We start from the raw sequence: 230,686 nt of genomic DNA, 5'->3' as shown, positions 1-230,686 counted from the left end.
CTTCCTCGGCCATGTCCAGCAGGAGTTCAATGTCCTTGATGCCGGTGAAATCAAACTTGCCGGGCTCGGTGGAGTGCAGGCCCCAGAAGAAGTACAGCGAGACGGCGTTGAAGCCGCTGGCACGCATCTTCTGGAACATGTCGCGCCAGTCGTCGGTGCCGGGCAGACGCCAATAGTGGAACTCGCCGCTCCAGACGTTGAGGCGTTCGCCGTCCACCTTCAACGACTTGGAGTCGAAAGTGACGGTGTGTGCCTTGCCGTCGTTGCCGGGGAAGATGACCTTGTCGGCAGACAAGGCCGAGGTTGTCACGGATTCTGCCGTGACCGCCGTATTTTGTGCCAACGCCGGGCTTGAAACAGCCATTAGTCCCATGGCGGCGGTGGCCATGATCGCCACGACCTTGCGGCCGCGGGGTCGCCGTGCGGCCCTCAATGATGGGGAATTCATAAATTAGGTCCCTCAATTTTTGATGCAGCCGCAGCGGCCACCCGTAATGTTATCCATCACAGCATATGGCGCGGGTCACACTGGGGCAATCAAAACCTAACTTATAAGCTCATATGACGCCCTTATGACAAGGGTGTGCACATAATTGACGGTTGTCCGTCTACGGCTCGAATTTATAGCCCAATCCGCGCACCGTGACAAGGTATTTGGGCACTGCCGGGTCGGGCTCAATCTTGCTGCGAAGGCGCTTGACGTGAACATCGAGGGTCTTGGTGTCCCCCACATAGTCAGAACCCCAGACCCGGTCAATGAGCTGCCCGCGGGTGAGCACCTTCCCGGCGTTGCGCAGCAACATTTCCAGGAGTTCAAACTCTTTGAGGGGGAACGCCACGGATTCACCATGGACACTGACAACGTGCCGCTCCACGTCCATGCGCACCGGGCCCGCATGCACTGTGGCATTCATGAGCTCTTCCGGCTCCGCCAAGCGCCGCAGCACGGCCCTGATGCGTGCTATCAGCTCACGGGAGGAATAAGGCTTGGTCACGTAGTCGTCGGCGCCAAGTTCCAGCCCCACCACCTTGTCGATTTCCGAGTCCTTGGCTGTGAGCATGATGACGGGAACATTGGAGCGCTGGCGCAAGTGCTTGCACACTTCGGTGCCGCTCATGCCCGGCAGCTGCAGGTCCAGCAACACCAGATCGGCGCCGCTGCGCTCAAATTCAACAATGGCATCCAAACCGTTGTCCACAACCTGGACTTCGTAGCCCTCCTTGGCCAGCAGGAAGGACAGCGGGTCGCTGATGGAATCCTCGTCTTCAACAATCAAAATTCTGCTCACGCTTGTTGCGCTCCTTAGATCATTCTGGGGTGCCGGTTCGCGCTGTGATCAGCGCCGCCGTCGGACGTTGGGTGGGAAAGTTGCGGCAGGCGCACGGTGAAGGTTGAGCCCATTTTCGGTGCCGACCACACCGTCACTTCACCGCCGTGGTTGCTCACAATGTGTTTGACGATGCTCAGCCCAAGCCCCGTGCCACCTGTATGGCGGGATCGGGCGGCATCGACGCGGTAGAAGCGCTCAAAAATTCTGTCCTGCTCGACCGGCGAGAGCCCGTCACCCTGATCGGAAATACTGACGGAGACCACGCCGTCGCCTACCGACAGGCCGATCCCCACCTGAGTGTTTTCCGGGGAATAGCGCACGGCGTTGTCGATCAGGTTGCGCAGGGCCGTGACCAATTGGGCCTGGTCGCCGTACACCTCAGCAACTTTATGCGGTCCCACGGCAAGATTGATGTTCTTGCTTTGGGCCGGCAGGCGGGTTCTGTCCACAGCCTCGGCGATCACTGCATTCATGTCAACGTCGGTGCCCACGCGGGCAACGTCCTTGCCCTGCAACCGTGAGAGTTCAATGATGTCCTGCACCAGCGCGGCCAGGCGGGCGGATTCTGTCATCATGCGCTTGGCAAAGCGGCGCACGGTGGCTTGGTCCTCCGGCGCAGATTCAAGGGCCTCTGCCAGCAGCGAGATGGCGCCCACCGGTGTCTTGAGTTCGTGGGAAACGTTGGCCACAAAATCATTGCGGACAGCTTCGGTGCGCGCAATTTCGGTGCGGTCATCGGCCAGCAGGAGAATGTATTCCTCGCCCAGCGGCGCCACGCGCACCTGAATCACCAAGGTTCCCTGCCCGGGTGCTGTGGATGACTGTGGCACATTTGCGGTGTGGGCCTCCACCGCCGCCCCCTGGGTGCCGGCCGAATGTGAGCTTGGCGTGGGGCTTGGATGGGGCGCCGCATGGGGCAAAACCTGGCGCGGCAGGATTAAGTCGCGTTCCTCAATGACCCCATCACGACGCACTCTGTGTGCCAGCTCAATCAGCTCCTTGTGCACCACCGTGTGGCCGCGCACCAAACCGAAGGCGTAGGCGCCCGGGCTGGCCCGCACCACGCCGTCGACCGTGTCAATCACAATGAAGGCCTTGCCCACCACCGAAAGCACTTCCGCAGCGCCCTCGGGCAGCGTTGGTTCGGCAATATCCAGCGGCTGCTTGCGCGATCTTTCGCTGATGCTAAAGGCGAGCATGCCAAACACGCCAAGGGTCAGGCCAATAAGCCCGGCAACTACTCCAACCAACAGGGGATCCACGCAACCAGCCTATGCCGTTGCGGGGTGATTTTAGCCAAAACTGGCTCCACACAGCCCTCGTTCAACAAACGTTCACCTTTTAGTGCGCTCATGTTCACATGCAAGTGGCATGCTGGAACATATTGAGGCCCCCCGTGGGCTGCCCATGAAAGGACACACGCGTGCGTAAAGTTTTCCAGGCCGAACTTCACCAAATTGGCGAGGGCCTTATTGAGATCTCTGCCCTGGTGGGCGAGGCCATCACCAAGGCGTCGACCGCTTTCGCTGCCGCTGATCTGCAGACAGCCCAGGAAGTCATTGCCGCGGACGCCCGCATCGATTTCCTGCAGAACGACCTGGACGAACGCGCCATTGACGTGCTTGCCTTGCAGGGCCCCGTGGCCAGCGATCTGCGCATGATTGTTGGTTCGCTGCGGATGAGCGCGTCCCTGGAACGGATGGGCGACTTGGCCCGTCACATTGCCCAACTGACCCGGCTGCGCTTCCCCAACCAGGTCATTCCGGTGTCGCTGACCAGCACCTTCGCCGAGTTGGCGCGTCTGGACATCGTCATTGCGGAGAAGGTCACCGAGCTGCTGGACTCCCGCGACTTGGAGCTGGTGGGCGACATTGCCGCCGCCAAGAGCCAGATCAACAAACTCCACAAGAGTGTTTTCTCCACCATGGCAGCCCCGGACTGGAATGAAACCGCTGCAACAACCGTGGATGTCACCTTGGCCAGCCGCTACTTTGAACGCTTTGGCGACCACGGCGTCTCCGTAGCCCGCAAAGTTTCCTACCTGGTGACGGGTGAATGGCAGCCCGAGGACTTCCTCACCGTCTAGCCTGTCGCAGCAACACCCGGCGCGCCCACTGCCGCGAGGGACCCGCTTCGAGCTTGCGAGAAGTGGGAGCGGCTGGGGACGGCCGCGCTTGCGTTAAAGTACGACGGCGGCGGGCCACCTTTTCAACAAAGGTGGCCCGCCGCCGTCGTACTTTAAGCGGTGGAGTTACTTTTTGCCCTGATTGGCAACGGCCTGGATGGACGCCGCGGCAGCTTCCGGATCCAGGTACTTGCCACCGGGAGTGATGGGGGCGAAGTTCTCATCCAGTTCGTATACCAGCGGGATGCCCGTGGGGATGTTCAGGGACGCGATGGCCTCATCCGAGATGCCGTCCAGGTGTTTGACCAGGGCGCGCAGTGAGTTGCCGTGGGCCGTGACCAGAACAGTCTTGCCGGCCTTGAGGTCTTCCTTGATGTCTGATTCCCAGTACGGGAGCAGACGGACAAGGACGTCCTTGAGGCACTCGGTGCGCGGGAGGGCGTCACCCAGGTCTGCGTAGCGGGGGTCGTGGGCCTGGGAGAACTCGCTGTCATCGGAGAGGGGCGGCGGCGGGGTGTCGTAGCTGCGACGCCATTCCATGAACTGATCTTCACCGTACTCGGCCAGCGTCTGGGCCTTGTCCTTGCCCTGCAATGCGCCGTAATGGCGTTCGTTCAGGCGCCAGTCGCGCTTGACGTCGATCCAGCCGCGGTCGGCAACATCAAGGGCAAGGTTGGCGGTGTTGATGGCACGCTTGAGGCGCGAGGTGTACAGCACGTCCGGGAGAACATTGTTCTCAACCAGCAGCTCACCGCCGCGGGCGGCCTCTGTGCGGCCCTGATCATTCAGGTCAACATCCACCCAACCGGTGAACAGGTTCTTGGCGTTCCACTCACTGTGGCCATGGCGAAGCAAAATCAGCGTATAAGTCATGGTTTCATCCTACCGGGCGGGGCTGCGCGGACCTGAATTGCTACGCGGCACTGCTTCTGCGGGGCCTGACCCTGAACTTCTGCGGTGAACCCGCCGCGAGTTCTGCGCATAAACACTCATGCGCAAAACCCACCGCGGGTCTGGCGCATAATTTCAGGCTCCGGGCCCGCCACCCCTGGTCAGGACCTCCTGCCGCGCACCTCTAAACTTGTTCTGTGGTTCAACGTGCGCAGCGGGTCAAAGGCAATTCCGTGGACCCTGCTGCCAGGGCCACGCGCCAGCGCAACAAGCCCTTTGGCAATGTCACCCGCGGCACCACCAACCCCAATCGTTTGCGCCGGGTGGACCGCTGGCTGGCAGGCCCGCAGGCGTGGCGGCTGCGGCGCGAGGCCAATCCCCTGGTGATCGATTTGGGCTACGGGGGCTCCCCCGCCACGGCCGTTGAACTGTATGCGCGTCTCCAGGCAGTCTGCCCGGACGTGCACGTCACGGGCATTGAAATTGAGCCCGAGCGGGTCCGCATTGCCAAACCCCTGGAGCATGAAGGCCTTGATTTCCGGGTGGGCGGGTTTGAGATTCCGGTTCCGGGGCAGGCCACCATGGTCCGCGCCTTCAACGTGCTGCGCCAATATGATGAGGCCGACGTTGCGCTCATTTGGGACACGGTCTGCGCCCGGCTGTCCCCGCACGGCATTTTTGTGGATGGCACGTGCGATGAGATTGGCCGCCGCACCACCTGGGTTGCGCTGGATAACACAGGCCCGCAATCGCTGACCATTTCGCTGCGCTTTGGCGCCTTCGAGCTGCCCAGTGACGTAGCCGAGAGGCTGCCCAAGGCACTCATCCACCACAATGTGCCGGGCGAAAAGATCCACGGTTTTCTGCAGGCGCTGGATCAGCATTGGCTCGCCGGGGCGCCGCTGGCATCGTTTGGGAACCGGCAGCGTTGGCTGTCCATGTGCCAAAAAATGTACGACGCCGGATGGCCGGTGGTGCGCGCACCCTCACGGTGGCGCTTGGGTGAGCTGACCGTGGCGTGGTCAGCCGTGGCGCCTTAAGCTACCAGGACGATCCACGGTTTTGCTGGCCATTGCCGCGGCCGCGAACTTCAACCAGCACGGGGCGGACGTCAGCCAGGTAAACACCGGCAGCCGTGACCCCGGCCAGGCAGAGAATCATGCCCATGCCCAGCGAGGGAGCCATCGGCACCGGACCCCCCAGGGACATGATGGGCCCAATGATGAAGAGGAAACCAAAGAAGGACGCCCCGGCGGTCAGTGCCGTCCAGAACGTCTTGGTCTTCTTGTAGACCCGCTCAAAAGCCGAGGCTGGCGTGCGCAGGCAATCGCCCAGCGCCCACAACTGAATGCCTAGGGCGAGCAGACCAAAGGCCACCAGGATGAGGAACTCTACATAGATCAAAAAGATAGCCACAATTCAAGCTTACAGGTCAACGATGCTGACCGGGCTGCCTGTTTGCTGGGAAACTACTGTGGGCCGGAAAGCTGGTCAAACGCCTGCTCCAAATCGCGCCACAAGTCCTCAACATTTTCAATGCCCACGCTCAGGCGCAGCAGGTTGGCCGGAACCGTCTCCGGCTCGTTGGCGTGGCGGCGACGGCGCTCAATCAAGGACTCCACGCCGCCCAACGACGTGGCCGGAGTCCAGAGCCGCAAGGCCTCAACAAAGGCGGTGGCTGCGGCTTCCCCGCCAGCGACCTCAATGCACAAAATGGAGCCGAAGCCGTTCATTTGCGCCTTGGCGCGATTATGGCCAGGATCCAGTGGCAGGCCGGGGAACAAAACCCGCTCCACGGCGTCGTGCAGGTCAAGGCGCTGAGCCAGCTCCACGGCACTGGCCTGTGAGCGTTCCACCCGCAACGCCAAGGTGCGCAGGCCACGCAGTGCCAGCCACGCTTCGAACGGGCCGGCAATGGCGCCGTGGATGGAGCGGTGGTGCAACAGCGTGCTGCGCAGCTCCGGATTGGAGGTGGCCAGGGCACCCAGCACCACGTCCGAGTGCCCGGCCAGGTATTTGGTGACGGAGTGCAGGACGACGTCGGCACCCAGTTCCAGCGGCTTTTGCACCAGCGGGGTGGAGAAAGTGTTGTCAGTGACGATGATGGCACCCACGGCTTGAGCCGAACGGCACAAGACCTGCATGTCGGCCACCTCCAACATGGGGTTGGTGGGGCTTTCCAGCCACAGCATGCTGGCGGCCTTTTCGCCCGAGCCGGTGAGGGCCGCAATGACCTCGTCATTGTTGGCAATGTCCACGGTACGCAGAGTGAACAGGCCCTTTGCCGATTGCTCCTGCGCCATGACCAGCGCACCTTGGTAGGAGTGGGTGGGCATGACCAGCACGCCGCCCACGGGAATCAGGGACAGTGCCGCCGAAACTGCAGCCAGGCCCGAGCTGAAGAGGAGTGCCGGAAGTGTGGCACCCTCCAACTCCGACAACGCCTCCTCCAACGGATCCCAAGTGGGGTTGGAGTAGCGCCCGTAGGCCCTGTCCCCATCCACCACTGCGCCGGTGCCCACGTACGTCGAGGACAGCACAATGGGCGGGTTTACGGGGGAATCATGTTCCCGCGCCGGCCGTCCTGCCGCCACAACCATGGTGTCGGGGCTGAGGTTCTCAAGATGGTTGGGTGCGTGGAGAGTCATACCCTCCAGATTAGTGCCCCGCGTCACCGTGGCGGCAATTTCATGACGGCGACGGCCCGCGCACTTGGCCGTCACACCTTTCCTTCGTTTTGATAATGATTCTCATTAAGATTAGCATCGGTGTCATGACCATCACACAACACACCCATCCACCAGAAACCACCACCCGGCGGGCACGGCGCCTCACGACACCTGCCCTGTCGGCTTTTGCACTCGCCGCAGCATTGGCCTTGTCCGCCTGCGGCAGTGCGCCGACACCGTCCGCCGCCGACCAGCACACCAGCCATGCGGCACATGCCGAGGCGGGCGCTGAAGCGGAGACAGCCCAGAGCCGGCTGGTCCTGACCCACGACGGCGGCATGAGCGTTCTCGACGCGGACACAGGCAAGGTTGCGGCCGAGCTGCCCCTGTCCGGATTCAACAGGGTCAGTCCGGCTGGCGACGGCCGGCACGTGCTGGTCTCCACTGCGGGCGGGTTCCAGGTCCTCGACATGGGCAGCTGGTCCGAAAAGCATGGCGACCATTTCCATCACTTCACGGGGACCCCCGCCTTGGAAGAACTCAAATTCCCGGCCAACAAACCGGGGCATGTGGTCAACCACGACGGCCGCACGGTCCTGTTCGACGACGGAACCGGCAGCATCCAGATCTTCAATCCGGGCGACCTTGGGCAAGGCGCCCTGCCGGCGACACAGGAATTCAAGACCAGCGCCGCGCATCATGGCGTGGCCGTGCAACTTGCCGGCGGCGAGCTGGTGGTCACCGAGGGCACCAGTGAGAGCCGCTCAGGCGTCAAGCTGCTGGCAAAGCCGGCAAGCAACGGCACCCGGGAAGTCCTGGCGGAAAGCAATGACTGCCCAGGGGTCCACGGTGAGGCAACGGCGCAAGGCGGGGCCGTCGTCGTCGGCTGCCAGGACGGCCTGCTGGTGGTCAAGGATGGAAAGATCACCAAGATCACTGCGCCCGAGCGCTATGGGAGGATCGGTAATCAGGCCGGCAGCGACGCATCGCCGGTGGTTCTGGGCGACTACAAGAAGGACAAGAACGCCGAATTGGAGCGCCCCGCAACGTTTTCGCTGACCAACACGGCCACCGGAACACTCACGCTGGTCCCCATCAACTACTCGTACTCCTTCCGCTCCTTGGCCAGAAGTGCCGACGGGGCCGCGCTGATTCTGGGCACGGACGGCAAGCTGCACATCCATGACGCCAACTCCGGGAAGGAGAGCGGCGCCGTCACGGTTGTGGCGCCGTGGGAGGAACCCCTGGATTGGCAGCAGCCGCGCCCGGCCATCTTTGTGGATGGAACCACCGCCTACGTGAGCGAACCGGCCAAGAAACTGCTCCACGTGGTGGACCTGGGCTCGTCCACCGTCACGGCAAGCCACTCGCTGGCGCACACACCCAATGAAATCACCGGCATCTCCGGCTGATCCAGCCAGTCTGATCCACCCGGCGCGGGTGTTGCGGGCTCCGCGGAGCTCGCAACACCCGCACTTTTGCATCAGGGCTTCACATCCTAGGCAACGCCCAGTGAGTCGGACACCAGGCGGCCGTCCGCCAGCACCAGCACCCGCCCAGCTTCCGCGGCATCGGCATTGCTGTGGGTCACCTCGATGACAGCAACCCCGCGCGCCAGTTCATGGGCGATGACCTCCCGAATCCTTGCATGCGATTGCTCATCCACACCCGCTGTTGGCTCGTCCAGCAACAGCAGCTTTGAGCGCTGGGCAAGCCCCTGAGCCAGCAGCACCCGCTGGCGCTGCCCACCGGAAAGCTCCCCCAATTGGCGATGCGCCAGCTCGGTCAAGCCGAGCCGGTCCAGCAACTCCGCCACCTCCCCGCGCTCTTGCGCACGCAGGCGGCGCAGCCAGCTGCGATTGCCCCAACAACCCATTTCCACCGCCGCCCGCACGGTCAGGGGAAGTGCCTGGGAAACAGCGCTGTGTTGCAACACCAAGGCGGGACGGGCCGCCTCGGCCAGATGAACGGCCCCCTGCGAGGGTCGCAAGGTGCCGGCAATCAAACCCAGCAAGGTGGACTTCCCCGAGCCATTGGCGCCCTTGACAGCCGTTAGCGCCCCGGCACGGAAATGAATGTCCAAACCGTCAATCACCCGCCGCGATCCATAGGAGAAAACAACGTTCTCAACACTGGCAGCACCCAAGGCACACTCCTTCGTAATTGATAATGATTCTCATTATAGTATGCTCAAGTGATGGACTGGCTGCTTGAACCCTTCGACGTTTCCTTTATCCAACGTGCCCTGATTGGCGGTTTCGCCGTCGCACTACTCTGCGCCATGGTGGGCACTTGGGTGGTATTGCGGGGCATGGCGTTTCTGGGCGACGCCATGTCCCACGGCATGCTCCCGGGTATCGCCGTGGCGCTGCTGCTCGGCGGCAACCCCGTAGTGGGCGCAGCCGTCAGCGCCGCAGCCATGGCGTTCGGCGTTTCAGCGATGTCCCGGCACCGGCGGCTGACCCACGACACCTCGATCGGGCTGCTCTTCGTGGGGATGCTGGCGGCAGGTGTCATCATCATTTCGCGCTCTCGGTCATTTGCCGTGGACCTGACAGGGATTCTCTTTGGCGACATTTTGGCCGTCAAATTCAGCGACATCTGGCTGCTCTGCGGCATTCTGGCGGCCACAGCCCTGGTGGCAGCCATTTTTCACCGTCCGTTTACGGCACTGGCCTTTGACGCACGCAAGGCGGCAACCCTGGGAATGCGCCCCGATCTTGCGGCAACAGTACTTTTACTGCTGGTGACAGCCGCCATGGCCGGATCGTTCCAAGTAGTGGGCACCTTGCTGGTATTTGGCCTGCTCATCGCCCCACCCGCGGCCGCCCTGCCCTGGGCGAAGTCCATTCCAGCCGTCATGGGCGTCGCAGCAGTTCTGGGCTGCGTGTCAGTGATGGTGGGAATCCTGCTGTCATGGCACGCACGGACGGCCGCCGGCGCCACCATCGCCGCCACGGCCGTGGCGCTGTTCTTCATCTCCAGCGCCATCAAGGCGGCTTGGCCCCTGCTGCGCCAACGCCGCTGTTCACCGGCAGTTCCCACCAGCGCTGACACAAAACCCGCCCCCACCACATGACTTCACAAACTGATGCCACCGTCGCGGTGGTGCAGAAAGGTTCTTCCCGCATGACTTCTCAACAAGCCACGCTGACCGCCATGGCAGCATTGACCATCACCGCCCTGGCTGCGTGCGCCCCTGCACCGGCACACACCCCTGTCCCTGGCAGCAGCGTGGCTGCCCACGGCTACGTTGCCGGCGCCACAGAGACCGGCGAAGCTCAAAGCCTGCTGCCGTACCTTTCGGCGGCAAACGGCACCGTCACCATGGTTGATCCACTGTCCGGGGAGGAAAGTTTCAGCGCTTCCCTTCCCGGCGCGAGCTCCATGGCGGACGACGGCCGGTATTTGTTTGTTCACACAGCAACCACCGGGAAGCTGCACATTATCGATACCGGCGCGTGGACAGTGGAGCACGGCGACCACAAACACTTCTACCGCACCGCCGCGCGCCAGTTGGCAGGTGATCTATCTTTGGGGGCCGGGTCCGTTGCCGGCGATGGGCACCACGTGGCGATCTTCGAGGAACAGACGGGGAAAACATCGCTCCTCTCCCGGGAAGACCTGGACTCGGGTGAAATCAAGGTGGCGGCGACCATCCCAGGGCCACCGCACCGTGGCTTGGCGGTCCCTTATAAGGGGCATGTCCTGATCACGGGCTCCCCCGGCCCGGACAAGCTGCCCACCACCATCAGCGCCTTCGATTCCGCGGGGGGCGACGAAAAAGCCCTGGCCACCACGTGCCCGTCGCTCATGGGCCATGCGAGCACCCGGCACGGTGTTGTGTTTGGCTGCAGCGACGGCGTCCTGGTGGTCAATGACGACGACGGATCCCTGACGTCCACAAAAATTCCCTATCCCAGCCCTGCCGAACGCATCACGGCCTTTGACCACCGGCCCGGCTCCAGCGAATTGGTTTCATTGGCGGGCGCCGCGGGATTGTGGCACCTTGACGTGGCCAGCGCAAAGCTGCAATTCATGGCCAGCCCGGAACCCCTGGCGGCTTCCACCACTGCCGGCAACGGCTCCGCCGCCTTGGGTGTTGGCAGAAGCGGGACCTTGTACGCGTTTAACACGCTCACGGGCACGGTGGAGAGTCAGCAGAAAATTCTCCCCGAGAGTGAAGAGGGCGCTCCCCCGTCCCTGCTGGTGGATGCCACCCGCGCCTACCTCAGCCACCCCGCAACCCAGACCATCCACGAAATCGACTACCGGGACAAGCTGCGGGTGGCCCGGACATTCGCCACCTCCGGAGCCACATCCCAGCTCGCGGAGACCGGACTGTGAGCGGGCGGTTGGCAGTCCCTTGGCAGCGGGCCGGGGCAGGCCGCCGTCGTGCAACCATCGCGGCGGCGGCACTCATGGCAGCAGCAGGGGTGTTGACGTCCTGCGCGGCGGTACCTGCGGGCAGCGAAAAAGCCACCATCATGGTCACCACCAATATTTTGGGTGACATCACACGCAACATTGTGGGCGATGCTGCCGACGTGGTGGTCCTCATGGAGGCGAACGCCGATCCGCATTCCTTCGGCGTATCCGCCCACCAAGCGGGCCAGATGGAACAGGCGCAACTGATTGTCTTCAATGGTCTGGGACTGGAGGAAGGTGTCCTGGCCCACATCGACTCAGCCAAGGAACAAGGGGTGCCGGCATTGGAGGTGGGCGTGGCAGTCAATCCACTCGCAATCCAGGACGCAGGGTCTGCGGGCACACCCGACCCGCACTTCTGGACAGACCCCCAGCGCGTCGTGATGGCCGTGGATGCCATTGAGGACGCCGTGGCACAGCATGTGAGCCTGCCCGATCCGGGATTGCTGCACAGCAACGCAGCCATCTACGGCGCACAGGTGGCCGCCCTGGACCAGTGGATGGCCACGGAATTTGCTGCCTTGGCTCCAGACAGGCGCAAAATCATCACCAACCACCATGTGTTTGGCTACCTGGCGCACCGCTTTGGCTTGGAGGTCATTGGCGCCGTCATGCCCAGCGGCACCACACTGGCGGCCCCCAGCGCCGCTGACCTGTTTGATTTGGCCACCACCGTCCGGGACGCAGGGGTCCCGGCCATCTTTGCCGACACTTCCCAACCGGACAAGCTCGTGCGTGTCTTGGCAGAAGAGGCCAACGTGAAGGTGCTCATCGTGCCGCTCTTCTCGGAGTCACTCAGTGTCCCAGGCGAGGGCGCCGGCAGCTATTTGGAAATGATGCGAACCAATACGAGCCGAATGACCGCTGCCCTGTCCTCCTAGCCAGCAGCTGCGCCACGCCCGGACCGGTCTGAGGATTATTTGAGGGTAGTCAACGTCTCGCCGCTCAGGAGCGAGGCGGTGGCGGCGGCGGGGCCTGTGGATGACTCGAGGAACCATACAGCTTGGGCCGGTAGGCTAATGGTGTGACTCCTACTTCTGCCCCGTCGCCGGGCTTATTCATCGCTTTTGAAGGTGGCGACGGTGCGGGAAAATCAACCCAAACTGCGCTGCTCACCACATTCCTTACCCAGACGGGCCGGACGGTGGTGCGCACCCGCGAGCCAGGCGGCACCCCCATTGGTGAAAAACTGCGCTCCCTGGTCCTTGACCATGGGCAGGGCGAGATTGACGCCAAAACGGAGGCTCTCATTTTTGCCGCCGCCCGGGCCGCACATGCCACCCAGGTTATTGCCCCGGCGGTGGCCCGCGGCGAGGTGGTCATCAGCGACCGCTACGCCGATTCCTCCATTGCCTACCAAGGCGCCGGCAGGGGGCTGGGCATCGACACCATAGTGCAACTCAACGATTGGGCCACCAGCGGTCTGTGGCCGGATTTGACGGTCCTGCTGGATGTAACACCTGCTGCAGGCCGGTCCAGGCGCACGGAAGGAGATGCGCAGGAAGACAGGCTGGAATCCGAACCTGACGCCTTCCACGCCACGATTCGTGCCGCATTCCTGGAGCGGGCAGCGGCACACCCCAACCACTATTTGGTGTTGCCCGCCGGCGATGCAATACCGGAACTTGCCCAGGCCATTGAACAACGTGTTACGGCACTCCTGGCTCAGAATTCCGCCCAAAATGCCGGGACGGCCACCGGCGACGCTGGCCGCGCATGAGTGTCTGGGTAGACCTCCAGGGGCAGGACTCCGTGGTGGCACAGCTGCGCCGCGCAGCCCAGTCGGAGAAGCCCACACATGCCTGGCTTTTGACGGGCCCGCCGGGATCCGGCCGCTCCAATGCGGCGCTGGCTTTTGCCGCGGCACTGGTGTGCGAACGCCCGGAGCTGGTGGCAAGAGGCTGCGGCATCTGCAAGGCGTGCCACACCACGTTGGCCGGAACCAATGCCGATGTCACCTTCATCGCCACGGAAAAAACCACCATCTCCATCGAGGAAGCCCGCAATTTGGTGCGCAAGGCCCACGACAGCCCGTCCTCCGCCCGCTGGCGCGTCATGATCGTGGGCGATGCAGACAGGATGGCCGAGCGCACCACCAATGTGCTCCTGAAGGCCATCGAGGAGCCGCCGCCTAGGACCATTTGGATCCTCTGCGCACCCAGCCCGGCGGATGTGCTTGTCACCATCCGTTCACGGTGCAGGACCTTGACATTGCGCTTGCCGCCGGTGGCCGATGTTGCCGCCTTGCTGGTGCGCCGTGACGGCATTGACCCCGAACTGGCCCTCAATGCTGCCCGCGCCGCCCAAAGCCATATTGGCATTGCCCGCCGCCTGGCCAGCGACCCCGGAGCCCGGGAGCGCCGTGATGCCACTGTCCGGCTGCCGTTGAATCTGCGCGATGTCACCACGGCTGTTCACGCCGCGGCGTCCTTGCTGGAGCTTGCCCAGGCCGAGGCGTCCTCCTCCAATGAAGAGCGCGACGCCGTCGAGAAGGCCACGCTGCTGCGCAACCTGGGCGCCCCAGAGACAGGGGCACTGCCGCCATCGATGCGCAGCCAGGTCCGGGCCCTGGAAGAGGACCAAAAACGCCGCGGCAAGCGCTCGGTGACGGACCACTTGGACCGGGCCCTGACCGACCTGCTCTCCTTCTACCGGGATGTGCTGGTACTGCAGCTTGACACCCGGGGAGGGTCCGGCGTCGAACGGGAAACCGTGGAGCTCGTCAACGACCCGCTGCGTGCACAGTTGCAGGAATTTGCGGCCCGCACCCGGCCCGAACAAACCCTTGAGCGCATGGACGCCGTCAACGCCGTGCGCCGACGCCTCACCACCACCAATGTTGCCCCGCTGCTGGCCCTTGAAGCCATGGCAGTCAGCCTGCTCTAAGCTGTGAAGGATTTATCTATGTCTGCCGGAAAAGTATTGCGGCGCCACCGCCACCGCCTGTTCCTCACCGCCGCGGCCAGCATTGCAACATTGTTGCTGAGCTCGTGTTCAGTGCTGGCGCCCGATGCGCCCGTCAAGACCTCTGCGGCGCCGGAGGTTGTGGGTGATGTGCCGGCTGAATTGCTGGACTTCTACACCCAGAGCGTGACATGGAGTTCGTGCAACGGCGGTTTCCAATGCGCCGAGGTTGACGTCCCGATGAACTACGAGGATCCGGCGAAGGACTCCATCAAGCTTGCCGTGACGCGGCTGCCTGCCACCGGACAACGCTTGGGCGCCATGCTGGTCAACCCCGGCGGGCCCGGCGGCTCGGGCGTGAGCATGGTCAAGGACGGGGCCAAAAGCTACTTCTCCGACAAGCTGCGCGGCGCCTACGACGTGGTGGGCTTTGACCCTCGCGGCGTGCAAGCCTCCGCCGGCGTGAAATGCCTGGACGACGCCCAGATGGATGCCGCCCGGCAGGTGCCCTTTGACCCGTCCACCGACGACGGCCTGGCCCGCGCGGAGGACGAGACCAAGCGCCAAACAGAACTGTGCAAGAAAAACTCCGGGCCAGTCCTTGAATACATTGACACTGTCAGTTCAGCCAAGGACATGGACATTTTGCGGGCCATTGTGGGCGACGCTGCACTGAACTACATGGGGTTCTCCTACGGCACCAAACTAGGTGCCACCTACGCCGGACTATTCCCTGCCCGGGTTGGAAAATTCTCCCTTGACGGCGCCATGGACCCGTCCCTGGACATTGACCAGGTATCCATGGGCCAGGCCGTTGGTTTTGAAAATGCCTTGCGGGCCTGGGCCAAGGACTGCTTGGGAACAAACGAATGCCCCGTCACGGGAACCGTGGATGAAGCCATGGCGCAGATCCGCGATCTGCAGGCCGTCTACACGGCCACCCCGCAGGAAACCCCTGCCGGCCGTGTGGTCACCGGAACAGAGTTCACCGGTGGCCTGGCCTTTGGCATGTACTCCACCGATCTCTGGGAACCCTTGAGGGGCGCCTTGAAACAAGCATTCGCCGGCGACGCCTCAGGGATGCTGCTGTTGGCTGATTTCTCCGCCGACCGCGATTCGGACGGCAAGTACCAGTCCAACACCGCAGCCGCTTTTACGTCCATCAACTGCCTTGACTACCCCATGAACTCGGACATTGCCCACATGCGCGAACAGGCGGTTGCCCTTGAAGAGGCTTCCCCCACCTTTGGGAAGTTGCTGAGCTTCTCCGGACTGTCCTGCAAATACTGGCCGCACCAGGCCACGGGAAATCCCGCCCCCATCTCTGCCGCTGGTGCGGGCCCCATCCTGGTGGTGGGCACCACTGGCGATCCTGCAACACCGTACGGGTGGGCGGAGGCGTTGGCCACGCAGCTTGACTCAGCTGTTTTGGTCACGTGGAACGGCGATGGCCACACTGCTTACGGCCGCGCCAACGAATGCCTGACATCCACGGTGGACGCATACTTTGTGGACGGAAAAGTGCCGGCATCTGGAACCAGCTGCTAAATCTTCTGACTTCTGGGCAGCTTCTGGGCAGGGCCGATTTTGTACATCCGCCCCGCGCATATTAGAGTTGTTTCTTGTGTTCAGCAGCTAGCCCCAATAGGGACTTTCAGCTAGCACAGGCCTCCATAGCTCAGTTGGTAGAGCGTTTCACTCGTAATGAAAAGGTCAACAGTTCGATTCTGTTTGGAGGCTCCACTAAAACCCCGCCAAGGCGGGGTTTTTTGGTTAATGAATGCTGGGTTTCGGCCCCTGCCAGCCGCCGAGTCCTATTCTCCGCCTCACCGGTCTTCTGATTCCAAACCGCAGCTGATGCGGGTGCGACGCCGTCGCACCCGCATCAGCTGCGGTTTGGAATGGGTGAAGGGCCTGAACTGGCCCGAATCAGCCCTCCAGCGGGAAGACGACGCCCTCCCCCACAACTTTCAAGAACAGTTCAGTTCCCGGCCGGGCCAGCATGGCGTTCCAATGCCGGATGCTGATGATCTCCCCGCCCACCGGCTGGTGCGGGTCCACGGGGTGGGCTGCATCGGCCGCGATGGGTTCCAGCTGGATCCGCACAGTGGTTTCCGGGCCAAAGTAGTCGGTGTCCACCACACGGCCGCGGATGGGCCCGCCACTGGCAATCCGGATCTGCTCGGGGCGCAGCATCAAGTTCACCTTGCCTTGGGCAGGCGGGCGGCGCACAGGGATTCCACCCAGTGAACACAGGGCCAGCGAGCCCTCCATCCACGCCTCAAGAATCACTGCGTCCCCCAGGAACTCGGCCGTGGCCCTATCCGAGGGCCGCGTGTAAACAACAAACGGGCTGCCGATCTGCGCCAATTTGCCGTCCCGCATGACAGCCACTTGATCGGCAAAGCTCAAAGCCTCGGCTTGGTCATGGGTCACCAAAATGGTGGTGACACCTGCCTGCTCAAGCGTCTGGGCCACGGCCCGGCGCGTAGCAACCCGCAAACCGGCGTCCAGGGCGCTGAACGGTTCATCCAGCAGCATCAGCTCGGGCTGCCGGGCCAGGGCACGCGCCAGCGCCACCCGCTGCTGCTGGCCGCCGGAAAGCTGGTGCGGGCGGCGCTTGGCGTAGGAGGCATCCATCGACACCATTTCCAGCAGCTCCCCCACCCGCAGGGAGGCAGCCTTGCCCCGCAGGGGCAGGCCAAACGCGATGTTTGCGCCAACGCTCAGATGTGGGAACAGCGCCCCATCCTGGGCCACATATCCGACGCTGCGCTTGTGGGCCGGAACCCAGGTGGATTGGCCCGCCACTTCCTCACCGGCTAAGGCAATGCGGCCGGAATCGGGGGCTGAAAAACCGGCTATCAGGCGCAGTAGCGTGGTCTTTCCCGAACCGGAGGGGCCAACAATGGCCGTGGTGCGGCCCTGCGCCACAGCCAAATCCACACCCTTAAGCACTTCGGTACTGCCAAAATTCTTGCGTACGCCCGTCACCTGCAAGTGGTCCGGCACGTCACCGGCGGTCCGGCCCGCCTTGTTAGTGGTGCCGCCGGGGTTGGTGGGCTGAGACGTCATTGGCCTGCGGCTTTCTTGGATTGCACAAAAAGTAAGTACGTCATGGGAGCTGAGAGCACAATCATCAACAGCGCATAGGGCGCTGCACCCATGTAATCAATTTCGCTGCTGAGGGACCAAAACGCGGTGGCCAAAGTCCGGGTGCCGTTGGGTGCCAGCAGCAAGGTGGCCGTCAGTTCGTTGACAATTCCCAGGAACACCAAGGCAGCGCCACCCGCGGCCGCGGGGGCCGAAAGACGCAACGTCACCCGCAGGAAGGCAATGAGCGGCGGCTTCCCCAATGCCTGTGCCGCTTCATCGAGCTCACGCGGCACCTGTGCCAGCCCGGCCCGCAGATTCACCAGGGCCCGGGGCATGAACAGTAGTGCGTAGGCTGCCACCAGCACCACCGAGGTTTGGTAGATGGCGGGGACGTTGTGAACGGTGATTGTCACCAGCGCCAGCGCCACCACAATGCCCGGCATGGAGCTGGAGATGTAGTTGACGGCCTCAAGGACCTTGCTGAAGGGGCCCGGATGGCGCACCACCAAGTACGCCAGCGGAAAGGCCAGCACTGTGGTCAGGGCGGCGCCGGCCAGGCCGTAGCCAAGGGTTTGCAACAACGCGGTTAGCAGATCGTCCCGGACCCAAATTTCGCTGCCTCCGGCAAGCAGCCAGCGGCCCACATGCCACAGCGGCACACCGAATGCCAGGACGGTCAGAGCCACCAGGGCCAACTGCCCCGGCAGCTGCCACATCCCCAAGGCCAGGCGTGTGGGGTTGGACTGCACTCCGGCACCCACCCGCGCATACCGTGCGCTGCCGCGCGATTTGGACTCAGCAACCAGCAGCAGCAGGCAAAACAGCACCAGTACACTGGCCAGCATGTTGGCCGCCGCCCCGTTGAACGTTGACCGGTACTGGTCGTAGATGGCTGTGGTGAAGGTGTCGAAAGCAATCATGGCGAAGGCGCCGTATTCAGCCAACAGGTGCAGTGCCACGAGCAATGCGCCACCGGCCGCCGCCAGCCGCAACTGCGGCAGCACCACCCTGTAAAACACCCGCCAGGGTCCCAGCCCCAGTGACGCTGCGGATTGTTCCAGGGCAGGGTCCAGCCTGCTCAGCACCGCCGCCACCGGAATGTAAACCAGCGGGAAGTAGGAAAGCACGGAAATCAGGACGCCGCCAAAGATTCCACCCAGGGACGGAATGGCGCTGACCCAGGCATAACTGTTTACAAAGGCCGGGATGGCCAGCGGCGCCGCCAGCAACACCGCCCACGCCTTGTGCCCGGCCAGGCGGGTGCGCTCCACCAGCCACGCCCCGCCAATGCCCAGCACCACACACAGCGGCACTGTGACCAGGACCAGTGACAGCGTGTTAAACAACAATTCGCCAACACGCGGGCGGAACACCAATTTCACAACGGTGTCCCACCCGGCGTTGGCGGTGGCAACCACCACGAAGCCCAGCGGCAGCAGGGAGAACGCGGCAATCAGCAAACAAAGTACGACGACGGGCCGGGGGCCCAGGCGTGAACCCCGGCCCCCAGCGGCGCTAGGTGAGATTGTGGCACCCGGCGCACCATCCGCCGTCGTACTGTGTTCAGAGGTCATTGAAACTACAGTAGACCAGCCTGCGTCATCAGCTCAGTCACCTTGGCGGAGTTCAGCTTGGCAGGGTCAATCTTGGGGGCCTGAAGATCGGCCAGCGGGGTCAGCTTCTCGTTGGCGGCAACGCCGGAGCCAACCGGGTACTCAAAGCTGGTGCCGGTCTGCAGAATGGTCTGGCCGGCCTTGCCCGTGACGTACTCAAGGAACTTCGAGGCGTTGTCCTGGTGCTGGCTGGAAGCCAAAACGCCACCGCCGGAGATGGAGACAAAAGCGCCCGGATCTTCATTCTTGAAGTAGTGCATGGCCACGTTTTTGGAATTCTCGCCGGTCTTGTTCTGATCGCCGAACCAGTAGTAGTGGTAGATGACAGCGCCTTCAACTTCGCCGGCGTTGACGGCTTTCATGGCGGTGCTGTTGCCCTTGTAAGCCTTGAAGTTTTCCTTCATGGACTTCAACCAGGACAGCGTTGCATCCTCACCCTCGAGCTCCAACATGGCGGAGACGATCGCCTGGAAGTCGGCGCCGGACGGTGACGCGGCCCAGCGGCCCTTCCACGCGGGATCGGCCAAGTCCATGAGCGACTTGGGCAGCTGATCAGCCTTCAGCTTGGTGGTGTCGTAGGCAAAAACGGTGCTGCGAGCGGCAATGCCGGCCCACTTGTTCGTGGAGGGGCGGTACTCGGCAGGAACCTGCTCCTGCACCTTGGCGCTGATGTCGGCGAAGAGGCCGGCATTTTCAACCTGCGTCATGGCGGGAGAATTCTCGGTCAGGAACACATCGGCCGGCGACTTGGCGCCTTCTGCGATGATCTGGTTGCTCAGCTCCAAGTCGTCACCGTTGCGCACGGTGACCTTGATGCCGGTTTCCTTGGTGAACTCATCCACCCACGCCTGCGTCAGCGACTCATGCTGGGCGTTGTAAACAGTGATGGCGTCAGTGGCTGAGCCTGCTGCGCTTGTGCTTTCGGCCGGTGCCGCTGCGCCACTGCAGGCGGCAAGTGCCAGAACGGATACTCCAGCCAGCGCCGTCAAAGCGGCTTTGCTGAACTGCAATTTGCTAAACATTATGGGGGCCTCTCGGCGGTAGAGATAATTAGCGAACAAAAATTGATCGCAATCCATTAGAAGGGCAGGCTCACCTTAGGCGCAACTCAATGTGACGCAGGTCTACCGATTTCACGTCATTTTTAGTGACTAAGCCGAGCTACTTGTCAGTAAGCGGCTTTGTTGTGTAAAAGCTGGCCAGCACGGCTCACGTGCTGGCGCACTATTTCTGCCTTGCGTTCGACGCCGGACGGCTCACCCATGCCGAGCCGCAGCAACGCCAACGGACACACCTCGACTAACACGGTTGCACGAGAGACCGGAGATAGGCGAGATTGTCGGCGGTACGTTCTGCGAGGGGCAATTCGGTGGAGAAGTCCTCCACTGTCACCCAGCCGTCATAGCCAACGGCAGCCAGAGCCCCGAAATACCGTGGCACGTCGGCGATTCCACCTCGCAGGGTTGACCACTCGTGTTTCCAAGCGGATTCCGCACCCGTGCCAGGGAGTTGACGCCACGCAGCGTTTTTGACGTGGACATGGGCGAGGTAGTCCCCCAAAAGTTGCAGCCCTGCCAGGCTTTCTTCACCACCTTCGACGACGAGGTTTCCCAGATCATGGATGACGCCAACATGGTTCGGGTCCAGCCCTTCCAGCAAGCGCAGGGCGGACGACGGCGATGATGTCACCGTCTGGTGGTGGAGCTCAACCAGGGCCTTCACGCCATGGAACGAAGACCGTTCGGCAACCCAGGCAAAGTGCTCCCGAGTTTCCGCAAAAAGGTCCCGGTAATCACGCCCGGTGGGCTCTCCGCCCATGGCGGAGGCGCCCAATGGCAACACCACAATACGGACTTGCCCGGCACCCAGGTGAGCCGTCGCCGCCAGGATGCGCTCAACGTCATCATGGTTGTCGCACCGCACGTATCCGCCGATGCCGGAGTACTCGAGGCCGGCTGCTGAGGTGACGGCCGCGATTCGCGCCAGAACCTTTTCCAGCCCGGTGAGGGCCCACGTGGACCTATTACCGGCCCAGAATCCTGGTTCAGCGGCTGGTTCCTGATCGGTGATTCGCCATTCAATCCCGTCCCACCCTTGCGCGGCGAGGGTTGCTGCAGCCTCCTCCGGCGTCCATTCCGGTGTTGAAGCGGTGAATACTGAGAATTTCATGGTGTGCTCTTTTCGATGCGTCCGGACGGGTACGGTGGCAGGCCTTCGTTTCACCAGGTGGACGGTCCGCGCGTAGAGAACTCAGGTGTGCGGACCGTTCCGTGTCAGGTTGTTCCAGCCATTTATAGGTGCACGGCCTGCTCATTGGGATCCGGCCATGGTGGGATGGGGTCAGGCGTTTTTGAGTTGGGCAAACGCCTCTTCATACTCTGAACGCATTTTGTCACCGGCTTTGCCCTGCCAGTCCTTCACTCCTGCATCCCAAGCGGATACCGGCTTACGGCCCTGAACAATGTCATTTTGCAGTGCCTCCATCGACTTGAGCTGTTGCGCCCCGGTACGTGATGCGGTCGCAGAGTACAACCCGTTGCTGGCGTCCTTGACGGCCAGGGGCACCAGGGCTTCCTCTGCGTCATGGCGGGCCCGTACTGCGTCCTCACCCTGTGAGATGTACAGCGTTGCTGGTGACCCGGTGAGGTAGACGGGATTTGCCTTGATTTCAAGGGTGCCCTGGTCCGTCAAAATGGGGTCGCTCCCATCCAGCTCATAGTCGAGCCCCTCAACGCCATACTGCCTGAGCATGTCTTCTTCGGTGCCAAACGGTGATGCCAGCCAGTTGAAAACGTTCAGAATGGTTTCCACCCTGTCCTTGGACTTTTTGTTGATGGCGGTGATGGAGTGGTTGGGATCTCCGAGCCAAAAGCTGCCACTTCCACCGTCAGCACCGGGTGCCGGGTGCGCGGCCATCTTGAACCCCGGAATGGCGACGCCTCGGCGCTGGAATCCCTGCCAAGCGCTCAAGCTGTCTTCAACCATGACAGCCGTGCCAGCGTCAAACCATTTTTTGTATTGCGCCTGCGCCGATGCGAACGCGTCAGGGTTGACAACTTTTGCAGCAACGAGCTGGCGGCCTGCTTCCAGTGCTGCCTTCATGTTTTCATGTTCGAAAAGATGACTGAAGGCCCCGTCGTGTTCAGACCAGTTGTTGGGCAGCTGGTACATTTCCTGAACGAACGTCATGGGAAGACTGGCAAGGGCCCAGCGGTTCTTGGAGGGTTCGGTCACTGTTTCACAGAGTTCGAGGAATTCGGCAAAGCTGGTCGGCACGGCGGTGGCCCCCAACTGCTCAAGAATGTCCTCCCTGCGGTAGAGGATTCGGGATGTGGTTATTCCGCGGGGAATCGGCAGGCCAAAAATCTTGCCGTTAAAGACTGCCCCACGCCAGCTTTCCGTGGGGATGTTGGCCAGCGCGGGATACTTCTTGATGGCGTCGCCGGCCAGATACGGCGTCAGGTCCAGGGCCTTGGCCTCCAGCATCGAAGGAAAGTCGGGAGTTTCATTCAACAGATTGAAGACGTCCGGAAGCTGATCGCCGGCAATGGTCGTGGCCAGCTTCTGGGACCAGTCGGCAGAGGGTGTCCACGCCACTTTCAGCTCGGAACCCAACCTCTTGTTCAGCTCCTGCGCGTAGGCGTTCTGGTCCGGGGCCGGTGGGATGGCGCCGGCCGCGGGCATCATGACGGTGATGGGCTTGCCGTCACCGGGAATCCCTGTGGTAGTTTTCGGCGGGTTGGCCGGGTAGGTGAAATACCCATCGGTGACGCCTGCATTGGTGCCGGGCAGGTCGGCAGTGACACCAGGGAATTTAACGAAAGTCGGGAGCGAGGCGTTGCCCGCATTGGCTCCGGCAGGTATGCCGCCGTCACCACACGCGGTGAGAAGCGGTGCGCCAAATGCGGCGATTACGCCCATGGCGAGGGTTCCTCGAAGAATTCCGCGGCGTGACAGTTCTGATTTTTGGAAAGTTTTCATGGTTTCATCTCTCTGGTGGATTCAAAGTCAATTATTGGCAATCAGCGACTGGCTAGCCCTTGACGGCGCCAGTCATCACGCCCTTGGCAAAGTGCTTTTGCAGGAACGGGTACACGAGCAGAATGGGCACAATCGCAATGACGAGGATGGCCATTTGAATTGATGGCTCCGGCGGAAGCACCGCGTCCAGGGCTCCCAGATCGGCTTCGCCGAGTTGGGTGCCGTTGACCACGTACGTCCGCAAGACAAGCTGCAACGGCCACTTTGCAGAATCGCTGAGGTACAGCATGGCGTTGAAGAAGGAGTTCCAATATCCAACGGCGTAGAACAGGCCAATGACCGCCATAACTGCCTTTGAGAGAGGCAACGCGATCCGTCGGAAGATTTGCCACTCGCCGGCACCGTCCATCCTCGCGGCATCAATAAGTTCAGCGGGAATACCTGAGAAGAAGGAACGCATGACAATGACGTTGAAGCCGCTAACCATGGTGGGAACAATCAGGGCCCAGTATGAATCGAGCATTCCAAGCTGCTTGACCATCAGGTAGGTGGGGATCATCCCGGGGGTGAAGAGCAGACTGAACAGGACAAGCATGATCATGAACTTGTTGCCCACCATGCTGCGCCGGCTCAGTGCCCAGCCCAGCATGCTGGTGACTGTGAGGCTGAGGAGCGTTCCAACAACGGTAATGCCTGCACTGACAAACAAGGAGCGGGTGACCACTCCCCCGGAGAGGACGGACGCATAGGCTGACCACTGCACCGAGTCCGGGAATAGGACAAATCCACCGGCCTTATTCACTTGCTCCGGTGAGGCCACTGACGTCGAGATGATGCCAATGAACGGGACGATGACCACGGCGCAGATAAGGAGAAGGATGAACCCCTTGAGCAGCCTTGTCCCCATGGCGGGCGCGGGCATTCCGTCAATAATTTTCCGGCTCATGATTTGTAAACTCCTTCTTCGCCGAAGAAATGGGCTAGTTTATTGGCCAAAAGGACCAGGACCACACCGACAACGCCCTTGACGAGCCCGACGGCGGCCGCGACTCCCCACGCTCCGCCGATAATGCCGTTGTTGAATACATAGGTGTCCAAGACTTCTGACACGCCCAGCCCCACCGCCTGCTGTTGGAGGACCAATTGTTCGAAACCGACGGTGAGGGAGTCCCCCAGCTTCAAAATAAAGAGCAGGATGATAATGGAACGCAACCCGGGCAGGGTTATGTGCCAGGTCTGCATCCAGCGGCTGGCACCATCGACGGCCGATGCCTCATAAAGGGAGCGGTCAATTTGGGCGAGCGCTGCCAGAAAGAGAATCGTTGCCCAACCCGTGTCTTTCCAAATAACCTGGCTCGTGATCACAGTGGTGAACAGTTCCGAATTTCCAATAATGGAGATGGGGTCATGGCCGTTTGCCCGCAAGTAATTGTTGATCATGCCGGAGCCGCCCAGGATCTGCTGGAAGACAGCAACAACAATGACCCACGAGAGAAAATGCGGAAGGTACAGGATGGATTGGACAATTTGCCGGATTCTATTCGACAGCAGGCTGTTCAGCAGAAGAGCGATCAGTATTGGCGCCGGAAAAACGAAGACCGCTTGCAGGGCCGTGATGATCAGCGTGTTCTTGAGGGCGTTGAGAAATGCCGGGTCGCCGTTGAAAATGACGGAAAAATTGTCGAAGCCTGACCATCGCGAGTGCATGATCCCCAGGAACGGTTGGTAGTCCTGGAATGCAATCACATTTCCGAGCAGCGGAATGTATTGGAAGGTCAACAGCAACGCTATGCCTGGCAAAGCAAAAAAAAGTAGGAGTTTATCGCGCTTGATCCGTGACCACAACGAGAGCTTGGGCCTGATAGGCAGGTCTTTCCTTGCTTCCAGAGGTGGCGGCGATGGGCGAATTTTGGTCAAGCTCATGGACAATTCCTTTCGAGTGGATGTTCCATCAATGTGCCAGTGCCTCGTGATTGAGGGCCGTCGCAGCAGGACGGCATGGATTCAAACGGTATTTTCCGGATTCCGGAATTTGAATGGTGTGCACTACGTCCATGTTCAAGGCTTGGGCCGAGAGGGTGGGCAGTCGCAACCGGACCACTTGCAGGGGCCTGCCCTCGAGCTCAACGAAGGAAACCACGCCGTCCGCCCAGCCAATGGCTGCAACCAGGCCGTTCCGGGCTCGTAATCCGCGGACGCTTCCCCGCGGCCATTCCGGCGGGAGGGCCGGGAGTATTTTTACTTCCCCACTGTGGCTCTGCAACAACATTTCGGCCATGGCAGCGGCAACCCCAAAGTTTCCATCGATCTGGAAGATCCGGGGCGGGTGGAGGTCCAGCAAATTGTCGGCCACGGAGTCGCTCAGGAGCGAGTTGATGCTTCGTAAAGCTGCCGATCCGTCGCCGAGCCTCGCCCACAGGCACGCGACCCACGCCTGGCTCCATCCCGTTCCGCCACCGCCTGACTTGAGTCGGCGCTCAAGTGCCAGTCGGGCCTCTTCGGCCATGCGTGGAGTCTGATGGAGATCCACCAGGTTGGAGGGGTACAGTCCATAAAGATGGGACAGGTGACGGTGGCCGGGGTCCTCATCCTGATACTTGCTCTCCCATTCATTGATGCCACCACCCTCCAGCAACCCGATGTCCGGCAACCTGTCCAGGGCCTCTGCGAGGCGGCTGGAAAATCCTTCCGTGGCCAACGCCGCACACTGCGCATCAGTGGCTGCGAGGCGGAGGCAGGAGCCGAACAGCTCCCTGATCAGCCAGTTGTCCATGGTGGTCATGACCCCCAGGGACATCACTTGACCGTCCGGCCCAATGAATGAGGCCTCCGGTGACGTGGAGGGCGCCGTCACCAGGGCGCCGGGGGCCGCTGTCGGCCGCGGATCTGTCACAAGGAAGTCGAGCAGGAACTCCGCGGCTCCTCGAATCACCGGCCACGCCCGCCGACGAAATGCCGGGTCCGGGGAAAAATCATTGTGGTCAACGAGGTGGCGGCACAGCCAGGCCGCCGAGAGGGGCCACATGGACCACCGCGGCTTGCCGTCACCCCCACCTACGGGCCATGTGGTTCCCCAAATGTCGAGATTGTGGTGGGAGGTCCAACCGCCAGCGCCGTAGAGTTCCGTCGCTGTGTGGCTGCCGGATTCTGCAAGCTCGGCGATAAATTCGAGCAGCGGTTCGTGGCACTCCGCCAGCCCCGTTGTCTCGGCAGCCCAGTAGTTCATCTGCACGTTGATATTGGCGGTCCAATTCGAGCGCCAAGGCGGACGGACGTCCGCGTTCCATATTCCCTGCAAGTTCGCAGGTTTGGTTCCTGGCCTGGAGGAGGCGATTAGAAGGTACCTGCCAAAGTTGAACAGCAGTTCGGCGAGGCCGGCATCCGTTGATCCGGCTCTCAGGCCCACGAGCCGTTCATCCGTGGGCGGTGCGTTCTCCGAAGCGGTACCGCCAAGGTCCAACTCAACACGATTGAACAGTTTTGAGTTGTCGTCCCGGTGGCGGACCAACAATGCTTCATGGTCCAATTCGGCCGCGGCAGCCAGGATCGCCAGATTTGAAGCGCGAAGATCGTCAAGCCGTTCATGTGGTGCGGAGGACCAGCCGATGTAGGAGTCAGCTGCGCTGAGCAGAATTGATACCGTCGTCGCCCCCCGGACTTCCACCGACCCGTCAGCACAGAGTGAGACTTCGCCCTGATCTGCAGTGACCAGTGCGGCAAGGTCGAACAGCATGCCCTGTTGCTGACTGTACGAAACGCCTGCATCGACGTCGGAGCCCATACCGGGAATGGAATCCGGAGCGCGTCCCGACAGGCCCATGGTTTGCTCCAGCGGACGCGGAGACCTGCCTCCATCAGGTGCTGCCACGGACTTGTGCACACTGTGAAGCGTGACACGCAGATTCAACCCGCCCTTGATGGTCGATACCTGCCGGACAACCAGCACATTATCTGCGTGGGAACAGAATGCCTCCCGGGAGAATCCTCCCTGCTGACTGGCAAAGTGTGTGGTGGCAACAGCAGTGGAAAGATCCAGCTCACGACTGTAGACATGGGATGTTTCATCTGCCATGGCGTCGAGCTGCTCGATAATCAAATCGCCCAAAGGCTGGAATGATTCAGTGGCTGGACCCTGCATCTGCCGGGCGAGGGCATCCACGCCAGACGGGTCCGCATTGCCGTCAAAAATCAGTCCTCGCATTGCCCGGAGAATGTCCGGACCACCGGAGACATTGTGGTTCCGGGGCCCCCCGGACCAAAATGTGTCCAGGTTCAGTGCGATGCGCTCACGCTGCACCCCACCATGGACCATGGCCCCCAGGCTTCCATTTCCAAGAGGCAGGGCATGGAGCCACTGTTCTGCCGGTTTCCTGAAAGACAAGAGTTTTTCGGGATTCTTCCGCACCTCTTTGCCGTCGTTCGCTCCCTCAGCAGCGATAGTCATGAATACTCCTTCGTAATCGTGTTGACCATTGTTTGGATCCTGTTAGTTGCCCGGCCCGCGTTGGGACTGCTCTCCGGTAATCCCCGTCGGGCCTTGATCGCAACGGCGCGGTCGATGCCATGGACGACTCCACCCCGGACAGGAAATATTCAGACGTTCACAGGGCGAAAATGCTAACCTTGGAAAGCGGTTGCCACAAAACTATCGCATGACCTGAATCACGTCAAACATCCGATGTTAATGATCGGACCGGGAAGGATTGCCATGTCTCAAAAACTCCGTGCACTGCTGGTTATGAATGACGATCGACGTGCGGACGTATACCCCCGCCATGTCCTGGACCGGCTGGAGGAATCAGTTGATTTTTGCCACCCGCCACTGAATCGAATCCAGTTGGCTGCTTCCCCCGACCTTATGAATGACGTCGACGTGCTGCTGACCAGCTGGGGTGCCCCAAGGCTGGACGCCAATTTCCTGGCCTCAGCCCCCAACTTGAAGGCCGTACTTCTCGCTGCTGGATCGATCAAAGAAATCGTCACGGACGACTTCTGGTCCCGGGAAATTCCCATAGTTTCAGCCGCTGCAGCGAATGCCATTCCCGTCGCCGAGTTCACGCTGGCCCAAATCCTGCTGAGCCTGAAGCGCGCCCCTGTCCTTGCTCGTGAAACGGCACGAGCTGGAGCGCTTGCACAGCGCCCACCCCTGGCCGGAACCTATGGCAGCAGGGTTGGCCTGCTCTCACTGGGGGAGATCGGACTCCAGGTGGCCAGGTTCCTTCAGGCTTTCAGTGTCGATGTGGTGGCCCACGACCCCTACGCTTCAACCGAACAGGCAACAGCGGCCGGCGTCGAATTGGTCACCCTTCAGGAATTGTTCGCGAGCTCGCAGGTGGTCAGCATCCACTGCCCGCTTTTACCGGCGACTCGCGGCATGGTGAACAGGGACCTACTCGAATCCATGCAACCGGATGCCACACTGATCAACACTGCCCGCGGGGCGCTGATAAACGAATCGGACCTGATAGATGTCTTGGCTGTCCGACCCGACCTGACGGCCATGTTGGATGTGACGTGGCCGGAGCCTCCGGCGCCCGGATCTCCGCTCTACACCTTGCCGAATGTGTTTCTTACACCCCACATTGCCGGTTCGCTGGGATCCGAGTGCGGCCGGCTGGGCGCTTTGGTGGCAGACGAGTGCGAGCGGTTCGTCAAGAATGAGAACTTGATCCACGAAGTCAGTCAAGCTAGGGCCCAGAAACGGGCCTAGCGACCCACCCGGGACCTACCCGCCTGACTGCTTGCGTGCCAGCAGTTCCTGTGCCCTGCTGACGTGTTGGCGCACGATCACCGCTTTACGTTCGACGCCGGACGGCTCGCCCATGCCGAGCCGGAGCAACGCCAGCGCTTCAGCTGTTGCCGCCAGGGCATTGCCGGCACGTGAGAGTTCACGGTGGACGTCGTTGAGGTACCCGCCGCTGCCTGCGGGGATCTCCATCCCTTCGCTGGGCCCCACGGTTTGGGCTTGGGTGGCAATGCTGCGCACCTCGGGCAGGAGCTCGGCAAGGCTGTTGGCCAACTGCACCATGGCCTCATAGTTTTGGGCTGATTGCCGGGCCACTTCCGTGGACGCCGAGGCGTCTGGCACTGCCTCCGCCAATCCCTCAAGCATTTGATGGAAGCGGTCAAGGCCGCGACGGAATCTGTCGTGGGCGCGGCGCCACACACCCTTGCCGAGGTCGGCGTCGTCGCGCTTGGCCTGCCTGTTGACGCTGAAGAGTCCCTTGAGCATGCGCGTCAGAGGTATTGTCCGGGGCCACCGGAATCCGAATCGCCAGATGCTGGCTCACTGCCTGAACCGCCGATGGGTACGCCCGACTGCCCCGCAGGAGCGCGGCGCGGTTCACCGTTTTCACCCACCACAACACCCGGGGCAATCACTGTTCCAGGGGCAAGCTGATGCATGGCCAGCCTTGCTGCAAGTTGCTGGTTCGCCATGGACTGGGCCGCCAAGGCTGTCTGGATGCCGTGGAACAAACCCTCCAACCACCCCACCAACTGCGCTTGGGCAATGCGAAGTTCTGCGTCCGAGGGCGCCTTTTCATCGGTAAACGGCAGGCTCAGCCGGTGCAGTTCGGCTACGAGTTCCGGGGCCAGGCCGTCCTCGAGTTCGGTGATGGACCGCTCATGGATTTCAGCGAGCCGGGTCCGGGCGGCATCATCGAGCGGCGCGCTTTTCACTTCGTCCAGCAGTTGTTTGACCATGGTGCCAATGCGCATCACCTTGGCTGGCTGGTCAACCATGTCGGCGACGCTCACGGGTTTGCCGAGCGACTCATCCGGCATTCCCGAGCGCGTTGGTCCTCCTGCTGGTCCTCCCGCCAGGGAGGGTGCAATGCTGTCCATGATCTTCCCCTCCCCGGCCAAACCTTTAGCCTGTGTGTGCGCCTTGTCAGTCATAGTGAAAGTCTCTCACGGAGGCGCCGGTTCCGTCCCGGGCCCTCCCCTCGGAACACGAAACCAGGAACAGCCCCACCATTCCCCGAGGCCGTGCCAAAGTGGCGGGGGCGCATGAAATTTCACCCACCCCCGCCACTTTGGCACGCCGTCGGCGGCAGGGATCGCCGCGTTAGCAGCAGCGGCCCTCCGGATTTGCGTCCTGGCGGTCAGTTTTGTCGCGCCAGAACTCCTTGAGCGTCATGGGTTCTGTGGCGCATCCGGTGGCCCCGTGGTGGTCAAGGTACTTCTCATAGCTGTCCTCCCCCAGGACCCCCTTGAGGTACTTGCCGACGGCGCCCAAGGCACCGCCAGCCCGGCGCAGCGAATCCACAGCTAGTGCCCGGACCGCACCGGTTGCTTGCCCGATTCGGCCCATTCCTTCAGGATGGCCTTTTCCGTGGCTGTGGCTGCCATGGAGGCCGGCGCGAAGATGCGCGATGCAACGGCCGGGTCTTCCTTGCTGACTCCGCCGCCTGCCTTGATGGAGCGGATGGTGACCCTGACCGCCGTCGTAATCACAATGATGGACAGCACCACAAAGATGATGGACAAGGTGCCCTGAACGGCCGAGTTGCGGACCACGGCTTCCATGGCTTCCACGGTCTTGGCGTTGCCGAACGTGGTCTTTCCGTCCGCCAGCGCCTGCTTGAACGCCAGGTGTTGCGCCCAGTAGCCCACAGCAGGGACCGTGGAGAAGATCTTCTGGAAGGAAGCCACCACTGTCACAACTGTGACAAAGACCAGCGGCAGCGCCACCATCCACAGGTACTTGATGCGCGTGTTCTTGGAAACGATGGTCAGGCAAACGGCCAGCGCAATGGCGGCCAGGAGCTGGTTGGCGATGCCGAACAGCGGGAACAAGGTGTTGATGCCGCCGAGCGGATCGGTCACGCCCATGATCAGGATGGCGCCCCAGCCGGCCACCATGATGCCCGTGGTGATCCACGAGCCCAGCCGCCAGGACGTGTCCTTGAACTTGGGGATGAAGTTACCAATGGAATCCTGGAGCATGAAGCGGGCCACGCGGGTTCCGGCATCCACGGCTGTCAGGATGAACAGTGCCTCAAACATGATGGCGAAGTGGTACCAGAAGCTCATCATGGCCTTGCCGCCGGCCACCTGCTGCATGATGTGGGCCAGCCCCACTGCCAGTGTTGGTGCGCCGCCGGTGCGGGACACGATGGACTCCTCGCCGACGTCGGACGCGGTTTGGGCTAGCGTGGCGGCGTCAACGCTGACGCCCGTGAGACCTAGGGAGTTCACAAACGCGGCCGCACCCTCAATGGTGCCGCCGGTGGCTCCAGAGGAGGAGTTCATGGCGAAGTAGATGCCACGGTCGATCGACAGTGCAGCCACCAGCGCCATAATGGCCACGAAGGATTCCATGAGCATGCCGCCGTAGCCGATGTAGCGGGCTTGGCGCTCTTTTTCGATCAGTTTGGGCGTGGTGCCTGAGGCAATCAACGCGTGGAAACCGGACAGGGCGCCGCAGGCGATGGTGACAAATAGGAACGGGAACAAGGATCCGGAGAACACCGGACCGTCCGAGCGGCCAGCGAACTCGCTGAATGCGGGGACGTTGATTTCGGGGCGGACCAGCACAATGGAGCCGGCCAGCATCACGATGGTGCCGATCTTCATGAAGGTGGAAAGGTAGTCGCGCGGTGCCAGCAGCAGCCAGACGGGCAGGATTGCGGCAATGAACCCGTAGATGATGACGGCCCATGCCAGTGTGGTCCTGTCCAGGTGGAAGGTCGCCGCGCCCCACTCGGTGGCAGCAACCATGCCGCCGCCCACAATGGCTGCCAGCAGCAACACCACGCCGATCAAGGACACTTCCATGACCTTGCCGGGGCGCAGGTAGCGCAGGTATACGCCCATGAACAAGGCGATCGGGATGGTCATGGACACCGAGAACACGCCCCACGGGGATTCACCCAGGGCATTGACAACCACCAGCGCCAGGACGGCCACAATGATGATCATGATCAGCAACGTGGCGATGAGTGCGGCAGTGCCGCCGATGACGCCGAGCTCTTCGCGGGCCATCTGGCCCAGGGAACGGCCGCCGCGGCGCATGGAGAAGAAGAGAACAAGGTAGTCCTGCACGGCGCCGGCAAGGACGACGCCGACAATGATCCAGATGGTGCCTGGCAGGTAACCCATTTGGGCTGCAAGGATGGGCCCCACCAAGGGACCTGCGCCGGCAATGGCGGCAAAGTGGTGGCCAAAGAGCACGTTGCGGTCCGTGGGGACAAAGTCCTTGCCGTCAGCCTTGTATTCGGCCGGGGTGGCCCGGAAGTCATTGGGCCGGATCAGGTACTTTTCAATGACCTTGGAGTAAAAACGGTAGCCGATCAGGTAGGTGCACACTGCGGCGAAGACAAACCAGATGGCGTTGACGGATTCTCCGCGAACCACCGCCAAAACAACCCACGCGACACCGCCCAGAAGCGCGATGGCAGCCCAAAGGGCAATCTTCAGCGGCGTCCACTTTTGCTTTTCCGCCTCAGCGTCAAGATCAACTGCCACGGGCGGCAACTCTGGATCCTGAACGAGAATATCGCCCGGATCGGCGGCCCTCTGTGACGGCAGTGTCATGATTTTCCCTACGCTAAGACTTAAATATGGCCACTTGACGGTAGCAGTATGACCCGCAGCACACGGGCGGTGTGCTGCGGATCATGCATGAAAATCTGTCAAAGGTAGCGTTGACGCGACGAACGGCAATTCCGTCAAACGGCGGCATTTTGCTCGGAAGTCCCTCGTTCGGTGGCTCAGACCAGGGTTTGCCTCCGCGTCATGGGCAGTTTGCCCTTGGTGAGGAGCCACGCGGCGGCTGCACCGAACAGCGGGACCAGGATCATCAACGCAGCTATTTGCAGCCAGGGGATGACGATGGGGAAGCCACGCTGCAAGGACAACACCACAATAGTTGGCACCGCCCCGGCAAAGACGCCCAATACTGTCCCCAGCATGGCGGTCATCAGCGTTTGCGAACCAGAGATGGCCTTGCGCAGCTGCGTGTCTGCCCCAATGCTGGCCAGGGTCGCATGGTCATTACGGCCGTCGGCGAGCGCCAGACCGGCGGTAATGCCGGCTGCGCTGAGCGTGATGAGGGCCCCGCCAGCAACAATGAGCCAGAGGATGCTCGCTATGTTGCCGGCGGGACCCTTTTCAAAGAAGACACTGTTGTACTGGCCCAAAATTGGAGCCATGGCGGATTGGACCTGGTCCGTTTCCGCCTGGCTAAGGCTCTTGGGTGCCGTGACCAACAGGGTCTGGTCACTCACAGGCATGTCCATGGCCGCCGCCGTTTCGGGCGAAACGACACCGTAGAAGTTAAGGTTCTTCTCCGGCGCTTCCACTACCGCCGGCAGCGACCGCGAACTCAGTGGTGTCACGAGTGGTCGCATGTACTGCCTGCCGGGAGTGCCGGGAACATCTTGGTCGCGGTTCCCGGGCGACGATGGATCAAAGGTGATGACCTTCGCGGTGCCGTCTTGCTGTAGATAGACCTTGTTGGTGATGACCATGCCGCCACTCCGCAATGTCTGCAGGGCATCGGCGCTGGGCGCCCGCCCCAACAAGGCAGCTAGTTCTTTTTCCCCTCCGGCGATAATGGCGGGGATGTTGCTGCCATAGCTGCTGTTGCCCATGGCCCCGGTGCAACGCCAGTCAACGAGATCTGCTGGTTTCCTGTCCGACGCCACTTCGCAGCGGTTTGTTGCAGGTTCCGCGAGCGCCCACTTGGGGCATGGTGCGGCATTGGGCAGCTCGTGCCCGGAGTTGTTTTCCATGGCGAGTTCCTGTTGGTCCAACTCGCACTGGGTGTTTGCGGGCGTGCCCCGCAAGACGTGGGTTGTGATGGCGGGGCCCAGGGCATCAACCATGAGGTTGGTGGCTTCCTTGGAGTTCACGGTGGCCAGTCCCTGTGATTCCCACCGCTGCGCCCCACCGCCCATGTCTGTGATTTTGGCTTTCACAAATTCCAGCGGCACGCCGGTTTGGTTCAGGTTGTACTGCCACTGGTGGTTATTGCTGCTGTCCTGCATGGCACTGGCGGTGCCCACCATGAGTGCCCCTGACAGCGTGGCTGCCGCCAGCACTGCGGCGACGGCCGGAACCGTGCGTCCACGGTTGCGGGCCGAATCCCGGGCAGCCAGTCTCAGTGGAACGGGCAGCCAGGACGTCCTGGCCGTAAGTAACGCAACGATGCTTCCCGTCAAGCAAATCAGGCCAACAACCAGCGCCACGGCACCGCCAATGATGAGGCCTGAGCTGAGCGGCAACCACACATAGGAGTCGACCTGCCCCCTCACCGTGAAGCTCACTACAGCCCCGGCTCCCATGACCACGGCCGCCAACCCCAAGAAGCCCAGACCAACCCACTTGGTCCACTTGGACGGCAGCTCGGCCGTCCGCCCAGATTTTAGCGCTGACAGCGTGGCTTGCCTGGCAACGGCGCGGGCGGGCACCATGGCCGCAACAAGGCCTGCCACAACTCCCAGGAGGACTAGGCCAAGGGCCGGCAGCCACGTGACGTGCAAGCCAGGGAACATGGCGCTGCCCTGCCCCCGGACCACCAACACCAGCACTGCTGCGGCAATGCTGCCCAGCACGGCCCCCACCATGCCGCCGGCCAAGCCCAACCACAAACCGCTGGCCGTAACGGTTGTCCGCACCATGGAGCTTTCCGCACCCGATGCGGCAAGCAAGGCGAGGTCGCGCTGCTGCTTTCTGGCCCCTACCGCAAAGGCGGCGCCGGCCAGCAGCCCCACTTCCATGAGGGCCAGGACTCCGATGAGAGAAGCTGCCAGAATTGTGGTGACCATGTTGCCCTGCCGCCAGTCACCATTCATGCTCCCGGCATCGGCTCCCAGCTCCGCCTTGTTGGGCGGGTCCAGAAGAAGACTGCGGGATGTCAAAGTGATGCCCTTAGCGTTGAAGGCCTTGGCATCGGCCCATTTCAACGACTTGTCCCCCGCAAGATAAACGACGGCGGGGCTCAGCTCCGCCGCTAGCGCTGCCGGGATCTGCTTTGGGCTCAGGAATAGGTACGACTCCCCGTCACCCTGGCGCTCGGGGCGGATGGTGCCGACAATCTCAAAGGTGCCGGCCGACGTCGTCAATTCCTCGCCAAGCTTCAATCCGAATCGCTCCATGAGGCCGCGACTTGCCAGTGCTTGACGATCGGAGGCTGGTGCCACGCCGTCGAGCAGCGTGTACTTGCCCGTGAAGGCGGGGTTGAGAACATCGGTGACGGTGATGGGCACCTCCACCTGAGCCTTGCCCACAGGCGTGTGGACGGTTGCTGTCTGCCAAAGGATGGTGGTGAAGCCAGCCGGTACGGCATCTACGGGGGCAGTCGCCGCGAAGGCGGGGTCGGGCCCAACCCCGGGGGCACCCAGCCCGAAGCTCAGGTCACCCTGAACGGATTGCACTGACGTGGAGTTCTGGGCACCCATGTCTGTCAAACGCCCTTGGGTCTGGCCCAGCTCCATGGCGACAGTTTCGGCTGGGGTGGCCTGAGTGCTCATGCCCGCCGTGGCTGCGAAGGACATGGCAAAGATGGGCAGCGCGATCAGAGCAACAATCAATGCCGAACGCCCCTTGTGGCGGCGAATGTCCCGCCATGCCATGGTCAAGGCAAGGCGCAGCCGGTGCTGCCCGCCCCCTTTGACGGGCGTCAGGTCAAGCGCCACCTCAGTGCGCCCATCCAGCCAACAGCACTGACGGGTCCTGCTGCGAGGCGGCCTCGTCAACAATGCGGCCGTCCTTGAGGAACACCACCCTGTCAGCCCAGCCGGCGTGCCTGGCCTCATGCGTGACCATGACGACGGCGGCCCCGGCCTCAGCCCGGCTACGCAACACTTCCAGGATGCCGTCACCCGTGGCCGAATCCAGCGCGCCCGTGGGCTCATCAGCAAGAATCAGACGGCGGTTGCCCACAATGGCGCGGGCAATGGCCACACGCTGCTGCTGGCCCCCAGACATTTGATCCATGAACCTGTCAGCCAAGTCCTCAATGCCCACCAGGCGCAGCGCATCCTTGGCCTGGCGGCGGGCCTTGCGGGCAGGAATGCCATCAAGTTCCCGGGGCAAGGCAACATTTTCGGCGGCCGTCAATGTGGGGACAAGGTTGAAGTCCTGAAAGACGTATCCCACGGCACGACGGCGCAACCTGGCCAGCGCGTTGATGCTGAGCCCTCCCAACGGGGTTCCTTCCACGAAAATTTCTCCACTGGTGGCCTTGTCCAGGCCGCCGGCGAGCGTCAGGAGCGAGGACTTTCCGGACCCCGAGGGCCCCATGACCGCCACGAACTCGCCGGCGTTGATGGTCAGGCTCACGCTGCGCAGAGCCGCCACGGACATGGCGCCTTCACCATAGGTCCGGCTGACGCTTTCAAGCTGCAAAATTTCGTTGCTCATTTGACCACCGCCGTGTCAGCAGTGGCGCGTGCCTGGGCCGGCTTGGCTGCTGTGCCCGCCGATGCTGCGCGTTTGGCCATCCAGCCTTCGCAGTGGTCCAGCCAGCGGACCTCGGCTTCCGTGGTGAAAATGAGCGAATCCAACACCAGCAGCCAGGCTGCGTCGTTGGCGTTGCCCGTGCCGGGCTCGCCGGAGAGTTGTGTGCCAGCATGGGTGGCCGCGGCTCGGCGTTGGCGGGTGTAGTCCTGCAACAGTTTCATGGAGGCTGTGCGCTGTGCCTGAACGACGGCGGAAACGTTCACGTCGGCGAGCGTCAGGGCCAGCGCCAGCTTGATGGCCAGCTCATTGCGCGGCGGGTTTGTTGCGGCAACTGGCTGGGCAAACCAACCCATCACCTCGGTGCGCCCGGCGTCGGTGATGCTGTAGATGACGTGACCTTCGCCGTCGTCGCCTTCCTTTTCCACCAGGGCATCCCGCTCCAGACGGTCAAGGGTGGTGTACACCTGCCCAATGTTCAGCGGCCACGTGGAACCTGTCCGCTCCTCGAACTCGCCGCGCAGCTGGTAACCATAGCGCGGACTTTCCGCCAATAACGCTAGTAATGAATGCTTAATGGACATCTGCAGCCCCCTTGTTCGGCGCGAGAGCCCCCAACGAACCCTCACGACAACGGTATACATACCGCGTATGCCTAATGTAGCTACTGAGTATGGTCAACGCAAGCGCTGACTGGGACTTTCGCCAAAATGACATCTCTGCGGCTTGCTTGCTACCTTTTAGTCACCCGAAAGGACGAAAGGCACCGTGCTCCCCGAATTTTCCGACATGACCGAGGGCCACATTTTTTTGGTCATATTTTCAGCGGCGCTCGCCGCCGCATCCTTCATGGCCACCTGGTGTGGACTGAACGGAAAACGCCGCGGTTGGGTCTTCTACAGTTACCCTGGGCATCTGGTCAATTGGCCCTTCAAGATGGCCTCAGGCGGGGTCTTTTTGCTTGTCATACTGCTGGAAACCCTGCTGAAGTACTCCGACTACGAGAATCTTGCGAGGGGCCCTTTCATTGCGTGCCTAATGATGCCACCCCTCTTGGGAGTCGCTTGCTCCTCCTTCTGGTGGCCGCCCTTCCTCGGACCACGCTGGTACCGCGAGTGGCGGGCATCGGCTCACCCGGAGCGAACCGCGCCATACTCGCAGCGAGAGATCACTGTCATCCGGGCGCGCCCCGACAGTCCCCAAAAGCAGCGGTTGCTTGCGCAGATCGACGGACGCACGCCGAAGATCAGGGCCCCGCGTCAGCGCAACCACGGCAAATAGGAAAAGCCAGCGCGCAGTGGCGCAGCGCCAAACGACCATCGAATAAAAGCGCCCCGTTCCGCTTCCGGCGCCCGGTCAACGGGGCGCCGGAAGCGGAACGGGGCGCATTTTTCGAATGCAGGCCGCTAAGCGCTACAGCGTCAGCAGCACCTTGCCCACATGGGCGCCCGAATCAAAGTACTCGTGTGCCGCGGCAACCTGGGTCAGCGGGAACGTCTTGTCCACCATGGGCTTGACGGCTCCGCTGGCCACCAGCGGCCAGACGCTATCGCGCACGCCCTCCATGATGGCCGTCTTCTCATCTACCGGGCGGGCCCGCAGCGTGGTTCCGATGATGGCCGCGCGCTTGGTGAGCAGCGCGCCCAAGTTGAGTTCCGCCGTCGCACCTCCCTGCAGGCCGATGACCACCAGGCGGCCATAGGTGGCCAGTGATTCCACATTGCGCGCCAAATACTTAGCCCCGACGACGTCGAGGATCACGTTTGCGCCGAGCCCGCCGGTGAATTCGCGGACCCGTTCCACAAAGTCCTGGGTGCGGTAGTTGATGGCCAGGTCCGCGCCGAGGTAGCCGGTGAGCATGGCGGCCTTCTCGTCACTGCCGGCCGTGGCGATGACGCGGGCGCCGGCAGCCTTCGCCAGCTGAATGGCCATGGCGCCAATACCGCCGGCACCGCCATGAATCAAGACAGTTTCCCCGGCCTGCAGCTGCGCCGTCATGAACAGGTTTGAATGCACGGTGGCGGCAACTTCGGGCAGGGCGGCGGCCGTGACAACGTCGATTCCCTCGGGCAGGGGCAGCACCTGGCCAGCCGGGACGGCCACCTGGGCCGCGTAACCGCCACCTGTGAGCAACGCCACAACCTTGTCGCCCAGGCTGAAAGGCTTGGTCACATTCGGGCCAAAGGCGGCTATCCGGCCGGACACTTCAAGGCCCAAAATCTGCGATGCGCCCGGCGGCGGCGGATAGAAGCCACGCCGCTGCTGCACGTCAGCACGGTTGATTCCCGCGGCAACCACGTCAATGAGCACCTCGCCCGGGCCCGGCACCGGAGCTGGCGCCTCCGTGAGAGCCAAAACTTCCGGCCCGCCGGCACCCGTTGTAATAATCGCCTTCATGACCTTCTCCATCGCCTTCAAGTACCCGTGAATCCTCGTTGTGCCGCCGCTCATTTTGGTGGCACAGCCCTGCTTATGAAACACTACTAGGGTAAGGAAGGTTGTCCGAGCGGCCGATGGAGCTGGTCTTGAAAACCAGTGTGCGGTAACCCCGTACCGCGAGTTCGAATCTCGCACCTTCCGCGCGTATGAAGGGAAGCAGTCTCATCACGAGGCTGCTTCCCTTTTCTTTTGCCCCGGCCGCCGTCGGGCCGCCCTAACCTTTTGACTGGTTTTCAACAAAACCCCTGGTATTTCATTGACCGCGGCCGTCCGTTCATGGTTGATTCACATTCACGTGTTTGGCTCAAACACATTCCCGCGCGGCAGGTTGAGGGCCGCCTTGTGCCGTCCTCCACCCTTGAAAACTGCGGATCATCATCACTCACGGCGTTGGGGAACGCCACACTTTTGAGAGTTGGAGACATGACGAGCAACACCTTCATCAAGGCTGGGTTGGGCGCCGTACTGGCCCTTGGCCTGGCGGTGGCCCCGCTGGCGGTTTCACCCGCCCTGGCCACAGACGACACGGCAAACACCGAATCCACCGGGGCTGCCGCTTCCACACCCACTGAAAGTGCGACGGCGGCACTCGCCCCAAGCGGCGCGCTCGCCCCCGCTGTCGCCCTGCCAGGTGCCTTGGCCGCACCGCACGTGGTCATTAACGAGGCTTATCTCAACGGTGGCAGCGCCAACGCCACCTACAAGAACAAGTTCGTGGAACTGTACAACCCCACAGGTGCCGACATCAGCCTCAACGGCTGGTCGCTGCAGTACCGCTCCACCACCGGCCAGGCGGCACCCACCGGGCTGACAGCCCTGACCGGCACCATCAAGGCCAACGACTATTACCTGATCAAGGGCAACTCCAATGGAGTTGTGGGCAGTGAACTGCCTACCAGCGACGCGGATTCGAGCGGTTTTGCTTTTGCCGGTGGCGGCGGCACGCTCATCCTCTCCAGCCAAGCGTCACGACTTCCGGCCGATCTCCCCACCGGATCATTGGTGGGAACCGCCGATGTGGTGGACCTGCTCGGTTATGGCACCTCCAACAGCTTTGAAACCGCGGCGTCCTCGGCTGCGAACGCTTCCTCCTCACTGAACCGCACGGGCTTTGCCGATACGAACAGCAACGCGGCAGACTTCACCACGGCGGCTCCCTCGCCGGTTGGCACCGGTGGCGGCGCCGAACCACCCGCTCCACCGGTTGATTCCGGGTCCAAGACCATCGCCGAGATTCAGGGCAACGGCGCAGCGAGCCCCTTGGTGGGCACCAGTGTCACCACCAAGGGCAAAGTTACTGCGGCCTACCCCAGCGGCGGCTTCAACGGTTACTTCATTCAGACTCCGGGCACCGGCGGCGACCTTGACCTCGCCACGCATAAGGTTTCCGATGGTGTGTTTGTGTACTCCCCCGCCACGGTGGCCACCGTCAAGATTGGTGACTACGTCCAGGTCACTGGTCTGGTCAAGGAATTCGGCGGCGCTTCAGACACCGCAACCACTACAGAGATTGATGTTGCTGCTGGCGGAATGACCCAGCTCTCCGAACCTGCCACGGAGGTCAAGGCGGCTGTCATCACCGTGCCTGGGTCCGTCGCGCAGCGTGAAACCCTTGAGGGCATGCTCGTTGCGCCCCAGGGTAACTTCACCATCACGGACAACTATTCACTGAACAACTACGGTGAGGTTGGCTTGGCCACCGGAACCACGCCGCTGGTTCAGCCCACTGCGGTGGCACCCTACGGTTCAGCCGCGTACACCGCCGCAGTTGCCGAGAACACTGCCCGTGCCATCAAGCTCGACGACGGCGCCAGCACCAATTTCCTCAGCGCCGCCGGTTCCTTGGTGCCGCTTCCCTGGTTGAGTCAGGCAACGCCGATGCGCATCGGCTCCACCTCAGAATTCATGGCCCCGGTCATCTTCGACAACCGCAACAACGCCTACAAGTTCCAGCCCTTGGAAGCACTCACGCCTGCGAATGCCGGCACCGTGCAACCCATCGCTTTCGGGAACACCCGCGCCGACGCACCGAAGCCCGTTGGCGGAAACCTCAAGGTTGCCTCCTTCAACGTGCAAAACTACTTCACGGAGACTGGCGACAAGAACCCCTCATGCCAGTTCTACACGGACTACAACGGCAACAAGATCAGCGTCAGGGGCGGCTGCGACCAGCGCGGCGCTGCTGATGCGGCGAACCTCCAGCGCCAGCAGGACAAGATCGTGGCCGGCATCAACGCTTCCGGCGCTGACGTGCTCTCGCTGGAAGAAGTAGAGAACTCAGCCAAGTTCGGCAAAGACCGCGACAGCGCCCTAGCTACCCTGGTTGGCGCTCTCAATGCTGCAACGCCGGGGGTCTGGGACTACGTCCGCTCCCCCGCAACGCGACCCGCCGAAGCGATTGAAGACGTCATCCGCACGGCATACATCTTCAAGAAGAACGTTGCCGAGCCCGTAGGCGATTCCGTCATTCTGGACGACAAGGCGTTCACAGGCATTGCCCGGCAGCCGCTGGCCCAGTCTTTCAAGCCCGTGGGTGCCGAGGATTCAGCCAAGGTGCTGCTGATCGTCAACCACTTCAAGTCCAAGGGCTCAGCCATTGGCAATGACACCGATCAGGGCCAGGGCAATTCAAACCTTGCCCGCACAGCCCAGGCCCAGGCACTTGTTGCCTTCTCCACCAAGCTGCAGCAGGACCAGAACACCGACAAGGTGCTGCTGATGGGTGACTTCAACGCTTACAGTTTTGAAGACCCCATCAATGTCATGACGGCTGCTGGCTACGTGGACCAGGATCCCAAGACCGGAAAACACTCCTACAGCTTCGGTGGCGTGGTCGGCTCGCTGGACCATGTCCTTGCCTCGCCTGCCGCAGAAGCGCTGATCACCGGCGCGGACATCTGGAACATCAACTCCGCCGAATCAATTGCCATGGGCTACAGCCGCTACAAGTACAACGCCACCGATTTCTACACGGCTGGCCAATACTCTGCCTCCGACCATGACCCCGTGGTGGTGGGCCTGAACCTGGGTGACGTTCCGGCGGCAACCAAGGACATCAACCTCCTGAACATCAATGACTTCCACGGCCGCATCGACGCCAACACAGTGAAGTTTGCCGGCACGGTTGAGCAGCTCCGCGCAGCCGCCGGTGACGCCAACACGGCTTTCCTTTCCGCCGGCGACAACATTGGTGCCAGCTTGTTCGCCTCGGCTTCCCAGAACGACAAGCCCACCATTGACGTCCTCAACGCACTGAAGCTGCAGGCATCCGCCGTCGGAAATCACGAGTTCGACAAGGGCTATGCAGACCTGGACGGGCGCGTCACCGCTGCGGCCGACTGGGACTACCTCGGCGCCAACGTGTACGCGAAGGGCACCACCACGCCTGCGCTCGATGAATACAAGATCGTGAGCGTCAATGGGGTGAAGGTTGCCATCATCGGCGCCATCACGCAGGAAACCCCCACCTTGGTCACCCCGTCCGGCATCTCCATGCTGGACTTCGGTGACCCTGTTGAAGCCGTGAACCGCGTGGCCAAGAAGATCACCGACGGCAAGCTCGCCGATGTCATCGTGGCCGAATACCACGACGGTGCCGGTGCCGGAACGCCCGAGAAGGCAACCTTGGCGGAAGAAATCGCCACCGAGGGCATGTTCAAGGAGATTGTGACCAAGACCAGCGCATCGGTCAACGCCATCTTCACGGGCCACACGCACAAGCAGTACGCGTGGGACGCTGCGATCCCGGGCGCTGCTGCTGATGCGGCATTGAAGACTCGCCCCGTGCTCCAGACCGGAAGCTACGGCGAGTTCATCGGCCAAATCGTCTTGACGGTCGACGCGGACAACAATGTTGTCTCCTACACCCAGAAGAACGAACCCCGCACCAAGGCCGACGACGCCGCACTGGTAGCCGAATTCCCCCGTGTTGAAGCAGTCAAGACCATCACGGACAAGGCTCTGGCCGATGCCAAGGTTGCCGGCAGTGTTCCTGTCGGCAAGATCTCCGCCGACATCACCACGGCACAGACCTTCGACGCCGCAACGGGCAAGTACACACGTGATGACCGCGCCAGTGAGTCCGCTTTGGGCAACCTGGTGGGCAACTCGCTCCTGGACGCCCTCAAGGGTGAGCAGACCGGCGGAGCCGAGATCGGCGTCGTCAATCCCGGCGGACTCCGTGCGGACCTGCTGTACAAGAATGCGGGCTTCGAGGACGGCGTGGTCAGCTATGCGAACGCCAACGCCGTGTTGCCGTTCGTGAACAACCTGTGGACCACCTCCCTGACCGGAGCCCAGGTGAAGACCATGCTGGAGCAGCAGTGGCAGACCAACGCGGATGGCAGCATCCCCAGCCGCCCGTTCCTGAACCTTGGCCTGTCCTCCAATGTGGACTACACCTACGATTCCACCCGCAAGCTGGGCGACCACATCACCTCCGTGGTCATCAACGGTGCACCGCTGGATCCCGCACGGTCCTACCGCGTGGGTACGTTCAGCTTCCTGGCAACAGGCGGCGACAACTTCCGCGTCTTCACGGAAGGCAGCAACACCAAGGATTCCGGTTTGATTGACCGGGACGCCTGGATCAAGTACCTGGGTGAAAAGTCGGCCACAACGCCGATTACGCCAGACTTCTCCCGCCGCGGCGTGGACGTTGTCAACGCACCGGCCACTGTCACGGAAGGCCAAAAAGTCAGCCTCGGCCTGAACAAGCTGGACCTGACCTCGCTGGGAGTCACCAAGTCCACCCAGGTCACACTCCGCTACGAGCCTTCGGGCAGTGGCGGCGGAACCGGTTTCGCCATCCTGGCCGGCGCGGTCCTGCCGTCCGAGCTGGGCACCTCACCGGTCACCGGGGGTGTGGCAACACTGAGCTTTACGGTCCCGGAAAAGCTCAACGCCGGCCGCTTTGTCATCACCACTGATGGTGGAAGCTACGCCCGCCTGCCGATCACCATCCCGGTTACTGCGGATACGGGCGTTCCGGCGCCCTCCACCAGCACGACGCCGGGAACGTCACCTTCTGCGACGGCCGGTGCGGGTGCGGGCAACGGCTCGGGCTCGGGCGACCTTGCTGCCACGGGAACCGCAGCACTTCCGCTGGGCTTGGGCGCACTGGTCCTGCTCGGTGCTGGTGCCGGAGTTGCCCTGGCGTCACGGCGCAAGGCGGCCGCCAAGCACTGATCCCCACTGGCACCCTGCCAGCGTGGGCCCATCCGATGCATCACCGCGCCCGTCCCCGCTTTTCGCACCCGTTCCTACGGGCGCGAAAAGCGGGGACGGGCGCGGTCGTGTCAGGGAAGATCGATCAGGCCAGAATGTCTGCGGCGATCGCGTCGGCGTCCAGGACGGTGCGGTAGCCGCTGCGGTACTTCGCCGAAGCCTCGGCGGCGATGGCAGTGCCCCATTGCACCGAGGACAACTGCAGTCCCAGGACATACAATCCGTCAACGGGGACGCCCGTGCCGTCCAGGGGCCTGTACGGCGGCGCCGAGACGTCCAGGCCGCTGGTCACAACGGGTTCGCCGTCGGACGGGAGCATGACGCGGGGACGTGCCAAACCGTCGGCGAGCAAGTTTGTCAGCAACAGTGAGTCGCTGTTCACGATTTGGTTCGCCGGGGCCAGCGCCTCCACCAAATAGCTGGCTTCCCACGGATGGTCGGCGACCCAGGGCGAATTGACGCTAAACAGCCCGTGCTCGATTCTAAAGACCGGGTCGGGGCCGGCAAAATGGACCACACCGGCCCGCACCAGTGCCGCCAGCTGCTCCATGCGCACTGCAGGAGGCCCGCTGGCCAGCCCCTCCACGAAGCCCTCGAACCAGCCGCGCAGCTCCCCGAGCCAGGAAACCTGAGTGATTCCCTTGTCCGCCACGAGCGACTTGATGATGGCCCGCCCGGCATTGAGCGCACCAATGGCCATCTTGACGGGGTCATCCTCGCCGCGGGCCGAACCGGCAGCATCGGCGCTCAGGTATGCCAGCACGGCCGCGTCCATCTGTGCATGGGAGGAGAATCTGTGGTTTGTGCCGGGGCGCAGCGGGTGCTTGGTCAACGGCCGGGCAAGGCCCCGCAAATCAAGGATGTGGTCAACGTGGACGTGCTGCACCAGCAGGTCCTTGAGCCGCAGAGCCCACCCAGGGTCGCCGCCGTCGAGCCCGGCATGCAGCAGTGCATCCAGCTCCGGCAGCAACTGCGCCGAGACAGTCTCAGGACGGGTCCGCGCCAGCGTGGTGTAGTACGCCCAGAGGGTGTCGCGGTGCAGCAGCGGCCAAATATCGTGGTCAAACCCGGCCGTGGCGCCCATGGCTTTGATGGCGGCAACCGCGTCCTCACCCAGAAAACGCAAGGTGACACTGTGCGGATAGTAGCTCTGAAGCTCCGCCTTGGCCCGGTACGGGGTGCCGCGCCGGGAGGCCCCCACAATGACGGGTTCCTGCCCCGAGGCCACGTATCTCAGCGCCTCGCCGGCTGGCTGTCCCGTGGGTTCAAAAGTGCCGCCGCGCCCCTCGGTGAGCTGGCCCAGAACGTCAAAGAAGTTCAGCCCCATGCCGCGCACCAGGACAGTGGCACCCGCGGGAAGCTGCGCCCAATTCACGTCATTGGGCACGGCTGGCGGCAGGTACGTCAGTCCGTTGGCGCGGGCGTCGTCACGCAGGGCACGCTGGGCGGGGTTCAGTTTCGATTCCACATGGCCCACAGCCAGCACCACCTGATGGGCGTGCAGTTTCTCCCCGTCCAGAAGTGCGACGTCGAACCCACCGTTTTCGTGGTCCCTCGCCACCCGCTTCGCCTCAGTGGCGTGGACTGTGAGTGTGACGTTATGGGGCAGCTGGGCCACGAGCCGCTCAAAGGACCAGCTCAGGTAGCGGCCGTAGAGGGCCCGGCTGGGGAATCCGGTGGCTGCGAGCGCGGCAAGTTCGGCCTTGTCTTCGGCAGTGAGCATGTCCGCGGGCTGTTCCCTCTGGGCAGCACGCCACTCGTTGAAACTGGAACCGGCCAACGGCAGGGCAGACACACCCTGGTCCGGGATCAAGGTGGGGAAAAAGCTCTGGGTGTTCATCAGGTACAGCCGTGATTGCCCGGTGCGCCACACATGCCCGGCACCCGGCGGAAAGGGATCCACCAGGTGGATGTGCAACTCGTGCGCTGACCGCTTGTTCACGTACTGGGCCAGCAGGCGTTCCATGACGGAAGTCCCGCGGGGCCCCGCCCCCACAATAACCACAGTCTGCGCACCCAAAGATTTCACCCCTTGAGCTTAACTGATGCGTCCCAACGCCGCTGGCGGAACCGTGAACGGGCGCCCGCGTGGGTGCCTAGGATGGGGTTATGACGCAAGCACCAACACCTTTGAACATTGCCCCCGAGCCCGCCGATGAGAACCTCTGGTTGGAGGACATTCACGGCGAAGCCGCCATGGCCTGGGTCCGCGAGCGCAATGCACGCACCGACTCCGCACTGCTGACTCCGGGCTATGCGGCTCTTGAAGCATCCGTGTTGGAGGTGTTGGACTCCAAGGACAGGATCCCCATGGTGTCCAAACGCGGCGACTGGTATTACAACTTCTGGCGCGATGAGACCAACCCGCGCGGGCTCTGGCGGCGCACCAGCTGGGAGAGCTACCTGGGCGAATCCCCTGACTGGCAGATCCTGCTGGACGTTGACGCCCTGTGCGAGGCGGAGGATGCCCAATGGCTGTGGGCGGGGGCCTCGCTGCTGCGCCCGGCACCCGGACAGGAGTACCGGCGCGCCATGGTGGCACTGTCCCCCGACGGCGGCGACGCGGTGGCGTACAGGGAGTTTGACCTGCCCACCCGCAGTTTTGTGGAGGGCGGCTTTAACCTTCCCGCCGCGAAGACCCGCCTGAGCTGGCGTGATGCCGACACCCTGTACGTGGGAACTGACACCGGCGAGGGGTCCATGACCACCTCCTCCTACCCGGCCGCCACACGTGTACTGCGCCGCGGCGAGTCCCTGGCGGATTTGACCGTCAAGGAGCCGCTGTTCGCGGTTCCCGTGGACCACCTCAGCGGCGGCGTTTCCCACAGCAGCACACCCGGATTTGAACGGGACGTTGCCTACGATGTGCTGGATTTCTTCAACTCGCGCAGCTACCTGCGCGTGGGTGACGACTGGGTGCACATCGACGTCCCGGACAGCATGAACGTTTCACTGCACCACCAGTGGCTCCTGTTGCGCCCGCGCAACGATTGGGCTCTTGACGGCGCTGTCCATGCCGCCGGGACCCTGCTGGCCATTGAGTTGGCTGCTTTCCTGGCTGGCAGCCGGGACTTGCGCACCGTCTTTGCCCCCACGTCGGCCCAGTCGCTGCAGTCATGGAGCTGGACCCAGGACTACCTCCTGCTGAACTTGCTGGCGGATGTGTCCTCCAAGATCCTGGTGCTGAACCCTGCCGCGGATTGGGCTGTCCAGGAACTTGACGCCTGCCCACCTCTGCATTCCGTGGATGCTTACGCCGTGGATTCCGAGGACGCCACGGCCGGCAACGACTACTGGCTCATTGCCACGGGCTTCCTCACCCCCTCCACCGTGTACCGCGGAACCCTGCCCGCAGGTCTTGGCACCCACGCCACCGGCACCCCGGTGGCGCCGGCGACGCTAGTGCGGGAGGCGCCGTCGTTCTTCACGGCCGAAAAATACAGCGTGGAACAACACTTTGCGGTCTCGGCCGACGGCACCCGCGTACCGTACTTTCAGGTGGGGCCCAAGGATCTGCGGCTCGACGGCGCGAACCCCACCTTGCTGAGCGGGTACGGCGGCTTTGAGGTGTCCCGCACCCCCGCCTACAGCGGCACCGTGGGCCGGACGTGGCTGGATCGCGGCGGCGTGTACGTGGTGGCGAACATCCGTGGCGGCGGTGAGTACGGGCCCAGCTGGCACACGGCCGCACTGCAGGAAAACCGTCACCGCGCCTACGACGACTTTGCCGCTGTGGCCCGTGACCTGTCGGCCCGCGGCGTGGCATCACCTGCGCACCTGGGTTGCGCGGGCGGCAGCAACGGCGGGCTGCTGGTGGGCAACATGCTCACGCACCACCCCACGCTCTTTGGCGCCGTGTCTTGCGGCGTCCCGCTGCTGGACATGCGCCGCTACACGAAGCTCTCAGCAGGCGCCTCCTGGATGGCTGAATACGGCGACCCCGACGTGCCCGAGCAATGGGAGTTCATCAAGACGTTCTCGCCGTACCACCTGCTGCGGTCCGACGTTCAGTATCCGGCAACGTTCATTTGGACGGCGACCTCCGATGACCGGGTGGGACCGGTGCAGGCGCGCAAGATGGCTGCCCGGATGGAAGCCATGGGCATTGACGTGTGGTTCCATGAGGCATTGGAGGGCGGCCACGCGGGGGCCGGCAACAATGAGCAAGCAGCCCGACTCCACACGGCGTCGCACGAATTTTTGTGGCGGGCACTCACCGGCGGATTGTAATTATCTGCAGTAATTGCGTCGGTAAAGGCGCCACCCGTCCCCTCGTTTTGCATTGAGGGCCCTCTCATGGGTAAAGTTTGGGATGCTGGTTAGGGGCTTCTACCTTAGCCAGTGCTGGAGACGTGCCAGAGCGGCCGAATGGGCTTCACTGCTAATGAAGTGTGGGGCACAACTCCACCGGGAGTTCAAATCTCCCCGTCTCCGCAGTGAAAATGCACCCTCAACCTTGTTGGGGGTGCATTTTTGTAGGGACTTGCCGTGCCGCCAACTGCGCGTTGGCCCGCAAAAATAAACATCAGACCATTAGACTGGTTCCATGGCCGTAACTGACGAAGCAATCACCAGAATCAAGGAAATGATCATCTCCGGGGAGCTCTGCGCCGGGGATCGATTGCCGCCGGAAAAGGAACTCAGCGAGAAGCTGGGACTTTCCCGCAGCTCCTTGCGTGAAGCCGTCAAGGCACTGGAGATCATCCGGGTCCTCGATGTGCGCCGCGGCGACGGAACGTATGTGACAAGCCTTGAACCCAAGCTGCTCACCGAGGCCATGACCTTCATCGTGGACCTGCACCAGGACGAATCCATCCTGGACATCTTTGAAGTCCGCCGCATCTTGGAACCCGCCGCTGCCGCCATAGCCGCCGGTCGCATCACGCCCGAGCAAATTGCTGCACTGCGGGCCACCATGGAGAACATCAACGATGAAACCAGTGTTGAGTCCTTGGTTGACCACGACCTCGTCTTCCATGAACTCATTGCCACAGCGGCCAACAACTCCTACTTGTCCAGCGTTCTGGACGGGCTCTCCAGCAGCACTGTGCGCGCACGCATCTGGCGCGGCCTCACCCAGGAGAAGGCCGTGGACAGGACACTCTCGGAGCACGCAGCCATCATCGAGGCCCTGGAGCGCGGCGACGCCGAACTGACCAAGTCCCTGCTGACAGTGCACATCAGCGGCGTGGAGCACTGGCTCCGCCAAGCCCTCTAACACCGCAATAGGCGTGACGGCGTGCCAAGCTGGCGGGGGCGTATGAAATTTCATACGCCCCCGCCAGTTTGGCACGCCCTCGGCACGTAGGGGCGAAGTTTGGCACGCCCTCGGCGAGCCGGCACATGAAGGCAAGCACCGGCGTCGAACGTTAAAAACAAACTGACCCGCAGAAAACGCCGAAAATCACGTCAAAATCGTGAATTTTCGCCGTTTTCTGCGGGTCAGTTGCTGGAGGCTACTCGTAGAGGTTCGCGGCGATCTTGGGATCGGCAATGTTGGTCTTGTCGTACCAGTAGAAGCCGGTGTCAATGACCTTCTCCACCGTTTCACCCTTGATGGCGGCAACGGCTGCCTTGACGGTCTCGTAGCCAATGCCAACGGGGTTCTGGGTCACGGCGCCTGCCATGAGGCCGTCCTTGATGGCGTCCATCTGGGCCTTGCCGGAGTCGAAGCCAACAATGGTGAGCTTGCCGGTCTTCCCGGCTTCCTTCACAGCGTTGACGACGCCGATCGCGGCACCTTCGTTGGTGCCGTACATGCCAGCCAGGTTCGGGTAGGCGGTCATGATGGACTTGGCGGCGTCGGTGGACTTGGCCTGGTCGCCGTCGGCGTACTGGATGTCAACGATCTTGATGTCCGGCGCATTGGTCTTCAAGTAGTCAACGAAGCCGTCGCGGCGGTCGGTGCCTGAGGTGGCTGTCTGGGAGTGGCCGATGATGGCGATCTCACCCTTCTTGCCCAACAGCTCGGCCATGTGCTTTGCAGCTTCGGCGGCAGCAGCCTTGTTGTCGGTGGAGGCGGTAGCCAACGGAATATCCGAATCCACGCCGGAGTCAAAGGCAATGACGGGAATGTTTTTGCCCTTGGCGTCCTGCAGAATGCCTTCAGCTGCCTTGGAGTCCAAGGCGGCCAGGGCCAGCGCCTGCGGGTTCTTGGCCATGGCGTTATTCAGCTGGTCCATCTGCTGCTGAACGTTGGTTTCCTTGTCGGGACCTTCGAAGGAGATTTCAACGTTGAATTCCTTGGCAGCGTTCTCTGCACCCTGCTTCACTGACTGCCAGAACTGGTGCTGGAAGCCCTTGGAAACAATCGCGATGTACGTCTTGCCGTTGGTGGCTGCGGCGCCGCCAGCTGCGGGGGTGGCAGCCGTGTCACAAGCAGCAACGCTCAAGGACAGGGCAGCTACTGAGGCCAAGGCCAGAAATTTTCTTCTTTGCATGGGGGTCTAACTCCTTCGTATAAACACGTGAACAAATGGGGTGCTGCTGTTTGTGGAAAACTAGTTGGCGGCCTTTTTGCGGCGCATCATGTCCAGGTACACGGCCAGGAGAATGACTACACCGACAGCTACCTGCTGCCATTCCTGCGGGATGGACATGATGGACAGGCCATTGGTCAGCACGGACATGATCAACGCACCAATCACGGTGCCGATGATGGAGCCCTTGCCGCCGGCCAGGGAAGTGCCACCAATGACGACGGCGGCAATCGCCTGGAGCTCCAGGCCTGCACCGCCCGCGGGCTGGGCTGAGTTTAAGCGTGCCGTGGCGATGACGCCGGCCAGACCGGTGAAAGTTCCTGCAACCGTGTAGATCAGCACAGTCCACTTGGTGACGTTCACGCCGGAAAGAGCCGTGGCCGCCTCATTGCTGCCAATCGAGTAGGTGTAGCGGCCCAAAACAGTCTTGGACAGCAGCAGGCCGGCCACGACGGCGGCTGCAAACAAGATGAACACGGCATTGGGGATGACCAGGCCGGGGATGGACTTGCCCAGGGCGAAGATCTTCTGGAAGCCCTCAACCTCTGTGGTGTAGACGGGCTTGGTGCCGGAGATGACCAAAGCCAGGCCCGCAGCCACCATCATCATGGCCAACGTTGCAATGAAGGGGGGTATTTTCATCACGGCAACTAAGAAGCCGTTGATCCCACCCATCAGGGCACCGAACAAAACACCACACAGCACGCCCACAATCATGGGCATGCCCATCTGGGTCATGAACACAGCCGTCATCACCGAGCACAAGGTCATGCCCGTTCCGATGGACAGGTCAATACCGCCGGTAATGATGACGAATGTGGTGCCCAGTGCCAACAGGCCCGTCACAACGGTGGAGAGCAGGATGTTGGAGAGGTTTGCGGCCTGGTAGAAGTTGGCGTTGGCCACGGAGAAGAACAACACCAATGCCAACAAGCTGGCGAAAGCTAGAAGCTGTTGGAAGCTGGCCCGGAGCCGGGTGTTCATTTCTGATTTCTTGTTACTGGCAATCTGGGCAGCTTGCGCAGCGTCCTTTGTCAACGTCATTGTTTGCCGTACTTTCTTACGTCGTGGAGCGCTGCGCGCTGGAGGTTGGTAGGGGTGTCAGCACTGAACTCCCACTGTTTTGTGTTGCCAGTTCCATGATGTTTTCCTGGTTGGCTTCGGCATTGCTCAGGAACCCGGTGAGGCGGCCTGCACTCATCACGGCAATGCGATGCGAGAGGCGCAGGACTTCGGGAAGTTCCGAGGAAATCATGATGATGGATTTGCCCTGGGCCACCAGATCGTTCAGGAGTGCGTAGATTTCCTCCTTGGCGCCAACATCGATTCCCCGGGTTGGTTCATCAAAGATCAACACATCGCAGTCCTTGACGAGCCACTTGGCAATGACAATCTTTTGCTGGTTGCCACCTGAAAGGTTCTTGGCGATCTGGCCGCTGGAGGGGGTTTTAATCCGCAGCTTGTCGATATAGGTGGAGGCCGTTGATTTCATGGCCTTGTTGTCCAGCACACCCATGCGGCTGAACATTTTCAAGGAGCTCAGGGCGATGTTGTCCTTGACGTCGCGCTCCAACAGCAGGCCCAGGTGCTTGCGGTCCTCGGAAAGGTACCCCACGCCCAGGCTGGCGGCAACGGCCGGATTGCTGATCTTCACTGGCTTCCCGTTGAGCTCAATGGTGCCGGCCGAGATGCTGTCAGCGCCAACAATGGCACGCGCAATCTCGGTGCGTCCGGCACCCATCAGGCCGGCGAAACCAAGAATCTCGCCCTTGTGCAGTTCAAAGTTGATGTCCCGCAGCAGGGATTTGGTGGACAGCCCGCTGACCTTCAGCACCACATCGTTCGACGGTGTGGTGGGTTCCGGACGCTGGTTGCCGGAAATTTCACGCCCCACCATGAGGTTGATGACCTCACGCATGGTGGTTTCGGCCGTGCCCACGGTGTCGATGTATTCGCCGTCGCGAATCACAGTGATGCGGTTGGAGATGGCCTTGAGCTCATCCATGCGGTGCGAAATGTAGATGACACCGGTTTTTTCGTTCGTGAAATTGCGGATCAGATCGTGCAAGGTGGCCACTTCGGCGTCGTTGAGTGCAGCCGTGGGCTCGTCCATGATCAGGATCCGGGACTTGTAGGACAGGGCCTTGGCAATTTCCACCATCTGCTGCTTGGCAACAGTCAGATCGCCCACCCTGGCCTTGGGATCAAGGTCAATGTTGATCCTGTCAAAGAGCAGGCGGGCCTTGCGGTTGAGGGCGCGTTCGCTCAGGAAGAGGCCCCCGACGCGCGGTTCGCGGCCAATGTAAATGTTCTGGGCCACTGTCAGGTCCGCCATCAGGTTGAATTCCTGGTGGATGATGCTGATGCCCAGTTCCTGCGCATGCTTGGTGCCATTGATGTTGACTGGCTCGCCATCAATTTCAAAGGTGCCCGAATCCGGGACGTAGATGCCGGAGAGCAGTTTCATCAGGGTGGACTTGCCAGCACCATTCTCGCCAACAAGGGCCAGTACCTCATTGTGCCCCAGCTCCAGCTGCATCTCTGATAGCGCCTTGACGCCGGGGAAGCTCTTGTTCACCCCGGAGATCCGGAGAAGTTGATTACTCATACTGCCCTCTCAAGCTTCAATTCAAAAGATCTGACATCAGACCTCTTTTGAAGCCTTATGTCGTTGATCGAAATCAGTCTTTTCGCCCATGAAAATGCCGGAATCCCGCCTGATTTGGCGGACACTTTGGCCGCCGATGCCGTTCAACTTTCACCATGGTATGTTACCTGCGACACAAATACATACTTTTTACGCTAATACATCCGATGTTTACGGAAATGTTATCGCTTATACACGCGTTGTGCAGTTCCAGCCCAGAAGGCCTGTGATTCCGCTTCGCTCAAGGAGTCCATCAGGGTGGCCGCGAGCTGGATAGTTTGCGCATAGCTGCCGCCGAGCAAACTCACCGGCCAGTCGCCGCCAAACATGAGCCGGTGCGGACCGAAGGCCTCCAGCGCCACGTCCCAGACCTGCTCCAGGGCTTGGGCGGAAAACTCCGCCGCGTCCGTGTGCAACCCAGATACTTTAGCGACCGTGTTTGGCAGAGCGGCAACGTCGCCCAATTGTTTCGCCCATAGTTGCATTTGCTCAGCAGTGCCACCCCGCGGCGGCTTTCCCAGATGGTCCACAACAATCATCAGCTCGGGCATGGCCGCGGCAAGATCTGCCACCTGTCGCAGGTGCCGGGGAAAGGCGTCGGGCACATCAAAGGGGATGCCCGCCCTCGCCAACAGAGCCAGCGATGCACGCACTGTTTCCAACTCCAGCACATGGGGGCGCGGGTCGCTATGGATCAAGGTGCGGACACCGCAAAACTTGTCGTTCTCCGCCCACCGTTCCAAGAGGGCTGCCGCCGCAGATGGTTCCTCCAAGGGCAGCCATCCCACCACGCCAACAATCCAGTCATGGGCGGCTGCTGCGGCCAGCATGGCTTCGGTGTCGGCAGCAGTGTCATCGGCCTGCACCAAAATGGCTTGGCCAACCCCTTGTGCCGCGAGCGCCTGCCGGGCCATCTCCGGGGTAAAGGTGTCGTACAGAATGCCGTGGGCGGGCTGCACCCAGGAATACTGCCCATCGCCCAGCGCCCACAGGTGCAGATGGGAATCCAGCCGCAGCGGCGCTGACCGTTCAGCCGCGTTGAGGCTAGACATGGACCAGGCTTTCGCCAAGCAGTCCTCGGGCAACCAGGGCTGCCCACAATGCGGCCGGAATCTCCGCTGCCATCCGCGCTGCGGTTTGGCTGATCTGCTCCGCGGTGGACGCGCCAACCACCACATTGCATACGGCCGGGTGCGCCGCCGCGAATTGCAGGGCGGCCGCGGGCAGTTCCACGCCAAACTCGTCGCAGCAGGCGGCGAGGGCCTTGGCTTTGGCCAGGATGTTCGCCGGTGCCGGTGCGTAGTTGTAGTTGGCGTGCTCCGGCACCACGGGGCGGGCCAGCAGGCCGGAGTTGTACACACCGCAATTGGCTACCATCACGTTGCGTTCTTGGCATAGCGGCAGCAAGTCGGTGGCGGCTGGCTGTTCCAGCAGGGAGTAGCGCCCGGCCAGCATGATCACATCAAGGTCGGCGCCGAGCACGCACTCGCGCAAGGCGTCGGCGGAGTTGGCGCCCACACCAATGGCTGCGACCAGCCCTTCGGCCCGCAATTTTTCCAAGGCCGGCAAGGCTTGCTTGATGCCCGCGTCAAGATCGTAAACATCGGGGTCGTGGAGGTAGGCAATATCGATCCGGTCAAGGCCCGTGCGTTCCAGGGAATCCTCAATGCTGCGGCGAATCCCAGCTTCTGAGGGATCCCAGCGCCGAACAACGTCTGCCGGCACGTCAAAGCCCTGCGAGTCCCTGGCACCGGAGGGGTTGGCCACGGGTTCCAGGATCCGCCCCACCTTGGTGGAGATGACAAATTCATCGCGCGGCTTGGTGGTCAGGAAGGCGCCAAGGCGGCGTTCGGACAGCCCCAAGCCGTAGTGCGGTGCCGTGTCAAAGTACCTGATGCCGGCGTCCCAGCTGGCAGCAAGGGTGGCGTCAGCAACGTCGTCGGACATGGCTCGGTACAGGTTTCCGATTCCTGCGCCACCAAAACCCAGGCGGCCCAACTCCGGCAGGCTCATGGCAGTTCCCACACTTTCGCCAGGCCCATGTCATCGCCTGAGTAGTCGTCTTCAACCTCGAGCAGTTCGCTCATGACGGCCTGCCAGGCAATGTTGACGGGGTTAAGCGCCAATTCCTTGCGCATTGCCTGGTAGTCGGCCACCTCCACCACGTGGAAAAGCTCCCGGCCGCTGCGCCAAATGTTCCAGCTCGTGACCCCGGCGGTGCGCAAGGCAGCGTCAAGATCGCCGCCAATCGTGGCGTGGACGGAATCATACTCAGCCTCCTTGCCGGGCAACAACCTGGTGTGGAGCGCAATTTTCTGGGTCATGACGCATCGCTTTCGTCGTTCAGGAATAGCTCAATGACGGGGACGGCCACGCCGGGCCGCTGGACGGGGAGTTTGAGGGTCAAGGTTCCCGATGCCTGGCCGGCGGGTGTCATATGCCCGGCAGCCTGCCCCGGGTCCAGCACCATCATGGCCACTTCAGAGGCGTCGTTGAGCAGTTGCGCATAACGCACCTTGCCCGCCAGCCCCGGCAGGTGGATGAACTGGAACGGCCACGCGAACAGGTGCAGGTACAGTCGGTTTCCGCGCAAGGTGTAGCGCGCATCTTGTGGCGCGGTGATGCCCGCGGCCCCGGCCCCGTAGATGGAGCGGCTGTGCAAGTGCATCCAGCCCCCAATGCCTGCCAGTGCCTGGTGTGCCCGCGGGTCAATCTGCCCACGGGCGGTGGGGCCAACGTTGAGCAGCAGGTTGCCACCCTTGGAGACGCCGTCAATGAGCATGTGGATCAGCTGCTCGGAGGACTTGTAGTCCAGGTTGTCCCTGTCATATCCCCAACTGCCGTTGAGCGTTTGGCAGGCTTCCCAGGGAACTTCCTTGCCGCCACTGAGCATGGCGCCGGCGGGCTGGTACTGCTCGGGGGTCACAAAGTCACCGGGAACGTTGAGCCTGTCATTGACCACAATGCCCGGCTGGAGGTCGCGGATCATTTCCATGAGCTCCACGGAACCCCAATCGTTGGCGCCCTTGCCGGCGAACTTGGCTCCGCCGTCGGGGTTGGCAGTGGCAACATCCGGGTACGAGAAGTCAAAGAACAAGTAGTCGATCTGCCCGTAATTGCTCAGCAGCTCGCGCACCTGGCCGTGCAGGTACTCCCTGTACTTGGCGCCGTCGCGAGTCTTGTTCAACTCCTGCCAGTGCGGATTGTTCCTGTCAGCGTGGTTGCCGTCGATGGTGTAATCCGGGTGGTGCCAGTCAATGACCGAATGGTAGAAGCCAACTTTCAGGCCGGCCTCACGCAACGCGGCCACATAAGGCGTCAGCAGGTCCCGCCCGCACGGGGTGTTGGTTGACTTGTACTCCGTGAGAGCGGAATCCCAGAGGGCAAAACCGTCGTGGTGCTTGGTGGTCAGGACCACGTACTTCATGCCGGCATTCTTGGCTGCCGCCGCCCACTCCCGCGGATCGTAGAGGTCCGGGTCAAAGTGTTCAAAGTACTTGCTGTACTCGCCCACGCTCATGCTCTCCCGGTACATCACCCATTCATGCCGGGCAGCCAGGGAATACAAACCCCAGTGAACAAACATGCCGAGGCGATCGTCGGTGAACCAGGGCGCATGCGGGATAACAACCTGGGTGGGAGGCGTTGCTGCCATGATGCTAGACCAATTCCTTCTGTTCTGCGTGCTGTGCGGCGTCTGCCACCCAAAATTCTCCGTCGGGGAAGGTGTACTCGGCCACCGAGGCGGCATACATTTCGCTTCCACCTCCGGGAGCCAGCGGCGGCCAGTAGCAGCCGTGGTGCACATCGATGGGGGTGACAAAGTGTTCGTGGAGGTGGTCCACAAACTCGATCATGCGGTCATCTTTCTTGCCGGACACTGCTACAAAGTCAAACATGGACAGGTGCTGGACGGCCTCACACAAGCCCACACCGCCGGCGTGGGGGCAGACCCTGACACCAAATTTGGCGGCCAGCAGCAAGATGGCAACGTTTTCATTGACGCCGGCCACACGGGCTGCATCAATTTGGAGCACCTGCAAGGCGTCCGCCTGGAGCATCTGCTTGAAAACCACACGGTTTTGCACATGCTCGCCCGTTGCCACCGGGATGGGTGCAACGCCGCGGGCAATGGCCGCGTGGCCCAAAATGTCATCCGGGCTGGTGGGCTCTTCAATCCAGGCGATATCAAATTCTGCCAGGTGCGACATCCACTCGATGGCCTGCGCCACGTCCCAGCGCTGGTTGGCATCCACTGCCACCTTAATATCAGGTCCGACGGCGGCACGTGCTGTCCGCAGTCGGCGAATGTCATCGTCCAGATCGGCACCCACCTTCAGCTTGATCTGCTTGAAGCCAGCGGCAACAGCCTCGTGTGCCAGGCGTGTCAGCTTCTCATCCGAGTAGCCCAACCAGCCGGGTGTGGTGGTGTAGCCCGGGTAGCCTTCAGCCAGCAACGTGGCGGTGCGCTCCTCGCGGCCAGCTTCTGACGCCCGCAAAATATCCAGTGCTTCTTCGCGGGTCATGGCGTCCGTCAGGTAGCGGAAGTCGACCAGGTCAACCAATTCTTCCGGGGACATGGTGGCAAGCAGCTGCCACAATGGCAGACCCGCACGCTTGGATTTCAGGTCCCACAACGCGTTGACAACAGCACCGATGGCCATGTGCATGACACCCTTTTCCGGGCCCAACCAGCGTAGCTGGGAATCATGGGTCAGCTCCTTCCAGGTGCCGCCCATGTCCGCGAGCAACTCTTCAACATTGCGGCCCAGCAAGTAAGGGGTCAGCGCCTTGATGGCTGCTGTTTCCACATCATTGCCGCGGCCAATGGTGAAAACAAAACCGTGGCCCTCAAGACCATCCTCGCTGTCTGTCACCACACGAAGGTAGGCCGCCGAGTAGTCGGGGTCTGGATTCATGGCGTCAGAGCCGTCCAAATTGCGCGACGTCGGGAAACGAACGTCGCTGGTCTCCACGGCAATGACTGTACTCACGGGCTGCTCCCTATAGAAATCAGATAAATGTGCTGAAAAAGTTAGAACAAGCTAAACATCCGATGTTTTACATGTCAATATAGAACATGTAGCTGAAATAGCCACATAGTGTGGGTAAAGTTGCCTGAAAGCTCAGATGTTAAGATCCCGCAATGGATCATCAACCATAAGAACCGCGCCGAACAAGCGGCTGTAGAGGATATGAATTTCATGAAGATTGCACGCCTTGGCGAGCAGGGGCGGGAAATTCCCGTTGTCATTGCCGCCGACTCCACCGGAACCGAGCAAAGCTACGATGCGAGCTCGGTAACCAGCACCATTGACGGCCCGTTCTTGGCCAACAAGGGTCTGGCCGCCTTGCGCGAAGCACTGGACAAGGGCGCCTTGCCGGTGCTGGAGAATGCCGCCGCACTGCGCATCGGCTCCCCCATTGCGCGGCCCAACAGTGTCATCTGCATCGGCATGAACTACGCCGCCCACGCGGCAGAGTCGGGCGCCTTGCCGCCCACCATCCCCGTTGTTTTCCTGAAGCCGAACAACACAGTTGCCGGCCCGTTTGACGCTTCACCGATCCCGCCACTTTCCGCAAAATATGACTGGGAAGTTGAGCTGGGCATTGTGGTGGGCAGTGAAGTCAGCTACCTCTCCACCCTCAAGGAAGCCGCTGCCGCCGTTGCTGGCTACGTGGTTGCCAACGACCTCTCCGAGCGTGAATATCAGCTCCCGGGCGCCGCAGGCCAGTGGACCAAGGGCAAGTCCCTGCCCAAGTCCACACCGTTGGGCCCGTGGCTTGTTCCGGCCGCCGACATCGACGCCAACAACTTGCAGCTGCGCAGCTGGGTCAACGGTGAGCCGCGCCAGGATTCCAACACGGCGGACTTGATCTTTGACGTGCCCACCATCATCCACCACTTGAGCCAGTACATGGTGTTGGAACCGGGCGACGTCATCCTGACAGGAACCCCTGAAGGTGTGGCCCTCTCCGGCCGCTTCCCCTACATCCAGGACGGCGACGTTGTGGAAGTTGAAATTGCTGGCCTGGGACGCCAGCGCCAGGAATTCTTCCGCGCCGGAACCGCTACTTCTACTTCGCAGGAGGCATAAATGAGCCAGGAACTTTCAACACTGACAGCTGTTGTCACGGGCGGTGCATCAGGAATTGGTGCAGCCATTGCGGCAAAACTGCAGGCCATGGGCGCACAGGTTTCTGTCCTTGACCTGAACCCAAAGAATCTTCCCGAAGGCCAGCTCGGCTTTGCCTGCGACGTATCTGAGGACACCTCGGTCAAGGCGGCCATCGACGGCACCGTGGCGGCCTTTGGTGGCGTGGACATTGTTGTCAACAACGCCGGCATTGGCGCCATCGGCTCCGTTGAGGACAACGACGACGCCGAATGGGCGCGCGTTTGGAATATCAACGTCATCGGCATGGTCCGGGTTTCCCGCGCCGCCCTGCCGCACATGCGCCAGTCCCCCAGCGCGGCCATTGTCAACATCTGCTCCATTGCAGCAACCGCCGGCCTGCCCCAGCGGGCCCTGTACTCAGCCACCAAGGGTGCGGTACTGTCCCTGACCCAGGCCATGGCTGCCGATCACCTGCGCGAAGGGGTGCGCGTGAACTGCGTCAACCCTGGCACGGCCGACACCCCGTGGGTTGGCCGGCTGCTCTCTGCGGCCGATGACCCGGCCGCCGAGCGCGCTGCACTGAACGCCCGCCAGCCCCACGGCCGGCTGGTCAGCGCCGAAGAAGTTGCCGGCGCCGTGGCTTACCTGGCCAGCCCGCTGTCAGGTTCCACCACCGGCACCTCCATAGCCGTCGACGGCGGCATGCAAGCCCTGCGCCTGCGCCCCGTCGAGGCATAACCCCAAGCGACGCTCGCTCACTAACGGGGCACTTTTTGGCAACGCTCGCTCATCAGGTGAGCGAGCGTTTCCCGATTCAGCCCCGTTGGTGAGCGAGCGTTGATTCGGGCGTGGGGATTAGCCGGCCTGCGCGAGCACCAGGGGCAGGACTTGATCGGCTCCGGCTTGGCGCAGTGCCCGACCCGCCACCGTGACCGTCCAGCGGCTGTCCACCAGGTCATCGAGCAGCAATACCGGGCCGCCAGGATAGGCGGCGAGCGCCTCGCCAAGTGCCGGGCCCACACTGAAGCGGTCCCAGACACCGGCCAGGCGGTAGGCGCTGTTGCCGCCACGCTGCCCCGTGGGTCCACCAAATTCCAGGGACATTTCGCCCAGATACGGCAGCCTGCCAATGTGGCAGATGGCCTCCGCAAAGGACTGTAGCAACAGTGGCTTGCTGCGCGAGGGCATCGACACAACAGCCACCGGGCGTCCGGCTCCTTCCCAACCAGCCTGGCCCCACTCCCGCAGCACGGCCACCACGGCGTGGGCCATGGCAGGATCGATGGGCGCATCCTGTGCACCCGCGGCGAACATGGCCCGCAGGGAATTGCCCCAGCCAAGGTCGGTGAGCCTGGCCAGAATCCGCCCCGTTGAGATCAGCTCATCGGCCTTGAGCTTGCCTTTGACGGGGACACCAAGCCTGTTGATTCCGGTGGGCCACATGGCCCGCGGTTCCAGCGGCAGCCCGGCATGGCGCAGCGCCTCCCCGGCCGCCTCGGAGGCACTGGAAATGACCTCTGCACTGAACCAACGCCCGGCGCAGTTGTCGCACCTCCCGCACGGGGACGCCGTGGAATCGTCAAGCGCCGCAGCCAAGTACTCCATCCGGCAACCGGACATGCGCTCGTACTCCACCATGGACTGCTGCTCATCCACCCGCGCCTGGGCAATGCGTTCATAGCGCTCCGCGTCATAAACCCACGGTTGGCCTGTTGATTCCCACCCACCAGTGACCCGGCGCACGGCCCCGTCCACGGCCAATACCTTCAGCAGCAGCTCCAAGGGTGTCCGTCGCAGATCCACCCGCGCCTCCAAGGCCGGCGTCGACATGGGCTTGGGCGATTCACCCAAGGCTGTCAGCACCGCCATGGCCTTGTCCTGGGCTGGCATGGAGGCAGTGGCGAAGTATTTCCAAATCTCCGCGTCCTCGGTTCCCGGCAGAAGCAGCACATCGGCGTTGGCGCTGCCACGGCCGGCGCGGCCCACCTGCTGGTAGTAGGCCACAGGGGACGACGGCGCGCCCAAGTGAACCACGAAGCCCAGGTCAGGTTTGTCGAACCCCATACCCAAGGCACTCGTGGCCACCAAGGCCTTGACCTGGTTGTTCTTGAGGGCTTCCTCCAGTGCCTCGCGGTCCATGGTGTCGGTGCGGCCGGTGTACGCCTTGACCACGTGACCCGCCTCGGCCAGCAACCGGGCAGTGTCCTCGGCGGCTGAGACGGTCAGCGTGTAAATGATGCCGCTGCCAGGCAGCTCCGCCAGATGCGTCAGCAGCCAGCCCAGCCTGTCGCGGGAGTCAGCCAGCCGCAGGACGCCGAGCCGCAGTGACTTGCGTGCCAGCGGGCCTCGAATGGTGAACACCCCCTTGCCCAACTGCTCTTCGATGTCGGCAACCACCCGGGAATTCGCCGTGGCGGTGGTGGCCAACACCGGCACGGAGGCTGGCAACTGGGCAATCAGGTCAGCAATGCGCCGGTAGTCGGGACGGAAGTCGTGCCCCCAGTCGGAAATGCAGTGGGCCTCATCAATCACCAGCAAGCCGGTGCGCTGGATCAAGGTGGGCAGCTGGTTCTCCCGAAAAGACGGGTTGGTCAGGCGTTCCGGCGACACCAGCAACACATCCACCTCATCGGCGTCCAACGCCGCAGTGACATCACCCCACTCGGTGGCATTGGCCGAGTTAATGGCCATGGCACGCACGCCTGCCCGCTCGGCGGCTGCCACCTGGTCCCGCATCAAGGCCAGCAGGGGCGAGACAATCAAGGTTGGCCCGGCACCCCGGGAGCGCAACAAGAGCGAGGCCACAAAGTACACGGCCGACTTCCCCCAACCGGTCCGTTGGACAACCAGCGCCCGGCGGCCGGAATCCACCAACGCCTCAATAGCCTCAAACTGGCCGTCGTGAAAATCAGCATCCGCGCGCCCCACCAGTGCCTGCAGCACGACTTGCGCTTGGGCGCGCGTGTCAGTGGTGGCGGCTGGTTGAACAACCGAAATTGGTCCGTGGGCTGGTTGCAATGTCATTCACCCAGTATTCCAGCGCCCACCGACACTGGATCACATGGCTCAACAAAGCTGTGGATAACTTTTGGGTTTGGCCACCGGCGGTACCATGGACGGGTGACTACTGAAGATAATTCGCAGCTTGACCTGTCCTCCTCCTTTAAGGCTTACGACGTTCGTGGCCTTGTTGGCAAAACCATCACCGCCGATTCGGTACGGGCAGCGGGCGCAGCCTTTGTAGATGTGCTTGCACTGAAAGGTCAAACCGTGTTGATCGGCGGGGACATGCGCCCCTCCTCCCCCGAATTCGCACAGGCGTTTGCCGACGGCGCGTCACGCCGCGGCGCCGACGTGGTCATGCTCGGGCTGATCTCCACCGACGAGCTCTACTTCGCCTCCGGCGTGCTCAACGCCGCCGGCGTGGTGTTCACCGCCAGCCACAACCCGGCCGAATACAACGGCATGAAAATGACCCGCGCCGGAGCCGTGCCCCTTTCCTCCGAAACCGGTTTGACCGAGATTCGCGACCTGGCCCAGCAGTACCTGGCCAACGGCATTCCGGCAGCATCCACCACCGGAACCCAAGGCGAACAAGACGTATTGCAGGACTACTCCGAGTACCTGCGCAAGCTCGTTGACCTCACCGGCTCCCGCCCACTGAAGATTGTGGTCGACGCCGGCAACGGCATGGCTGGCATGACAACCCCCGCAGTTCTGGGCGAAGCCCTGCTGCCGGGGCTGCCCTTCGAGATTGTCCCGCTGTACTTTGAGCTCGATGGCACCTTCCCGAACCACCCGGCCAACCCGCTGGAGCCGGCCAACCTGCTGGACCTGCAGGCCGCCGTCGTTGCCCATGGCGCCGACATTGGTCTGGCCTTCGACGGCGACGCCGACAGGTGCTTTGTCATTGACGAGCTCGGCGCACCCCTGTCGCCGTCGGCCGTGACGGCCTTGGTGGCCCGGCGCGAAATTGCCCGCGCCAAGGCACTCGGCGAGGAACAACCCACAGTCATTCACAACCTCATCACCTCACGCGCCGTGCCTGAACTGATCGAGCACGACGGCGGCCGGGCCGTGCGCACCCGTGTTGGCCACTCCTTCATCAAGGCAACCATGGCTGAGGAAGGCGCCGTTTTCGGTGGCGAGCACTCCGCGCACTACTACTTCCGCGACTTCTTCAACGCAGACACCGGCATGCTCGCAGCCATGCACGTCCTGGCTGCCTTGGGCGAGCAGGAGGGGCCCCTGTCCGAGCTGGGCCGCGAATATGAGCCGTACGTCTCCAGCGGTGAGATCAACTCGCAGCTGGCCGATGTCCCCGCAGCGGTGGCCCGGGTTCGCGCCGCGTACACCACCGAGGATGTGGTGGTTGACGAGCTCGATGGCGTCACGTTCACGGCCAAGGACGGCACCTGGTGGTTCAACCTTCGCGCCTCCAACACCGAGCCCTTCCTACGCCTGAACGCCGAAGCTGTCGATGCCACCACCATGGCCGATCTCCGCGACGCCATCCTCGACTTGGTGCGCCAATAGCAGCTGCGACGCTGTCGGCATCGAGATCACCCACGTAACCGCACCATTTTTAGGAGTATCCATGGAGCCAAACAGCACCGAGCAAACCCCGGCCGAGCGACTGGTCCAAGAGGACTTGAACAAGCTCATTGGCACGGCTTTTGGTGTTGCCGGGGAACAGCTTGAGACCCACGGCGCCTTTTTGCCGGTGGGCCTTGTCCTCAAGCACGACGACGAACTCAACCTGGTTGCCGTGGCCCCCAACACGGTGGAGGGCGATGAGGAAAAAGAGCTCGACGCCGACCAAATGGTGGCCGACCTGTTTGAAGCCTTGACCCAGCAGGGCGATCAAAACAAGGCTGCCGCCGTGGTCTGTGACATCCACCTGCCCGATGACGCGACGGACGCCATCCACGTCATGGCCGAGCACAGCACTGGTGTGTGCGTTTCAGCCGTCCGCCCGTACCGCCAGACACCCACTGGATGGGAGTTCGGCAACCCGTTTCTGGAAGCCGGCGATAAAGTGATCTGGCCTGCCTAGTGCGCATCAACAGCTTTTCGGATGTGAGCCTGCGCCTGCTCACGGTGCTCTCCTCCGTGCCGGAGCATGAGCTGCCCACCACTCGGGAGCTTGCCGAGGCTGTGGGGACACCGTACAACCATGTCAGCAAGGCCGTCCTGAAGCTGCGGCAGATGGGTCTGGTTGAGGCCATCCGTGGCCGCAGCGGCGGCGTGCGCATCTCCGCCGACGGCAAGAAGGCCACTGTGGGCCGTGTTCTTCGTGTTTTGGACTCCCACAGTGACGTTGCAGAATGCCAGACGGACATGGGCGCATGCCCCCTCATTCACGAGTGCGGGCTGCGCGGTGCACTGAATCATGCCCGCGAAGCCTTCTACGCTTCGTTGGACAATGTCACCATCTACAGCCTGGCCCGAAAGACTGCAGACGGCCCCGTGCCTGTGACCTTGAGCACAGTGCGACCCAGCTAAACCGCCACAAATCAACACTTTTCTACAACTCGTAGAAATTGTGGCTTTAAAGTTGCATCTGAAATGCTACTTTGGGATTATCACCATGAATCACACCCAAGGAGTAAGCATGCTTTCGGAAAAGTCCCGCCCACTCATTGCCGCAACACTGCCACTGGTAGGTTCCCGCCTGGGCGCCATCACACCTAATTTTTACACCCGCATGCTGACCGCCCACCCCGAGCTCCTGAACGGACTGTTCAGCCGCGCCAACCAAAACAATGGCGAGCAGCAGAAGGCCCTGGCCGGATCCATCGCCGGATTCGCCACGGCACTGATTGCCAACCCTGACCTCATCCCGGAGCAGATGCTCAGCCGGATCGCGCACAAGCACACCTCTCTGGGCATCACCGAAGACCAGTACAGCATCGTCTACAAGTACCTCTTTGAGGCCATCGCTGAGGAGCTGGCGGATGTCATCACGGCCGAGATCGCCGAAGCCTGGACCGAGGTGTACTGGCTCATGGCCAACGCCTTGATCAAGCTCGAGAAGGGCCTCTACGCCATTCAGGCCAATGACAAAGTGTGGATGCCGTGGAGGGTTGTTGAAAAGAACCCCGCGGGCACCGACGCCATCACCTTTGTGCTGGAACCGGCCGATGCCACCGCCGTCACGGTTGCCCGCCCCGGACAGTTTGTCTCGGTCAGGCTTGCCCTCCCGGACGGGCTGCTCCAGTGCCGCCAGTACTCACTCAGCGCCGATGTTGAGTCCACCACCCGGCGCGTGTTCACCACCAAGCGGGACGACGGCGGCGAGGTCTCACCCGTGCTGCACGGCCATGTAAAGGTAGGCGACGTCGTCGAACTTTCCAATCCTTACGGCGATGTGACGCTCGACGGCGCAGGTCCGGTGGTGTTTGCCACGGCAGGGATTGGCTGCACCCCCTCGGCGTCGGCGCTGCGGTCCTTGGCGGCTGCGGGAGCGGACCGCGAAGTTTTGGTGCTGCACGCCGAGAAGAACCTTGACGCCTGGGCGTTGCGTGATCAGATGACGGCCGATGTTGCGGCCATTGACGGGGCACAGTTGCAGCTGTGGCTGGAAGAGCCTGCCGCCGGTTTCCACAAGGGCTTCATGTCTCTGGAAGGCCTGGACCTGCCCGCCAATGCCTCCATGTACGTCTGCGGCCCGCTGCCGTTCATGAAGGCGATCCGGAACCAGGCGATCGAGGCGGGAATCCCGTCAACCAAAATCCACTACGAGGTCTTCGGCCCCGATCTCTGGTTGGCCGGCGCCTAAATTAAACAACTGACCCGCAGAAAACGGCGAAAATATGCGTTTTTGACGCTATTTTCGCCGTTTTCTGCGGGTCAGTTGTGCTTTGCTCCTAGGCGCCGAAGCGGGCCTTCAAGTCCTTGAGCTCTTCCGCCAACTGTTCCGGCAGCGAATCACCGAAGCGGGCGTACCACTCCTGGATGCCTGCAAGCTCTGATTCCCATTCACTGGGCTCCACCCTGAGCGCGTCCGCCAGGTCAGCGGGGCTGACATCCAAACCCGTCAGATCCAGTGAACCAACGGCCGGGACAAAGCCAATGGGTGTCTCCACTGCCTCAGCGGTACCCTCAATACGGTCAACTACCCACTTGAGCACACGGGTGTTCTCACCGAATCCGGGCCACGCAAAGCCGCCATCGGCCGTGCGGCGGAACCAGTTCACCAGGAAGATCTTCGGCAGGCGCGCCTGATCAGCCTTGGCGGAGAGGTCAATCCAGTGCTTGAGGTAGTCACCGGCGTCGTAGCCGATGAAAGGCAGCATGGCCATGGGATCGCGGCGCACCACGCCAACGGCACCAGTTGCCGCGGCCGTGGTCTCCGAAGAGAGCGTTGAGCCCATGAAGATACCGTGGGTCCAGTCACGGGCCTGGGTGACCAAGGGAATGGTTGTCTTGCGGCGGCCACCGAACAAGATGGCGTTGATCTCAACGCCTTCCGGGTTGAAGTAGTCCTTGGAAAGCATGTCCACCTGGTCGATGGGCGTGCAGAACCGTGAGTTGGGGTGTGCTGCCGGACGGTCGGATTCCGGCGTCCAGTCATTGCCCTGCCAGTCGGTCAGGTGCGTCGGCACTTCCTTCGTCATACCCTCCCACCAGACACCGCCGTCGTCGGTCAAGGCAACGTTGGTGAAAATGGAGTTGCCCTTGGAGATGGCCGCCATGGCGTTCGGGTTGGTGTGCCAGCCCGTTCCCGGCGCCACACCAAAGAGGCCGGCCTCGGGATTCACGGCACGAAGTTCACCTTCCTTGCCAAAGCGCATCCAATTGATGTCATCACCTAGTGTCTCTGCCTTCCAACCCGGGAGGGTGGGTTCCAGCAGGGCCAGGTTGGTCTTGCCGCAGGCTGAGGGGAATGCAGCCGCCACGTGGTAAGTCTTGTCCGCCGGGCTGGTGAGCTTGAGGATGAGCATGTGCTCGGCCAGCCAGCCTTCATCGCGGGCCATGACCGATGCGATGCGCAACGCAAAGCATTTCTTGCCCAACAGTGCGTTGCCGCCGTAGCCGGAGCCGAAGGAGAAGATGGAGCGCTCCTCGGGGAAGTGCACAATCCACTTTTCCTCGTTGCACGGCCACGCAACATCCGCTTCGCCGGGAGCCAGCGGGGCACCCACCGAATGCAAGGCGGGGACAAAGAATGCGTTGGTGTCCTCCATCTTGCGCAAAACGTCAGTACCAATGTTGGCCATGATGCGCATGGATGCCACGACGTAGGCGGAATCGGTGATCTCCACACCAAACTTGGGATCCTCGGCGTCGAGCGGGCCCATCACAAACGGAATGACGAACATGGTGCGTCCGCGCATGCTGCCGGCAAATTTCTCGTTCAGGATGTCCTTCATAGCTGCCGGGTCCATCCAATTATTGGTGAATCCGGCGTCGCGCTCATTTTCTGAACAAATGAACGTTCTTCCTTCAACTCGGGCCACATCCTTGGGGTCCGAGAAGGCTGCGAAGGAATTAGGGAAGAGCTCGGGGTTCAGCCGGGTGAGAGTTCCCTCTGCCACCAGGTGGTCAGTGAGCAGGGCTTGTTCCTCCACGGACCCGTCCACCCAACGAATGTGATCCGGCAGGGTGAGAGCTGCTACTTCGCCAACCCAGGCGGCGAGGCCCTTATGGGTGGTCATTGCTTGCTCAACGATTTCCTGCACTGGCGCGTGGCCCATTGGCTTTCCCTTCATCGAATGGGTAGGTGGTATCTAAAGGCTAGGGGGCGGGATCCGGCGATTTTAGGTATGGGACATGGGATGTATGGACCTCTTTGGTGGGCAAAACCTCTAGTTTTCGCGGGATATCATTTTTGTTACGGCCAACATTTGTGATCCAGATCACGTAGACCGGTCTAGTGGTGGAGGACACCGCCGATTTACGCCTTCTCGATTTGTACACCAGAGAAAAGTTGGGCTATAGTTATTCACGGCCCGAGGGTCGGAAACAAAACAAAGAAACAAAGAAACAAAATATGCGTGCGTAGCTCAACGGATAGAGCACCTGACTACGGATCAGGAGGTTGGGGGTTCGAGTCCCTTCGCGCGCACTTTAGAAAAAAGCGGTCCACTTCGGTGGGCCGTTTTTTTGTTAACTATTGCCGAGGACTGAGCCCCTTGGACAACTGATGCGTAAATAGGTTGGGTTGGGCAGTTTGGCTGCGGGTGACCTCGTATCCGAGCTGCCCACGGCTCTTCAAGCGTCTGCTGGTGACCAGCTGTGTGGTTTCTGCTTTGGGCATGCGCGCTACTGATACCGGGCATGGCGCCAGTGTCACAGCTGCGCCGCACTGGCACCCGGCGCGACGCATAACCAAAGCAGGCGCGCCCAGAATGCGGTATATGCGCCACACACGTTTCCACGGCTGCGCATAAGCCACGGCAGTCCTGCATCAATCCTGCCAGCGGATACCAGACCTGCCAATAACCATCAGAGAGGGACGAAGTTGGGGAACGGGTGTGGACTACTGCGGGCCAGTTGTTAGGGCTGATTGCCCAGCTTCACCACTGCCTGTTCGACGGCGGCGAGAACCGTTTTGTCCGACAGCGTGCGGAAGTGCCCGGAGACGGGCACTTCCACGTTGACGGCCCCTGGCAGTGCGCTGCCGCCGGGAATGTGCGGATCAAATTCGGAATAGATGGACACCACGTGGGCGTTGACGTCCGTCGCTGCCTGCAGAGAAAGCAGAACCGTGTCGTCTGGTGAAAAATGACGAAGCGTCCGCGAAATCATGTACCGGGCATACAAGGATCCGGAGAACGGCGCACCTATGGCTACCATCCCCAAGATTTCCATCGGGCGAGCCAGCGCGGCAACGGCTGGTCCGGCGTCGTCCGGGTGGGTCAACGCCGCGTCCAGCATGGCATGCTTGCCAATCAACCCGCCCTTGCTGTGCGCCAGCAGGATGCAGCGCGAAACGCCTTGCACGGACGCCAGATCAGCCAGCGTTCTGGCGAGGATTTCAGCGGACTCCGGAATGGCCCGTCCATTGATCCCCAACCCCGGGACGGAGAACACCCGGTAACCCAAGGCATTGAGCCGTTGCGCGGCAGGTTCCAAGAAGATCCAGGTCTCGTAGACGCCAGGTAGCAGCACGATGGCCGGCAGCGACGGCTCTCCCACGGCATAGCTGTCAGGGCAGCGGCGTCGAAAGATTGAGCGTAGTTGCCACCATCCGGCATACAGGTAGTCCACCATCCACCACCACCCTCGCAGCAGCAGCTTCATGCGTGGTCCACGTGCAAGATGTGGTCCAGAATGTAGCCGGCCACGCAGGCACCGTCCTTGACCATGGTTTCGTGCCCGCGGTTGTCCACTTCCACCATGGTGGCATTGGGGATCAACGCAGTGACTTCCTCAACCCACACGAGGGGACATACGGGATCTCGTTTGCCCCGGATAACCAGCGTGTGAGCCTGGATTTTCACCAAGGTGTCCTCAATGGCGTGATCCATCATGCTGCGTAGCTTCTTGATGAACCAGCGCGGACCTGTTTTGGCATAGTTGCGCATGCCTATGCCCAAGACTTGGGGGCTTTCGCCGAAAAGGTCCTGCGCCATGCGCAAGGCCTGCCTGCGAACTGTGCGCTCATGCCTGTTCACTGTTGGTGCCACCAACACCACTTCAGGGAAAAGGTCTGGTCTTTGCGCGGCGGCTTCCGCCACCACCTGCGTGCCCATGGAATGGCCCACAAGGACCGGGTGACCCAGCTCCTCCAACTCAACAAAATCAATGAGAACCTTGCCCATGGCGGCCATGGTGAGCGCGCGGGCTGGTTCGGGAGCGTCGCCAAAGCCAGGCAAGTCAATGGCCACCACACGTCCATGGGATTCCAAGGAAGCACTCAGCTGGGCAAAATAGGAGATCCCCATGCCAATCCCGTGGACCAGCAGAAAAGTCCGCCCAGACTGGTAGTCGGTGTCTGTGGTGACAACCTCATATCCGGACACTAAAACTTTACGCACACTCATAGTCACAGTATCGCCGAGATGCGGGCCCCGGGCTTGGCGCCACTCAGACCGTCAAGCCCGCAAACCAAACTGGCCCGCAGAAAACGCCGAAAAATCGGGGATTTCCTCGATTTTTCGGCGTTTTCTGCGGGTCAGTTGAGTCAGCTGGTGGGCGACCTGGCCGCGCCAGTGGCACCTGAAAATTCTGCTGTGGCTTATGCGCAGCCGTGGAAACGAGTGTGGCGCATAGACCCTATTCTGGGCACGACGACTTTGGCTATGCGTCGCGCCGGGAGCCAGTGCGGCGCAGCTTTGACACTGGCGCCAGGCCTGGTACCAGTAGCGCGCATGCCCAAAGTCGCCCCGGCTTATGCGGGCCCCCGGGTTGGCGCCACTCAGATCGTCAAGCCCGCAAACCAAACTAGCCCGCAGAAAACGCCGAAAATCGCGTCAAAAACGCATATTTTCGCCGTTTTCTGCGGGCTAGTTTGAGGGGAGAATTATTCGGCGTCGACGAAGAGGTGGATCTTGGCCCGGATGCCGTCAAAGTGGGTGCGCAGGAGCTTGGCTGCGGTCTTGGCATCCTTGGCAGCGACCGCGTTGTAGATGTCCCTGTGCTGGGATGCCGTATGAACCAGGTCGGTGCCGCCGGTGCCGATCTCCACGTGGATCTTGCGGTAAACCTTCCAAAAAACGCTCATCAAGTTCATCAGAAGGTCGTTGTTCAAGGGCTCAAAAAGCAACCGGTGGAATTCAGCATCGGCTTCGGGGAAGGATTCAGAGCGTTCTGCAAGCTCCTCCATTCTCACCACAGCAGCCTCAATGCGGACCAAGTGCTCGTCCGTGACTACCGCTATGCAGGCGCTGATGAGGCCAGCCTCCAATGCCTGGCGGATGTCAACAAGCTGCAACGCTTCAAGACCCTCATGACGCAGCGACAGGCGGCCGCGGAAGGTCAGCCCGTCAGCAAGTGCGTCAAAGTTGCTAGGTGCCACAAACATGCCAAAACCGTGGCGGATTTCAATGACGCCCAGGGCCTGCAATACCTTCAACGATTCACGCAGTGTATTGCGGCCAACACCGAGAACTTCAGAGAGTTCACTCTCGGTGGGCAGTGGATCGCCGGCGTCAAGGTCTCTGTCCAAGATGAGTTCCATGATGTCTGCCTGCAAGGCGCGAAGCCGCACCTGCGCGCTGAAGCGGGCCTTGGGTGCTACCGTCGAAATGGACAACAAAACTCCTCCGAAATATTCGTCGCATGTACAACGCTTTACTCACTTTAGTAGTGATGACGGGACAAACTGCCCGGTATCCCCAAGCGAGGAGCTCTGCGACTCACGTGCCGTTGGCGCCAACTGAGCGCCAACGTGATCCAAACCATAGAATATCGGATGTCCGACAACTTGCCTACACCATAGCAATGTTATTTTGCGCGCCATGGCCCGCTGCGGGCAACCGAGACCAAAATGAGACCGTGGACTCACTTGACCAATCCCTGTGATGGCTATTACAGTTTCATCATAAGCATCGGACGTCCTACATCCGATATAAAACAGACGAAATGGTGAGTCAACAGAATGAGCAATACTCTTCAGAACCTGCCTGCGACACCCGCATCGCGGCGTACCTTCCTCAAGGCCGCTGGTGTCCTTGGTGCAGCAACCGCTTTCACCGCAACCCTTGCAGCTTGCGGATCCAATGACGCTCCCAAAGACAGCGCCACAACGGCTGCCGTGAACAAGGATCTCAGCATCGAAGCTGGCATCTCCTACTCACTGTCCACCGGCTTCGACCCGATGAGCTCCTCCGGCGCCACCCCGCTGGCCGCCAACCTGCACATCTTCGAAGGCTTGGTGGAACTTCACCCGGCAACGCGCAAGCCCTACAACGCCTTGGCTGCAGCCGACCCCAAGAAGGTTGACGACACCACTTACCAGGTCACCATCCGCGACGGCGCCAAGTTCCACGACGGTACCCCGGTCACCACCGACGACGTTGTCTACTCGTTCGAGCGTGTCAAGGACCCGGCCAACAAGGCACTGTTCGCACAGTTCATCTTCTTCATTGAATCCGTCACCAAGGTTGACGAGAAGACTGTCGAATTCAAGCTGAACACCCCGTTCGCCGGCTTTGGCCCGCGCATCTCGGTGGTCAAGGTTGTCCCCAAGGCAACCGCCTCGGCTGACCAGAAGGCCTTCGACGCCAAGCCGATCGGTACCGGCCCGTACAAGTTCGTTTCCGCAGCCAAGGACGACAAGATCGTCTTCGCTCGCAACGACGAGTACAACGGCCCGATGCCGGCACTGGCCAAGGACATGACCTGGTTCCTGCTCTCCGACGCTTCAGCCCGCGTTACTGCCATGCAGTCCGGCCGCGTCCAGGCAATCGAAGATGTCCCCTACTTGGACGTTGACGCGCTCAAGTCCAAGGTTGATGTTGAAGCCGTGCAGTCCTTCGGCCTCATGTTCCTCATGTTCAACTTGAGCAAGGCTCCCTTCGACAAGAAGGAAGTCCGCCAGGCACTGCACTACGCCCTGGACAAGGAAAGCATCATCAAGACTGCCCTGCTGGGCAACGCGACGGCCGCTTCCTCCTACTTCCAGGAAGGCAGCCCGAATTACCAGAAGGCTTCCACCGTTTACACCTACGACGCCGACAAGGCCAAGTCCTTGCTGTCCGGCGCAGGCGTCAGCGGCTTGAAGCTGACCTTGACCAGCACGGATACCGCGTGGGTCAAGGATGTTGTGCCGTTGATCAAGAAGAACTGGGATGCCATTGGTGTTGAAACCACCCTTGAGCCCCTGCAGTCTTCAGCAGTCTACGGTCCGGACAAGGTTGGCGGCCTGAAGTACGACGTCGTTGCCGCCCCCGGCGATCCCTCGGTGTTCGGTAACGACGCTGACATCCTGCTGAGCTGGTTCTTCCGCGGAGACACCTGGGCCAAGAACCGCTTCGCCTGGAACGACTCTGCAGAATACAAGGAAGTTCAGACCAAGCTCAACGCTGCTCTGGCCGCTTCCGAGGCTGACGCCAAGAAGCTCTACAGCGAGATCATCAACATCATCGCTGAAGAAGCACCGTTGTACCCGATCTTCCACCGCAAGCTGCCCACAGCTTGGGACAGCAAGAAGCTCAGCGGCTTCGCACCGCTGCCCACCACGGGCGTTGCATTCATCGGAGTTGGCCGGACCTCCTAGGTTCGTCCGCTTTTCACAGACCGGAGGGGCTGTGGCCGTTCCTGGCCACGGCCCCTCCCGTCTGAGACCATTTATCCTATGACGCAGCACACAGTCCCCCCTGAGGTGTTGCAAATAGAACCGGAGTTAGTACATTGGCAAACTTTTTGCGACTGCTGGGACGCCGGCTCGCAGCACTACCGTTGATGATCCTGGGTGTCACCCTGCTCGTCTTCGTAGTACTGCAGTTCGCTCCCGGTGACCGTGCCGTTGCCGCGCTTGGTGAAGGAGCCTCACAAGAGGCTCTCGATCAATACCGCGAAGTCAACGGATTCAACGATCCCCTCTTCATTCAATACTTCACCTACCTGGGCAAGCTCATCACGGGCGACTTCGGCACCACTTTGCCCCCCGCAAAGCCCATCACCGAAGTCATCGCCAGCGCCTTCCCCGTCACGCTCCAGCTGACATTCCTTGGCGTTGTGATAGCAGTCGTGATCTCCCTCGTCTTCGGTGTCCTTGCGGCCCTGTACCGCGACACCTGGGTTGACCAGGCCATCCGCGTCTTCTCAGTCGCAGCCATCGCCACCCCGTCCTTCTGGTTGGGCATCTTGCTCATCCAGTGGTTCGCACTGGGCGACAACTCCTGGTTCCCCTCAGGCGGCCTTGCCGACCCGGACGATGGCTTCATGGGCTGGCTCAGCTCCATGACACTGCCGGCACTGGCCCTGGCAATCCCCGTTTCTGCCTCCCTGATCCGTGTGGTCCGCACCTCCATGGTTGAGGAACTGGACAGGGACTACGTCCGCACTGCCATCGGCAACGGCGTCCCCTACACCACTGTTGTTTCCAAGAACGTCTTGCGCAACGCCCTTGTCACCCCGGTGACAGTGCTGGGTCTTCGCATCGGCTACCTGCTCGGCGGCGCCGTCGTGATTGAAATGATCTTCTCTCTGCCGGGCATGGGTCAGCAGATCCTCAACGGCATCACCAGCGTTGACACCAACCTGGTGCAGGGCGTTGTGCTCGTCATTGCCGTCACGTTCGTACTCGTGAACATTCTGGTGGACCTTCTTTACCTGCTCATCAATCCCCGAATCAGGACGGTCTAAGTCATGCGTAGCAAACTTGCCGAACGGCTAAGCGCGCCGGGCCTGCGCTTCAAGGCCCTGACACTGGGCTCCAAGTTGGCCCTTCTCTTCCTGATCTTCATTGCCGTTGTGGCCATTCTGGCACCCTGGATTGCCCCGCACGATCCCTTGGAAACAGGCGATCCGGCGCAGGCACCCAGCGCAGTGCACCTGTTCGGAACTGACCGCATTGGCCGCGACATTCTCTCCCGCCTGATGTACGGTGCCCAGGCGTCCCTGATGATCGGTCTCGGCGCGGTTGCCCTGGCCATCATTGTTGGTGGCACGCTGGGTTCCTTGGCCGCAACATCCACCAAAGCCGTCAACGAAACCATCATGCGCATCATGGACGTACTGATGGCATTCCCCGGCATTGCCCTTGCCGCCGTGCTGTTGACAGCATTCGGCAACTCGGTGCCCACCATCATCTTGGCCATCGGCATCATCTACACCCCGCAGATTGCCCGCGTGGTGCGCGCCAACGTCCTGGCCCAGTACGGCGAGGACTATGTCCGGGCCGAACGTGTCATTGGTGCCGGCCGCGCCTACATCCTGCTCAAGCACATTGTGCGCAACACAGCAGCCCCCGTGCTGGTGTTTGCAACTGTCATGGTTGCCGACGCCATCATCTTGGAAGCATCCTTGTCCTTCCTGGGTGCAGGCATCCAGGACCCGAACCCCAGCTGGGGCAACGTCATCTCCTACGGACGTAACCTGGTTCTCTCCGGCGGCTGGTGGGCAACCACCTTCGCCGGTATGGTCATCCTGCTCACGGTACTTGCCTTGAACATTCTGGCTGAAGGCCTCACCGACGCCATGGTGAACCCGAAGCTGAAGAAGGCCGCTCGTGTGAAGGACGACGACGGTTCGGCAGCTGCCGCTCTGGAACTCGCCAAGGCTGATGCTGCAGCACGGGCAGCCATTGAGGACCCGTTCGTGGCCCTGAACAAGGAACTGCTGCTTCTGCAGGCTGTTGAAAAGTCCCGTGCGGACCGCCTCCCCCAGGTTGGCCCGGATGCCCGGGTGATCTTGGAAGTCAAGAACCTCTCCATCCGCTTCCCGGGCCGCTTCGATCAGACCCCCATTGTGGACAACGTCTCCTTCACTGTCCGTGAAGGCGAAACCATGGGTCTGGTGGGCGAATCCGGTTGCGGCAAGTCCATCACCTCCCTGGCCATCATGGGCCTGCTGCCCAAGACGGCTGAGGTGACTGGTTCCATCACCTTTGACGGCAAGGAACTTCTGGATCCTGCCACGAAGCACAGCTCCGCTAAGGCCTACGAGGGCCTGCGCGGCGAGCAGATCGCCATGGTCTACCAGGATGCGTTGAGCTCGCTCAACCCGTCCATGCTGATCAAGGAGCAGATGTTGCAGCTGACCCGCCGCAACGGCCGCAAGACGCCTGCTGAACTGCTGGAACTTGTGAAGCTGGATCCGGTGCGCACGCTCAAGAGCTACCCGCACGAGCTTTCCGGCGGCCAGCGCCAGCGCGTGCTGATCGCGATGGCGCTGTCCCGTTCACCGAAGATTGTGGTTGCCGATGAGCCCACCACGGCTTTGGATGTAACAGTTCAGAAGCAGGTTGTTGACCTGCTGAACGAACTGCGCGAGCAGCTCGGCTTCGCCATGGTCTTCGTCAGCCATGACCTTGCCCTGGTGGCCTCCCTGGCCCATAAGATCACCGTCATGTACGCCGGCCAGGTGGTGGAATCCGCACAAGCTTCCGAGCTGTTGACCCACCCCACCCACGAATACACCCGTGGCCTGCTGGGCGCCGTTCTCTCCATCGAGTCCGACGCCGTCCGCCTGCACCAGATTCCGGGAACTGTTCCTTCACCCCGCGAGTTTGCCCTGGGCGACAGGTTTGCCGGCCGTTCACAACGCCCCGACGCTGATCCGAGCCAGAAGCTGGCGTTTGTCCCCATCACCCGCGACGGCGTGACAACTGACCACTTCTGGGCGAGCCACAGGCCCGAGGATGCACTGGCAGTTTCCGGAACAGACAAGGAAAACGCATAATGAGCAAGCACACAGCGCCCGTTTCCGCTACCACCCCGGTTATCGAACTCAAGGACCTGCACGTCCACCACCGGACACGTTCTGGCGGGTTGTTCAAGCCCAGCTACGTCAAGGCCGTCAATGGCGTTGACTTCTCCATCAGCCGCGGCGAGACCGTGGGCATTGTTGGCGAATCCGGCTGTGGCAAGTCCACGCTGGCCTCGGTGCTGGTTGGTCTGCAGGAACCCACCTCCGGTCAGGTACTGTTCCACGGCAAGCCGGCCATCAAGCGCAACGCAAGCATGCGCAAGGAATTTGGCCGGTCTGTTTCGGTGGTCTTCCAGGACCCTTCCACGGCACTGAACCCGCGCATGACCATCCAGGACATCCTGGTTGATCCGTTGGCTATTCACGGCATTGGCAACGGCGCATCGCGCCTGGCCAAGGTCGCCGAACTGCTCTCGCTGGTTGGCTTGCCGCAGTCGGCAGCCGAGGTCACGCCGTCGCAAGTTTCCGGCGGACAGCGCCAGCGCGTAGCTATTGCCCGCGCACTGGCACTGGACCCGGACATCATAGTGGCCGATGAGCCCACCTCCGCACTGGATGTCTCCGTCCGCGCACAGGTGCTGAACCTGCTCTCTGACCTGAAGAAGGAACTGAACCTGGGCATGGTTTTCATCAGCCATGACATCCAGACGGTCCGCTACGTTTCTGACCGCATTTGCGTCATGTACTACGGCCAGATTGTTGAACAGGGCTCGGCTGAGCAGATCTTCGACAACCCGTCCAACGACTACACGAAGAAGCTCCTCGGCGCTGCGCCGTCGCTTCTGCACATCTAGTCCCCGCGCCCTCCTAGGGCGCGCGGGCCCCTAATTTTCTACTAATCAACACAATTTTGGAGTAATTCACGTGACTACCGTCGCTTCTCGTTTCCAGGGCGTAATCCCTCCCGTATGCACCCCCCGCACCGCTGATGGCGCCATTGACGTTCCCTCCTTGGAGAACCTCACCCGCCACCTGCTCGACGGCGGCGTCACTGGCCTGTTCGTCAACGGCTCCTCCGGCGAAGTGACCCACCAGACCAACGACGAGCGCGACACCGTGCTGAAGACCATTGCCGGCGTTAACGCCGGACAGGTCCCGCTGTTGGTTGGTGCTGTTGAGCAGACCACCAACCGTGTTGTTGAAGAAGCACGCCGCATGGTCTCCCTGGGCGCCGACGCCATCGTGGCAACCAGCCAGTACTACGCCATCAGCAACGCTGAAGAGACCGGGCGCCACATCCGCACCGTGGCCTCGGCTGTTGACGTGCCCGTGTTCGTCTACGACGTTCCGGTCCGCACCCACTTCAAGATGCCCACCGACCTGCTCCTGGAGCTGGGCCGCGAAGGCGTCATTGCCGGTGTCAAGGACTCCTCCGGTGACGATGTTTCCTTCCGTCAGCTGCTCATCGGCGCCAAGGACATCCCGAACTTTGATATCTTCACCGGCCACGAAGTGGTTGTTGACGGTGCACTGCTCGGCGGCGCACAGGGTGTAGTTCCGGGCCTGGGTAACGTTGACCCGGCTGCTTACCGCCGCATGTACGACCTCTCCGTTGCAGGCGACTGGGCCGGTGTAGCTGCCGAACAGGACCGCATCGCCGATGTCTTCAACATCGTTTACACCCCGAAGCCCGGCCGCTTGTCCGGCAATGCTGCAGGCTTGGGCGCGTTCAAGACCGCCCTGGTCCTGATGGGCATCATCAAGACAAACGTCATGAGCGCCCCCATGCTCTCCCTGGACGAGGACGAGACCGCAGCCATCAAGGTTATCCTTGAGCGCACGGGCTTGATCTAACACTCCTTTTACAACTGACCCGCAGAAAACGCCGAAAATCACTCCGAAATGGATGATTTTCGCCGTTTTCTGCGGGTCAGTTGGTGAATGGGTGCATCTTTTTTGCTTTGAACGTTTTTACTCTGAAGGATTCACTATGCGGTACGTAGTTGGCGTTGACCTTGGCGGAACCAAAACAGCCGCCGGGGTTGTGGCGCAGGACGGTTCGGTGCTGCTCACCGATCAGATCCCCACGTTGAACCGCGACGGCGGTGAAGCCATTCTGGACGCCACGGCAGCCATGGTGCGCTCACTCATTGAACGTGCCGGTGCGCAGGGCCTGGTGGTTGACGCCGTGGGCGTTGGCTCGGCAGGCGTCATCAACGCCGCCGAGGGCACTGTCATCTCCGCCACCGACGCCATCCTGGGCTGGACCGGAACCCACATCACGGCGGGCCTCACCCAGCGTCTGGGACTGCCGTGCGCCGTGGTCAATGACGTGCACGCCCATGCTCTGGGCGAGGCGTGGCACGGTGCCGGCGCCGGCGCCTCCACGGCCCTCATGGTTGCCTTTGGTACCGGCGTTGGCGGCAGCTTTGTGGTTAATGGCCAGCCGTTGCTGGGCCAGCACTTTGTAGGCGGGCATGTGGGGCACTTCGCGTCGCCCTTCGCCGTCCATCGCGGCACGGCACTGCCCTGCTCCTGCGGCCATTCCGGTCACGTTGAAGCCATCTCCTCCGGTCCCGCCATCCACGCAGCGTACTTGCGGGAAGGCGGCAGCGCGGCCCTCACCGACACCCGCGCAGTGTTTGATTCAGCCCGGGCCGGCGACGAGCTGGCACTGCAGGTCATTGCCATAGCGGCTGCCGCTGCCGGACAAGCCGTGGGCGGTTTGATCAACATCCTGGACCCAGCAGTTGTTGTGGTCTCCGGTGGATTGGCGGACGCCGGCGATCTCTGGTGGAATGCCATGGAGAAAGCTCTGCGCGCCGAGCTGCTGGCACCGCTGGCCGCCGTGCCCGTGGTGCGTGCCTCGCTGGGCAACACAGCCGCCATTGTTGGCGCGGCGTCCTTGGTCTTTGCTCAATAATTAGTTCTACTTTCTAGGAGTCACCGTGACGCTGAAACTTACCAACCTCGATTCTCTCGCCGGACAACTTGTGGTTTCCGCACAGGCTTACCCGGGCGAACCCATGCGTGACCCGCGCACCACAGCCCAGGTTGCGGCGTCGGCCGTCATTGGCGGAGCGGGCGCCATCCGCGTCCAGGGCATTGCGGACATCCAGTTCACCCGCGCAGCAGTGGAAGTTCCCGTCATTGGTTTGTGGAAGGACGGCCACGACGGCGTCTTCATCACCCCCACGCTGCGCCATGCGCTGGCTTGTGCCAATGCCGGTGCCCACATTGTGGCCATTGACGGAACCCGCCGCCCCCGCCCGGACGGTTTGAGCCTTGCCGAGACCATCGCCGGCATCCACGCCGAATCCAATGCCCTTGTCATGGCGGACTGTGGTTCCTTCGACGACGCCGTTGCTGCCGTAGAAGCCGGAGCTGACCTGATCGGCACCACCTTGGCAGGCTACTCGGGCGAGCGCCCCAAGACCGAGGGCCCCGATCTGGAACTGCTGGCCGAGATTGCTGCCGCAGACCTGGGCAAGCCGCTCATCGCCGAGGGCCGCATCCACTCCCCCGCCCAGGCCCGTGCAGCCATGGACGCCGGAGCCTTCGCCGTGGTTGTTGGCACCGCCATCACCCACCCGTCAACCATCACCGGATGGTTCAAGGCAGCACTGAACGACTGATTTCTCCGGCTTGTGCCGGCCAGGGCGGCCTCCTCGCGTCAAAACGCGGGGAGGCCGCCTTCTTTGGGCCCTGGGGAGCTTTGAAACTGCAGCTGATGCGGGTCCCGGGGCCAGCAACCCGCATCAGCTGCTGTTTGGAATTGGAGGTGAATGCGGCGGGGCAGTCGCGGGTTGGACGCGCTCGTGTGGAAAAGTGGCTGGTGAACGAATCCGCCTGAATTTTGCACTGACTGGTCAGCACTGATAATTTTGTGCAGCTGACCCCATCTCCTAAGGAGCGCCCAATGCTCGTTGCTCACCAGTTGCACATCGATGGGCGCAGGCACACGCTGCTTCCCGCGACCTCCGTGGAGGCACGCAAGGCACAAGTGCTCCTGATTCAAGCCGACGGCCAGGAGCGGCGCACAGCCCTTGCCCTGGCCTTGACGGGCCGCATGAAGCCTTCCACGGGCACTGTGTCCCTGGGACACGACGGATCCATGGTGTCCCTGCGACGCCGCAGCGCCATTGTGGACGCCCCTGACGTCAATGCCCCCGAGAACCATCTCACCGTGCGGTCCCTGACATCGGAGGACCTGGCGCTGGTCCCCTTCAAGTTCCGCGACCGCACGCGCCCCACGGAGTGGCTGGTCAAGCACGGCTTCAGGGACATCTTGGAGAAATGGGTGGAGGAACTTGAACCCGCCCGGCTCCTGCACCTGCAACTTGAATTGGCGCTGGCCAACAAGGATGTTGACGTGGTGGTTGTGGACTCCCCTGACCGCCACACAGCAGACGTCTCCGCCTGGCTGCCCCTCCTGGAGCGGACGGCCAGCGGCTCCTTGGGCTTGGACCCCGATGCACCCGCCGATGCCCCGCTCCGACCCTTGATGGTGGTTGGCGTGGTGGGCAGGCTGCCCGATGATTGGGACGGTTGCGCCGCAGTTGCCGGCAACGCCCATGCGCATGCCGTGTCCGACGGCGTGGAGCCCCCTGCCGCCGTAGCTGCGGAACCGGAGCCGGAACCGGACGAGCCCGCTGCGGACTCACCCGCCGTCGAAACACCCGCCGTCGAAACACCCGCCAGTGAAACAGCAAAGCACACCACGGAGGAAATCCAGTGACAGTCTTCCGATTGGCCTTGTCCGAACTCAAGCGCATGACGGGCGGCCTGCTGCCCAAGCTCACGATTGTGGCCATGGTGATGGTCCCGCTGCTCTATGGTGCCGTGTACCTGTACGCCAACTGGGATCCCTACGGCAATTTGGATCAGCTCAAGGCCGCCGTGGTGGTCCAGGATGAAGGTGTTGTCACCAAGGACGGCAAGGAACTGCGCGTTGGCGAGGATGTGGCGGAAAATTTGGTGGAGGGCCACAAGTTCGACTGGCGGCTGGTGGACACTCCTGCCGAGGCCAATGAGGGCGTGAAGAACGGCGAGTTTGCCTTTGCCCTGGTGATTCCGAAGGATTTTTCTGCCAATCTGGCGTCGCCGGAGAATTTTGACTCGGCCACACAGGCCATGATGAGCGTGACCACCAACGACGCCAACAACTATCTGTTGACCTCCATTGTGGACAAGGTAACCACCCAGGTCCACGCGTCGGTGGCGCAGCAGGTGGGACTGCAGACGGCCAACTCTTTGTTGAGCGGCTACGGGACCATCCATGCCCAGCTGGTGAAAGCGGCCGACGGCGCCCAACAGCTCGCCGAGGGTGCCGCCACCTTGGACACGGGAGTTGGGACGCTGAAAACCGGCACGGGGGACCTTCGCAACGGCACCAATGACCTGGTGGCGGGCCAAACGAAGCTAGTGACCGGTGCCAAGCAGCTTCAGGCTGGTGCCGCAGCCCTGGACAAGGGCTTGGGCCAGCTGGAATCCCAAACCGCAACACTGCCCGATGACACCAAGAAACTCTCCGCCGGTGCCGCCGCGGTGGCGGCCGGCAACGCTGCGTTGAATGATAAAGTCCAGGGCGCCATTGGGACGGCAGGGAAGGTGGATGCCGCTGCCACGGCGGCTATCAACGACAAGCTGACACAACTACTCAGCGACGGAGTTCTCACACAAGCACAGGCGGCGGCGATCCGCTCCTCGCTGGCCGGCGCAGCGACGAGTCCCACCGTCACCGATTTAAGGAATCAGCTGGCCACGGACGCAGCCGACATCCAAAAACTGGCCGACGGCTCCGCCGCCGTGGCAGAAGGTGCTGCCAAGCTGGCCGGCGCCACGCCGACACTCACCGCTGCGATTGCCCAGGCCCATGCCGGGGCCGGGGAGCTTTCCGCAGGTGCGGCCACTTTGGCAGACGGGCAAGAATCAGCCTTGGACGGAGCAAACCAGTTGGCGGCCGGCGCCACCAAGCTCAACACCGGTGCGGGCGATTTGAAAGACGGGTCCGGCAAGCTTTCCACTGGCGCTGCCGAATTGTCCAAACAGTTGCTCAGCGGCGCAGGTTCGGTGCCGGATCCCAACGACAAGGACAAGCTCAACGCAGCCGGCGTCATTGCCGATCCCATCCGCGTGGATTCCATCTCGCAGGCCAAGGCCGCGAACTACGGATCCGGCCTGGCGCCGTTCTTCCTGGTCCTGGCCCTGTGGATTGGTGCGTTTATGCTGGTCCAGGTCATGCGGCCTTTGACTGTGCGCGCCCTGGCCTCCAACGCCCCGTCCTGGAAGATTGCCGTGGGCGGCTGGCTGCCATTTGCCGCAGTCGCCACGGGGCAGGCCCTGCTGCTGTACGCGGTAGTGAAGTTTGGGTTGGGGCTGGAGCCGAGCCACCCGTGGCTGACCCTGGGTCTGTTGTTGCTGGCGTCGCTGGCGTTTACCGCCCTGATTCAGGGAATTGTGGCGCTTCTGGGCACGCCGGGGAAGTTTGTGGTGCTGATCTTGCTGGTGCTCCAGCTGGTTTCCTCCGGCGGCACTTTCCCGTGGCAGACCACGCCCGAACCGCTGCACATCATGCATCAGATCCTGCCCATGGGGCATGTGGTGGAGGGCATGCGGCACCTGATTTATGGCGCGGATTTGGCGCCGTTGATACCCATTGTGTTGGGTCTGCTGGGCTACACGGTGCTCGGTTTGCTGTTTGCCTGGGCGGCCGTGAACAAGAAGAAGACGTGGACGCTGAAGACGTTGATGCCGGAGATCGAGGCGTAGAACCTAAGCGCTGGAGCCCACCCACTGGGGCCTAGCGCGGCACCACAAAGTTGCTCAGCTGGGCATCCTGACCGTCAAGGGTTGCCCAGTCACCGGTGTAGTCAAAGACGGCGAATCCGCTGGTGGGGAAGCCTGACGCCAGGTCCATGTAGGCGTCCTGATCCGAATCCCGTGAGGCCAGGCGCAGGGCCAGGGACTGGATGCCGGGCATGTGACTGATCACCATGAGCGTGTTCACGGTTTCCGGCACATGGTTGACCACCGAGAGCATGGAGGTGGCCCCGGCGGCGTAGAGCGCTGTCTCGAGCTTGGGTGTGGGAGCCTTGTCCGCCAATTGCTGGCACACCCAGGTGCAGGTTTGTCGGGTTCGCAGGGCAGAGGAACACAGGATGAAGTCGGGGAGCACCGAGTTCTCCACCAGCCATTTGCCGGCCAGCGGCGCTTCAGTATGGCCGCGCTGGGCCAACGGCCTGTCGTGGTCTTCCACACCCAGCGGAAAAGCCGCCTTGGCATGGCGCATCAAGATCAACTTTTTAATGTGGTGTTCGCTCATGTTCACAGTTTAGTGACACTTAAAGCAGTACGACGGCGGTTGCCACACCTAAGGTGAGACAACCGCCGTCGTACGTGCCGGAACTAGTCCGGGACCAGCGTCAGATGGAGTATTCCGGGGCGGCCCAAACAACCACTTCGGGGTGCTCGTAGAAGCGGTAGCCTTCGCCGCGGACGGTGCGGACGGTGTTGGCCAGGCGGCCCAGCTTGGAGCGCAGGCGGCGGATGTGAACGTCGATGGTGCGCTCGTTGGGGACCTCGTCGGCGTTGCTCCAGAGGCCCTCAAGGAGTTCGTCGCGGCCCACTGTACGAGTGCCGTTTTCCACCAGGTAGTTCAGCAGCTCGAATTCCTTGAACGTGAGGTTCAGGGTGTCACCGTCGAGGTGCACTTCGCGGCGGGCCAGATCGATCAGGACGCCCGTGGGTCGCTGATCGGCAACCGGGACGCGAACTGTTTCCTGGCGTTGGCGGCTGGCCACGGTGGGGTCTCCAAAGGTGGAGCGGACAACGTCCAAGGCGGTGCCAACAGCGTCCGACGGCGCAATCGCCACGGCTGCGTAGCTCTGGGCTTGCGGCACCAGGCTTTGAGCGTAGGCACGGATGTCCTGCGCCAGTTTGGCCAGGGACGTTCCGGCTGCGGCGGCCGTGTCTTCATCCACGCCGACGTACAGAACAAATCCTCGTGCCACATTGTCCGGGCTGACACCGCGCAGTTTGTCGCCGCCGGCAATCACCGGGGTGGGCGCCGTCATGGGGTAGCCCTCAGCTGCGGGGACAGCACGCAGCCGGGATGCGGCAGTGGTCGTGTCGGGACGGTAGGCGCCTGAGTATCCGGGGTGCTCAGTATGAGCAGAATGGGCCAGCGCGCCCTGACTGCTGTTGCGGGCAACGGCCTTGGCGGCGTTTCTAACGGAGATGTGGACGTATCCGGATGCTACTGACATTGAACTACCTAAGGTGTATGGCCGTACTCGACGGCGCGAATGCTTCCTTCAGCTCTGAGAATCCAGAGCTTTATTGCCCTCTTTACGAGGGCCAGCCCATGGGCCAAAGCCTGAAATTTGCCATGTGTTGCTACATCCCCCAATGGCTTCCAGGTATTGCGATCTAGGCCTGCATTCGACAACTGCGCAAAAACTGTCCCCTCGCTTCGAGGCGGACAGTTGCTGCTGCTGCAGAATTCACTGAGTGGGTGTTCACATACGTCAGTGTCCTACGTAACAAAGCATCCTTGCAAGTAACAAAGACCCCAAACGTCCAGCATGTGAGATTGTGCTCTAATTTGTGATGAACCTTACATTGTAGTTTTACTCTCAATTTGACGGAAAATGACGATTTGAGTCAAAGATAATCACCATAATCGCGTAATGCACGCGCACATATTTTGCTGGACTCACTATTTTGATAATTTTGTTCAAACCAAGTTTTTGCACGATTACTATGCCCTCGACAAGTTCCCACTGAAACCCAGCTTTTTCCCAGTTTTTTACGCTAGGTAAACAAATGTTTACCTAAAGCGCTGGACGTAGGACCTTGGCTGGCTGGGGGTGCCTCGTGGCCGGCAGCTAGCGGTGGAGTGCCCGCGCCAAGGCGAACGGGCGGAGGGCAGCAATTTGCTCCCGCATCGTGACGTTGTTGCGCTTGTTCAGCATCAGCAGCGCAGCAAGACCAGCAACAACTGCCACAACGCCGCCCAAGCCCAGCGACCAGCGGGGGCCGAATTCCGTGGCGATCCACCCCACCAACGGCGCTCCAATGGGCGTCCCGCCCTGCATCACCACCATATAGACGGCCAGCACGCGTCCACGCATGGCGGAGTCGGTGGTCAGCTGCACGGTGGTATTGCACGCGTTCATGAACGTCAGTGAGGCCAACCCCACCGGCACCAGGGCAATGGCGTAGAGGGCAAAGCTGGGCATGAAGGCGGCCACGCCCACCGTCACGCCGAAGGCCAGCGCGCCACCGACGATGTAGACCATGCGCATGGTCTTGCGCCTGGCAGCCAGCAACGCCGCAGCCAGGGTGCCAATGGCCATGACCGAGCCAAGCAGCCCGTACTCCCCCGGCCCCACATGGAAAACTGCCGTGGCCATGAGTGCGTTGGTGATTTGAAAGTTCATCCCAAAGGTGGCCACCAGGAACACCAGCACCATGATCATCATCAAATCCGGGCGCTGCCTGATGTAAACAAAGCCTTCACGAATCTGCCCCTTGGCCCGGGGCACCCGCACTGCGGGAATGAGCTCGCTGGTGCGCATGCGCCACAGCGAGACGATCACGGCAGCAAAGCTCGCGGCATTGATCAAGAAGGCCGGCCCCGTTCCCACCAGCGCAATGACCAGACCCGCAACGCCGGGCCCTGCCAGGCGGGCCAGGTTGAAGGACGCACTGTTGAGCGCCACGGCGTTGGGCACATCCTCCTTGGCAACCACCTGGGACACAAACGCCTGACGTGAGGGGGCATCGAAGGCGCTGGCCACACCCAGCAGGGTGGCCAATACATAAACGTGCCACAGTTGTACAGCCCCCGTGACAACCAATATTCCCAACAAAAGCGCACAAATTCCCATGGCGGTTTGGGTGATGAGCAGCAGTTTCCTCTTGTTGACGCGGTCGCCCACCAGCCCTGCGTAGGGCCCCAGGAACACGATGGGCAAGAATTGCAGGCCCGTGGTAATGCCGGCAGCGGTGCCTGAATGATTGGTGAGGACCGTCAGGACCAGCCAGTCCTGGGCGACGCGCTGCATCCAGGTACCGATATTGGACACCAGGGCTCCTGTCACCCAGAGCCGGTAGTTGAAAACTCTCAGCGAACGGAACATGGAACTCATTTAGGAGCTCATCTCCTGCAAAATCAGAGCTGCCTCGTGCAGTGTTGCACGCTGCTTCGGGGTTAGGTCCGCCACGCGCTTGGCCAGCCAGGCGGTTCGTTTTGAGCGTGCCCGCAGCAGCGCGGCGGCTCCTGACTCGGTAATTTGAACCAGCACCTGGCGCTTGTCCTGGGGATTCTCTTCGCGGCTCACCAGCCCGGCTTCAGCCAGCGCATTCACAATCCGTGTCATGGAGGGCGCTTGAATCTGCTCGCGCACAGCCAGCCAGCCCACAGTTTGCGGACCTCTGAGCACGGCCGCCAGAACCGAATACTGCCCCGGGCTGATCTCCCTGGTGGCAGCCTCGGCCCGCAGCCGCCGGGAGGTGCGCATAATCGCCACCCGCAATTCAGCTGCCAGGGGTGCCACGCCGATGGGCTTGCGGGACGCCAAAGCTGCCCTGTCCGGCGTCGTAGTGCTTAGAGAAGTTTCAGTCATCACGTGTCAGCTACCTAAAGAAAAAGTTTCGTATCGTCTTGCTTTTCACCCTAGATGGTTAGCATTGCTAAGTAAATGAAAGATTGCTCACCATGCCACTCACCCCACTACAAAGGTTGTTACCAAAACGTGACATGACTGTCCTTATGGACTAGTCTGATATTTGTGCCTGCTGAATCACCTACGATTTTTGGCACAAATGGACGGATCGCCGAGCTCTGCCGCCGCCCATTTCCCTCCATTCCCATGGCAGAGACGGGGGACCCAATCTTTGCGGGCCTTCCATATGGAAGCCCTTGGGGTTAAGCCACCGCAGTTCTTTCAAGCAGTGAACTCTGCCTGCCATTACTGCGTAGCCGGATTCTCTAGTCCGTTCCCGACAGCTCACCTCGCAGGCGTAGAGAGGCTACAACTATGTCTGCACCACAGCAGCGCGGCCGTCGTCGCGCCGAATCAACCCGCCGTCCCTCCCTTTTTGGGCTCGCTTCCGCAAGCAACGGAACACGCGCAGCCAGCAAATCCTCCCCCGTAGCGGCCACCGCCAAATGCATGGCTGCCGTGGCAGTGCTCGGCGCGTTGGTGGCAGCCGGCTCCGTGGCACAGTCCGTGGAAAACACTCTTTCCGACCAGGGCAACACCAGCCTGGTTTCCGCCGTGGACCGCTCGGTTCCGGCACCGGCCGTGTCAGTTCCCACGGATGCTGCCATTAGCTTCCCCGGCATCGCTGTCAGCTCTTCGCCAAAGGCCGCGGCCACTCCTGCCGCCGTCAAGGCCGAAGCGGAGCAGGTCAAAGCCGTTACCGCAGCGCCTGCCCCTGTTGCCGTGGATGACCCCGCCGCCGCAAAGGCCTACGCCTCCGGGCAAATGGCCGCCCATGGCTGGGGCGCTGACCAGATGAGCTGCCTCACCCTGCTCTGGCAGCGCGAGTCCGAATGGCTCACCTCGGCAGAGAACGCCTCCAGCGGCGCCTACGGCATTGCCCAGTCCCTGCCGGCCAACAAGATGGACAGCGAAGGCAGCGACTGGAGCACCAACTTCCAGACCCAGATCCGCTGGGGTTTGAGCTACATCGAAGGCCGCTACGGTTCACCGTGTGGCGCCTGGGGCCACTCCGAATCCGTGGGCTGGTACTAAGCAACTTCTTGAACTAGGGGCTGAGTGATTGTGACTGGTGATTTTTCGGATCCGGATGCGCTGATGCCTATCCCCGGCGGCAGCATTGCGCTGCGCGACGCCCGATCGGAATCCACCCGCGACGTTTCATTGACACCATTTTGGCTGGGCCGGACGCAGGTCACCTCGGCCACTTGGCGTGCTGTCATGGACGACGCCGGAGCCTCGCCTTTAGCTGCCAGCGTGCCTGCGCACCCCGTCACCTGGTTCGACGCCGTGCAGTGGTGCAACGCCGCCTCCACTCTGGCTGGCTATGCGCCCGCCTACAGTGTGAGCGGTCGTGAGGTGGGCTGGGATGTCAGCGCTGACGGCTACCGGCTGCCCACCGAGGCCGAATGGGAATGGGCGGCTCGCGCGGGCACCGTGACACCCATCTACGGTTCGCTCTCCGCTATTGCCTGGACAGCACTGGATGAGGTTGAGGGGCCTCAACCAGTTGCTGGCAAGGCCGGGAACAGCTTTGGCTTGTTCGACATGATCGGCAACGTGTGGGAATGGTGCTGGGATTACGCCGACACGGCCCGCTACGGCGATTACAGAAGTTTGCGGGGTGCCGGCTGGGATGATCCTTCATGGAGCGCCCGGTCCTCCGTGCGCCGCGGCAGCGCCCCGGATGCCGTCCTGGAAGATGTGGGCTTCCGGATGGCGCGCGGAGCCGTTGGCGACGCCGGTTCACATGCCGCCCAGGGCTGGTCAGCCGATGCCGATAGGCACCGAGCTGCCATTAAGGGTCCGCTGCCCGTGGGCTGGACGCCGCTGCGCTCGCTGCTGTAGCCACTCGTGGCCTCCCCTACGAAAAATGCCGCCGTTCCCGCAAAATGCCACCTGTCTATCGGTGGCAAAAAGCGGGAACGGCGGCATTTTTGGAATAGGGGTTGGTGGGCCCACAACCCCGAGGGCCCCGCCGCGAGCTTGCGAGCGGTGGGAGGGGTTGATGGGCCCACAACCCCGAGGGCCCCGCCGCGAGCTTGCGAGCGGTGGGAGGGGTTGGGGATTACTCCGCTACGCCATAGAGGCGGTCGCCGGCGTCGCCCAGTCCGGGCACGATGTAGGAGTTCTCATCCAGGCCCTCATCGATCGAGGCAAGAACTACGTGCACGTTGTCGCGGTCGCCGTGGGCGGCCTCGAGCTTGGCCAGACCTTCCGGTGCGGCCAGCAGGCAGATGCAGGTGATGTCTGCGGCGCCGCGGTCAAAGAGGAACTTGAAGGCTTCGATCAAGGTGCCGCCGGTGGCCAGCATGGGGTCCAGCACGTAGACCTGGCGGCCGGTGAGGTCCTCGGGGAGGCGCTCGGCGTAGGTGATGGCCTCGAGGGTTTCCTCGTTGCGGGCCATACCCAGGAAACCAACCTCGGCGGTGGGCAGCAGACGGGTCATGCCCTCCAACATGCCAAGTCCTGCGCGCAGGATCGGCACCACCAACGGTGTGGGCTTACTCAGGCCGGTACCCACGGTGGAGGTCACGGGTGTCTCAATGTTGACCGGTTCCACGCGAACTTCCCGCGTTGCTTCATAGGCCAACAAGGTGACAAGTTCTTCGGTCAGCTGACGGAAAACGGAGGACGGAGTGTCCTTGTTCCGCAGGACAGTCAACTTGTGGGCAATTAGCGGATGATCCGCAACCAGTACGCGCATGAATAAAAGCTACCATTGAGCCGTGCCCAACACCGAGAAATCTCACCCAATCGAGACCACCGCCACGGCTTTTCACGCCGGATGGATGGGCCTTGCCCTCACGGAAGCCCGCCGGGCCCTGACCACAGGGGATGTCCCCATTGGCGCCGTCGTCCTAGGGCCCGACGGCGACGTCCTGGGTTTGGGGCGCAACGAACGTGAAGCGCACGGAGACCCCACGGCCCATGCCGAGGTGGTGGCGATCCGCGAAGCCGCAGCGAAACTGGGTTCTTGGCGGTTGAATGACTGCACACTGGTGGTCACGCTGGAGCCGTGCACCATGTGTGCCGGGGCCATTGTGCTGGCGAGGGTGCCGCGCGTTGTTTTTGGGGCGTGGGATGAGAAGGCTGGGGCGGCAGGATCAGTGTTTGACGTGCTCCGGGAACGCCGGCTCAACCATTGGGTGGAAGTTTTTCCCGGTGTTCGCGAGGACGAATGTGCGGCGCTGCTGAAGGACTTTTTCAGCGGACACCGCTAAGAGACGGCCCGCTACGGCTCAATCCGGAGCGGCATGGACGGGATCGCGCAGGACACCAGCGTGATTTCCTGCGCACCAAGGGCCCCAACGCGGTTGTTCCGCCCCATGTCATCACACCAATCCACGTTGTAAGGGTAGGCGGCCACCATGCCCTCGCCGGGGACTGCATCAGTCGGCAGGTCGAGGCTCACACTGAACGCACCGGCGTCGTTCATGGGCGCCAGCGTCTCAAGAACTTTGGCGCCGGAACCGTCGTACACTTCCACCTGAATCTGGGCGTTCTCACCGTACCGTGGGTTGCAGCTGGCGTCATCCGCCGCGACGGTGATGCTCGCGCCGGACTTGGCTGTGGCGGGGCTGAGCGAGAACGACGGTGGGAGGCACGGCTGCGACATTCCCGGCTGCGTACAGGCGGCCAACGCGAGGCAAGACAGCCCCAGCGATGCCAACACCGCTGCTATCCGCGACCGCACCACCCTAGCCACTTTCAGCCCGCCGCGTTGAGGGCGTCGATCCGCTTTTGCCGGCTTTGCGGCGAATCAAGGCTGAAGGTGCGGAAGTCGCGCAGGTCCTCGCGAATGAACGCCGCCACCTCCTGGATCTTGTGCATCACGGCGCTGGTGGGCGCGCTGAAGAGCCAGTGGGCAATGCGTTCCTGGCCGGGATCGTACTGCCACAGGCCAATGATGCGGCCGCGGTCCACAATGGGGTGGTCGGGCAAATCGCCCTGAAGCGAGAGTTTGGCGTCGAGGAACTTCAGGTCAGCATCCTCGTCGGCAACGTGCTCGGCAGCATTGCGGCGAAGCAGGAACAGTGAATCGCTGCTGGCAAGGAGTTGGATTTGCTCCTCCTTTTCAGGGACAAAGTCTGCTGCCTTCTGCGCGTCGGCTGGCAGCATCCACATCCCGTGGGCCTCCACCGCCTGGGCGGCTGCGAGCGCAGCCTTGGTCTGTGCCACTGTGAACGCGGTAAACCACTGGGTCTGTTTGAGCGTGGCTCCGCCCGTCCAGCCCAGATAGTTCTCCATCAGTTTGGCCCGGGCCTGCTCGGGCGACTCCGGCGATGGCGGCAGGCCCCAGGCCGCGTAGGCGTAGCGTTGCTGGTCGAGCCTGCCATTGACGGGGACCCTGCGGATGCGGCCATCGGCTTGCAGCAGACCCAGAACGGTGGGCAGCGTGGTGGAGGCACCTTTCTTCTTGCCCTCCTCGCCCAGGCTGCGCACGGCGTCGCCCAGTAGTTCCTTGAGCTGTTTGGGATCTAGGGGCCCCTCGCCGCTGGTGGCAGCATCCTGCAGGACCTGCAAAGTTTGCGCTTCAAGGGCGTGGACTTCGTCCCTGGCCACCCCTAGTCTGTCCAAGACTTTCAGCGTGGACTCGGCAGCTGGCTTTCCGAGCGTCAGCGCCCAGTCAAAATCGGGTGCGCCCAGCACATAGGTGCAGCCGCGCGCCGTCGGAAGTTCATGGATGCGCAGGGCCACCACGTCGGCGTCAACCTCTTCCCTGCGAATGCCCGCGCGGGAGAAAAGTGTCAGGTAGGGGTTGGCGCCGCCGATGGACCGTGCCCACCCGGCGTTGCCCAACACAGTTGCGGCGTTGCTGCCGGCCAATGATCCGTCCAAACCTTGTTTGTGCCAGCTCCAGGCACGTCGCATTGCGCTGTCCATAGGGCTATCTTGCCCCATGTGAGCGCTTGTCTGTGGGCTCATTTTTGTTGTGGGGCTTTGAACCGGTATTGTTGACGCGTTGGTGACGTGTCCGAGCGGCCGAAGGTGCAACACTCGAAATGTTGTTCAGGTGAGAGCCTGACGTGGGTTCAAATCCCACCGTCACCGCCAAGTCGCAAGGCCCCTGCTTCCCTTTGTTTATAAGGGAAGCAGGGGCCTTCGCTGTTTCTAAGATTCGGTGTTTGCCCACATTTTGCCCACACTTGAAAGCGATACCGCCTTATGTAGCGCGTCGGCTACGGCGTCTAGGTCGTCGTCAAACAGGTCTGCATAGGTGTCTAGTGTCATGGCGGCGCTGCTATGGCCCAACATTCTTTGCACTGCTTTGACGTTTGCCCCAGCGCTCACAGCGAAACTTGCCGCTGTATGCCGTAGGTCGTGGGGAGTGATTCGGGGAATCCCGGATCTAATTACCGCTCCACCGAACCAGCTTTGCCTATCCTCGTGCACGCGGGCTGACCGTAGATGCTTACCGTCTCCACCTGGGAACACCAAGTCGTCACGTTTTTTGCCTTCACACTGTTTTGCCAGAGAATCCCCTAGGAACTGAGGGAATGGCACGGCTCGGCGTTTGTGATTCTTGGGCGTGCCTATTTCAATTTTCTATCCAACCTCTACAGCGTTTTCTGTGACGTTGATACGCCGGCGCAGCATGTCCAGATCCTTTACCCGCAGTCCCACCGCTTCACCCCAACGCAAGCCGCAGTACGCCAGCACAAGGACGAGCGTGGGATATTTGCTGGTCATCGCAAGGGCATGTACTTGCTCATGCGTCAGATAGACGTGGGGCTTTTTGGTCTTGCGGGGGAGATTCACTCCGCGCGACGGGTTGCTCAGAATCCGCCGGTCATCCACAGCAGAATCTAGAATGCTCGCCAGAATGCCATAGGCTCGGATCACGACTGTTGCACTCTTGGGCTTACGCCCCTTCCCGTCACCGGTGGTCAGCTCCGACACCCATTGCTGAACAGCTGTCTTTCGAATATCCGCTACAGCCTGGACACCCCAGAGCGGTTCAACGTGGAGCCGCCAAGCAGACTCCACCGGACGATAGGACGACGGTTTCAGGTGCGTTTGTCTGGTCAGCCATTCCGCGCCAAGTTCTGCAATCGTTAGCCGTGCCGCCGTCGCGTCGATGTACTCACCGCGCAGCTTGGATACTTCAACCGTCGCCGCGAACGCTTCAGCGTCCCGCTTAGTTTTGAAGCCACGCTTATCAGTCTGCTTACGTGCCGGCGTCCGATAGCGCACGCGGTAGCGCTTGCCGCCAGCCGTGGCATAAGACTCAATCGTCGCCACTTAGTGCCCCTCTTTTCGACTTCAAATAATCCTGAATTTCGGCCTTGAGTTCCCGCGTGATCCTCCCCAGTTTTTGAGGGGTCGCGTCTTCATCGGCCCGTTGCGCCCGTTCTGCGCTCATTGATTGGCCCCACAAGGAGGCTTCACAGGCGACCAGCTCAACTGAACTTAATCCCAACGATTTGGCTAGGCGCTTTTCCGCAAGGCCATGCTGGTGCTCGATTCTCATCATGAGCTTGTTCGAGTTTTTCGGCGCCAGATCCATGGCCGCGTTGACCATGCTCAGGGCCCTAGTTTGCTCTTCAAGGAGTTCATCCACCTCCGCAGTTCCATACAGCTGCACATCTTGGCCAGCAAGGATGCCTTTCACTAACGCGGCATCCGTTGAAAAGTCGGCATTGAGCTGAACCACTCCCGATTCCGGGATCAAGTCGGATAGTTTCACTGTCCGAGTGTCAATCAGCGTCTTGGTTCCCGACAGCGCTTCACACACAATCAGCAACGTCCCCAGGGTCAGCGGAATTTTCCCATTCTCAAATTCCACCACCCTGGCAGTGCTCCACTTGAGCCCACGGCGACGAGCCCAGCGGGCGATATCCTCCAAGGTCCATCCCGCATCCATGCGTATCTTCTTCGCTTGGCGTCCAACAACGGTTGCTAATTTCTCTGCTTCGCTCACCAGTCGATAGTAGCCAAGTATCCGTCTACTTGACAGTCTGAGACTCATGCAGCATCAAGGTGTTTTAAGTACGGAAATAAGGCTAAATGTTGACTTGACAGACCTTGAGTGCTTCCTCAATAATTTACAGTGTTATTGAAACTCGACTAATAATCTACTTGAGGAAGTGAATGAGATGACTGCATCTCCATACACGGGCACAGATCTTGAAGTGCTCACACCGCAGCAGACTGCTGACCTGCTACACACCACCCCGGCAGCGCTGGCAAACCTGAGGTACAACGGCGGCGGCGTCAACTTCGTCAAAGTGGGCCGAAAAGTTCTCTACAGGCTTAGTGACGTTCAGGACTATCTCGATGCAAATTCCTTTTCTCGCACTGACACTCGAGTTACCAAGTGACCGCGATCGAATGCCCCGGCAGCGGCACTGGAGTGCATGATTTCATCTGGCCGAGCACTTGGGAGAATGCACCGACAGATAAGTGCTATTTCTGTTCTGCCCCGCAACCGTCGTCCATGGCCAGCGGCGACGAGTTGGCTACGGTATTCGCGCAGTCGGTATCCCGGACAGTTGCGGGAGTCACTGCCGATTGGTGGACTGTGGAGATCTCGTCGGCCAATGGTATCCAGACACTGAAATTTGCAAGCCTGGTGGATCTGGATGAATCACTGTCTGGCATCAGAAACGCAGTGCACTCCATCGGATTCATGGTTGAGTCGGATTGGGAAGCTGTGGGCCAAGGATTCCACGCCGACGCCATCGGAGTCGAGCTACCTGCCAAACCCGCGTGGGCCACCAGAGTTACGAGCGTTGCGGACCGGGCATGGTCTTTTGTGACCTCCCCCGTGGAAAAAAATGCCGTTGCGCGGCACTACGAAGTGGACCTACTGGAGAATTCTTCTTCAAACGATGGTGCAGTTTGGCTTAGCCAATCGGATTACTTCACCCCCGATTCAACGAGCCGCACCCCTGTCACTTGTTCCGTCAATATTGACCAGTATGACCTGTCTCTGACCGGCGTCTCAGCAATCGCGGATGCCATCAGCCGAGCCGTAGTCATCCTTGCCCAAGAGCAAGACAGCCATAGCACCAGCGCTGCTGACTCGACTATTGGGAGTGAATAGGAATGCTCATTATGCATATCACCCTGACAGTCTTTCTCGGCATGTGGGCTTGGGTCGAGCTTCAGGCCGATTGGCGGAACCGACGATGAATACATCATCCGTTCCTTGCGGTGGAACAACTCTCCGCTCATTACTCAAGGATCGCCCCTCAGTGTTGACGACCAATGATGTGTTGAGCTACTTAGACCCCGAGGACACCAGCGTGATTCCTGCTTTTGCTGTGCGTGATTCCGCTAGCTCGAAACTCTTGAAAGTCAGTGTCCACCTCCACGCTCAAGGCGATCCTAAGGTGCGGGAAATTCGCCCGCACCGAATGAGCCCGGTTCACCTGAAAATGGCCTTCATTGGCGAATTGTTCGTCATGGGATTCCGTCCAATCTCACCCCTGAATATGGGGAAAAACCAGATCTCCTGCCTTGTGCGTCCACTCCTGGCCTCTGAAACAGCACTTGACCCAGCGGGGATCCATCATCTGCGCGACCACGAAACATTTAGTCTCGCCAGTGAAATGGTCGGTCTCCTTGCGTTGACTCTGCCGATCACTGGCTATGACCGCTACAGGATAGCCAAAAGGGCGGCCAGGATGACAGGCCCAGAACAAATTTCCTACCTTGCTCAACTTCACGCCTACTACCTGATCGGTCCACGAAATGAGTGAGAACCCGCCATACTCTTTGGTCCCGATTCCCCACGACGAAGAACTAGACGGTCCCATCCCGGATGATGCCTCGATCTTGGATGATCCCTATATTCAGCCCGCACAACATGAGCCGCCCGCGGCAGACCGCGCCATGGGCGCCACTAGTCGGCCAAATCAGAGGAGGGCTCCTACCCAGTCCGCTGAACTCGTTGAAATGGCCAAGAAACTCTACCGAATGGTAAAAAGCACGGAGGGCAAGATTTACGCCGTCAGGCATGATCTTCCCGGAATCGCTATGCCAATCAAGGGAACGGCAGGTGGTCTCCGTAATCAACTGTCTACTCTCTACTACTCGCAAAAAGGGCGCACAGCATCGTCATCAGCGATACAGGAAATGATGATGGTCCTGGAAGGAGACGCGATGATAGCTCCCGAGGAGCCCGTGTTTTTGCGATTCGCAGCAGACCAAGCGGGTACCCACTACATCGACTTGGGCACGCCAAATGGGGAGGCGATAGCGATCACTCCTGAGGGCTGGAAAATAATAGACACCTCTCCCGTACTCTTTCGTCGGACAGGTCTAATGTCGCCTATGCCACGCCCGGCGCGAGGTGGAAACCTGGAAGGCTTTCGAAACCTCTTGAATGTATCCGAAAGCGGATTCCGCCTGCTAGTTGGTTGGCTGGTAGCTGCCTGCATTACTGACATTCCACACCCGATACTTGGGCTGTACGGCCAGCAGGGGACGGCTAAGACAACTGCAATGAACACGCTAATCACGTTGATCAGCCCTTCGCCCGTACCAAGTCAGAACGTGCCGGATAAGGCGGATGACTGGGCGACCAATGCATACAATGCGCCGGTCATCGGATTGGACAACGTATCTAGCCTGAAGCCTTCATTTCAGGACGCATTGTGCAAGGCGGTAACGGGCGACGGGTACATCAAGCGGGAAAACTACAGCGATTCAGATGTTACAGTTCTACATTTCAGACGAGTTATTGCGTTGACAACCATCGATCCTGGCTCTCTGCAAGGAGATGTTAGCGACAGACTATTGAAGGTTGACCTAGAACCGATTCCTGAGAGCGGACGGAGAACAGAAAAGGAAGTTAAGGCTGAGTTTGATTCAATCCGTCAGTCTACCCATGGGGTAATCCTAGATCTACTTTCCGCCGTATTGAGAGTATTGCCGAGCGTGCAACTGGAAAAGATGCCACGAATGGCTGACTTTGCACGTGTCTTGGCGGCAATTGACCAAGTCACCGAGTGGCAAACGCTATCGGACTACTTGATTAGAACCGAGTCGGCAGCACTCGACGTTATCGAAGGGAATCTATTTGCATCCGCAATCCGTGACCTCGTTGAAGAATGCGGAGCTTGGACAGGCACAACAACAGAACTTCTCGAAAAGATCTCGCCTAGCCCGCGCCCCCAGAACTGGCCCAAGACTCCTGGGGCGGCAGGTGGTTCCCTGAAGAGAAACACGATTGCACTAAAGAGCGTGGGCATCACTGTGACTACCCATCGAACATCAACGTCCAGGCGGTACACGCTCAGCAAGGCTGAGATTCCGTTGTGCCAGTCGTGCTTCGAACAACTCCACCCCTCACATGTAGCCCAGGGCGTCAGAGTTCACCCCACCTGTAACGAACCAACTGAATTATTTGACAAGGACTAAGAACCAATATGACGACGATTACAAGCGCTGCAAGGCTAACCCTTGACCTTTCAGAGACGCTTCAAGATTGGCGACGCTGGCAAAATGCTCAAGGCTTGTCCGAGAGAACAATCAAGGAGAGGGCGGGAATACTGACAGCCCTAGTGCAACGCTCTGGTATTAGCCCCAAGGAGCTTGATTCGAAGCGCATCATCTCTTTCCTATCGCGAACTGACATAACCACAGTGACGAAATCTACATACTTCGTGGCTCTCAAGGCCTACTTCACATGGTTGATACGTTCTGAACAGCGAATCGACGACCCGACTCAGAAGGTCCCGTCCCCGAAACGCAAACTCGCAACGCCTCGCCCAATCAGCACCGAGCAACTGAGCAGAACGCTTGGATCAACCAAGCGGATGAATACTAGGATGCAGATCTTGCTGGCAGCATTCGCCGGGCTTCGAGTTCATGAGATCGCAAAGTTCCGCGGCGAGGACGTAGACAGGTACAGCGCCACCCTGACTGTCACAGGGAAAGGGAGCCGAACGCACCAACTTCCAATCGCTCCCGAGCTGATGTTGGCCATGGAAAATTGGCCGCAATTTGGATACTGGTTTCCGAGCCCCATCTATAAGAACGAACCTGTCCAGCCATATGCCATTAGCATTTCAATCAAACGAGCCATGGAGCGTGCCGGGGTCCACGCAACCCCACACCAACTACGGCACTGGTATGCAACGACCCTCCTCGATCAAGGAACGGACATCCGTATCGTTCAAGAACTCATGCGACACCAGACTCTGGCGACTACACAGATCTACACACTCGTCTCGGACAAACAGCGCCGAACGGCTATAAATCGTCTTGAGTTCCCAAAAATAGAACATTCGTAGACAACCAACGCCGTTGGAAATCCTCCTCCAAGTTGCCTTGCGATGATGGCGAGTAAGGGAAACTCCCCCAGTGCAGAACGAAAAGTGCTAGGGCGACCGGGTGGTCGCCCTAGTCGGGCTGGTTGCCGTTGGCTGCGTTCCGGGCATGTGCTGAGAAACGTTGGCCCTGGCGGCCAAGGCCCGATCCGGTGCTTTCGCCGTCGGCCGAGATGTCCCCACCTTGGTGGCCGTGCCCGAATTGCCTCCGCTACCTGCCACGGCCGTTGACTGTCGGTCGAGCTGGGGCTGGTCAAGCAGTCCCCGGGCCGTCGCTGTTGGCCGAGCAGTTCCCCTGGCCGCCGCTGGCAGAACACATGACAGCAGAATGGCGGGACAATGACAGCGACCCCAAGGAGCCGTCACAGCATAACCGCAGGTCAGGGCAAGAATATGACCCCATGACAGCAATGACGACACATCAGAGAAACTCTCTAAAGAAGAACAGGCGATGCCGCCGTTGCCCTGGTGGCCATGCCCGATCCGGTGCCGTCGCTGTTGGCCGAGCAGTTCCCCTGGCCGCCGCTGGCAGAACATGACAGCAGAATGGCGGGACAATGACAGCGACCCCAAGGAGCCGTCACAGCATAACCGCAGGTCAGGGCAAGAATATGACCGCATGACAGCAATGACGACACATCAGAGAAACTCTCTAAAGAAGAACAGGCGATGCCGCCATGGTTCAGTCGCCACTTGTGTAATTGCTGTCTGCTGAAAGTATGAGTCAACTCGACTGGCCTTGGTTCAGGGAGAGGGGGTCGTTTTTCTGATTCAAGTCCCCCGATCCACCCCGCGCCAAGCTGGAAATATCCCCCCGGTCACCTACAAAAAAAGGAACATTTCCCAAGTCAGGCGGTCGCCTGGGTAGGAATCCTGCCGCGTCGAACGGTGCAGGAATTGACCGGATTCTGGCGAAAAAAGGGAATGTGCCCGGATCTAGAGGTATGCAGGATGATTGGTGAGAATCAGCGCGCTTCTCTTCTTTCCTTTTTGGGCATGACAAACAAGCCGAACTTGGTTCGGCAATGTGCACAAGCTTAGGTGACGATCAGTTCAAAACGCAAGCGCCCAGAACTTTTGGAGCCAACGGAGAGCGTCAACTTTGCTTTTGAGGTTACTTTTCCTCGCGTTCCGTCGTTGGCTGCTTTGAAGGGGTACACAGGGGCAACGGGAGGGCCTCGGCGTCCGGGTCGATCGGCGGGAGGTGCCACAGCTGAACGGGCTAAGCGTCATTGGGGCCTAGTTCAGATAGTTTCTCGGATATGCTGTCATCGCCGTCATTGTGTCATGATGTGGCTCTGACCAGCGGTTATGTGGTGTCGGTATCGAAAAATGTGTCGTCACGCTGCCGTCACGAGCCACCCTAGTCGCGGTCGCCGTGGCCGAGCCATGTCCGTTGCCGTTGTGGGGCTGGTGGCCGATGGTCGAGCCGGCGCCGTGGCTTGGTCGATCTGGCCGAGCTGGAGCTCGTGGCCGTCGCCGTGGACTCGTGGAGCCGGTAACCGAGCTGGTGCAGGTGGTCGAGCTTTCGCCGCGGTCTGGTGGATCTGGTGGCCGAGTTGCCGTTGGCCGATCCGTCGCCTTGGCTTAGCCGAGCTGGCCGAGCTGGCCGAGCTGGTGGCCGCGGCTCGTTGGCCTAGTTGCCACCCGGGTCTGGTGGAGCTGGTTCCGAAATTCGTTGGTGGCCGTGCTGTCCGTGGCCCTGCAGGTGTTGGCCTAGCCGTTGCCTTGGGCTGCATCGCCGCGGCCTCGCTGCCTGTGGCCCTGCTGCTGGCGGAGTGAGCGAGTCGCTGCTGTCAGCCATTAGTCATGAATACCAGCAGGGCCTCGCAATAGGCCAATTCGAGGGATGAAATGTCGGGACGCACCGGCAACCTGTTCGCCGATGTTTGCAGCAACTCATGAGTTGAACGAGTATTTCGACCCTGCACTCATGATCAGATAACACGCGCCAAGGACATACAGCGTGGAAATTGACTACTCAAGCCGCACCATTGCATACCCATGCACTAACGTCGGAATCATGAGCGGCAAGAAAGCGAAACCACAGCCCGACAGGACTGGTCATCCTTAGACATACGGATGCTTCGAGACGACGTTAACTGGTTAGTTTCGCTTGCTCATGCCACGGATACCGAAGAGGACTGGCGGGGGACCTTGGGCCATGCCCTAGCTCCCCACATGGCCCGGATTGTTCATGAAGGGATGGACATGCTGAGTAGAAAGCGCGTCGTCCCGGCCAAGGCAATCAAGCTGAAGTTTGGTGCAGAGATTGAAGGGGCAAGACACACAGTCAAGTTGCTTGATGACAATCAAAAGCTGTACGACGGAGTGTTTCAGGACTTTGAACGCATAGACCAAGAACACAGCCGTGCGCAGGCTATTGGCCGTCATTTCGAGCTTGAGGCCAGAGACGGCCGAGTATTTACCACCACCCGTTCGGCTCAGTTCCAGCATGCAAGCCAGTTCGGTGCCGATCACTCGACCTCAAAAGAGCATGCCACCGGCTTTGGCACAGGAGTCGGTGAGGCGGCGGCAGTCATACTTCTTGGATTCGGGCATGAGCCCGAATACTCAGTGCTGCCCGTGAATGAGTGGGGTGCCCCACCAACGTCCATGAGTATTGACCGGACCACCTACTTCAAGAACCGGTTCGAGCATGAATTCCCACTCGCGCTAAAGGACATCCTCTGCTTCATCGAGGGCTCCGTCAACAGTTGTCTATATGTCTTCAAACCGGTGGAAGGGCCTTTCAGTAATCCGGTATTCCGCGTCCAGTTTGTCACCGCTTCGCACGCCCTCAGCTCACTGGATGAAGTTCGTCGCAAGTATCCGCACCTCGCGAACAATGCGAGTATGCGTGGGATTGGTGACGCGCTTGACTCACCGGAATCGACTCGCATTGGGTCGCTCCGCCCCCTACGCAACCGGTGCATGCATTACTCCATCCCAGGACACCTGACAGGGCTTGGACAAAGCCTGCCGATGTACGGGCTCATTGAGTCCACCTCCCCGGGTCACAGCTACGCCAGCGTCAACGCCGACCTGCAGGTTGTGCTGGCGGCCCTTTCCGATGCCCTCTGCGAATGGTAGAAGGACTAGAAAGGGAGCCAGCATGACCAGCTTGTTCGCACGGTCAGCAGGTCGTGCTGTCAAATACGGCAACTCCTGGCATTGGCCTGTGAATATGCCATGGCCGCTCGTACCGGTGGATCAAATCCTCAGTTTCAGAAAAACTACTCCGGCAACAACGTAGAGAGCCGCTGATCCAAGGAGGAAGCACCCACCAACTCTGAGCTGAGCTGAGCTGGGCGTGAAATTGATGAATCACTGGGGTAGTAGGCGACTCGGCAGCGCGTGCCATTCCCTAGGCGCCACATGACTTTTACCTGGGACTCACGGTAATGCAGCCGTTGATTTTCATCTGTGTACTGATGTTTGTCTGACGAAAATTCCAGCCTTGGCCCAAGCCACAGCCCCTCAACTTGAGGCCAATGCCGGGGAACCGCGTGGCAGCTTCTGATTCCGGCAACCCCGACAACCAGTCCCAGCAGTATCAAGGCCCAAAAGGCAGCGGCCACCAAAATCCCCTTCAAGAGTGCTTTTCATTTGCAAGCGCAGGTGTTGCCCGGAACAAGCAAAACCCTAGCGTGCATCATCCTCAGATTGCGCCCACTAGACGCTTGCGGGCCTGAGAAGCAAGCACCCCTCCTTGTTCGCATAAGCTCCCTCCATGGGAGATAACGAAAACTCGAACCTCGTCTGGCATTACACCGACGGCGCTGCCTTGATGAACATCATCACCAACAATGAGCTGTGGGCCAGCTCGGCCGCCTTCATGAACGACGTGGATGAGCTGCTGAGCGGTAACAAAGAGCTTCGAAAGCACTTCGATGAACAGCGAGAAACGCTGCCCGAGCCAGTCGCCCAACTGCTTGAACAGCACATACCCAAGGAGGACTCCAGGACGAAGGACGCCTTCGTCCTTTCGGGCTCCACAGACCCTGACAGCCTCACCTTGTGGCGGAACTACGGTCGGCACCAGGTGAGTTTCGCAGTCGGTTTCGACAAAAGAGTCCCTCTGGTCCCGATGATTCCAACGGTGCCCAAAGACGGCATAGAGGTGACTGAGCATCCGTATCCCCCAAGCGACTACTACGAGAACATGTATGACTCGGACGCGGAAGGCAATGTTGCATTGCACCCTGATGGGTCCCCCATTGTGATCAATGACCCGGATACCGAACGTGTCGAGAACAGCGGCTGGAAGCCGGTTGTGTACGACCAAAGCCAGCAGAAGGATCTAATTTCGGAAATATTCGCCCGTCTCCGTCAGTCTGCAGAGGCAGCGACCGATGGCAAGAGTTCTATCGGTTTCTGGATGCAGCTTTACCTGATGAATGAGTCGTTGCACCTCATCAAGAACGCCGGTTTTCTGGACGAAAAGGAAGAAAGGGTTGTGGTGTGGCTGGCCCCTGATTGGAAGTTTGTGTGCCACAGGCCCGGACCCTATGGCATCATGCCCTACATTAAATTGACGGCCCCGAGCGAGGACGATTCGGACCACCGGTACGCCACCAAGCCGGGCACGCTACCCATTCAGGAGATTCGCGTCGGCCCCTCTCCCTACAGTTTGGCTGCTGTAGAGAGCCTGAAGCAGCTGCTTGGATTCCATGGCCTGCATGATGTCAAGGTCACCTACAGCGAGATTCCGTTCCGCTGAGCCGCTCTTTGCCCGGGCAAATTCCGTGCCGAATGACGAGCCTTGCTACCATACCGTCATTCGGCACGGCGTGCGTGCCACTTTCCGAGCTCTAGCCGCGGCGCGACGACAGCAACGAAGACAAAGCGCTGAGCGTTCCGCACTCAGAGATCTCACTCTTTCGCCGTCCCGGGACGGTAGCGCGGAACCGCCTCGGAAGAACTCGCGCCATGCGTTCAAATCGAAACCGCTCTCAGCATATTCGGCTCCACGCCCGTGCTCACGGATTTTCTTACACCTCGCTGTTGATGGCCTCGTCGAGCTGGCCGAGCTGCCCCCGGTGGTGCTGCCGCTGCTGGATCTGCTCCGACTGGACCTAGTCCTAGTCGAACGGTTCACCGTGGCTAAAGCGGAATCCTCAAGTGCACGGTTACGGTGCGAATAGGGTTGGCGTTATGAATCCTCTGTACCTGGAAATTCCGGGATTAGTTCTTTCTACCACTAATCCAATAAATTTCTCTACGCAACAATCTCAAACCGATACCAATCCAAAAAGCAGCACCGGTATCGCAGGCATGATAGCGGCTGCTGCAAACGTATTATTATCACCTTTCGCTTTGATGGCCTAGATGAAGCGATTGAAATGATTTATATAACTAGCAAGATGAAGCCCTGAATAACTTGGTATGTCGAACTCGTGACCCATTGTGCACGCGGCATTAGTAGAAGCTGGAAGCTGGGCACGGAGGGGTTCAGAATCATTGAGCGAGGCAAGCACCAGTGCTGTCAGTTTTGCCTGTCCTCGGGTTTCTTGCGGGCCGCGAACTTTGCTTTGAGTGCATCCGTAGTGGCGGTCATTTGGTATATCTCGTGTAGTACCAAATCCATCAGAGTCAGGAGCGCCTCGGCATCCTCAGGGTCGACAAGCTTGGAGATGTCTCCATGCGCCATGTCGTTACCAAAGTCCCGGATAACGTGCGCGGCACTCTGAGTACTCCGACGAATTAGCTCTTTCTCGGCCAGGGCATCTATCTTCTGATAGAGACTACCGCTCGTGACATCCTTGTCCTTCGCAGTCGCTTCCAAGACGGTTCGAGCCATGAGTATCGCCGACATGTTACTGCCAACGCTCGCGTTCTTGTGCGCTTCGCCCGCCGCGCTTGCAATATGCTCTGGGACATCGGCATATTGCTGTCCTTGCACATACTCCGGGGACCACTTCGTTGGCGGGTTGCGCCGCCAAAATTCTTCGATGTCATCCGGGCCGATGACCTCGTCAGTTGAGAAACCGGGGTATTCAATCCCGAAGTAGCTGCCAATAACCAGTCTGTCGCAGTTGTCGCAGGTAAAGGCGCTTTGAATGGTGGGCAAGTGATAAGGAAGCCCGGCCCGATAGGCAGGCCTAATACCAGGTCCCATCTCGGAAGCGTGCCCGCTGGTTCCGCACCATCCACATTTTATCGTTGCCATTGTCCCCATCCTTGTATCGGCATTGTTTGTCGTTCCATCCATCTTAGGTTGGGGTGTGGGCTCTTTTAGTGCCGGGGCCCTGCTCTGGTCTGGACTCTGGTCATACTGGCGGCTCTGCTCCAGCGCTCGCTCGCTCTCGCTGGTGCCGCCGACCTGCGTGTGCTGGTTGCGGAGCCGTCCACGTGCCCTGGCTAGTGCTCTTGCTGACCGTCAGGCTAGTGGCGGAATGTTGAGGTAAGGATTCTTGGTTCCGACCTACATCGCGGCCTTTGGCACGGTGGTACTGGCTCCGTTGGTGTTAGCCGTAGTTCGTAGACCGCTGACCCCAGCGTCGATTGAGTATCGTGAAACAGCAGTTTTAAGCTCAGCACGCGCATCAGCCGAAGTGATCTGGCCGAGTACGACGCGCTGTCGCAGCGCGAACAAGTCACGAGTGTCGATAAGACACCCCTTGTGGTTCTCTCCGAATGCCACGAGGTCATCCTCACGCCCGACCAAGGCCACTTCACGCTGAGCGGGGTCAACGTCCCGATAGACATTCGGCACGTACCAGAGGGCATCCGGTGCACGTCCCTCGTCTACTGCAAACGCTACGCTCGCGCTGGAGACCTGTTGCAAATCATTGGACTTTGCTGCGCGCCTATATCCTTTGACTTCCACGAGCGCTATCCAGTCCCCGTCCGACACCCGGAGATCTTCGCGTTTCTTCCCTTTGTGCTGAGGCAGATCGTCCGAGTCGATTACCGTGAATTCGAATAGTTCCAGGGCATTTTTTACTGCTGCTACGAGCTGGTCACCGGTTTCGGAGATAAGGTGTCTCCAGGACTGGCCCTCTTGTTCGGCTATTGCGATGGCATCTGTCAGCCGTAGCCGTTCATTCTCGGCTTGCTCGTGCAGGCGCGCTTGTAGTCCGTTGAACTCGGTGAGCTGGCGCCGCAAATCAATCTCGTCCAACGATGCCCAGTCATTCGAACTCATCCATTCTGCCGACTCCGGAAATACGTCAGGTTCGGTGCTCCGCCATCGGGCAAAAGCGAAGGCAACCCATTCCTTCAGAGCAGACCTTGCAGAATCAGGCAGCCAGAGTGCTGAGTCTGGTCCTAGGTCAGGGTTGTCCCTTTCAAGGAAGGCGGCGAGCGTTAGCGGACTCGAAAGACGTTCACGAACAAGAGCATGGCTAGTGCGTTCCGGCCAGACCGGCGTATTGAACCCCGTGTAGGTCGCTCCCGTTGTTGGGACGCAACTGCGGCGGACGAGCGACTCCAAGCCCTGCTCACGCGCAAATGGCGTGACCTCTATTCCAAGGCTCGGTTTGAACTGCGTGCGAACCTTCGTATTTGGGCGAGATCTCCCTGAATATCCTGAAGATGTCGGTAAATAGGGTCCAGCCTCGAATGGTTCAGGTTTTGCTGCAAATACAATTCGCCGATGGAAGGCACGCCCACCTTCAGTGAAATTGGCATCTGTGATGATGAGAACATCGTGCTCTTCTGCATGGACATCGTAAAAGCTTTCCACTGCGCGCAGACTGCCAGCGAGTGGTCGAATAATTTCGATTTCTTCATCAGTAAGTCCCTGGACAAGGACACGGGGCCGAGGGGCTCCCAGGTAACTTTCGCTCATGCCACCCATTCTGGCAGCACGACGGCCCTCCGCTCTCCTGCAACACCCAGACCGCCAAGTCCTGTAGTGACCGGAGCCGGATTGATGCACCTCGGGCAGTTCAGAACGAAGAGTTCCCAGACAACTAGTCAAGTTTCGGCCGGTGACAGTGCCGAGCCTGACGAAGCACGTCCTGGTTTAGATGGTGGTCCACTGGCCGTGCCGGTGGAGCCGTTGGCCGCTGCTCGCCGTAGGCGGTTCCCCCGTCCCTAGTTGCTTGGGGGCGCTGGGCATGTAGCACAGCTGAAGTGGGCGACGTCTGCTATCAATGCTGGAACCATTGCCGGAAGGGAGCATGCTCCGCGACTAGAAGCCGGGACTTTTCGAAAGGCCAGCACCATCTTGCTGGTCCGAGGTTCGTCTACGTGGCTTCTTGCGCTTCTTATTTTCTAGAGTCGATCGCGCATGTGCATAGACGAAAGGCAGGAACTGATCATGGGCTACAAAATCCGCCATGGGGCCGGCGCCGTCGTTCGCGGATTTCCTTTCGAGTCTCATTTTCAGTTCGGATGCAATTGACTCAATATCCTGCGAAATTGGCTTCAAATTGCCAACAACGCCTCCGAGAGATTGCATGAGACTTGTCTTTGAATCCGAGGAGCTACATACTTCGCTTAGTATCTCGTCTCGTATTTCTCGCCAGTTACTCGTACCTTCAGGCACTTCAATTGTCGTTCGGGTTTTCCCCCACCAAACCAAGCGCCCTTGGTGATGAGCCCAACCAGAATCTTGCAATTCATGCCCCATGGCACTCGAATCTACAGCCTGACCTTTTCGAATACCGGGCACAGCATATGGATGTGAAGAGTGAACGTCGGTTCGGGATGTCCACCAGCATTCGACGCGATTGTCATCTTTCTCACGAAGTGCAAAGACGTACCCTGCGGGTAGTTCTTCAGAAAGCACCCGCAAACCAACATATGCGGAGACTTGAGCGTCCTCCAGACGCACCAGCATTTCGGGTACAGGCAGCGCCCTGATGGCGTTGATGAATTCCGCAGGAACAAGAATTCTGGCGGCAAAAGCGTTGGCTTCTCGTTCCTGCCGACGTCGGTCTGCGGTAGCTTGACCTTGCCTCGAATCCCGAGGCGCTAAGACTGTTGGGTCTGATTCTTCTGGCTCGCACACCAGCTCATGGGCTATGTGCCAACCAAGGGCAATATGCCCTAATTCATGAGCTAACGTAAAACGGATTCGCGTGGGAGCCCTATTTCCGTTTAGTAGGATGCGTCTATCCCCAGAGTCCAGCCCCAGAAGAACAGCATCAATGTCTGGACTATTGAGGATCGGTTGTTCAAGAATATCAGCGTATTCTGCAACGAGCGCATGAACATCAACCGGGGGCACTAACGAGTGCTCTTGCACGAAACGACTGGCTAGCGCTTGCGAACTAAGAACACGCTCAATATCGGCGTTCAAATCCGCGGTCTACGAGCGTTGTTGAGATTCGCGTTTCGTCGGGTGTCCTGCTGTTCAAACTGCTTCACGTAGGCAATGGCATTTTGAACGTTGCCTCTTGCGGCTAGGGCATAGTTAGATTGATCGCGGATCTTAAATTCTGCTTCGATGTCAGCGAAAGCTCGACCTTCCCTCCTGGCCAGAACTACCAGTCGTAGCGAACCTGGGGACGCGACAACAGCTGCGACTTCCTCCGGGTACAAGAACTCTGAGGGTCGTGCCAAGACAATGGCTTCTAGCTCCGGGGACGATAACCAGCCCAAAGCAGCGGCGCTGACAGGATCAACCCGAACGAGTTCGTCCATCGTGGCTCGATCGGCTGCGTCGCCTTGCATGGCCTGCGCATCTCGAAGTGAGTTCCTGGCAGCTTCTATGGCCGCAGGATCACCGGACAATGATGCATACGCGAGCTGCTCGGAAGCATCCGCAATTGCGGTCGTTTGCTCTGTATTCATAGCCGATTCTCCTTCCTATCCAGAACCGCTAAATTCCGGACTAGCCCTGAGCGGTTCCTCTAGTTGACACTCTGCCACGTCGACAGTGCGGACACTAGAGTTCCATGGTGTTTGTTACAACGCGCGGACTAGCCCCAGAAGTATCAACGATAGCCCACCCAGCCAGTACGCCAGTGTCAATTGCGGCACGAAGTGCACGTTCAGGAGCTCCATCTTTGGACCGAACGAACCCAAGATCAACGTATCGGCCAGTTTCAACAGCCCGAGTCTTCACCCTCCGAACACATTCTTCCAGGGGACAGCTCGCAAGCATGACATAGACTCTGCGACCTTGACCAGCGACGCGTTTCACCGTGTCGGGGATATAGCTTGCATCCCCAATGACGTCCACTATGGCAACCCGGCCGTCCGAAAGTACCAATCCCTGCATCCCATCATGACCACCAAAGAGACCATTCATGGGTTCGTATGCCAGTTCGGCCGTTTCCGGCTGCACCACGGCAGATCCCAATCCGCTGGAGTATTCAGGAAGCTTGACCCGTATTTCATCGGCGTCGCTGATCAGCGGCGGCCCGGAAACACCTTTCGCATGACCATCGACCATTGGGCGGAGAGTCGAAGACTTCCCTGATCCAGGTAGACCCAGCAGAATATAGACACCTTCGGCGGAGCCCAAAATCCCCCGTTCCGGCTGGGGACCAACCTGTTGAACAACGCTGGAATGGACTTGCGCCCTGTCTCCGTGCCACACATCCTGCATCTTGTACACGTGTGATGTGAAAATTACTTGCCCTTTGACGGCGGCCTGTGTCAGCTCCAACTTGAGACCGGGCCTGCTTCTAAGAAACGAGCTCTGGGGTTCAACCATCTTGTTGAACCAAGTCTTTTCGTATGCATTGACTTCACCGCGAAGCCGTGAGAATTCACGATCGACGCTCTCAACGTCTTGCTCAGTGGACGCGGTCAACGCGACTTCCTTCCAGCCCAGCGGTTCGGCAACCACATGTAAAGTCATTCGGATGCCGTTCTAATTGCTTCTATCGTACTAGCTGCGCAACCCCTCACCCTTCATCTGATATCCGGCTGCGGTGCCCACAATCTGCCCACATTTATCCATGATTTGGTCTGATTTCGGGTGACTGCGGATGATTGAAAACGGCTTGTTTTCGCCCTTCGTGGCCGGGACCTGCGCGAACTAAGGGTTTCAAATCCCACCGTCACCGCCAATGCGCAAGGCCCCTGCTTCCCTTTGTTTATAAGGGAAGCAGGGGCCTTTGCTGTACCCAAATCAAGCAGCGCAGCCACCCAGCGCGATCTGGCCGTCAATGGCCCCGATCTGCCTCTGCACCGATCCCAGCTGGTCCTGCAGGCCCCTGACCAAGTCCTTCTGGGACTTGACCGCGTCCTTGTTGGTTTTTTTCTGGGCCTCCAGGTCACGGAGGGTTGCCTGCGCAGCGGTAACCTGCCTGTCCAGCGACGTCAGCTGCCCCTGCAGCGCCGCCAGCGCGGCGTCCGCAGCGGTGATTTCACCGTTGAGGAAATTCAGCCGTGCCAGCAACGGCGCCACCTGCCCCTGCAGCGCCAAAACATCGGCCTCCTGCGCAGTGATCTGCGCATTGATCCCCGAAAGAATGGCGAGCAGGTGAGTCACAGCGATGTTTAGAGCGGCAATGTCGCCCTGCTTGATGGCCACGGACGCGTTTGTATTGTCCACCGCTTCCTGGAGCGCCGGCAATTCGCCATTGAGTGTGGCAAGTTCGGCACTCTTGGTGGCCACGGCCCCCTCGGCCGCCACCGCGGCGTTCTGGGCGTCGACCAACTGGCCCTGCAGACCCCCCAGCACGGACCTTTGGGCATCAATTGCGGCGTGGGCTGCTGCCAAGCCCTCGGTCAACGACGGCAGCGTGGCCTCGAGTGCGGCGACCACCTGTTTCTGCACCACAACAGCGGCCTTTGCAGAATCCTCAGCGTCCTGGAGTGCCGGCAACTGGCCCTGCAAGTTGCTCAACTCCCGCGCCTTGTCGGTCACGGAAGCGTTTGCGAGGGTTGCGCCAGCCTGAAGCGCCGGAAGCTGCCCCTGCAGGGTTGCGATGTCTCCCTGCTTGGTGGCCACCGCAGCGTTCGCCGCGTCCAAGGCGGCCTGCAGCGGAGCCGACTGCTGCTGCAGTGCACTGCTGGCCTGCTGTTTGACCTGCAGCTGGGAGTTCAGCGCGTTGACGGCGGACTGCAGCGCTGTCAGGTCGCCCTGGTAAGCGGCGATTTCGCCTGTCTTGGCTGTGATCTGAGTTGTGATGGAAGTAAGTGAGACCTGCTTGAGGTCACGCTCGGCCATCAGTTCCTGCTTTTTCTTGCCATTGCTGGTGGGCGGAAACTCGGTGGCAATCCTGTGCTCAAGCGCGGCGATCTCGGCGGTAAGCGTGGCCGCATTGGCCTGCAAGGTGGTCAGCGTGCCTTGCGCCGTCGCAAGCTGCGCCCGCTTCGCGGCAATACTCGAGTTCCCAGCAGTGATCTGGCCCTGCAGCGTGGCAATACTGGCGTTGGCGGCGGTGATCATCGCTGTGTTGTTGGAAACAGCAGCGGCTGCATCAACCGCCGCCGCCGTCAAACCAGCCAACGCTACCTGCGCCTGCGTAATTTCCGTGTTCTTGGCCGTGACCGCGGCAGCTGCGGCAGCAGCGGCAGTTTGGAGGGTGGTCAGTTCTCCCTGCGCCTGCGTGATCTCCCCATTCTTGACAGTGACTGCTTCCGTTGCGCTGGTGACGGCAGTCTGCAAAACCGCTAGGGCAGCGTTTGCCTCGCTGACCTTGACCGTCTGGGCATCGAGTTCGGTCTGGGCTGCGGTGCCGAGGTCTTCCAAACGGCTGAGCTCGGTAACGGCGTCCGTGACTGCCTGCGTCGCAGCTGCGACGGCAGCATCGGCGGCATCGGCGATTTGGACAAGATCGACCAATGCGGCATGGGCGTCGGCGATCTGCATGTTCTTGGCAGCGAGCTGGGCGGCAGCATCGCTGGCGGCGTCTTGCAGCGTTGCAAGTTCGCCTTGCGCTGCAACAACTTCGGCCGTCTTGGCCACCACCTGGCTGGCAGCCACCTGAGCTTGGGCGTTCAGCTGCCCCACAGCGGCTTGGCTGGCCTCGAGCTGTGACTGCAGAGGCGTGAGCTGGGCCTGCACGGCGTCCTTCTCCGCGTTCAAATTCTCGATGCTTGTTTCTGCTTCCGCAATGGCCTGCTGAGTGGTTGCCTGCTCCGCCTGCAGCGCGGCCAGATCAGTATTTGCGGCAGCCAGTTCAGCGTCCAGCTGCACTCCCTGTGCTTCAATGCTGGCGATCGCCTGGTTCCCGGCCACAATTTGTGCGGCGAGATCATTTGCGCTGGTTTGAAGCTGGGCACGCTCGGCCTGCAACTGTGTGATGATGGCGGCGTTCTTTTTTGCGGCGGCCTTCAGCAAGTTCTCCTGGACCACTCCGCGGTGGGCCAGCTGGTTGATGACGCCGTTGCAGATGCCCCCTGATGGGCTGGAAACGGCAGTCGCAGGAGGCGCAAACACCAACATGCTGGTGACAACACCAGTCATGATGGCAGCGCTGGCCAGCCTGCGCGAGGAAAGGGACGCAGATCTCATATTGCTCATGGAAACCCCCAGGGTTTGTGGTGATGATGCAGGAATACATCACTGCACTCGGCCGGCGGCCGGTGCACAAGGCTCAGGCTATGCAGCAATCTCAGGGAAAACGCGAGTGGTGACTACTTGCTTTTCACGGAGTACTTGTTTGTACCAACTGACGCCGCCGTGAACCGGGCACCCACGATAAGATCACGCGATGACGTTGCAACGCTGGAAATCATTGACTGACTGGCCACTGATGGTCACTGCCATCCTCTTTTTGGCCGCGTATTCGGTGCAGGTTCTGATGACGGGGCCAGCCTCGGACGTGGCAGGCTGGTTCCTCGCCGCGACGTGGGGATTTTTCCTGATTGACTACGTTGTTTCGTTGATGCTTGCTCCGCAGAAGGCCCGCTGGTTCCTGCACAACCTTCACGTTCTGGCTGTTGTGGCGCTTCCCATGCTCCGACCGTTGCGAATTCTCCGGCTGGTCACCCTTATCAGCGTTCTGCAGCGCGTGGCTGGCAATGCCCTGCGCGGTCGCGTGGTCATCTATGTGATCGCCTCATCTGCCCTGCTGGTCTATGTTGGCGCGCTTGCCATGTACGACGCCGAAAAGGCCTCACCTGACGCTTCCATCGCCTCCTTCGGGGACGCATTGTGGTGGGCCTTTGTCACCATCACCACTGTTGGGTATGGCGATCTAACGCCAACAACGCTGCTGGGACGCTCCATAGCTGTGGGACTGATGATCGGCGGGATTGCCCTGCTCGGTGTGGTCACCGCCACCTTGGCCAGCTGGCTGGTGGAGAAGGTGTCCGCACAGGAGACTAAGTCTCAAGAAATCACAACAGAAGAGTTGCAATCCCTGCGGGATGAGATTCGGATGTTGCGTGATGACCTAGTGCTGCGCCGTGACGCGAGCACCTAGCTGGGCCTCGGCTAGTTGAAGGATTCGCCACTGAAAGCCAAAAGGCCCTTGTCGCGTCCCTGTTCAGGGATGCGACAAGGGCCTTTTGGCCAAGTAATCTCGCTATGTCAGCGGCTACCTCTTGGGCTCGCAAGCAATTCCATCGTTGTCCCCGTCCATCCCAGAACGGTAGCCCGGCTGGCCCACGTAGAGGGGAGCCGCACCGGCAGCCCTGGCGGCATCACAGTTCGCGTAGTAGGCCCCGGCAGGGGCAGGAGCCTCACCGAGCGGCTGAATTGCAGGCGCCTGTTGCTGGGCTGCCTGTTCTGCCGCCAGCCGCGCGGCCTCATCTAAGGCGGCCTGCTGCGCAGCTGCATCGGCGGCCGCGACCCTGGCCGCTTCCGCACTGGCCGCCTCAGCCACTACTGCCGCAGCCTTGTCCGAAGCAAGCTTTTCTTCGGCAGCCTTGGTGGCTTGGACCTGCTCTGCCACAAGTTTCTTGGCGTCCTTCTCCGTCATCCACACCAGCACGCCCTTGTCATTCTTGGCGCATTTTAGGGTGCCGCCGGGCTCAACAAACGATGTGCCGTCGGAGACGCACTCGGTGAGCAGCTTGCTTTTGGGCGTGGGGGTAGGGGTAGGGGACGGCGACGCTGTCGTGGTCGCTACGGCTCTTGTATCCGCAAGTGGCGTGATGGTACTGGGCACAGGACCTGCTGCAGCAGCAACCACCCCTCCCACAACCAAGGCGACAACACCCGCACCCACTGCAGCACCCGCTCCCTTGCGGCTGGGCAGTCCGAGCCAAGACCTGCGGCCAAACAGCAGCGCATAGAGGGCCGTCACGATCAAAAACAGTGCGAACAATACGAGCCAGACGCCGAACGCGCCGGAGACGCCTGTGGCCAGCATGATGATCAGGAGCAGAAGCCAAACCCCCGCTGTAATCCAAAAAGATTTTGTCGGACGCCATCGAGCCTTACTGGTCCCCGCAGAAAAGTTGGTGGTCATGTTGTTCCTCAACAAGTAGTTGGACTGTCATGGGGCGAAGTTTCGCCTGGACTCGCCAACGGCCAGTATAGGACACAGGTCACATTCGGGAACCTTTCAGTAAATGTCTAGCTGAATGCCAGCAAAAAAGTTGGAAGCCGCCAGCCTCAGCCGTGCGGGCGCATGAGCGGCGGGTTCAGCACGGCACGCGTTGGCTGACCTGCCGAGGCCCGAGCCGCGGGCGCCAGCCGAAACAGGGCTGCCGGGCGTCCGGCGTCGCCCATGAACATCTGGCCGGTGTCCTCCAGGAATCCAGGGGTGCCTGTGGCTTTGCGGTGGAAGTTCCGCGGATCCAAGCGGGTGCCCCAGACGGCTTCATACACGGCGCGGAGCTGAGCAATGGTGAATTCCTCGCCGCAAAACGCAGCCCCCAGCGGCGAATACTCGAGCTTCGATTTTGCCCGCTCCACGGCATCGTCAAGAATCTGCCTGTGGTCGAAGGCGAGCTCCAAACTGCCGTCCATGACGTTGCCAACCGGATACCACGCGGCATGTTCGGCGTCGCTCCCTGCCGCCAATACGGGGAAGTTCGGCGCCATTAGGAGGTGCGCCACCGTGAGTACATCCCCACGGGGATCGCGCCCTGCAGGACCATAACTCCCCAACTGCTCCAAATGCCCGGGGACTTGCTCCACGCCGGTCTCCTCCGCCAACTCACGCCGCGCCGCCGCGACTAGGTCCTCAGCGGCCAGTACAAATCCTCCCGGCAACGCCAGCGTCCCCCGGAAGGGCTCGAGGAGGCGGGTAATGAGCAGCACGTGCAGGGCGCCGCCGAGGATGGTGAGTGCGACGACGTCGACAGTCACCGGGAAGCGCGCAGGCGCCGGGTATGAATCAGGCATGAACCCATCGTAGATACTTATCGTCACATTGACAATAAGTAAGCAGTGGTCCTATAGTTTTATTATCGTCAAAGTGACGACAACTAAAGAATTCAAGGAGCACCTCATGGCCAGCATCAAGCGCTACCCCTGGATCAGCCACTTCTTGGGCAGCCCCACCGGCTACGTGGTGCACCTGCAAAAAGGCGCAGTCAAGCACCAGGGCGTGGGCCAAGCTTTCTGGTTCCGGCCGGCAAATTCCGTGTTGAGCGAGGTCCCCGTTGACGATCAGGAACTGCCCACCCTTTTCCACGCCATCACCCGCGACCACCAGGACGTCAGCGTCCAGGCCAACGTGACCTACCGCTTCATCGACCCCGTTTCCGTCTCCAGCCGCCTCGACTTCGGCCTCCAGGGCGCAGGCGCACCTCCCGCCGCCGGCAAGGAACAGGTGGCCACCATCATTGGCCAGCTCTGCCAAAGCCATGCGATCGACCAAATCGCCGCCACCACCCTGGCCCAGGCACTGGAACACGGTGTCAGCCAGCTCCGCAACGTCCTCACCGAGGCTCTCCGCACGGACAGCAGGCTCATGTCCACCGGCATCGAGATCCTCGGAGTGCAGGTTCTGGCGGTCCGCCCGGAGTCCGACGTGGAACGCGCCCTGCAGACCCCGGTCCGGGAACAGCTCCAGGCCGAAGCCGACCGGGCCGTGTACGAACGCCGGGCAGTCGCCGTCGAACGCGAACGGACCATCTCCGAAAATGAAATGGCCAGCCAGATTGAACTGGCCACCCGGCGCGAAAACCTGGTCACCCAGGAAGGCATCAACTCACGCAGGGAGGCCGAGGAGCGCGCCGCCGCCGGACTCATCCAGGCCCATGCTGCCGCAGAACGCCAGGGAATCAGCGCCACCGCGGAGGCAAACCAGGTTCGCATCGTGGGTGAAGCCGCCGCAGCCAAAGAGGCCGCCACCATGGAGGTCTACCAGGGCATGGACCAAGCCACCTTGCTGGCCCTGGCCTTCCGCGAGGCCGCCGGATCACTGCCCAACATCGGCAACCTCACCATCACACCGGACCTCCTGAGCGGCGCACTGGCCGGCCTGTTCAAGGACGCTCCGGCAGTCCAGCCCCAACCAGCCGCTGTGACAGCCCGCAACGAAAGGTAAGCCCGCCATGCCAACCCGCCGCCTTGTCATTGTCTACCGGCGCACCGAGCTGCAAGAACTCCTGGACCGGCACGCCACCCGCGGTCAGGCCGAGTTTTTCCTGCGCACCCGCGGCCGCACCATCAACGACGTCCAGGAACGCCATGAGCATCTCATGACAGCCTTGGCCACTGTCCGCGCGGCCATTCCGGCCGAGTGGCGCCGTGCCGAGGTGGAACGTGCAGACCTCAGCAGGTTCATGCTCACCCCCGAGGACATCATCGCCGTGGTGGGCCAGGACGGGCTCGTGGCCAACGTGGCCAAGTACCTCAACGGCCAGCCCGTCCTGGGTATCGACCCCGAGCCCGGTGTGAATCCGGGTATCCTAGTGCGGCATTCACCCGCCGCCGCAGCCCGGTTGCTGCAGGTCCTGAACCAGACAGCTGGCTTGGAGCAGTTGCGCTGCGAGGAGCTTGCCACCGTGACGGCCCGGCTCGACGACGGCCAGGAGCTCTCCGGGCTCAATGAGGTCTTCATTGGACACGCCTCACACCAGTCGGCCCGCTATCAACTCACGACGGCGGACGGCCGGGCCGAGCGCCATTCCTCCTCCGGGCTGATCGTGTCCACGGGCACTGGCGCCACTGGCTGGTGCGCATCCATCGCCCTCGAACGCGGCGGGCGCGCCCTGCCGGCCCCCACGTCACCTCAGCTCGCATGGTTTGTTCGCGAGGCCTGGCCCTCCCCCATCACCGGAACGTCCCTGACCGAGGGAGTGCTGGAAGCAGGTGAATCCCTGCGCATCACTGTGGCCTCCGATCAACTGGTGGTGTTTGGCGACGGCATGGAGGATGACCGTCTGACCGCCTCCTGGGGCCAGGAAATCAGCGTCCAGGTGGGCGAACGGCCGCTCCGGCTCCTGTAACGAATCCAAGACGATTCCTCCAAGGACCTCCAGCAGGCCCTATTGCGGACCCGCCAGCAAGCCCTTCAATGCGCCAAAGGGGTTGGCCACCTCGGCACCGTGGGAGAACAACACCCGCTCCGCGTGGAGTGCCGCTATACGAATAAGCGACTCCTGTGCCTGGTCCAGGTCGTGAGTGAATGCTTCGGGTGACCGGCGAATGACAGACCCATCGCTGCCCGCCACATCACCGGGGAACAGCAATGAACTCTGCGCATGGAACAGGCTGCGGTGGCCTGGCGTATGTCCCGGAGTTGCCAACGCAACGAGCCCTCGAACTGGTGCTCCTTCCGCGAGCGCCCGTAAGCCTGTTTCATGCGGAATCTGGGCGTGATCCTCAACGCCGGCCCAGACAAGAGGGTTATGGGTCATCCCCCAAATGTCAGCAAGTCCGCCAATGTGGTCCAGGTGTGAGTGCGTAAGAACAATGTCACTGATGTCCCGCCATGAGGCGTCGATTCCCGCCAGAGCTTCGCCGATCAGCCCCACGCTGCCGGGCATGCCCGTGTCGATGAGGACAACCCCATCGGGATGGGGAACCAGGAAGCAGCGAACGTCAAAATCGAGGGGTTCCGGACCTGCGACTCCCGCTGGCACATGGACATCCATGATGACAGCTTGAACGGCTGAATTGTCAGTTTCCATGGTGCCACCCCTGAGTCCTGGATAAGTTTCCTTCAGTATGGGCGCCTGCCGTACCGACGGCAACGCCGAACAAAGACATTGGGCGGCCCGGAAACAGGGCACAGAGAACACTCGGGAATCATTCAGTAAACGTCGGGGTGGATGCCAGAGAATGGAGTCATGGCCCTTCCCACTCCAGCATCAGCAACCCCCAAGCTCAGCCGGGCAGACGGCGAACCCATCCGCGCCCTGGTGGTGGATGACGAACCGGAACTGGCTGACTTGATGCGCCGGGGCCTGGAAATTATCGGCTGGGAAGTGGCCGTGGCCCACGACGGCTTCGAGGCGTTAAAGATTTCGCGCGAGTTCATGCCCGATGTTCTGGTCCTGGATGTCATGATGCCGGGCATGGACGGGGTAGAACTGCTGCAGCGGATCCGCACCATCTACCCCGACGTGCCGGCGCTGTTCCTGACGGCCAAGGACGCTGTGGCGGACAAAGTCACGGGCCTCCAGGCTGGCGGCGACGACTACGTCAGCAAACCCTTCAGCATGAAGGAAGTTCTGCTCAGGCTCCACCGGATCGTCCAGCGCTCAGGCATCATGGCCCCGCAGTTCGCCCTGCTGAGCGTGGGGGATTTGACCCTGAACAAGGACACGAAGGTGGTCCAGCGCAGTGGTGTGGACATTTCGCTGACCACCACGGAGTTTGAACTATTGAAGTTCCTCATGGAGAACCCCCGCCACGTCTTGAGTAAGTCACGCATTCTGGACCGCGTGTGGAACTACGATTTCGGTGGCCAAAGCAACATTGTGGAACTCTACATCTCCTACCTCCGCAAGAAAGTCGACGCCGAGCAGGAACCCATGATTCACACCGTTCGAGGCTCCGGCTATGTGATCAAGCCATGCCTGTAAACAACCTCAAATTCACCCAGGCCCGGGCCCTCCTGCACCCCGGCAGCTGGCATCTGAGCACCCGCCTCGTGGCGATCATGCTGGCCCTGCTGACAGTCATCTGCGCCCTGGTGGGCCTAGTCAGCTACACCACCTTGAGCGTCACGGTGAACAACCAGCTGGACTCTTCACTTCAGCAGGCCGCCGTGCGCACCACAGCCTTTTATACCGGCTCCGGCCAGTCCCCCAACGGCGCCCTGCCCGACCCCCTCAACGCCCGCGCCACCAGCGCCGGCCAGCTCAGCGCAGTCCTGAGCAACGGTGTGGTCCACTATGCAGGAATCCTTTCCGGCTCCGGCACGCGCCAGCAGCTGACAACGGCCGACGCCGACATCCTGGCCGGGCTGTCCACCAACGGCGACCTCAGCACCAAGCGGCTCTCCCTGGGCGAATACCGGCTCCAGGCGCAGGCCGTCCCCAACGGTGACATCCTCATCACGGGCCTGCCCCTGGCCGCCACCCAACAGACCTTGAACACACTGGTGCTGTCCATTGTTCTGGTCTCCCTGGCCGGGCTCATGGTCCTGGGCTGGGCCGGCACAGTCATCATCCGGCGCAACATGCGCCCACTGGCCCAGCTCTCGGACACCGCCACCAAGGTTGCCACGCTAAGGCTCGACGCCGGTGAGGTCGCCTTGAGCGCCCGGGTCCCGGAGAATGCTGCACGCCCCGGCACCGAGGTGGGCAATGTGGGGAACGCCTTCAATGCCATGCTGGAGAACGTATCCCACGCCTTGGAGGCCAGGCAGCGCAGCGAAACCAAACTGCGACGTTTTGTTGCCGATGCAAGCCATGAACTGCGCACACCGCTGACGGCCATTCGCGGCTATGCGGAGCTGCTGTCCATGACGGAACCCCTCAGCACCGACGGCCAAACATCCCTGAGCCGGGTGCAGGACCAGTCGGTGCGCATGAGCCGCCTGGTGGAAGATCTGCTCACCCTGGCCAGGCTGGATGAAGCCCAGCAGGGTCCCAAAGGCGTCGCGGGGCAGAAACATGGCGCCCCAGCCGCGCCCGTCAACATGAGCCCGCTGGTCATGGAGGCCGTGAATGACATCCAGATGGTCAACGACGACCACCAGTGGAGCTTCACGGTCCCCGACGAGCCGGTTGACGTTTCATGTGACGACACATCCCTGCGCCAGGTGCTCCTGAACCTGCTGGCCAACGCCGCCAAACACACCCCTGCCGGAACAACCGTCCACACCTCCTTGTCCCAAACCGCTGACGGCACCTGCGTGCTCGACGTCAGTGACAACGGCCCCGGCATTGACGCTGCCTTCCAAGAGGTCATCTTTGACAGGTTTTCACGCGCAGACCAGGCCCGCACCGCCACCGCCGGCAGCACCGGCTTGGGCCTGAGCATTGTGCAGGGGCTGGTGCGCTCACACGGCGGCACAGTGACCGTGACCAGCGCGCCAGGCCACACCACTTTCACTGTGCGCCTGCCCGGCGTTTTTCACCGCGGGGCTCCCTCGGAAACCCCAGGTGCAAGGAACGGAAATTCCTCGATAAGCTAGGACAGTTGTCCGAGTCGAAGGGAGCAGTGTGCACAACGCTCCTTTCAGGTTGCTCCGGACCGTTTCCGTTGGCGCCACAGTTCTTGGCTTGGCCGCCGGGGCACACCTTGTGGCAGGTGGCACCTTGCCCGCACCAGGCATCATGGTTGCGCTCCTGGCGCTGCACGTGCTGTGCTCAACCGTTGCCACACATTTCCGACTAACCCTGCCGGCCATGGTTGCCTTGTTGGGCAGCAGCCAGGTGGTGTTGCACCAGGCGTTTGAAACGCTTTCCCACAGCGCCACGGCAGCTCCCGGGACTGCGGGCCTGCATCAGCACGGCCTGTCCGCGGAAGCGAACACGGCAGCTCTGCTGGCAGCGGTGAACACCACGGCAGCACCGGGTCTGGAACACCTGGGCCACGCCGGGGCAATGTCCGGCTGGATGTGGGCAGCCCACATCACGGCCACACTGGCCACAGCCACGCTGCTGGCCTACGGCGAAAACGCACTCTGGTCCCTCGCCAACTGGCTTCGACCGCTCTACCAGCGTGCCGCCGTCGTCCATGTCCTGCGGGTACAAAGTGCCCGCCCCAGAGTCATTCCGCGCCCCCTCCCCCGGCTGCCGTGGCGCAATCTGCGCCCCGACACGCGCCGCGGGCCACCCGCGCCGGCAACAATTTTCGCCTAGCACCCTTCGAACAACTCGCAGGGTGTCATTCCCCCTGTACTTTGCGCCCTTGCGCGTTCGAAAGGTTTCACCCATGCGTATTTCCCGTACCCTCAAGACCACTCTTGCCGTTGGCGCCACCACGTCCCTGATGATGCTGGGGCTGGGCAGTGCCTCCGCCCACGTCAGCGCCACCCCCACCGAAACAGCCGCCGGCGCCTACTCGCTGGTGACATTCTCGGTAGGCCACGGCTGCGAAGGATCCCCCACCACCGCCGTCACCATCACCTTGCCCGATGAGCTCAACGACGCCACGCCCACGGTCAACCCGAACTGGACCATCACCACGGCCCAGCAAAAGCTGGAAACCCCACGGACCCTGGCCAACGGCAGCAAGATCAGTGAGCGCACCGAGTCCATCACCTACACGGCCAAGACACCGCTGGCCGACCACCAGCGCGACACGTTCACCTTGTCGGTGCAATTGCCCGAAACGGCCGGAACTACCTTGCATTTCCCCACCTTGCAGACATGTGAAACCGGCCAGACGGACTGGAAGGAAATCCCTGCCGCTGGTGCCGACCACGATTCCGTGAAAGCCCCGGCACCCGAACTGACCGTCACTGCCGCGGTGGCGCAGGACGCCCACGACGGCCACGATGCTGCTGCTTCTGTTGCTTCTTCCGCTTCCGCGAGCGACGCCGGAACCACCTGGCCGGCCTGGCTGGGCCTGGGTGCCGGGCTGGCCGGGCTGATCCTCGGTGGCCTGGCATTCTGGCGCACCAGCCGCAAGGCATAACCGCCCCTTTTCGCTCCATCCCGCGGGGCAGCCAGCTTTGACGCTGACCTGCTGCCCCGCGGGACGAGTTTCAGCTACGGGGCTTTACGGCGGGGCCGGTTGACTCGGGAACCTCTGACGGCAAAAGTGGAGGCATGACTTCCGCTCAGCGCACCCACACCGGCCGATTCCGCAACAGTCAGGCACTCGCCTTGCTCGCAGTCCTCGGCATAGGGGCATCATTGACAGCGTGTGGCCCGCAGAACACCCCGCCGACTCCCGAAGCTTCCAGTTCCAGGCCCAGCGCAACGGCAACCGCCAGCAGCACTGAAGGGACGCCGTCGTCCGCGCCAACCGCGGCCCCCAGCACCTCGGCGAGCACACCGGCAGCCACTCCACTATGCACGGCTGCATTCTTGACGGGCTCACTGGATGATTCGGGCGGCGGCGCGGCGGGGCACATTTTCATGAAGTTGATCGTGGCCAATTCTTCCGGCGCGGATTGCATCTTGGATGGCTATCCCGGGGTTTCCATGGTCCAGGCCGGCAGCATCACGCCCATCGGCGCGCCGGCCGAACGTGACCCGCAGGCACCTTCCAACGGGCCCATCACGCTGGCGCCGGGGCAAAGCGCAGCAGCAGTTTTGCGCTACACCCAGGCCGGCAACTACCAGGACTGCCAGCAAGTTCAGGCCGATTCAGTTCTGGTCTACCCACCGAGCGCAACCGACAGCCTGGCGATCCCCCACGCTTTGACGGCGTGCAGCAATGACGCCATCAAGCTGCTGAGCATCGGAGCGTTCCAGCCGTAGGTTTATGCACGCTCGTTTGCGCTTGCTGGTTTGCGCACGCTAGGGGCGGAGTGCTTCTTCGGGATCAAACTCTTCGAAGGAGCCAATGAATCCGGGGTCGCTGTCCTGCGATTCCCGGCGGGTTCCGTGGCGCAGCACGTAGAGTTTGTTGGCGGCAAAAGCCAGGATGCCAGCCGAGAGCAGGTGAAGTGCGCCGCCCAGAACGTCTGCTTGAATCACCATGGCCAGCAGGCCGGCAAACGCCACGCTGCCGCCCAAAGTCATCAGGAAGCGGAACCGTTCAAACTTGCCGTATGTGACTATTGCCGCGCCAAGCACAACCCAGGGGCCGCAGCCGTGCAGGAAGGGAATCAGGGCGCTTAGCAGGACTCCCAACAGCGTTCCGCCGGCAAGGTACAAGTAGTGATTGCGTGGGGCCAGCCACCATGAGGGGTGCTTCCACAGCCACCCGGCGCTGGCGGCACCAACCACCAGGGTGCCCACAACAAAAACACCGGCAAAGGCGCCATTGCCGCGCCCAGCCACCATGCTGATGGCCCCGGAAACGAGAAACAGCAACGACAAACCAAGCATAGGGACCCAATTGTTCCCAATATGCTTTGTCTTCACTGCCTTGTCCTCCCGGCCATCGTATGCTTCAGGAGTACGGCCAGTCGCGCAACAAAACTATGGACTGGCAACGGCAACCATTGCCACCCCTACCGATTAGATTACCGCTAGGCACAGACACTCGCCGACAGTACGGCGTGTCACGCGCGACACGTCTACCCCGCAGCATGTGACGAGCCGGTGTCCAGTGCCACAATGTCAGTCCAATGCGGCATGATGGAGCCGTGCAAGCAACTTCGCCAACAGCAGTCATGAACCAATTCGCAGCACCCACGCGCGAATGGTTTCTTGGCGCGTTCGGCTCCCCAACACCAGCCCAGTCCGGGGCTTGGGACGCCATTGCCAGCGGCGCACATTCCTTGGTGGTGGCACCCACCGGTTCAGGCAAGACACTCGCCGCCTTCCTGTGGTCCCTGGACGGACTCATTGCCAGGGAAGGTTCGACGGCGGACACCTCCCCTGCACCGGGCTCCCCGGCTTCAGCTGCACCCCCGTTCAAAAAAGGCACCCGTGTCCTGTACATCTCCCCCCTGAAAGCTTTGGGCGTGGACGTGGAGCGGAACCTGCGCGCACCCCTCATTGGGATCACCCAAACCGCTGCCCGGCTGGGTGTGGAAGCACCGCATGTCACCGTGGGAGTCCGCTCCGGGGACACCCCGACCAATGAACGCCGCCGCCTGCTCAGTCATCCCCCGGACATTCTGATCACCACGCCGGAATCCCTGTATTTGATGCTGACGTCCAAGGCGCGCGAAACCCTCACCGACGTGCACACTGTCATCATTGACGAGGTCCACGCGGTGGCCGGCACCAAGCGCGGCGCACATTTGGCTGTTTCGCTGGAACGCCTCGACGCCCTTCTGGACACCCCCGCCCAACGCATTGGCCTGTCCGCCACGGTTGAACCACACTCCACCGTGGCCCGTTTCCTGGGCGGCAACGCACCCGTGACCGTCGTGGCCCCGCCCAGCACCAAAAACTGGAACCTGGCCGTCACCGTACCCGTTGCGGATATGACAGAGTTGCCTGCGCTGGCCGCTGCCCACGATCTTGGCCCGGCTTCCGGCCTTGCGCCCAATGCCTCCATCTGGCCGCATGTGGAGGAAAAAATTGTGGACGCCGTGCTGGCCAAGAAATCCACCATCATCTTCGCCAACTCGCGCCGACTGGCCGAGCGGCTCACAGGCAGACTCAACGAGATTTACGTGGAGCGGCTGGAACTTGCTTCCCTGACAGGCGCGACCGAGGCCGACGTCGAACCCTCCCCGGCGCAACAGTGGCGGTCCGCGCCTGAGTCAGGGCCGTCCCCCACGAGGCTGCCGGCGGAAATGATGGCGCAGGCCGGCTCCGTGGCCGGTGCACCCAACGTGCTGGCGAAGGCGCACCACGGATCGGTGTCCAAGGAGCAGCGGGCGCTCATTGAGGACGATCTCAAGTCCGGGCGCTTGCGTGCCGTGGTGGCCACCTCCAGCCTGGAATTGGGCATTGACATGGGCGCCGTGGACCTGGTGATTCAGGTGGAGTCGCCGCCGTCGGTGGCCAGCGGTTTGCAGCGTGTGGGCCGCGCAGGGCACCAGGTGGGCGAGATTTCCGACGGAATCTTGTTCCCCAAGCACAGGGCCGATCTGCTGCACTCGGCCGTGACCGTGGAGCGGATGCTGGCCGGCCAAATAGAGCCGCTCTCCATCCCGGCAAACCCGCTGGATATTTTGGCCCAGCAAACCGTGGCCGCCACGGCGCTGGAGCCTCTGGATGTGGACGAATGGTTTGACACCGTTCGCCGCAGTGCGCCATTTTTGGCCCTGCCGCGTTCGGCCTTTGACGCCACCTTGGATCTGCTGGCAGGGCGGTACCCCTCCGATGAGTTTGCCGAGCTGCGCCCGCGCATCGTCTGGGACAGGACGGCCGGCACCATCACTGGACGGCCCGGAGCGCAACGGCTGGCCGTCACCTCCGGCGGGACCATCCCGGACCGTGGCCTGTTTGGCGTGTTCATTATTGGTTCGGAGGAACCAGGGGCCGCCGGGGCAGCCAACAAGGGCGGGCGCCGCGTGGGCGAACTCGACGAGGAGATGGTCTACGAATCCCGGGTGGGCGACGTGTTTGCCCTGGGTGCCACGAGCTGGAAGATTGAGGACATCACCTTTGACCGGGTGCTGGTCTCCCCCGCGTTTGGCCAGCCGGGCAAGCTGCCATTTTGGAAGGGCGATTCCCTGGGGCGCCCGGTGGAGCTGGGCAAGGCGCTGGGTGCTTTCATCCGAGAGGTCAGTGCGGCGCCACGCAAAAAGGCGCTGGCCAGGTGCACGGCCACGGGCCTGGACGAATGGGCCGCCAACAACCTGCTGGGCTACCTGGATGAGCAAAAGGCCGCCACCACACAGGTCCCCGATGACAAGACACTCATGGTGGAACGCTTCCATGACGAGCTGGGCGACTGGCGTGTGGTCCTGCACAGCCCCTTCGGCATGCCGGTCCACGCCCCGTGGGCCTTGGCCGTGGCCGCCCGGCTGCACGAACGCTACGGCTTGGACGGCTCAGCCATGGCGTCCGACGACGGCATTGTGCTGCGGGTGCCCCTCATGGACGACGAACCGCCGGGCGCAGAACTGTTCATCTTTGAACCCGATGAACTGGATGGGATTGTCACGGCGGAGGTGGGCGGCTCGGCCCTTTTTGCCAGCCGCTTCCGCGAATGCGCCGCCCGGGCACTGCTGCTGCCCCGGCAAAACCCCGGCAAGCGCTCGCCCCTGTGGCAGCAGCGCCAACGCTCCGCCCAACTGTTGGATGTGGCGCGGAAGTACCCGCAGTTCCCCATCGTGCTGGAAACAGTGCGCGAATGCCTGCAGGATGTATACGACCTCCCCGCGCTGAAGGCCATCGCCACCAGCATTGAGCGCCGCGAGCTGCGCATGGTGGAAACCACCACCAGCGAGCCCTCCCCCTTTGCCCGCTCGCTGCTCTTTGGGTATGTGGCCAGCTTCCTCTATGAGGGCGATTCCCCGCTGGCCGAGCGACGCGCGGCAGCACTGTCCCTGGACCCCGCGCTGCTGGATGAGCTGCTGGGCAGGGCCGAGCTGCGCGAACTCCTGGACCCCGGCGTCATTGCCACCACCGAAGCCCAGCTGCAGCGCCTCGCCGGCAGTGGCAAGGACAGCGACCGCCGCGCCCGCGGACTCGAAGGCGTGGCGGACCTGCTGCGCCTCTTGGGCCCGCTCACCGTCAGCGAGGTTGCCGCGAGGCTTGTCCCGTCCAGCGATGCGGGGAGCAACGACGCCGGGACTTTGCCCGAGCCTGCTGCCTCGGCTGAGCATCTCGCCGAGTCCGCCGCGCACCTGGCCGAACTCGTCTCCGCGAACCGCGCCCTGCGCGTGAACATGGCGGGCGAGGAACGGTTCGCCGCCATCGAGGACGCGGCCCGGCTGCGCGACGCCCTTGGCATCCCGCTGCCCATGGGCGTGCCGCTGGCATTCATCGAACCCGTGGCCGATCCGCTCGGGGACCTCATAGGCCGCTATGCCCGCACCCACGGCCCCTTCACCGCGGCGGACGTGGCCGCTCGGCTGGGCCTTGGGGTCGCCGTCGTCCATTCAGGATTGGCCCGGCTCGCAACAGACAAACGCGTCACCGAGGGTGAGTTTTTGCCGGCTGGTTTCGCACGCCCCGATGGCGGCTCCGAGTGGTGCGACATTCAGGTGTTGCGGCAGCTGCGCAGCCGGTCCCTCGCCGCGTTGCGGGCGGAGGTTGAGCCCGTGGACGCCAGCACTTTTGCGCGGTTCCTGCCCGCCTGGCAGCACGTCACGGCGGCATCCAACGCACCAGCCTTACGAGGTTTGGACGGCGTGCTGACAGTGGTTGACCAACTGGCGGGGGTGCCCATTCCGGCGTCGGCGTGGGAGCAGCTGGTGTTGGCGGCGCGGGTGGCGGACTACCGTCCGGCCATGCTGGATGAGCTGACGGCCACGGGCGAGGTCCTGGTCTCCGGCGCCGGCTCCCTGGGTTCCAACGACGGCTGGCTGAGCCTGCATGTGGCCGAATCCGCCGAGCTGACCCTGCCGCCGGCCCAGGATTTCACCCCCGCCGAGCTCCATCAGGGTGTTTTGGCTGCCTTGAGCAACGGGGGCGCGTACTTCTTCCACCAGCTGCGCGAGATGGCCGCCCAAGGCCCCGACGTTGTGCCCTCCGATAACGAGCTCACTGCCGCTTTGTGGGACCTGTTGTGGGCCGGGCTGATCAGCAATGACACGTTTGCCCCTGTTCGTGCCATGTTGGCCGGCGGGCATACGGCGCACAAGCAAAAAGCGCCCCCCTCGCGGCTGCGCCCTGCCCGGGCTGGGCGCTATGGCCGGCTGCCGGGGCGGGCTGCGGGCGCGCAACGCGGGGTTCCCCCGCTGGGTGCCGGCCGCTGGAGCGCACTGCCCACTTCACTGGCTGATCCAACCACGGAGCCCAGCACACAGACCACGCTGCGCAGCCACGCCCTGGCCGAGCTGTTCCTGGACAGGTATGGGGTGGTGACGCGCGGTTCCGTCATGAATCAGGGAATCCCTGGCGGGTTTGGGCTCATGTACAAGGTGCTGGCCCGGCTGGAGGAAACCGGAAAGTGCCGCCGCGGCTACTTCATCGAGCATCTGGGGGCCGCCCAGTTTGCCGTCTCCGCCACCGTGGACAGGCTCCGGACCTTCAGCGAGGACGCAGCCCTGGGCCACCGCGCGCCGCAGGCCTTGGCTCTGGCCGCCACAGACCCCGCCAATCCCTACGGTGCCGCACTGAGCTGGCCGCCACTGGATTCCGGTCACCGACCCGGGCGCAAGGCCGGCGCGCTGGTGGTGATGGTCGACGGCGCACTGGTCCTGTACGTGGAACGCGGCGGGCGCACGCTGCTGTGCTTCAGTGACGATCCGGCCCTCATTTCCCTGGCGGGCGCCGCCCTGGTTCAGGTGGTCAAGCGTGGCGCCATCGACAAGATGGCCATTGAAAAAGTGAACGGCGCCGGGATTCTGGACACCCCCCTGGCAGCGGCGTTGTTGGCTGCCGGAGCCTACAGTTCCCCCAGCGGAGTGCGGATCCGTGCCTGAGGGCGACACCGTCTGGCGGCAGGCCCGGGATCTGCGCGCCGTCCTTGAGGGACAAACCCTGACAGCCACTGACTTCCGGGTGCCTGCGTACGCAACATTGAACTTCAGCGGTCAGCCAGTGACGTCCGTCCAGTCAAGGGGCAAGCACCTGCTCATGATGGTGGGCGGCAGTGCCAATGGAGCCAGAGCTGTCATCCATTCGCATTTGTCCATGGAAGGCCACTGGGACATTTATCCTGTGGCCCCGGGCGGCCGGGCCGGGCGCTGGCGGCGGCCCGCATTCACGGCGCGCGTGGTGCTGCAAACGGAGCTGGCAACGGCGGTGGGGTTTTCTCTGGGCACGCTGGAAGTCCTCACGCCGGCCGAGGCCGCGGCCGCCGTCGGGCATCTTGGGCCTGACCTGCTGGGGCCGGATTGGGACGCGCAGGAGGCCCTGCGCCGTCTGCTTGCCAACCCGGACCAGGCCATTGGACTGGCACTGCTGGATCAACGAAACCTGGCCGGAATCGGCAACATTTACCGCAATGACCTGTGCTTCCTGGGCGGCGTGCACCCTGCTGTTGCAGTGGCCGAGGTGCCAGACTTGCCGCGGATGGTGGCGCTGGCCAAGCGGCTGCTTGAGGCCAACAAGGACAGGTCGTTGCGGTCCACCACGGGCGGTCCGGCGCGGGGCGATGCCGCGGCATGGGTGTACGGGCTGGCCGGGAAACCGTGCAAGCGATGCGGCTCGCTGATCAGGCACGCAACCCTGGCCGATCCGGCAAACCCCGCACGGGCGGCGCGGGACATTTACTGGTGTCCGCGCTGCCAGGCCCCGGCGGTCTCTAGCGTGTGAAGGTGAAGAACGTGACGGGTACGGCGTCAGCACCCTGGGCTCGGTAAAATTCCAACGCACCCGCGTCCTCATTGTCGGCCGGGACAAATACGTCGTAGATGCCTATCCGGGCAGCGCCAGTGCGTAATTCATCCACCAGCCGGGTTGCGACGCCCTGCCGCTGGTGGTCTTCGCGGACCGCAAGATCGTAAATAAACACCTCCGACGACGGGGACCGGGTCATCGGCAGGGTGTGGGCAGTGAGGCCGCCCACCACGTCCGCACCGTCAAATGCCGCCATTGCCCAGAAGGAATCAGTGCCGAGCAGCTTCCGCACGTATTCCTCGGAGAGCGGCGCACTGCCCTCGTCAAAGACCGCAGCCATCATGGCAAACAAAACGGCGGCCACGGCCTCGTCGCCGCGGGCCAACCGTTTGACCTCCAGATCACCCATGGCAACATCATGCCATGGGTGGCGTCTGGCGGTCAGTGCCCGGTACCCATGACCCGTGACTTGAGGATCTGCACGCCGGGTCCCTCCAGCTCCTCGAGGTAGGGCGCGCGTCCGGCCATTGCCATGACCAGGGCCAGGGTCGTCCCGGTGACCAGGGCTCCAACACCAGCAGCGAAGGGCCCGTCGTTTGCCTTCAGCTGCAGGCCTTTGGCGTTGCTGCCGCTGGCCACTGCGAAATTGCGGCTCGCGTAGAATTCCGCAACCGGCGTCAACGCCTCAATCGACGGTGTGCGGGTCAGCCCTAGTGGTTGGCGGATGTCTTGGGCGTGGACAAGGATTTCTCCCAGGTATGCCGGGGTGTGGGACGATGGCGCGAGGCTGCTGTTGATGACGGCACGGAACCGGTCAAGAGTCTCAGCCGGGGTGCTGCCGAGGTGCTCCTGCAGACGGCGTTGATTGTGGATGTCAGGCCGAAAGCGCGCACCCAGCATGCTGCGCATCCATTGCCACTGGCCCACGCTCGCCGCCGCACTCAGATGCGCAACCACCTGTTCAACATCCCACTGCCCGCACAGCGTGTGCAGATGCCATTGCTCAGTGGTGAGTCCGGCCAAATCGTCAGCCAGGGCCGCACGCTCAGCATGCGCAAGGGCCCACAATGTGCTGTCCAAGGGTTTTGCCATGGTTCCGGATTCCTTATTTCAATGTCGGGGCCGCCAGCAACATCCGCTGAAGGCAGCTGCCTGGTCATGTCAGTTTTGAAACGCCCACAATGATGACCTGCGTGGTCTTGCTGCCGTCGTAGCGGAGATCGTATTCAACGTTGAACCCCAAGGCTTTCCCGACACCAACGGCATAGCTTGACTTCTTGCCGGGCTCCTCTTGAGTGCTGGTAATCCAGCGTTGCACCGGGTCTGAGTCAAGGCCGTAACTGTGCACGGCATCTCGCAACAATGCCACATATTCGTCAAGAGTTTCTGCCGTCAGGAAATAGTGGACAACATCCAACACCGGGCTGCTGTCTGTTGTCACGAAGCGAACATGGTTGGTGTCTGCCTCGAGCGTGCCGCTGCTTCCCGCGATGGTCAGCCGAAGTTTCTCCCCTTCGTTGGCGATGACGTCGGGGCCATACGCTGTGTCCGGCAGCCCGACGTCGGACTTGGCGATGGACCCGGCGCGAAAGTCCAGGCGGAGGGACCGTGATGCCTTGGCCCGGGCGATCCCGAGCTCGTCAAGGGTGGAGAGTTCGGCGTTGTCCACCAACTCCTCCGGGGTGAAGTCGGGTGGTCCGCTTGACTTGCGGACCGAGAATCCGCATCCGGCGAGGGCCGGTCCGAGCACGGCCAGGGCGCCTGCCACCACCATCCGGCGTGAGGGGTGTGCGATGAATTGATCAGACACAGACAGTCCTTCCGGCAGTGTTGCTTCCAGCCTAGGCGATCAGCGGGTGCGGGCGGCCCCGTGCTTTGGAGCATCCGCACAGTTGTCAGGGGCATGGTCAGCGCCATGACGAACCGTCGGTACCCTTGAATGGTGATGAAATCTCCCCTTCCCGTGCGCAATGGCGTCAATGCCACCCGCGTGCGCATCCCCGATGAGGGTCCCTGGACAACAGCCATGGAGTTTGTGCTGGAAAAGTTCGGCCATGTTGACCCGGCCGGGATTGTGGACAGGTTTGAACGCGGCGAAGTCATGGCGCTGGACGGCGAAATTATCACCCCCGCAACACCGCTGAACCAGCACATGTTCATTTGGTACTACCGCGAAGTCCCCGTGGAAGAACGCCTGCCCGTGGAACTGTCCGTGTTACACCACGACGACGACCTTGTTGTGGTGGACAAGCCGCACTTTTTGCCCACCACGCCCGGGGGCATGTACGTGCAGGAATCGGCGCTGGTGCGTTTGCGGGTGCTCCTGGATTTGCCCGAGCTGGTGCCCATGCACCGGCTGGACAGGATGACCGCCGGAGTGCTGCTGTTCTCGGCCAACCCGGACACCCGCGGCAAGTACCAAACACTGTTTGAGAAGCGGCGCATCCAAAAGACGTACCGCGCAGTGGCACCCGTCCGCGAAGACCTGGAACTGCCGTTGGTGGTGCACAGCCGCATGATCAAATCGCGCACCTACCTATTAGCCCAGGAAGTTCCCGGCGAGCCCAACGCCGAAACCCGGATTGAGCTCATGGACACGCGCGTGGATGAATCTACAGGCGAGAAGCTTGGCCTGTATGACTTGGCCCCGCACACGGGCAAGACGCACCAGTTGCGCGTGCACATGGCATCCCAAGGCATCGGGATCCTCAACGATTCGTTCTACCCCGTCCTGCACGAAAAGGCGCCGGATGACTACACCAAACCGTTACAGCTGCTGGCCCACAGCATTTCCTTCATTGACCCGCTGACCCGCGAACCCGTGACGTACTCCTCGAAGCTGGAGCTTGCAGCCTTCCCGAACCACAACTAACCCGCAGAAAACGTCGAAAATTCGCGATTTTGGTGCGATTTTCGGCGTTTTCTGCGGGTTAGTTGCAAAGCGGGTCAGGAACCGATCGCGGCGATCGCCACCACTGCCCTGACATCCACCTCGGGTCGCTGCAGCGCCACCTGTGCACGTATCAGGGCCGCCACCGAACGCGCTGTGGCGGGCGCCGGCAGCGTGCCGTCGGTGCCGATCCGCACTTGGACACTCATGACGGGCCGCGTGGCACCCGCACCGGACTCGTCGTCGGCCAGGCCAGCTTCCTCGGTGCACACAACAAAGGGCACCGGCGCTGGCTCACCGTTTGGTCCCAACAGCGCCCCCAACGCCTTGACGGCATTGAGCCAGAGCGGATCCGCGGAGTACACGGCGGCTACCCCGTCCGCACCCAGCACCATGTTGTGGATGTCTTCCTCCAAGCTCACTGCTTTCCCTCTTCTGTGCTTTCAGGCGCCTCTGCATTCCGGGTACCGTCCCCCAATGGCGGGCGCATGTCGGTGAATGCCACGTTGACGGCTGCAATATTCAGTTCAGTTTGTACCAAAATTTGCGCCAAAACAGCTTCCCGCAGTTCCTGCGCCAGCGACGGCAGCTGGTAGCCGTAACGGGCTGAGACGTTAATGTTCACTTCCACGGGCGCACCGGGGACGCTCACATCACCCTCAAGCCGGCAGCGCCCAATGAGCACCCCGCCCAGGGAGTCTCCCACGGCGCGAACCATGGCAATGACTGAGCCTTCAGTCGCGCTCAAGTCCTCCATATCGCCGCCTTCCAAGGGAATGGACCGTCCGGCCCGGGTCTCCAGCTTCAAGTTTGCCAAGATGCCATCCAACCAACCTGTATCCCCGGCACTTGCGCTGGCCACGTCGTCGTCCAGCAACTCCATGGCCGCAGCATTGAGGCTGCGAAGCCCCGCCAGCCGCGCCTGGCATTGCGGGCAGTGGTCAATGTGTTCTGCGTCCGGGGAGGCGCCAGTGTCCAGGTAATCACTGAGGTCTTCGATGTGCCTGCCGCAATCTTGCGTGTGGTTCATCGCCATTCCTCCATTTCCTTCACAAGCGTTGTCCGTGCCCTGGCCAGCCGGCCACGAACACTGGCGGCACTGATGCCCAGCGCCTCGGCAATTTCCTCATAGGACTGCCCACCAAATTCCTTCAAGACCCAACATCGTCGTTGTTCCTCGGGCAGCCGGGCCAGCGCAGTACTCAACGCCTGCCGCGCGGAGCCCGCAACGGCCGCCTGATCGGGAGTGGGAGCCTTGTCGGCCGTCTCCGGCTGCTCGTCCACATTCCCATGGGACTTTCGACGCCGGCCCGCATCCACCGCCCGACGCCCCACGATCCGCATCAGCCACGCTTTTACCGCTGTCCCGTCCTGCAGAGACCCAATGTCCTTCCACGCCGTGATCAGCGCGTCCTGCACTACGTCGTCGGCCTCGTCGTAGGTCCGGGCAAGGCGCCGGGCATAGGCCCGCATCAGCGGTCCATGCCGCCGGGCCAGGGCCTCAAATGCGGCCACATCGCCGTCGCCGGCCCGCTCCGCCAGAACAGCGTCAGGGGCGTCGGCGAGCTTGCCCGTTGGATTGTGTAATCGTGTCACCGGTATTGGCCTCTCTTGATGTCCCCGCCATGTCCGTGCTCGGTGCTCAACAGCGTTGCCCCCATGGACAACGATGAGCCCATGCGCAGCATTGGCCGGCAGAACGGAAGCTCCTGCCGGCCAATGCTGCACGGTGTTTAGTTGCGGCCCTTGATGGCGCCGTACCCTGCTGCAACCACAAGACCGCCGCCGATGGACAGCAGCCACGTCCGGATGTCGAAGAAGGAGCCCAGATCCGTGCGGAAGATGAGCGTTCCCAGGAAACCGCCAACAATGGCGCCAACAACACCCAAGATGATGCTGGTGACCCAACCGCCGCCCACCTTGCCCGGCATGACGGCTTTGACGATGACGCCCACAATGAGGCCCAGAAGAATGAAACTAAAGAAACCCATGATGTTCTCCTCGTTCGGTTATTTGCGAGTTCAAGCTAGTTACTTGTTGAAGCCGTCTTTGAGTTTCTGGGCGGCACTCTTGATGTCCCCGCCTACCTCGCCGGCCGCGTCCTTGATCTTTTCGCCAGCCTGCTTGGTCGACGCTGATGCCTGATCCACGCGGCCCTCCTGTTCCAGATCCGGGTTGCCCAACACGTGGCCAGCCTTTTCCTTGGTCGCGCCGAGTCCCTTTTCTGCACTGTTGCTGATCTTCTCATTCAGTCCCATAATGTACTCCTTATTGATTGCTGCATAGGGTTATTTTCTTACGCCACGCGTTCGCTGCGGGCAAATTTACTGCGGGTGCCGGACGTGATGCGGACCAGCACCGGGATTTGGGTGCCCAGCAGCGCGTCGATTTCCGTGACCAGATGTTCGACGTCGTTGGCCAGTTCCACCGGTGAGGCTCCCTTGCGGGCCTGGACACTGAGTTTCAGCCCGGTGCCTGTGATTCCGGAGCCGCCCTTGGTTTTCCAGGACTGCAGGGACGTTGACAGCACGTGGGTATTCTGTGCCAAGGCAGCCTTCACGGCTTGGCTCACCACGGCAGTGTCCACAGTGGTGTCCCCTGCCTCGCTTTGCATCTGTGCCACCTGGTTGCTGCGGCCGGTCCCCTGCGAGGCAATCCAGCACACCAGCAGCACGGTGGCGAACAGAAGCAGCGAAAACACAGCAACTGTCCACCAGCTGATCTCTGTTCCGGGTATCCGGGCCGCACCCAGCCGTTCCTGGATGCGGGCCCAGACGTCCATGCCGGCCTCGGTCCAGGACAGGGCGAATCCCCTGCTGGTGCCGGCAAGTATTCCCAGGCCTGCGGCTGCGATGAGCAGCAGGCCCAGCAAGGCCAGAAGCGTGCGGTTCAGTCCGCGGCGGGTGCCGTTCATGCGCCCACCGCCTGGTGCAGGCTCGCTTTGGTCTGCGGAGTGGACACGGTGACCGCCAGTGGACGGCGAAGTCCGTAGCCGGCCACTTCACGTTCCACGGCTTCCTTGACGCTATCCGCGTCCGCTGCCAGGCCGGAGCCCGGCTGGAGCACAACGTCGATACGCTTGCGCCCAACGCTGCTGGACACTTGTTCCGGCGCTATCTTGGCCACCGTGCGGGCGATCCGGGAAACTGCCGCTGCCAACACTTCGCTGTCAACCACCACGGCAGAACGCGGGTTGCTGGTTCCCCCGGGGTTTCCCATGATGTGCCGTGCTTTGCGCCCTGGCACTACGGCTGCCGCCAGCAAGGCTATGCCCAGAACTGCCAGCACCGTACCGGCTGCCACCAGGGCACCCGGGATAGTTTCCGTGGCAACGGTGGCTGTGCGCCTTGCAAGCTCAGCCGGGGACATCAGCAGAGCTGCATTTCCCGTGGCCGAGAGGACCATCTCCACCATCAGCCACACCAACACTGCCACCAGCACCGCCGCGGTAACGATCGAAAGGGCCGCCCTGCTGGAGTGGGTTTCGCGCAGGCCCAGCCGGCGCACAGCTCGTTGCAATTTTGCTGGTGCCTTGCTTGCTGGCGCATTACTCACTGGACTCTCCTGACTTTTCTGTGGTCCTGGCCATGAATGCCGGTGTAGCGGATGTCCACCCGCCGCACATCGGTTCCGGCAAGCTCTTGAATGCGTGCGGCAACCAGCGCCCTAGCCGCAGCCGCCCGCTCAAAGATGGTGCCGCCGTCGTTCCCCATCCGCGCGGGGTCCCATAGAGCCAGGGGCACGGCGAGCTGGACGCTGAGTTGTCCTTGCTCGTCGCGCAGGCTGGCCCGGACATCCTTGCTGGGGACGTTGCAGGCCTCGGCGGCAACCGCTGTGATCAGTTGCGTCATGGTGCCTGGGGAAATAGTGGTGTACCCGGCACGCGTGGTGGGGCGGATCTGCTGACTGTCACCGCGCACCGAGGCCAGCGTGCCGGCACTCATGAGGAGGTGCGCTTCCCGCGAAGGGCATCAACAACGCCCCGCAGATCCACTGTGCGGCCCAATGACCGGCCGGCCACGGCACCGCCCACTACGGCACCGATGACCATGAAAATCGCCACCAACAGCATGGCCCAGAAGCCAAACGCCAGTGCGCTAATGGCCAGCACGGCGGCTACGGCCGTTCCCGTCTGGGCGGGGGTCATGAGACGCGGGAGCCGCGCGGTTCACGCTGCTCGTCGTGGTCGGTGCGATTGACCTGGGCGGGCGTCTCATCGGCTTCGTCGGAGTCGATGTGGATGTCCGTGATGGACACGTTGACTTCGGTGACTTCCATGCCCACTACGTCCTCAACGGCCGAGTAGATGGCGTCACGGACAGCATCGGCAACCTTTTGCAACGGGTGCGGGTATTCCACCACGATGGTGACATCCACTGCAACCTGCGTCTGGCCCACTTCGACGCTGACGCCCTGGGTGAGATCCTTCTGGCCAACGGCCTCGCGGAGCGATCCCAGTGCCCGGGCTGCTCCACCGCCGAGGGCAAACACTCCCGGGATGTCCTGGGCGGCAATGCCGGCGACCTTGGCGACTACGCCGTCTGCCACCGTGGTGGTGCCACGGCTGGTGCCGGTCTGCTTTGTTGCTGCGCTATTGGCTGCAGGGTTGTTTGTTGCAGCGGGGTTCTTGGGCTGAGGCTGAATAGTCAAAATAATCACTCCAGAAATTCTTCGTGTTTGGATTGCTTCAAACTCGGTGCCTGGCGGCGCCTACATGGATAAGGCGTACCGAGTGACGAAATCCTCACGGTGAATTTCACGTGATCCGCGTCACATGTCAAACTAGCCCGCAGAAAACGGCGAAAAATGGCGTTTTTTATAGATTTTTCGGCGTTTGGTGGGCCCCCGCGCCCGAGGGTTCCCTGGCCGAGCTTGCGAGGGCAGGGAGGGCGCGGGGAGGGCTAGTTGCATTGAACTAGAGGGGGAGCCACTTTCCAGCCGAGCGGCGGGCGGTGCGCAGCGCGCCAGTGGTGGCCACAGTATTGATCCCGTGCGCCATGGAAACCGCAGCGTTGCGCGCAAGCTGGTTCTCGGCGTCGTACTCGCTGGCCTCCACCATGAAACGCACCGTGATGCGCGGGGTTCCGGCCACAATGTCCAGCTGATTGGCCTCCACCACATGGGCGGCCCCAACGGCGGCAACCGCCACATCCATGACTTCCTCGGGAGCGTGGCCCGGGCGCAGGCCGGTGATTTGGATGGTGGCGCGGAAGGAAGGCATGGTTCCAGCCTAGAGGAATGGGGCACCACGCAAAAAAGACGGCGCTTGCGCAAAGGGACGCCGGTGGAGCGGTGTCTTTTTGCGCAAGCGCCGTCTTTTCCCAAAAAAGTGGGAGCGGGTGCAGGTTAGCCGGTGTTGCGCAGGCCGGCGGCCACTCCGTTGATGGTGATGAGCATGGCGCGTTGCAGGCGCTCGTCCACGTCGGCCTTGGTGATGTCGGCTTCACGAACGCGGCGCAGCAATTCCACCTGCAGGTAGGAAATGGGATCCAGGTACTGGTCGCGGACGTTCAGTGAGCGCTTGAGCAACGGCTGGTTGTCCAGCAGCTCGGTCTCGCCCGTAAGCAGCTGAACTTCTGCAACCGTGAGGTCATACTCGGCGCGAATGGCCGCAAAGAGGTGGTGCAGCGGTTCCGGAACCAGCGTGGCCACGTAGTGCGCGGCAATGTCCATGTCCGTCTTGGCCAGGGTCATTTCCACGTTGGAGATGGTGGAGGAGAAGAAGTGCCAGTGCGCCAGCATTTCCTTCAGCTCAGCACCACGGCCGGCCTCGCGGGCGGCCTTCAGGCCCGAGCCAACACCGAACCAGCCCGGCACGATCTGGCGTGACTGGGTCCAGCCAAACACCCACGGAATGGCGCGCAATCCGCCCAGGCCGGAGCCCGAGTCGGGGCGCTTGGATGGGCGTGAACCAATATTCAAAGAGCCCAGCTGCTCCACCGGTGTGGATGCCAGGAAGTAGGCCGGCAGGTCCTCATGGTCAATCAAGGTCCGGTACGTGCCAAAGGCTGCGTCGGAGACAACTTCCATGATTTCGCCGAAGCGGCCCAGGTCATCGTCCGAGTGGCGCGGGGCCTGGTGCAGGGCCGAACCCTGCATCACGGCAGCCAGTGACAGCTCAAGGTTTTCACGGGCCAGTTCTGGCAGGGAGTACTTGTCGGAGATGACCTCGCCCTGCTCGGTGAACTTGATGGCGCCTTCAAGCACGCCATTGGGCTGGGCCAGGATGGCGTCGTAGGTGGGTCCGCCACCACGGCCAACGGAGCCGCCGCGGCCGTGGAACATGCGCACGTTCACGCCGTGCTTGACGGCAACGTCGCGCAGCTTGCGCTGGGTCTTGTGGATTTCCCACTGGCTGGTCATGACGCCGGATTCCTTGTTGGAGTCCGAGTAGCCGAGCATGATTTCCTGCACGTCGCCGCGGAGGCGGACCAGCTCGCGGTAGGACGGGTCGGAGAGCAGCTGGTCGACAATTTCTGCCGAGGCACGCAGCTCGTCAACAGTTTCCAACAGCGGGGCAAAGCCGATCTTGGCGTAGCGGTTATCGCCCGTGAGCTGCACCAAACCGGCCTCGCGGCCCAGCACAGCAGCCGCCAGCACGTCGTCGGCGCCGCGGGTCATGGAGATAATGTACGTTTCGATGACGTCCGGGCCGTACGTGCGCAGGGCGCGGCGGACTACACGGAAGACGTCGTACGTGCCGTCGGCAATGCCATCGAGCTTGATGGGGTGGCCGGACAGCGGGCGGTGGCTGGCCAGCTCGGTGCTCAGCACGGCCAGGCGCCCAGCACGGTCCAGCTCGGCGTAGGGTGTGCCCAGCTCGCCAACACGGTCCATGAGCTGCCCGACGGCGTCGTGGTGGTAGTCTGCGTGCTCGCGAATGTCCAAGGTGGCAAGATGCAGGCCGAAGGAGGAGATGGCCCGGCGCACCGAGGCGAGGGCGCCGTCGGCCACCAACGCCGCAGAATTGTTGCGCAGCGAAACTTCCAGCAACTCCAGGTCGGCAATGAGCTCCGCGGTCTCGCTGTAATCGCGGCCCACCTCATGGTAGGAGTCATTGGCCACGCGCTTTTGCGTGTTGATCAGTTTGGCCTTGATGCAGGTGAGCTTGAGGCGGTAGGGCTCGTCGGCGTTGAGTTCAAGGACGCGGGGATCAATGTGGGGCAGGTTCGCCAGATCGGTGGCGATGGAATCGGTCAGCTCCGCATCAGCACCACACAGGGCGCTGGAGTTGGAGAGGACGCTGAGCAGCTCGTCGATGAGCACCAGGGAGATCTTCACGGCGTTTTGGTTCTGCAGGATCAACACGTCGCGCGTCACCTCGGGGGTGACGTTGGGGTTGCCATCGCGGTCGCCACCGATCCAGGTGCCGAAACGCAGCGGGGCCGCGTCGGCAGGCAGTGAAACACCGTGCTCGGCCAGCAGGTCACTGAGTTCGGTCAGCACCTCCGGCATGGCGTCGGTGAGGATGTTGCGCAGGTAGTAAATAGCGTTGCGGGCCTCATCCAAGGGGGTGGGGCGGACCTTGCGCAGTTCATCCGTCTGCCACATCTGGTCGATGATCTCAGCCAATTTCCGGTCCTGGCGGGCGCGGGTGCTGCTGCCTTCCTCGGAGGGTGTGGACAGGATGTCGGAGAGCTTGCGGATCTTATCCAGCACCGAGCGCCTGGATGCTTCGGTGGGGTGGGCCGTGAAAATGGGGCGCACGTCCAGCTCGTTGACAACCTTTTGCAGCGCGTCCTTGCCGGCCTTGTCGGCAATCTCGGTGACGGCCTTGGCGAGCCAGCCGTCCTTGTCCGCGCGGCTGCGCAGGCTGCGCACGCGGTGCACCTGCTCGGCGGCGTTGGCCAGGTGGAAGTAGAACGCAAAGGCGCGGACCAGGTCGGTTGCCTGCTCCAACGGCAGGGAGGCGAGTACTTCGCGGACCTGCACGGCGACGTCGTTGGCACTCCAAGGGCCTGTGCCGCTTTCGCCGCGGGCAGCTTCCTTGGATTCCTTCGTCAGCAGACGGACCTGCTCCACCATGGCGAGCAACTCGGGGCCGTGCTGGCGGACCAGCGATTCGCCCAGCAAGGTGCTGACGCGGCGCACGTCGCGGCGTAGATCGGTGTCCTGCTCCGGGTCCTGCGAGGTGCCCGGCAGGTTTGCTTGCAAGTCTGAGCTCATGAGTCAGCGTCCTTACGGTCTGTGAATCTGGGGTGCTCGTATGCGACGTTGGATACGGTAGGGCCCAAGACAGGGCCGCTTGGATCCTACTTGGGGATGGTGCGCCGGAGCCAATCCGTCTCAAATAGTGTCAGCGCTGGGCCGCCGTGTAAAGGGCGTGGATCTGCTGCCAGCACGGGAAAAAGTCATCCCACCAGTGCTGCCAGTCAACGCTTTTGCCTTCCAGCGCTTCCTGCAAATGATCCAGGTGAACATGCCATCCGGCCAGGGACATCAGCACCACCTCATCCGGAACGGAAATGATGTTGCTGAACACCATCTGTGTGCCGGTCTCGGTGGGGGTGAGCTCCACGCGAATGGTCCCGTGCATGGAGTTGGAGAGTTCCAGGACGTGCGGCTCTGCAGCGTTGATGACGCGCCCGTTCCACCAGTCGGTCTCGATCCCGTGGCCTTCGTCTTTGACGTTGAGCCATTTCAAGTCAAAGGAGGACCCTGTCTTGGCCTTCCCACGGACCTTGGCCCACCACAGGGGGGTCTTTTCCGGATCGGTCAGCATGAGCCACAGCACCTCGGGCGTCACGGCGTAGTGCCGGGTCAATGTCAGTTGGGTGCGCTCGGCGTCCAGCGGGGCGGTAGTGCCCAGTTCAAACCGGGTCATGTCCTTGTTCAGCGCTGTGTTGGGTGAGTTTGTAGCCATGGCACCATTCTTTCACCCCGGAATAGCAATATGACCCCAAGGGTTGTGCCTACCGTAGAGCAACACCACAGTTTGCAAGGAGCCCCATGAGCACGCACAGCACCGAACTCGACCGCCTCACCCAGCGCTGGGAACGGTTCCGCCAAGGCCGCAACGCGGCGCTCGCCGCCCCTCACGGCTGGCTCACGCTCACCTCCTTCCAGTGGTTGCCGCCGGTCCCGTCTCCCCTGCAACACCTCCCCGGGCTGTGGAGTTTTGAAGGCACGACGGCGTTCCTCACCGCCAGCGCCGAGGATCACCTGACGCTGATGGAAAGCGGGGAAGCGGTGGTGGGCACCATTTCCGTCCAGCTGTCCGACGAAGAATCCGTCCTGTGGGTAAAATCCGGATCCGTTGTTGTTGAACTGGGCATGCGGGCCAACCGGTACATGATCCGCACCCGCGATCCTCAGTCCCCCACCCTGACAGAATTCACGGCTGTGCCTGTCTTTGACTACGACCCCGCCCTGGTGGTCACCGGAAAGTTTGAACCATACAGCGCGCCGCGCACTGCGGCCATCAAGACGGCGCATCCGGAGGTTCCCGGAATGGTTGTCTTGGTGGGCGACGTTGTTTTTGACCTTGCCGGCAACGCCTACCGCTTGGCCGCGGAACAAGGCCCCTTGGGTTCGCTGATAGTCACGTTTGCCGACGCCACGGACACTACCGGCTCGCATTGGCGCAAGCTGGAGCTGACCAAGCCTCGTCCCGATAATTCAGTGGTGGTGGATTTCAACCGCACCATCAATTACCCCAGCGCGTTCACTGACTATGGCACGTGCCCGGCGCCGTCGGAGGGCAACACCTTGCCGGTGTCCGTGGAAGGCGGCGAGTGCAACCTGCGCTAAGCAAAACCGCGCAGCCACTTGTGCCTGTGGTGTGGCGGCAGTTTATGCGCCTACTTGAGTGCTGGCATGGCGCATGACTCGAAGCCACTTTGGCTATGCGCTGGGCGGTTACCCAGCATGGCGCCAGTGACAAAGCTGCGCCGTGCTGGCCGCTAGCGAAGCGCATGGTCAAAGTCGGGGCGCACTGTAGGGGTCATGCGTCACCGCAGATTTCAGCTTTGCGCATAGGCCCTGGGCAACTGCCCTTCATCACCAGCGCTCATCTCGTGCGCGTTGCCCCACAGAACTGACCCGCAGAAAACGCCGAAAATTCACGATTTGGACGTGTTTTTCGGCGTTTTCTGCGGGCTAGTTGCAAGGAGGGCTAGACGATGGCTGATACGCCTGTGATGGCCCGGCCGGCGATGAGCGTGTTGATCTGGTGCGATCCCTCGTAGGTGTAGATGGCCTCGGCGTCGGCGAAGATCTTCGCCATGCCAAAGTCGCTGACAATGCCGTTGCCACCCAGGATGGACCGGCCCATGGCCACGGTTTCGCGCATGGCGGCAGTGGTGTGCGCCTTCGCGAGCGCCACCTGGGCCATGGTGGGTCCCGCTGCCGAAGCTACGGAACCTGTAGATCCGGGCGCACCGTCCTGCAGGGCGGCAATGCGGACCATCATGGCGAGCGACGACGTAGCGTTGCCCAGCATTTTGACCAACTGGTCCTGGATCATCTGGAAGGCAGCGAGCGGTTTCCCGAACTGCTTGCGTTCCACGGCGTAGGCCCGGGCCACGTCAAAGGCTGCCAGCTGTTGCCCCACCGCCTGCCAGGCCACGGAGATCCGCGAGCTGAGCAGCAGCTTGTTGATGTCCTCGAATGAATTCACGGATGCGAGTCTGTCGTGTTCCGGAACGCGCACGTCCACCAGGGTGATGTGTGCGTTTTGCACGGTCCGCAAGGCAATCTTGTTTTCAATCTTGGTACGCGTCACCCCGGGCAGCGTGGCGTCCAGGAAGAAGCCCCGCACCTGCCCGGTATCGGCATCCTTGGCCCAGAGCAGCATGCGGTCGCAAAACGTGCCATTGCCAATCCAGCGTTTGGCGCCGTTGACCACCCAGTGGGTCCCGGAGTCGTCAATGACCCGCCGGGCTATGGTGACCATCCCGCCCGCCACGTCGCTGCCATGGTCGGGCTCCGTCAGGGCAAAGGCGCCGGTGCTGCGCAGGGAAATGGCGTCCGGGAGCATCCGCTCCTTTTGTTCCGGCGTGCCAAAGTCGATGAGGGCTTGGACAAAAAGGTCGTGGTGGACCAGGAAGAACGTGGCCAAGGAGGTGTCCGCCCGCGTCATTTCGGCCACCACCAGGCCAGTGAACAAGTGGCTGAACCGGCGGCGGTCCGGTGCTGCCAGCTCCAAGGCGGCAATCTTGGGCAGAATCTGCGCAGGGAATTCGGCGTTGTTCCACCAGCCGACGGCGTGCGGGGTCACTTCAGTGGCCAGGAAAACACGCAACTGCGCCAATTTGGCTTGTTCGTCAGCACTCAGCGACGCCGCAAAACCGTAAAAGTCGGCGCCGGGCAGCTCTCCCGGAGAAAATGTCATTTTGGTGCCATCCGGATGGCGCCGTCCAGACGGATGGTCTCGCCGTTGAGCATGGCGTTGGCGCAAATGTGCTCCACCAGGGCCGCGTACTCGGCGGGCTTGCCCAAGCGTGAGGGGTGCGGCACCTGCTGGCCCAGCGAATCCTGCGCGGCCTGCGGCAGCCCCGCCAGCATGGGAGTCTCAAAAATGCCCGGCGCAATGGTGACCACACGGATCAGCGACCGCGCCAGCTCGCGGGCCAACGGCAAAGTCATGGCCGCCACCGCCCCCTTGGATGCGGCGTAGGCAGGCTGGCCAATCTGCCCGTCAAAGGCCGCCACGGACGCCGTGTTCACAATGACGCCGCGCTCGGGGCCGAACTCTCCGGCCAGCGGTTCAGCCGCCGCCATGGCCGCGGCAGCCAGCCGCACCACGTTGAACGTGCCTATGAGGTTGATTTGGATGACGCGGCTGAACTGCTCCAGCGGCAGTACGCCGTCGCGCCCCAGCACCTTGCCGGGGGTGGCAATACCTGCACAGTTGACCACCACCCGCAGCGTCCCGAGCCACGCGGCAGCCTCCACCGCGGCCTGAACCTGCGCCTCATTGGTGACGTCGGCCGGGGCAAACACGACCCGCTCCCCCAGCTCCGCCGCCAGTTCTGCGCCTTTCGAGCTTGGCAGGTCAAGGAGTACGACGCCGGCCCCCGCCGCATGCAGCCGCCTCGCCGTTGCCTCGCCCAAGCCGGACGCAGCGCCAGTAATCAGCGCAACGGTGCCATTGTGTGAAATTTCCATGGATCCTCCTCGTTGAGGCTGGCCCGAAGCGAACCGGGCCCAGAAATGATTGCGTTAATGAATACTAACTGAAATTCTGTGGTGGCGGACCCGCGTGACGGAGCTTTTCGGAACGGCCAAACAGTACGCTTGGTGCCATGACAGGCAACCACTTCCAGCCCACCACGGCCGGGGCCACAGCCGCCCACTGGGCGGCGCTCGCCGAACAAGCCGGCTCGGACGTGAATACCCGCTTTGGCCACCGCCTCATGGGCCTGCCCGGAACTTGGCTAGGCGCCGTTGACGCCGCCGGTGATGGGCAAGTAGCCAGCCGCCGGCGTTCAACCCCGCAATCCCCCTGGAACTACTGGTGGCAGGCCCACTATCTGGACGCCATGATCGATGCGGCCCAGCTCGCGCTCAGCACAGGAAAAGGAGCGGCCGCAGCCAAGGAACTCCAACGCGCACAACGCCTGCTGCGCGGCATCATGATCCGCAACTTTCTGCGCTTTCCCAACTATTTTTATGACGACATGGCCTGGCTGGCGCTGGCAGCCGCGCGGCTCAACGACCTCCACCTGCAGGTTAAGGGCCGCCGCGCACCGCTGGCCCGGTTCGCCGTCAGCGCCCTGCACAAACAGCTGCACCTTGCCCATGACATGGTCCTTGGCGGCGGCATCTACTGGTCCCGCAAACGTGATTTCAAGAACACCCCGGCCAACGGTCCCGCCGCACTCCACTTCACCCGGATGGGCGAGGTGGATAGGGCCCGGAGCATTGTTGAGTGGCTGCGCAGCGAACTCTTTGACCCGGAGTTGGGGCTCTATGTGGACGGCATCCACCCATCAGCCACGGGCCGCGACGTTGAAAACACCATCTACACGTACAACCAGGGCCCCATTCTGGCCGCACTGCTGGAACTGGGGCAGCCCGAGTACCTGGACCAAGCCGCCGGGCTGATTGACGCGGTTGCCCGCCAACTCCGCACGCCCGGGGAGGGGATTCGCTTGGAGCCGGGAGGCGGCGACGGCAGTCTCTTCACAGGCATTCTGTGCCGCTATCTTGCCCTGGCCGCGCGCGAGGAGAGGCTGCCGGCGAAAACCCGGGAAACGGCGTCGGACATGGTCAGGGAGACGGCTGCGGCAGTTGCCGGGCAGGCTCCGGAACAGCTTTCGGCCGCCGTGCAGCGATGGAGTATTTTTGCAGCGGCTGCCACGTGTCCACAGCCAGGACCCGCCCCAGCATCACCACAGCCAGCGCCACGGAGGCCATGACGACGCTGAACCAGTGAAAGCCCAGGTAGAGCCGGCTGATGGCTACCGCCGGGATCAGCACGACGGCGGCAATCACCGCAACCGCCCGGAGCACGGTGGTGCTGTGGCGCGAAAGCAACAGGTACGCGAGCACCACCGCGGTGACGATTTCCCAGAGGATCGGTGCCCCATGACTGCGCCGGGCCACGAACCAGCTGTGGACGGACTGGTCCCAGACCGCGATGCCCATTTTTCCCCTACAGCACCGCGGCTTCCACCCGGGGGTCCGACGCGGAGCACCCCAGCGGGCTGAGCGCCTGGTCCAGATCGGCGATGAGGTCAGCAACGTCCTCCAGACCGATCGAGAGGCGGACAAGGTTGGCACCAGGCCGGGCCTCCGGGGCAACCGGGCGGTGGGTGAGCGCGGCGGGGTGCTGGATGAGTGAGTCCACGCCGCCCAGCGAAACCGCATGGGTGAACAGTTGCACGGCCGAGGTAAATCGGTTGGCCGCGTCAAAGCCGCCGCGCAGGGTGATCGCAACCATGGCTCCGGGACCACGCATCTGGTGCTGCAGCAGGGACCGTGGATCGCCGTCGCTCCCCGGGAAATAGACCTTCTCCACCGCCGGATGGTTGGCCAGCCAGGCGGCAATGACACGGGCGCTCTCTTGCTGACTGCGCACACGAATGGGCAGCGTGGTCAGGCCGCGGTGCAGCAAGTACGCTCCCAGCGGGTGCAAGATGGCCCCGGTGATGGCGCGGACCCGGCGCAGCGCTTCTGCGGTTTTCTCGCTGCAGGCGATGACACCACCCACGGCATCGCCGTGGCCGCCAATGTACTTGGTGGCGCTGTGCAGGGACATGGCGGCACCCAGGCTGATGGGGTTTTGCAGGATGGGCGTGGCGAAGGTGTTGTCGACCAGGACGTCCACGCCGCCCGCCTGAGCCACCACGTTGCGAATGTCGACCAGATCAAGGGTGGGGTTTGCCGGCGTTTCCAAAACCACCAGGACGGTGCTGTTGCGCATGGCGGCGGCAACCTCGTTTTCCGTGCAGAAGGTCACCTCCACTCCCAAGAGGCCGGAGGCCAGGAGGTGGTCGGTGCCGCCGTACAGCGGACGAACGGCAACCACATGCGGCTGGCCGGTGCTGCGTCCACCATCTTGGGCCGTGACGTGGGCGGTGGCCTTGCTGGCCAGGATGGCAGCGGTCATGGCTGCCATCCCCGAGGAGAAGGCAACCCCCGCCTGCGCCTTTTCCAATTGGGCCAGGGCGCATTCAAAGCGGGCAACCGTGGGGTTCCACAACCGCGCGTACACGGAGCCGCCGTCGGCCAGGGGATGCCCGCCGAGCGCCATGGACTCATAGGAATCCCCGCCCCGTTCAATGTCGGGAAGCGGGTTCGTGGTGGACAGGTCAAGGGGAAGCGCGTGGACACCCAGCGCCTGCAGGTCCTCACGGCCACCATGCACGGCCACGGAATCGGGGTTCAAAAATTCGCTATTCATGGCTCAACAATGAACGTGTGAACAACATTTATCTAGATATTTGAATGAATGAGTAATAAAGTGAGCCAAATCAAGCATTTCCACCAAGGGATACCGGCTCTACGGGAGGCACCTTGCAGAAAGCACAAACACCCAAGGGTGCTGCCGGACTGGATCCCCTGGATCTGGCCATCCTGCGGGCGTTGCTCACGGACAGCGGCCTCACCAACAAGGCCATTGCCTCACGGCTGGGCCTTGCCGAGTCCACCTGCGCATACCGGCTGCGAACGCTCAGGGACGCCGGTGTCATTGTGGGAACCCGGGTCAAGCTGAGCCTTGAGGCGCTGGGATTCCCACTGCAAGCCATTGTCAAGGTGCGGCTGGGCAGCCACAACGCCGAGCATGTGAACACCTTGTACAGTCAGCTGACGCAGGTTCCCGGCGTCATCGCCGCGTTTCATGTCGCCGGTGAAGATGACTTCCACCTGCACGTGGCGGCGGAGAATCCCGAGGCCCTGCGCGATCTGGTGCTCAAACACATCACCGTCCACCGGGTGGTGCGCCAAACCGAGACCCAGCTGATTTTCGAGGCGCGCGACGGCGTTGGGGTGCTCGCCCAGTAGGCCGTGCCGCGCCGGGCCACACCGGTGCCGGGCCACACCGGTGCCGGGCAGTGCTACGTCGCGCCGGCAGGCTTGCGTTTTTGCGGGTACGGAGTCTCGCCGCTGGCAAGCATCTGCACAAAGCGTGCAACGTTTGCTGCCCTGATAGTCGGCGTCTTGACGCTGGTGGTGCGGTAAATCAGGGCATACCTGTTGGTGGCCGTGAGCACGTCAAACATGGCCTGCGCCTGTGGATTTGCCGCAATGGCAGCCGCCAAGTCCGCGGGAAACTCGGCACTGGCCTGCCCCTCATAGGCAGCTTCCCAGCGTCCATCCGCCTTGGCGGCATCGGCGGCCGCACGCCCTGCAGCTTCCATCAGGCCGGCGTCAACCAGCCGGTCAAAATGGCCCGTATTGATCTTGGACCACTTGCTGGACTTGGTGCGCGGGGTAAACCGCCGCAGGTGACTGCCGTCGTCGCGCTTACCCGCAACCCCGTCAATCCAGCCAAAACACAGTGCCGCATCGAGGGCCCCCGCATAGCTGAGCTCCGTCACGGAACCGCCCTTTTTGTGCAGCACCAAGCGGACGCCGGGACTTGAGGCGTGATTTTCGCTCAGCCACGCCCGCCAGGCACCGGCGTCGGCAAGGAGCAGCTCCGGAAGTTCAACCATGGTCCAACAATATCGCCACGATGGGCGCCGTTGGGTTGATAATTGGAAGTAAACACTTCTTCAGGAGAGACCATGCTGCGCGCCCGTCCAGTCCTCTACACCTCAAAGCTCGCTGAGTACTCGCAACTGCTGCTTGCGCTGGGCATGTGGCGTGTCCAGGACGCCGGCGATTGGCAGGTCTTCGATTCAGGTAACGGAAAAGTTGGTCTGCAGGGGGTCCTTCCAGGGGAGCAGGACGGCACTGCTGCGCTGGGCTTTGAAATCCGTGACGCCCCGATCTTTGTCCGCCGCACGCTTGCCGATGGGACGCACGCCGAGCTGGTTGATTCCGGCCACGGCCCCACCGCGCGCGTCATTGCCCCGGACGGTTTCACGTTCCTGGCCGACCCCGTGGTGGACACCCCCTCCGCCGAGCCAGCCACCAGCCCTCTGACGGTGGTGCAGCTGTGGAGCGCCCCGGATGTCGGGGAGGCTGAAAAGGTCCTGGCGGACATCGGCGCGAGGCCGGTGGCCGGGCGTCCCGACGCGCCCACCCTCTTTCACGCCAAGAACGGCGGTCTGACGGCCGCCCGCCTGGGTGAGGGCTCCGGCGTCGAACTTGGATTTAAGTACGACGGCGACCTCACCGCCTTGGCTGCCCAACTCGCCGCTGCGGGGGTGCCGGCCTCCCTTGACGGGGACGTTGTGGTGGTCCAAAACCCGCACGGCGGAACCCTTCGGATTGTGGATTCGCTGGAATTTTGATGCGCTTAGCGGAACGGAGGCGGCGAGTGGGGCGCGGATGGGGTAGAACTTAGGTATGAGCGTCCGTACTCCTGATCCATATCCCGGCTGGCTGTCCAACGAAGACCTGTATGAGGCCCGCAACCGACTTCCCATGGTTTATGTGGAGGTGGTTCCGGTGCGCATCGACCCGCTGGGCTATGTCAACGAAATTGGTTTGCTGCTCCAGGCTGACGAGGAAGGCGCCATGGTGCGCACCTTGGTCTCGGGGCGTGTGCTGTACCGCGAGACCATCCGGGCCGCGCTGATCCGCCACATTGAAAAGGACTTGGGCCCGCTGGCGTTCCCGCAGCTGCCTGTCAGTCCGCTGCCGTTCACGGTGGCCGAGTATTTGCCGTCCCCTTCAGAGACCGGTTTCACGGACGAACGCCAGCACGCTGTGGCCATGGTGTACGTCATCCCCGTCACGGGCGAATGCGAACCACGCCAGGACGCCCTGGAACTGACCTGGATGACGCCCGAAGAGGTGCTCAGCGAGGATGTGCAATCGGAATTTGTGGGCGGCCGCGGGGCTCTGGTGCGCCAGGCCATCTCCTATGCGGGCTTGGGCCGGTAGCAGTCCGCGCGCCACACTAGCCGGTTTCGCGTATCCGGCGTAGATTACCTTCCATGGCTGCCACCGAGATTTCTCTGCTCATCAATGCCGACGCCGAACAGCTGTGGCGCATGCTCCGGGAACCGTCACGGGTTGCGCAGTGGCACGGCTGGGACATCGACGGCCTGGGTGAGGAGATTACGCAGATCTACTTTTCTTCCGTTACCGAAAGCGCCGACCATTTGCGGTTGGAGCTGGAAATGGGCGACGTCTTTGTCCTTGAGCCCCGGCCCGATGGCACCTTGCTCACGCTGACCCGGGGGGTCACCACCGGTGAGTGGGCCAAATACGATGCCGACGTGACCGAGGGCTGGACCATGTTCGTGCACCAGCTCAAGTTCGCCGTGGAACGCCACCCTAAAACACCCCGGCGCACCCTGTATGTTGATGGCACCAGCGCGGCCCACACCAATCTCTGGGACGCCTTGGGCATCGACACCGGCTGGCTGCCGGAAGCCGGTGAAGCCTACGAGATCACGCTCAACACGGGCGCCACGCTGGCGGGAAAAGTTTGGTACCGCACGGAAACCCAGGTGGGGCTGACCGTGGCCGACTACGCTGAGCACGGCGACGGGCTGCTGATCATGGCTGCACAGGCGCCCCTGCCCGGCGTGCGAGAACACCCCGGCGCCCAAATCTGCGCCACCACCTATGGACTGGGCGCCCACCACTTTGACGCCATCGCCGCACAGTGGGACGCCTTCATGGAAGACCACTACTCCGACGAATAAACGGGTGCGGCGGGTTGCGTTGGACACCTTCGGAAGGGGATGCGGGCAAACACTGGCAAAATGGAACCATGTCCTCCCCTGAAACTGTTACAAATTTCCTCGCGCCCGATCCCACAGGCGCACCCGGCACCATCCCCGCCCGTCCGGCGTCGCAAAGTGAATTCAGCTTTGACGTCACCACACGGCTGAACGAGACGTGCTCACCGGGCGCCGACCAGATTGCGCTCAACGGCGGGGAGTTTCAGGGCCGCACGGGCGTCATCACCACACCCCACGGAACCATCAAGACCCCCGCCTTCATTGCTGTGGGCACCAAGGCAACCGTGAAGTCGGTGCTTCCCGAGTCCATGGCCGAGCTGGGCGCGCAGGCGCTGCTCTCCAACGCCTACCACCTGTACCTGCAGCCGGGCGCCGACCTTCTGGACGCTGCCGGCGGGCTGGGCAAATTCATGAATTGGCAGGGCCCCACCTTCACCGACAGCGGCGGCTTCCAGGTCATGAGCCTGGGTTCCGGCTTCAAGAAGGTCATCAACATGGACGCTGTGGCGTCCTCCCCCCACGCCGGTGCCGATGATTCGGTGGCCGTCGGCAAGGAGCGTTTGGCGCACATTGACGACGACGGCGTCTGGTTCAAGTCGCACCTGAACGGGGACATGCACCGCTTCACCCCCGAGGTGTCGATGCAGGTCCAGCACCAGATCGGCGCGGACATCATGTTTGCCTTCGATGAGCTGACCACGCTGCTGAACTCGCGCGGCTACCAGGAGATGTCACTGGAAAGGACGCGGCTTTGGGCGCTGCGCTGCATTGCCGAGCATTTCAGCCTCACCGAGGAGCGCGTGGGCAAGCCGTACCAGGCATTGTTTGGCGTGATTCAGGGCGCCCAGTATGAGGACCTGCGCCGCAAGGCCTCCCATGATTTGGGCGAAATGAACTTTGACGGTTACGGCATCGGCGGGGCGTTGGAGAAGGAAAACCTGGGCACCATTGTGCGCTGGTGCTCCGAGGAACTGCCCGAGAACAAGCCGCGCCACCTGTTGGGCATTTCCGAACCCGATGACATCTTCACGGCCATCGAAAACGGGGCCGACACCTTTGACTGCGTCTCCCCCACCCGGGTGGCCCGTACCTCGGCCTTCTACACCCCTGACGGCCGCTTTAACCTCTCCGGCGCCAAGTACAAGCGCGATTTCACGCCCCTGTCCGAGGAATGCGACTGCTACACGTGCGAGAACTACACGCGCGCCTACATTCACCACCTGTACAAGGCCAAGGAGATGGTGTCGGCGACCTTGATTTCCATCCACAACGAGCGTTTCGTGGTGAAAATGGTCGACGACGCCCGTCTCGCCATCGAGGACGGCACATTCTTCGCGTTCAAGGCCGAGACATTGCGCCGCTACTACCCGAAAAAGTAGGCCCGCCACCGAAATTTGCTGCCGATGTGGTCTTTTAGGCCGCGACGTACGTCGGCTCGTGGCGCTTGAACCAGCCGATCGCGGCAGCGGTGACGGGGATCAGCAGGTACTGCAAACCCACCTTGTACACAAAGCCCACCACCACGTAGTTGGCGAACATCCCGAAGCCCACAATGCCAATGACGGGCGCGGCAATGGCGCAGAAGATCAGCGTGTCAACAAATTCGCCAACACCACTGGAGCCCATGAGACGGGCCCACAGTTTACGTTCGCCGTGACGCGCTTTGAGCCTGACCATGATCGTGGAATTGATGGTTTGCCCGGCCAGGAACGCGAGCAGGCTGGCCAGCACAATTTGCGGCACCGGCCCCAGCGCGTCTTCCATTGCCTGCTGCTTGGTGACTCCGTAGTCGTCGGTGAATCCGGGCAGCGCAATGATCACCCAGTAGGTCAGGGAAGCGAAAATGGACAGCGCAAAGGTGGTCAGAATGGCTTTGCGGGCCACCTTGAAACCATAAATCTCGCTGATGACATCACCCAATATGTAGGCGAACGGGAACAGGAAGAACCCGCCGTCGGTCACGATGGGCCCAAAAAGCACGCCCTTGGAGGCGCCAATGTTGGAGAGAATAACAATCACTGCCATGCACGCCAACAGGATCCCAAAGTAGGGACTTCCGACGGCGGCGAAGGAGGGTGTGGCGCGGGCGCCTGATGAAAGAGGGGTTGCCGAAGCGTTGCTTTGCAGCGAGGACATGATGAAGTCTCAAATTTCTGTAGCTAAGTGGTTTGCTCATACCGGCGCCTCCGCAAGGAGGTTGGGCCTGTCGGCTGTATTATCACTGGACCCGTCTGCACCCGGGCCATCCCCAATTCTGCCATGAGCTGCACATTCTGCCCACCCGGGCACCCTAGGGGCTAGGCTGAAACGGAACGCCGAATGCCATGCGAGGACGCTAGGAGTTACAAAAATGAATTACTGGTGGGTCAGCCACGGCCGCAACTATGAGTCAGCCATCGACGATGGAACCCTCTGGAGTTGCCCGGCCCCCGACGGGGATGCAGAGCGGGAGATCATCAAGGAACTTCGCAAGGGCGACGTGGTGTTCAACTACTTCGGCCCCTACGTGCGGGCCATTAGCGTGGTCACGGACCAGTGGCAGGACAGTCCGCGCCCTGCGGGATATGAGAAGCATCTCGAAGAACCCGACCAAGGCTGGTTGGTGCGTACACACCCGCTGGCAGAAAACTTGCAGCTGCACCGCCAACGCGCAGCCGACATCACGGCCGACGGCGGGCCCGGACCCTTCAATGCAGCCGGCAAACCTGCGCAGCGCTACATTTCCGCCCTTTCCGTCGAGGAGGGGCAGGAGCTTCTGGCCGAGGCTGGTGTCACAGCCCCGCAATCGTCGGCAACAAGCCTGCGCGGCCTGCCCGGCAGCGTGTGGGGCGCCGATGAGCCGGATGAAAAGACCCTGACGACCATCCGCTTGGAACAGGCCCATCTGCGCAAGAACTTGCTGCGGGGACGCCTGACTGCCCCGTGCGCCCTGTGTGGCGAACAGTACCCGGCCCGGTTGCTGATTGCTGGCCACATCAAACCCCGCCCCGAATGCAACGATCAGGAACGCATGGACTACGCGTCCAATGCCATGCTGACCTGCGCCCTGGGCTGCGATGCACTGTACGAGTGGGGCTACATCGTGGTGGGGCCTGTCGGCCAGATCCAGGCCGGCCAGGCCGCGGAAACTCCCCGCATCGAGGCAGCCGTGGAGGCCCTGGTGGGTGGCCACTGCGCTGCCTTCGACGAGCACACGGCGGACGCGTTTGCCGAGAACCGGCGCCTTATGCTCGAACCCCAGCCGTAAGCCCCGCCTGCTAACTAACATCGCCCAACCTTCGACGCCGGCATACTCCTGTGTGCCAGCGTCGAGTTGCGTGCGCCCAGAGTTCCCCCGCTCCACGCCACCGCAGGCGCAGGATGTGTCCAAAAATGGACATTTTGCAATTGGGATTGCAAAACTTTAATTCTGCAATCATAATTGCGGAGTGACCCACCTAACACCCCAGCCCGCGAATGTGCCTGATGCCACGTTGCCGAGCCCCGCAGCGGACCCCGACGCAGATGCCACTCACACCCGCATGGACCCCACCGGGCCCGGCGTTGATTGGCTCGATGACATCATGGCTGGCACGGCCCTCCCCAAGGCCCAGAGCCGGGTTGCGGATGTGATCATGCGCAACCCGCAACTGGCCTCCTATGCCGAAATTGCGGAAATTGCCGCCCGTGCCCAGGTCAACAACTCCACCGTGGTCCGCGCCGCCCAGGCCCTGGGATTTGCGGGCTGGCCGGATCTGCAGCGCGAATTGCGCTCACGGTATCTGGTGAAGATTTCCACCGAGGACACCTTGGTCCAGCACGGCGAGCACAGCAGCCCCCTGCGGGCTGCCTTGACCCGGGACATTGAAAACCTCCGCCTAACCCTGGACAGCAATGAGCCGGCCGAGGTCGAGGCCACCATCGCCACGCTGGCCGCGGCGAAGTCGATCCTGGTGGTGGGCCATGGCTCCTACGCCGCACCCGCGGGTGTCATGGCCCACCTGGGGGCCACCATGGGGTACCCCATCAGCGTTGAAAGCCGGGCGGGCGTCCACTTGGTGACCAGCACGAACTCGCTGGGACCGGGCGACGTCATGGTGGTCATCAACATTTGGCGCTCCATTGGCCAGATGATTGCCGCCGCCGAGTCTGCGCACCGGGCAGGGGCCACCATCATCGCCATCAGCGACATGCGCCGCGGCCGGCTGGCCGCCATTGCTGAGCATTTGCTGATTGTCCCCTCCGAGGGCATCGCGTTCTTCCAGTCCGTCACGGCCACCACCTCCGTGGTGTACGGCCTGCTCGCCGGCATGCAGGCCGCCCACCCGGAGCGCAGCCGGGAGACCATCCGCCGCTCCCAACAGCTCTGGAAAGACCTGGACATCCACCTGGACTAGCCACTCTCACTCCCGACTCCACCCTCCCGCCACACCCAAGGAAACTCCACCATGAACCTGACCGACATCACCGCCGCAGCAGCCGGCGTCCACGCCGAGCTGGCGTCCGGCGTCGAACATTGGCATGAAAAAGTCCACCTCCTGGCCCGCGCCATCCACGCACACCCGGAACTCTCCTTTGAGGAGGTCCGCGCCTCTGCCGGGATCGCCGCATTGCTGCGTGAGGGCGGCTTCGAAGTTGAGATGGGCACCTCGGGACTTCCGACGGCGTTCACGGCCACCGTGGGCAGCGGCGCGCTGACTGTTGCCTTGTGTATCGAGTACGACGCCCTCCCGCAGATCGGCCACGCTTGCGGCCACAACCTGATCGCCGGCGCCTCAGTGGCCGCGGCCCTGGCTCTGGCACCGCTCGCGGACAGTCTGGGCATCACGCTCAAGGCCATCGGCACCCCCGCCGAGGAGCACGGCGGCGGCAAGGCCATTATGCTCGCTGACGGTGCGTTCGACGGCGTGGGCCTCTCCCTTATGGTTCACCCGGTCCAGGATGGCATCACTTACAACCCCGCCGGAACCAGCGCGCAAGCCGTGGGCCGCTACCGTGCAACGTTCACCGGCAAGGCCGCGCACGCCGCAGCAGCGCCGCACCTGGGCGTGAACGCCGCCGACGCCGCCGTGCTGAGCCAAGTGGCTGTGGGCCTGCTGCGCCAGCAAATTCCGGGCGACCACCGCATCGCCATGTACGTGGCCGAGGCCGGCCACGTCACGAACATCATCCCCGAAAAGGCCGTGGTGGAATTTGAATGCCGCGCCTTCACCCTGCCGGAGTACGAATCGCTGCTGGTCCGGGTCCGGAACTGCTTCGAGGGTGCCGCCCTGGCCACCGGCACTGGCTTGTCCATTGAGCCCACCGAGCCCCTTTACGAGCCGCTGCTGCAGGACGACGACCTTGCGGCTCACTGGACGGCAGCCATGGACGTCTTCGGCAAGGACACCTCACCGGCAGCAGGGCTGGGCGGCGGCTCCACCGACATGGGCAACATTTCCCAGGTCATCCCCAGCCTGCACCCGTGGTTGAGCATCCCCGGCGCCGACGTCCCCATCCACTCCCACGCCTTCGCCGCCCTGGCCGACACCCCGGCCGCCTACGACGTCATGTTTGAGGCAGCAGTCGCCCTGGCCTGGACCACGGCAGACGCTGCCACCAACCCAGAACAACGCACCCGATTCATTGCCGCCGCCTACGGCACGGCCTTATCCGAGGAACACACAGCATGAGCACTCGCATCGCACCCGCCAAAGTCGGGTTAAAAGAAACACTTCCCATTGCCCTGCTGGCCTTGATCATCGCCTTGGCCGTGCAGTTCATCGGCTCCGCGAAGATCAACGTCGGCATCGGCTCAATCGTCATCTTCCCGATGGTCTGGGGCCTGATTGTGGGGCTGCTGATCTCTGTTCAAAAGTTCAAGCCTCTGGGCCTGGATCTGCAAAAAGTGGCCTCCGCTCTGGTGGGTGTGGCCGTCATGTTGCTGGTGGCCCGCCTGGCTTTCAACATTGGCCCCAGCCTTCCGGTCCTGATCAAGGCGGGGCCCGCCCTGCTGCTGCAGGAAATCGGCCACCTGCTTGGCACCGTGATGTTGGCACTTCCCTTGGCAGTGCTGCTGCGCATGGGCAAGGCCACGGTGGGCGCCACCTTCTCACTGGACCGTGAACCGTCCTTTGCCATGGTTTCCGAGAAGTACGGGCCAGACTCCGACCAGTACCGCGGCGTTTTGGCCATGTACGTTTTCGGTACACTCTTTGGCGCCGTTTTCATCACCTTGCTGACGTCCCTGGTGGCCAACTGGGGCATCTTTAACCCGCTGGCCTTGGCCATGGGTTCCGGCGTTGGTTCCGGCTCCATGATGGCTGCCTCCGCGGCCAGCATCATTGAGGCTTACCCGGGCGACGAACAAGCCATCCTCGGCATGGCGGCTGTCTCCAACCTGATCACCACCATCCTGGGCGTCTACGTGGGCATCTACGTTTCCCTGCCCCTGGCGGAGAAGTTCTACAATCTACTCACCCGCAAGACCCGCGCAGCAGAAGCCCTTGTTACCGCCAACGCTGCCGCTGTTGCCCCCACGGCCGAGCAGAGCGCCGCTGCCGCCGCAGAAGACGAAATGAACCGCGAATTCCGCGAAAAGGTGGCCCAGTCATCCGCCGAGGTCAAGCTGCCCCTGTGGGTTTCCCTGAGCGTATTGACCATCCTGGGTGTGGCCACAGCATCGGTGGCGGCCAAGGGCCTGCACTGGAATGTCCTTGGCGGCTACGCCGTGCTGATGGGCTTGGTCCTGCTGGGCCTGTTCCTGGGCAAGGTGTCCCGGAAGGTCTCGGCCATCATTTGGATCACCACCATTGGCGCCTACATTTCCAGCCCGTGGTTCTTTGCCGGCGAGCCGCTGGTCAAGCTGGTCTCCGCCGTCGACTTCCTCTCCATCGCCACCGTCATGCTGACCCTGGCAGGACTGTCCCTAGGCAAGGATGTGCCATTGCTGAAGAATATTGGCTGGAAGATTGTCCCGGTGGGCCTTGTGGCGATCACGGCGTCGTTCCTGCTTTCGGTGATCATCGCCGAGTTTGCGCTCGGATACTGGTCATAGCCCGCTAGCATCGAACTATGACCTCATGGCAGCAGGATGTCCTCGGCCCGAACTTTCAACAGCTCACCCTCGACCTGCCCGCCGGCGCTCCGGCCACGCTGGTCCGCTATGTGGGTGATGCCCCGGAAGGGAACCCGCGGCCTCTCGCGGGGGCCGACATCCTGTATGTCCATGGCTGGAGCGACTATTTTTTCCAGCGCGAACTTGCCGAATTCTGGCACCAGGCTGGCGCAAACTTTTATGCGCTGGATCTGCACAATTACGGCCGCAGCCTGCGCCCGGGGCTTGTCCCGGGCCAGGTTGCTTCCCTGACCGAGTACGACGACGACCTTGCCGCCGCGCTGGCGGCCATGGGGCGGCGCCCGGTCACCGAAGAAGTGCTGGCCCAGCCTGCGGCCCAGGAGCCTGCCGATGCGCAATCCTTTGAAATGGCGTTCCTCGAGCAAGCCAAACAACGACTCAGCGCCGCCTTTGACGCGCTGACGGGCCGCGAACGCCCCGTTCCGCACCAGGTCCCCCGCGAACGTCCACTGGTTCTACTGGGTCACTCCACGGGCGGCCTCACCCTGAGCCTGTGGGCGGCACGGCATCCCGACGCGGCTGCAGCTGTGGTCCTGAACAGCCCGTGGCTGGAATTTCAAGCCACCGAAATGGGCCGGGCCATGGTGGCACCCCTCATTTCCGCGCGCAGCCGATTCAAGCCGCTGGCGCCCCTGCCACCCATCGATCCCGGCTTCTACACCCGGGCCGTGTCAAAACGGTACGACGGCGAATGGGACTACTCATCAGAATGGCGCCCGGACCGCGGCTTCCCCGTCACTCCGGCATTTTTGAACGCCGTGTTCCAGGGACAGGCGCAGCTGGCGCGCGGCCTAGGTATCAAGGCCCCGGTGCTGGTGATGCTGTCCGACAAGAGCTACCTGCAACCCAGGTGGTCCGCCAACGCCCTGGCCGCCGATGTGGTGCTGAACGTGGACTCCGTGGCCAAACGCTCCCTTGATCTGGGCCTGGACGTGACGCTGCACAGGATTCCCGGAGCCTTCCATGACGTGTTCCTCTCCCCTGCGGAGATCAGGGCACAGGCCTACGCCCGCATGGGCCGCTGGGTGGAAGCGGCCCTTGACGCTGCGGCTCAGCGGCGCTGGCAGGAACAAACCAGCTAGTTGCGCGCACCATAGCCAGACGGATGTGGCGCCCCTGTGACAGCGGCACCACATCAGCATGCTACGGCGCGCTGGCGCAAAGTCTTATTGCCCGATTTCGGTCCGCACAGCAAACAGTTCCGGGAAAAACGTCAGCTCAAGCGCCCGCTGCAGGAAGCCCACACCGGAGGAGCCGCCCGTTCCGTGCTTCATGCCGATGGTACGCATCACGGTTTTCATGTGCCGGAAACGCCACAGCTGGAAGTTGTCCTCCAGGTCAACGAGTTCCTCGCAGGCCTCGTACAGGTCCCAATGCTCGTCCGGTGCTTCGTACACAATCTTGAACAGCTGCACCAGCTCGGCGTTGAACACGTGGGCACGGGTGACGTCGCGGTCCAGGATTTCGGCGGGTACGGCAAATCCGCGGCGCGCCAGCAGGCGCAGGAATTCGTCGTACACGCTGGAACTTTCCAGCAGCTCAGCGAGCAGTTCCTGGGCTGCGGGGTCCCCCGCGAACACCTTGAGCATGCCGGCGTTCTTGTTGCCCAGCAGGAATTCCACGGCCCGGTACTGGTAGGACTGGAACCCGGAGGAGGCACCCAGGTCGCCACGAAACTGGGCGTATTCGCTGGGCGTCAAGGTGGCCAGCACGCTCCACTGCTCGGTCAACGAGCGCTGGATGTGCTTGATCCGGGCCACGCCCTTCATGGCCGCCCGCAGATTGTCCTCGGCCAGGTAAAGGCGCACGGCCCGCAGCTCGTGGAGCACCAGTTTCAGCCACAGTTCGGAGGTTTGGTGCTGGATGATGAACAGCATTTCATCATGGTGCTCGGGCTTGCTGACGGGCTGTTGGGCGCTCAGCAGGGTATCCAGCGCAAGGTAGCTGCCATAGCTCATCTTGTCGCTGAAGTCCGTCTCAATGCCGGACTCAATCTTGCGGGTGTTCTTGGGCATGCCTTTTCCTTTTCCTTCAGGTGCTCACCCACCCACCCTACGCCCGGCCCAGCAGCCCCAACACAAGTTCCCGACAGATGTCGTACGACGCCGAGCCGACGTCAATCAGGTCCATATGGTCCCCCGGCACCCTGATCAGCCGCGCGTCTCCGCCCGCCTCCACAGCAGCGGCAACGTAACTTTCGCTCTGGGAGGCGGGGACGTCGGCGTCGTGCACGGCATGGATGGCAAGAACCGGCACGGGCAGAGGCACCGCTGCGAGCGGATCCGCAAACGCCACGTTTGGCCCCAGCAGCGCCGTCACGGCATTGTTACTGAGCCCCAGCTGCTGCGCCTGGCCCAGGTTCAGCAGCCCCGACTGACTCACGACGCCGGTCACCGCCACCGCGGGTTGCGCACCCACCGCCCCCGCCGGGAAGGTGGAACGGCCCGCGGCCCAGACGCCCAGTTGCCCGCCGGCCGAATGACCCAAAATCACCACGGAGCCAAGGCCCAGGCCATGCTCGGAGGCAGCGATGGCCAGTGCGTCAATGCCCGCTGCCACGTCAAGGAACGTGGTGGGCCAGCCGCCGCCATTGCCCATGCGCCGGTACTCCAGGTTCCACGCAGCCACCCCATGCCGCGCCAAATCGGCGGCCAACGGCGCACCCAAATCGGCAGAGTAGGCGCTGCGCCAGTACCCGCCGTGGATCACCACAACAACGCCTTCCAGGCTCCGTTGAAAGGGTAGGAACAGCTCTGCCCACTGGGTAGGATCGGGGCCATAGGCGTAGCGCTGGACGGTGATATCGCTCATACGCGAAGCCTACAGTCACCTCAACGAACCGTTCCGCTCTGCGTCAAACTCCCCGGCACTTCGGCACAGAACAGTGTTGCGCCAAACCGGTGACGGGTTCGGCGCCCAACAGCACGGGAATCTTCGGCGCAGCTCGCGGGTTTGGCACTACATAAGCAAGGTATCCACACGACGATAAGGACTCACACCATGAGCTCAACCATGAAGGCCATGACCTACGCACAATATGGCGGCACCGAAGTTTTGGTACAAACCGAGCGACCCACGCCCAAGGTCTCCCCCGGCGCTGTGCTGATCCGGGTCAAGGCAGCCGGCGTGAACCCCGTTGATTGGAAGGTCATGTCCGGCGGGCTGGATCCGCTCATGGACGTCAACTTCCCCGTGACCCCGGGCTGGGATGTTGCCGGCGTGGTGGAAGCAGTAGGTTTTGACACTCCCGAGTTCAAGGTGGGCGATGAGGTCTACTCCTACGGACGCCGCGACACCGTCCAGGGTGGCAGCTTTGCCGAGCTCATCGCCCTGCCGGCAGCCGCCGTTGCCCACAAGCCCAAATCGCTGTCCTGGGAGCAGGCCGCAGCCCTGCCGCTGACGGGCATGACGGCCCAGCGCACACTCGACGCCTTGGGCACGGCAGCAGGCCAAACCCTGTTGATCCACAACGGTTCCGGCAGCGTAGGCCGCACGGCCATCCAGCTGGCAGCACTGGCCGGCGCGCGCGTCATTGCCACGGGATCGACCAAAAACCATGATCGCCTGCGTGAACTGGGTGCCGAGCCGGTGGAATATGGCGCGGGTTTGGTGGCGCGCGTGCGCACGCTGGCTCCCGACGGCGTCGATGCCGTGGCCGACTTTGCCGGCGGCGTCCTTGAGGACACCTTGGCCCTGCTCAAGGAAGGCGGCCGGCACGTATCCATCGCGGACTGGACTGTTCTTGGCCACGGCGGGCAGTACATCTGGGTTCGCCCCGACGCCGCTGAACTGGAGCGCCTGAGCGTGCTGGTTGAGGATGGCAGCCTCGGCGTGGACGTTGCGCAGACCTTCCCCATGGAGGAGGCCGCCGCCGCGTTCGCGGCCAGCATGTCCGGCCACGGCTCCGGCAAGATTGTGCTCACGCCATTCACCGCCTAGGAACCACCCTCTTTCGACGCTCGCTCACATATGAGGCACTTTCGGACGACGCTCGCTCACATAGTGTGAGCGAGCGTTTTGGGTGTGGCGTACCTGACGATGCATCCCCACCGGCACCATGCCGGCCAGCGCTGCATCGACTTTGACGTTACCTTTAAGGGAACCCTCCCGCTATCCCAAGGAATGCAGTGGCCAAGAAGCCCAAGAGCACCAAGAAGTCCCGTTTCGGCAATCCCGTAAAAGCGGCTGCCGACGCGGCCACCCGGACGCATGCCACGCCGTCGGCCGATGCCCGGCTGGAACGCGCCATGATCGCCCTGTCGCCGGGCTTTGTTGCCTGGCTGGAATCCCAGGGCCGCCCGGACAAGTCGATCGACATGAGCCTGTTGATCCTGGACGACTTCTTCGACATGTACCGCATTGTGGAACCACACATGGATCCCACGGCCCTGGTGCCCGCAGCGGTCCAAGAGGTCATGGACGTGACGGCCGACGCCAACCCGGTGGGAGTCATGGGCATGCGCAGCGGCGTGCGCGACTACGCCAACTATCTGGACCAAATGCGCCTCTGGACCGGCGCGCCGGAGGACCTGGATGTAGTTCGGGACGTGTGCAATCAAACCGGCGGGCCCGGCTCGGACTTCGACAGCGATGAGGTGTCCCCGGAGGACTGGGAGTTCGCCGACGTCTTCATTCCAGTGCTCAGCCGGGAGGAAATGGTTGAAACGGCCGCGAAATCCCCTCTGTGGAAGAACACGCTGGCCCTGCTTCAGTGGCTGGGTGACGGCCGCGAGCTGACAGCTGACGGCACCATGGAGGCGACCCCGGACGCCTTGGCGGCCCTGGCCCACAGCGGGATAGGGAAGCTGGGCGCAGCCAAGGTCACCACGCCCCAAGACCACCTCGCCGCCCGGCTGGATTTGTACTGGGAACTGCTGAATGTGGCGGGCCTGGTGTCCGTCGAGGAAAACCACCTCCGCCCCACCCCGGCCGCACTGGCCCTTGCCGGCGAAGACGACATGCTCCTTGCCATGCGGGACCTCATGGGCCAATTCATCTACATCATGACCCTCGAAGGATCCGAGGAAGGCGACTACGAGGAGTGGCACCTTGACATGGCCGATTGGCTGACCCAGGCCGCCTCCGAGGCCCCGCCCGAGGCCGAGTTGCTCGTCCAGGCCCTCGAGGAGCCGGACGCCGCGGACCCGGACGTGCTGGCGATCGCCCAAAACATCGCCCAGTGGGCACAGGAGGGGCTGGTCACCGTGGGCGAATTCGTTCAGGTGCCGCCAGCCTGGCGCCCGGATGTCTTCGACATGCTCAAGGACGATTTCCCCATCAAGGCCACGGGCCCTGGCGCTGCGGACCAGATCCAGCCCGGCACCGACTGATTTTCCCTTAAAGTACGACGGCGGCACGCACCTTCACCACAGAAGGCGCGTGCCGCCGTCGAACTTTCGGAAGAATTCAGTGCCCTATCAACGTCGCCAACTGGTCCAACGTGTTCTCGTAGCGTTCCTGAACGATCCGGGTGTGCAGCCAGGTGTCAATGTGGCGAACCCCGGCCAATGACCTCAACTGGGCCACGATGTGGTTGTAGGCGTGCTGTGAATCCGTGGCTATGGTTGCCACCAGGGAATACCGGCCAATGGTCCGGGCAACGAATTCAACACCATCCACGTTGGCTAACAAGCGGACAACCTCGGGTGAGGCGTCGCCAATCAATGACATGCCGCAGCCAAAAACAATGGAGCCCGAGGTCCCGTTTCGCCGGGTGATGGCGCCAATTTGCATGATATTTGCGTCAATGAGCCGCAACGCCCGCGTCCTGCAGGTGCTCATGGAGACGCCCACTGCTTCACCAATCTCGGCGAAACCTGTCCGCCCGTCCTGCTGGAGGATCCGCAGGACGTCGATGTCTGTTTGGTCCAGTGACAGGCGCTCCAGCACTGGTTCTTCACCCAGAAACAGGCTGCGGATAACCCGCTCGTACAACAAAACGTTGACGCCAGTGACCGCGGGAAGGGCACTGACAAGGGCCACTGTCTGGTACAGCTCCCCCATGGTGCCCATGCGCACCTCAACCACTATTTGGTGGGTTCCGGTGGTTTCGGAGATGTACACGGCAGAATCCAGGGCATCGATCCCCCGCAGGGTTTCCTCATTGTCCCCGGAAACCTGCACTGCCAAGTGGGCCAGCACCTCGAAGCCAAGAACCCGCGGGTGAACGGCAGCTATGACCTTCACCTTGCCCGAGGCCAACAGTTCGTTGACCCGGGCGGCCACATGCGCGCGGTTGCTGCCCACGGATTTGGCCAGGTCGCTGTAGGAGGCCCTCCCGTCAGCTTGCAGCTGATGTACAAGCGATCTGTCCAAAGTATCCATTCCATCTTTATATCAGCAATCACGCCACTGATGACAAATAATTAACAAGACTGGAACAATTCCAACAACTTGCAGCGGTTTACCCGAAACTCCTGTGCAACATTGGAACAGATACTGAGATATTCCAATAATTTGTTGACTTAACGTGCTGCGTGTCACACACTGGATGAGACATCCCCGCTGACACCACCAAGCGTGCAGCAATGCCTCACTTTCAGGAGAACTACAATGGCGAATTTCTTCAAACTTGCTGCAGCGGCTTCCATCGGCCTGCTGGCACTTTCCGGCTGTTCAGCTTCCATTGGGGAAGAAGCTGCAGTCGGAAACAGCAATACGCCCAAGGATCTGGTCAACGCCGGCCAGGTAACTTTGTGCATCGACCCGGAGTACCCCCCGCTTGAGTACTACGCCGACGGTTCCGGCGGGGACATTGTTGGCTTCGACGCCGATGCCGGGCGCGCCTTGGCCGACTACTGGGGCGTCAAGATCAAATTCGAGGTCACCTCATTTGACGGACTCATGCCGGGCTTGCAAAGCGGACGCTGTGACATGATTCTTGGCGGTCTTTACACCAGCCCCGCACGCCTGGAGGTGGCTGATGCGGCACCCATCATGAACGCGGGCCCGGCAGCATTGGCAGCCCCGGGGCTGGCCGGCGAGCTCAAGAGCAAAATGGATCTCTGTGGCAGGAAGGTTGTGGCCCAGGCCGCGTCCAGCAACGCAGCATCAATAACCGCGATGGGCGAGGAATGCACCAAGGCCGGCAAGAGCGCCCCGATACTCTCCGAGTACCCCAAAACTTCAGACACCGTCCTGGCAGTGATCAACGGCAAGGCTGAGGTCCTGGTGGAAACCAATGTGGCCGCCGCCTACATGGTCACCCAAAACCAGGGCAAGTTGGAAATGGCCAATCAGGTCTTCGACCCCGACACCACCTTTGGTGTGTTCAGCAAGAAGGGCAGCACCTTGACCCCTGCCATTGCTGCGGCCTTCAAAGCCCTCAAGGACGACGGCTCACTGGCCAAGGTCGCCACCAAGTACAACCTTGACCCAACCATTCTTGACGTCAAGTAATTAGGGCCACGATCCCGCCCGGTACATTCCCCGCACCACACCCCGGTGCTGCTCAGTCCGCACTTAGCAGTGGGCCCCGCCCACCATTCGCACGAGAGTACACAGACAATGTTTTTTGATCCAAACATCTTCTTCGAGCAGCTAGTCAGCGTCGACTACATCAAGGGCGCGGCCTTGTCGGTGGCGGTGGCCATCGTCGCCCTCATCCTCGCAACCGTCATCGGCTTCTTCATGGCCATTGGCCGCACGGCCAAACAGCCGTACTTGCGGGCACCTGCCCACTTCTATGTCTGGTTCTTCCGGGCCATCCCTGCCCTGTTGGTGCTGTTGATCATGTGGAACGCCCTTCCGCAGATGATTCCCGCACTGCGCGCCGATTGGTTCTCTCCCTTCATCGCAGCCTCCGTGGGGTTGGGTCTGGTCGAAGCGGCCTTCATGTCAGAAATTATTCGTTCGGCACTGCTGAGCGTCGATGACGGCCAGGCGCTGGCCGGTCGGGCGTTGGGCATGTCCCCCGCAAAGGTGATGATCAAGGTGGTCCTGCCCCAGGCCATCAGGATTGCGCTCCCACCTACAGGCAACGAGTTCATCGGACTGATCAAATACTCATCCTTGGCTTCGGTCATCTCGCTGCGCGAGCTGCTCACAACCGCCCAGGTGGGTGTGAACATCACCTTCCGCTACGCCGAATACTACGCAGCGGCCATCGTCTACTACCTGGTGATTGTCACCATTCTCTCGTTCCTGCAAAACCGTTTGGAGAAGAAGTTCGCGTGGACCTCCAAAACGGCAAAAGTCAAGAAGACCGCTGAACCCGTCGTCGCCACCCAGGTAGGTATCTCATGAACACCGTCACCAGCCCTGCCCAGGAGCACACCATGACAACGCAAGCAGTCCTTCAAGTGCGGGACCTTCACAAAACCTACAACGGCAACCAGGTCCTCAAGGGCGTGGAGTTCGACATCAACAAGGGCCAGGTCAAGGCAGTTCTGGGCCCCTCCGGCTCGGGCAAGTCCACCATGCTGCGCCTGATGGCCCTGCTGGAACCGGCCGACTCCGGGGAGATCCTACTCAAGGGCAGCAGGATCGGCAGCCGCGAGCACAAGGGGAAAGTGCTGCATCTGCCGGAGCGGGCTCTCGCCATCCAAAGGCAGGAAGTGGGCATGGTCTTCCAACGCTTCAACCTGTTCCCGCACCTGAGCGCCGAGCGCAACGTGATGCTGGGGCTGACAAGCGTCAAAGGCATCTCGCACCACGAAGCCCGCGCCCAGGCCAGGGAAATGCTGCAAAAGGTGGGTCTGGACAACCGGGCAGACCACTACCCTTCGGAGCTTTCCGGTGGGCAGCAGCAGCGGGTGGCGATTGCCCGCGCGCTGGTCATGAACCCCTCCGTGATGCTCTTCGATGAGCCCACCTCGGCACTGGATCCGGAACTGGTGGGCGAAGTCCTGGAGGTCATGGAAAACCTGGCCGAGTCCGGCATGACCATGATCGTTGTCACCCACGAGGTGCGTTTTGCGCGCCGCGTGGCCAACCAGGTCACCCTCTTTGACGGCGGCGTCATCGTGGAGCAGGCCGAACCCGAGCAGTTCTTTGAAAATCCCCAGCACGAACGCACCAGGAAGTTCCTCAGCCATGTCCATTAGCACCCTCCACCCCTCCAAACCGCCGGAAGCGCCGGCGAAGACCCTGCGGGCCGTCTACACAGACATGGACGACGTCGAATTCCTCGCCGGGATGCGGTTGCTGGAGGATTGCGGGTTCAGCGTTGACTACTTGAACACCCAGGATCCGGCGCGCATTGCCGCCGAGGCCCACGATGCCACAGCCTTGCTGGTGGGGTATGCCGCCATCACGGCCGAGATCATGGATGCCATGGCGTCCTTGAAGGTCATCGCGTTGCTGTCCATGGGCTTCAACAACGTTGACGTTGAAGCGGCCCGGGAGCGTAGCATCTGGGTCACTAACATTCCCGGCGCAGCCACGGAAGAAGTTGCCACCCACGCCCTGGCCCTCACCTTGGCTGTGACGCGTGGCCTGCCTTTCTACAGCGCCACGGTGCAATCCGGACACTGGAATCAGCGGGACACCATCATTCCGCCGCGACTGAGCCAGACGCGGCTGGGCATTCTGGGCCTGGGCCGCATAGGCACCCGCTTCGCCGAAATGGCAGCAGGGGTATTTGGCGATGTGGTGGGCTACGACCCCGCGCTGCCGGACACGCTCGAGGTGCGCCAACGTCTAGCCGAGGCCGGCATCAGGCGCACCACCTTGGAAGGGGTGCGGGACACCGCCAATGTCCTTTCGCTGCACATGCCATTGACGGATGACACCGCGGACATGATCAACACCGAGTTTCTGGCCGCCATGCCAGCCGGGTCTTTCCTGATCAATGTCAGCCGCGGTGCACTGGTTGATTCGCAGGCGCTGCGTGACTCGATTGCCTCCGGGCATCTGGCGGGGGCTGGCCTGGATGTGCTCGATGTTGAGCCGCCGATCCAGGGCGAACACCCCCTGCTGGGCAACCCCCGCATCCTCATCACACCCCACATGGCCTACTTCTCGTACTTCACGGAAACCGAGTATGTCCGCCAACAAGCTCAAAACGTGGCCTCGTGGAAGTCCACTGGACGCCCGGACTCCCCCGTCGTCGAACTCCCCTAAACCATTCACCCACCCTCCGATTCCTAGGAGAGAAGTTCTTGCGTAAACTCACAGCCTTTGAAAGCCGCCCGTTTGGGCACCGTCCCACCATCGTCACGGCCAGCAAAATCCACACTATGGATCCCACGGCGCCAAACGCCGAAGCGTTCTTGATGATCGGTCCTGAGATTGTCGCCGTCGGCTCCCTGGCGCACTGCCGCGAGGCGGCAGCGGAGCACGGCGGCCAGTACCCCGATTTCCGTGACTTTGCCGGGGCCACCATCGTGCCCGGATTCATTGACGCCCACGCCCATCCACTGATGTATGGGCAGATGATGAGCTGGGTGGACTGCGGGCCGGACAAGGCCTCCACCATCGGTGAAATTGTGGAATTGCTGAAGGAAGCGGCCGCGAAGATCCCCAATGGCTTGCCCGTGCGCGGTTACGGTTATGAGCACAGGAACCTGCTCGAGGAACGCCACCCCACCCGCTTTGAGCTCGACGCCGTCGCGCTTGACCGTGAGGTGTACCTGATGAACGCCTCCGGGCATGGCGGTGTGGTCAACTCCTACACATTTGAGCTCAACGGGATCACCTCCGCCACCCCCAACCCGGACGGCGGCGAGTTTTTCCGCGATGGCAGCGGCGAGCTGACGGGTGAACTGTCAGACGCCGCCTGCAACATCCTCACCGGCGTTGACGGGGTCAAGATTGGCCACCACGGACCCAATTTTCACCTGGCCGACGAGCCGGCCGAGCACCTGCGCCAGCTCGGCGTGGCCCAGGAGAGCTTCCTGGCGGGAGGTGTGACGAGTATTGGTGACGCTCAGGTGTCCCGCCGTGAGTTTGATATGTACCTGCGCCTGGCCGCGGAGAACCAGCTCAAGGTTCGTGTGAGCATGTACCTGCTCTCGCACTTGCTCGACGACGCACTGGATATGGGCCTGCACGGCCAGTTTGGCAACGCTCACCTGAGCTTCGCCGGCATCAAGCTCTACGCCGACGGCACGCTGGGCGGCTGGACTGCCTACTTCCCCGACGGCTATGTGGGCGATCCCTGCCGCACCGGCCAGCTCTACCACGAGCCGTCAGCGTACAAGGAGCTCATCCGCAAAGCCCACGCGGCGGGCTTGCAGACAGCAACGCACGCCCAGTCACCCACAGCCATTGAAATGGTCATCGGTTCCATTGAATCGGCGCTGGCGGAGCATCCCGACGCCGACGCCCGCCACAGGATTGAACACTGCGGCCTGCCCACCCTTGATCAGATTAATCGCATGGCCGCGGCAGGCATCTACCCTGTCAACCAGCCGCAGCACTACTACAACTGGGGTGAGGGCGTGCAGCAGGCCATCGGCACCCCCGGCGAACGGTTCAACCCGCTGGGGGAATTCATTGCCGCCGGGGTCCCCGTCACCATCAGCTCCGACGCCCCCGTGGCCGAGCCCCGCCCCCTGGAAGCCATCCAGGCTGCCGTGACCCGGGTGACCCGCAACGGCCACAAGCTCGGTGCCAACAACTTGTGCATCACAGCCGCTGAGGCGCTGGCCGCCCACACCATCAACGCCGCCAAGGCCTTGGGTCGCGAGGATGACCTGGGCTCGCTCGCTGTGGGCAAGAAGGCCGATTTCGCCGTCCTGGCCCAGGATCCCCTCACCTTCGCCGCCGATCGAATCTCCTCCATTGGCGTCCTGGCAACCTGGATCGACGGGACCTGCCAGTACACTGCCGATCAGGGCGCCGACAGCAACCAGACGGACCGGCACGTGCCCGCCAACACCCCTTCCGCCCTTCACGCAGTGAATTCCTGACAGGAGAATCCCATGCAGACCCAAGCAACAGAGCTCAACACCGCCGTTGAGAGCATGCCCATCACCAACAACGCCGGTTACTCCATTTTGAAGACGCTGCGCAACTATGGCGTTGACACCATCTTCGGGATTCCCGGCACCCACAACCTTGAGTTTTACCGGCACCTTGCTCCCCTGGACATGCGCCCCGTCACCACCCGCCACGAGCAAGGCGCCGGTTACGGTGCCGATGGCTGGGCACAGCAGAGCGGACTGCCCGGCGTTGTCATCACCACCTCCGGCCCTGGCCTGCTGAACGCCCTTTCGGCTGCAGGCACTGCCTACTGCGAGTCACGGCCCCTGATCATCCTCTCCCCCGGCGTCCCGGAGGGTGAGGAGTTTGCTGATATTGGTTCGCTGCATGAAACCAAGGATTCGACGGCGGCTGCCGGAGCCATCGTGGAATGGAGCCGCCGCGTCCATTCAGCCACCGACGCCGTTGCAGCCATCCACGACGCCTTTGAAATGTTCCGCTACGGCCGCCCGCGGCCCGTGCACATTGAAGTGCCGCTGAACATTCTCGAAAGCGAATCCGACTGCGCTGCCGTGTTGCTGGAGGCCCGGCCGCTGCGCGCCGGCCAGGGTGCTGAGGCGGAAGCCCTGACCACGGCGGCGAAGTTGCTGCGCGAGTCAGTAAACCCCGTCATTTTGGCAGGCGGTGGCTCCATCCGTGCCGGCGCCCACGTGGCTGCCTTGGCCCAGTTGCTGCAGGCACCCGTGGTGACAACCCTCAACGGCAAGGGTTCCCTGCCCGAGTCACACCCACTTTCCCTGGGCTCGGACATCAGGCTGCCCGCCGCGCAGGATTTGTGCGACAACGCCGACGTCCTGTTGATCATTGGCTCCAAGGTGGGCGAGTCCGAAATGTGGGGCGGCAAGCTTGCCCCCCGCGGCACGGTGATCCGCGTGGACATCCTCGGTTCGCAGGCCAACAAGAACGTCAGCTCGGATGTGGCCCTGATTGGCGAGTCGGCCATGATAGTTGAGCAGCTGATTGAAGAAATTGGCGCCCAGGACCGTCCCGCAGCCGATCTGGCGGCGGTGCGCGCGGCATTGCGCACCCAGGCACGGGCCCTGTCCCCGGAATTGAGCCGCATCGCCGAGGAGGCTGCCTCGGTGTTGCCCGCCAACACCATTGTGGGTGGCGACTCCTCACAGATCACGTACCTGGGGACGGCGTCGTTCATCCCGCAGGAACACCCGCACTCCTTCCTCTACACCCCGGCCTATGCAACGCTGGGATACGGCCTCCCGGCGTCGATCGGGGCAAAGATTGCCTCGCCGGACCGCGCCGTGGTCTGCATCCTCGGCGACGGTGCCCTTATGTTCGCCGTGCAGGAGTTGATCACGGCCGTGGAGCAGCGCCTGGACCTGGTGGTGGTGTGCGTTGACAACGGCGGCTACGCGGAGATCCGTTCGAATCAGGCCGACCGCGGCATCCCGGCCGTGGGCGTGGACCTGGTCCAGCCCGACTGGGCGGCACTCGCCACAGCCTTCGGAGGCACCGGACACCGCATCACCGATGCTGTCGATTTCGCCCCGACCTTGCAAAAGGCCGTGCAGGCCCGCGGACTGCAGCTGCTGCACGTCCCCGTGGAACTGTTCAGCGCCACCACCACTCCAGAAGGGAACTAGGAAGCCACCATGACCCTTTCTTCAACAGAACTCGATGCCGGTCCCGCCCTGACGGCGGCCACCAAGGCCACTGCGCAGCAGTGGATTGACGACAACATGGGCAAGCTTTCGCTCTGGCACAAGCACATTTGGGACTTGGCGGAGCCTGCCTGGCGCGAATACAAGTCAGCCCAGTGGTACGTGGATTTGCTGCGGCTCGAAGGTTTCACGGTGGAGTCCGGAAGTGCCAGCATGCCCACCGCCTTCAGCGCGGAGTGGTCGTTTGGCGACGGCGGCCCGGTGCTTCTCACCTACGCCGAGTACGACGCCGTGCCCGGTAACTGCCAGTCGGCCGGCACCGAGCGCTCACCTCGCGAGGGCCTCAGCCCCTACGCCCCCGGTCACACCGACCCGCACTCCGCCTTGGGTATCTCCACCCTGGCCGGCTTGCTGGGCACCAAGCACGCCATGGCGGTGCACGGCATTGCCGGCACCCTGAAGTACACGGGCGAGCCGGCCGAAAAGGTCCAGGGTTCCAAGGTGGTCCACGGCCTGCGCGGCTACTACGACGGCGTCGACGCCATCGTCAGCTTCCACCCTTTCTATATGCTGCCGCTGTGCAACACTGCCCGCTGGGACACCCAGTGCGGCAGCTATTACAGCAAGGTCTACACCTTTGTCTGTGACGAGCCGGAGACCTGGCAGCTGTCCGCAAACCCGAACTCCCCCATCCCGGCTTCCCATTCCGCGGCACGCGCCCCGGGCGCCAATGTTGCCTTGATGAGCATGTACACCTCCACTCGGATCATGCAGGACGCCATGCTGCCCAGTTTTGGCGGCTGGTCACTTTCCGATGCCATCTTCACCCAGGGGCAGGCGACGGCGGACAACCTGCCGGCGGGCATTGCCCAGATCCAGTACTCCTGGCGCTGCCCCACCCTGGAAATGGCCGAGCACGTGCTAACGGTGCTTGACCGCAACGCCGAGCATGCCGCTGCCATGGCCCATTGCCGTTTGGAAACCACCTGGGTGGCCCGCAACCGGCCGGGCCGCACCAACCACGCATTGGCCGAGGCCTTGTACGCAAACCTGGAGCAGGTGGGTGCCCCGCAGTATGGACCTGAGGCAATTGCCGCCGCCCAGCGGATCCAAAAAACCCTGGGCGTTGAACCCATGGCCAAGCCGTTCCTGGACGAGTGCGAAGCACTGATCAGCCCCCAGGACGCCGAAGCTGCGCTGCGCGAGCATTTGGCGCCGTGGCAAAAGAACTGGACCAGTGATGACTATGTAGAGATGACCCACTACGCCCCCACCGTCCGGTTCTACGTGTCCCGACCGGCGCTCAAGCCCGCTCCCGGCCAGGGCGCCTACCCCGGCTGGGTCATGAACGCGCTGGGCGGGATCGCGGCAACCATTGACCCCACCATCGAGGTGGCCGGCAAGACCATCGCCGGCACCTTCGTTGACCTTCTGACACGCCCCGAGCTTGTGGCGGCGGCGAAGAGCGAATTCGATATCCGCGTTGCCCAAGATCCCATGCCGGCACTCTTGCCCCTTGACTTCATGCCGCCCACGGAATTCGCCTGGCCCGACTATGCACTTGCTCCCGACGGCGAGCGCGTCTGGTACCCCAAGGTTGCCGGGCAGTAATTTTCTACAACGTTGTGCCTGGCCTGTGGCGTGGGATGTTTCAAATGCTTGCCCATGGGGCATGCTTTGAAGTATCCCGCGCCACAGGCGTGTAGCCGCCCCACCACCATCTTCAAGAAGAGGACGCACCGTGCCCCAAGCATCAGTTCCCAGCAACAGCTCTTCCCAGCACTACCGGGTGACCAACCCGGCCACCGGCGCCGTCGTCGAAGAGTTCCCCACCGCCACGGACGCCCAGATCCAGGATGCCTTGGCCCGGTCCGAGCAGGCGTTCAGCAGCTGGCGCCAGGTCCCCATCACCGAGCGCGCCGCCGTCGTCTCCCGCATTGCCGAGCTGTTCGAAGCACGCAAGGAAGAGCTGGCCGCCATCATCACCGAGGAGATGGGCAAGCGGCTCGCCGAATCAGTGGGCGAGGCCGAGTACTGCGCCGAAATTTTCAGCTACTACGCGCAGGAAGGCCCCTCGCTGGCCGCGGACCAGCCCATCAAGGCCATCGGTGGCGCGCAGGCACTGATCCAAAAGCGCCCCATTGGCCCACTGCTGGGCATCATGCCCTGGAACTACCCGTACTACCAGGTGGCCAGGTTTGCGGCCCCCAACCTGGTGCTGGGCAACACCATTATTCTCAAGCACGCCGAGAACTGCCCGCGGTCGGCGCTGGCCATTGAGCAGCTCATGCTCGACGCCGGCCTGCCCGCGGGTGCCTACATCAACCTTTTCGCGTCCCACGCGCAGATCGAGACCATCATCTCCGATCCCCGCGTTCAGGGTGTTTCCCTGACGGGTTCCGAACGGGCCGGTGCTGCCGTGGCCCAAATTGCCGGGCGCAACCTGAAAAAGGTGGTCCTGGAGCTTGGCGGTTCCGATCCCTACATTGTCCTGGCCAGTGACGATGTGAAGGCCTCGGCGCAGGCCGCCTTCCAAACCCGGATGGAGAACGCCGGGCAGGCCTGCAACTCCAACAAGCGGATCATTGTCATGGACAGCATCCACGACGAGTTTGTGCAGGAATTGACGGACCAAGCTGCGGCTCTAGCGCCGGGCAACCCTGTGGAGGACGACGCCGAAACCTACGTTCCACTGTCATCCGAAGCTGCCGTTGAGGGCCTGCTCGCCCAGATCAACGATGCCGTTAGCAAAGGCGCAACCCTGCATTCCGGCGGCGTGCGGGCAGACCAGCCGGGCTACTACCTGGCCCCCACCGTGTTGAGCGGTGTCACACCGGAGATGCGCGCGTTCAGCGAAGAGCTCTTTGGTCCCGTGGTGGTTGTCTACAAGGTCTCCAACGACGCCGAGGCCGTGGCCCTGGCCAACAATTCCGACTACGGCCTGGGCGGTGCAGTCTTTAGTCCCGATGGCGAGCGGGCATTGGCCGTGGCCCAACAAATCATCTCCGGCATGGTGGCCGTCAACGCACCCGCCGGCGAGGGTGCGGGTATGCCCTTTGGTGGCGTGAAGCGCTCAGGCTTCGGGCGCGAACTGGGTCCGCTGGGCATGGAGGAATTCGTCAACAAGCAGCTGCTGTACGTGGCCCAAGCCTGACGCTCGCTCAGCAATGGGGCGTTTGGGGTGCGGACTAGGCCGGATTCATGAGTCGCAGCCGTTGTCGCGGGTCGCTGGCCAAGTCCACGCAGGTCCAGGCCATGGCCAGGGCCCCGTCCCAGATGACGTGGTCTCCCTGGGCCGAGGCTGCAACATCAGCAAACGAGCTGTCGTGGATCCCCGGGCAGCCCTCCCCCAGGCTGATCATGGGGTGGATGGTGGGATACTCATGCGAAACATTGGCCATGTCGGTGGAGCCGCCCCGCCTTCCGGCAGGTTTGAGCGGACGCCCCAGAAGCGCCGAATTTGCGCCAAACAAGCCGACCATGGCGGGGTCGGTGCGCAGCTCCGCGTAGATGGGTCCGTGCTGCACCATCTCCAGTCGGGCTCCCGTCGCCAGCGCGCCAGCATCCATGCAGCGCGTCAGAACAGCCGTGGCCCGGGCCAGTGATTCAACATCATGGGCTCGGACCATCCACTCGCCTGCAGCGTGGTCGGGGATGACATTGGGCGCGGTGCCGGCGGAGTCAATGTAGCCGTGAATTTGCTGGCCGGGTTCCAACTGCTGCCTGGCCAGGCCCACGGCCGTCATGGCAATCGTCATGGCGTCTAGGGCATTGATCCCCTCCCACGGGCTCGCCGACGCGTGGGCGCCCCTGCCAAAGTACTGGATCTTGTAGCCGGCACAGGCATAGGGGAGCATTTCCAGTTCATCAACATCCCCGGGATGGATCATCATGGCCGCGTGCGTGCCGGCAAAGTCACCCTGCTCCAGCATGAGGACTTTGCCGCCGCCGTTTTCCTCCGCTGGAGTGCCCAGGAGCCGCACTGTCAGGCCCAGGTCATCTGCCACAGGAGCCAGGGCAATGAACGCTCCCAAGGCCGCTGCGGCAATGACATTGTGGCCGCAGGCGTGGCCCAAGCCGGGAAGGGCATCGTATTCGGCGCAAATGGTGAGCACCAGCGGCCCACTTCCCACCTCCGCCCGCAACGCAGTGGGAAGAGAACCAAGGCCTGCCTGCACCCGTGCTCCCGGCACCGCAGCCAGTTCCTGCGCCAGCCACTGAACGGCCTGGAATTCCGCAAAGCCCAGCTCCGGGTTCTCATGGAGTTTGTGGCTGAACGCCAACACTCTGGGCAGATTCGCCCGCAGTGCTTGTTCTGCCCGGGCATTGTGGTCGGAAGTGCTCTGCGAGGTCAAGGGCATACTTTCAGTAGTCGTTGGCGGGCCTGCTCCACTGCAGCCGTGCTAGAGCACTTTGGCCAGAAAGGACTTGGTGCGCTCATGCTGGGGGTTGCCCAGCACCTCGTGGGGATCACCTTGTTCAACAATGACGCCGTTGTCCATGAACACCACAACGTCGCCCATCTCCCGCGCAAATCCCATCTCGTGGGTAACAACTATCATCGTCATCCCGTCCCGTGCCAGTTGATTCATCACGTCCAGAACCTCACCGACCAGTTCGGGGTCCAAGGCGGACGTGGGCTCGTCAAAGAGCATAACTTCGGGCTTCATGGACAGCGCCCTGGCAATGGCCACCCGTTGTTGTTGCCCGCCTGAGAGTTGCGAGGGGTAGTTGTCCATGCGGTCGGACAGGCCAACTTTTTTCAACAGTTCCTCGGCGTGCGCTTGCGCATCCTTTTTGCTCATTTTGAGCAGTTTGATGGGCCCAAACATCACGTTTTCCTTGGCCGTCATGTGGCCAAAGAGGTTGAATGACTGGAACACCATCCCGATCTTGGAGCGGCGCCGGTTGATCTCAAGCTGCGACGCCTCCCGAAGCCTGTCCCCATACACGTCATAGCCGATCATGCGCCCGCCCACGGTAATGGCCCCGGAGGTGGTCATCTCCAAATGGTTGACGCACCGCAGCAGGGTGGACTTCCCTGATCCCGAGGGCCCAATCAGGCACACCACCTGCTGCTCTTCAACCGTCAAGTTGATGCCTTTGAGGACTTCCACCTGACCAAAGCTCTTGTGGACGTTGAGAAATTGCACTGTGGACATTATCGTTGGGCCTTTCCAAGCAGGAGGGCGTTGCCCTTGGAGTACTTCTTTTCCAGCCGGGACTGGCCCAGGGTCAAAATGGTGGTCAACAGGATGTACCAGAGGCTGGCCACGATGAGCAGCGGGATCTGCTTGAGATTCTGGGCGTAAATTTGCTGGGTGTTGTAGAGCAGGTCGCCAACACCGATGACTATCACCAGCGACGTGGTTTTCAGCATGGAGATGACCTCATTGCCCACGGGCGGGATGATGACCTTCATGGCCTGCGGAATCACCACGAACCTCAAGGTGCTCATGTGGCTAAAGCCCATGGCCCGGGATGCTTCTGACTGCCCTGCTGAGACACTGAGCAGCCCGGCCCGCACAATTTCCGCCATGTAGGCGCCCTCGTTCAGGCCAAGCCCAAGGATTGCTGCGGCAAACAAGGGGATGAGGTCATTGGTATTCCACTCAACGAAGGTTGGTCCCCACGGGATACCCAAACCAATTTTGGGGAAAAGGACCGCCGCGAAGCCCCAGAACAGCAACTGGACCAGCAGCGGAGTGCCGCGGAAGAACCAAATGTAGGCACCGGAGACGGCGCGCAGCAACCAGTTGTCTGACATGCGCATGACGGCCACCAGCAGCCCCACAACAAAGCCGATCACCATGGCGATGATGGTCAGTTCCAAGGTGACCATCAGGCCGCCCAGGATTCGCTTGTCAAAGAGGTATTTGCCCACCGTGGGCCAGCCAAATCCCGGATTAGTGAACAGGACATAGACACCATAAACAATGGCGAACAGCACCACAACAACGGCAACAAGCTGGCCCGGGCGGCGGCGCTTCAGGATCGGTTTGGTGGTCAGGGACAGGAAATCGTGGGATCGTTTCACCGGGATATCCACTACTGGTTCAGCCACTTAGCTCGCCACCGTCGGGTTAATCTCTGAGGTCGTGATGGAGGAAGGGGCCAGGTTCCAGGCGCCCATGATCTTGCCGTACGTGCCGTCATCCATGAGTGATTGGATGGCTGCTTGGAAGGTCTTGGCCAACTGCCCGTCACCCTTGGCCATGGCGACGCCCACCAGGGACGGATCCACCAGGATGGAGTCGATCTGCGCAAACGCCTCGGGCTGGATCTGTGAGTAGTAGGCCGTCAAGGCGTTATCTGCCAGCATAGCTTGGGCCCGGTTGGAGGCGATGGCCTGATTCGCACTGTCCTGCTGCGGCAGCAGCAGGGGCGTGATGGGTTCCTTCCCGGCTTCGAGGCAGGCCTTTTCAAAGGCCGGCATCACTGTCAATGCTTGGGTGGTGCCAGTTTGTGCTGTCACTGTCTTGCCACACAAATCAAGCTGTTCGTGGAAGTCACCCTCGGTGCCTCGCTTGACGATCACTGAGGTGCCACCCTTCATGTAACTGACCATATCCACCACGGCAGTTCTGTCCGGGGTGATGGAGAAGGCCGCCCAGGAGGCGTCGTAACGCTTGGACTCCAAGCCGGCAAGAATGCCGTTGAAATCGCCCTTGGTGATCTCAACTTTGATGCCCATCTTGTTGGCAACAGCCAAGGCCATATCCGGCTCCAGGCCAATAATATTGCCGTTGTTGTCGGTGAAATCGATGGGAGCATAGGTTGGGTCGGTAACCAGCTTCATGGTTCCGGCCGCCTTGATATTCGCTGGCAGCAATGCCTGCACGGCAGCATCGGCCTGTACGGCCTTAGCCGCATCCTGGCCTCCCGCACCCAACACTTGGGCTGTGCCTCCTGATGAGTTGACCACCGGTTCCGGGGCTTCCGAGTTGGTGCAGCCGGAAGCAGTGAAGACCAGAGCGGCGCACGAAATGACTAGTGCGGTCTTAGTCAGGAGGGTGTTCTTATTCATCAGGTCTCCAGTGGGGAAATGTAGAGTTGTGTAAATAATATGTGTAACTTATTATTTGTGTGACGGAGAGCACTGTCAAGCTCTCAGTTGAACCAACCCACTGTTTGCTGAAAACTAATCGGGCAGGCAGCGACCCGATCGAAGGCGCGCCGTGCAGCATCCGCGTTTGAGGATTCATTCGCAGAACTCTAAAGGGGACACCATGAACCAAGAGCCACGCAAACGGACTCACGCCGTGACCGATGAGGCCATTGCAGAGCGCCGCGAAACCATCGTGGCCCATGCCGCTGGTATCATCGCCACAAAAGGCGTGGATCGTTGCACCTTTGGTGCGGTTTCCGAGGCCACCAGCTTCAGCGTGGGAATGATCCAGCACTACTTCAGGACTCGCGAGCGCCTAGTGCTTGCCACGGTGGAGTACAGGACCGGCGCATCCGTGCGGGAATGGCAGAACATCCATTCAGCCAGCACGGGCACCCTGGAGCGGCTATTTGACTTGCTCACGTTCGCCGTCGAAGGTGAAACCAGCTTTGAGCAGGCATGGGGGTTTTGGATCGAGGTTTACTCGGCGGCACACAAGGATGAAAACATCCGGGTGCACGTGGCGACGGCTCTGCTCGCTTGGCGGGGCATCTTTGAGGCAACCCTCGATGAAGCCGTCAGGGAGGGATTGATCCGCCCCTTCCACGATCCCGAGGTGCTGGCCACTCTCCTACTTGCGGTGGTTGACGGGCTTGCCATCCAGACTCTCAACGGCATTTACAACCACAGCCCCGCAAAAATGATCGAAACCCTGAGGCGGTTCGCGGCCCACGAATTTGGCATTGACGAACAAGATTTTGTCAGCCACAAATCACAGGCCGCAACAGCCGCTCGCTAACCCCTGCCAGGCCCACCAACCACTTCCCAAAGGACGTCATGACTGAGATTGCCACCGCATCGTTGCACACCCACCGCTTCGCCGACAGGGCTGATGGCTACCACCCATCCCCCGTGCGCGAAGTTTTTGAAGTCTCCATGCAGCCCAACATGATTTCCCTCGCCGGCGGCAACCCTGACCTGACGGGCCTGCCCATTGGGCAGATTGCGGACATGGCCCACACCGTCATCTCCGAGCACGGCCTGGATGCCCTGCAGTACGGTTCGGGCGCCGGCACCCCCGAGCTGCAGGCCCTGATCACCCAAATCATGGCCGTGGAAGGCATCACGGCCCAGCCGGAAAACGTCCAGGTGACGTCCGGTTCGCAGATGGGGCTTGAACTTATCACCAAGCTGTTTTGCAATCCCGGGGATGTCATCTTGGCCGAGGGCCCTACGTATGTGGGCGCGTTGGGAACCTTCGAAGGCTTGCAGGCCGACATCGTTCAGGTCGCCATGGATGACAAGGGGCTCGTGCCGGAGCTGCTTTCGACCACCATAGATTCCCTCAAGGCGGCCGGGAAAACCATCAAGTTCCTGTACACCATCCCCAACTTCAACAACCCCGCCGGAACCACCCTTGCCGTGGAGCGGCGCCAACAAATTGTGGACATCTGCCGTTCCGAGAACGTGGCCATCGTGGAGGACAATCCCTACGGACTGCTGAGTTTTGACGGCTCGTACACTGCCGCCCTGCACACCTTGGATCCCGAGAACGTAATCTATCTGGGATCGTTCTCCAAGATTTTTTCTCCGGGGTTGCGCGTGGGCTGGGTCCTAGCTCCAGAAGAAGTGCGCCGGCGCCTCCAGCTGGCGGCCGAGGCCACCACCATTTGCCCCTCCGTGCTGAGCCAGATGCTAGTGGAAAGCTACATCACGGGATTCGACTGGCGCCAACACGTCAGGGAAGCCTGCTTGGTTTATGCCAAGCGGTGCGACGCCGTCATGACGGCCCTGGCGGAATTCATGCCGGCAGGCACCACCTGGACCAAGCCAAGCGGCGGATTCTTTACCTGGATCACCCTGCCGGAGGGAATTTCAACAGACGCCCTGCTCCAACCAGCCATTGCCTCCGGGGTGGTCTTTGTCCCGGGCAGCGCATTCTTCGCCCATCCGGCAGGCGAAAACCAGCTGCGTGTGGCCTTCTCCTTTGAAACGGAGGAATCCCTGCGTGAGGGTGTCCGCCGACTGGGCGCGGCCATGAAGACCCTGCGCTAATCGTTGCTGCGAGAGGGTTTGGGTGCTGGGGTACGACGGCGGCAACCGTTGGTCGTATCGAAAACGCAGGTGTATTGACGTCGAAATAGTCCAAGCAGAAGGGCACTTTTCCCGTCTCGGGATCGCACACCGGGCCCGCGCGTGATGCCCGGCAGAGCGTCCCTTGCTTGGGGACAGCTTCTGCCCGCGCGCCACGAGCCTTCCTGGCTGTGTGAATTCGCCGTAAGCTCGGTGTTGGGCCGTGTATGCAGAACGAACACTTGGAGGCTGTGCTTATGTCGCGGATCATTCGGTTCGACCACGTCGGTGTCACCGTTGAAGACCTCGAGAAGGTAGCGGCGTTCTTCGTCGGGCTAGGGCTCGAGATCGAGGGCCGGACATTCGTGGAGGGCGAGTTCATCGACACGGTCATAGCGATCCCGGATTCCCGCACAGAGATCTTAATGTTGCGAACGCCCGACGGCGGCACGGCCGTGGAGCTTTCCAGCTTCGTCCGGCCCGTCCCCAGGCAGGGCTCGCCGTACGCCATGGCCAACGAGCTCGGGTTGCGCAGTTTGTCTTTTGAAGTCGATGATCTCCAGGCGCAGGTCGATCGGCTGGCCACGGAGGGCTACGGGCTGGTCGGTGGCATCGGCGAATACGAAGGCATCTGGCGAATGGCCTACGTGCGCGGGCCGGAGGGAATCATCGTGGCTTTGGCTGAGCGGCTCAGCTGACCGTGAGGGTGCGGGCGGCGAATGGCCTGGTCTGCAGTTCCGGCCGGGGACCCTCGAGGAGACATCTGGGCGTCCCGGTAGGTGGGTCTCGTCCTAGTTGAACACTGTCAGGGCTTGGGTCAGGCGCGGTCGTAGGTGAGGACTCGCATGCCGGATTCGAGTAGGGTCTCGTCAACAGGCCGGAACATGTGGGACTGGAAAGGGCCATTGAAGAGCGGGATGCCGGATCCGATGATGGACCGATTCTGCTTGAGCACGAGCCGGTCAATCTCTGGCAGCAGCGAATGAGCCAGTGTGCCGCCGCCCACCAGCCACAGGTCCTTGCCCGCTTCGGCCTTGAGCGCGCGTACGCGGTCCACGGCGCCGGAGCCGACAATCTCGACGGCGGGATCGCGGCTTTCCAGCGTGGTCGAGAACACGAGATGGCGCAGGTGCGGGTACGCGTCGGTGAGGCCCGCTGCAAGGCCTACCTCGTAGCTCGCACGCCCTTCCAGGACCGTGTCGAATGTCTGGCCGGGCCCGTCGATGCCCAGCGCTGCACGTGCTGGCTCGGGAAGGGTTTCGGGGTACTGCTCGACGATGAATTGGATGACATCGGGCGTGATCGGGAAGCAATCAGCCCCACTTGGGTCACCACCGTCCGGACCAGCGATATAGCCGTCAAGGGTCGTGGCCACGTAGTACACGAGTTTCCGCATGGGATGGTCCTTCCTTAAGCGCTCAGCGTGTACCTAGCATGTCAACGACGTCGGGCGCAGGTCAACAAGCAACAGTTGCAGAAGACACTCCAAGCAATCAGGCGGTCATTCCCAGCATGCGGGAGAGCATTCACTAATTCGGCAGCTGCCCGCTAGAGGCTCCTTGCGCGGTTCAACATCGACCCAAATTCCCCCAACTGAGAATCTGCCATCTCTCGAAGGCGACTCCACTGGTTGTCCAAAGCCGTGTGCGCTGCACTGGGGCGTCCATAAGTGGAACCCTGGCTGGGACAGCGTGCATCGCATGTTGATGCCGGCTCTCTTGCAGTTCGTCTAGCCCGATACTTTGAGTCCACCGTTGAGGAAGTGTTTCACATTGCAGACCACTAAGCGCTTGCCCATTTCGACTACTAATATCGCTTTGGTCAGCACGTTCGTCGCTGGGGCAACTGCTACGGCCCTCACACAAAACTGGTCCTTTGCGGTTTTACTGCTCACTGTCGGCCTTTGCGGACTCGGCGCTGCACTGTACGCGCGCCGCCCAAACTCCCGCGACATCACTCGCCTCAACGCCATCGAGTACCGCGACGAACGTGACCGCGAGCTTGCGAAGCAAGGGTTTGCAACGGTTGGCGCTGCCGCCTTGATTCTTACCGTTTTTGAAGTTGTGTTGGCCCTAGTCTTTTTCAACGCGCTCGTCGCGCTCATCTCTTGTGCACAAATGTTTGCACTGTGCATCATCTGGGGCACTGCGAACTCAAACGCGGTGAAGCGAAGGTAGTTCAACCGTCCCGCGGGGAACGACCTACGCGGTTCGTTTTCCTGGGAGGCGTCGCTAAAGGTATCGCATGTTGGGAGACGGATTCATTGCAAGGTGCAGACGAAGTGTCGCTGTTCGGTACCGCCCGTAGGCTTGACTCATGAACAGCAAGCACTCGTCCGTTAACGAAGTCCGTGATGACATTCTCGTCGCGATTGCGGAGGTCCGCACCGTTGCTCGTTCAGAGCACGACGAGCAGAGAAACTCCACCGCCGATTGGCTCGATGGGCAGTTCATCGACGTGACCGATGCGCGTACTCTCCGTGCGGCGGCCTCCAACGCTCTGACTCTGTACGCCGGGATGGGGTCTTTCGCCGACGTCGGAACGGCTGCATCGGCTCACGCGGTGGACCAACTGGCCGACGCCCTGCGGCATGCCCGAACTTTGGGTATCTAGGGAATTCATCGAATAACTAACGCTTAGTTTCCACCGTGTCCCACCACAAACCAGAATGAATGGTCTTTCCCTTGGATGACTAGTGCCGCCCCGAAAGGGGTGTCGCGTGTGAGGCTGTGGCTTGGACGTAGCTGAAGTCGTCGGGGCTTTGTTCTAAGCGTTTGCAGTGGCGGCCGAGAACGAAGAGTTCATCTCAGGCACGAAAACCGTTGCTTCGTCGCGAGGCAGCGACCAACGTGCCCGGACTAATCACGTCAAGCCGTTACTCGCGTAGGACGGTATCGCAGGGCGATCGCTCCCGACCGGAACTCATGGTGCCCCACGAGCTCGAGCTGGATGCGCTCGTGCAGACCGGCGAGCAACGTCGGCCCATGTCCGGCAAGGACCGGCTGCACGATGAACTCGTACTCGTCGATCAATCTCAGATCCGCCAACGCCAAGGGGAGCGTCACGCCACCAACCCACAGGCCCTCGCCTGACTCCTGCTTGAGCCGCTGAACCGTTTGCCCCAAGTCGCCTCGCACGAGCTCGGCATTCCAATCGACCCCGCTGAGCGTGCTCGAAACGACGTACTTCTTGGCCTGGTCGATGGTCTCGGCGAACGGGATTTGCCAACCATCCACCCAGCCAGGCCACGTGCCCGTGGCCGGCTTCCGCCACGCCGACTCCATCATCTCGTAGGTCACCCGGCCGAACAGCAGGGCATCGGCTCGCTCCATCTCAGCGGTCCAGTAGCGCATCGACTCCTCGTCCGGGGGGAGCCCTGCCTCGTGATGGCAGCAGCCGTCGAGCGTGACGTTGATCGAGTATCGAAGTGGTCTCATCTCGTTGCTCTCCCTTGATGTGCGCAGTGCGTTTTCACCGAACCGACAGCCAGCCAGACCACGGCTTCGATTGAACCGCTCATGGTCCGAGGATAAACAACCTCGCCGCTTAGCGGAAGTGTCAGCGCACGAATCCGGCCTGGATACGCCCGCCGAGTGTGACGCTCGGATTCGTTCTCAACTCCGGGTGAACTTTCACAGATGGGGGGGGTCGTTCACTGGAGTGTGTGCAGACGACTTCGGAAATTTGAGAAACTGTCGTTTCAGAAGTCGTCTGCACAAATTTCAGTACTCGCCTGCACAGCCTTCTGCGTCCGTAACAGGAACGTCTTGCGGAGCAGGACGCCGGTGGCGCTGTTTGCTTTGGGGTCGCCTGATTGGTATCGGCGCTGGCGATTGCGCCAGCAGCTCGAAAGCGCCGATCTATTTTTCGTATTTCCAGAATCGGCCCTTGCCTTCGGCGATCCACTCCAGGGCTTCAGCGACGCGCCGTTGTCGTGTGGCATCGGTCTTTGCACTTTCTAGCCACACGATATAGTTCTTGCGGAATGACGTTGATTGGTTTTCAAAAACTTGTTTTGCAACGGAATTTCTCGAAAGTGCTTCCAGAAAATATGCCGGAGTGTCCAATGGTTCGCTGCTCGGCGCAGCTTTGGCAGTCTTGTCGAGTTTTACGCCTTTATCGTTCAAATCCATCGCTTGTTTGACGAAGCCTGCGAGCTCTTCATCTGACGGCAACTCGGACATGCTCGTAATTCTGCTCATGAAGCGCTGACCCGGCTTCACCTTTTTGCCGCCAGCAAACCGGGGATCGCTCATAAATTCAGACTTTATGAATGTAAGCGAACAGTGATTCTTAGCTGAGGCCAGGACGCACATAAAATCGTTTTTGTAGTCAAAATGCGGGATAGCCCACTTAACTGACTCCACGACTTCGGGGCAGTTTTTATGGATCAACTCTCGAAGGTGATTGAGGATGGGTCTGGCAAAATCCCCAGAGTTTTCGATGTATTGGGTGACTTTTGCGTCAGCATTCTTGAGCGACATTTTACATATTCTCCTTCCGGTGCTTTGAAAATTCTTGACTGTAGCAACACTTAGCGGGACTGCTCTCGAGGAACATCGTCAGGTTGTGCTGGCTTGCTTTGGCATCGGCACTAGCAGTTCGAATGGGTCACACCGTTGATCTTGCGCTGAAACGCCGCGCTTTCGACTTCGTTGCCACACAGCACGATGGCCTGTTCGAGTGCTGCCCGAGCCTCGTCCGGACGGCCAAGTCGGATGAGTAGTTCGCCGCGGATCGAGGGGAGCAAGTGGGAGCCGGTCAGCTCGCCCCGTGCCGCTATCGCGTCGACCAACACGAGACCCTCAGCTGGACCGGAGGCCATCGCGACCGCGACCGCTCGATTGAGTTCGATGATGGGCGACGGCGTCAGCCGTCCGAGGGCTTCGTAGAGGATGACGATCCGCTGCCAGTCGGTCTCAGCAACCGAGCGCGCCAGTGCGTGACACTCAGCAATGGAGGCCTGGAGGCTGTATGTGCCCAGTCCACGTCCGGCCATGACCGCTCGTCCGAGTGCTGCGCGTCCGCGCTGGATCGCGGATTGGTCCCACAGCAGCCGGTCTTGTTCCTCCAGAAGCACCGGGTGGCCGGACGCGTCGAGTCGTGCAGGAAATCGGGCGGCAGTGAGTTCCAACAGTGCGAGCAGTCCGAAAACCTCGGGCACAGGCTTGAGCCGAACCAGCACGCGAGCTAGCCGGCGCGCCTCGTCGGCCAGATCTGTGCGAATCCACTCGTCGCCGCCCGATGCGAACGACCCCTCTGTGAATATGAGGTAGATAACCTGAAGTACCGAGCCGAGTCGCTCGGACAACTCCTGCGGTTCGGGCACAGCGAACGGTACTTGCGCGGCGGCCAGCGTCTTCTTGGCGCGGGTGACGCGCGCCTGAATCGTTGGCACGGGGACGAGGAAGGCTTTGGCTATCTCCTCTGTACTGAGTCCGCCGACGACCCGCAGCGTCAATGCGATCCGGGCCTCCTTCGACAGCACCGGATGGCACGAGATGAACATCAACGCCAACACGTCGTCGTCAATCGCATCAGGGTCGAAAAGTGCATCCACGCCGGGCAACTCCTCGTCGAGGTCTCGGGCAAGCAGGGCATACCGTTCGTCACGGGCGGACCGGCGCCGAAAGGCGTCGATGGCCCGGCGGCGGCCTGTGGTGAGCAGCCATCCGGTCGGCTGGGCAGGAACCCCATCGACAGACCAGGAGACCAGCGCCTCGGCAAGGGCCTCCTGCGCGAGGTCTTCAGCCAGCGAGAAGTCGCCTGCATATCGGGCGAGGGCGCCGACGAGGCGGGCCGAGTCCATACGCCACACCGCCTCGACGGCCCGCCGCGCCTCTGACATGCTCACTAGATCAGAGCTGCCCGGTCTGCTCGCGCCAGGCGCGCTCCTTTTGGATCCAGACGTTGTCCTGTGGGAACTCATCGATCGACGGCACGCGACGGATCTCGGTTTTGCTTCCCGCGGTCATCGGCGCGCGCTTGGCCCATTCGACTGCCTCCTGGATCGACGCCACGTCGAGGATGTAGTAGCCGTTAAACAGTTCCTTGGTCTCCCCATAGGGGCCGTCAGTCACGACCGGCGTGTCCTCCGTGAAGTCGACGACGACCCCTTTACTCGCGTCGTCGAGGCCTTCGGCCGCCAGCAGGACGCCGGCACGGATCAGCTCGTCGTTGAACTTGCCCATTGCCTCGAGGATCTCGGTGAAGTCGACGCTCGTGAAGTTCGCGAACGACTCGTCCGTCGCGCGCATGATCAGCATGTACTTGGCCATCTCGTACTCCTTGGTTCTGGAAAGTCGCCCTTCGACCTTCTCACCTATAGGTCGAACGGCGCTAGGCCAGATCGACACATGCTGAAGAAAATTTGCAGGTTTTCTGTGCGGAATGGCGCGCCACCGCATGATCAGCTTTCACCGGACAGCTCAGTTGAAACGAGGACCGAAGGCTATAGCATCCGCAACATTGGCAGACACGATATCGCCATGAGGGACAGGATGCTGCTGATCGTGTGCGGCACGACAAAGTTCCATGACGCCCGCAACTACTACAAGTAGCACTGCCATTGCACGTCATCATCCTTATCTTGTGCGTTTTCCTATCCTCGGCCGCACCGATGCGTTTCCCGCGCCCGGCGGCGACATCGGGTGGAGCGTCCCGAGCGATCAGCTATTTCGGTGGTGGCTCGATCAGGAGCGGGCGATCGGCTTGTTGCTCTATGGGCGCAAGCTGTGGGACGCCATGAGTTCCCACTGGCCGACAGGCGACCAGCAGCCCAATGCCACCCCGGCGCAGATCGAGCTCGCGCGGAACTGGCGGGACACGCCGACAGTGGTGTTCTCCTCGGCGACGGTGAAGGTGGACTGGAACACCCGTCTGGTCACCGGCGGGGTGGTGGCACGCCGTTCTTCACCGCGCTGGATAGTTGGGTAAACCTGAATCTGGTAGAGACGCGGACCTTTCCCGGCGGGGTGGTGCTGACCAGGTACGAAAAGCGCCGCTGAGCGCGATTCCTCCGCGCGGTCGGGGAAGCGCTGCCACCACCAGCGGCCCCCTGTCGGTGGCTAGAAGATAGTCCGGAATGCGTTTGCGCACCACCCCGCGACTGCCAAAGGCAAGTGCCGCAAATTTTCCGCGACAAATCGTCGGGACGGGATAGGACCTCACGCAATCTTGGTGTGTGTCGTCTACCTAGTGAATGGGTCCTGCGGAATCTCCCTATGGCCCGTCAACAAAAAGGAGCTTAGCCATGAGGACAAGAATTTCACACATCAACTCTGAAGATGGAGGCCAGGTGGGGGCCCGGCGGTTCCGTAGAGCGCTGAGGATGAGTGCGCCAGTGCCCCGTAGCGGTCCTGCCACGGACACGGGCTCGGCCAACAACACTGGGCGAGCTCTGATGGGACCCGGGACGTTGGCGATGGCCATCTGGCCAGCTCGCTGAGACCGATCCCGGAGAAGCCGATCCGCGCCCAGTCGCTCCCGGGGTTGGAGCAGAATCGGAGCCGACCGGCTTCCGCAGGGTATGAACGATTCTCCGTGGCCTGTCGAGCGGACTGGTCCTTGAGGATCGAGACAGCTTTTCGCTCGCATCACGAATCCGATGCACTGCACTGACGATGCTGATGCTGATGCCGATGCTGATGCTCGAGAAGAGGACGATGAGTAGTAATACAACGAGCAGCCAAGTGATATCCATGCCCTAACTCTGTCAGGGCCCCGCAACAGAATCGAACGTCGGTTCTGCGTCCAACGGTTTGACGTCGCATCTGCGCCTGTCCCGTTGCAACTGGCAGCCTTGTTCTGCGGCCCGATAGCCTACCCCTGCGCGGATAGCCGGGAATATCTCACCTGTACCGTCGCTTGCCACCAGTATGACAATCGTGAACCAAACAGTCCAGGATGGACAGCGAACGGCGCTCGTGGTCGGAGCCTCGGGCATCGCCGGGTCCGCACTTGTGGAAACCCTCTCCGCCGCAGGCTGGTCGGTGCTGGCACTGGCCCGCAAGCCCGGCGCCAATCGCGACGGCGTGCGCTGGCTTTCCGCGGACCTGACCTCCCCCGAGTCTGTAGCAGCCATTCTCGCTCCGGAGCGTCCAACGCACGTGTTCTTCACGGCCTGGTCGCGGCAGGACACGGAAGAAGAGAACATTGCCGTCAACGCCGGGATGCTGCGCGGCCTCTTGGCCGCTCTTCGGGGCAAGCCCGTGGCACACGTGGCCCTCATGACAGGACTCAAGCACTACCTCGGCCCCTTCGAGGCCTACGCTGCCGGGGAGATGGCGGATACGCCGTTCCACGAGGAGGAACCGCGACTGCCCGTCCGGAACTTCTACTACGCACAGGAAGACGAGCTGTTCGCGGCATCCTCGGAACAGGGGTTCACGTGGTCCGTGCACCGCGCGCACACCGTCATTGGACACGCCGTAGGTAACGCCATGAACATGGGGCTCACGCTCGCCGCGCAGGCGACCCTGTGCAGGGCAACGGGAGAACCATTTGTCTTCCCGGGCTCCGAGACGCAGTGGAACGGGCTGACAGACATGACAGACGCCGGTCTACTGGCCGAACACATGCTGTGGGCTTCGACGACCCCCGGTGCTGCCAATGAGGCCTTCAACATCGTCAACGGGGACGTCTTCCGGTGGCGCTGGATGTGGCCGAAGCTCGCCGCCCATTTCGGCGTCGAATGGGAGGGGTACCATCGGGCCCCACGGCCCCTCGAGCAGGCGATGAAGGGGCGGGAGGACCAGTGGCGAGAGCTGGCACTGCGGCACGGGCTGGCCGAACAGCATCTGGACCGGATGGCTTCATGGTGGCATACGGACGGGGACCTGGGCCGCAACATTGAAGTGGTGGCAGACATGGGCAAAAGTAGGGCCGCCGGCTTTACCGGGTACCGCCGGACATTCGACGCTTTCATCTCGCTGTTCGACCGCTACCGAGCCGACCAACTCATCCCCTAAATGATGCCAGCCGCTGCCGGTGGCTGAAACACACAAGAGCTGTATGCGGGACCAACGTCCCCATCACGTCAAGAAAACCAAGAAATTCAGCACTCAGGAACCCTCCGGCTGGCCGGCAGCGCGGTGGTGTCGTGCTTGGTTGGGCAGGCCACTATCGACGATTCGGCTGCACAGATAAACGTGTGTCGAGGCCGCAGGACAAGAAATCTCAGCGGAACACAGCCTTGCCCCAGGTTGGGCGTCAGTTTTGGGTTGACCCATGGTCGGCATCTGTGGTGGCTCCGCATGGCGCCCGCCCGCAGCGCAGGATGCTCCTCGAACTCGGCACATCGGGCACCTCTCTGAGGCAATCACCAGGAAATGTCCGTCGTGGAAGCCACGGAGGGCCTCCTCGACATCTGCCCGCAATGCAAGTATCGTGCCGGCCTGATGCCCCATCCGGGGAAAATTGTCCTGCATGCGGAGCGCCGCATAAGACGGTCCCGGGCTGGTGGTGCGCGTTGGTTAGGAAAGTTCCCCTTGTTGGTGACGTCGTCCAGTTTTCACTTCCCAATGGCAAGCATGCATAGTGCCGGGCGCTACGAGACAGTTCAGTGTCCTTCTATGCTGTCTATGCTGTGATGTCATCGGTTCCAAAGACTCCACCCGAAGGTAGTCGCGATTTTTTATTCACCATTGACGTTTATTCTGATGTTCTCAGTTCTCGCGACAGTCCCGTGGTTGGGCATGATCCCGGTCTTGACGAAGACGATGACTGGCCACCGCCTAGCTCGATCAAAGACTGGGTTACTGGACATTACAGGATCTATTACAAAGGGGAAATGCGATGGTCACAGGACAATGAACATGAGGGACTTGAAATAACAGCGGCTTGGGATCGAGAAGCCATTATTGACAGGCTCTTGGTGTGCTGTCAAAGCAATGACGTCTAGAAATCGACGGGTCTTGTGCCACAGAGTGGCTGTGGCCAACTCGTTTGCCCTAGAGGCTACAGCAGCTGCCGAATCCTTAGTCGCCTAGACGCGAACGCCAGTGCGATACCTCGGCGCTAAACTCTGGGAATTCTCCTGATTCTTCCCACAGTTCTGCCAACTCATTGCCTCTCACGTCCTGCATCCGGTCTAGTACCTGTGATGCCTTCGTTCTGAGACGCTCAGGCACCGGATCGTTTGTTCGTGGCCAAGGTAATAGCACGTCCGTGGTTTTGCTTCCGAGCAGAGATGGTTCCTCCCAGGCGGCCACGAGTGCGGCGGCTGCGATTCCCACTGCCCCCGCCGGCGCCTCGATCTCATCTAAAGCGTCTAGTACAAAATCCAAGGCAGCTTCGAGAACTGGGACAATCTTCGCGAAGGTGTCAGCGTTGTCAAGCTCGTAGAGATAGTCAGCGGCGTCGTCGTTACCAAAGACTGACGCGTCCCATGTACCCATTTGTTTCGAACCCCTCACTTGATGCTCAACCAGCAAAATGTGGCTTGAAGTGAGTCTGCCATACGGGAGCAGGGCCCTGATCAGTTTCACTCAGAGCTTTTGTGGCATCGATTGAACAGGCCGATGCCCTTCTTTCAGGGAACGCGCAGTGGGACGGCTCTTCGTCGGAGGTTAGTGATGTGCAGTGGGCGGTGATCGCCCCGCTATTGCCGTCGAATGAGGGGCGGTGTGGTCATCCGTTAGGTGGTGACCGTCGTGTAGCGGACGGGGTCATCCATCGGTTCCTGGCAGAAGCACGGTTCGCGGCAGCTGTTGCTCGACCGCACCCAGGCCTGGACGAATCACTGCATGCCGCCGGCGCTATTGGCTTCCCTGCTCGCAACCTTGGCAGGGATCAGGGATGAAGCTGGTTTCGTCGTCACGATCGATCGTTGAGCAGAACAACTGGTCTGGGAAATCGTGAAGCGGTTGCTGATGGTCTGCAAGTCAGCACGAAGTTGCTTAACCGCAAGTAAAGTGATTGACTCAACCGCATGGAAAGTCAATTGGAGAATCCACGGGACCCAGCATCCGTGCGTGAGTCGCTCAAGGCGATCAGTACCGACCGTGATCGGATCGGTGAACGAGTCACTGCAGAAACGTGGTGGGTTGCACCTGCGCAGGGCTTGGGCGCTGCGCTTATCATCGTGGCCCCCGCGGCCGGGCTGGCATGGGCATGGCTGCCCTTTGTGCTCAGCATGGGGATCTTCATCGGTGTTGAGGTGCTTTTCCGCAAGCGCAGTGGCCTCGGCATTACCCGACCGGCGGGTCCTCGCGGGCTCTGGTTGTTGGTTGCGCTCTTCGTAATCATTTTCTTCTCGCTGATGATCAGCCTGGTGCTCGCGCTGCTCGGTCTGATCGGGTGGATTGTCGGCGTAGCTGTGGCCGCGGGTGTCGCCACCGCACTCATCATCGTGGAATATGACCGCGCGTATGCTGCCGAGGTGCGCCATGCGGGCTGAGCCCTACTTTAATGAGGCGATCCACGCACCAACCCGGCTGCGCCTGTGTGCAATGCTGCGCCCGCTTGCCGAGGCGGACTTCGCTGCAATTGCCGCAACCCTGGAGATCAGCGAGGCCAACCTGTCAAAGACCGTAAGAAACCTCGTCGAAATCGGCTATCTCGTCACAAGCAAACAAGCCTCCCCGCAACGTACGGACGCGCGCCAGACGACAACGGTCAAGCTCACCGCGCAGGGTCGCCGGGCCTTCGATGGGCACCTCGCGGCGCTGCGGTCGATGGCCGGTGACTAGGGCATGTCTCCCATATCCGCCTTGATTGACGCACGACCATAGGCATGACTCTTCTGTTCCAGGGTTTTCATCGTTTGAGTGATGTGCATCGGGCGGTGACCACCCCGTTGTTCCCGTCGGATCAGGGGTGGTGTTCTCATCCGTTCGGTGATGACCGTCGTGTCGTGGACGGGATGATTTGCACGCGACAAACGCCAGCACCCCGGCCAGGGTCCCGCAAGAGGGTCCTTGACCGGACAAATCCCGTGCTGACCTGCAGTGTTGTCGCGCCTCGTATTGGGCCGTCCCGTAAGAGCCGTCCGGTGTTGCTTCGATCGATAGAATCCCGCGGGCCCTGTGCGGGACACTATTTCAAGGTCATTCAGACTTCGTTAGTCGTGGTGGCCACGCAAGAAGTGAGCCCTCTGATGGGACATCCATGCCCGCCCACTTTAACGCCGCGGAAGCATGATCACATCGAAGAAATCGGCCAGCCCCCGGGCGGACCACCACCACAGCACCGCCGCGGTCAATCCCGCGAGCCTCAAAGATGTCATTGGCCGGATCCGATGCTTAGACCAGCTCGTAGTCGACGAGCCCAAACGGGCCGGTGCGCGCCATGAACGTCGCTGGCACACGACGCAGGTCAACGCCCTCAAAGTCCTGCTGGGCAATGAGCTTCACGTCAAACTCCTTGTCGATGTCCGCCCCCGCAGGAGTGTATTTCAGCAGCGGCGACTCGGTAGATGCGGACAGCCACCGGGCCCAGTCCGCCAGAAAGGACCGTTCCCGCACTGCCGCGGCATCCGCAAAGGCGTAGATGCGCCAGCGGCCGTCGGCCCGGTGGTGGCGGCCCAACTGCGCCGGGTTGGAGTCAGCCACCCTGACCACCGGCACCGACTTGAACCGTTTGCCGACCGGGAATCCGGTGGCCAGCTTCTGGTGCACGGCGTCAGCCACGATCATGGACGGCTGGGACTGGGCCATGAAGCCTGCCGGAAACTCGAACGTCCGCACATAGATGTCCTCCAGCTCTGCGGAGTCCTCCATGTCCTCCTGCCGCATTGCCGTCAGCGCGGACCACTGAAAATCAAAGGAGAATCTCTGTGATCATCATGTGTCATCTGGGCACCCCCATCCAGGGGCGGCCGCGCTCCCGGCGTGCACGACGGCGTGACTCGCCCAGGCGCCCGCCCCCGCCCCACGCCGCAATCCGGTTACGGTTACGGTTACGGTTGAACTTAACAGTCTCCGTCCCTCGAAGGAATCACGTGGCTAAGAAGTCCCAGACGTCCCGCTCCGGCAATCCGGCAGCATCCGCCAAGCCCAAATCAGTGCTCTCCTTCACGGATGCTGTGGCGCAGCGGGCACTGGATCCCATCCTGCCCGCATTCCGCGCCTGGGCCGACGCAGCAGGCGTGGACCCTGAACAGCTCGACTGGCTTTGCGAACTGTTGATGAACTTCTTCAAGAACTACGCCCAAAGCGTCCCTGCCGTGGATGCAAGCAACCTTGAAGTCCCCATGACGGCTAAAATTCTTGAATCTGCGGGGGAATTCCACCCTGAAATGCGGCTAGGCATCGGGCTGGCCCTGAACACGTACCTGCAGTTCCTGTCATCAACACTTGCCTGGACGGGGACCCAAAACGATCTGGCACAGCTGTTGCACATGACAGGCCCGGAACGCGCGGCAGCTAGCAGCGCGCTTTCGAAATATGTGGCTCTCCCGCAGCTCACGCCGCAGGAGGCTGGCGCCGCACGCGCGGAACTGGTTTTCGTGCAACGCGCCGTAGCACTGCTGGCGTGGATTGGCGAGGGCCGCAAGCTCACAGACTCGCGGCTTTTGCTCCGCAAGGACATCGCCGAGGCCGCCGCCTGCGTCGGCATGAATGCCGTCGGATCAGCCACGTCCAGGCACGATCCCATGGCAGCCCCTGACGCGCCACGGCGGGTGACCTCCATGGTCGAGCTGCCGCGCCTGATGCAATACTGGCAAGCGCTGATTGATGCGAGGTTGATTGTTGTCTCGGCGAACCACGTCAAGGCGAGCCGAATCGGCAAGCAGCTGCGCACCAATCCTGCCGGCGCCGAGCATGACACCGAGGTGCTGGCCTACTTCCTGTACTACGACTTCGTCATCCCCTACGGCGCCTTTGACCCCGAAGAATCGATCCATGCCTTGGTTGCCATGGCCCTGGCGGACGCCGCGTCCAACAAGCCCGTGGAAGCGGACACCCTCTTTGGGCCAAGTATCCTCACCGATCCCAGGGCATTTCAGGCAGTGGTGGTGGGTTCGCAGATCCGCCAGGCGGCCGAGGAGGGCCTGGTGGAGATCGGCGCACACATCGTGGTCCCGCCAGCCCTGCGCAGTCCACTCGCCTCCGCGCTAAGGCTCCTCGATGACAAGACGGAGGAACTCGCAGCGGAGGCCGCAGCGCAGAACCGGGCAGCCACCCGTGCGCCGTCGGAAGCCACCTACCAGCTCAAAATCCAGGTCGATGGCATCACTCCGGCCGTGTGGCGCCGTGTGCATGTTCCCGCCGAGATCGCCCTGGACGAGCTTCACCAGGTCATTCAGCGCCTGTTCGCGTGGGAGGACCGCCACCTGCATGAATTCCGGATCGGTGATCACACCACAGGGGTTCACTATGCCCCCGACGATCCCGAGGCCGATCATTGGGGTACGCCTCCCTTGGATGAAAGGAATGTTCCCTTGAATTCCTTGCTATCGGCACCCTCTGACGCCATGCATTACCAGTACGACTTTGGCGACGATTGGGAGCACACCATCACGCTGGAGGAAGTCTTGCCGGCGGCTGAGCCAGGAAAGCTACCGCAGCTCACCGAGGGCGCCGGACACGCACCACAAGAAGACTCATTCGGTCCGCACGGTTGGATGGACAAGGTGGCCACCTCCCGCGATGCCAACCATCCGGAGCACCGGAACATCCGCGCGTGGCTTGGGCTGCGCAAGGGCCAAGACATCGACCCGGACTCGTTTGACGCAGCGGCCGTCAAAAAGCGGCTGAATGGGCTGGCTCTCTAGACCTGCAGGCTGCAACTACGGCAGCCTTGCTGCGTGGCCGGCGGCTGCCTCCAACACTCAACAGCGGCCAGGCTAGTCCGGCGGAACCCTGAACGTCTCGACAGTAAAATCAAGCAGTGCCTGCGCGCGGGGACTGAGCCGGGAACCCTCGAGCCAAATAGCCGACATGGTGGTCTGGCTGACCGGTGGAGACAGCGGGCGCACCGCCACCGGGAGTCCCTCCATGGAGATCGGTGACCAGTTCGGACGGGACATCAAGAGCCCGTAGCCCAACCCGCGACCCACCAGGGCTTGGACCAGAATGATCTGTGGCATGTGCGCCACAATGGTCGGGCGAAGGCCGCGGTCCGCAAAGACCCGGTGGGTGTTGGCCGTACTGGGGCTGGAGTCGTACATGATCAACGGTTCCTGGGCCAGCTCAGGCAAATCGACAGTTTCCTGCCGCGTCAGCGGATGGTCAACGGGCAGCACCGCCTGCAGCTCGGTTTCATAGATGGTTTGGCGCTGCAATCCAAGCGGCAGCTGCATGTCGTAAACAATGGCCAGGTCCAGTCGGCCGTTCTCCAGCGCGGGCAGCAACTCGTCATGTGTGCCCACCACGACCTCCACATCCACGCCGGGATGGAGTTTGGGGAATCCTCCCAATATGGCGGGCAAAACACTGGCGGCGAAGCTGGCGAAGCAGCCCAGCTTGACCGGTCCCTTCAGCTGCCCGGCCGCCCCGCTCATCTCAGCTACCAGGTCCTCCGCCTCGGTCAGAAGCGCCCGGGCCCGTACAGCAAAGTATTCCCCGGCAGGGGTCAGCTTCAGTCCCCTCGCCTTGCGGCGGATGCACAGCTGCTCGCCTACCGCGCGTTCCAGTCGTGTAATTGCCTGTGAGAGCGCGGACTCGGAGAAATGCAGGGAGGCTGCCGCGTCGCTGAGCGTGGAAAAGTCTGCCAGCGCCACAAACAGTTCCAACTGGCGCAGAGTGAACTTGGACAAGGCATCCTACTTTCATAAAACCGAATAAGTTTGACTACTTTCATAAGTTTACTCACGGTAATTTTACTGTGACACTGATTACATACCGTCACTCGGTCCGCAACCGCAATGGTGCGCAGGGGCCGGCCGGTATCTTCGGACCAAATTCAAGGACTACAACCATGAGCAGCTCAAGAGCAGTCGACACACGGCGCACGCAGAGACGCGTCGCGTTTGCAACCCTCATCGGCACCACCGTCGAGTGGTACGACTATTTCATCTACGCCACAGCCGCCGGCCTGGTGTTTGCCCAGCTGTTCTTTGGGCCGGCTGGCGCCCAGATCGGTCTGCTGCTTGCCTTCGCTTCCGTGGGCATCAGCTTCCTGTTCCGCCCGCTCGGCGCGTTCCTGGCCGGCCACTACGGCGACAAGATTGGCCGCAAGGCCATGCTCGTGCTGACCCTTTTGCTGATGGGCCTCAGCACCATGCTCATCGGCTTGCTGCCCACCTATGCCACGGCGGGCGTGCTGGCTCCCATAATGTTGCTGATCCTGCGCATCCTGCAGGGCATCTCGGCAGGTGGCGAATGGGGCGGCGCCGTCCTGATGGCTGTTGAGCATGCACCCGCCAACAAGCGCGGACGGGCTGGCTCGTTCCCGCAGCTGGGCGTCCCCTTGGGTCTGCTGCTGGCTTCCGGCGTCACGGCGCTGATGACAGGGGTCATCGCCCCCGGCGACGCTTTCCTGGAGTGGGGCTGGCGCATCCCGTTCCTGCTCAGCTTCGTCCTGATCGGCGTTGGCTACTTTGTGCGCCGCGCCGTGGAGGAGAGCCCGGTTTTCCTGGAAATCGCAGAAATGAAGCTGCAGCCCAAGGTTCCCATCCTCGAGCTGTTCCGCAAGCATTGGCGCCTGGTCATCCTGGCTGCTCTGGTTTTTGTCGGCAACAACGCCGTCGGCTACATGGCCACGGGAGGGTTCATCCCCAGCTACGCCACCAACCCCGACGGCATCGTGGGCCTGGGGAAGACCCCCGTATTGCTCGCCATGACATTTGCGGCAGCCATGTGGCTCATCTTCACGGCTCTGGCAGGCGGCATGGCCGACAAAATTGGGCGTAAGCGCACCTACATTATCGGGTACACCGTCATGGCCCTCACGGTGTTTCCACTGTTCCTGCTGATCAACACCGGCGAACTCTGGGCCCTGTACCTGGCGCTGCTGCTGCTGACCTTTGGCCTCGGCCTGACCTATGGCCCGCAGGCCGCCTGGTACAGCGAGATCTTCCCGGCCTCGGTGCGTTTTTCCGGCGTTTCCATCTCCTACGCCCTCGGCGCCATTCTGGGCGGGGCTTTCTCCCCCTTGATCGCCCAGTGGCTGCTGCAGGCCACCGGCACCAGCCTCGCCATCTCCGGCTACCTGCTGCTCACCACGCTCATCGGCCTGGCCGCGGTCATCATGCTCAAGGACCGCTCCGGGATAGACCTCAGCATTACCAACCAGCACGAGCAGGAGGTTGGCGCCACCATCTTTGACAAGCGCAAGCCAGCCGCTGCTTCTACGCGGTAATACCCAAGGGAAGTACGACGGCGGCACCCACCTTGCGTGGGTGCCGCCGTCGTACTTTGTCCAGGGTGGTTGGGCTGGCGGTCTGGCTGCCATGCTCGGAAACGAAGGATTTCAAGAGGTATGAATGTGACGGGAGAAACAGCGTATGAGACTTGTTCGCATTTAGACCTTCCATCACTTCAATAGACTCGTTTCATGAGCGAGACTGGCGCCAATTCCGTGACCCTTCGTTTCCTTGCGGCCCCCACTGACGTCGGCCACAGCGGCTCTGTGGATGCCGGCACTGTGCTGGAGTGGGTGGACAAGGCGGCCTACGCCGCTGCGGTGGGCTGGGCTAAGTCCTATTGCGTGACGGCCTATGTGGGCAACATCCACTTTGCGGACCCTGTCAATAGCGGAGACATGGTGGAGGTGGAGGCAACGATTGTCTATACCGGACGCTCATCGATGCACATTCGCACTGTGGTGTCCTCGGGCGATCCTAGGGGTGGAATCCCCACGATGCGCAGTCAGTGCATCGTGATATTCGTGGCCGTGGGCCCGGACGGCAAACCAACTGCGGTGACGCCCTTTGAGCCCGCCACGCAGGAGGAGATTGAACACCGCGATAATGCCCTGGCCCGGATCAAAGTCCGGGAGGAGGTTGTGGCGGCCATGAAGGCGCAGGAATACACCGATGCCGGGACGGCCGAGCGTGTGGTCTTGAGATTCATGGCCGCCCCCACGGACGTGAACTGGGGTGGCAAGGTTCACGGCGGGATCGTGATGAAGTGGATCGATGAAGCAGCATATGTGTGCGCATCACGCTACTGCGGGAACGACACCGTGGCGGTATTCTCCGGCGGCGTTCGGTTCTACCGGCCACTGCTGATCGGCCACGTGGTGGAAGTCGAGGCCCGGCTGGTCTACACGGGAACGAAGGGCATGCACATCGCAGTCCACGTCAGGTCAGGCGATCCCAAAGGACATGAGATGAACCTGACCACCTACTGCCTGACCGTGATGGTGACACGGGACGACGCCGGCAACTCACTGCCGGTTCCGCACTGGGTTCCCCTGTCAGATGAAGACAAGCGCTTGCACTCCCATGCCCGGGATCTGCTCGAAATCCGCGGCCGTGCGCCGGGAAACAGGCTCCCAAACCACCTCCTGCCGGAATGACGTCCGACTACCGGGGTCTGACTCTTGCGGGCATCAAGAGCGGCGGCCTTCGTGCATTCTTCACAGAAAACCTGGTAGAGCCGTAATTCACGACCACCCCATACTGGGGGCTTGATCGGGTCATCGAACCGAATTCGGATTCCCGTCGCGTTGTAGGAGGCATTCGCGATCTCTGGTGCCAGACCGGGCAGCCATGACCGCGAAGGTGGTGACGGCCCGGCCCGGAAAACTCAGCTTCATGATCCACCCAAAAGGGATTACGGCCAGGTTGCTTTCGGCGGCGCTGACCACACTGTAGTGCGGCGGCAGAAACTGGAGCACGACGTCGATGCCGATGTAGACGGCGACACCGGCCATGGCTGCGGTGGCAAACCGCCGTCGGGCATTGTCAGGGGGACTGCGGCCTTATGGCTCCAACTATGCACACCGAAGTGCTTTCCCGCGTGCGGCTCCGATCCTTCCCACTTCACAACTATTTACAATGCCGTTGACTCAGTATTCTCCTGGAGCTGATTGGGCAGCACGCAGTTGGCTTGGCCCGGCGTAGGGACCAGCTATTGCGCGGTGCATGTTCGCGAGCGCCGCATCACCAACGCCGCCAGCATTGCCACGGCCAGTTCAAGGGCTACGATGCCCAACATCGCGGAAGGCTGCGGATGCGAGCCAGCCGTCCGGGTGACCATCGACCCCACGCCGGCGTGGTGGGGCCCCGCCATGGAACCCGGCCCCAAGAGAAATCCAGTGTGCACGGCCACCATGACCAGGGACATCACGAAAAGACCCTGCACTGCCTGCTCGTGGCCGCGGCGCCACATGGCCACGGCGCACGGAAGGCAGACGGCGGCCATGAGCAGCATCAACGCACTTTCCCACAGCATGGCGCGGTGCACCCACGCCATCAACACATGTGCCCCGACGGATGCCACTGCGACGGCCGCGCACAGGCGGACCGGCAGCCCGGCCCGCCCATCTCTAATGGTTCTGGCACTGCTGGCCCTGTTTACCGTGTCAGCAGTGGCAGTTGTCATCGCCGCCAGCTCCACCACAATGGCTGGCACCGGCCGGGCTGCTGGCCGGCACGTCAAGGACCGGGCTGCGGTCAAAGAAGCCCTCCGGGCGTAGTTTGAAGCCCACAGTGTCGACAGGCATGATGGGCCAGTCCTCCACGCGAGGGAAATGCGTCAGCCCAAAGGTGTGCCAGAGGACAATGTCCTGGCCGTCGAGATCACGGTCCGCCGCAATGAATGACGGCAGCCCCGCCCCGCCTGAATGCTGGTTGACGAAGTCACCCGTCGGGTAGCGCTCCTCCTGCGCAAATTGCGTCACCCACAGGTCTTTCGTGGCAAATGTGGCACGCTGGGCCACCGAGGATTCCGGGTCAGCCAACAGCATGGGCTGGCCCTGGGGATGAAGCTTGTAGGCCACCGGCTCCCCCAGCCGATTCAGTGAGGTTGGGTTGGAAACAACCCAGGTCCGGCCGGCGCGCATGTCCGCCTCGCGGACTGCCTGGGACTCCGTGGCCAGAACGGTGCGCTTGCGGGTGAATGCATTGCCGCGTTCATTCCCGACGCCCATCGGCACGCGAACCACGTCTTCCTCTTCCACCCTATTGACCAGCCCGTCCACGGCCATGTCAAGGCGCGCCCCGAACAGGTGCTGGTGGTACGGCGCGCCGAGCCCCGGCGCCAATTCGGAGGCATAGGGGTACCCCTTGCCGGGGTAGGCGCTGGTGAAGACGATGCCGGTGGCCTTGGCCTCGAACTCGATGGTGCCATCCAGGTAGAGGTACCAGTAAAAGCCGTAGTCGTAGTTGCCAATGGTCGTGAAGAAGGAGATCACCATGCGGCGGTTGCGCCGAGTGTAGTCAATCCCGGTCCACAGATCCGAATGCTTGGAGAGGATGGACCAGTCTTCCTCATGCATGCAGATGCCGTTGCGGATCTCGCGGGGGTTGCCGAAGGCGTCGCTGATGACGGGGCTTAGGTAGGTGATCTCGCCGAGGCAGTCGCAGCCAAGCTCCAAGGAGTTGGCGTATTGGCCCACCTGGTATTCGCCGGTATCGAAGTAGTTTTGCCAGGACCGCACGGGAGAGGGGTCGCCATAGGGCACCACCATCTCGGCGATGGATGCGCGGTTGATGATGGAACGTTTCCGCCCGCCGTCATTGAACGCCAGGTTGTGCAGGACCACTCCTTCACGGGCGTCGAACCCAACGTCAAGGCTCCACTTCTCCCACTCGATGTGGTTACCGCCTGTGAGTACAAAACTGGGGCCATCAGGTTGCGTGATGCTGATCGGCTTTTGTGTTTCCCGCAGGGGACCAGTCAGCCCGGGGTCCGCGTAGTTGCCATGTTCGGCGGGGACGGGGACCGCACCAAAGTCCAGCACCGCATCAACGGTCTTGTTGGTCACATCAACGTAGGCAACCAGGCCGTCCACCGGGTGCGCCCAGGCGCTGTCTTCCGGGAAGTCCTGAACAAAGGCAAGCCCGCGCAGAATGCGTCGTCCCTTTTCTTCGGGGTAGTCAAAAACACCCGCGGACAGGGGTGCCACGCGCACCTTGGCAACGTCCAACTTTCGAACCGCAAGGGCCTTTAGCCATTCGGGGTGCGTGGCAAGAATTTCCTCCACCGCAGCGAACTCTTCTTCCAGAACGGGCAGCTCCCCCGTGACCGCCGTGTCCAGCTCGACGGCGGACTCCACGGTGCCGCTGGTCACCGAAACCACAGCATCCTTGGGCACACCGCCGGAAACGTCGTGCAGAAAAACGCGGTATCGGCGGTTCACTGACGAGTCGTCCTGCTGCCCCCGAGGTGGATCCAAGAGACCCAGATAAGCGATGCGCGCTGACTCCCCCAGTAGCCCGGCGGTCTGAAGGATTTCTCGCACGGAGGTAATTTCAGCGGCCGAGGCCAGCGCGAGTGGCGCGACGTCGACGTCGTTGGTGACTGTCATGACTGCTCTTTTCGTGGGTGGGCGGCCGGAAACCGGTCGTTCACGTTTTTTTATTCTATGGTTGTAGAGAATACACACACGTAAGATGCATCACAAGGGATCAAGCCATATCGCCCGGTCCGCACCGCCCGTCTGGAGAAATGAATTGCCGAAAATTGTCAACCATGACCAGCGGCGGCTCGAGCTGGTCGACGCCACCTGGCGCATCATTGCCCAGCACGGGATCGAGGGCGCCACCATGCGTGAGATCGCTGCGGAGGCAGGCTTTGCCAATGGTGCACTGAAGCCCTACTTCCCCACGAAGGACAGCCTCATCACCTTCGCGTTCGGGCACGTCTTCAATCGGACCAACCAGCGCATTGCGGAGCGGACCGCCGGAAAAGTGGGCATAGAGGCGCTGCACGGCTTCTGCCAGGAGGTGCTGCCGCTGGACGAGGACCGCATCAACGAGGCCCGGATTGTCATCCCCTTCTGGCAGAAAGCCCTCACTGATGCCACCAAGACCGAACTGCATGAATCATCCATGCACCAGTGGCGCGCCGGACTGCAAGTGCACCTGCGCCAGGCGCGAAGCAGGGGCGAAGTCACAGTACCAATCAAGGACGAGGACATCATCAACCAGCTGATGTGCATACTCTTGGGCGCCCAGATCATTGCCGCCATGTCACCCGGGGAACATTTGCCAGCCCAGTTGAACGCCCAGCTGGACGCGTACCTGCTGCTCCTGGACCCCGCCCACGCAATTGAGAGCCGGTAGTGGTAATTTTTATTCGCCGACTGTTGAAAATAAGTGACAGGGACCACATGAGTCACTAGAGTGGTGGAAAAGTGTTGCCCAACACAAGGGAATTTCGAATGAACTCCACACTTGAAACCGCCGACGGCGTGCAAACCGCTGTGGCCCATTCCTTTGCCGCATGGCACGACCTCATTTCCAAGTCGTTTGTGCCGCTGCACGTCCGCTCCAGCGACCCGGACCACTTTCACGGAAGGCTGCGCTCCCGGCTCCTCGACGAACTGTCCATCATTGAGGTGACGGCCACCGGTCACAGCGTGCACCGCACCCCGTCGCTCATTGCCAGTTCGGACCGTCTCTATTTCAAACTCAACCTGCAGCTGGCTGGCACCGGGATTCTGGTCCAGGACAACCGCGAAGCCGTCCTGCAACCTGGCGACCTTGCCGTGTATGACACCAGCCGCCCTTATACGCTGGCCTTCGAATCCGATTGCCGCACTCTGGTGTTGATGTTTCCCCACGATGCCCTCGACCTGCCGGCCGGTTCAGTGGGTCACCTGACAGCAACACGGATGGCCGCCGACAAGGGACTTGGACGGATGATCAGCCCCTTCATGACACAACTGGCAGACAACCTAGAAGTACTTTCCGGACCCAGCGGGCACCGCCTGGCCCACAACACCGTGGACCTTCTGAGCACACTGTTTGCGGCGGAACTGGACCAGGCAGAGCGCGGCCCCGGGCGCCCGCATGAGGAACTTCTGGGCAGGATCCGCCGTTTCATCGAGGCCAATCTGGCCGATCCGGACCTGTCCCCGGCAAGCGTCGCCTCCGCCCACTTCATCTCCACCCGGCACCTGCACAATGTTTTCCAGGAGGCAGGAACCACTGTGGCCCACTGGATCCGCACACGCCGGCTCGAGAATTGCCGGCGCGAGCTGCGCGACCCCCTCCTGGCCCACCGCCCGGTCAGCACCATAGCCGCCCGTTGGGGATTCGTGGACGCGGCGCATTTTAGCCGCGTCTTCCGCGACGCCTTTGGCGAACCTCCCAGTACATATCGCCTGTCCAACAGTCGCACCTGAAGGCAAAAACCGCTCGTCCCGCTGATCGGGCCTGCAGGTGTTCGCCTGGGGGCAACAGGTCTTCACGGATCGACAAGACCGGTGCCCGGATGGTCGGCAAGACTTGAATTATCACTGCAGCGCCCCCACCGGCGTTGCACTTACTGACCCGAACTGGAGCATCCATGGAAACGTACACTGACCTTCTCACGGCGATTACACCGGTCTCCGGCGAGACCAGGACCATGTTGGACCCCGCCACGGGCGAAATCGTCGGCGAGGCACCGGTCCATACGGTCGAGGATTTGGAACGTGCCATCGCTTCGGCAACTGCGGCCCAGCCTGCGTGGGCCGCTCTTGGCCATGAGGCACGCAGTGCCGTACTGCTCAAGGCGGCCGACGCCGTCGACCGCTCTGCCGAAGAACTCGCCCGCCTGCTCTCCCGCGAGCAGGGAAAGCCGCTGAACGGCCCGAACGCCCGCTTCGAGGTCGGCGCCTGCGCGGCCTGGCTGCGTGCCACCGCGGCAACCGAGCTGGCCGCCGAGACCGTGGTTGACGACGGGGCGACCCACGCCCAAATCCATTACCGGCCCATCGGTGTGGTCGGTGCCATCGGGCCCTGGAACTGGCCCATGATGATCACCATCTGGCAGATCGCCCCGGCCTTGCGCATGGGCAATGCCGTGGTCGTCAAACCCTCCGAGTACACCCCGCTAAGCGTGCTGGCGCTGGTCCACGTGCTAAACCAGGAACTCCCCGAGGGCCTGCTTTCAGCCGTCAGCGGCGGCAGGGATGTTGGCGCCCGACTGGCCGAACACCCCGCGATCGGCAAGATCATGTTCACCGGTTCCACGGCAACGGGCAAGGCGATCATCAAGTCCTCGGCTGGCACGGTCAAGCGCCTGACCCTTGAGCTTGGTGGCAACGACGCCGGAATCGTACTCCCGGACGCCGATCCCAAGGCCATCGCCGAGAACCTGTTCTGGGGTGCGTTCATCAACACCGGCCAGACCTGCGCGGCCCTGAAGCGCCTTTATGTCCACGAGGACATCTACGACGCCGTCTGCGAAGAACTCACGGCCGTGGCCGCCGCCATGCCCATGGGCGTGGGCCTTGACGAAAACAACATGCTCGGCCCACTGCAGAACAAGGCGCAATTGGACATCGTTGCCCGCCTCGTGGAGGCCGCCAAGGACTCGGGCGCACGTGTGCTGCTGGGCGGAAACCCGGAAACAGGACAGCCGGGCTACTTCTACCCCACCACGCTCGTGGCCGACATCGAGAACAACAATCCACTGGTTGCCGAGGAACAGTTCGGCCCGGCCCTGCCCATCATCCGGTACAGCTCCGTCGACGAGGCAGTGGCGATGGCCAACGGGCTCGACGTCGGACTCGGCGCCTCCGTTTGGTCCGCCGACCTTGACGCGGCCCGCAGTGTCGCGGCCCGCCTCCAAGCCGGCACCGTCTGGATCAACTCCCACGGCGGAGTGGACCCCCGCATCCCCTTTGGCGGGGCAAAGCAGTCCGGCTACGGACTCGAATTCGGCGTCGAAGGCCTCAAAGCCTTGGGCGTGCCGCAGGTCATCAATGGCTAACAGCGCCATCACAGCACGTCGGCGGGGGCCTTCACCATTTTGGTGGCGGCCCCCGCCTTGTCAGGCCCTGGTCCTTGTGGGCTCCGCGGAAGTCCTGCACGGTTAGTCAACGGCGGTGCCGCGAACAACAAGCCAGCATGTGTGATAGGTGACACACTCAAGACATCTTTATTCTCCCAATGGAGGTTTTAATGTCACAGGAAAAGACTCTCCCGTCCACCGGCACCAACGCCGGCCGCGGGACCGGCAAAGGACTCAGCAAGCGCACGCTCGGCGTGCCCGCCCTCGTCTGCATGATCATCGCAGCATCCGCGCCGTTGACGGTGGTGGCCGGAGGCATTCCCAGCAACTTCGCCGTCACCGGAAACGTCGGAATACCTCTTTCCTTCATCGTCCTCGGCGTTTGCCTGGCCCTGTTCGCCGTTGGCTACGCAGCCATGAGTGCCCATATCCGCAACGCCGGCGCCTTCTACGCCTACATTGCACAGGGCCTGGGCCGGGCCACCGGGGTCGGAGCCGCCTGGGTTGCGCTGATCTCCTACAACGCGATGCAGATCGGAATCTACGGCCTGTTCGGCTTTGCCGCGGCGTCCTTCGTCAATGCCAAGCTTGGACTCAACGTCCCGTGGTGGGCGGCGGCACTGGTTGGCTTCGCCATTGTTGGCTGGCTGGGGATCAACAAGGTTGACCTGTCCGCCAAGATCATCGGCGTGCTCGTGGGGCTGGAATTTGTTGCCGTCATCGTTTTCGACGTGATCGCCCTCGCTGTGAGCCCGGAGGGTGTCAGCGGCGCCGGATTGGCCCCGTCGGACTTGTTCACCACCGGCGTCGGCGCAGCCTTGGCCTTTAGCATGGCGGCCTTCATGGGCTTTGAATCGGCCGCAATCTACAGCGAAGAGGCGAAGGATCCCGCCCGGTCCATCGCCCGGGCCACGTTCATTGCGGTTGGCATCATTTCCGTCTTCTATGCATTCTCCGCCTGGGCCATGACCATCGGCACAGGCCCCAGCCAGATCATTGGAGAATCACAAAAGTATGGCCCCGATTTGCTGTTCGCCTTCCTCTCCGGTCACGGCGCCGTGTTTATCTCCGACATTGCCCAGGTCTTGTTCATTACGAGCCTGCTGGCCGCCCTGATCGCCTTCCATAATGCGGTGGCCCGGTATGTGTTCTCGCTGGGGCGCGAAAGCGTTCTGCCACGCAGATTTGCCCGCGTCAACGCACGGCACGCCCCGGTGGCCGGGTCGCTGGCTCAGTCAGTACTGGCCCTGGTCATGCTGGCCGTGTTTGCCGTCGCCGGGATTGGATCCCCGCTCGGCGAGCTGTACCCCGTGCTCACCTTCTTCACGTGGCTGACGAACACCGCAGCCTTCGGCCTGGTGCTGCTCCTGGTCCTGATTTCGGTGGCCGTCATTGGCTACTTCCGCAAGCACGCGGCCGGGTACTCCCTGTGGATCCGGGTGATCGCGCCGACACTGTCGGCACTGACACTCGGTGCAGTGTTCGTGCTGATCGTGGTCAATTTCAATGTCCTGATCGGCTCCGATGGCAACTCGGCGCTCTCGTGGATCCTGCCGGCACTGGTGGTTGTGCCCGGCATTGCGGGGCTGTTCTGGGGCCTGAAGCTCAAGAAGGACCGCCCGGACATCTACCGTGGCATCGGCTACGGCGGGGCACCGGACACCTCCGCCTGAGATTTCGCTTAATGATGCGGAGGGGCTGCACGGTATCTGCCGTACGGCCCCTCCGCATTTGCCCGCGCCCCACCTGTATGCCAGAGAATAAGTTCTATAATTCGATTGACGTTCCTAATACAGAACAATCAACGCCATGGCCGCAAGGGCAACCACTCTCCGGCGACTAAGAAGGATGACGACGTGAATTTAGATGCAGTAGACGGCCGCGAGGCGAAGGCCCCTGCCCATTCGCAAACCCTGTCACGCGGCATCCGCGCCCTGGAAATTCTGGCCGAGTCCCAATCCCCCATGACCATCGCCGAACTGTCCGATGCGCTGGGCGTGCATCGCTCCATTGCCTACCGGATACTGCGCACCCTCGAAGATCACTCACTGCTAATCAGGGACGACGCCGGCCGTGTCCAGGCCGGCCCGGGATTGGCAGCCCTGGCCCGCGGCGTCGCACGCGATCTGCAAACAGCGGCCCTTCCCGAGCTGACTGAGCTTGCCAACGAATTGTCCATGACGGCGTTCATTGCCGTCTGGGATCACCGCGATTCGGTGACCCTTCTGACAGTGGAGCCCCGCCATTCAGGGGCAACCCTGGCCCAGCGACCGGGCACGCGTCATTCCTTCAGCTCCGGCGCGCCCGGAATTGCCATCCAGTCCGCCATGAGTGAGGACGCGTGGGCGCGGCTGGCACCGGGCCTGCCCTACCGCCCCGAGGCGCGTGCCGCCCGGACCGCCGGTTTCGCCACGAGCCACGACGAAGTCCTTCCCGGAGTTTCTGCGATTGCCGCGCCCATCCACGTCCCCGGAGGCATGCCGGCAGCCATCTGTGTAGTCTTTCTGGGGTCCGGTGGCGATCCGAGCACCATCGGTGCGCGCCTCGTGGGCAGCGCACGTGCTGTCGAGGCCCAACTCCAGTAAGTGGCCTGCACACCGAGCATGCGCCGGGTATGACTGAGGGCCACCGGCCAACACACAGCGCCACATCAGACACCGCGGAGCTGCCTCCAAGCGACCCTGCAGACATCCAAATGGGGCTGGATGTGGGGTTACTTTTAGGGCGTGGTGCATCATCTCAAGTTGCTCGCGGAATCATTCCAGTGTGGCTTGTCGTGGCCGCTGCCCGGACCTTCATCTGCGCATGATGCGCAGCGCCAGCGAAGCCGCTGCCAACGCGCATGGGCAAAGCCACTTCGGCTATGCGCCAACGGGGGTGCTGGCACTGCGCCACTGTCATTCCTGCGCAAGTGAAGAGGCCTGCAATGCGTATAGGCAAAGCCACCAGGGACATGCGCAAGCGAAGCCGCTGCCAACGCGCATGGGCAAAGCCACTTCGGCTATGCGCCAACGGGGGTGCTGGCAATGCGCCACTGTCATTCCTGCGCAAGCGAAGCCACTGGCAACGCGCATGGGCAAAGCCACCTGGGGCATGCCCAAGAGATTTCGCTAGCAATTCTCAACTGAGGCACCCGCCCCATTTCGCGAGCACTTTACATGAGCCTCGTCGTAGGGTTGACGTGACCGAGGTAACATGACTACGATGATTGTATACGATTTCGTATCTTATTCTCAGGGCCAGCAACCCACCATCCCAGGAGTGTTCCGTGGAACAAGTCACCGCAGCCACCGTCAAGCAGGCCGGCAAGGTCATCGCCGTCCATCTGGCGTACCAGTCGCGTGCCGACCAGCGCGGCCGCACCCCGGCCAAGCCTTCCTACTTCCTGAAGGCCTCATCGTCGTTGAGCCTGAGCGGCTCGGAGATCGAACGTCCTGCCGGCTGCGAGTTGCTCGCCTATGAGGGCGAGATCGCCCTTGTCATTGGCACTGCGGCACGCCGTGTCAGCGTCGACGACGCCTGGTCACATGTTGGGCATGTCACGGCAAGCAACGATCTTGGTGTGTATGACCTCAAATACGCGGACAAGGGTTCCAATGTACGGTCCAAGTCCGGCGACGGCTTCACCCCGTTCGGCCCGGCTCTCATCCCGGCGGACGCTGTTGACCCGGCGGACCTGCGCGTGCGGACCTGGCTCAACGGGAACCTGGTCCAGTCCGACACCACCGCCGGATTGATCTTCCCCTTCAGCCAGATCGTGGCCGACCTGTCTCAGCTCATGACGCTGGAACCAGGGGACGTGATCTTGACCGGGACTCCTGCAGGCTCCTCGGTTGCCGGCCCCGGAGATGTCATCGAGGTCGAAGTCGACGCCCCGGCCGCGGGGCTGAGCACAGGACGGCTACGCACCGCCGTCGTCCAGGGCACCGAAGAGCTGGCGGACTTCGGCAACAAACCCAAGACCACCGACGGCGACCGGGAGGAGGCCTGGGGCTCCGCCGAAGCCGCTGGTCTGGCACCAAAGGGCCTCAGCGCGGAGCTCAAGCGCAAGCTGACCAGCGTTGGCACGGCAACGCTCAGCGCCCAGTTGCGCCAGCGCGGCTTGAACAACGTCAGCATCGACGGGCTCAAGTCCACCCGCCCGGAACTGCGGATCGCCGGCACCGCCCGCACCCTGCGCTACGTGCCCAACCGCGAGGACCTGTTCAAGGCCCATGGCGGCGGTTACAACGCCCAGAAACGCATCATCAACACGCTCAATGAGGGCGATGTGTTGGTCATGGAGGCCCGCGGCGAGCCCGGAACGGGAACTGTCGGGGACATCCTGGCCCTGCGCGCCCAGATCAAGGGCGCCGCGGCCATCGTGACCGACGGCGGTGTGCGCGACGTTGCCGCTGTGGCGGCATTGGACATGCCCACCTTTTTCACTGGCGCGCATCCGGCCGTTTTGGGCCGCAAGCACATTCCGTGGGACACGGACCTGACCATCTCCTGCGGTGGCGCCACCGTCCAGCCCGGTGACATCATCGTTGGCGACTCGGACGGGGTCCTCGTGATCCCGCCGTCGTTGGCAGAAGAGGTTGCAGACGCCGCCATCATCCAGGAACACGAGGAAACTTACATCGCTGAAATGGTCACCCAAGGCCACAGCGTCGAGGGCCTGTACCCGATGAATGCGGCGTGGAAGGCGAAGTTCGCCGAGTGGGCCGCCACGCATCCCAACCCGGCGGCGCAGCCGTGACCGAGCGGAACGCGGGCTCACCCTCGATCAGTAAGTCAGAGCAGGCGTACACCGCCATCAAAGCCAAAATTCTCGGCGGCGAGTTCACCCCGGGCTACCGGCTGGTGCTGGCCGCGCTGGCCGCAGATCTGGGCTGCAGCGTGGTGCCGGTGCGCGAGGCAATCCGCCGGCTCGAGGCGGAAAATTTCGTGACATTTGAACGCAATGTCGGCGCCACGGTGGCCGGGATCGACCCGACGGAGTACCTGTATACGATGCAGACGCTGAGCATTGTGGAAGGCGCAGCCACAGCGTTGTCCGCCCCGTTGATTACGGCATCGGACATTACGCGCGCACGGGCCATCAACGCACAGATGCGCGAGTGTCTGAATAATTTTGACCCGGTCCGCTTCACCTCACTAAATCAGCAATTCCATAGCGTGTTGTTTGAGAACTGCCCGAACCCGCACATCCTGGACCTCGTCCACCGCGGTTGGAACCGGCTCCAGGCTCTGCGCTCATCCACGTTCAGTTATGTCCCGGGACGGGCCAGTGAATCCGTGGCCGAGCATGAAGGGCTGCTGCAAATACTCGAGAGCGGCGCCCCCGTCGAAGACATCGAACGGGCCGCCCGCGCCCACCGCGCATCCACTCTGGACGCCTATCTGGCACGCAGCACTCCCGAACAACAGGCCCAAGGACCACTGGCCCTCTCCTACTAATGCAATCATCCACAACCCATCGCTGATCTCGGCAACGACGCAGAAAAGAGCATTCATCATGGCTGAGCACTACCTTCCGGACAACCTGCCCACCCACATCCAGCACTACATCGACGGCAAATTTGTCGATTCCGTTGGCGGGGAGACCTTTGACGTGCTGGACCCCGTCTCCAACGGCAACTACGCCACGGCCGCCGCCGGGCAAAAGGCTGACATCGACCTGGCCGTGGCCGCCGCCACCGAGGCCTTCAACAACGGCCCGTGGCCGCGGATGAAGCCACGTGAGCGCGCCCGCATCCTGAACAAGATCGCCGATGCCGTTGAGGCCCAGGAAGCGCGCCTGGCCGAACTGGAAACGTTCGACTCCGGCCTGCCAATCACCCAGGCCCGCGGCCAGGCTCTCCGAGCCGCGGAAAACTTCCGCTTCTTCGCAGACCTGATCGTTGCCCAGTTCGACGACGCCATGAAGGTCCCCGGCGCCCAGATCAACTACGTCAACCGCAAGCCGATCGGCGTTGCCGGACTTATTACGCCCTGGAACACGCCGTTCATGCTCGAGTCCTGGAAGCTCGCCCCGGCGCTGGCCTCCGGTTGCACAGTGGTGCTCAAGCCCGCCGAGTTCACCCCGCTGTCCGCCTCCTTGTGGGCCACCATCTTTGAAGAAGCTGGCCTGCCGCAGGGCGTCTTCAACCTGGTCAACGGACTTGGCGAAGAGGCCGGCGATTCGCTCGTCAAACACCCCGGCGTGCCGCTGATCTCCTTCACGGGTGAAACCACCACGGGTCAGACCATCTTCCGCAACGCCGCGACCGGACTTAAGGGCCTGTCCATGGAACTCGGCGGCAAGAGCCCCTGCGTGGTCTTCGCCGACGCCGATCTCGACGCCGCGATTGACTCCGCATTGTTCGGCGTCTTCTCCCTCAACGGCGAACGCTGCACTGCCGGGTCCCGCATCTTGGTGGAGCAGTCCATTTACGACGAATTCTGTGAAAAGTTCGCCGCACGGGCCAAGAACATTGTGGTGGGCGACCCCCACGACCCCAAGACCGAGGTGGGTGCGCTGGTTCACCCGGAGCACTACAACAAGGTCATGTCCTACGTGGAAATTGGCAAGACCGAGGGCCGCCTGCTTGCCGGCGGTGGCCGTCCCGAAGGCCTGGAGACCGGCAACTACGTCTCCCCCACCGTCTTCGCGGATGTCTTGCCCGAGGCTCGAATCTTCCAAGAGGAAATCTTCGGTCCCGTAGTCGCCATCACCCCGTTTGAGAACGACGACGAGGCGCTGGCTTTGGCGAACGGCGTCAAGTACGGCCTGGCTGCTTACATCTGGACGCAGAACCTCACCCGCGCCCACAACTTTTCCCAGAACGTCGAAGCCGGCATGGTGTGGTTGAACAGCCACAACGTCCGGGATCTGCGGACCCCGTTCGGCGGCGTCAAGGCTTCCGGCCTGGGACATGAGGGCGGCTTCCGCTCCATCGACTTCTACACGGACCAGCAGGCTGTGCACATCACCCTCGGCACGGTCCACACCCCCAAATTCGGCGCCTAACCCGCACCCCCACCCAGTTTTTCCGGTTTTTCCGCAAAGGAGCGAATCATGTCCAACGTCATCCCCAAGCCCTCCGTCCCGGCTCCCGATATCCTGCGCTGCGCGTACATGGAAATCGTGGTCACCGATCTGGCCAAGTCCCGTGCGTTCTACGTCGACCTTCTCGGCCTGCACGTGTCCTACGAGGACGACAAGCAGATCTACCTGCGCTCCTTCGAGGAGTTCATCCACCACAACCTGGTACTGACCCTCGGCCCGATCGCAGCGGTGGCAGCATTCTCCTACCGTGTGCGCTCCAACGCTGACGTCGACGCCGCCGAGGCCTATTACAAGGAACTGGGCTGCCGCACCGAGCGCCGCACCGAAGGCTTCGTGCGCGGCATCGGCGACTCTGTCCGCGTCGAGGATCCGCTGGGCTTCCCGTACGAGTTCTTCTTCGAGTCCACGCACGTCGAACGCCTGCACCAGCGCTACGACATCTATTCGGCCGGCGAGCTGGTCCGCCTGGACCACTTCAACCAGGTCACCCCCGATGTCCCGCGCGGCCGCAAGTACCTCGAGGACCTGGGCTTCCGCGTCACCGAGGACATCCAGGACGACCAGGGCGTCACCTACGCAGCCTGGATGCACCGCAAGGGCACCGTGCACGACACCGCCCTGACCGGCGGCGACGGCCCGCGCATGCACCACGTTGCCTTCTCCACCCACGAGAAGCACAACATCATCCAGATCTGCGACAAGATGGGCGCGCTGCGCATGTCCGACCGCATCGAGCGCGGCCCGGGACGCCATGGCGTCTCCAACGCGTTCTACCTCTACATCCTGGACCCGGATGACCACCGCATCGAGATCTACACCCAGGATTACTACACCGGTGACCCGGACAACCCGGTCATCACCTGGGACGTGCACGACAACCAGCGCCGCGACTGGTGGGGCAACCCGGTTGTACCGTCCTGGTACACCGAGGCCTCCCTGGTCCTTGACCTTGACGGCAAGCCGCAGGACGTCGTCAAGCGCACCCACTCCTCGGAGATGGAGGTGACCGTAGGTGCCGACGGCTTCTCCTACACCCGCGGGCCGGGCGACGCGATGACCGGCGATCCGGGCGAGGAAATCGGCTTCAAGATGGGCCACCAGCTCTAGATCGAAGGTCCTTCGCCGGAACTAGGATCTAAGCCTTTGATAATAGGAGACACACCATGCTTGATGACGCAACGATTGCCCGCATCGCCGATGAACTGGTCGATGCGGGCCGCACCCGGACGCCGATGCCGCGGCTGACGGCCCGTTACCCGGACATGACGGTGGAGGACTCCTACCGGGTCCAGAGTTTGTGGCGACAGCGATGTGAAGCATCCGGCCGGGTGCTGGGCGGTCACAAAATTGGCCTGACGTCCAAGGCCATGCAGTACGCCACGGGCATCACGGAGCCGGACTTCGGCATCATCTTCAAGGACATGATCCTGGAAAATGGGGCCACAATCGCATGGAAGCAGTATTCCCATCCACGCATCGAGGTGGAGCTGGCGTTCCTGCTCAAGGATGACATCAGTGGCCCGGACGCTACCATCTTCGATGTCCTCCGGGCCACCGAATATGTGGTTCCGGCCCTGGAGATCCTCGATTCGCGGATCGAAATGGAGGGCCGGACCATCGTGGACACCATCAGCGACAATGCTGCCATGGGTGCCATGGTGGTAGGCGGAAATCCGGTAAAGCCGGACGCCCTGGACCTGCGCTGGATCTCGGCCATCCTGTATAAGAACCAAACAGTCGAGGAGACCGGGGTGGCGGCCGGGGTACTGAACCACCCGGCGTCGGGCGTGTCCTGGTTGGCCAACAAGATCGCCCCCCATGGGGAATCCCTCAAGGCCGGGGAACTCATTCTCGCCGGCTCCTTCACCCGCCCCATGTGGGTCCATGCAGGCGACACGGTGTTTGCCGACTACGGGCAGTTGGGGACCATCACATGCCAGTTCGAATAAATTCCGACCCGTCATTCAGGGACGCATTGGTCTCGGCCGACCGTCCCCTATCGGGCATGTGGGTGTGCTCGGGCAGCCCGCTAGTGGCCGAAATTTGTGCCGGCGCCGGTTTGGACTGGCTCCTGATCGACGCCGAACACAGCCCCAACGGTCTCGAGGGGATCCTCGCTCAGCTCCAAGCCGTACGCGGTTACCCCGTCACGGCCGTGGTGCGTCCGCCCGTTAACGACGCCGTGATCATCAAGCAATACCTTGATCTCGGCGCGCAGTCCCTCCTCATCCCCATGGTGCACACCGCCGACGAGGCTGCGGCTGCGGTATCAGCTACCCGATACCCGCCTCTTGGCGTCCGCGGCGTGGGCTCGGCCCTGGCCCGTTCGGCCCGCTGGAACCGCATCCCGGACTACCTGGCCCACGCGTCCGAAACCATCACGGTGGTCGTCCAGATCGAGTCGGCACAGGCCGTTGACAACGTGGCGGAGATTCTAGCCGTTGACGGGATCGACGCCGTCTTCATCGGCCCCTCGGACCTCGCCGCGTCCATGGGCGTGCTGGGACAGCAGGAACACCCTGACGTGGTGGCCGCCGTCGAACATTGCATCAACGCCGCCAAAGCCGCCGGCAAACCCGTGGGTGTCAACGCCTTTGCCGAGGCCACGGCGCGCCGCTACCTGGCGGCCGGTGTGGACTTCATCCTTGTAGGCGCGGATGTGGCACTGCTTGCGCGCGGCGGCGAAGCCCTTGCTGCCAAATATGTGCAGGCCCCCGGCACCGGCCCCACATCAAGCTACTGACCCGTCGATGGTTGAGCCCGTCGAAACCACCCTCTTTTCGATTTTTCAAGGAGCAAACGCATGACCATTACAGCTAGCCGAGAAGCGGAGCTGCTTGCTTCGGTACCCACCGGGCTGCTTATCAACGGCCAATGGCGCGACGCCGCCGGCGGCAAGACCCTGGATGTCCACGATCCAGCCACCGGCCGCGTCCTGGCTTCCATCGCCGACGGCGGCAGCGAGGACGCCATCGCCGCCCTCGATGCTGCGTCCGCAGCCCAGGCCAGTTGGGCCCGGACAGCACCGCGCGTTCGGGGCGAGATCCTACGCAAGGCCTTCGAACTCGTCACCGCGCGGACCGAGGACTTCGCACTGCTCATGACGCTGGAAATGGGCAAGCCGCTGGCCGAGGCCCGCGGCGAGGTGGCCTACGGTGCCGAGTTCCTGCGCTGGTATTCAGAAGAAGCCGTGCGCGACTATGGCCGCTACCTCACCAGCCCCGAGGGCAAAAACAAGATTTTGGTCCAGCACAAGCCCGTGGGCCCGTGCCTGTTGATCACGCCGTGGAACTTCCCGCTGGCCATGGCCACGCGCAAGGTGGGCCCGGCCGTTGCGGCAGGCTGCACCATGGTGCTCAAACCTGCGAAACTGACACCGCTGACTGCCCAGCTGTTTGCGCAAGTCATGCAGGAGGCCGGGCTGCCCGACGGCGTGCTGAACGTGGTCTCCGGCTCCAGCGCAGCGGCCATCTCGGGTCCGCTACTGAAGGATTCACGCCTCCGCAAAATTTCCTTCACCGGATCTACCGCCGTGGGCAAGAGCCTCATGGCCGACGCGACCGAAAACGTCTTGCGGACCTCCATGGAACTGGGCGGCAACGCCCCCTTCCTCGTTTTCGAGGACGCCGACCTGGAAAAGGCCGTTGACGGTGCCATGGCCGCCAAGATGCGCAACATGGGCGAAGCCTGCACGGCCGCCAATCGTTTCCTGGTCCACGCTTCAGTGGCCGCCGAATTCACGTCCAAGCTGGCCGCCCGCATCGGGGCCCTGACGGTGGGTCGAGGCACGGAGGGCGGCACCGACGTCGGCCCGATGATCGAGGAAAAGGCGCGCGCCGGCATCCATGCACTGGTCACCGCCGCCGTCGCCGAAGGTGCCACAATCTTGGCCGGTGGCGACGTCGTCGAGGGCGAAGGCTACTTCTACCAGCCCACCGTCCTGGGTAATGTGCCCAACGACGCCGCGATCCTGCAGCAGGAAATCTTTGGCCCGGTGGCCCCCGTGACCACATTCACCGACGAAGCTGATGCCATCAGGATCGCCAACTCCACCGAATACGGCTTGGCCGCCTACCTGTACACGCGGGACTTCTCCCGCCTGCTGCGGGTGAGCGAACAACTGGAATTCGGCATGGTGGGCTTCAATGCCGGCGTCATCTCCAACGCGGCCGCACCGTTTGGCGGGGTCAAGCACTCGGGCTTAGGCCGTGAAGGCGGCTCTGAAGGCATTGCTGAATACACCACTACCCAGTACATCGGCATCGCGGATCCGTATCAGGACTAGAACGCACGCCCCTTAAAGGCTGTGCCGTGCGGCCCCCGGCTTGATAGCCAGGGGCCGCATTGTTGTGGCGCGCACTGCTCGGCCCGCAAGCACTCGCTGGACGGATCCCCGGGATTCAAGGTCGTCGATCTGGGTTAGCCCGGGCACTTAGTACTTGTGGGACTGGCCGTACTCGATGGCTGAGTTGCGGGTCAGGCCCACCACTCCGTGCCTGGCGGCGGCGTGGCCGGACTGGCTGCCCACCCCGCGGATGCCGCCGACAGAGGCGGTGTTCACGACGGCGCCTACCCCTGCACACGCATGACCTTCAGGACGTGCTTGAGCCCGTAAAAGACGCCGGTGAGGTTGATGCCGACTACTTTGCCGAATGCGTCCGGGGCATACTTGAGGATTTCCTGTGCCGTTTCCTGCAGGCCGGTGGCGTTCAGATCGACCGGGGTGCGTCCGGAACGGCAGGTGGGCCCCGCAGCGAATTGCCGCGGGGCCCACCTTATTTTTGCTGGGCGCTGCTAGACGCGTGCGCCCGAGTGGATCTGGGCGAAGAACTGACCCAGTTCGGCCGTGGCCGTGAGCGGCAGGACGTTCGCCACGTACTGGTCCGGGCGGACCACGACGACCACGCCGTCGCGGGAGAGCCCGCGCTCATCGAAGATGTCGGCGCCGGGGACCGTCCCGTAGACCTTCTCGTATTCGGTCAGCTTGAACGGTCCAACCTCCGGCTTGAACACTGCCGGAACAGCGTTGATGTCGATGTCCTCATGTCTTTGCTGGTAGATAACCTTCACATCGAACCAGGCATCGGCGTCGAGTCCGTTGGGTGTTGCCGCGAGGGGTGACTGCGGCGAAGTGGAGAGCCATTCGGCGAAGTCCGCGACAGGCGAGGCAGCGCCGGCCGGAGAAGGGTCGGCGAAGACGTAGATGCGCCACCGGCCGTCAGCCGTGGCATGGTGGCCCAGGTGCATCGGATTCGTGTCGCAGACCCGGGCGGCAAGTGCCGACTTGAAGCGCTTGCCCAACGGGAACCCGGTGGCCAGCTCCTGGTGCGTGGCAACGCCCGTGATCAGCGAGGGGGTGTACTCGGTCATGAAGCCGGCAGGGAATTCGGCGGTGCGCACGTAGAAGTCCTCCAGGGCTGACGGGCTGTCAAACTCCTCGGGTTTCTTGGCCATCATCGTGGACCATTCCTTGTCAAAATCGATGAGGTTCTTTGCCACAACCTGGCGTTCGGCCGAGTAGGTGGACAACAAGCTCTCCGGACTGCGCCCCTCAAGGACGTGGGCGAGCTTCCAGCCGATGTTGAAACCGTCCTGCATGGAGACGTTCATGCCCTGGCCGGCCTTGGCGGAGTGCGTGTGGCAGGCGTCGCCGGTGATGAAAACGCGCGGGGTGCGCTCGCCAAGCTGCTCGGGGAGCAGGTCATCGAAGCGGTCGGTGAGGCGGTGGCCCACCTCGTACACGCTGTGCCAGGCGACGTTGCGCACCTCCAGCGTATAGGGGGTGATGATGGCGTTGGCCTTGGCGATCATTTCCTCGACGCTTGTCTTGCGGACGTTGCCATTGTCGCCCTCGGGCACCACGCCGAGGTCAACGTACATGCGGAAGAGATGCCCGCCCTCGCGCGGAATGAGCAGGATGGAACCGCCGTCGTGCGACTGGATGGCGCACTTGGTGCGGATATCGGGGAAGTCGGTCTTGGCCAGCACGTCCATGACGCCCCAGGCGTGGTTGGCCTGGTCCCCTGCCATGGTGCAACCGATCGAGGCGCGGACCTTGCTGCGGGCGCCGTCGCAGCCCACCACGTATTTGGCGTGCACCGTCTTCTCCATGCCCTCGTCCGGTCCGGCGCTCCGCACAAGTGTGACCTTCACCGGATAGTCGCCCTCGTCGGCAACTTCGAGACCTTGGAAATCCCAGCCAAAATCTGGGGTCAGTCGGGCGGCGGAGTTCTTGGCGACGTCGGCAAAGTAGTCGAGCACGCGGGCCTGGTTGACGATCAGGTGCTTGAACTCGCTGATGCCAGTTGCGTCGTCCTTGGCACGGCCACCGCGGACAATGTGTGTGGGGTTCTCGGTGTCCGGGCGCCAGAACGCCATCTCGGTGATCCAGTAGGCCTCCGCAGTGATCGCCTCGGCAAAGCCAAAGGCTTGGAAGGTCTCGACACTGCGGGCCTGGATGCCGTCGGCTTGGCCGATCGCCAGCCGTCCGTCGCGGCGTTCCACCAGGCGCGTGGTGATGCCGGGGAACTGGGCGAGCTGGGCCGCGGTCAGCATGCCAGCCGGGCCCGAGCCGACAATAAGCACATCCACCTCGTCGGGAAGCTCCTCGGGACGGTCAATGCCGGTACCTGCCGCCGCTTGAATGCGCGGGTCACCGGATACGTATCCGTGGTGGTGGAACTGCACAAGAATCTCCTCACTGCACTGTGGGCGGCTTCTTCACCACCATGTAAATTCGTTCACTATCTGAACACAAAGTTCTAATAGTGCACACTAAGCATAATTGTGTGTGCCACCTCACGCAAGTGTGTGGCAAGATTCATGTGAAGTGCACGCGAAATCTCTTGCGCATGCCCATGCGCGTTGCCAGCCGCCTGGCTTGCGCAGGAATGACAGTGGCGCAGCGCCAGCACCCCCGCTTGCGCATAGCCGAAGTTAACTTGGGCCATGCGCACGCCGCGGTGCTGGCGTTGCGCATTATGCGACGCTGAAGGTCCGGGCAGCGGCCACTTCCTGCTTGTCCATGGTGAGTAGACTTCGAAAAGAGTGTTCCAATAGCTGATTGGGGAGAAGCTGCCGTGATTGATCCGCGCCGCCAGGCCGTCCTTGTCCGTTCCGGCGCGACAGGTGCCTGGGCGGACAAGACCCGGGATGTTGTCAGCTATCGAGCGGACCCGTCCTACGTTTACCTCACATTCATGGTGCAGAATCGGGAAAAGGAGTATCGGTACCGGGCAGAAAAGGCGGCAATCCTGTGGGACCCAAGGGCCATACCGCTCAACGCGGGCATCAGGGTCGCGGTGAACGGCGCCCTCTGGAACAGTCTTACCGAAGTGTGGCGCTTTGACGGTCCCGATGGACCCTGGTGGCGAATTTTCTACACCACAGCGGGACAGGTGGCCTATCGAAGTTACCCGGATCACGAGATCGATTTCCGCCAGAACGCCGCGGGGTCGCCCCAGGCATCGAGCATTCTCGACTATTGGCGAAGCATCGTGTCCGGTCTGGTCCAGGACAGCCCGAACCGGCCGTCCTTTGAGCGTTTGGGCTTCGTCGATTCGCAGAGCGTGTTGGGCAGGTACCTCAACGGCGGACACATTGAATCGTCGGACAAAGTCGGCACGATGATCTTCCCGTTCTCGGCAAACCTTAGCCAGCGCGAGGCCGTCGGGACGTGCTTGAGCCACCCTGTTTCGGTGATCGACGGGCCACCGGGCACCGGTAAGACGCAAACGATCCTGAACCTGATCGCCAACATCATTGCCACGCCCGGCGCCACTGTCGGCGTCGTCTCATTCACCAATTCTGCCGTGGACAATGTCCGGGAAAAACTTGCGGAGGAGGGGATCGACTATGTGGTTGCGGGATTGGGCCGCAAGGAAAAGAGGGCGGAGTTTTTTGCCGGTCAAGCGGCCAGAAACGCGGAAGTCGCCGGTCTTTTCGACGGCGGGGCGGTGCCGATGCCGCCGGATGAACAGATCGCTGACGCAGACCAGCGCTTGCAACTATTGCAGGAGACCGAGAGGCGTTTGGCCCAGTTGCGGCAGGAGAGCGATGCCTACCAACTCGAACGTCGTCATTTCGGCCGATATCTCCATAACCATGCGCCAGCAGAGCTTGCGGGACTCCCGCTCCTGCAACAGTCCTCGGGACGCATCCTTGACTACCTGGCCGAGACGGCGCTGTGGCGTGCGGACGATGGTCCCATCCGGCGCCTGCTCCGGAAAGTCAGGGGATACTTTCGGTACGGATCTGCCCGGTCCCTGGATCCGTATGACACTGACTCGGTGCTTCGCCTGCAGCGCGCGTACTACGACAACAAGATCAGCGAGCTTCGGCACGAAATCCGGCAGGCCGAACAAACGCTGGAACAGGCCGACACTGCATCACTGGCCAAGGAACACCGGCAGCTTTCATCCCAGGCGCTTCGAGCCGGCCTCCAACAGCGCTACGCCCCATTGTCAGCGGAAATTTACGGGCCAACGACGTACAAGCAGCAGTTCGCGCAGTTCACCCGGGACTACCCCGTCATTCTCAGCACGTGCCACTCGTTGGGCTGGAGCCTCCCCGAGGGGTTCCTTCTGGACTATCTCATCATCGATGAGGCGTCCCAGGTCGATCTGCTAGCGGCCGGACTGGCGCTAAAACATGCACGCAATGTGATCGTCGTGGGTGATCTCCGCCAGCTCCAGCACATCGCCGACAAGGCGGCGTCCGACCGTGCAATTCCATCACCGGCACCGGCCTACGACTATCAGCAACACAACATCTTGTCCTCCTTGATAGCGCTTTATGGCGACGCCCTGCCCCGAACAATGCTCCGGGAGCACTATCGCTGTGATCCGACAATCATCGGATTCTGCAACAAGAAGTTCTACAACGGACAGCTCGTTCCCTTCACGAGCAGTGGGCCCGGGGCGCGCCCTTTGAGAATCGTGCGCACCGCTGCGGGAAATCACATGCGCGAACATCAAGGAGGCGGGCGTTCAAACCAACGGGAGATTGACGTTGTGGTCCAGGACGTGATCCAGCAATACTTTGCCGACACCGACAAGGACAAGATCGGCATTGCAACGCCGTACCGGCTCCAGGCCGGCAAATTCACCGAACAGTTGACTGGCATTCAGGCAAGTACAGTCCACAAGTTCCAGGGCCGCGAGAAGGAAGTGGTCATCATGAGCACGGTCTTGAACGAGAACGTCAACGGCAGAAACGGTCTGGACTTCGTGGACGACCCCCACTTGGTCAACGTGGCAGTCTCGCGCGCCCAGAAGCAATTCGTGCTCGTCACCAACAGCGGCATGCTGCCCAAGAGCCGCAACCTGCGGGATCTAATCGACTACATCCAGTATCACGATCCGGGGCAGGAGGTTTTTGAGAGCACAATCGTGTCCGTTTTCGACCTGTTGTACAAGGACTACTCGCCTCGTCTGAGGCCGCTGGCAGGCCGGCTGAGGAAGCGGACCGGATTCGCTTCCGAGGACATTGTTTGGACTGTGCTCAACGAGATCCTCACAGAAGGGCCGTATGGCGATTTCACCGTGGCGGACCAGGTCGTCCTGCGCAACCTTCTACCGGACCTCACCAGGCTCACCGCCGAGCAGGCAGCCTACGTCAGGCACCGGGCAACGACTCTCGATTTCGTGGTTTACAACCGAATCAGCAACAGGCCGGTCTTCGCCATCGAGGTCGACGGCTTCGCGTTCCATGAAAACGACCCCCGGCAGCAAGTTCGGGACGCCCACAAGGATGCGATCTGCGCCACTCACCAGATCCCTCTTCTACGGTTGCCCACCACAGGCAGCGAAGAGGAACGACTGATCCGGCAGTGGCTCGACACCTGCGTGTGATCCGGGGCCGCCGCACCGTTGCCCGGATACGAAGGATAAGTTACGGCAGTTTGGCTGCGTGGGCTGCTGCCGCCTCGAGCAGCCGCGGCACGCCCGCCTCCAGTGCGGCCCCGAACGCCGAACCGTCCGCGCGTTCCCCGCGCTTCCACCGCGTGTGGATCGCCTCGCTGAAAATGGCCGCCTTCCAGAGCGCCAGCGTCTGGTACCAGGGCAGCGCGGACAGGTCCAGGTCAAAGTGCGCGTTGTAGCGCTGCGCCATGTCGGCACGGTTGAGGTAGCCCGGCTGCGCCGTCACGGGCGTCAGTTCCAATAGCGTGGCGGGGGTGCCGGCCTGCGCGTACGTGGCCGTCAGGTAGCCCAAGTCCGCCAAGGGATCGCCCAGGGTGGCCATCTCCCAGTCCAGCACCGACTTCACGTGGGCTGGGCCCTGCCGGCTGAACATCAGGTTCCCCAGCCGGTAGTCGCCATGGATTACCGTATTGCGCTGGGTGACCGGCCGGTTCGCCTCAAGCCAGTGCGCCAGCTGGGCCACCTGCGGAAGTTCACGGCTGCCAACCATCTCCCACAGCGCCGAAAACCGCTGTACCTGCCGTTTCAGGTATCCGTCAGGGCGCCCAATCCCGGCAATGTCGCCGCTTTCGATATCCACCGAATGCAGCCTCACGACCATGTCGGCGGCTGCCTCACTCGTGGCACGGCGCTGTGCGGGAGCGTCCAAATGCTCCGGCACGGTGTCCGTCACCACGTCTCCGTCCACATGGCTCATCACGTAAAACGGCACACCCAGCACGTTGGCGTCCGCGCATACGGCCAAGATTTTGGGCACCGGTATGCCCAGCGGCGCCAACAGTGACTGGATATGCGCTTCCCGAACCATGTCGTGCGTAGTCGGTGGCAACGGTGGCCTTGGCCCCCTGCGAAGCACGACGTCGGCCGCATGCCTTTTAATGCGGAAGGTCACGTTGGACTGTCCCTCGCCAATGCGGTGCGCATGCACCGGTCCGGACCCGATGCCGGCGGCATCCAGAAATTCCTCCACCCGTTCAAGGATCAGAAGGGGTGGCCGTTCCGTCCGGGCGACTTCCGCTGTTGTCTGCACAATGTCCTGCATACGGCCCATCAGCGTTCTCCGTCGTGGTTGTGGACCGCGCCCTGGAACGGTTCGCCGCCCTCAACAGCACGGCGCCTGCTGGAGACCGCCCGCCGGGCGATGGCCCATTTGTGGGTTTCGGTGGAACCGTCGTAGATCCGGAAGGGGCGCACCTCGTTCAGGTACTGCGCCAGCGGCAATCCGTCGGACACGCCGTCGCCCCCGCACAGCTGCACGGCCCTGTCGATCACCCTGTAGACAGCTTCGGAGCAGTGCACCTTGGCCATGGAGGACAAGGCCGAACCAGCCTTCGGGTCCACGGCCAGCAGGGACGCGCACTTGGCAATAATGGCGTCGGAGGTCTCAAGGTCGATGCAGGACTGGGCAATCATCTCCTGCGCGATGCCCAGCTGCGAAAGATGGGCGCCAAAGATCTCCCGCGTGTTGGCACGGTCCAGCATGATGTCCATGGCACGCCGGGCCAGCCCCAGCCAGCGCATGCAATGCGTCAGCCGGGCCGGGCCAAGCCGCAGCTGCGCATACGTGAATCCCAGTCCTACCTCGCCAAGAACAGCCGAACCTGGGACGTGGACGCCGTCGAAATGCACATGCGGATGCCCGCCGGGCAGGTACCTGTCAGTGGTGTGAATGGGGGCGCCGAGCCGCACGCCCGGCGTGTCCATTGGCACCAGGAAGATGGTGGCGCCGTCCGGTGCCCCCTTGCCGGTGGCGCCGTCCGCACCCGTGCGCGCCATGACTATGGCAAACCCGGCGAACGTGGCGCCGCTGGTGAAGCGCTTGTGCCCGTCGATTCGCCAGCCGCTGCCGTCGCGGACGGCGGTGGTGGCCAGGGCCTCCGGGTCCGACCCGGCACCGGGATGCGGCTCAGACATGGCAAAGCACGAGCTGATCTCACCGGCGGCCAGCGGGGCCAGAAAACGCTTCTTTTGTTCACCTGTGCCGATCAGGTTCAGCATGTGCATATTGCCTTCATCCGGCGCCATGCAATTGAGCACCGCCGGGCCGATCGGCGAATATCCTGCCTCCTGAAACACTGGCGAGCAATGCTCCAGGGCCAGCCCCTGGCCGCCGTACTCAACCGGCATGTGCGGGGCAAACACCCCTGCTTCCCGCGCAGCCTGCGCCAGATCGCGCCGGACCGTCAGATTCAGCGCCTGGCCCGGCCGCGGTTCGGCGGGGAGCACTGTGCCACGGATGAAGTCCCGCGTGCGCCGCCGCAGCTCCTCCACGGACTCCGGGTACAGCCCGGCCTGGGGTGTGCTGTTCACGTGCTGCTCCTTGCCTTTGAAGTTGCCTGACGGCCGTGTCTTTCCCACAAAAGCCACGCTCAGCCGAGCCCGCCCGCGTTGCGCAGGCCGCCGTCGAGCGTGAGGATCTGACCCGTCACCCAGGAGGCATCGGCGCAGGCGAGGTAGGCAACTGCTGCAGCCACGTCGTCGGGCTCCCCCAACCGTCCCAGCGGATACGCCGCGGCAACCTCCGCCTCGCGGCCTTCGTACAGGGCGCGGGCAAACGTGGTCTTGACCACGGCGGGGGCCACCGCATTCACCCGGATATCCGGCGCCAGCTCCATGGACAGCGTGCGGGTCAGGTGGGAGACAGCTGCCTTGCTGATGCCATACAAGCCCAGGCCGGGTGCGGGCACGTCGCCACTGACAGAGGACACATTCACCACATTCCCGCGCCGCTGCCGGAAACCCAGCCCGGGATGTGCCAGCACAGCTTGCGTCCAGGCCAGGGTGCCCAGAATGTTGACCTCAAATATCTTGCGCGCCGCGTCTAAGTCCGCCGTTTCCAGCGGCCCGAACACGGGGTTGATGCCGGCGTTGTTGACCAGGACGTCCAGCCCGCCAAAATGATGTTCGACGGCGGCCAGCACCTCCGCACGGTGGTCCGGGTCATCCGCGTGCCCGGCAAGGGCGATCGCGTTTCCGCCAAGGGCTGCGAGCGCCTCATCCAGCTGTTCCTGGTGGCGCGCCGTAATAAGGACGCTGGCCCCCTCGGCGGCGAGTCGCTGCGCCACCGCCAGCCCGATCCCCCGGCTGGCACCCGTAATGACGGCCGCTTTGCCCAGGAACCTCTGGCCGAGGGTAGTCGGTGCGGGCGTGCCGTGGTGGGGCATGGTGGTCCTCTTCGTTGAGTCTCCGGCTTACTTGGCAGTAACTACTGCCAGCATGGTGCGGAAACCATCAACGGTCAAGGGATCGGGGTCTGGCAGCGCGTTGCTGCGGACTGCTCAGCCCTTGTCGCGGAGTGCGTTGCGCTGCGAGGCGCCAGCGGCCTCAGAGACGTGCAACTGCTCGGGCGTGCGGCCGTCACGGTTCAAGGGCGGGCAGAGTTCTTCGCGCATGGCGTCTTCAAGGGCCGCGACGGGCTCAAGGTCGTCCACCACGGCAAACGCCATGCCAAGGTTGGCCACAATCCAGGCGCTGAGCACTTCTTCGTCCACGTCGGTCAGCCGGGGATGGGCGGATTTTCCGTGCCACTGCGCCTGCAACCCCAGAATGGCCGCCAGAGAGCGGCGCAACGTGGACTTGGAGGTTTGCACCGCGTGGTGCTTGGCGCGGCTGCGCAAGTTGGTGGCCTTGCCCACATACAGCAAGTCACCGCGTTTCAGCGGGGCCAGCTCCGCGGGCCAGTTTGCGTCCTTGGGCAGGGCACCTGTCAGGTATATCTTGTAAATGCCGGGGGCAAAGGGCATTGCCTTCCACGCTTTGCTGGCAGGGGCCGTGGCTGTCCATTTGAGATCATTCATGCGTTTGACCCTACGGCACGGCTGCACCAATCCGCTCTTTGGGCCGACTCCCCTGCCGGCGGCACCGCTTCTCGCTGGGATGTCCGCCCGGGGCCGGGTTGTCCTGCTGGAACGGCATTCCTATGGGCACCTGGCCGCGTTGGAGGCGTCAGCTACGCGTCGACGAAGTCTTCTTCAAGCTCGAATTCCACCGTGGCAAGGACTTCCTTGGTTTCAGGGTGGATCATGACGGCTTCGGCGTCGCCCTCAAGCATGATGAACTCGCCCTGGTCTGTCCTGAAGTGCCAGGCCAAAACAGTCTCGCCGTTGTGCTCAAAGTTGGGATCGCCCATGGTGATCTTCTCCAGCTCGTGACCCGCCTCGGCGCAGAGTTCGCGGATAATGAGCTCAAAATCGGGCGCATCCTCCAGCTCTGCCTCTTCGGCTTCGGCCTGGCGCTGCGCCAGGTTCGGAATCCCTGCCACGCGTGTAGCGATATGTGCTTGAAGTTCCTGCTCATCGAGCACCAGCAGCCCCGGCTGGCTACGCAGCCACACGGCGTTGAGCCCTGTAACGTCTTCGGACTCCAGCAGTTCCTCAAACTCACCGTCGAGAGCTTCCATGGTGGCAACGGCGTCGGACGGGCCGGACTCCTCATCGCTTTCACCTTCAAGGTAGGCCTCCATGTCTGTTTCGGACAGGGAGTCGTAGTGTTCAATGGTGCGCTCGAACAGTGCCAGGTGCTCCTTGGCGCTCATGCCCTCCAGGCCCTCGCGAATGTAGTTGTCCAGTTCGTCCCGGTCCGGGGTCATGAACACATACTGGGCAAAGCCGCCCTCGAGCATCTGGGTCAGGTAGAAGTCCACGAAGTAGCTGCGCAGGGCATCCGGTGCGATTTCCTCAGCGTTGAGAAGCGCCTGGTACATGGCGTTCACCACCTCCACGTTGTCCCCTACAACATCTTCGTTGCTGGCGGCTGCGCCTTCGATGGTCAAAATGACAGGGAGTTGTTGCGTAGTCATGAAATTTCCTCACTGTTGGGAGCCTTGGTGCTGTTGACACCTTCACGCTATGTCTCCCAGCGGTCATTGTGCCTGTGCGCCAAGTGAACGTCAGGCGAAGACTTGGCAGCCGCCCGTTTACCGCCCTTCGTGGGCTGCCAGGAATCTGTAGACCTCAGTCTCGTCGACGCCGGGAAAAGCCCCTTGCGGCATGGCCGCCAGCAGGTGCGAGTTGGCCCGCGTGGACGGCCAGGCGTTGCCGGCCCATTCCGCGGATAGTTCCGCCGGCGGCCTGCGGCAGCAGCCCGGATCAGGGCACTTGGATTGAGAGCGCTCGGTGGTTTCCCTGCCCCGGAACCACTTCACGTGCGCATACGGCACACCGATGCTCAGCGAGTACTCGCCCGAGGAATGGCGCTCGGTGCGGGCCGTGCACCAATACGTTCCCACGGCCGTGTCCGTGTACTGGTTGAAGGCCCGGAACTTGTCCGGCACATCAAAGACGGCCCGCGAGGTCCAGAACCGGCACACTGCCTGCCCTTCGATGGCGCCGGTGTGATCGGCAGGGAAGTTCACGCCGTCGTTCTCATAAGCCTTGTGGATGATCCCGGACTCATGCACCTTTTGGAAGTGCGTGGTGATGCCCAAATGCTCCGTGGCCAGGTTGGTGAACCTGTGTGCGGCCGTCTCATAGGAGACGGCGAAGGCGTCGCGGATGTCCTCGATGGCCAGTTCCTTGGCGGCCTTGGCCTCCTTGAGGAAGTCCACCGTGGCCCGCTCGGGCATCAACAAGGACGCGGCGAAGTAGTTGGTGTACACGCGCTGGCGCAAAAAGTCTGCGTAGTTCGTTGGCGTCTGATGCCCCAAAACGTAGTGCCCCAGTGCCTGCAGCAGCACCGACCGGGGGTCGTGGTCGGAGCGCTGTCCCTGGGTGAGATAAATTCGGCGATTCTTCAAATCCGTTACCGAGCGGGTGGAATGCGGCAAATCTCCCACGTAATGCAGGTCAAAACCCAGGTGTTCGGCCACGTCGGCGGCCACGTGGTGGGACAGCGGGCCCCTGTCGTGACCCACCTTGGTCAACAGCTCCTGGGCCTGGCGCTCAATCTCCGGGTAATAGTTGTTGCGCTCGCGCATTTCCATCCGCAATTCATTGTTGGCCCGGCGTGCTTCCTCCGGCGTGGCCGACTGCTCATCCAGGCGCCGCTCCAACTCATGCTGCAGGCCCACCAGCGACTCCAGCACTTCGGTGGAAAGCCGCGAACTGACGCGCACTGTGGGCAGTCCCAGCGACTGGTACAGCGGCCCGCGCTGCGCCCGTTCGAGCTCAATTTCCAGCGCGGCGCGCCTGCTGGGCGGCTCTGCTCCCAGCAGCTGGTCGAGCCCCACTCCCAGTGCCACGGCCAGGTGCTGGAGCAGCGTCAGTTTGGGCTCGCGCTTGCCGTTCTCAATCAAGGAAAGTTGCGACGGCGCAGCCCCCACTTTCTCGCCCAGATCGTCAAGGGTCATGCCCAGATTCTTGCGCAGGTGCCGCACGCGTCGGCCCAGCGAAATGATGTCCAGCTCGCTGTTTGCAGCGGCGTCCTTGCCGCGCGGCTCCCGCACCTCGGCTGTGTTCCATCCCACATTCGTCATTTCTTGACGATACGTGAAGAAGTGACAATCTTTCCAGTGTTTACCCCTAGAAACCTCTTGAAAACTTCTGAATAGTAGAAATCACGAAGAAGAACACCGGATCTCGGGTTTCAATCACCGATCATCCCCATCGCAAAGGAGCGAGACCATGAGCGCAGCATTTGAACCCGCAATGACACCCGAGCAGAGCAATGCACAAGCTGCCGCAGCCCTCGAACTTGAGTGGTTGGCCAACCCCCGCTGGGAAGGGATTGAGCGCACTTACACCGGCGCCGACGTCGTGAAGCTGCGCGGACGGGTCACCGAGGAACAAACCCTGGCCCGCCGTGGCGCGGAAAAGCTCTGGGACCAGCTGCGCAATGCCGGCCCCGACGGCTACACCAACGCACTCGGCGCCCTGACCGGCAACCAGGCTGTGCAGCAGGTCAAGGCCGGGCTGAAGGCGATTTACCTTTCCGGCTGGCAGGTTGCCGCCGATGCCAACACGTCCGGCAACACCTACCCGGACCAGTCCCTCTACCCGGTGAACTCGGTCCCCACGGTGGTCCGACGCATCAACAACGCACTGCTGCGCGCCGACCAGATCGAATTCTCCGAAGGCAAGCAGAGCGTCGAGGACTGGCTGGTGCCGATCGTGGCCGACGCCGAGGCCGGCTTTGGTGGGCCGCTGAACGCCTACGAGCTCATGAAGTCCATGATTGGCGCCGGCGCAGCAGGAGTGCACTGGGAAGACCAGCTGGCCAGCGAAAAGAAGTGCGGTCACCTGGGCGGCAAGGTTTTGATTCCCACGGCCCAGCATGTCCGCACGCTGAACGCGGCACGGCTCGCATCCGACGTCGCCGGTGTCCCCTCGGTCATCATTGCCCGCACCGACGCCGAGGCCGCCACCTTGATCACCTCAGATGTGGATGACCGCGACAAGCCGTTCATCACCGGCGAGCGCACCCCCGAAGGTTTCTACCATGTGCGCAACGGAATTGAACCGTGTATTGCCCGGGCCCTGGCCTATGCACCGCACGCCGATCTCATCTGGATGGAAACCGGCACCCCGGACCTGGCGCTGGCGAAGAAATTTGCCGACGCCGTCCACGCCGAATTCCCCGACCAGATGCTTGCCTACAACTGCTCGCCGTCGTTCAACTGGAGAAAACATTTGGACGACGCCACGATTGCCAAGTTCCAACGCGAACTCGGCGCCATGGGCTTCAAGTTCCAGTTCATCACCCTGGCTGGCTTCCACGCCCTGAACTACTCGATGTTTGACCTCGCCCACGGTTACGCCCGGGACGGGATGAGCGCCTACGTCGAACTGCAGGAGCGCGAATTCGACTCCGAAGACCGCGGCTACACCGCTACCAAACACCAGCGCGAAGTAGGCACAGGCTACTTCGATCTGGTTGCGAGCGCCCTGAACCCTAACAGCGGCACCCTCGCACTGGCCGGCTCCACCGAAGCCCAGCAGTTCCACTAACCCCCAACTGTGACGCAGTTGTTGCTGAAAATGTCCGCGTTTTTAGCAACAACTGCGTCACAGTTACCCCAGACTTGGAGCGCATCCCATGAACTCAACGAACAGCCTGAACGGAATCACGTTCAACGGCATCACCCTGACAGCACCGCCCATCCACCGCCAAAACGAAATCCTCACCCCCGAGGCGCTGGATTTCATCGCGGCACTGAACCGCAGCACCACTGCCCGACGCGTAGAACTTTTGGCGGCCCGCAAAACACGCCGCACGCAGATCTTGAGCGGCTCCGATCCCCGCTACCTCAGCCACACTTCCCACATTCGGGAGGATCCAAACTGGCGGGTTGCCCCGCCGGCACCGGGTTTGGAGGACCGTCGCGTTGAAATCACCGGACCGGTTGATCAGAAGATGACCATCAACGCCCTGAATTCCGGAGCCAAGGTGTGGCTGGCCGACATGGAGGACTCATCCACACCCACCTGGGGCAATGTGATCCGGGGCCAGCTGAATCTGATCGACGCCCTGGAGCGTCGCATCGACTTCACCAGCCCCGAGGGCAAGGAGTACAAGCTGGCACCGGCCGAGGCGCTGCCCACCATCGTGGTCCGCCCCCGCGGCTGGCACCTGGAGGAAAAGCACCTGCTCATCAACGGCAAGCCCATGGCCGGCGGCATTGTGGACTTCGGCCTGTACTTCTTCCACAATGCACGCCGATTGATGGCCCAGGGCAAGGGCCCGTACTTTTACCTGCCGAAGATTGAAAACCACTTGGAGGCACGCCTCTGGAATGACATCTTCATTCAGGCCCAGGATCTGCTGGGCATCCCGCAGGGCACCATCCGCGCCACCGTTCTCATCGAGACCATCACGGCCGCCTTTGAGATGGAGGAAATCCTCTACGAACTGCGCGACCATGCCTCGGGCCTGAATGCCGGCCGCTGGGATTACCTGTTCTCGGTGATCAAGAACTTCCGCACCCGTGGCCCGCGCTTTGTGCTCCCGGACCGGAACCAGATCACCATGACGGCCCCGTTCATGCGCGCCTACACCGAACAGCTGGTCCGCGCCTGCCACAGCCGCGGCGCCATGGCCATTGGCGGCATGGCGGCGTTTGTGCCCAACCGCCGCGACCCGGAGGCCAACGACGGCTTTGACGGCTCCTGGGTGGCCCACCCGGACCTGGTTCCGGTGGCCATGGAGGTCTTTGATGAGGTTCTTGGCTGGAACCCAAACCAGCTCAGCCGCACCCGGGACGACGTCGAACTCGACGACAGGGCCTTGCTGGACATTGCCGGCACCCAAGGCAACATCACCGAGCAGGGCATCCGCGACAACATCTGGGTGGGCATCCAGTAC

General features: G+C 62.0%; 205 protein-coding genes, 5 tRNA genes, 1 pseudogene and 1 riboswitch (2 of these 212 only partly in view). Of the genes and pseudogenes, 107 read left to right on the top strand and 104 right to left on the bottom strand.

Going from position 1 to position 230,686, the window contains the following annotated elements:
* The 3 genes from CVS27_RS02295 to CVS27_RS02285 all read right to left on the bottom strand — a co-directional run.
* On the bottom strand, positions 1-448 hold part of the coding region annotated (locus CVS27_RS02295; protein ID WP_133162855.1) for a beta-galactosidase (this coding region is incomplete at its 3' end). The annotated region extends 4,168 nt beyond the left edge of the window; 448 of 4,616 annotated nt are visible.
* Between the two features lie 160 nt (positions 449-608).
* Positions 609-1,289 (bottom strand): response regulator, encoded by a 681-nt coding sequence (locus tag CVS27_RS02290; RefSeq protein WP_103464090.1) that lies wholly within the window; start codon positions 1,287-1,289, stop codon positions 609-611.
* A gap of 14 nt (positions 1,290-1,303) precedes the next feature.
* Positions 1,304-2,593, bottom strand: a complete 1,290-nt coding sequence (locus tag CVS27_RS02285; protein WP_243399634.1) for a sensor histidine kinase — start codon at positions 2,591-2,593, stop codon at positions 1,304-1,306.
* Positions 2,594-2,754: 161 nt separating this feature from the next.
* Here CVS27_RS02285 and phoU point away from each other — a divergent pair, with 161 nt between their 5' ends.
* Complete coding sequence (gene phoU / locus CVS27_RS02280; protein WP_103464089.1) at positions 2,755-3,417, top strand: phosphate signaling complex protein PhoU; 663 nt, start codon at positions 2,755-2,757, stop codon at positions 3,415-3,417.
* 165 nt (positions 3,418-3,582) lie between these two features.
* Here phoU and CVS27_RS02275 read toward each other — a convergent pair whose 3' ends face one another.
* The gene (locus tag CVS27_RS02275) at positions 3,583-4,329 is read right to left on the bottom strand and encodes a phosphoglyceromutase (RefSeq protein WP_103464088.1); all 747 of its coding nucleotides are present in this window, start codon (positions 4,327-4,329) and stop codon (positions 3,583-3,585) included.
* A gap of 215 nt (positions 4,330-4,544) precedes the next feature.
* Here CVS27_RS02275 and CVS27_RS02270 point away from each other — a divergent pair, with 215 nt between their 5' ends.
* Positions 4,545-5,387, top strand: a complete 843-nt coding sequence (locus CVS27_RS02270; RefSeq protein ID WP_370739454.1) for a class I SAM-dependent methyltransferase — start codon at positions 4,545-4,547, stop codon at positions 5,385-5,387.
* A 1-nt stretch (position 5,388) separates the two neighbouring features.
* On the opposite strand, the gene CVS27_RS02265 is transcribed toward CVS27_RS02270, so the two are convergent.
* Both CVS27_RS02265 and CVS27_RS02260 read right to left on the bottom strand, forming a co-directional pair.
* Complete coding sequence (locus CVS27_RS02265) at positions 5,389-5,763, bottom strand: DUF2516 family protein (protein WP_243399633.1); 375 nt, start codon at positions 5,761-5,763, stop codon at positions 5,389-5,391.
* A gap of 53 nt (positions 5,764-5,816) precedes the next feature.
* Positions 5,817-6,995, bottom strand: coding sequence for a trans-sulfuration enzyme family protein (locus tag CVS27_RS02260; RefSeq protein ID WP_103464135.1), 1,179 nt, complete (start codon positions 6,993-6,995; stop codon positions 5,817-5,819).
* Positions 6,996-7,120: 125 nt separating this feature from the next.
* On the opposite strand from CVS27_RS02260, the gene aztD reads away from it, so the two are divergent.
* Positions 7,121-8,428 (top strand): zinc metallochaperone AztD, encoded by a 1,308-nt coding sequence (gene aztD, locus CVS27_RS02255; RefSeq protein ID WP_103464134.1) that lies wholly within the window; start codon positions 7,121-7,123, stop codon positions 8,426-8,428.
* An 86-nt stretch (positions 8,429-8,514) separates the two neighbouring features.
* Here the strand turns inward: aztD and aztA are convergent, their stop codons facing one another.
* Positions 8,515-9,162 carry a zinc ABC transporter ATP-binding protein AztA gene (gene aztA / locus CVS27_RS02250; protein WP_103464086.1) on the bottom strand — a complete coding sequence of 216 codons (648 nt, stop codon included), beginning with the start codon at positions 9,160-9,162 and terminating at the stop codon, positions 8,515-8,517.
* Between the two features lie 51 nt (positions 9,163-9,213).
* On the opposite strand from aztA, the gene aztB reads away from it, so the two are divergent.
* The 7 genes from aztB (at position 9,214) to CVS27_RS02215 (ending at position 16,091) form a co-directional block, all read left to right on the top strand.
* Positions 9,214-10,095, top strand: coding sequence for a zinc ABC transporter permease AztB (gene aztB / locus CVS27_RS02245; protein ID WP_103464085.1), 882 nt, complete (start codon positions 9,214-9,216; stop codon positions 10,093-10,095).
* A 50-nt stretch (positions 10,096-10,145) separates the two neighbouring features.
* Complete coding sequence (locus CVS27_RS02240; RefSeq protein WP_133162854.1) at positions 10,146-11,363, top strand: PQQ-like beta-propeller repeat protein; 1,218 nt, start codon at positions 10,146-10,148, stop codon at positions 11,361-11,363.
* Complete coding sequence (gene aztC, locus CVS27_RS02235) at positions 11,360-12,325, top strand: zinc ABC transporter substrate-binding protein AztC (protein ID WP_243400016.1); 966 nt, start codon at positions 11,360-11,362, stop codon at positions 12,323-12,325. Before CVS27_RS02240 ends, aztC begins: the two co-directional genes overlap by 4 nt.
* A 143-nt stretch (positions 12,326-12,468) precedes the next feature.
* Positions 12,469-13,164, top strand: coding sequence for a dTMP kinase (gene tmk / locus CVS27_RS02230; protein WP_103464083.1), 696 nt, complete (start codon positions 12,469-12,471; stop codon positions 13,162-13,164).
* On the top strand, positions 13,161-14,330 hold the full coding sequence (locus CVS27_RS02225; protein WP_103464082.1) for a DNA polymerase III subunit delta': 1,170 nt from the start codon (positions 13,161-13,163) through the stop codon (positions 14,328-14,330). Before tmk ends, CVS27_RS02225 begins: the two co-directional genes overlap by 4 nt.
* Positions 14,331-14,348: 18 nt before the next feature.
* The gene (locus tag CVS27_RS02220; RefSeq protein ID WP_103464081.1) at positions 14,349-15,896 is read left to right on the top strand and encodes an alpha/beta hydrolase; all 1,548 of its coding nucleotides are present in this window, start codon (positions 14,349-14,351) and stop codon (positions 15,894-15,896) included.
* Between the two features lie 119 nt (positions 15,897-16,015).
* A tRNA-Thr gene (locus CVS27_RS02215) sits at positions 16,016-16,091 on the top strand.
* Positions 16,092-16,277: 186 nt separating this feature from the next.
* On the opposite strand, the gene CVS27_RS02210 is transcribed toward CVS27_RS02215, so the two are convergent.
* The 8 genes from CVS27_RS02210 to CVS27_RS02175 all read right to left on the bottom strand — a co-directional run bounded on the left by CVS27_RS02210 (position 16,278) and on the right by CVS27_RS02175 (position 27,482).
* Positions 16,278-17,423 (bottom strand): ABC transporter ATP-binding protein, encoded by a 1,146-nt coding sequence (locus CVS27_RS02210; protein ID WP_103464080.1) that lies wholly within the window; start codon positions 17,421-17,423, stop codon positions 16,278-16,280.
* Complete coding sequence (locus tag CVS27_RS02205; RefSeq protein WP_103464079.1) at positions 17,420-19,018, bottom strand: ABC transporter permease; 1,599 nt, start codon at positions 19,016-19,018, stop codon at positions 17,420-17,422. Before CVS27_RS02205 ends, CVS27_RS02210 begins: the two co-directional genes overlap by 4 nt.
* A gap of 5 nt (positions 19,019-19,023) precedes the next feature.
* Entirely contained in the window at positions 19,024-20,079 is a 1,056-nt protein-coding gene (locus tag CVS27_RS02200; RefSeq protein ID WP_103464078.1) for an iron ABC transporter substrate-binding protein, read from the bottom strand.
* 277 nt (positions 20,080-20,356) lie between these two features.
* A complete protein-coding gene (locus tag CVS27_RS02195) occupies positions 20,357-21,226 on the bottom strand; it encodes a sugar phosphate isomerase/epimerase family protein (RefSeq protein ID WP_103464077.1) in 870 nt (289 codons plus the stop codon).
* A gap of 171 nt (positions 21,227-21,397) precedes the next feature.
* Positions 21,398-23,038: an extracellular solute-binding protein gene (locus CVS27_RS02190; RefSeq protein ID WP_103464076.1), complete on the bottom strand. Its 1,641-nt coding sequence runs from the start codon at positions 23,036-23,038 to the stop codon at positions 21,398-21,400.
* A gap of 52 nt (positions 23,039-23,090) precedes the next feature.
* Positions 23,091-23,984 carry a carbohydrate ABC transporter permease gene (locus CVS27_RS02185; protein WP_103464075.1) on the bottom strand — a complete coding sequence of 298 codons (894 nt, stop codon included), beginning with the start codon at positions 23,982-23,984 and terminating at the stop codon, positions 23,091-23,093.
* Positions 23,981-24,961: an ABC transporter permease gene (locus CVS27_RS02180; protein WP_103464074.1), complete on the bottom strand. Its 981-nt coding sequence runs from the start codon at positions 24,959-24,961 to the stop codon at positions 23,981-23,983. The genes CVS27_RS02185 and CVS27_RS02180 overlap by 4 nt, the downstream gene beginning before the upstream one ends.
* Before the next feature lie 28 nt (positions 24,962-24,989).
* Positions 24,990-27,482 carry a glycoside hydrolase family 95 protein gene (locus tag CVS27_RS02175; RefSeq protein WP_103464073.1) on the bottom strand — a complete coding sequence of 831 codons (2,493 nt, stop codon included), beginning with the start codon at positions 27,480-27,482 and terminating at the stop codon, positions 24,990-24,992.
* Positions 27,483-27,746: 264 nt separating this feature from the next.
* On the opposite strand from CVS27_RS02175, the gene CVS27_RS02170 reads away from it, so the two are divergent.
* Positions 27,747-28,748: a hydroxyacid dehydrogenase gene (locus tag CVS27_RS02170; RefSeq protein ID WP_103464072.1), complete on the top strand. Its 1,002-nt coding sequence runs from the start codon at positions 27,747-27,749 to the stop codon at positions 28,746-28,748.
* A gap of 15 nt (positions 28,749-28,763) precedes the next feature.
* Here the strand turns inward: CVS27_RS02170 and CVS27_RS02165 are convergent, their stop codons facing one another.
* The 7 genes from CVS27_RS02165 to CVS27_RS02135 form a co-directional block, all read right to left on the bottom strand.
* Positions 28,764-29,270: a hypothetical protein gene (locus tag CVS27_RS02165; RefSeq protein ID WP_103464071.1), complete on the bottom strand. Its 507-nt coding sequence runs from the start codon at positions 29,268-29,270 to the stop codon at positions 28,764-28,766.
* A gap of 5 nt (positions 29,271-29,275) precedes the next feature.
* Positions 29,276-29,938 carry a bacterial proteasome activator family protein gene (locus CVS27_RS02160; protein ID WP_103464070.1) on the bottom strand — a complete coding sequence of 221 codons (663 nt, stop codon included), beginning with the start codon at positions 29,936-29,938 and terminating at the stop codon, positions 29,276-29,278.
* Between the two features lie 169 nt (positions 29,939-30,107).
* Positions 30,108-30,353 (bottom strand): YbdD/YjiX family protein, encoded by a 246-nt coding sequence (locus CVS27_RS02155; protein ID WP_103464069.1) that lies wholly within the window; start codon positions 30,351-30,353, stop codon positions 30,108-30,110.
* Positions 30,311-32,578 carry a carbon starvation CstA family protein gene (locus tag CVS27_RS02150; protein WP_103464068.1) on the bottom strand — a complete coding sequence of 756 codons (2,268 nt, stop codon included), beginning with the start codon at positions 32,576-32,578 and terminating at the stop codon, positions 30,311-30,313. Before CVS27_RS02150 ends, CVS27_RS02155 begins: the two co-directional genes overlap by 43 nt.
* A gap of 176 nt (positions 32,579-32,754) precedes the next feature.
* Positions 32,755-35,682, bottom strand: coding sequence for an FtsX-like permease family protein (locus tag CVS27_RS02145; protein WP_103464067.1), 2,928 nt, complete (start codon positions 35,680-35,682; stop codon positions 32,755-32,757).
* Position 35,683: 1 nt separating this feature from the next.
* A complete protein-coding gene (locus CVS27_RS02140; RefSeq protein ID WP_103464066.1) occupies positions 35,684-36,409 on the bottom strand; it encodes an ABC transporter ATP-binding protein in 726 nt (241 codons plus the stop codon).
* Positions 36,406-37,029 (bottom strand): PadR family transcriptional regulator, encoded by a 624-nt coding sequence (locus tag CVS27_RS02135; protein ID WP_103464065.1) that lies wholly within the window; start codon positions 37,027-37,029, stop codon positions 36,406-36,408. The genes CVS27_RS02140 and CVS27_RS02135 overlap by 4 nt, the downstream gene beginning before the upstream one ends.
* 184 nt (positions 37,030-37,213) lie before the next feature.
* Between CVS27_RS02135 and CVS27_RS02130 the strand changes: the two genes are divergently transcribed.
* On the top strand, positions 37,214-37,726 hold the full coding sequence (locus tag CVS27_RS02130; RefSeq protein WP_103464064.1) for a hypothetical protein: 513 nt from the start codon (positions 37,214-37,216) through the stop codon (positions 37,724-37,726).
* A gap of 132 nt (positions 37,727-37,858) precedes the next feature.
* On the opposite strand, the gene CVS27_RS02125 is transcribed toward CVS27_RS02130, so the two are convergent.
* Positions 37,859-38,842 (bottom strand): NAD(P)H-quinone oxidoreductase, encoded by a 984-nt coding sequence (locus CVS27_RS02125; protein ID WP_103464132.1) that lies wholly within the window; start codon positions 38,840-38,842, stop codon positions 37,859-37,861.
* A gap of 95 nt (positions 38,843-38,937) precedes the next feature.
* On the opposite strand from CVS27_RS02125, the gene CVS27_RS02120 reads away from it, so the two are divergent.
* Positions 38,938-39,025, top strand: a tRNA-Ser gene (locus CVS27_RS02120).
* A 282-nt stretch (positions 39,026-39,307) separates the two neighbouring features.
* Positions 39,308-44,071, top strand: coding sequence for an ExeM/NucH family extracellular endonuclease (locus CVS27_RS02115; RefSeq protein WP_103464131.1), 4,764 nt, complete (start codon positions 39,308-39,310; stop codon positions 44,069-44,071).
* Positions 44,072-44,195: 124 nt separating this feature from the next.
* Here the strand turns inward: CVS27_RS02115 and CVS27_RS02110 are convergent, their stop codons facing one another.
* Positions 44,196-46,139, bottom strand: coding sequence for an FAD/NAD(P)-binding protein (locus CVS27_RS02110; protein ID WP_279325092.1), 1,944 nt, complete (start codon positions 46,137-46,139; stop codon positions 44,196-44,198).
* An 80-nt stretch (positions 46,140-46,219) separates the two neighbouring features.
* On the opposite strand from CVS27_RS02110, the gene CVS27_RS02105 reads away from it, so the two are divergent.
* The 3 genes from CVS27_RS02105 (at position 46,220) to CVS27_RS02095 (ending at position 49,328) form a co-directional block, all read left to right on the top strand.
* Positions 46,220-48,340, top strand: a complete 2,121-nt coding sequence (locus CVS27_RS02105; protein WP_103464063.1) for a prolyl oligopeptidase family serine peptidase — start codon at positions 46,220-46,222, stop codon at positions 48,338-48,340.
* A 116-nt stretch (positions 48,341-48,456) separates the two neighbouring features.
* Positions 48,457-48,544, top strand: a tRNA-Ser gene (locus CVS27_RS02100).
* A gap of 112 nt (positions 48,545-48,656) precedes the next feature.
* On the top strand, positions 48,657-49,328 hold the full coding sequence (locus CVS27_RS02095; protein WP_103464062.1) for a FadR/GntR family transcriptional regulator: 672 nt from the start codon (positions 48,657-48,659) through the stop codon (positions 49,326-49,328).
* 238 nt (positions 49,329-49,566) lie between these two features.
* Here CVS27_RS02095 and CVS27_RS02090 read toward each other — a convergent pair whose 3' ends face one another.
* From CVS27_RS02090 to CVS27_RS02055, 8 genes are all read right to left on the bottom strand, one after another.
* Positions 49,567-50,550 (bottom strand): ABC transporter substrate-binding protein, encoded by a 984-nt coding sequence (locus tag CVS27_RS02090; RefSeq protein ID WP_103464061.1) that lies wholly within the window; start codon positions 50,548-50,550, stop codon positions 49,567-49,569.
* Between the two features lie 60 nt (positions 50,551-50,610).
* Entirely contained in the window at positions 50,611-51,633 is a 1,023-nt protein-coding gene (locus tag CVS27_RS02085; protein WP_207767426.1) for an ABC transporter permease, read from the bottom strand.
* Between the two features lie 16 nt (positions 51,634-51,649).
* Positions 51,650-53,197: a sugar ABC transporter ATP-binding protein gene (locus CVS27_RS02080; RefSeq protein WP_103464060.1), complete on the bottom strand. Its 1,548-nt coding sequence runs from the start codon at positions 53,195-53,197 to the stop codon at positions 51,650-51,652.
* Positions 53,198-53,418: 221 nt separating this feature from the next.
* Complete coding sequence (locus CVS27_RS02075; RefSeq protein WP_243400015.1) at positions 53,419-54,288, bottom strand: amidohydrolase family protein; 870 nt, start codon at positions 54,286-54,288, stop codon at positions 53,419-53,421.
* Positions 54,281-55,249: an aldo/keto reductase gene (locus tag CVS27_RS02070; RefSeq protein WP_103464059.1), complete on the bottom strand. Its 969-nt coding sequence runs from the start codon at positions 55,247-55,249 to the stop codon at positions 54,281-54,283. Before CVS27_RS02070 ends, CVS27_RS02075 begins: the two co-directional genes overlap by 8 nt.
* Entirely contained in the window at positions 55,246-55,560 is a 315-nt protein-coding gene (locus CVS27_RS02065) for an L-rhamnose mutarotase (protein WP_165788234.1), read from the bottom strand. The genes CVS27_RS02070 and CVS27_RS02065 overlap by 4 nt, the downstream gene beginning before the upstream one ends.
* Positions 55,557-56,891 (bottom strand): alpha-L-fucosidase, encoded by a 1,335-nt coding sequence (locus CVS27_RS02060; protein ID WP_103464058.1) that lies wholly within the window; start codon positions 56,889-56,891, stop codon positions 55,557-55,559. Before CVS27_RS02060 ends, CVS27_RS02065 begins: the two co-directional genes overlap by 4 nt.
* Positions 56,892-56,895: 4 nt before the next feature.
* On the bottom strand, positions 56,896-58,230 hold the full coding sequence (locus tag CVS27_RS02055) for an L-fuconate dehydratase (RefSeq protein ID WP_103464057.1): 1,335 nt from the start codon (positions 58,228-58,230) through the stop codon (positions 56,896-56,898).
* 210 nt (positions 58,231-58,440) lie between these two features.
* Here CVS27_RS02055 and CVS27_RS02050 point away from each other — a divergent pair, with 210 nt between their 5' ends.
* Together CVS27_RS02050 and CVS27_RS02045 are read left to right on the top strand one after the other, a co-directional pair.
* Positions 58,441-59,334: a fumarylacetoacetate hydrolase family protein gene (locus tag CVS27_RS02050; RefSeq protein WP_103464127.1), complete on the top strand. Its 894-nt coding sequence runs from the start codon at positions 58,441-58,443 to the stop codon at positions 59,332-59,334.
* A complete protein-coding gene (locus tag CVS27_RS02045) occupies positions 59,335-60,093 on the top strand; it encodes an SDR family NAD(P)-dependent oxidoreductase (RefSeq protein ID WP_103464056.1) in 759 nt (252 codons plus the stop codon).
* Positions 60,094-60,210: 117 nt separating this feature from the next.
* Here the strand turns inward: CVS27_RS02045 and CVS27_RS02040 are convergent, their stop codons facing one another.
* Positions 60,211-62,379: a RecQ family ATP-dependent DNA helicase gene (locus CVS27_RS02040; RefSeq protein ID WP_103464055.1), complete on the bottom strand. Its 2,169-nt coding sequence runs from the start codon at positions 62,377-62,379 to the stop codon at positions 60,211-60,213.
* 96 nt (positions 62,380-62,475) lie between these two features.
* Between CVS27_RS02040 and CVS27_RS02035 the strand changes: the two genes are divergently transcribed.
* The 4 genes from CVS27_RS02035 (at position 62,476) to CVS27_RS02020 (ending at position 66,136) form a co-directional block, all read left to right on the top strand.
* Positions 62,476-63,891, top strand: coding sequence for a phosphomannomutase/phosphoglucomutase (locus CVS27_RS02035; protein ID WP_103464054.1), 1,416 nt, complete (start codon positions 62,476-62,478; stop codon positions 63,889-63,891).
* Positions 63,892-63,952: 61 nt separating this feature from the next.
* Positions 63,953-64,411, top strand: a complete 459-nt coding sequence (locus CVS27_RS02030) for a hypothetical protein (protein WP_103464053.1) — start codon at positions 63,953-63,955, stop codon at positions 64,409-64,411.
* The gene (locus tag CVS27_RS02025; RefSeq protein WP_103464052.1) at positions 64,411-64,860 is read left to right on the top strand and encodes an RrF2 family transcriptional regulator; all 450 of its coding nucleotides are present in this window, start codon (positions 64,411-64,413) and stop codon (positions 64,858-64,860) included. Before CVS27_RS02030 ends, CVS27_RS02025 begins: the two co-directional genes overlap by 1 nt.
* Before the next feature lie 109 nt (positions 64,861-64,969).
* Positions 64,970-66,136, top strand: coding sequence for a globin domain-containing protein (locus tag CVS27_RS02020; protein WP_103464051.1), 1,167 nt, complete (start codon positions 64,970-64,972; stop codon positions 66,134-66,136).
* 88 nt (positions 66,137-66,224) lie between these two features.
* Here CVS27_RS02020 and CVS27_RS02015 read toward each other — a convergent pair whose 3' ends face one another.
* Positions 66,225-68,054 carry a phosphoenolpyruvate carboxykinase (GTP) gene (locus tag CVS27_RS02015; protein WP_103464050.1) on the bottom strand — a complete coding sequence of 610 codons (1,830 nt, stop codon included), beginning with the start codon at positions 68,052-68,054 and terminating at the stop codon, positions 66,225-66,227.
* A 298-nt stretch (positions 68,055-68,352) separates the two neighbouring features.
* Between CVS27_RS02015 and CVS27_RS02010 the strand changes: the two genes are divergently transcribed.
* Positions 68,353-68,425, top strand: a tRNA-Arg gene (locus CVS27_RS02010).
* A 431-nt stretch (positions 68,426-68,856) separates the two neighbouring features.
* Here CVS27_RS02010 and CVS27_RS02005 read toward each other — a convergent pair.
* The 3 genes from CVS27_RS02005 to CVS27_RS01995 form a co-directional block, all read right to left on the bottom strand.
* The gene (locus CVS27_RS02005; RefSeq protein WP_103464049.1) at positions 68,857-69,603 is read right to left on the bottom strand and encodes an alpha/beta hydrolase; all 747 of its coding nucleotides are present in this window, start codon (positions 69,601-69,603) and stop codon (positions 68,857-68,859) included.
* Positions 69,600-70,346 carry an alpha/beta fold hydrolase gene (locus CVS27_RS02000; RefSeq protein WP_103464048.1) on the bottom strand — a complete coding sequence of 249 codons (747 nt, stop codon included), beginning with the start codon at positions 70,344-70,346 and terminating at the stop codon, positions 69,600-69,602. The genes CVS27_RS02005 and CVS27_RS02000 overlap by 4 nt, the downstream gene beginning before the upstream one ends.
* Positions 70,347-70,825: 479 nt before the next feature.
* Positions 70,826-71,557 carry a FadR/GntR family transcriptional regulator gene (locus tag CVS27_RS01995; RefSeq protein ID WP_103464047.1) on the bottom strand — a complete coding sequence of 244 codons (732 nt, stop codon included), beginning with the start codon at positions 71,555-71,557 and terminating at the stop codon, positions 70,826-70,828.
* 345 nt (positions 71,558-71,902) lie between these two features.
* Between CVS27_RS01995 and CVS27_RS01990 the strand changes: the two genes are divergently transcribed.
* The 9 genes from CVS27_RS01990 (at position 71,903) to CVS27_RS01950 (ending at position 83,388) form a co-directional block, all read left to right on the top strand.
* Positions 71,903-73,522, top strand: a complete 1,620-nt coding sequence (locus CVS27_RS01990; RefSeq protein WP_103464046.1) for an ABC transporter substrate-binding protein — start codon at positions 71,903-71,905, stop codon at positions 73,520-73,522.
* Positions 73,523-73,656: 134 nt separating this feature from the next.
* Positions 73,657-74,613, top strand: a complete 957-nt coding sequence (locus tag CVS27_RS01985; RefSeq protein ID WP_165788026.1) for an ABC transporter permease — start codon at positions 73,657-73,659, stop codon at positions 74,611-74,613.
* 3 nt (positions 74,614-74,616) lie between these two features.
* Positions 74,617-76,650 (top strand): dipeptide/oligopeptide/nickel ABC transporter permease/ATP-binding protein, encoded by a 2,034-nt coding sequence (locus CVS27_RS01980; protein WP_103464045.1) that lies wholly within the window; start codon positions 74,617-74,619, stop codon positions 76,648-76,650.
* Positions 76,650-77,471: an ATP-binding cassette domain-containing protein gene (locus CVS27_RS01975; RefSeq protein WP_103464044.1), complete on the top strand. Its 822-nt coding sequence runs from the start codon at positions 76,650-76,652 to the stop codon at positions 77,469-77,471. Before CVS27_RS01980 ends, CVS27_RS01975 begins: the two co-directional genes overlap by 1 nt.
* Positions 77,472-77,541: 70 nt before the next feature.
* Positions 77,542-78,471 (top strand): dihydrodipicolinate synthase family protein, encoded by a 930-nt coding sequence (locus tag CVS27_RS01970; RefSeq protein WP_103464043.1) that lies wholly within the window; start codon positions 77,542-77,544, stop codon positions 78,469-78,471.
* Between the two features lie 136 nt (positions 78,472-78,607).
* Positions 78,608-79,540, top strand: coding sequence for an ROK family protein (locus CVS27_RS01965; protein WP_103464042.1), 933 nt, complete (start codon positions 78,608-78,610; stop codon positions 79,538-79,540).
* A gap of 25 nt (positions 79,541-79,565) precedes the next feature.
* Complete coding sequence (locus tag CVS27_RS01960; RefSeq protein WP_103464041.1) at positions 79,566-80,252, top strand: N-acetylmannosamine-6-phosphate 2-epimerase; 687 nt, start codon at positions 79,566-79,568, stop codon at positions 80,250-80,252.
* Positions 80,253-80,536: 284 nt separating this feature from the next.
* Positions 80,537-81,355 carry an ABC transporter ATP-binding protein gene (locus CVS27_RS01955; protein ID WP_103464040.1) on the top strand — a complete coding sequence of 273 codons (819 nt, stop codon included), beginning with the start codon at positions 80,537-80,539 and terminating at the stop codon, positions 81,353-81,355.
* Positions 81,352-83,388 carry a YhgE/Pip family protein gene (locus CVS27_RS01950; protein ID WP_103464039.1) on the top strand — a complete coding sequence of 679 codons (2,037 nt, stop codon included), beginning with the start codon at positions 81,352-81,354 and terminating at the stop codon, positions 83,386-83,388. The genes CVS27_RS01955 and CVS27_RS01950 overlap by 4 nt, the downstream gene beginning before the upstream one ends.
* A gap of 31 nt (positions 83,389-83,419) precedes the next feature.
* Here CVS27_RS01950 and CVS27_RS01945 read toward each other — a convergent pair whose 3' ends face one another.
* The 4 genes from CVS27_RS01945 to CVS27_RS01930 all read right to left on the bottom strand — a co-directional run bounded on the left by CVS27_RS01945 (position 83,420) and on the right by CVS27_RS01930 (position 87,248).
* Positions 83,420-83,941: a SixA phosphatase family protein gene (locus CVS27_RS01945; RefSeq protein WP_103464038.1), complete on the bottom strand. Its 522-nt coding sequence runs from the start codon at positions 83,939-83,941 to the stop codon at positions 83,420-83,422.
* A 100-nt stretch (positions 83,942-84,041) separates the two neighbouring features.
* Entirely contained in the window at positions 84,042-84,884 is an 843-nt protein-coding gene (locus CVS27_RS01940; RefSeq protein WP_103464037.1) for a winged helix-turn-helix domain-containing protein, read from the bottom strand.
* A gap of 621 nt (positions 84,885-85,505) precedes the next feature.
* Positions 85,506-86,771, bottom strand: coding sequence for an MFS transporter (locus CVS27_RS01935; RefSeq protein WP_243400014.1), 1,266 nt, complete (start codon positions 86,769-86,771; stop codon positions 85,506-85,508).
* On the bottom strand, positions 86,772-87,248 hold the full coding sequence (locus tag CVS27_RS01930; RefSeq protein ID WP_103464036.1) for a MarR family winged helix-turn-helix transcriptional regulator: 477 nt from the start codon (positions 87,246-87,248) through the stop codon (positions 86,772-86,774).
* 215 nt (positions 87,249-87,463) lie between these two features.
* A riboswitch (cyclic di-AMP (ydaO/yuaA leader) is annotated at positions 87,464-87,660 on the top strand.
* A gap of 2 nt (positions 87,661-87,662) precedes the next feature.
* On the opposite strand from CVS27_RS01930, the gene CVS27_RS01925 reads away from it, so the two are divergent.
* Positions 87,663-88,382 (top strand): aggregation-promoting factor C-terminal-like domain-containing protein, encoded by a 720-nt coding sequence (locus tag CVS27_RS01925; protein ID WP_103464035.1) that lies wholly within the window; start codon positions 87,663-87,665, stop codon positions 88,380-88,382.
* Between the two features lie 63 nt (positions 88,383-88,445).
* The gene (locus tag CVS27_RS01920; RefSeq protein WP_103464124.1) at positions 88,446-89,195 is read left to right on the top strand and encodes a formylglycine-generating enzyme family protein; all 750 of its coding nucleotides are present in this window, start codon (positions 88,446-88,448) and stop codon (positions 89,193-89,195) included.
* Positions 89,196-89,415: 220 nt separating this feature from the next.
* Here CVS27_RS01920 and upp read toward each other — a convergent pair whose 3' ends face one another.
* Positions 89,416-90,054, bottom strand: a complete 639-nt coding sequence (upp, locus tag CVS27_RS01915) for a uracil phosphoribosyltransferase (RefSeq protein ID WP_103464034.1) — start codon at positions 90,052-90,054, stop codon at positions 89,416-89,418.
* A gap of 85 nt (positions 90,055-90,139) precedes the next feature.
* On the opposite strand from upp, the gene tadA reads away from it, so the two are divergent.
* The gene (gene tadA, locus CVS27_RS01910; RefSeq protein ID WP_103464123.1) at positions 90,140-90,571 is read left to right on the top strand and encodes a tRNA adenosine(34) deaminase TadA; all 432 of its coding nucleotides are present in this window, start codon (positions 90,140-90,142) and stop codon (positions 90,569-90,571) included.
* A gap of 11 nt (positions 90,572-90,582) precedes the next feature.
* Here the strand turns inward: tadA and CVS27_RS01905 are convergent, their stop codons facing one another.
* Together CVS27_RS01905 and CVS27_RS01900 are read right to left on the bottom strand one after the other, a co-directional pair.
* On the bottom strand, positions 90,583-90,966 hold the full coding sequence (locus tag CVS27_RS01905; RefSeq protein WP_243400013.1) for a hypothetical protein: 384 nt from the start codon (positions 90,964-90,966) through the stop codon (positions 90,583-90,585).
* A gap of 92 nt (positions 90,967-91,058) precedes the next feature.
* Complete coding sequence (locus tag CVS27_RS01900; protein WP_243400012.1) at positions 91,059-92,234, bottom strand: DNA glycosylase AlkZ-like family protein; 1,176 nt, start codon at positions 92,232-92,234, stop codon at positions 91,059-91,061.
* An 81-nt stretch (positions 92,235-92,315) separates the two neighbouring features.
* Between CVS27_RS01900 and CVS27_RS01895 the strand changes: the two genes are divergently transcribed.
* Positions 92,316-92,405 (top strand) — tRNA-Ser (locus CVS27_RS01895).
* A gap of 57 nt (positions 92,406-92,462) precedes the next feature.
* Here the strand turns inward: CVS27_RS01895 and CVS27_RS21550 are convergent.
* Genes CVS27_RS21550 through CVS27_RS01885 form a run of 3 tightly spaced genes read right to left on the bottom strand, consistent with a single transcriptional unit; the run spans position 92,463 to position 94,272 of the window.
* Positions 92,463-92,888, bottom strand: coding sequence for a tyrosine-type recombinase/integrase (locus CVS27_RS21550; RefSeq protein WP_306418474.1), 426 nt, complete (start codon positions 92,886-92,888; stop codon positions 92,463-92,465).
* 9 nt (positions 92,889-92,897) lie between these two features.
* On the bottom strand, positions 92,898-93,593 hold the full coding sequence (locus CVS27_RS21545) for a site-specific integrase (RefSeq protein ID WP_306418471.1): 696 nt from the start codon (positions 93,591-93,593) through the stop codon (positions 92,898-92,900).
* On the bottom strand, positions 93,580-94,272 hold the full coding sequence (locus tag CVS27_RS01885) for a helix-turn-helix domain-containing protein (protein WP_133162853.1): 693 nt from the start codon (positions 94,270-94,272) through the stop codon (positions 93,580-93,582). The genes CVS27_RS21545 and CVS27_RS01885 overlap by 14 nt, the downstream gene beginning before the upstream one ends.
* Positions 94,273-94,447: 175 nt before the next feature.
* On the opposite strand from CVS27_RS01885, the gene CVS27_RS01880 reads away from it, so the two are divergent.
* The 9 genes from CVS27_RS01880 (at position 94,448) to CVS27_RS20695 (ending at position 103,960) form a co-directional block, all read left to right on the top strand.
* On the top strand, positions 94,448-94,672 hold the full coding sequence (locus tag CVS27_RS01880) for a helix-turn-helix domain-containing protein (protein ID WP_103464031.1): 225 nt from the start codon (positions 94,448-94,450) through the stop codon (positions 94,670-94,672).
* 116 nt (positions 94,673-94,788) lie between these two features.
* Entirely contained in the window at positions 94,789-95,397 is a 609-nt protein-coding gene (locus CVS27_RS01875) for a hypothetical protein (protein ID WP_103464030.1), read from the top strand.
* A gap of 154 nt (positions 95,398-95,551) precedes the next feature.
* Positions 95,552-96,055, top strand: a complete 504-nt coding sequence (locus CVS27_RS01870; RefSeq protein WP_133162852.1) for a hypothetical protein — start codon at positions 95,552-95,554, stop codon at positions 96,053-96,055.
* Positions 96,048-97,718: an AICE element replication initiation protein gene (locus CVS27_RS01865; protein WP_133162851.1), complete on the top strand. Its 1,671-nt coding sequence runs from the start codon at positions 96,048-96,050 to the stop codon at positions 97,716-97,718. The genes CVS27_RS01870 and CVS27_RS01865 overlap by 8 nt, the downstream gene beginning before the upstream one ends.
* An 8-nt stretch (positions 97,719-97,726) precedes the next feature.
* The gene (locus tag CVS27_RS21600) at positions 97,727-98,593 is read left to right on the top strand and encodes a tyrosine-type recombinase/integrase (RefSeq protein WP_103464027.1); all 867 of its coding nucleotides are present in this window, start codon (positions 97,727-97,729) and stop codon (positions 98,591-98,593) included.
* Positions 98,594-100,018: 1,425 nt separating this feature from the next.
* Positions 100,019-100,411, top strand: coding sequence for a hypothetical protein (locus tag CVS27_RS20460; RefSeq protein WP_133162850.1), 393 nt, complete (start codon positions 100,019-100,021; stop codon positions 100,409-100,411).
* Between the two features lie 399 nt (positions 100,412-100,810).
* Positions 100,811-101,722 carry a hypothetical protein gene (locus CVS27_RS01855; protein WP_133162849.1) on the top strand — a complete coding sequence of 304 codons (912 nt, stop codon included), beginning with the start codon at positions 100,811-100,813 and terminating at the stop codon, positions 101,720-101,722.
* A gap of 640 nt (positions 101,723-102,362) precedes the next feature.
* Entirely contained in the window at positions 102,363-103,352 is a 990-nt protein-coding gene (locus CVS27_RS01850) for a hypothetical protein (RefSeq protein WP_103464025.1), read from the top strand.
* Positions 103,353-103,786: 434 nt separating this feature from the next.
* Positions 103,787-103,960 carry a hypothetical protein gene (locus CVS27_RS20695; protein ID WP_165788233.1) on the top strand — a complete coding sequence of 58 codons (174 nt, stop codon included), beginning with the start codon at positions 103,787-103,789 and terminating at the stop codon, positions 103,958-103,960.
* 157 nt (positions 103,961-104,117) lie between these two features.
* Here the strand turns inward: CVS27_RS20695 and CVS27_RS01845 are convergent, their stop codons facing one another.
* From CVS27_RS01845 to CVS27_RS01815, 6 genes are all read right to left on the bottom strand, one after another.
* Positions 104,118-104,750: a DUF4145 domain-containing protein gene (locus tag CVS27_RS01845; protein ID WP_165788232.1), complete on the bottom strand. Its 633-nt coding sequence runs from the start codon at positions 104,748-104,750 to the stop codon at positions 104,118-104,120.
* 306 nt (positions 104,751-105,056) lie between these two features.
* Complete coding sequence (locus CVS27_RS20455) at positions 105,057-106,424, bottom strand: hypothetical protein (protein WP_133162848.1); 1,368 nt, start codon at positions 106,422-106,424, stop codon at positions 105,057-105,059.
* A 345-nt stretch (positions 106,425-106,769) separates the two neighbouring features.
* Positions 106,770-107,882: an ImmA/IrrE family metallo-endopeptidase gene (locus CVS27_RS01830; RefSeq protein ID WP_103464021.1), complete on the bottom strand. Its 1,113-nt coding sequence runs from the start codon at positions 107,880-107,882 to the stop codon at positions 106,770-106,772.
* A complete protein-coding gene (locus CVS27_RS01825) occupies positions 107,879-108,376 on the bottom strand; it encodes a hypothetical protein (RefSeq protein ID WP_103464020.1) in 498 nt (165 codons plus the stop codon). Before CVS27_RS01825 ends, CVS27_RS01830 begins: the two co-directional genes overlap by 4 nt.
* A gap of 94 nt (positions 108,377-108,470) precedes the next feature.
* On the bottom strand, positions 108,471-109,391 hold the full coding sequence (locus CVS27_RS01820) for a zeta toxin family protein (protein ID WP_133162847.1): 921 nt from the start codon (positions 109,389-109,391) through the stop codon (positions 108,471-108,473).
* A 273-nt stretch (positions 109,392-109,664) separates the two neighbouring features.
* Positions 109,665-112,007 (bottom strand): coiled-coil domain-containing protein, encoded by a 2,343-nt coding sequence (locus tag CVS27_RS01815; RefSeq protein ID WP_103464018.1) that lies wholly within the window; start codon positions 112,005-112,007, stop codon positions 109,665-109,667.
* Between the two features lie 190 nt (positions 112,008-112,197).
* Between CVS27_RS01815 and CVS27_RS01810 the strand changes: the two genes are divergently transcribed.
* Complete coding sequence (locus tag CVS27_RS01810; RefSeq protein WP_103464017.1) at positions 112,198-112,911, top strand: potassium channel family protein; 714 nt, start codon at positions 112,198-112,200, stop codon at positions 112,909-112,911.
* A gap of 114 nt (positions 112,912-113,025) precedes the next feature.
* Here the strand turns inward: CVS27_RS01810 and CVS27_RS21010 are convergent, their stop codons facing one another.
* Both CVS27_RS21010 and CVS27_RS01800 read right to left on the bottom strand, forming a co-directional pair.
* Positions 113,026-113,901, bottom strand: a complete 876-nt coding sequence (locus tag CVS27_RS21010; RefSeq protein ID WP_207767425.1) for an excalibur calcium-binding domain-containing protein — start codon at positions 113,899-113,901, stop codon at positions 113,026-113,028.
* 146 nt (positions 113,902-114,047) lie between these two features.
* Positions 114,048-114,782, bottom strand: a complete 735-nt coding sequence (locus tag CVS27_RS01800; protein ID WP_207767424.1) for an NUDIX hydrolase — start codon at positions 114,780-114,782, stop codon at positions 114,048-114,050.
* 106 nt (positions 114,783-114,888) lie between these two features.
* On the opposite strand from CVS27_RS01800, the gene CVS27_RS01795 reads away from it, so the two are divergent.
* Complete coding sequence (locus CVS27_RS01795; protein WP_103464015.1) at positions 114,889-115,932, top strand: SPFH domain-containing protein; 1,044 nt, start codon at positions 114,889-114,891, stop codon at positions 115,930-115,932.
* Between the two features lie 7 nt (positions 115,933-115,939).
* Positions 115,940-116,836, top strand: coding sequence for a diacylglycerol kinase catalytic domain-containing protein (locus CVS27_RS01790; protein WP_103464014.1), 897 nt, complete (start codon positions 115,940-115,942; stop codon positions 116,834-116,836).
* Positions 116,837-116,875: 39 nt separating this feature from the next.
* Here the strand turns inward: CVS27_RS01790 and CVS27_RS01785 are convergent, their stop codons facing one another.
* Positions 116,876-117,520 carry an MBL fold metallo-hydrolase gene (locus CVS27_RS01785; protein ID WP_103464013.1) on the bottom strand — a complete coding sequence of 215 codons (645 nt, stop codon included), beginning with the start codon at positions 117,518-117,520 and terminating at the stop codon, positions 116,876-116,878.
* Between the two features lie 159 nt (positions 117,521-117,679).
* Here CVS27_RS01785 and CVS27_RS01780 point away from each other — a divergent pair, with 159 nt between their 5' ends.
* The 5 genes from CVS27_RS01780 (at position 117,680) to CVS27_RS01760 (ending at position 122,215) form a co-directional block, all read left to right on the top strand.
* Complete coding sequence (locus CVS27_RS01780) at positions 117,680-118,417, top strand: response regulator transcription factor (protein ID WP_103464012.1); 738 nt, start codon at positions 117,680-117,682, stop codon at positions 118,415-118,417.
* Entirely contained in the window at positions 118,408-119,976 is a 1,569-nt protein-coding gene (locus tag CVS27_RS01775) for a sensor histidine kinase (RefSeq protein WP_103464011.1), read from the top strand. The genes CVS27_RS01780 and CVS27_RS01775 overlap by 10 nt, the downstream gene beginning before the upstream one ends.
* A 28-nt stretch (positions 119,977-120,004) precedes the next feature.
* Positions 120,005-120,646 (top strand): hypothetical protein, encoded by a 642-nt coding sequence (locus CVS27_RS01770; RefSeq protein WP_103464010.1) that lies wholly within the window; start codon positions 120,005-120,007, stop codon positions 120,644-120,646.
* Positions 120,647-120,719: 73 nt separating this feature from the next.
* Positions 120,720-121,424 carry a YcnI family copper-binding membrane protein gene (locus CVS27_RS01765; RefSeq protein ID WP_103464009.1) on the top strand — a complete coding sequence of 235 codons (705 nt, stop codon included), beginning with the start codon at positions 120,720-120,722 and terminating at the stop codon, positions 121,422-121,424.
* Between the two features lie 134 nt (positions 121,425-121,558).
* Complete coding sequence (locus tag CVS27_RS01760) at positions 121,559-122,215, top strand: DUF4232 domain-containing protein (protein WP_103464008.1); 657 nt, start codon at positions 121,559-121,561, stop codon at positions 122,213-122,215.
* Between the two features lie 39 nt (positions 122,216-122,254).
* Here the strand turns inward: CVS27_RS01760 and CVS27_RS01755 are convergent, their stop codons facing one another.
* The gene (locus CVS27_RS01755; RefSeq protein ID WP_103464007.1) at positions 122,255-122,788 is read right to left on the bottom strand and encodes a hypothetical protein; all 534 of its coding nucleotides are present in this window, start codon (positions 122,786-122,788) and stop codon (positions 122,255-122,257) included.
* 242 nt (positions 122,789-123,030) lie between these two features.
* Between CVS27_RS01755 and CVS27_RS01750 the strand changes: the two genes are divergently transcribed.
* The gene (locus CVS27_RS01750) at positions 123,031-127,899 is read left to right on the top strand and encodes an ATP-dependent helicase (protein WP_207767423.1); all 4,869 of its coding nucleotides are present in this window, start codon (positions 123,031-123,033) and stop codon (positions 127,897-127,899) included.
* Entirely contained in the window at positions 127,892-128,734 is an 843-nt protein-coding gene (locus tag CVS27_RS01745) for a DNA-formamidopyrimidine glycosylase family protein (RefSeq protein WP_103464005.1), read from the top strand. The genes CVS27_RS01750 and CVS27_RS01745 overlap by 8 nt, the downstream gene beginning before the upstream one ends.
* On the opposite strand, the gene CVS27_RS01740 is transcribed toward CVS27_RS01745, so the two are convergent.
* The 3 genes from CVS27_RS01740 to CVS27_RS01730 form a co-directional block, all read right to left on the bottom strand.
* On the bottom strand, positions 128,724-129,167 hold the full coding sequence (locus CVS27_RS01740) for a GNAT family N-acetyltransferase (protein ID WP_103464004.1): 444 nt from the start codon (positions 129,165-129,167) through the stop codon (positions 128,724-128,726). The two genes, CVS27_RS01745 and CVS27_RS01740, sit on opposite strands and share 11 nt — an antisense overlap.
* A gap of 32 nt (positions 129,168-129,199) precedes the next feature.
* Positions 129,200-129,850, bottom strand: coding sequence for a maleylpyruvate isomerase family mycothiol-dependent enzyme (locus CVS27_RS01735; RefSeq protein WP_103464003.1), 651 nt, complete (start codon positions 129,848-129,850; stop codon positions 129,200-129,202).
* Between the two features lie 64 nt (positions 129,851-129,914).
* On the bottom strand, positions 129,915-130,568 hold the full coding sequence (locus CVS27_RS01730; protein ID WP_103464002.1) for a hypothetical protein: 654 nt from the start codon (positions 130,566-130,568) through the stop codon (positions 129,915-129,917).
* A 135-nt stretch (positions 130,569-130,703) separates the two neighbouring features.
* Between CVS27_RS01730 and CVS27_RS01725 the strand changes: the two genes are divergently transcribed.
* A complete protein-coding gene (locus CVS27_RS01725) occupies positions 130,704-131,630 on the top strand; it encodes a pseudouridine synthase (RefSeq protein ID WP_103464001.1) in 927 nt (308 codons plus the stop codon).
* 74 nt (positions 131,631-131,704) lie between these two features.
* On the opposite strand, the gene CVS27_RS01720 is transcribed toward CVS27_RS01725, so the two are convergent.
* From CVS27_RS01720 to CVS27_RS01660, 13 genes are all read right to left on the bottom strand, one after another.
* Positions 131,705-132,070 (bottom strand): hypothetical protein, encoded by a 366-nt coding sequence (locus CVS27_RS01720; RefSeq protein ID WP_103464000.1) that lies wholly within the window; start codon positions 132,068-132,070, stop codon positions 131,705-131,707.
* Positions 132,067-132,678, bottom strand: coding sequence for an Asp23/Gls24 family envelope stress response protein (locus CVS27_RS01715; protein WP_165788024.1), 612 nt, complete (start codon positions 132,676-132,678; stop codon positions 132,067-132,069). Before CVS27_RS01715 ends, CVS27_RS01720 begins: the two co-directional genes overlap by 4 nt.
* Positions 132,675-133,244 carry an RNA polymerase sigma factor gene (locus CVS27_RS01710; protein ID WP_243399623.1) on the bottom strand — a complete coding sequence of 190 codons (570 nt, stop codon included), beginning with the start codon at positions 133,242-133,244 and terminating at the stop codon, positions 132,675-132,677. The genes CVS27_RS01715 and CVS27_RS01710 overlap by 4 nt, the downstream gene beginning before the upstream one ends.
* A gap of 137 nt (positions 133,245-133,381) precedes the next feature.
* Complete coding sequence (locus CVS27_RS01705) at positions 133,382-133,639, bottom strand: GlsB/YeaQ/YmgE family stress response membrane protein (RefSeq protein WP_103463998.1); 258 nt, start codon at positions 133,637-133,639, stop codon at positions 133,382-133,384.
* Between the two features lie 39 nt (positions 133,640-133,678).
* Positions 133,679-133,906, bottom strand: a complete 228-nt coding sequence (locus tag CVS27_RS01700; protein ID WP_103463997.1) for a CsbD family protein — start codon at positions 133,904-133,906, stop codon at positions 133,679-133,681.
* A gap of 38 nt (positions 133,907-133,944) precedes the next feature.
* Positions 133,945-134,562 carry a hypothetical protein gene (locus tag CVS27_RS01695; RefSeq protein WP_103463996.1) on the bottom strand — a complete coding sequence of 206 codons (618 nt, stop codon included), beginning with the start codon at positions 134,560-134,562 and terminating at the stop codon, positions 133,945-133,947.
* Positions 134,559-135,203 carry a DUF6286 domain-containing protein gene (locus tag CVS27_RS01690; RefSeq protein WP_103463995.1) on the bottom strand — a complete coding sequence of 215 codons (645 nt, stop codon included), beginning with the start codon at positions 135,201-135,203 and terminating at the stop codon, positions 134,559-134,561. Before CVS27_RS01690 ends, CVS27_RS01695 begins: the two co-directional genes overlap by 4 nt.
* The gene (locus tag CVS27_RS01685; RefSeq protein WP_103463994.1) at positions 135,200-135,592 is read right to left on the bottom strand and encodes a hypothetical protein; all 393 of its coding nucleotides are present in this window, start codon (positions 135,590-135,592) and stop codon (positions 135,200-135,202) included. The genes CVS27_RS01690 and CVS27_RS01685 overlap by 4 nt, the downstream gene beginning before the upstream one ends.
* Entirely contained in the window at positions 135,589-135,795 is a 207-nt protein-coding gene (locus CVS27_RS01680) for a DUF2273 domain-containing protein (RefSeq protein ID WP_103463993.1), read from the bottom strand. The genes CVS27_RS01685 and CVS27_RS01680 overlap by 4 nt, the downstream gene beginning before the upstream one ends.
* Positions 135,792-136,298: an Asp23/Gls24 family envelope stress response protein gene (locus tag CVS27_RS01675; protein WP_370739458.1), complete on the bottom strand. Its 507-nt coding sequence runs from the start codon at positions 136,296-136,298 to the stop codon at positions 135,792-135,794. The genes CVS27_RS01680 and CVS27_RS01675 overlap by 4 nt, the downstream gene beginning before the upstream one ends.
* 265 nt (positions 136,299-136,563) lie before the next feature.
* Positions 136,564-136,869 (bottom strand): hypothetical protein, encoded by a 306-nt coding sequence (locus CVS27_RS01670; RefSeq protein WP_103463991.1) that lies wholly within the window; start codon positions 136,867-136,869, stop codon positions 136,564-136,566.
* Between the two features lie 125 nt (positions 136,870-136,994).
* The gene (gene ppc / locus CVS27_RS01665; protein ID WP_103463990.1) at positions 136,995-139,814 is read right to left on the bottom strand and encodes a phosphoenolpyruvate carboxylase; all 2,820 of its coding nucleotides are present in this window, start codon (positions 139,812-139,814) and stop codon (positions 136,995-136,997) included.
* Between the two features lie 130 nt (positions 139,815-139,944).
* Positions 139,945-140,511 (bottom strand): SRPBCC domain-containing protein, encoded by a 567-nt coding sequence (locus tag CVS27_RS01660; RefSeq protein ID WP_103463989.1) that lies wholly within the window; start codon positions 140,509-140,511, stop codon positions 139,945-139,947.
* 86 nt (positions 140,512-140,597) lie between these two features.
* Here CVS27_RS01660 and CVS27_RS01655 point away from each other — a divergent pair, with 86 nt between their 5' ends.
* Entirely contained in the window at positions 140,598-141,398 is an 801-nt protein-coding gene (locus CVS27_RS01655; RefSeq protein WP_103463988.1) for a DUF1684 domain-containing protein, read from the top strand.
* A 364-nt stretch (positions 141,399-141,762) separates the two neighbouring features.
* Here CVS27_RS01655 and CVS27_RS01650 read toward each other — a convergent pair whose 3' ends face one another.
* Both CVS27_RS01650 and CVS27_RS01645 read right to left on the bottom strand, forming a co-directional pair.
* Positions 141,763-142,980 carry an acyl-CoA dehydrogenase family protein gene (locus tag CVS27_RS01650; protein WP_103463987.1) on the bottom strand — a complete coding sequence of 406 codons (1,218 nt, stop codon included), beginning with the start codon at positions 142,978-142,980 and terminating at the stop codon, positions 141,763-141,765.
* Positions 142,977-143,756 carry an SDR family NAD(P)-dependent oxidoreductase gene (locus CVS27_RS01645; protein WP_103463986.1) on the bottom strand — a complete coding sequence of 260 codons (780 nt, stop codon included), beginning with the start codon at positions 143,754-143,756 and terminating at the stop codon, positions 142,977-142,979. The genes CVS27_RS01650 and CVS27_RS01645 overlap by 4 nt, the downstream gene beginning before the upstream one ends.
* A gap of 137 nt (positions 143,757-143,893) precedes the next feature.
* On the opposite strand from CVS27_RS01645, the gene CVS27_RS01640 reads away from it, so the two are divergent.
* Positions 143,894-145,009 (top strand): glycoside hydrolase family 76 protein, encoded by a 1,116-nt coding sequence (locus CVS27_RS01640; protein ID WP_103463985.1) that lies wholly within the window; start codon positions 143,894-143,896, stop codon positions 145,007-145,009.
* Positions 145,010-145,245: 236 nt separating this feature from the next.
* On the opposite strand, the gene CVS27_RS01635 is transcribed toward CVS27_RS01640, so the two are convergent.
* Positions 145,246-146,496, bottom strand: coding sequence for a trans-sulfuration enzyme family protein (locus tag CVS27_RS01635; protein WP_103463984.1), 1,251 nt, complete (start codon positions 146,494-146,496; stop codon positions 145,246-145,248).
* A gap of 113 nt (positions 146,497-146,609) precedes the next feature.
* Here CVS27_RS01635 and CVS27_RS01630 point away from each other — a divergent pair, with 113 nt between their 5' ends.
* On the top strand, positions 146,610-147,098 hold the full coding sequence (locus CVS27_RS01630) for an Lrp/AsnC family transcriptional regulator (RefSeq protein ID WP_103463983.1): 489 nt from the start codon (positions 146,610-146,612) through the stop codon (positions 147,096-147,098).
* A 53-nt stretch (positions 147,099-147,151) separates the two neighbouring features.
* Here the strand turns inward: CVS27_RS01630 and CVS27_RS01625 are convergent, their stop codons facing one another.
* The gene (locus CVS27_RS01625; RefSeq protein ID WP_103463982.1) at positions 147,152-147,751 is read right to left on the bottom strand and encodes a YdeI/OmpD-associated family protein; all 600 of its coding nucleotides are present in this window, start codon (positions 147,749-147,751) and stop codon (positions 147,152-147,154) included.
* A gap of 72 nt (positions 147,752-147,823) precedes the next feature.
* On the opposite strand from CVS27_RS01625, the gene CVS27_RS01620 reads away from it, so the two are divergent.
* The 4 genes from CVS27_RS01620 to tgt all read left to right on the top strand — a co-directional run bounded on the left by CVS27_RS01620 (position 147,824) and on the right by tgt (position 151,278).
* Complete coding sequence (locus tag CVS27_RS01620; RefSeq protein WP_103463981.1) at positions 147,824-148,495, top strand: hypothetical protein; 672 nt, start codon at positions 147,824-147,826, stop codon at positions 148,493-148,495.
* A gap of 55 nt (positions 148,496-148,550) precedes the next feature.
* Entirely contained in the window at positions 148,551-149,090 is a 540-nt protein-coding gene (locus CVS27_RS01615) for an NUDIX hydrolase family protein (protein ID WP_103463980.1), read from the top strand.
* 53 nt (positions 149,091-149,143) lie between these two features.
* Entirely contained in the window at positions 149,144-149,860 is a 717-nt protein-coding gene (locus CVS27_RS01610; protein WP_103463979.1) for an SRPBCC family protein, read from the top strand.
* A gap of 68 nt (positions 149,861-149,928) precedes the next feature.
* Positions 149,929-151,278, top strand: coding sequence for a tRNA guanosine(34) transglycosylase Tgt (gene tgt, locus CVS27_RS01605; protein ID WP_103463978.1), 1,350 nt, complete (start codon positions 149,929-149,931; stop codon positions 151,276-151,278).
* 34 nt (positions 151,279-151,312) lie between these two features.
* Here tgt and CVS27_RS01600 read toward each other — a convergent pair whose 3' ends face one another.
* Positions 151,313-152,035 carry a queuosine precursor transporter gene (locus CVS27_RS01600; RefSeq protein ID WP_103463977.1) on the bottom strand — a complete coding sequence of 241 codons (723 nt, stop codon included), beginning with the start codon at positions 152,033-152,035 and terminating at the stop codon, positions 151,313-151,315.
* A 214-nt stretch (positions 152,036-152,249) separates the two neighbouring features.
* On the opposite strand from CVS27_RS01600, the gene CVS27_RS01595 reads away from it, so the two are divergent.
* From CVS27_RS01595 to CVS27_RS01575, 5 genes are all read left to right on the top strand, one after another.
* Positions 152,250-153,146 (top strand): hypothetical protein, encoded by an 897-nt coding sequence (locus CVS27_RS01595; RefSeq protein ID WP_103463976.1) that lies wholly within the window; start codon positions 152,250-152,252, stop codon positions 153,144-153,146.
* Positions 153,147-153,420: 274 nt separating this feature from the next.
* Entirely contained in the window at positions 153,421-154,275 is an 855-nt protein-coding gene (locus tag CVS27_RS01590; protein WP_103464119.1) for a MurR/RpiR family transcriptional regulator, read from the top strand.
* A 51-nt stretch (positions 154,276-154,326) separates the two neighbouring features.
* A complete protein-coding gene (locus tag CVS27_RS01585) occupies positions 154,327-155,550 on the top strand; it encodes an amidohydrolase (RefSeq protein ID WP_103463975.1) in 1,224 nt (407 codons plus the stop codon).
* The gene (locus CVS27_RS01580) at positions 155,547-156,914 is read left to right on the top strand and encodes a DUF3100 domain-containing protein (RefSeq protein WP_103463974.1); all 1,368 of its coding nucleotides are present in this window, start codon (positions 155,547-155,549) and stop codon (positions 156,912-156,914) included. The genes CVS27_RS01585 and CVS27_RS01580 overlap by 4 nt, the downstream gene beginning before the upstream one ends.
* Before the next feature lie 17 nt (positions 156,915-156,931).
* Entirely contained in the window at positions 156,932-158,077 is a 1,146-nt protein-coding gene (locus CVS27_RS01575; protein ID WP_103463973.1) for an alpha/beta hydrolase, read from the top strand.
* Between the two features lie 84 nt (positions 158,078-158,161).
* Here CVS27_RS01575 and kynA read toward each other — a convergent pair whose 3' ends face one another.
* The gene (gene kynA / locus CVS27_RS01570) at positions 158,162-159,010 is read right to left on the bottom strand and encodes a tryptophan 2,3-dioxygenase (protein WP_103463972.1); all 849 of its coding nucleotides are present in this window, start codon (positions 159,008-159,010) and stop codon (positions 158,162-158,164) included.
* A gap of 37 nt (positions 159,011-159,047) precedes the next feature.
* Positions 159,048-159,806 carry an alpha/beta hydrolase gene (locus tag CVS27_RS01565; RefSeq protein WP_207767422.1) on the bottom strand — a complete coding sequence of 253 codons (759 nt, stop codon included), beginning with the start codon at positions 159,804-159,806 and terminating at the stop codon, positions 159,048-159,050.
* Between the two features lie 201 nt (positions 159,807-160,007).
* Here CVS27_RS01565 and CVS27_RS01560 point away from each other — a divergent pair, with 201 nt between their 5' ends.
* Complete coding sequence (locus CVS27_RS01560) at positions 160,008-160,934, top strand: NADP-dependent oxidoreductase (RefSeq protein ID WP_103464117.1); 927 nt, start codon at positions 160,008-160,010, stop codon at positions 160,932-160,934.
* Positions 160,935-161,122: 188 nt separating this feature from the next.
* Positions 161,123-162,325 carry a hypothetical protein gene (locus CVS27_RS01555; protein ID WP_103463971.1) on the top strand — a complete coding sequence of 401 codons (1,203 nt, stop codon included), beginning with the start codon at positions 161,123-161,125 and terminating at the stop codon, positions 162,323-162,325.
* Between the two features lie 76 nt (positions 162,326-162,401).
* On the opposite strand, the gene CVS27_RS01550 is transcribed toward CVS27_RS01555, so the two are convergent.
* Complete coding sequence (locus CVS27_RS01550) at positions 162,402-163,319, bottom strand: Lrp/AsnC family transcriptional regulator (protein WP_103463970.1); 918 nt, start codon at positions 163,317-163,319, stop codon at positions 162,402-162,404.
* 228 nt (positions 163,320-163,547) lie between these two features.
* Between CVS27_RS01550 and CVS27_RS01545 the strand changes: the two genes are divergently transcribed.
* From CVS27_RS01545 to CVS27_RS01510, 8 genes are all read left to right on the top strand, one after another.
* The gene (locus tag CVS27_RS01545) at positions 163,548-164,393 is read left to right on the top strand and encodes a transporter substrate-binding domain-containing protein (protein WP_103463969.1); all 846 of its coding nucleotides are present in this window, start codon (positions 163,548-163,550) and stop codon (positions 164,391-164,393) included.
* Between the two features lie 108 nt (positions 164,394-164,501).
* Positions 164,502-165,239 carry an amino acid ABC transporter permease gene (locus CVS27_RS01540; protein WP_103463968.1) on the top strand — a complete coding sequence of 246 codons (738 nt, stop codon included), beginning with the start codon at positions 164,502-164,504 and terminating at the stop codon, positions 165,237-165,239.
* Positions 165,240-165,271: 32 nt separating this feature from the next.
* Entirely contained in the window at positions 165,272-166,039 is a 768-nt protein-coding gene (locus CVS27_RS01535) for an amino acid ABC transporter ATP-binding protein (protein ID WP_103464116.1), read from the top strand.
* Positions 166,029-167,057 carry a C-terminal binding protein gene (locus tag CVS27_RS01530; protein ID WP_103463967.1) on the top strand — a complete coding sequence of 343 codons (1,029 nt, stop codon included), beginning with the start codon at positions 166,029-166,031 and terminating at the stop codon, positions 167,055-167,057. Before CVS27_RS01535 ends, CVS27_RS01530 begins: the two co-directional genes overlap by 11 nt.
* A 38-nt stretch (positions 167,058-167,095) precedes the next feature.
* Positions 167,096-168,847 carry an amidohydrolase gene (locus tag CVS27_RS01525; RefSeq protein ID WP_207767421.1) on the top strand — a complete coding sequence of 584 codons (1,752 nt, stop codon included), beginning with the start codon at positions 167,096-167,098 and terminating at the stop codon, positions 168,845-168,847.
* Between the two features lie 12 nt (positions 168,848-168,859).
* Positions 168,860-170,521, top strand: coding sequence for a thiamine pyrophosphate-binding protein (locus CVS27_RS01520; protein ID WP_103463966.1), 1,662 nt, complete (start codon positions 168,860-168,862; stop codon positions 170,519-170,521).
* 9 nt (positions 170,522-170,530) lie between these two features.
* Positions 170,531-172,150, top strand: coding sequence for a zinc-binding metallopeptidase family protein (locus CVS27_RS01515; protein WP_103463965.1), 1,620 nt, complete (start codon positions 170,531-170,533; stop codon positions 172,148-172,150).
* A 130-nt stretch (positions 172,151-172,280) separates the two neighbouring features.
* Positions 172,281-173,693: an NAD-dependent succinate-semialdehyde dehydrogenase gene (locus CVS27_RS01510; RefSeq protein ID WP_103463964.1), complete on the top strand. Its 1,413-nt coding sequence runs from the start codon at positions 172,281-172,283 to the stop codon at positions 173,691-173,693.
* Between the two features lie 34 nt (positions 173,694-173,727).
* Here the strand turns inward: CVS27_RS01510 and CVS27_RS01505 are convergent, their stop codons facing one another.
* The 4 genes from CVS27_RS01505 to CVS27_RS01490 are packed head-to-tail and all read right to left on the bottom strand — an operon-like array spanning position 173,728 to position 177,566.
* Positions 173,728-174,894, bottom strand: coding sequence for an amidohydrolase (locus tag CVS27_RS01505; RefSeq protein ID WP_207767420.1), 1,167 nt, complete (start codon positions 174,892-174,894; stop codon positions 173,728-173,730).
* Between the two features lie 48 nt (positions 174,895-174,942).
* Positions 174,943-175,701 (bottom strand): amino acid ABC transporter ATP-binding protein, encoded by a 759-nt coding sequence (locus tag CVS27_RS01500; RefSeq protein WP_103463962.1) that lies wholly within the window; start codon positions 175,699-175,701, stop codon positions 174,943-174,945.
* The gene (locus CVS27_RS01495) at positions 175,701-176,603 is read right to left on the bottom strand and encodes an amino acid ABC transporter permease (RefSeq protein WP_103480371.1); all 903 of its coding nucleotides are present in this window, start codon (positions 176,601-176,603) and stop codon (positions 175,701-175,703) included. Before CVS27_RS01495 ends, CVS27_RS01500 begins: the two co-directional genes overlap by 1 nt.
* On the bottom strand, positions 176,604-177,566 hold the full coding sequence (locus CVS27_RS01490) for an ABC transporter substrate-binding protein (RefSeq protein ID WP_103463960.1): 963 nt from the start codon (positions 177,564-177,566) through the stop codon (positions 176,604-176,606).
* Between the two features lie 202 nt (positions 177,567-177,768).
* Between CVS27_RS01490 and CVS27_RS01485 the strand changes: the two genes are divergently transcribed.
* From CVS27_RS01485 to CVS27_RS01475, 3 genes are all read left to right on the top strand, one after another.
* The gene (locus tag CVS27_RS01485; RefSeq protein WP_103463959.1) at positions 177,769-178,446 is read left to right on the top strand and encodes a TetR/AcrR family transcriptional regulator; all 678 of its coding nucleotides are present in this window, start codon (positions 177,769-177,771) and stop codon (positions 178,444-178,446) included.
* A gap of 38 nt (positions 178,447-178,484) precedes the next feature.
* Positions 178,485-179,702, top strand: a complete 1,218-nt coding sequence (locus CVS27_RS01480) for an aminotransferase-like domain-containing protein (RefSeq protein WP_103463958.1) — start codon at positions 178,485-178,487, stop codon at positions 179,700-179,702.
* A 275-nt stretch (positions 179,703-179,977) separates the two neighbouring features.
* Positions 179,978-180,418, top strand: a complete 441-nt coding sequence (locus CVS27_RS01475) for a VOC family protein (RefSeq protein WP_103464114.1) — start codon at positions 179,978-179,980, stop codon at positions 180,416-180,418.
* A 119-nt stretch (positions 180,419-180,537) separates the two neighbouring features.
* On the opposite strand, the gene CVS27_RS01470 is transcribed toward CVS27_RS01475, so the two are convergent.
* Positions 180,538-181,116, bottom strand: coding sequence for a dihydrofolate reductase family protein (locus tag CVS27_RS01470; RefSeq protein ID WP_103463957.1), 579 nt, complete (start codon positions 181,114-181,116; stop codon positions 180,538-180,540).
* A gap of 376 nt (positions 181,117-181,492) precedes the next feature.
* On the opposite strand from CVS27_RS01470, the gene CVS27_RS01465 reads away from it, so the two are divergent.
* The gene (locus CVS27_RS01465) at positions 181,493-181,897 is read left to right on the top strand and encodes a hypothetical protein (RefSeq protein WP_103463956.1); all 405 of its coding nucleotides are present in this window, start codon (positions 181,493-181,495) and stop codon (positions 181,895-181,897) included.
* 139 nt (positions 181,898-182,036) lie between these two features.
* On the top strand, positions 182,037-182,333 hold the full coding sequence (locus CVS27_RS01460; RefSeq protein WP_103463955.1) for a hypothetical protein: 297 nt from the start codon (positions 182,037-182,039) through the stop codon (positions 182,331-182,333).
* A 254-nt stretch (positions 182,334-182,587) separates the two neighbouring features.
* On the opposite strand, the gene CVS27_RS01455 is transcribed toward CVS27_RS01460, so the two are convergent.
* The 4 genes from CVS27_RS01455 to CVS27_RS01440 form a co-directional block, all read right to left on the bottom strand.
* Positions 182,588-183,157 carry a dihydrofolate reductase family protein gene (locus CVS27_RS01455; RefSeq protein WP_103463954.1) on the bottom strand — a complete coding sequence of 190 codons (570 nt, stop codon included), beginning with the start codon at positions 183,155-183,157 and terminating at the stop codon, positions 182,588-182,590.
* 423 nt (positions 183,158-183,580) lie between these two features.
* Positions 183,581-184,204 (bottom strand): YdeI/OmpD-associated family protein, encoded by a 624-nt coding sequence (locus tag CVS27_RS01450; RefSeq protein WP_103463953.1) that lies wholly within the window; start codon positions 184,202-184,204, stop codon positions 183,581-183,583.
* A gap of 110 nt (positions 184,205-184,314) precedes the next feature.
* Complete coding sequence (locus tag CVS27_RS01445; RefSeq protein WP_103463952.1) at positions 184,315-185,568, bottom strand: RNA polymerase sigma factor; 1,254 nt, start codon at positions 185,566-185,568, stop codon at positions 184,315-184,317.
* Between the two features lie 10 nt (positions 185,569-185,578).
* The gene (locus tag CVS27_RS01440; RefSeq protein WP_093180496.1) at positions 185,579-185,998 is read right to left on the bottom strand and encodes a YciI family protein; all 420 of its coding nucleotides are present in this window, start codon (positions 185,996-185,998) and stop codon (positions 185,579-185,581) included.
* 78 nt (positions 185,999-186,076) lie between these two features.
* Between CVS27_RS01440 and CVS27_RS01435 the strand changes: the two genes are divergently transcribed.
* The 3 genes and pseudogenes from CVS27_RS01435 to CVS27_RS01425 all read left to right on the top strand — a co-directional run bounded on the left by CVS27_RS01435 (position 186,077) and on the right by CVS27_RS01425 (position 188,689).
* The gene (locus CVS27_RS01435; RefSeq protein ID WP_103463951.1) at positions 186,077-186,280 is read left to right on the top strand and encodes a hypothetical protein; all 204 of its coding nucleotides are present in this window, start codon (positions 186,077-186,079) and stop codon (positions 186,278-186,280) included.
* A gap of 31 nt (positions 186,281-186,311) precedes the next feature.
* Positions 186,312-186,727, top strand: a pseudogene (locus CVS27_RS01430) (dihydrofolate reductase family protein).
* Positions 186,728-187,597: 870 nt separating this feature from the next.
* On the top strand, positions 187,598-188,689 hold the full coding sequence (locus CVS27_RS01425; RefSeq protein WP_103463950.1) for an SDR family oxidoreductase: 1,092 nt from the start codon (positions 187,598-187,600) through the stop codon (positions 188,687-188,689).
* Between the two features lie 1,008 nt (positions 188,690-189,697).
* Here CVS27_RS01425 and CVS27_RS01420 read toward each other — a convergent pair.
* Positions 189,698-190,117 (bottom strand): DUF4259 domain-containing protein, encoded by a 420-nt coding sequence (locus CVS27_RS01420; protein ID WP_103480366.1) that lies wholly within the window; start codon positions 190,115-190,117, stop codon positions 189,698-189,700.
* Between the two features lie 533 nt (positions 190,118-190,650).
* On the opposite strand from CVS27_RS01420, the gene CVS27_RS01415 reads away from it, so the two are divergent.
* Both CVS27_RS01415 and CVS27_RS01410 read left to right on the top strand, forming a co-directional pair.
* Complete coding sequence (locus CVS27_RS01415) at positions 190,651-191,118, top strand: hypothetical protein (protein WP_103463948.1); 468 nt, start codon at positions 190,651-190,653, stop codon at positions 191,116-191,118.
* Positions 191,108-191,410 (top strand): transcriptional regulator, encoded by a 303-nt coding sequence (locus CVS27_RS01410; protein WP_103463947.1) that lies wholly within the window; start codon positions 191,108-191,110, stop codon positions 191,408-191,410. The genes CVS27_RS01415 and CVS27_RS01410 overlap by 11 nt, the downstream gene beginning before the upstream one ends.
* Before the next feature lie 552 nt (positions 191,411-191,962).
* On the opposite strand, the gene CVS27_RS01405 is transcribed toward CVS27_RS01410, so the two are convergent.
* Positions 191,963-192,439, bottom strand: coding sequence for an FAD-dependent phenol hydoxylase family protein (locus tag CVS27_RS01405; RefSeq protein WP_243400008.1), 477 nt, complete (start codon positions 192,437-192,439; stop codon positions 191,963-191,965).
* Positions 192,440-192,660: 221 nt separating this feature from the next.
* On the opposite strand from CVS27_RS01405, the gene CVS27_RS01400 reads away from it, so the two are divergent.
* Entirely contained in the window at positions 192,661-194,436 is a 1,776-nt protein-coding gene (locus CVS27_RS01400; RefSeq protein ID WP_165788231.1) for a plasmid pRiA4b ORF-3 family protein, read from the top strand.
* A gap of 72 nt (positions 194,437-194,508) precedes the next feature.
* Here CVS27_RS01400 and CVS27_RS01395 read toward each other — a convergent pair whose 3' ends face one another.
* The gene (locus tag CVS27_RS01395) at positions 194,509-195,420 is read right to left on the bottom strand and encodes a LysR family transcriptional regulator (RefSeq protein ID WP_103463945.1); all 912 of its coding nucleotides are present in this window, start codon (positions 195,418-195,420) and stop codon (positions 194,509-194,511) included.
* Between the two features lie 161 nt (positions 195,421-195,581).
* Here CVS27_RS01395 and CVS27_RS01390 point away from each other — a divergent pair, with 161 nt between their 5' ends.
* Both CVS27_RS01390 and CVS27_RS01385 read left to right on the top strand, forming a co-directional pair.
* Complete coding sequence (locus CVS27_RS01390; RefSeq protein WP_103463944.1) at positions 195,582-196,964, top strand: MFS transporter; 1,383 nt, start codon at positions 195,582-195,584, stop codon at positions 196,962-196,964.
* A 195-nt stretch (positions 196,965-197,159) separates the two neighbouring features.
* Positions 197,160-198,125 (top strand): acyl-CoA thioesterase, encoded by a 966-nt coding sequence (locus CVS27_RS01385; RefSeq protein ID WP_103463943.1) that lies wholly within the window; start codon positions 197,160-197,162, stop codon positions 198,123-198,125.
* A 120-nt stretch (positions 198,126-198,245) separates the two neighbouring features.
* Here CVS27_RS01385 and CVS27_RS01380 read toward each other — a convergent pair whose 3' ends face one another.
* The 3 genes from CVS27_RS01380 to CVS27_RS01370 form a co-directional block, all read right to left on the bottom strand.
* Positions 198,246-198,482: a hypothetical protein gene (locus CVS27_RS01380; protein ID WP_103463942.1), complete on the bottom strand. Its 237-nt coding sequence runs from the start codon at positions 198,480-198,482 to the stop codon at positions 198,246-198,248.
* 197 nt (positions 198,483-198,679) lie between these two features.
* Positions 198,680-199,153 (bottom strand): hypothetical protein, encoded by a 474-nt coding sequence (locus CVS27_RS01375; protein ID WP_103463941.1) that lies wholly within the window; start codon positions 199,151-199,153, stop codon positions 198,680-198,682.
* Entirely contained in the window at positions 199,134-201,080 is a 1,947-nt protein-coding gene (locus CVS27_RS01370; RefSeq protein WP_103463940.1) for a primary-amine oxidase, read from the bottom strand. Before CVS27_RS01370 ends, CVS27_RS01375 begins: the two co-directional genes overlap by 20 nt.
* 145 nt (positions 201,081-201,225) lie before the next feature.
* Here CVS27_RS01370 and CVS27_RS01365 point away from each other — a divergent pair, with 145 nt between their 5' ends.
* The 12 genes from CVS27_RS01365 to CVS27_RS01310 all read left to right on the top strand — a co-directional run bounded on the left by CVS27_RS01365 (position 201,226) and on the right by CVS27_RS01310 (position 215,814).
* Positions 201,226-201,837: a TetR/AcrR family transcriptional regulator gene (locus CVS27_RS01365; RefSeq protein ID WP_103463939.1), complete on the top strand. Its 612-nt coding sequence runs from the start codon at positions 201,226-201,228 to the stop codon at positions 201,835-201,837.
* A gap of 98 nt (positions 201,838-201,935) precedes the next feature.
* Positions 201,936-202,901, top strand: a complete 966-nt coding sequence (locus CVS27_RS01360; RefSeq protein ID WP_103463938.1) for an AraC-like ligand-binding domain-containing protein — start codon at positions 201,936-201,938, stop codon at positions 202,899-202,901.
* Between the two features lie 164 nt (positions 202,902-203,065).
* Complete coding sequence (locus CVS27_RS01355) at positions 203,066-204,475, top strand: aldehyde dehydrogenase family protein (protein WP_103463937.1); 1,410 nt, start codon at positions 203,066-203,068, stop codon at positions 204,473-204,475.
* 191 nt (positions 204,476-204,666) lie between these two features.
* Complete coding sequence (locus CVS27_RS01350; RefSeq protein ID WP_103463936.1) at positions 204,667-206,169, top strand: APC family permease; 1,503 nt, start codon at positions 204,667-204,669, stop codon at positions 206,167-206,169.
* Positions 206,170-206,352: 183 nt separating this feature from the next.
* Positions 206,353-207,081: an IclR family transcriptional regulator gene (locus CVS27_RS01345; RefSeq protein WP_103463935.1), complete on the top strand. Its 729-nt coding sequence runs from the start codon at positions 206,353-206,355 to the stop codon at positions 207,079-207,081.
* A gap of 683 nt (positions 207,082-207,764) precedes the next feature.
* Positions 207,765-209,237 carry a fumarylacetoacetate hydrolase family protein gene (locus CVS27_RS01340; RefSeq protein WP_103463934.1) on the top strand — a complete coding sequence of 491 codons (1,473 nt, stop codon included), beginning with the start codon at positions 207,765-207,767 and terminating at the stop codon, positions 209,235-209,237.
* Positions 209,234-209,938, top strand: a complete 705-nt coding sequence (locus CVS27_RS01335) for a GntR family transcriptional regulator (RefSeq protein WP_103464113.1) — start codon at positions 209,234-209,236, stop codon at positions 209,936-209,938. The genes CVS27_RS01340 and CVS27_RS01335 overlap by 4 nt, the downstream gene beginning before the upstream one ends.
* Positions 209,939-209,996: 58 nt before the next feature.
* Complete coding sequence (gene hpaE / locus CVS27_RS01330) at positions 209,997-211,490, top strand: 5-carboxymethyl-2-hydroxymuconate semialdehyde dehydrogenase (protein ID WP_103463933.1); 1,494 nt, start codon at positions 209,997-209,999, stop codon at positions 211,488-211,490.
* Positions 211,491-211,538: 48 nt separating this feature from the next.
* Positions 211,539-212,636, top strand: a complete 1,098-nt coding sequence (gene hpaD, locus CVS27_RS01325) for a 3,4-dihydroxyphenylacetate 2,3-dioxygenase (RefSeq protein ID WP_103463932.1) — start codon at positions 211,539-211,541, stop codon at positions 212,634-212,636.
* A 56-nt stretch (positions 212,637-212,692) separates the two neighbouring features.
* Positions 212,693-213,478 carry a 2-oxo-hept-4-ene-1,7-dioate hydratase gene (gene hpaH / locus CVS27_RS01320; protein WP_103463931.1) on the top strand — a complete coding sequence of 262 codons (786 nt, stop codon included), beginning with the start codon at positions 212,693-212,695 and terminating at the stop codon, positions 213,476-213,478.
* On the top strand, positions 213,463-214,272 hold the full coding sequence (locus CVS27_RS01315) for an HpcH/HpaI aldolase family protein (protein ID WP_207767419.1): 810 nt from the start codon (positions 213,463-213,465) through the stop codon (positions 214,270-214,272). Before hpaH ends, CVS27_RS01315 begins: the two co-directional genes overlap by 16 nt.
* A 60-nt stretch (positions 214,273-214,332) precedes the next feature.
* Positions 214,333-215,814 (top strand): NAD-dependent succinate-semialdehyde dehydrogenase, encoded by a 1,482-nt coding sequence (locus tag CVS27_RS01310; RefSeq protein ID WP_103463929.1) that lies wholly within the window; start codon positions 214,333-214,335, stop codon positions 215,812-215,814.
* Positions 215,815-215,961: 147 nt separating this feature from the next.
* On the opposite strand, the gene CVS27_RS21445 is transcribed toward CVS27_RS01310, so the two are convergent.
* Entirely contained in the window at positions 215,962-216,090 is a 129-nt protein-coding gene (locus tag CVS27_RS21445) for a hypothetical protein (protein ID WP_279325091.1), read from the bottom strand.
* A 233-nt stretch (positions 216,091-216,323) separates the two neighbouring features.
* Complete coding sequence (locus CVS27_RS01300) at positions 216,324-218,216, bottom strand: FAD-binding monooxygenase (RefSeq protein WP_103463928.1); 1,893 nt, start codon at positions 218,214-218,216, stop codon at positions 216,324-216,326.
* A 392-nt stretch (positions 218,217-218,608) separates the two neighbouring features.
* Between CVS27_RS01300 and CVS27_RS01295 the strand changes: the two genes are divergently transcribed.
* Positions 218,609-221,380 carry a DEAD/DEAH box helicase gene (locus CVS27_RS01295; RefSeq protein WP_103463927.1) on the top strand — a complete coding sequence of 924 codons (2,772 nt, stop codon included), beginning with the start codon at positions 218,609-218,611 and terminating at the stop codon, positions 221,378-221,380.
* Positions 221,381-221,420: 40 nt separating this feature from the next.
* Here CVS27_RS01295 and CVS27_RS01290 read toward each other — a convergent pair whose 3' ends face one another.
* From CVS27_RS01290 to CVS27_RS01265, 6 genes are all read right to left on the bottom strand, one after another.
* Positions 221,421-222,500 (bottom strand): phosphotransferase family protein, encoded by a 1,080-nt coding sequence (locus CVS27_RS01290; protein ID WP_103463926.1) that lies wholly within the window; start codon positions 222,498-222,500, stop codon positions 221,421-221,423.
* Positions 222,500-223,759 (bottom strand): acyl-CoA dehydrogenase family protein, encoded by a 1,260-nt coding sequence (locus CVS27_RS01285; protein WP_243400007.1) that lies wholly within the window; start codon positions 223,757-223,759, stop codon positions 222,500-222,502. The genes CVS27_RS01290 and CVS27_RS01285 overlap by 1 nt, the downstream gene beginning before the upstream one ends.
* Positions 223,760-223,818: 59 nt before the next feature.
* On the bottom strand, positions 223,819-224,613 hold the full coding sequence (locus CVS27_RS01280; RefSeq protein WP_103463925.1) for an SDR family oxidoreductase: 795 nt from the start codon (positions 224,611-224,613) through the stop codon (positions 223,819-223,821).
* A 114-nt stretch (positions 224,614-224,727) separates the two neighbouring features.
* A complete protein-coding gene (locus tag CVS27_RS01275) occupies positions 224,728-225,246 on the bottom strand; it encodes a GIY-YIG nuclease family protein (protein WP_103463924.1) in 519 nt (172 codons plus the stop codon).
* A gap of 152 nt (positions 225,247-225,398) precedes the next feature.
* On the bottom strand, positions 225,399-226,247 hold the full coding sequence (locus tag CVS27_RS01270; RefSeq protein ID WP_103463923.1) for a DMP19 family protein: 849 nt from the start codon (positions 226,245-226,247) through the stop codon (positions 225,399-225,401).
* Positions 226,248-226,364: 117 nt separating this feature from the next.
* The gene (locus CVS27_RS01265; RefSeq protein ID WP_103463922.1) at positions 226,365-227,861 is read right to left on the bottom strand and encodes a helix-turn-helix transcriptional regulator; all 1,497 of its coding nucleotides are present in this window, start codon (positions 227,859-227,861) and stop codon (positions 226,365-226,367) included.
* 148 nt (positions 227,862-228,009) lie between these two features.
* Here CVS27_RS01265 and aceA point away from each other — a divergent pair, with 148 nt between their 5' ends.
* On the top strand, positions 228,010-229,332 hold the full coding sequence (gene aceA, locus CVS27_RS01260) for an isocitrate lyase (RefSeq protein ID WP_103463921.1): 1,323 nt from the start codon (positions 228,010-228,012) through the stop codon (positions 229,330-229,332).
* An 88-nt stretch (positions 229,333-229,420) separates the two neighbouring features.
* A protein-coding gene (gene aceB / locus CVS27_RS01255) for a malate synthase A (RefSeq protein WP_103463920.1) crosses the window boundary here: on the top strand, positions 229,421-230,686 show its 5' portion. Its footprint extends 351 nt past the window's final position; only the first 1,266 of its 1,617 coding nucleotides appear in the window; its start codon is at positions 229,421-229,423; the stop codon falls past the right edge of the window.

Source organism: Arthrobacter glacialis (assembly GCF_002909445.1).
GTDB lineage: Bacteria > Actinomycetota > Actinomycetes > Actinomycetales > Micrococcaceae > Specibacter > Specibacter glacialis.
This window is presented reverse-complemented; position numbering and strand designations above follow the sequence as displayed.

Coding starts and splice junctions, on each gene's coding strand:
- CVS27_RS01440 (WP_093180496.1), bottom strand. CDS start 185,998: ATGGCCAAGTACATGCTGATCATGCGCGCGACGGACGAGTCGTTCGCG.
- CVS27_RS02170 (WP_103464072.1), top strand. CDS start 27,747: ATGTCTCAAAAACTCCGTGCACTGCTGGTTATGAATGACGATCGACGT.
- CVS27_RS01560 (WP_103464117.1), top strand. CDS start 160,008: ATGAAGGCCATGACCTACGCACAATATGGCGGCACCGAAGTTTTGGTA.
- CVS27_RS01695 (WP_103463996.1), bottom strand. CDS start 134,562: ATGAACGGCACCCGCCGCGGACTGAACCGCACGCTTCTGGCCTTGCTG.
- CVS27_RS01705 (WP_103463998.1), bottom strand. CDS start 133,639: ATGGGTTTCTTTAGTTTCATTCTTCTGGGCCTCATTGTGGGCGTCATC.
- CVS27_RS01545 (WP_103463969.1), top strand. CDS start 163,548: ATGGCGAATTTCTTCAAACTTGCTGCAGCGGCTTCCATCGGCCTGCTG.
- CVS27_RS01760 (WP_103464008.1), top strand. CDS start 121,559: ATGACTTCCGCTCAGCGCACCCACACCGGCCGATTCCGCAACAGTCAG.
- CVS27_RS01775 (WP_103464011.1), top strand. CDS start 118,408: ATGCCTGTAAACAACCTCAAATTCACCCAGGCCCGGGCCCTCCTGCAC.
- CVS27_RS01585 (WP_103463975.1), top strand. CDS start 154,327: ATGAACCTGACCGACATCACCGCCGCAGCAGCCGGCGTCCACGCCGAG.
- CVS27_RS21600 (WP_103464027.1), top strand. CDS start 97,727: ATGACGACGATTACAAGCGCTGCAAGGCTAACCCTTGACCTTTCAGAG.
- CVS27_RS02155 (WP_103464069.1), bottom strand. CDS start 30,353: ATGGGCCGAATCGGGCAAGCAACCGGTGCGGTCCGGGCACTAGCTGTG.
- CVS27_RS01780 (WP_103464012.1), top strand. CDS start 117,680: ATGGCCCTTCCCACTCCAGCATCAGCAACCCCCAAGCTCAGCCGGGCA.
- CVS27_RS02105 (WP_103464063.1), top strand. CDS start 46,220: ATGACGCAAGCACCAACACCTTTGAACATTGCCCCCGAGCCCGCCGAT.
- CVS27_RS02185 (WP_103464075.1), bottom strand. CDS start 23,984: ATGAGCCGGAAAATTATTGACGGAATGCCCGCGCCCGCCATGGGGACA.
- CVS27_RS01310 (WP_103463929.1), top strand. CDS start 214,333: ATGACCATTACAGCTAGCCGAGAAGCGGAGCTGCTTGCTTCGGTACCC.
- CVS27_RS01270 (WP_103463923.1), bottom strand. CDS start 226,247: ATGACTACGCAACAACTCCCTGTCATTTTGACCATCGAAGGCGCAGCC.
- CVS27_RS01415 (WP_103463948.1), top strand. CDS start 190,651: ATGGAAAGTCAATTGGAGAATCCACGGGACCCAGCATCCGTGCGTGAG.
- CVS27_RS01740 (WP_103464004.1), bottom strand. CDS start 129,167: ATGGGTGATCTGGAGGTCAAACGGTTGGCCCGCGGCGACGAGGCCGTG.
- CVS27_RS01920 (WP_103464124.1), top strand. CDS start 88,446: ATGCCTATCCCCGGCGGCAGCATTGCGCTGCGCGACGCCCGATCGGAA.
- CVS27_RS02275 (WP_103464088.1), bottom strand. CDS start 4,329: ATGACTTATACGCTGATTTTGCTTCGCCATGGCCACAGTGAGTGGAAC.
- CVS27_RS02065 (WP_165788234.1), bottom strand. CDS start 55,560: ATGACCCAGAAAATTGCGCTCCACACCAGGTTGTTGCCCGGCAAGGAG.
- CVS27_RS01620 (WP_103463981.1), top strand. CDS start 147,824: ATGCTGCGCGCCCGTCCAGTCCTCTACACCTCAAAGCTCGCTGAGTAC.
- CVS27_RS01550 (WP_103463970.1), bottom strand. CDS start 163,319: ATGGATACTTTGGACAGATCGCTTGTACATCAGCTGCAAGCTGACGGG.
- CVS27_RS02135 (WP_103464065.1), bottom strand. CDS start 37,029: ATGTCCATTAAGCATTCATTACTAGCGTTATTGGCGGAAAGTCCGCGC.
- CVS27_RS01930 (WP_103464036.1), bottom strand. CDS start 87,248: ATGACTGAAACTTCTCTAAGCACTACGACGCCGGACAGGGCAGCTTTG.
- CVS27_RS01275 (WP_103463924.1), bottom strand. CDS start 225,246: ATGAATGATCTCAAATGGACAGCCACGGCCCCTGCCAGCAAAGCGTGG.
- CVS27_RS01575 (WP_103463973.1), top strand. CDS start 156,932: ATGACCTCATGGCAGCAGGATGTCCTCGGCCCGAACTTTCAACAGCTC.
- CVS27_RS20460 (WP_133162850.1), top strand. CDS start 100,019: ATGTCCGTTGCCGTTGTGGGGCTGGTGGCCGATGGTCGAGCCGGCGCC.
- CVS27_RS01875 (WP_103464030.1), top strand. CDS start 94,789: ATGGCCAGCGGCGACGAGTTGGCTACGGTATTCGCGCAGTCGGTATCC.
- CVS27_RS02165 (WP_103464071.1), bottom strand. CDS start 29,270: ATGCTCAAGGGACTCTTCAGCGTCAACAGGCAGGCCAAGCGCGACGAC.
- CVS27_RS01405 (WP_243400008.1), bottom strand. CDS start 192,439: ATGGAGGACTCCGCAGAGCTGGAGGACATCTATGTGCGGACGTTCGAG.
- CVS27_RS02220 (WP_103464081.1), top strand. CDS start 14,349: ATGTCTGCCGGAAAAGTATTGCGGCGCCACCGCCACCGCCTGTTCCTC.
- CVS27_RS01815 (WP_103464018.1), bottom strand. CDS start 112,007: ATGAGCAATATGAGATCTGCGTCCCTTTCCTCGCGCAGGCTGGCCAGC.
- CVS27_RS02140 (WP_103464066.1), bottom strand. CDS start 36,409: ATGAGCAACGAAATTTTGCAGCTTGAAAGCGTCAGCCGGACCTATGGT.
- CVS27_RS02085 (WP_207767426.1), bottom strand. CDS start 51,633: ATGACGTTGACAAAGGACGCTGCGCAAGCTGCCCAGATTGCCAGTAAC.
- CVS27_RS01360 (WP_103463938.1), top strand. CDS start 201,936: ATGAACTCCACACTTGAAACCGCCGACGGCGTGCAAACCGCTGTGGCC.
- CVS27_RS01925 (WP_103464035.1), top strand. CDS start 87,663: ATGTCTGCACCACAGCAGCGCGGCCGTCGTCGCGCCGAATCAACCCGC.
- CVS27_RS02080 (WP_103464060.1), bottom strand. CDS start 53,197: ATGAGTAATCAACTTCTCCGGATCTCCGGGGTGAACAAGAGCTTCCCC.
- CVS27_RS01625 (WP_103463982.1), bottom strand. CDS start 147,751: ATGGTTGAACTTCCGGAGCTGCTCCTTGCCGACGCCGGTGCCTGGCGG.
- CVS27_RS02240 (WP_133162854.1), top strand. CDS start 10,146: ATGACTTCTCAACAAGCCACGCTGACCGCCATGGCAGCATTGACCATC.
- CVS27_RS01435 (WP_103463951.1), top strand. CDS start 186,077: ATGCTGAAGAAAATTTGCAGGTTTTCTGTGCGGAATGGCGCGCCACCG.
- CVS27_RS02175 (WP_103464073.1), bottom strand. CDS start 27,482: ATGACTATCGCTGCTGAGGGAGCGAACGACGGCAAAGAGGTGCGGAAG.
- CVS27_RS01455 (WP_103463954.1), bottom strand. CDS start 183,157: ATGAGACCACTTCGATACTCGATCAACGTCACGCTCGACGGCTGCTGC.
- CVS27_RS02045 (WP_103464056.1), top strand. CDS start 59,335: ATGAGCCAGGAACTTTCAACACTGACAGCTGTTGTCACGGGCGGTGCA.
- CVS27_RS02005 (WP_103464049.1), bottom strand. CDS start 69,603: ATGAAGCTGCTGCTGCGAGGGTGGTGGTGGATGGTGGACTACCTGTAT.
- hpaE (WP_103463933.1), top strand. CDS start 209,997: ATGGCTGAGCACTACCTTCCGGACAACCTGCCCACCCACATCCAGCAC.
- CVS27_RS01750 (WP_207767423.1), top strand. CDS start 123,031: ATGCGGCATGATGGAGCCGTGCAAGCAACTTCGCCAACAGCAGTCATG.
- ppc (WP_103463990.1), bottom strand. CDS start 139,814: ATGAGCTCAGACTTGCAAGCAAACCTGCCGGGCACCTCGCAGGACCCG.
- CVS27_RS01380 (WP_103463942.1), bottom strand. CDS start 198,482: ATGGCCGGTGTCGCCGTCTACATCGGCATCGACGTCGTGCTCCAGTTT.
- CVS27_RS01975 (WP_103464044.1), top strand. CDS start 76,650: ATGAGCAAGCACACAGCGCCCGTTTCCGCTACCACCCCGGTTATCGAA.
- CVS27_RS01820 (WP_133162847.1), bottom strand. CDS start 109,391: ATGACTTTACATGTGGTTGCCGAACCGCTGGGCTGGAAGGAAGTCGCG.
- CVS27_RS01530 (WP_103463967.1), top strand. CDS start 166,029: ATGTCCATTAGCACCCTCCACCCCTCCAAACCGCCGGAAGCGCCGGCG.
- CVS27_RS01540 (WP_103463968.1), top strand. CDS start 164,502: ATGTTTTTTGATCCAAACATCTTCTTCGAGCAGCTAGTCAGCGTCGAC.
- CVS27_RS01590 (WP_103464119.1), top strand. CDS start 153,421: ATGGACCCCACCGGGCCCGGCGTTGATTGGCTCGATGACATCATGGCT.
- CVS27_RS01515 (WP_103463965.1), top strand. CDS start 170,531: ATGACCCTTTCTTCAACAGAACTCGATGCCGGTCCCGCCCTGACGGCG.
- CVS27_RS02090 (WP_103464061.1), bottom strand. CDS start 50,550: ATGCAAAGAAGAAAATTTCTGGCCTTGGCCTCAGTAGCTGCCCTGTCC.
- CVS27_RS01500 (WP_103463962.1), bottom strand. CDS start 175,701: ATGTCCACAGTGCAATTTCTCAACGTCCACAAGAGCTTTGGTCAGGTG.
- upp (WP_103464034.1), bottom strand. CDS start 90,054: ATGCGCGTACTGGTTGCGGATCATCCGCTAATTGCCCACAAGTTGACT.
- CVS27_RS01980 (WP_103464045.1), top strand. CDS start 74,617: ATGCGTAGCAAACTTGCCGAACGGCTAAGCGCGCCGGGCCTGCGCTTC.
- CVS27_RS01790 (WP_103464014.1), top strand. CDS start 115,940: ATGCCAACCCGCCGCCTTGTCATTGTCTACCGGCGCACCGAGCTGCAA.
- aztB (WP_103464085.1), top strand. CDS start 9,214: ATGGACTGGCTGCTTGAACCCTTCGACGTTTCCTTTATCCAACGTGCC.
- CVS27_RS02125 (WP_103464132.1), bottom strand. CDS start 38,842: ATGAAGGCGATTATTACAACGGGTGCCGGCGGGCCGGAAGTTTTGGCT.
- CVS27_RS02000 (WP_103464048.1), bottom strand. CDS start 70,346: ATGAGTGTGCGTAAAGTTTTAGTGTCCGGATATGAGGTTGTCACCACA.
- CVS27_RS01475 (WP_103464114.1), top strand. CDS start 179,978: ATGTCGCGGATCATTCGGTTCGACCACGTCGGTGTCACCGTTGAAGAC.
- CVS27_RS01635 (WP_103463984.1), bottom strand. CDS start 146,496: ATGAATAGCGAATTTTTGAACCCCGATTCCGTGGCCGTGCATGGTGGC.
- CVS27_RS01900 (WP_243400012.1), bottom strand. CDS start 92,234: ATGGACAGCGCAATGCGACGTGCCTGGAGCTGGCACAAACAAGGTTTG.
- CVS27_RS01420 (WP_103480366.1), bottom strand. CDS start 190,117: ATGGGTACATGGGACGCGTCAGTCTTTGGTAACGACGACGCCGCTGAC.
- CVS27_RS02210 (WP_103464080.1), bottom strand. CDS start 17,423: ATGACGTCTCAGCCCACCAACCCCGGCGGCACCACTAACAAGGCGGGC.
- CVS27_RS01755 (WP_103464007.1), bottom strand. CDS start 122,788: ATGCTTGGTTTGTCGTTGCTGTTTCTCGTTTCCGGGGCCATCAGCATG.
- CVS27_RS01795 (WP_103464015.1), top strand. CDS start 114,889: ATGGCCAGCATCAAGCGCTACCCCTGGATCAGCCACTTCTTGGGCAGC.
- CVS27_RS01850 (WP_103464025.1), top strand. CDS start 102,363: ATGGGAGATAACGAAAACTCGAACCTCGTCTGGCATTACACCGACGGC.
- CVS27_RS01670 (WP_103463991.1), bottom strand. CDS start 136,869: ATGCCTTCCTTCCGCGCCACCATCCAAATCACCGGCCTGCGCCCGGGC.
- CVS27_RS01725 (WP_103464001.1), top strand. CDS start 130,704: ATGAAATCTCCCCTTCCCGTGCGCAATGGCGTCAATGCCACCCGCGTG.
- CVS27_RS01845 (WP_165788232.1), bottom strand. CDS start 104,750: ATGGGACCTGGTATTAGGCCTGCCTATCGGGCCGGGCTTCCTTATCAC.
- CVS27_RS01615 (WP_103463980.1), top strand. CDS start 148,551: ATGAGCGTCCGTACTCCTGATCCATATCCCGGCTGGCTGTCCAACGAA.
- CVS27_RS01965 (WP_103464042.1), top strand. CDS start 78,608: ATGCGGTACGTAGTTGGCGTTGACCTTGGCGGAACCAAAACAGCCGCC.
- CVS27_RS01945 (WP_103464038.1), bottom strand. CDS start 83,941: ATGAGCGAACACCACATTAAAAAGTTGATCTTGATGCGCCATGCCAAG.
- CVS27_RS01905 (WP_243400013.1), bottom strand. CDS start 90,966: ATGTCGCAGCCGTGCCTCCCACCGTCGTTCTCGCTCAGCCCCGCCACA.
- CVS27_RS01485 (WP_103463959.1), top strand. CDS start 177,769: ATGAACCAAGAGCCACGCAAACGGACTCACGCCGTGACCGATGAGGCC.
- CVS27_RS01700 (WP_103463997.1), bottom strand. CDS start 133,906: ATGGGACTGAATGAGAAGATCAGCAACAGTGCAGAAAAGGGACTCGGC.
- CVS27_RS01565 (WP_207767422.1), bottom strand. CDS start 159,806: ATGAGCGATATCACCGTCCAGCGCTACGCCTATGGCCCCGATCCTACC.
- CVS27_RS01880 (WP_103464031.1), top strand. CDS start 94,448: ATGACTGCATCTCCATACACGGGCACAGATCTTGAAGTGCTCACACCG.
- kynA (WP_103463972.1), bottom strand. CDS start 159,010: ATGCCCAAGAACACCCGCAAGATTGAGTCCGGCATTGAGACGGACTTC.
- CVS27_RS01370 (WP_103463940.1), bottom strand. CDS start 201,080: ATGACAGTCACCAACGACGTCGACGTCGCGCCACTCGCGCTGGCCTCG.
- CVS27_RS02095 (WP_103464062.1), top strand. CDS start 48,657: ATGGCCGTAACTGACGAAGCAATCACCAGAATCAAGGAAATGATCATC.
- CVS27_RS01800 (WP_207767424.1), bottom strand. CDS start 114,782: ATGCCTGATTCATACCCGGCGCCTGCGCGCTTCCCGGTGACTGTCGAC.
- CVS27_RS02150 (WP_103464068.1), bottom strand. CDS start 32,578: ATGACACTGCCGTCACAGAGGGCCGCCGATCCGGGCGATATTCTCGTT.
- tgt (WP_103463978.1), top strand. CDS start 149,929: ATGTCCTCCCCTGAAACTGTTACAAATTTCCTCGCGCCCGATCCCACA.
- tadA (WP_103464123.1), top strand. CDS start 90,140: ATGGGCCTTGCCCTCACGGAAGCCCGCCGGGCCCTGACCACAGGGGAT.
- CVS27_RS02015 (WP_103464050.1), bottom strand. CDS start 68,054: ATGGGCCACGCGCCAGTGCAGGAAATCGTTGAGCAAGCAATGACCACC.
- CVS27_RS20695 (WP_165788233.1), top strand. CDS start 103,787: ATGAATCCTCTGTACCTGGAAATTCCGGGATTAGTTCTTTCTACCACT.
- CVS27_RS20455 (WP_133162848.1), bottom strand. CDS start 106,424: ATGAGCGAAAGTTACCTGGGAGCCCCTCGGCCCCGTGTCCTTGTCCAG.
- CVS27_RS01355 (WP_103463937.1), top strand. CDS start 203,066: ATGGAAACGTACACTGACCTTCTCACGGCGATTACACCGGTCTCCGGC.
- CVS27_RS01765 (WP_103464009.1), top strand. CDS start 120,720: ATGCGTATTTCCCGTACCCTCAAGACCACTCTTGCCGTTGGCGCCACC.
- CVS27_RS02190 (WP_103464076.1), bottom strand. CDS start 23,038: ATGAAAACTTTCCAAAAATCAGAACTGTCACGCCGCGGAATTCTTCGA.
- CVS27_RS01480 (WP_103463958.1), top strand. CDS start 178,485: ATGACTGAGATTGCCACCGCATCGTTGCACACCCACCGCTTCGCCGAC.
- CVS27_RS01490 (WP_103463960.1), bottom strand. CDS start 177,566: ATGAATAAGAACACCCTCCTGACTAAGACCGCACTAGTCATTTCGTGC.
- CVS27_RS01660 (WP_103463989.1), bottom strand. CDS start 140,511: ATGGCTACAAACTCACCCAACACAGCGCTGAACAAGGACATGACCCGG.
- CVS27_RS01460 (WP_103463955.1), top strand. CDS start 182,037: ATGAACAGCAAGCACTCGTCCGTTAACGAAGTCCGTGATGACATTCTC.
- CVS27_RS01390 (WP_103463944.1), top strand. CDS start 195,582: ATGAGCAGCTCAAGAGCAGTCGACACACGGCGCACGCAGAGACGCGTC.
- CVS27_RS02050 (WP_103464127.1), top strand. CDS start 58,441: ATGAAGATTGCACGCCTTGGCGAGCAGGGGCGGGAAATTCCCGTTGTC.
- CVS27_RS01735 (WP_103464003.1), bottom strand. CDS start 129,850: ATGGCAAAACCCTTGGACAGCACATTGTGGGCCCTTGCGCATGCTGAG.
- CVS27_RS02040 (WP_103464055.1), bottom strand. CDS start 62,379: ATGACATTGCAACCAGCCCACGGACCAATTTCGGTTGTTCAACCAGCC.
- CVS27_RS01385 (WP_103463943.1), top strand. CDS start 197,160: ATGAGCGAGACTGGCGCCAATTCCGTGACCCTTCGTTTCCTTGCGGCC.
- CVS27_RS02195 (WP_103464077.1), bottom strand. CDS start 21,226: ATGAAATTCTCAGTATTCACCGCTTCAACACCGGAATGGACGCCGGAG.
- CVS27_RS01865 (WP_133162851.1), top strand. CDS start 96,048: ATGAGTGAGAACCCGCCATACTCTTTGGTCCCGATTCCCCACGACGAA.
- CVS27_RS01410 (WP_103463947.1), top strand. CDS start 191,108: ATGCGGGCTGAGCCCTACTTTAATGAGGCGATCCACGCACCAACCCGG.
- CVS27_RS01425 (WP_103463950.1), top strand. CDS start 187,598: ATGACAATCGTGAACCAAACAGTCCAGGATGGACAGCGAACGGCGCTC.
- CVS27_RS01580 (WP_103463974.1), top strand. CDS start 155,547: ATGAGCACTCGCATCGCACCCGCCAAAGTCGGGTTAAAAGAAACACTT.
- CVS27_RS01680 (WP_103463993.1), bottom strand. CDS start 135,795: ATGACCCCCGCCCAGACGGGAACGGCCGTAGCCGCCGTGCTGGCCATT.
- CVS27_RS02020 (WP_103464051.1), top strand. CDS start 64,970: ATGCTTTCGGAAAAGTCCCGCCCACTCATTGCCGCAACACTGCCACTG.
- CVS27_RS02030 (WP_103464053.1), top strand. CDS start 63,953: ATGGAGCCAAACAGCACCGAGCAAACCCCGGCCGAGCGACTGGTCCAA.
- hpaH (WP_103463931.1), top strand. CDS start 212,693: ATGCTTGATGACGCAACGATTGCCCGCATCGCCGATGAACTGGTCGAT.
- CVS27_RS01645 (WP_103463986.1), bottom strand. CDS start 143,756: ATGGAAATTTCACACAATGGCACCGTTGCGCTGATTACTGGCGCTGCG.
- aztD (WP_103464134.1), top strand. CDS start 7,121: ATGACCATCACACAACACACCCATCCACCAGAAACCACCACCCGGCGG.
- CVS27_RS01785 (WP_103464013.1), bottom strand. CDS start 117,520: ATGGAAACTGACAATTCAGCCGTTCAAGCTGTCATCATGGATGTCCAT.
- CVS27_RS01375 (WP_103463941.1), bottom strand. CDS start 199,153: ATGACAACTGCCACTGCTGACACGGTAAACAGGGCCAGCAGTGCCAGA.
- CVS27_RS01450 (WP_103463953.1), bottom strand. CDS start 184,204: ATGTCGCTCAAGAATGCTGACGCAAAAGTCACCCAATACATCGAAAAC.
- CVS27_RS01350 (WP_103463936.1), top strand. CDS start 204,667: ATGTCACAGGAAAAGACTCTCCCGTCCACCGGCACCAACGCCGGCCGC.
- CVS27_RS01855 (WP_133162849.1), top strand. CDS start 100,811: ATGGCCCGGATTGTTCATGAAGGGATGGACATGCTGAGTAGAAAGCGC.
- hpaD (WP_103463932.1), top strand. CDS start 211,539: ATGTCCAACGTCATCCCCAAGCCCTCCGTCCCGGCTCCCGATATCCTG.
- CVS27_RS02260 (WP_103464135.1), bottom strand. CDS start 6,995: ATGACTCTCCACGCACCCAACCATCTTGAGAACCTCAGCCCCGACACC.
- CVS27_RS01640 (WP_103463985.1), top strand. CDS start 143,894: ATGACAGGCAACCACTTCCAGCCCACCACGGCCGGGGCCACAGCCGCC.
- CVS27_RS01940 (WP_103464037.1), bottom strand. CDS start 84,884: ATGTCAGTAGCATCCGGATACGTCCACATCTCCGTTAGAAACGCCGCC.
- CVS27_RS01715 (WP_165788024.1), bottom strand. CDS start 132,678: ATGAACCACACGCAAGATTGCGGCAGGCACATCGAAGACCTCAGTGAT.
- CVS27_RS01290 (WP_103463926.1), bottom strand. CDS start 222,500: ATGGGCCGTATGCAGGACATTGTGCAGACAACAGCGGAAGTCGCCCGG.
- CVS27_RS02060 (WP_103464058.1), bottom strand. CDS start 56,891: ATGGCAGCAACGCCTCCCACCCAGGTTGTTATCCCGCATGCGCCCTGG.
- CVS27_RS02180 (WP_103464074.1), bottom strand. CDS start 24,961: ATGAGCTTGACCAAAATTCGCCCATCGCCGCCACCTCTGGAAGCAAGG.
- CVS27_RS01470 (WP_103463957.1), bottom strand. CDS start 181,116: ATGCGGAAACTCGTGTACTACGTGGCCACGACCCTTGACGGCTATATC.
- CVS27_RS02160 (WP_103464070.1), bottom strand. CDS start 29,938: ATGACTGACAAGGCGCACACACAGGCTAAAGGTTTGGCCGGGGAGGGG.
- CVS27_RS02070 (WP_103464059.1), bottom strand. CDS start 55,249: ATGAGCCTGCCGGAGTTGGGCCGCCTGGGTTTTGGTGGCGCAGGAATC.
- CVS27_RS01600 (WP_103463977.1), bottom strand. CDS start 152,035: ATGTCCTCGCTGCAAAGCAACGCTTCGGCAACCCCTCTTTCATCAGGC.
- CVS27_RS01990 (WP_103464046.1), top strand. CDS start 71,903: ATGAGCAATACTCTTCAGAACCTGCCTGCGACACCCGCATCGCGGCGT.
- CVS27_RS01810 (WP_103464017.1), top strand. CDS start 112,198: ATGACGTTGCAACGCTGGAAATCATTGACTGACTGGCCACTGATGGTC.
- CVS27_RS01955 (WP_103464040.1), top strand. CDS start 80,537: ATGCTCGTTGCTCACCAGTTGCACATCGATGGGCGCAGGCACACGCTG.
- CVS27_RS01445 (WP_103463952.1), bottom strand. CDS start 185,568: ATGTCAGAGGCGCGGCGGGCCGTCGAGGCGGTGTGGCGTATGGACTCG.
- CVS27_RS01650 (WP_103463987.1), bottom strand. CDS start 142,980: ATGACATTTTCTCCGGGAGAGCTGCCCGGCGCCGACTTTTACGGTTTT.
- CVS27_RS21010 (WP_207767425.1), bottom strand. CDS start 113,901: ATGACCACCAACTTTTCTGCGGGGACCAGTAAGGCTCGATGGCGTCCG.
- CVS27_RS01595 (WP_103463976.1), top strand. CDS start 152,250: ATGAATTACTGGTGGGTCAGCCACGGCCGCAACTATGAGTCAGCCATC.
- CVS27_RS01315 (WP_207767419.1), top strand. CDS start 213,463: ATGCCAGTTCGAATAAATTCCGACCCGTCATTCAGGGACGCATTGGTC.
- CVS27_RS01610 (WP_103463979.1), top strand. CDS start 149,144: ATGGCTGCCACCGAGATTTCTCTGCTCATCAATGCCGACGCCGAACAG.
- CVS27_RS01655 (WP_103463988.1), top strand. CDS start 140,598: ATGAGCACGCACAGCACCGAACTCGACCGCCTCACCCAGCGCTGGGAA.
- CVS27_RS01825 (WP_103464020.1), bottom strand. CDS start 108,376: ATGAATACAGAGCAAACGACCGCAATTGCGGATGCTTCCGAGCAGCTC.
- CVS27_RS02200 (WP_103464078.1), bottom strand. CDS start 20,079: ATGTTTAGCAAATTGCAGTTCAGCAAAGCCGCTTTGACGGCGCTGGCT.
- CVS27_RS01685 (WP_103463994.1), bottom strand. CDS start 135,592: ATGAGTGCCGGCACGCTGGCCTCGGTGCGCGGTGACAGTCAGCAGATC.
- CVS27_RS01935 (WP_243400014.1), bottom strand. CDS start 86,771: ATGAGTTCCATGTTCCGTTCGCTGAGAGTTTTCAACTACCGGCTCTGG.
- CVS27_RS02075 (WP_243400015.1), bottom strand. CDS start 54,288: ATGTCTAGCCTCAACGCGGCTGAACGGTCAGCGCCGCTGCGGCTGGAT.
- CVS27_RS02115 (WP_103464131.1), top strand. CDS start 39,308: ATGACGAGCAACACCTTCATCAAGGCTGGGTTGGGCGCCGTACTGGCC.
- CVS27_RS02225 (WP_103464082.1), top strand. CDS start 13,161: ATGAGTGTCTGGGTAGACCTCCAGGGGCAGGACTCCGTGGTGGCACAG.
- CVS27_RS01265 (WP_103463922.1), bottom strand. CDS start 227,861: ATGACGAATGTGGGATGGAACACAGCCGAGGTGCGGGAGCCGCGCGGC.
- CVS27_RS01535 (WP_103464116.1), top strand. CDS start 165,272: ATGACAACGCAAGCAGTCCTTCAAGTGCGGGACCTTCACAAAACCTAC.
- CVS27_RS01280 (WP_103463925.1), bottom strand. CDS start 224,613: ATGCCCCACCACGGCACGCCCGCACCGACTACCCTCGGCCAGAGGTTC.
- CVS27_RS01520 (WP_103463966.1), top strand. CDS start 168,860: ATGCAGACCCAAGCAACAGAGCTCAACACCGCCGTTGAGAGCATGCCC.
- aceA (WP_103463921.1), top strand. CDS start 228,010: ATGAGCGCAGCATTTGAACCCGCAATGACACCCGAGCAGAGCAATGCA.
- CVS27_RS02205 (WP_103464079.1), bottom strand. CDS start 19,018: ATGACCTCTGAACACAGTACGACGGCGGATGGTGCGCCGGGTGCCACA.